A 206,081-nucleotide genomic window follows, 5' to 3' on the forward strand; every position below is an offset into this window, starting at 1 on the left:
TACAAATCCACTTTTGAGTTTAGTTCAATCTGTAGGGCAGCCACAGGGACCAGTTATTGCTTATTTTGCAATTAAAGATACAGCACAGGTTAATTCTTATCTAGCTATGCCACAGGTGAAATCCCAGCTTCCTTCAGATAAAAGATTTACAGAATTTGCCTGGGGAAAACCACCTAAAGATTCGGAAATTATAGAATTATATGCCCTTAAAGGGAATAGAAATGATGAACCTCAATTAAGCGGTGCAGTGGTTACCGATGCACAGCAAACATATGACCAGGTTGGTAGAGTTGCAGTGAGTATGCAGATGGATGGCCGTGGTGCCAAAATTTGGGAGGACATGACGGGTAAAGCATCATCTCAAGGCTCTCAAATCGCTATTGTTTTAGATAACATTGTGTATTCTGCTCCTGGTGTGTCCAGTGGTGCTATTTCAGGAGGTCGTAGTGAAATTACAGGACAGTTTACCATTGAAGAAGCTCAGGATTTAGCCAACGTCTTAAGAGCTGGTAAATTACCTGCCTCTGCTGATATTGTTCAAAGTGAAATCGTTGGTCCGTCTTTAGGTCAGGAAGCTATCGATAGTGGAATCTTATCTTTTGCTATTGCTTTGGTATTTGTTCTTATATACATGGTGTTTTATTACGGAAAAGCTGGATTATATGCAGACATTGCTCTTGCGGTTAACATCCTGTTCATTTTTGGTGTGCTTTCCGGTTTAGGAGCCGTATTGACACTGCCAGGTATTGCAGGTATTGTCTTAACCATAGGTATGTCTGTTGATGCCAACGTCCTTATCTTTGAGCGTATCCGCGAGGAGATAGCTAAAGGAAAAACACAGGCCGAAGCTATCAGTGACGGTTTTAGAAATGCATTGTCTTCCATTTTAGATGCCAACATTACAACAGCACTTACAGGTATTATCTTACTGACGTTTGGTACGGGCCCAATTAAAGGTTTTGCTACCACATTACTTATAGGTATTGTAACCTCATTATTTTGTGCTATTTTCTTAACCAGACTCTTTATTGCTGGAGGTGGTAAAAAAGGTAAATCACTTCCATTTTCTACAGGAATCACTAAAAATTGGTTTCAGAATATTGATTTAAATTTCCTTAAGAAAAGAAAAATAGCTTATATCATTTCAGCAGTCGCAATATTGATCAGTATTGGGTCTCTAGCTACCAAAGGTCTTAACCAAGGAGTTGATTTCGTTGGTGGTCGTAGCTACACGGTAAGATTTGATCAGGCTGTGAATCCTTCAGAAATACAGACCAAGTTAGTCGAAGATTTACAGAGTGTAGAAGCTAAAACTTATGGGGCTTCTAGTCAATTGAAGATAACAACTAATTATAAAATTGAAGAGGAAGGGACTACTGTTGATGATGAAATCCAGTCTATACTTTTTGATAATTTACAGGAGTATCTTCCTAACGGAATGGCCCTAGGTGAATTTAGAGTTGGAGATAGTAGCTCAGATAAGGAATTTGGGATTATGTCTGCTATTAAAGTAGGCCCAACCATTGCAGATGATATTAAAACCGCATCTTACTATGCCATTATTGGATCTCTTATTGTTGTGTTCCTCTATATCCTTTTAAGGTTTAGAAGATGGCAATTCTCGCTTGGTGCTATTGCTGCAGTTATTCATGATGTGGTTATTGTACTCGGATTATTTTCACTTCTTTACGGAGTATTACCATTCAGTTTAGAGATTGATCAGGCTTTTATTGCCGCTATTCTTACGGTGATTGGTTATTCGTTGAATGATACCGTGGTTGTATTTGACAGAATTAGAGAATTCTTTAATGATCATCCGTCTTGGAAAATGGATAAGTTGATTAATGTAGCGGTAAGTTCTACGATCAGTAGAACGATAAACACCTCTTTAACTACACTTGTGGTGTTGGTAGCGATTTTCATTTTTGGTGGAGATAGCATTAGAGGATTTATGTTTGCACTTATTATTGGTGTAGTAGTGGGTACATATTCATCTGTATTCATAGCAACTCCAGTGATGTTTGATTCAGTAAAAAAGAAAGGAATTGATTTTACTGAGCCAAAACCTCAAGACGAGGAGCAGCAAGGAAAGGTTAAGATCTAAACGATCGACCTCCAACAGAATAAAAAAACCCGTGAATATTTTCACGGGTTTTTTATGAATAAAACTTAGTGGTTACCAACGTATGATAGTACTGCCCCAGGTAAATCCACTACCAAACGCAGCCAAGACAACAAGATCTCCTTTTTTGATTTTACCTTTTTCCCAGGCTTCAGTTAAAGCTATAGGGATAGAGGCTGCGGTTGTATTTCCGTACTTTTGAATATTATTATAGACTTTATCGTCACTAAGTCCAAGTTTACTTTGAATAAACTGCGATATCCTCAAATTAGCCTGATGAGGAATAAACATATCAATATCTTCTTTCTTAAGTTGATTGTGTGCAAGGCCTTCATGGATCACCTCTGAAAATCTTACCACAGCATTTTTAAATACCAGCTGCCCGTTCATCTTAGGATAATAAGGAATATCCTCTTGTGGGTCTTCTGCAATGATTTCAGGTACCCATTTTTCAGTAGATGGACCTCTTAATGAAAGCTCATCAATATACTCTCCTTGAGAGTGAAGATGTGTGGAAAGAATACCAGAGGAATCATCATCACTTCTACTCAATACAGCTGCGCCGGCACCATCTCCAAATATAACCGAAACATGTCTTCCTCTGGTAGTCATGTCTAAGCCTCCGCTATGATTCTCACTACCAATCACTAAAACATTTTTGTACATCCCTGTCTTGATGTATTGGTCGGCTACTGATATACCATAGACAAAACCACTGCATTGATTTCTTACATCTAATGCAGGACAGGTTTTTATACCTAAGCCTTCTTGTATTTGCACACCACAGCCCGGGAAATAATAATCCGGACTTAAAGTGGCAAACACAATCAATTCAATATCATCCTTATTGATATTAGCCCTTTCTATAGCCTGTTTGGCTGCCTTTAGACCCATTATGGCAGTTGAGTTGCCGTCTCCTTTTTTGATGTGTCTCCTCTCCTGAATTCCAGTTCTTTCTTGGATCCATTCATCAGAGGTATCCATCATTTTACTTAAGTCATCATTAGTGACTACATTTTCTGGCACATATTTGCCTAAGCCTAATATTTTGGATTTGAACATATTTTATACATTTAGCAATGCAAGATACGTATAATTGAGTATTTCGTTAGATTAAGACAAAAAGAAAACGCTCTTTTACTATATTTCAAAGAGCGTTTCCCAACCAACCTAACCAATAATCTTAAATATCTTACAAGTATTTTTTGTAATCGTTAATGTCTACTTTGGCTTTCAAATCGTTTAATAAATTGTAAAGTCCAAAGAATGTTCTATTAATGTAAAGGAAATGCTTACTTCCTCGATTACCGTTCATTTTTCTTAATTCTTTATCGCTGCTATATTTCTCACTTAAACCAGAAACCTGATTCCAAAACTCTTCGTCACCAAAATCAAAGGTATCTTTATGAAATGGGCTGGTAAATAAACTCAGCATCTCATGAAATAAAGCAGAAAAATACTCAATTTCTTTTTCCGAATCGTCTGGTCGAATAATTTCTAACTCTTTTAATTTCTGTAGAAAAAAGTGAGGATTATTAATGTTTTTAGGCTCAGCTAATTCAAAGTAAGGTTTATAAAATTGATTTGGTATATTTTTAATGCAGCCAAAATCTATAGCAATCAAATTGTAATCCTCATCAATCAAAAAGTTACCAGGATGAGGATCAGCATGAACCTCTTTAAGTTTATGAAACTGAAACATGTAAAAGTTCCAAAGGGTTTGACCTATGGCATTTCCAACCTCTTCAGAAAAATCTTGTTTTACAAATTCACTTAAATGTTTTCCATCCATCCAGTCCATCGTTATGATTCTTTCACTCGAAAGATTTTCATAATACATTGGGAACTTTAGATTCGGGATATCAGAACAAGCTTCAGAAATTCGTTTGCTCTGCTCAACTTCCAAAATGTAATCGGTTTCTTCAATCAATTTATCTTCAATTTCTTTGAAGTATTTTTCGGAATCTTTTCCTTTTAAGTTAAACATTCTAGTCGCAATAGGTTTTACCATTGCTAAATCTGAGCTTATGCTATCGGCTACGCCCGGATATTGTATCTTGATCGCATATTTATTACCATCTTTTTCAGCTCTGTGAACCTGGCCAATACTTGCAGCATTGACGGACTCTGAGGTAAATGAATCAAAAATTTCCTCTGGATACTTGCCGTTGTACTTTTTGAACGTTTTTCTTACTAGCGGAGCAGACAAAGGAGGAACACTAAATTGAGCTAAACTAAATTTCTCTACGTAAGCATTGGGTAGTAAGCTTTTTTCCATAGAGAGCATTTGTGCAACCTTTAGCGCACTACCCTTTAAGTTTTTTAAGCCATCATAAATATCAGTAGCATTATCTTCATCTAGACTATCTCTTGTCAGTTCAGGATTGAATGCTTTTTTGGAGTAATATTTTAAATAATTAGCACCGATTTTAGTACCCGTACCAATCAATTTTGAAGTCCTACTAAATTTTCCAGTAGGTATTTTATCAATTGTCTTCATAGTCTATCGCATTGTTTCTTTGTAAAGGAATTTTCCAAAATCGAAAACTTTCTCAAGAGGAGTATTATCGAAGACATCGAATATGGTATTGACAGATTTTTCTATAGCGACGTCTGTCTTTTCAAAGTCTGCAGACCTGTCGTCTTTCCAGAATTTCAATAAAAACAAAAATTGAATCCAAGCCGCTTCAGAGTAAATACTCTCATTTCGTTTGAGAAAGCTGTAAGCTTTCTCGTCATTATCATCTTCAATTAAATCTTTAGCAAATGACTTGATGTTTCTTCGTAAACCCTTTAATTGTTTTAAATTTTTTAGCTGATCATCGTGCTCGTTGATCACATAAAGCACATAACTTCTATTGGCTGTTAAAATTTCAAAGAAAGTGTAAAAGAAAGTAAGCATTTTTTCTCTACTTCCATAATGTTCTACCTCTTCATTTTTGGTCATTAAGGTATGTGCATTTTCAAAAAAACTCTCCCAAATTTCTTCTCTAAGTGCTTCGAAACTTCCAAAGAACTTGTAAAAGTCTTTTTCTTCAAACTTATGATCTTTGGCAAATTTGTAAACTGACCTGGGCGTATGTTCATGCATTAAAACATGATCCATATAATAAGTGAAAATATCTATTTTGGAGATTTTCTTTTTAGATTTAGTCTGCGCAGCCATAATAATATATTTATATACAAATATAATTATTGTTTAACCTTGTAGCTTCAACTTTAAACGAAATCTTTTGTTAAATGTATAATGCTATGTCAGTTTGTCAGAAAACAAGGCTCGGTATCTCATTTGATATTCTAATGAAAATAAAAAATTAAATTATGGCTAAAGGCAATATCAATGTATCAGTTGAAAACATCTTTCCACTGATTAAAAAGTTTCTTTACAGCGATCATGAAATCTTCTTGAGAGAGCTTATATCTAATGCCACCGATGCAACCCTTAAGTTGAATCATTTAGTGAGAATTGGAGAGGCGAAAATAGATATAGGTCAACCTAAAATTGAGATTAAGGTCGACAAGGATAATCAAACTCTTCATATCATAGATGAAGGAGTTGGTATGACAAAAGAAGAGGTTGAAAAATACATCAATGAAGTAGCCTTTTCTGGAGCCGAAGAGTTTTTAGAAAAGTATAAAGATTCTGAAGCGAAAGACACAGGTATCATAGGTCATTTTGGGCTAGGTTTTTATTCTGCATTTATGGTAGCCAGTAAGGTGGAAATCAAGACAAAATCCTGGAAAGATGAACCTGCAGCCCATTGGACTTGTGAGGGTACAACTGAATTTTCTTTAGAGGAAGCAGATAAGACGGATAGAGGAACTGAGATCATCCTTCATATCAACGATGATGAAAAAGAATTTCTTGAAGATCACAGAATAAACGAATTGTTGGTTAAATACAATAAGTTTATGCCTGTTCCTATTAAGTTTGGTACGAAAGAAAAAGAACTTCCAAAGGCAGAAGATGCCAAAGAAGATGAAGAGCCAAAAAAGGTCACAGTAGACAACATCATCAACAATCCAGATCCTGCCTGGACTAAACAACCTACGGAGCTAGAAGAGTCAGACTATAACTCATTCTACAGAGAATTGTACCCAACTCAGTTTGAAGAGCCACTTTTCCACATTCACCTTAATGTAGATTATCCTTTTAACCTAACAGGAATTCTATATTTCCCAAAATTGACTAACGATTTATCCATTCAAAAGGATAAGATTCAATTGTACCAAAACCAGGTGTTTGTAACAGATAATGTAGAGGGAATAGTGCCTGAATTTTTAACGATGTTGAAAGGGGTAATTGATTCTCCTGATATTCCTCTTAATGTCTCCAGATCCTACCTTCAGGCTGATGGAGCAGTTAAAAAGATCTCAAGTTACATCACAAGAAAAGTAGCAGACAAGCTGAAGGCTCTTTTCAATGATAACAGAGAAGATTTTGAGAAAAAATGGAATGATATTAAAGTGGTGATAGAATACGGTATGCTATCCGAAGATAAATTCTTTGAAAAGGCTCAGAAATTTGCCTTGTATCCAACAACAGATAGTAAATTTTTCACTTTTGATGAGCTCAAAAATGATATCACTGATGTACAGACCGATAAAGATGGAAAGCTTATAGTATTATACGCCTCTAATAAAGATGAGCAACATAGTTATATCAAAAGAGCAGAAGCAAAAGGCTACAAAATATTGCTTTTAGATTCACCTATTGTGTCTCACTTAATTCAAAAACTGGAGCAAGAAAACGATCAGAAAGTTTCTTTCGTCAGAGTGGATAGTGACCATGTGGATAACTTGATCAAAAAAGAAACTGAACAGGTTTCCAAATTATCTGATGAAGAAAAAGAAACTGTCAAGGCTAGCTTCGAGACTGTTGTACCTAAAGAAAAATATACTGTCCAACTGGAAGCATTAGATTCTGATACAGCACCAGTTATGATTACTCAACCAGAATTCATGAGGAGAATGAAAGAGATGCAGCAGACCGGTGGTGGCGGTATGTTTGGCATGGGTAATATGCCGGAGATGTATAACTTAGTGGTGAACACCAATAACCCATTGATTTCTAAAATTTTGAAAGCAAAAGAGGAATCTAAGAAGGAAACCCTAATCAAACAAACTTTAGATTTAGCTCTGCTTTCTCAAAATCTTTTAAAAGGAGAGGAGTTGACCAATTTTGTGGAACGAAGCTTTAAAATGATAAAGTAAAGCCACTTACACATAATCCATAAAAACCACTCTTTAGGAGTGGTTTTTTCATTTAAGTTATGCTTCAAACTAATATAATTTACTGTTGCAAACTAGTATTAACCTAGTATCTTTGTCCAAAATAAAATTCGATGATCAATATTACCTTACCAGATGGAAGCGTAAAGCAATATGAAAAGGGTTCAACACCTATGGATGTTGCATTGAGCATTAGCTCCGGTTTAGCTAGAAATGTTATTTCAGCAAAGTTTAATGCGAGTGTTGTAGAAACCACAACGCCATTACATGAAGACGGTAATTTGGTTTTATTGACCTTTAATGATGACGAAGGAAAGCGAGCTTTTTGGCATTCAACAGCTCACGTTCTAGCTCAGGCAGTTCAAAAATTGTATCCACGAGTAAAGTTGACCATTGGACCTTCGATAGAGAACGGATTCTATTATGATTTGGATCTTAATGGTGAAGTTATTTCAGAACATGATTTCCCTAAAATTGAGGCTAAAATGTTGGAATTGGCGAGAGGCAAGCATGATTTTGAAATGCGTGAAGTTTCAAAAGCTGAAGCTTTAGAACATTATAAAACCGAAAGCAATCCTTACAAAGTTGAATTGATAGAGAATCTACAGGATGGAGACATCACATTCTGTGATCACGATGACTTTACAGATTTATGTCGTGGGGGGCATATTCCTAACACTGGTTTTATTAAAGCCGTTAAATTAATGAACATCGCTGGAGCCTATTGGAGAGGAGATGAGAATAATACACAACTCACCAGGATTTATGGAATATCATTTCCTAAGCAGAAAGAATTAAAAGAATATTTAGCACTACTCGAAGAAGCTAAAAAACGCGATCACAGAAAACTGGGAAAAGAACTCAAATTATTTACTTTCTCTCAGAAAGTTGGTCAGGGTCTTCCATTATGGTTGCCTAAAGGTGCTGCTTTAAGAGACCGCTTAGAGAATTTTCTAAAGCAAGCCCAAGAGAATGCTGGTTATGAACAGGTAATTTCTCCACATATCGGTCAAAAAGAATTGTATATGACCTCAGGTCATTTCCAAAAATACGGTGAAGACAGTTTCCAGCCTATCCAAACGCCTCAGGATGGAGAAGAATATCTGTTAAAACCTATGAACTGTCCTCATCACTGTGAGATTTTTAATTCACAGGCGTGGAGTTACAGAGATTTGCCACAACGTTATGCAGAGTTTGGAACGGTTTACCGATATGAACAAAGTGGAGAGTTACACGGGCTTACGCGAGTAAGAGGGTTTACACAGGATGATGCTCATATTTTCTGTACACCAGAGCAGTTGGATGAAGAATTTAAGAAAGTAATTGATTTGGTTCTTTATGTCTTTGGATCACTAGGTTTTGAAAACTTCACAGCACAGGTATCTCTAAGGGATCCCGATAATCCTGATAAATACATAGGATCTGATGATAACTGGAAAAAAGCAGAATCTGCCATTTTAAATGCTGCAGAAGAAAAAGGCTTAAATTATAAAGTAGAAACAGGAGAGGCTGCTTTTTATGGTCCTAAGTTAGATTTTATGGTAAAAGACGCTTTAGGCCGACAATGGCAGCTAGGAACTATTCAGGTAGATTATAACTTACCAGAGCGTTTTGAACTTCAGTACAAAGGGAGTGATAATGAGATGCACAGGCCAGTGATGATACATAGAGCGCCGTTTGGAAGTTTAGAGCGATTTATAGCTATTCTTTTGGAACATACTGGTGGAAATTTCCCGATGTGGTTGATGCCTGAACAAGCTACTATCCTATCAATCAGTGAGAAATATGAAAATTATTCCAAAAAAGTTTTAAAATCACTGAAAAATCACGAAATTCGCGCCACCTTTGATAATCGAGGTGAAACCATGGGTAAAAAAATCCGTGAAGCCGAGATGAACAAAGTTCCTTTCATGTTAATCGTTGGTGAAGCAGAAGTAGAAAATGGTACTGTTTCAGTGAGAAAACATGGAGGAGATGATTTAGGAGAAATGCCTATTGAGAGCTTTGCGAAATTAATAAATGCAGAGATAGATCAAGAAATTTATAAATTTGAAGTTTAATTTAAAAATTAGTAGCCATAGCAATACGTAGAAAAAAATCAAGACAAGCACCGAGGCAGATAAAAGAAAATCCTCATAAGATTAATGACAAAATTAGAGCTTCTAAAGTTCGTGTCGTTGGGGAGAATGTAAAAGTTGATATCTATTCACTCAAAGACGCTTTAGCCATTGCTGAAGAACAGGAACTTGATTTGGTAGAAATATCACCAAAAGCAGATCCTCCTGTTTGTAAAGTTATGGATTACAAGAAGTTCTTATACGAGCAAAAGAAGAGAGAGAAAGAACTTAAGAAAAAAACAACTCAAGTCGTTGTAAAAGAAATTCGTTTTGGTCCAAACACTGATAATCATGATTACGAATTCAAAAAGAAAAACGCTGAGAAATTTCTTAAAGATGGAGCGAAACTGAAAGCTTTTGTGTTTTTCAAAGGTCGTTCCATCGTCTTTAAAGATAAAGGTCAAATCTTGCTCTTAAGATTAGCACAAGATTTAGAAGATCTTGCTAAAGTAGAGCAGATGCCAAAATTGGAAGGTAAGCGTATGATCATGATGCTTTCTCCAATTTCCAAAAAATAATTGCGATAACCTAAATATAGATTCAAATGCCAAAGATGAAAACCAAATCGAGTGCTAAAAAGCGTTTTAAGCTTACCGGAACCGGTAAAATAAAACGTAAACATGCATTCAAAAGTCACATTTTGACCAAAAAATCAAAAAAGAGAAAATTGAAGTTAACTCACGACACTTTAGTTCATAAAGCAGACGAGCATAGCATCAAAACTCAATTACGCTTAAAATAAGCAAAAAGGTTAATTATTAATCCATGGAGTTAGGCTCATAAAATGTTACTAGTAACTGCCTACTACAAAAAACTTAAATTATGCCAAGATCAACAAATTCTGTCGCTTCCAGAGCAAGACGAAAAAAAATAATGAAGCAAGCTAAAGGATACTACGGACGTCGTAAAAATGTCTGGACAGTAGCCAAAAATGCAGTCGAAAAAGCAATGTTATATGCTTATAGAGACCGCAAAACCAAGAAAAGAAATTTCAGATCACTTTGGATCATTAGAATAAATGCTGCAGCGAGATTACACGGAATGTCTTATTCGCAATTCATGGGCAAAGTAAAAGCTCATAACATTGAATTAAATAGAAAAGTCTTAGCGGATTTAGCTATGAATAATCCAGAAGCTTTTAAAGCTGTAGTCGACCAAGTCAAATAAATTTTAATCATTATCGCAATTTAGAAGCGTCTATTTATTTAGGCGCTTTTTTTATTTTTAATCAGTCCAAAGATGTATTGTGTCGATTTTGCTGAGTTTTAACAGTATCACCTCTTTTTCTATATATCTTAGTTGAAGAAATTGATATTAATTTTAAAACTTAAATATTATGGCTATTAGATTTGCAAACAACTGCAGCAACTGTACAAACCTCGTTGAAAAAACATTTTGTAGTAAACATGAAGTTTTGGTATCTCAAAAATATACCTGCGACCAATTCAATATGAAGGCTGAATTAAAAAATGAAAGAAGCTGTTCTAATTGTAAAAAGCACGATACAGATTCATGTGCACACCCAAGTAAAGCTGCTCCAGGGATGCTATGTGCATCATGGGCTCCATCGGCATAATTAAAACTTATTATCTATCCTAAACCCTGAAAGTAATTTCAGGGTTTTTTATTTTCGCAATTTTCTATTAGATTGAGTTTTTATTCATGAAATGACTACTGCTGTAATTTATGAAAGATCAGTTACAAAGAGATTTAACTATTAAGCATATACCTTCAAAAATTGTGTGTTTAGTTCCCAGCCTTACAGAATTGCTGGTTGATTTGGGATTGGAAAACCAAATTATCGGTGTCACAAAATTTTGCGTACATCCAGAACATATTCGTAAAAGCACTTCGATCATCGGGGGGACCAAAACCGTCAAAGTAGATAAGGTTAAAACCTTAGAGCCTGATTTCATACTTGCCAACAAAGAAGAGAACGAGTTAGAACATATCGAGAGCCTTGCTCAGTCTTTTCCGGTCTATGTTAGCGACATTAAATCAATTGAAGATTTACTAAGTTTAATTCAGGATCTAGCTTCTATTTTCGAAATTAATGATCAAGCTGAAAAACTCATCAATAAGTTGAAGTCATCTTACGATAGCTTTACAATTGAAATGAGCAAAATGCCTAAGCTTAAGGTCGCTTATTTTATCTGGAGAGATCCATGGATGGTGGCTGGCTCTTCAACCTTCATCGATTATATGCTAAACCTCAATAATCTTGAAAATATATTTGGTTCATCATCAAGATATCCTGAAATAGAGCTAGACCAACTCAAGCATGTTGATTATGTATTTTTGTCTTCAGAGCCATTCCCATTTAAACAAAAGCATAAAGGAGAATTACCCTTAGATGCTTCTAAAATTCAAATCGTTGACGGAGAATACTTTAGCTGGTATGGTTCTAGAATGTTGAAAGCCATAGAATACTTTAGAACTTTGAGAGACAAACTATAAAATTTTAATAGGTTTTTTAAGTTTTCCCGGCAAAAAGGTATTAGTGTGTATATTTACAAAAAAAAGAAATTTGATTCATCACACCATATATCGACATAAAACTTCCACTCAGTGGGTAACGTTTGTCCATGGTGCTGGTGGAAGCTCCTCGATTTGGTTTAAACAATTACGGGCTTTTAAGTCACATTTCAATATTCTCCTTTTAGATTTAAGAGGGCATGGTAATTCTAATCCAAAGCTTCAAGATTCTTTGGATGAAAATTATACGTTTGATGCTATCACTGATGATATCATGGAAGTTTTAGACAGAAATGAGATCCAGAAATCTCATTTTGTGGGTATTTCGCTTGGTACTATTTTGATTAGAAACCTTGCAGAGAATTATCCAGACCGCGTATCCAGTATGATTATGGGTGGTGCTATCATGAAAATGAATGTTAGGTCTAGATTCTTGATGAACGTGGGGGTGATTTTTAAATCGGTAGTGCCTTACATGATTTTGTATAAACTTTTTGCTTTTATCATCATGCCAAGACGAAATCACAAAAAGTCCAGAAATCTTTTCGTTAACGAAGCCAAGAAGCTGTACCAAAAAGAATTTATTCGCTGGTTCAAACTCACTTCAGAAATAAACCCGCTTCTTAAATTCTTTAGACAAAAGTCAATTAGTATTCCTTCCTTTTATTTGATGGGGGAGCAAGACTATCTATTCTTACCGGCTGTCAAAAAAATAGCAGAAACACATCAGGAGGCCAGACTTTTTATCTTACAAAACTGTGGACACGTTGTTAATGTTGAACAGCCTAAAGTGTTTAACTCTCAAGTGATAGATTTTATTAAAAGCTTGGAACAGCAAAATACTTTTCAACTAAGTAAAGCTTAATCCTGAAGGGCAAAGACCTGCTTTAATAAGAGTGTACTTCTTTCGTTGATATTAGTCCTTATTTCAATTTCCTCTTGCTCTATCATTTTATAAACACCTTTTAGAGCCTGAGTAGTGACATAATCCGTTAAGTCTGGATTGACGTTTTGGGTAAAAGGCACTTGATTGTATTTTTCTATGAGGGTTTCCCAGATTTGATCTGCATCTGCTTTCTGGAAGTTATTCTTGATGATAGGCTCAAATTTAGTATACAATTCGATTTGTGTTTTTTCCCTAAGATAGGCAGTTGCCGCAGTGTTTTCTCCCAATAAGATAGCTTTCGAGTCTTCAAATGACATGTCTTGAATTGCAGATAAGAAAATAGGTGTTGCCTCTTCTACTGCTTCTTGAGCTGCAGTGTTAAGTGCCTTAATACCCTCATCTGCTAAATTGTTTAAACCAAGACTTCTGAGCGTACTTTCTATTTTGGATAATTCTTCTGGAAGACCAATTTTGACTAAGGGGTTACTGTAAAAACCGTTTTCTCTGGTCAGTTTAGAGACCTGCTTATCTACGCCTTTAGATAAAGCCTGCTGAAGTCCATCGGCAACTTGCTGTTCACTAAGGCTTCTAGAATTTGCAATATCCCTAGAGACTTGCTGAAGTTCTGCGCAGGAGAGTAACATTAAACCTAATATCAATATAAAAACTATTTTTTTCATGTATTGAAATAATAAGGCCCAAACTTAATCAATAAGATTGGGCCTAAAACCATTAAATAAAAGTCAATTATTTAATTATTTTCTTAACTATCTTTTGGCTTCCAGAAGTTATTTCTACCAAATAAGTCCCTCTACTATAACTACTGAAGTTAATTTTAGGGTTATTTTGAACCGGTTTTACTGATATTAATTGCTGACCTAAAAGATTGAATACTTTGATTTGATCTATGACTTGAGAAGATCTAATCTGTAAGTCATTCAATACCGGGTTCGGGAATACAGAAATTTCTAAATTATTGAAATTTGAAGTGGATAAAGTGCCTTGACTATATCTAAAATTATCAACATAATATCTATTGTTCACATCTATAGAGAAAAAGTTAATAGAACCCAAGGCAGTACCAGGATAATTAACGTTGTCTAACATATTAGCACCAGCAATATCCACAGAAAATGTCAAATTGTCTAAATCAACTTCCATAACAACTGGAAACCAAGATCCGGCAGGATAATCAACAAGTGTCCCCGTCTGATCATGTGTTATTGTTCCAGCAGAACCACCAGAAGCTGTAGCCCCCACAAAAAGTCAGCATTCCATTGTATACCGGCAATCTCACTTTCCTGAATATTCCAGTATCCTGTTTTCCCTATTGGTACATACATTTGCCAATCAATCGTCCAGGTGCCACCAGTTTCATCACCTAATAACATAATAATATCATCAAATGTATTATTGCCAGGCTGTTCTCTTATCACAACTGAATGCGGCATTGAAAATGCCTCCTGATCTGTCACTTGTCCATCAGTTACTCCGTTAGCCGGCCATTCCTCTATAAAATTAGATTGTGGGCTAACGTCACCAAGATTGAAACTATCAAAATCTATAGCGTATTGTGAGAAACCGCTAAATGAAATTAATAGCATTAATAAGTAAATATTTTTCATAGCTAAAGGTTTGTGGTTTAGTAAATATACTATTATTTATTAAATGATTGATAATTAGACGATTAAAAATAAAACTAATGCCCACGTTATTCTATACTTAATTTATGGGCTTTAAATTAGATATTTCGTAATTTCACGTTCCTAAATTTAGATATAATTCAAAATTATAATGGAGCAACAAAAACCATATACGCCTAAACACCAAATACGAATTGTAACTGCCGCTTCTTTGTTCGATGGACACGATGCTTCAATTAACGTGATGCGCCGCATTATTCAGTCTACAGGAGTGGAAGTCATTCATCTAGGTCATGATAGGAGTGTAGAAGAAGTGGTCAATACTGCTATTCAGGAAGATGTCAATGCCATAGCTATGACGTCTTATCAGGGTGGTCATAATGAGTATTTCAAATACATGTATGATTTGCTACAAGAGAAAGGTGCTGGTCATATAAAAATCTTCGGCGGCGGTGGCGGTGTCATTTTGACGGAAGAGATCGAAGAATTGATGGCCTATGGTATCACCAGAATTTATTCTCCAGATGATGGACGTGAAATGGGATTACAAGGTATGATTAATGATTTGGTGAAACAAGCTGACTTTGTTACTCCAGAATTGAAAGCGCCTCAAAAGACAAAAGAAAACTTAGATCATAAAGACGTCAATACCATTGCCAGGCTCATTTCTATTGCTGAAAATAGGCACGATGAATTTTTAGAAGTTTTTGAATCGATTCAGAAAAACAATAAGAATAAAGTTCCGGTATTAGGTATTACTGGAACGGGAGGATCTGGGAAGTCTTCATTGGTCGATGAACTGGTTCGTCGGTTTTTAGTCGATTTTGATGATAAACAGATAGGGATTATCTCAGTAGATCCGTCCAAAAGAAAAACAGGCGGAGCTTTGCTTGGAGATAGAATCCGCATGAATGCGATCAATTCACCAAGAGTTTATATGCGTTCGCTAGCAACACGGCAATCCAATTTGGCTTTGTCCAAGTATGTTCAGGAAGCTGTAGAGGTCTTAAAAGCTGCAAATTATGATCTTATTATACTTGAAACTTCTGGAATTGGGCAAAGTGATACTGAAATTTTGGATCACTCCGACGTTTCCTTATATGTCATGACTCCCGAATTTGGTGCAGCTACTCAGTTAGAAAAAATCGATATGCTTGATTTTGCTGACCTAGTGGCGATCAACAAATTTGATAAACGTGGAGCAAAAGATGCTTTAAGAGACGTGAAAAAGCAATACCAGCGCAACCATAACCTATGGGATGCCAAACCTGAAACCCTTCCGGTGTATGGAACAATTGCTTCTCAATTCAATGATCCAGGTATGAATATTCTTTATAAGAAAATCATGGATCAATTGTCGGAAAAAACATCGACAACTCTTAAAAGTGACTACCAGATCACCGATGAGATGTCTGAGAAAATCTTTGTGATTCCGCCGGCTAGAACACGTTACCTCTCCGAAATTTCAGAAAACAACCGATCTTATGATCAAAAGGCAAATTCTCAAGTAGAAGTAGCTCAGAAACTTTATGGCATTTATAAAACTCTGGAAAGTTCTACAAACGCTCAGCTTAAGCTTAATAAAAATGGCATTGATGAAGAGCATCTGAACGAAATAACAACTTCAGACAACGAAACTTTGGTTGGATTGCTTAAAAAAGAATTCGATCGCATCAAAATGGATTTTGATCCTTACAATTGGGAAAAAATCCTGGACTGGGAAAATGTAGTTCAAAAGTATACTGATGATGTCTATACATTTAAAGTAAGAGACAAGGAAATTAAAATTGACACCCACACCGAATCGCTATCTCATTCCAAAATTCCAAAGGTAGCTTTACCAAAATATAAAGCATGGGGGGATTTATTAAAGTGGTTACTGCAGGAAAATGTTCCTGGCGAATTTCCATATACAGCTGGTTTATATCCTTTCAAAAGAACAGGGGAGGATCCTACCAGAATGTTTGCCGGAGAAGGTGGTCCGGAACGGACCAATAGACGTTTCCATTATGTAAGTGCTGGCCTGCCAGCTAAGCGACTTTCTACAGCTTTCGATTCGGTCACGCTTTACGGTAATGATCCAGATCACAGACCTGATATTTATGGTAAAATTGGTAATGCCGGAGTCTCTATTTGCTGTTTAGACGATGCCAAAAAGCTGTATTCTGGATTCGATTTGGCCGACGCGATGACTTCTGTCAGTATGACGATTAACGGTCCGGCGCCTATGTTACTTGGCTTCTTTATGAATGCCGCTATCGATCAGCAATGTGAAAAGTACATTAAGGAAAATGGACTTGAAAAAGAAGTTGAGGCCAAAATCAAGAAGATTTATAAAGAAAATGGAAGTGAACGTCCAACTTACAGAGGTGACCTTCCTGAGGGTAACAACGGCCTTGGCTTGATGTTATTAGGGGTAACCGGAGATATGGTGCTACCTCAGGATGTTTATCAAAAAATTAAAATGGAGACCATTGCTGTAGTGAGAGGAACGGTTCAGGCAGATATTTTGAAAGAAGATCAGGCTCAAAATACCTGTATATTCTCCACAGAATTTGCCATCCGCTTAATGGGTGATGTTCAGGAATATTTTATCGAGAATAAAGTCAGAAACTTCTATTCAGTCTCAATTTCAGGATACCATATTGCAGAGGCAGGAGCCAACCCCATCACTCAGTTAGCTTTAACTTTATCTAACGGATTTACGTACGTTGAGTATTACTTGAGCAGAGGTATGGATATCAATAAATTTGGTCCTAATTTAAGCTTCTTTTTCTCTAACGGAATCGACCCAGAATATGCAGTTATTGGTCGAGTGGCTAGGCGTATCTGGTCTAAGGCGATGAAAGATAAGTACGGTGCCAATTCCAGAGCTCAAATGTTGAAATATCACATCCAGACTTCAGGAAGATCGCTTCATGCGCAGGAAATCGATTTTAATGATATCCGAACGACATTACAGGCACTTTACGCGATTTATGATAACTGTAATTCCTTACATACCAATGCTTATGACGAAGCTATTACCACCCCAACCGAAGAATCTGTTAGACGTGCTATGGCCATTCAACTTATTATTAATAAGGAATTAGGTCTGGCAAAAAACGAAAATCCAATTCAAGGTTCATTCATTATCGAAGAATTGACCGATCTTGTTGAAGAGGCTGTTTTAATGGAGTTCGACAGACTAACCGAGAGAGGAGGTGTTCTTGGAGCCATGGAAACCATGTATCAGAGAAGTAAAATCCAGGAAGAAAGTCTTCATTATGAAACTTTAAAACATACCGGAGAGTTTCCAATCATTGGTGTAAATACCTTCTTGAGTTCTAAAGGATCTCCTACGGTAAAACCAAGAGAAGTGATTCGTGCGACTGAAGAAGAAAAAGAATTTCAAATCAATACGCTTAAGAAATTACATAATGTGTATGAAAATACAGCAGATAAAAACTTAAAGCGTATTCAGGACGCTGCCATTAAGAATGAAAACATCTTCGAGGAATTGATGGAAGCGACAAAATATTGTTCTTTAGGACAAATCACAGAAGCCTTATTTGAAGTGGGTGGACAGTATAGAAGAAATATGTAAGTAGAGAGCCACATTTTCGATTTAATGCAAACGTGTTTAAATCAATTATCCCGATGTCTTGACAGAGATATCGGGATTTTTTATCATAATGGATTAATGTATTCGCATTTAATTTTAGCAGTAATGTATGTGAATCGCTTATCCTGAGAGCGATAGCGACTCAGGATTAATTATTAAGTGGGTTTTACTATTACTAGCAAAATTCAGATCTACAGCTTCGTTCTTGGAAGCGATATAAACCTGAAATGGGTTCTAAATGATAAAACAAAGCTCAACGCTAAACGCTGTAAAATTACTTATATCATCTATCAAATTAATTAATAAGCCATCGGTTTCAGGTATAGGTATTTAAGCTATCTTTATCAAGTTAAACCAATATTTAAAACCAAAAATGAAAACAATAAAGTTTATTCTGACAGGTGCATTTAGCATTTGTGTTTTACTCGCATCATGCACCCAACCTAAATCTGATGCTAATTCAGAAAAAAAAGAAGTTCAAAAAGATACGCTACAAGGTACAATAGAGGATGTATTAACTAAAGAAGAACAAGCAGCACTTACCCCAGATGAAGTTATACAATCTTTTAAGGAAGGTAACCAGCGTTTTATAAACAACGATCTTACCGCTAGAAATCATTCCGAGCAGGTGAGAAAGAGCACTTATGCTCAGTTTCCAAAAGCAATCGTGTTGTCTTGCGTAGATAGCAGAATTCCTGTAGAAGATGTATTAGATCGTGGTATCGGCGATATTTTTGTGGCCAGAGTAGCTGGTAATTTTATCAATGAAGACATTTTAGGAAGTATGGAATTTGCTTGTAAAGTCTCTGGTTCTAAATTGATAATGGTTTTAGGTCATGAGCATTGTGGAGCTATAAAGGCTGCCGTAGATGATGTAAAGCTTGGGAATATTACCCCAATGCTTACCAATATAAGACCTGTTGTGGAAGCTATTGACTATAAAGGAGATAGATCCTCAGGAAATGACGAATTTGTGCAGATGGCATGCGAACAAAACGTGATTGCTGCCATTAATGACATCCGTAAGGAAAGCCCTATACTAAATGTAATGGAAACTAATGGAGAGATCAAGATAATTGGAGGTGTTTACGACATGGATACAGGTAAAATTGAGTTCATGGATTAAGTGATGATTTATTTTAGATGTAGTTACAAATCCAGAGTCAGATCCCTTAATTTTGATAATAACCTTGAAAATGAATTGTTTAAAAAAAGCATGGAAACCACTGATAGTTTTCATGCTTTTCCTTTGTTTTTATCCTTCATACTCGCAAGCTGTGGATAGAACAGAAGGTTTATTCCAAAACACTTTGATAGATAAGGAGTATGAATACTTAGATGAAGAATTCAAGATTGAAATATCTGAAGAGGATTTTGATCGTATTAAAGTGAGCCACCTAGAAAATGGTGGAGAAACTAAAGATTATGTAGATTCACTTATTGTCATCTTAAATTATGAATTGAATCAGGAGTTCCTTGCCGTCAACAAAGCCCTTTTACAAATAACCTATTCCTGGGATCGTGTAGGTTATCACATTTGGAAATCTGCCGAAGAATCTAAGGATTTAGCAGCTCAAGCTGGTTTTTTTCACCCCTGGCGATTTCAGAAATACATAGAATCTGATCTTGAAGGTGATGTAAAGCACGACATTATAGAAGAGTTGAGATATGGTTTGGAACAAAAGTTAGATCTCTTTTTGAAAGATGCTAACAATGAAGAGTTAACTAAGTTAGGATTTCTACATAGCGAAAGAAGAGCGCAAAAACTGAAAGAAATGGGATTAGAACATCACCCTCCTTTACAGTTAAAAAATTAATGGAAGCTTTGAATCTTAGATTCGACTACCTATTTTCAAACTTAAGCATAAAGTATTAACTGCTTAATTCTAAATGACGTATATTTGCACGCAATTAAATCTAATTGCGATGACAAATTCAAAAGTCAAAGGGCTTGGTCTCACTTACGACGATGTTCTTTTAGTTCCAGCTTATTCAGATGTTCTTCCCAGAACAGTCAGCATTCAAAGCAAATTCACTAAAAATATAACACTTAATGTTCCTATTGTTTCTGCTGCCATGGATACGGTAACAGAATCTAGAATGGCCATTGCGATTGCTCAGGAAGGAGGTATAGGGGTTCTTCACAAAAATATGACTATCGAAGAGCAGGCCTTAAAAGTCCGACGAGTTAAGCGAGCAGAAAGCGGGATGATTATAGATCCTGTCACTCTGCCGATCACCGCTACAGTAAAGGATGCGAATGATAGCATGAGAGAGCACAGTATTGGAGGAATTCCTATTGTGGATGATGCTCATAAGCTGATAGGCATTGTGACTAATCGTGATTTAAGATTTGAATTGAAAAACGATCGTCCTATTAAAGAGGTGATGACTACTGAAAATTTGGTGACTGTTGGTGAAGGAACATCTCTTAAAGAAGCTGAAGTCGTGCTTCAGCGTCATAAAATTGAAAAGCTGCCAGTTGTTGACGATCATAATAAACTAGTAGGTTTAATTACGTTTAGAGATATTACAAAATTGACCCAAAAACCTTCAGCTAACAAGGACGAATATGGTCGTCTTAGAGTTGCTGCAGCTCTGGGTGTAACTCACGACATTGTAGATCGTGCTTCAGCTCTTGTGAATGCTGGTGTGGATGCCGTTGTCATCGATACCGCACACGGCCATACTAAAGGGGTGGTTGATGTTCTGAAACTCATAAAAAAAGAATTTCCGAAGCTTGATGTAGTGGTTGGAAATATCGCTACTGGAGAAGCTGCTAAATACCTGGTTGATGCTGGGGCAGATGCCGTAAAAGTAGGAGTAGGGCCTGGTTCTATTTGTACAACTAGAATTGTCGCTGGTGTTGGGTTTCCACAACTTTCTGCTGTCATGGAAGTAGCTGAAGCCATTAAAGGATCTGGCGTTCCTGTTATTGCAGATGGCGGAATTCGTTATACAGGTGATATTCCTAAAGCCATAGCTGGTGGAGCTGACTGTGTGATGTTAGGATCGCTGCTAGCGGGAACCAAAGAATCTCCAGGTGAAACTATTATCTACGAAGGCCGAAAATTTAAGTCTTATAGAGGAATGGGTTCCATTGAAGCCATGGATAAAGGATCTAAAGACAGATACTTCCAGGATGTGGAAGATGACATTAAAAAATTGGTTCCAGAAGGTATTGTTGGGCGGGTGCCTTATAAAGGCGAGCTCGTTGAAAGCATGGTGCAATTCATAGGCGGATTGAGAGCTGGAATGGGATATTGCGGTGCAAAAGATATAGAGGCTCTAAAAGATAGTGGTGAGTTTGTACAAATCACTGCTTCGGGAGTGATGGAGAGTCATCCACATAGTGTTTCTATTACTAAAGAAGCTCCAAATTATAGCCGATAAAACTGAATGAGATATCAAATTAAAAAAGCTCGAAAATCATTTTCGAGCTTTTTTAATTATGGGTGAATAATGTATTTTAATTTCCAGAATTTTCTTCAGGAACAACTTCAGAAGCTTCTTCCTTTACTTCAATACCAAGTTTGTCTAACACTTTTAAAGTAAGATCAAATTTTGGATCAATATAGATGATACTGTTATTCTCATCAAAAATTTGGGTAAAGCCTTCTTCCTTCACGATTTCTTCAATAGCCTTTCCAATTTTATTGTATAGTGGCCTCAGGTATTCTTCTTGCTGTATTTGAAGCATTTGTGATGAATTTTGTTGAAGCTTTTTCAAGTCTTCTTCAAGGTCTACTATTTCCCTTTGCTTGATTTTTTTCATCACATCATTCATACCTTCTTCCTCTTTCTCATTGTAGGCAGCCACAACTTCACGATAGTCTTCATACTTGACTTGTATAGTGCTATCTAATTTTGCACTATAGACTTTTAGCTTTTCTTCTACATCCTTTATCTCTGGCATTTGAGATAAAATGTATTCATTGTTGACCGTACCGACTTTCGTCTGTGAAAAAGATGTTATGCTTAAAGCAAACATAACCATGCAAATTACGTATTTCATTTTTTAAAAATTTTTTACAAATAAAGTCAATAATATTTATAAAACAAACCTACTTAGTTTGTTTTCACACTCTTACCTTCTTCTATAAATGCTTTGAAATCCTGCTGTACTAAAACTGACCTTTTTTTGAAGATATCTGGGAGTATAGTACTTACCAATTTCATAAACCCAGAAAACTTGAATTCACTGTAAGATGTCCACTTAGTTTCATTGCTTGTAAGGGCTTCAAAGTAATTTTTTTGAATGCTCTCCATGCCTTTGGAGCTATATTTTCCATGCCATTCTTCCGGCAATTTTTTCTTCAATATAGTCTCCGTCATTTTGATATTTTGACCTTCCATTCTGATGTATAACTTACGTTTGCTACCTACCTCACCGGCTTTTCCACTTACAACACGACTTCGTTTTAGGCCTCTTTGCCAATGAGGTAATAGATCCGAATTTTCAAATACCTCAATAATTTCCTGTCTAGGTTTTTGTATGATGATTTCTGTAGAATATTTCATACTACAAGTTTAGTTTTAAATTGATTAAAGCTGTTGGATTATGTGATATTTTAAAAAAACTTAAACATTGTCTGCATTGGCATTTTTGTTACTTTTGCCTTTAAATTTCAAAAAAAATGAAGCCACTTTTTAGTTTTTGTATTGTTTTCTTATGCTTCAACTTAATATCTCATGCACAAATTAAAAATGAAACTCTTTTTACTATTGATCACGAAGAGTTTAGCGTTGGAGAATTTTTGAATTCTTATCAGAAAAATGCCGATATAATCGAGTCGTCTTCAGAATCTATTGAGCAACATTTGGAGCGTTACATCAATTTCCAGTTGAAATTAAAATCAGCTTACGATCTACAATTGGATACTCTACAGAAATTCAAAAAAGAATTTCAGAGGTACTATAAGCAAATTGCAGATAGCTATATTTCCAATGGTGAAGTAACCGAAGCAATGGTGAAAGAGACCTATGACAGGACGAAAAAGGAAATAAGAGCAAGCCATATTTTATTAAATCTTCCTAAGCACGAAAAAGATACCGTTGAAACCTATCAAAAAGCCTTGATGATCAAAAAAAGGATAGATGAAGGAGAGCCGTTTGAGCGTTTGGCAATTCAATATTCCGAGGATCCTTCAGTCAAGAAAAATGCAGGGGATTTGAATTGGTTTAACACGTTTAAGATGGTTTATGAGTTCGAAAATGCTGCATACAATCTCGAAGTCGGTGAAGTATCAAACCCTGTTCGTTCAGATTTTGGCTATCATATTATTAAGAAAACAGGTGAAAGGCCTTCTAAGGGGCAATTGAAAACTGCGCATATAATGCTATTACCTGGCGATTCGCTACAGGATCCAGAATTAAGAATCCAAAAGATATATGCACGTTTACAAAGTGGAGAAGATTTTCATGAGTTAGCCAAACAATACAGTCAGGATCCCAACTCTGCTAGTAAAGGCGGTTATATATCAGCTTTTACTTTGGGAGGCTTAAATTCCAAAGAATATGAGAATCAGGCCTACGCATTGGAAAACCCTGGGGATTATACAGAGCCTTTCAAAACTAGGTTTGGATGGCATATTGTTAAACTAATTGAAATTATTCCATTACAGCCTTATGTAGAGGTTAAAGAAGACTATAAAAAAAGGCTCAAAAGCTCTTCAAGATCAAAAATATTAGTATCAAAAATTAGAGAAGATCTGGAACAGCTTTATACAGTGGATATTAATTCAGAAGCCAAGGCCTATTTTATAACCTTATTGGATGAAAGCTTTGATAAGGGGAAATGGAGGTATGAACCTCTTGAAGGGGATGCTTCTAAAACAATTATACAAGTTGAAGATTTAACCGTCGATGTGAAGACTTTTGGGGAGTATCTGGAGCGTCAGCAGCGTACGCTCTCTAAAATACCAGACCGTGATGTTGTCTTAGATAAGGCCATCGACGAACTTGTATACAAAAAACTTCTGGAATATCATAAAACTCAACTCCCCAAGATCGATCCAGACTTTGGAGATCGTATTATGGAGTATAAAAATGGTATTTTGATTTTCGATTATATGAATTCTCAGGTATGGCAGCCCGTTGCTGAAGATACCTTAGCTCAAAAAGAATATTACAAATCCAAAACCTCAAAATTTTTCAAACCTGCAGAAGTAAGAGGACAATTGTATACATCTCAAAGCAAAGCATCTCTAAAGGAATTAAGATCAAAACTTAAAGAAAAGAAAGTAAACGATACCACATCTGTAGCCTACGCTAAGGATATCATTATGGAGAATGTAAGTTTAGAAAAAGTGTCTTCAAAACTTCCAAAGCGTTTCAAAATGAAAGCGGGGGTGAGTAGAATTTATGAGCATCTCGGGCAATATTTATTAATGAATGTGGTTGAGGTAAAAGATTCCAGGCTTCTTGAATTTAAAGAGGTGAATGGAAGAATCATTAGCCTTCTTCAGGAAGAAAGAGAGGATCTATTAATTTCTAACCTGAGGTCAACATACGATGTTGAGGTGGAAAATGAAGTAGTCCAAAATTTAAAAGAGCAACTTGAAAAGTAAATATTTTTTATATACATCCATAGCACTGTGTCTATCGGCTTGCACCTTATTTTCAGAAAAGGATACAACCCCATTTGTTGCCAGAGTAAACAATCACTACCTTTCAACAGAAGAGCTTCAGGATCATATTTCTGAAGGGTTATCTGAGGAAGATAGCGCTTTGGCTGCTAAAGCCTATATCCAAAGTTGGGCAACCGATAAGCTCCTTTTAGACAGAGCAAGACTCAATCTACCAGTAGATCAACAAAATGACTTTCGGGATTTGTCTAGAAAGTACGAGGAGCAGTTATTTAAAAAAGCTTATAAAGACGCTTTGATTGAAAGGGAGTTAGTTAACACTGTAGATTCGGTGGATGTCAGTTCTTACTATGAAGAAAACAAATCAAATTTCAAATTGAATGAAGATTTAGTTCAATTAAGATATTTACAATTAGACAAAGAAATGAAGTCTCTACGAGACATAAAACGCCAATTCTTACGTTTTAATCCTGAAGATATGCTATCATTGCAAGAGAAATCTTTGGAATTCAAATCTTTATCTTTAAACGATTCTATTTGGGTGAGAACTTCTGATGTGGTTAAGGAATTCGAAGAAAGTAAAAACATCGAAGTCGAGAAATCTGAATTATTAAAGTCAGATCATTTCATTCAAATAGACAGCAAAGATGAGGTTTTTTATATCTTTATTGAATCGGTGTTAAGAAGAAATGATCAGGCACCATTGAGTTATGTGAGACCAACGATTGAGCAAATTTTAATCAATCGAAAGAAAATGAATATTTCAAAAAAAATAGAAAAAGAGATTACAAAAGATGCTACAAAAAATAATGAATTTGAAATTTACTAATATAATATCGTGTTTAGGACTGATGCTTATAAGTACTATGAGTGTGGCACAAGTTACGATAGATGAAAAAGACAATCTTTTAAAGGACTCAGACTTTAGCAAAGAAATCTTGGAAGCTACTAAAGTTACCAAGGACGGCCGAGTTAAAATTGACGGTGTGGCTGGTGTTGTAGGTGATTATCTGGTTTTAGAAAGTGATATTTCTAAAGCTTATCTCGATATGACCAATCAAGAAATTGGCGACATCTCTTATTGTGATGTTGCAGAAACCCTGATGGAGAATAAACTTTTTGCTCATCATGCCAAGCAAGATAGTTTGCCTTTTAACCCCGCTAGAGTGGAAAGTTTCACTGAACAGCAAATCGATCAGTTCGTAAGTCAGGTGGGGAGTATGGAACGCCTCCTTAGTTTCTACAAAATCGACACTGAGGATGAATTAAGAGAACAGCTTAATGAAATCAACACACAGCGAATGCTGGCCGAAGAAATGCAGGGGTCTATAGTGGATGGCGTAGAAATTACACCAGAGGAAACCAGAGATTTTTTTGAGGCGATTCCTGAAGATGAGATCCCATTGATCAGTGATGAAGTAGAACTCGCTCAAATCATAGTTAAACCAGAGGTTGGAGAAAAAGAACGTCAGGCTGTGATCGATAGACTTAACTCTTTTAGAGACGATGTTTTATCTGGAGGAAGTTTTGCCACCAAAGCCGTTCTTTATTCTGAAGATAGAGGGTCTCGAAGCCAGGGCGGGAAAATAACTCTCTCTAGAGATGATAATTTTGTGAAAGAATTTAAAGATGCCGCTTTCAGCTTGCAGGAGGGTGAAATTAGTAAGCCTTTTGAGACTGAATTTGGATGGCATATTTTAACTGTAGAAAAAATACGAGGTCAACAGGTCGATGTGAGACATATCTTGCTTTACCCTGAAATCAGTTCTGAGGCTGTTGAAAAAGCGAAAAAGGAAATCGAACTGGTGAGAGAAAAGATTATTAATGGAGAAGTAAGCTTTAGAGATGCAGCTAGAGAAGTGTCTGATGAAAAAGAGACCCGAGAAAGTGGAGGGCAGCTCATTAATAGTGCAACAGGAGACCGAAGATTTGAGTTAACTAAAGTAGATCCTACAATTTATGACCAAGTCTCTAATCTTAAAGAAAATGAGGTTTCTCCAGTGATTAAAGATTCTGAACCTAGAACTGCAAAAGTTTTTTTCAAGTTAATCACGGTTACTAAAAAAATACCTGAACACATAGCTGAATTCAGCGAGGATTATACGCGGATTAGAGAGCTAGCTTTGCAGCAAAAAAAATTGAAGGAGATTCAAGCCTGGAAAGAGTCTAAAGTAAAAGATACTTACATTAAAATCAACGGTGATTACAGGGCTTGTGGTTTTGCTAAATCTTGGATAAAACAATAGTATGTCGGACGTAACTGAATTGGATGAATTTGTAAAAAAATTCAATAACCTAAAATCTGAAGTTGCAAAAGTTATCGTTGGACAGGATAAGGTAATTGAAACTTTATTGCTTTCTGTCTTTTCCGGAGGCCATTCTCTTTTAGTAGGAGTACCTGGTTTGGCTAAAACCCTTATGGTAAACACAATCTCCAAAGCTTTAGGCTTAGACTTCAAACGTATTCAGTTTACACCAGACTTAATGCCAAGCGATATAATTGGTTCTGAAATACTTGATGAAAACCGAGTTTTCAAATTTCTTAAGGGTCCTGTATTTACAAACATCTTGCTGGCAGACGAAATCAATAGAACACCACCAAAAACTCAAGCGGCGCTTCTAGAAGCCATGCAGGAAAAAGCAGTAACCGTAGGTGGGAAAAACTACCTATTAGCTAGTCCTTATTTTGTGCTTGCCACTCAAAACCCAATTGAGCAGGAAGGAACCTATCCGCTACCTGAGGCACAGTTAGACCGATTCATGTTTGAGGTAAACCTCACCTATCCTTCGTTTCGGGAAGAAGTAGATGTGGTTAAAGCAACGACTCAAAACAAAGAGATTCAAATTGATGCTCTGTTTTCACCTGAGGAAATTATCAGTATTCAAAAGTTAATTAGAAAAATGCCAATAGCAGATAATGTTATCGAATACGCTGTTGGTCTGGTAGGTAAAACGAGACCAAATTCAGAAGAAAGTTCTGAATTTATTAATACTTATGTAGATTGGGGAGCAGGACCTAGAGCTTCTCAAAATTTGGTGTTGGCCGCCAAAACTTATGCTGCTTCCAGAGGAAAATACTCTCCAGATATTGAAGATATTCAAGCGGTAGCCATCGCAATATTAAGACACCGTGTAGTCAGAAACTATAAAGCAGAGGCTGAATCCATCTCTATTGAGGATATTATCAATAAATTGATTTAAATAATTAAAATTCAATCTAAATTGTGCTGAGCACTGCTCTTGAGGGCTTAAACTTGAGGTTCTTATTGTCAAATTATCAATTTTATTTTGATAATAATGTAAATCTGGCAATTATATATATTAAAAATCCATTAAGTCTAAAATATTGTCAGAATTTTCGCTTTAATCTTGCACATTTTCTAAACTCATTCAAAAGCTTTATTTTTGCAGCCTAAATAATTATATACTATGGCTTTTGATATTGATATGATAAAAAAAGTGTATAGCCAAATGTCAGAAAGGGTTGATCAGGCTCGTGAGACTGTTGGTAAACCACTTACACTTTCAGAAAAAATTCTTTATTCTCACCTATGGGAGAATAAACCCAACCAAAAATTTACTCGAGGTAAAGACTATGTTGACTTTGCTCCAGACCGTATTGCATGTCAGGATGCTACTGCTCAAATGGCCCTTTTGCAATTTATGCAAGCCGGTAAGGATAATGTAGCAGTTCCAACTACTGTACACTGCGATCACTTAATTCAGGCGAAGCAGGGAGCTGCAAAAGATCTTCAAAAAGCCAACGAGACCAGTAATGAAGTTTTTGACTTCTTAGAGTCTGTTTCCAGTAAATATGGTATTGGATTTTGGAAGCCAGGAGCTGGAATTATTCACCAAGTTGTTTTAGAAAACTACGCTTTTCCAGGCGGTATGATGATTGGAACCGATTCTCACACTGTAAATGCTGGAGGACTTGGTATGGTTGCAATTGGAGTAGGTGGTGCAGATGCCGTAGATGTTATGGCTGGAATGCCATGGGAGCTTAAATTCCCTAAATTGATAGGAGTTAAATTAACTGGTGCACCACAGGGGTGGACAGCTGCTAAAGATGTTATTTTGAAGGTGGCAGAAATCCTTACTGTTAAAGGTGGTACCGGATGTATAGTTGAATATTTCGGAGAGGGAGCCAAAAACTTATCTTGTACAGGTAAAGGAACCATTTGTAATATGGGAGCTGAGATAGGAGCTACGACATCTACTTTTGGATATGACGATTCTATGGAGCGTTTCCTAAGAGCAACAGACAGAAATGAAATTGCAGATGAGGCTAATAAAATAAGACAACACCTTACAGGAGATGATGAGGTTTATGCTAACCCTGAGCAGTATTTCGATCAGGTGATAGAAATTGATTTATCTACGTTAAGACCTCACCTTAATGGACCATTTACGCCAGACTTAGCCACTCCAGTTGGAGAGCTTGGAGAAAAAGCAAAAAAGAACGACTGGCCAATTAAAGTAGACTGGGGTCTGATTGGCTCATGTACCAACTCTTCTTACGAGGATCTTACCCGTGCAGCCTCGATTGCGAAACAGGCGGTTGATAAAAAATTAGTCCCAAAATCAGATTTTGGAATTAATCCCGGATCTGAGCAGATAAGATTTACAGCGGAACGTGATGGTTTGCTTAAGGTTTTTGAAGACCTTGGAGCAACAATCTTCACCAATGCCTGTGGACCGTGTATTGGCCAGTGGGACAGAAGTGATAGAAAAGGAGAAGAAAAGAACACGATTGTTCATTCCTTCAACAGAAACTTTTCTAAGCGTGCAGATGGAAACCCAAATACACATGCCTTTGTAGGGTCTCCAGAAATGGTAGCCGCTATTGCAATTTCTGGACGTTTGGATTTTGATCCTATGAATGATACATTGATAAATGAAGACGGAGAAGAAGTTAAGCTCGATGCTCCTCAAGGAATTGAGTTGCCAGAACTTGGTTTTGATGTAGAAGATAACGGGTATTTAGCTCCAAAAGAAGATGGAAGTAGCATCCATGTGAAAGTAGATCCAAATTCCAACCGAATTCAACTTTTAGAACCTTTTGATCCTTGGGATGGAGAAAATCTTACCGGAGCTAAACTATTGATTAAAGCTCACGGAAAATGTACAACAGACCACATTTCTATGGCAGGACCATGGTTAAAGTACAGAGGACACCTGGATAATATTTCTGATAACTGTTTAATTGGAGCAGTCAACGCATTTAATATGAAAACTAACTTTGTAAAAAGTCAGTTGGATGGGAAATACGATGCAGTTCCAAAAACACAACGTGCTTATAAGGCAGAGGGCATTCCTACAGTAGTTGTTGGTGATCATAACTATGGCGAAGGTTCCTCAAGAGAGCATGCGGCTATGGAGCCTAGACATCTAGGTGTAAGAGTTGTGTTAGTAAAGTCTTTCGCTAGAATTCACGAGACGAATTTGAAAAAGCAGGGAATGCTCGGAATTACATTTGATAATGAGAGCGATTATGATCTGATACAAGAAGATGATACATTCAACTTTATCGATCTTAAAGACTTTGCAGAAGATAAGCCATTAACGATTGAAATCGTTCATGCTGATGGTTCAAAAGATACCATTAAAGCAAATCATACTTACAATGAGACTCAAATTGGATGGTTTAAAGAAGGTTCTGCACTGAATATGATTAAGAAAAATAATAAAGCTTAATCTATAAAGCTTAACATTAATAATTTAGAAGCCATTCGTTTTAGCGAGTGGCTTCTTTTTATTGCAATTGATTGGTGATGTCTCAACAACAAAGTTTTTGGTCAAAGCACTGGAGTAATATTCTGTTTGTAAGTATACTTCTTCTCATTATTATTCCTCAAACTCGAAAGCCAATACAGATTATGCTGAATCGGGTTGTGGCTTTTAGCCCAACTGAAATCAAAGAAGATGAAAGGCAAGTGTTAAAAAATTACAACTGGGTCCTCAAAAATGATAATGGAGATAAAATCAATGTATCACAATCTGAGGGGAAAATAATGCTGGTGAACTATTGGGCTACCTGGTGTGCTCCTTGTATTGCAGAATTACCGGATCTTGAAAAATTATATGCTGATTACAAGAATGAGATCGATTTTTATTTTATCACTTCTGAAGACCCTAGTGTGGTAAGAGCATTTCTTAAAGATGAAAACAGTGCCATATCGCCGCATTATCTTATTTCTTCTCCCCCTGAAGCTTTGATGAGTAATAGTTTACCTACTACTTTTCTTATTGATGCTACAGGTGAAATTGTTATGAAAAAAACCAGAGCAGCTAACTGGAATAGTAAGACTGTAAGAACCACAATTGATAAATTAAAGTAAAGACCAATTGTTTCTGCGTTTCAACTTTCAAAATGATTTAACTTTGAATAAAAAAGATGAATAATAGCATACATCAATTCATGGCAACAGATATCAAGGGAGAAACTTTTGATTTTTCAAGCCTGGAAGGTAAAAAAGTAATGATTGTGAATACCGCTTCACAATGTGGGCTAACCCCTCAATACGAACAATTACAAGAACTTCACGAGACCTATAAAGATTCCGATTTCGCAATTATAGGTTTTCCAAGCAATGATTTTATGGGGCAGGAGCCAGGGAGTAACGAAGATATCTCTAGATTTTGTGTCAAAAACTATGGAGTAACTTTTAAAATGATGGGTAAAATCATCTTGAAAGGAGAAGACAAACACGATGTTTATCAGTTCTTGACCGATAAGTCATGGAATGAGAAGATGGATAGTCAGGTAGAGTGGAATTTTCAGAAATACCTGCTAAATGAATCAGGTGAACTCGAGAAAGTGATTTCTCCTCAAACCTCACCAATGGATCAGGAAATCATAGATTGGATAGAAAAATAAAAAGTTGGTGAGCTCTAAAAGGCCTCACCAACTCCTATATAAAATCCATTTTCATCTGGAGTGATCGCATAGTCAACGCGGAGATAGACGTCCTTTTGCTGGAACAATAAGAACCTAGCTCCAACTCCAGCTGCCCATTTGATGTCACTTACACTTAAGTCATTCCATTCTGAAAAAACATCACCCACACCGCCAAAAATAGTGGCTCCAATCCTATCGGAGAAGCCAAGTTTTAGAGGAAGTAATCTATATTCTGCCTGAAAGGCAATTTGATTTTCATCTCTAAATCGGCCTCTAAAATATCCTCTCATAATATTTTTTCCGCCCATTTGCGATAGCTGGTTGAACGGCACCTCACCGCCAAAATTAAATTCACCTAATAGTTGCATAGCGATAACATTTCGCTTATTAAGTGATTTAAAATAGCGCGTATCTGATATAATACTACTATATTCTACATCACTTTCCCAAAACGTATTGTAGTTCAAATAGGCGACTTCGCTAAAAAAGGCATTACGCTCATTTAGTACATTTCTTCTTTGATCAAAAACAAGTCCTGCGCCTATACCTAAGTTGGTTGTTCCTTCCGAACCGAAAGGAATATTAATATCAGCTTGTCGATTTTCATTATCTGGATCTTCAAAGGTGACGTTATTTAAGCTTACAAAATCTGTTTCAAGTCCCAGATAAAAATCTTTAGACAAGCGTCTAAGTACACGCTCTCGTATCCGAATTTGGGTAGCATCTACTAAAGCGATGTTATCTTCTGGCACATCATTCCCAATACCATAGTATTTAATCGGGAACTGTTCAAAATCTAAATCACCTAAGAAAAACCACTTATCCTGGTCTGAATATATAGCGTGGTCTATTCTTAGACCGAATTGAGATTTTAAGGTAAAAAACCCATATGCATTGATTTCACTTAAACGATTTGACGTGTCTTCATTGGCATAATAGACATAAAGCGGAGCAACACCAAATTCGACACCAGTTTCAGGGCGATAACCTACAATAGGATACATAAAAAACTGAGATTTTTCTTGTGAAACAGTGTCGTTCACAATTTTATTGACGTAATCTTTTAGAAATTTGAAGGTATCTTTGTTTGATTCTTCTTTCTCCTGAGCTAAAGAAGTAATGTTAATGCTTAAAAAGCAGATTAGAATAAAGCTGTTAATTTTTCTCATGTAAAAATATTAAAGGCCAAAACTAGTTGTTTATTATAACTTATCACCCTTTGAAGTAAACGGTTAACAGATTTAGGCTGTACTTTAATATTTTTTTTCGAAATCAGCCCGATTTTACATCCTCATTCTGATTTAAAGAAAGTTAAATAGGTAAAATCATAATCGTGCTTATCATCTTTTGGATGGTAAGTAGATTCTGCCAATTGCCATTTGGATTCATTGATTTCTGGGAAGAAAGTATCTGCTTCAAAAGATTCATGAACCCGAGTGAGTTCAATTTTATCGGCTATAGGCATAGCTTGTTTGTAAATTTCGCCACCTCCAATAATAAAAACTTCTTCCTGACCTTTACAGGCTTGTAAGGCTTCCTCAAGGTTATGAGTGACAACAACGCCGTCTTGGTGATAATCCTTTTGTCTGGTAATGACGATATGCTTTCTATGTGGAAGTAATTTGGGAAAAGACTCCAGAGTTTTTCTTCCCATGATGATATGATGATGAGAGGTGATTTTTTTGAACCGCTTAAAATCATCGGGAAGATGCCAAACCAAATCATTATCTCTTCCAAGAGCATTATTTTCTCCAGCCGCAGCAATCATTGTTATTTTCATGGCTTTTCCTCAGGTTTAGTTTGGTTTTCGATCTCTATTGGGTGCTTTTTATCTACTTTCTTTTGTAATTTTCTCAATCGCTCAAGTTGTTTTTCGACAAGCCTATTCATTTGTTTTTCTTCCCACTCTTTTCCCATTAATTTATTAACAACGAATACATTGATAGCATGTATAATTAAAAAGAAAAGCCAAATAAGAATGGCAGAAACAAACCAATCCATTCCCAGGGGTTTAAATTCGGATTGGTAGCCTAAAATTATATTGATAACAATAAAAATAACAGAACCGGCAAAGAAAAACACCACGTGGGTTGTTAGCCTTTTTTTCTGCTTTATCCGTTGATGAGCATTTTCATAAAGCGCTCTTATTTCGGGATCAATCTTCTTATTTGAATCCATATTAATTATATTAGAGCTTCAAATTTAATAATAGTTTTAGCTAATTTACTTATGAAGAGCATAAATAATGAGTTTCCTATCCTGTCCACCTACACTTATTTAAATACTCCATTTACAGGCATTCTTCCAAAGTCAGTATCCTCACAAATCTATCAGCTTGAAGAAGAGTTCAGGCTGAATGGGAGTGTTTTTACAGATAAGTACGAAAAAGGACTTATTGAAGACACCAGATTTTTAATATCAAAGATTTTCAATACCGAACTGGAAGCCGTTGGCATGCTCAATAACTTTTCAACAGGATTAAATTTAATTTTGAACGATCTACCTGAGGGGTCTAAAGTAGTACTATTAACTCAAGATTACCCTTCGGTGAATTTACCCGTCAAGTCGAGACCTTTTGAAGTTCATGAAGTCAACATTGATTTAAACCTCTACGAAAATTTAAATCAAACATTTTCAAAGGTGAATCCTGATTATTTTCTTTTTAGTCTCTCTCAATTTATCAGTGGTTTAAAACTAGATTTAGATGAACTAAAACGACTCAAAGAAGAATTTCCTAGCGTGAGTTTTATAGCAGATGCAACACAATTTTGTGGAACTGAAGCTTTCGACTTTAAAAATTCTCCATTTGATGTATTTGGAACCAGCGGTTATAAATGGATGAATGCAGGACTTGGAAATGCTTTTTTTCTATTCAAACGAGATTTTTTAGAGAAGCATCAGTTCAAAACTATAGGTAGTAATTCTTTAGATGAAAAACCAGATGGTACACTTCGACCAACAGGATTTCTAGAGCCCGGACATTTTGATATCATTGCCATTGCAAGATTAAAGTATGCCTTGGAATTTCACTATAACACTCTAGGTATTGATTTTGTTGAATCTAAAATTAAAGCTATTTCTCAGCTGGCAAAATCAAAATTCTTGAATTTAGGACTTCTAGACACTTCTGTGATAGATGAAGACTCTTCACAGAATATTTTTAGCCTAAGTGGAAATGAAAATGATGTAGAAAAGCTTAAAAATGAAGGAATTCTATGCGCCTATAGAGGTGGAAGAATTAGGGTTGGCTTTCAGTACTTTAATACTGAAAATGATTTGGATAGATTGCTTAAAGCTTTGTCAAAATAAAGTCAGTTCTAAATCTAAATTTTCTTTTTGATACTCACATTGCTTTGTTTCGCTAGCAAATTAATTTACTTATTAAGAGAACATTTCGCTTCATCCAGACAAGTTTTAGAGCTAGATGTCTGTTTTGGTTTTAAATCGATAAGAAAGGTTTTATGCCTGCGTTTCAACTAATAAAGCCTATCTGCTATGAGAATAAATTACAGAATTATATAATTAGGAGTCCCTAAACCTTGCTGAAGCTCAATTTTCAAATGGCTCCTCACTCAGCTTTTTTTAAAGGTGTAATTTTTATAGTAACCAGTCTCGCTTTCAAACCTTCTATCTATGCTTAGATTAGCTTCTTGAGCTAACCATTTTACGGTCTCATCATCATATTTTTGGGATATTTCAGTATGTATAGTTTCCCAAGCCTTGAATGAAATTGTGAGATTAAGATTTTTTATTTTGACTTCCTGATTAACTCTGCTAACCAGAAAACTTTTGGCAGTACCAGTTTCAGGATCATAAGTTTCCCAGTGAAAAAACGATTCTAAATCAAAATTACCTCCTAACTCTTTGTTGATACGTAGCAATAAATTTTTATTGAAAGCTTCTGTAATTCCTTTGGGATCATTGTAGGCATCAAGTACAATTTGTGGATGTTTTTTCTGGTCAAAACCCATAAAAAGTAAGTCATTAGCAGTCATATTATTTTGAATTTTTTTCAAGAATTCGATGGCATCATTATGCAATAGGTTGCCAATATTGGACCCCAAAACCAAAATAACTTTCTGCCTTTTATTGTAGCTTGATAATTGGCTTAACACATGAAAGTAGCTACCTTGTAGCAATTCAAATTTTACTTTCGGTAGTTCTTTTTCCAGGGAACTGCCAAGTTCATCCAATACATTTTGACTGATGTCGACAGGGAGATAGGTGAAATTGGCATTGATATTGGATAAATGATTGAGTAAAAGTTTAGTTTTCTTGCCATCTCCAGCCCCTAATTCAATTAGATCAAACCCCTCTTTGAGATCAAATTTTTCAGCAATTGAAGCAGACTGATATTTCAAAATATTATACTCACAATTGGTAAGGTAATATTCTGGCATTGCCATGATGTCTTGAAATAATTTATCTCCATTTTTATCGTATATAAATTTAGAAGAGAGATGCTTAGGGTAGGCTTGAAGTCCGTCGATTACATCCTTTTCAAAATCTGTATAGGTATTGGTTTTAGTTGTTGAATTCATATTTGATTTTCATTGTCTTGATTAGTTGGCAAGTCTTATTCCGCTTTGCTGCCATCTCATATCTGGGTGAAAAAAATTTCGATATGTTTTTCTGGTATGCTTGGCTGGGGTTAATGTAGAGCAGCCTCTAAGCACTTTTTGATTCACCATGAACTTTGCATTATATTCCCCTAATGCTCCAGCAGCTTTTTTATAATTTGGATAAGGAGTATAAGCACTTTCTGTCCATTCCCAGCGTTTTCCCCATTCAAATCTATCTTGAGCTATTTCCCACTCAAACTCTGTTGGAAGTCGTAAACCCTTCCATTGCGCGAAAGCAGAAGCTTCATAGTAAGAAATATGACTTAAAGGTAACTCTAAATCTAACTTTTGTAAGCCCGAGAGACTAAATTCTTTCCACTCTTCATTCATTTTATGCCAGTAAAGGGGCTTTGTGATTTGCTCACCTTGTATCCAATCCCAGGCCTCGGCATGCCATAATAAGGGATCTTTGTAGCCGTCATTCTCTATAAACTCTAAGTATTCACCATTTGTTATCAGCTGTTTACTAATTTTGAAATTCTGTAAAAATACCTGGTGTGCTTGAGTCTCATTATCATAGCAAAAAGCATTTCCTTGGTGACCAATTTCATAGATACCTTCATCAATTGAGATCCATCCTGAAGTGTCAGCTTCTTTTTTTTCATGTTTAAAATCTCCGTATGCTGGAAATAATGGATTGTGTCCAAAGCAATACTTGATATCCATCAACAGCAGTTCCTGATGCTGTTTTTCATGGTGAATTCCAATTTCCACAAGATTTAATACCTCATTTTGATCTGAATTTTTTTGTAGAAATTTTTCTAAAGCGGAGGTGACAAACGATCTATATTGGTAAACTTCATCAACTGTAGGTCGAGATAAATTTCCTCGATGAGTACGCATTAACCTATCTCCTTTCGTTTCGTAATAACTGTTGAACAGAAAAGGAAAATCTTTATGGTAAAGTTGATAATCAGGATCAAATTTTGTGAGAATGAAAACTTCAAAAAACCAAGTGGTGTGAGCTAAATGCCATTTCGTAGGCGATACAAATTCAACGGGCTGGATGACAAAGTCTTCGGTCTTTAAGGGCTCACAAAGTTTCTCTGTATAAGCTCTCGTTTCAATAAATTCTTCAATCATAATTTAGTAATTGTTTGAATTTACTAAAAAAAGAGACAGAAAGAAGGGCTCTGAATAAACAATTAACCTAAGTTTAAATCGCCACTTTTCCTTTGATATGTGGATGTGGATCGTAATTTTCAAGAGTAAAATCTTCAAATTTAAAATCAAAAATAGATTTAACGTTGGGATTTAGCTTCATCTGAGGTAGTGCTCTAGGAGTTCTTGAGAGTTGAAGCACCACTTGCTCAAAATGATTATTATAAATATGAGCATCCCCAAAGGTGTGTATGAAATCACCGAGTTTTAAATCGCAAACCTGGGCTACCATCATGGTGAAAAGCGCATAGGAAGCTATATTGAAAGGAACTCCTAAAAAAACATCAGCGCTTCTTTGATAAAGCTGGCAAGATAATTTTCCATCAGCAACATAGAATTGAAAAAAAGCATGACAGGGTGGGAGAGCTGCTTTTCCATTGGCAACATTGGTTTCAAATGATTCTGACGTGTCTGGTAGTACACTAGGGTTCCAGGCCGAAACCATCATTCTTCTGCTGTTCGGGTTGGTTTTTAATGTTTGAATCAATTCTTTTATTTGATCGATATCTTCAGAATTCCAATTTCTCCACTGATGACCATATACAGGTCCAAGATCTCCATCATCATTCGCCCATTCGTTCCAAATCTTCACTCCATTTTCCTGTAGAAATGAAATATTAGTTTCTCCTTTCAAAAACCAAAGCAATTCATAAATAATAGATTTGAGATGAAGTTTTTTGGTGGTTACCATGGGGAATCCTTCATTCAGGTCAAACCGCATCTGGTAACCAAACACACTTTTGGTTCCAGTACCTGTTCGATCTCCCTTTTGAACACCGTTATCTAAAATATGAGAAATTAAGTCATGATATTGTTTCATAATAAGCTGTGTTTGAAGCTTAAAAATAGAAATTAATTGGTAAAGTATTTTGAAGTTTAGGACATTTATCAAAATAATTTTGTCCTGAATCTTTTATAATTTATAACAGAAAACAGCTAGTACTAACCTATGATCATTCCAGCAATAGTTGCAGACATCAACGAAGCTAAAGTCCCACCAATAAGAGCTCTTATTCCAAATTCTGACAATGCTTTACGTTGCCCTGGGGCCAAAGAGCCAATACCTCCAATCTGAATACCAATAGATGCAAAATTTGCAAATCCACAGAGCATGTAGGTAGCCATGATGACAGATTTCTCATAATTAAGACTTAACACATTTGCCGTGTTTTTTAGCTCAGCAAGCTGTATGTAGCCCACAAATTCACTGGCAACTAATTTGATACCCAGGAGTTGCCCCATTAGCATGACATCTTCTTTAGCGACCCCAATTAACCACATTAAAGGAGCAAAGAGAGTCCCTAATATGGCCTCTAAAGAAAATTTCTCATATGGAGTGTTACTGGCCACCAGAGTATTCAGGTTAGTAAGTTCACCAATTTTTTCAAAACCGTAGTTTATGAATGCGATAAGGGCTACGAAGACCAGGAGCATTGCAGCCACATTTGCTGCTAGCTTGAGTCCCTCTGTGGTTCCATTGGCAATAGCATCAAGAATATTAGAGCCTATTTTTTCTGATGATACTTCTACATTGGTGTTGACTTTAGCCTGCTGTGGATATAATATTTTAGAAATGACGATAGCTCCAGGAGCAGCCATAACAGAAGCTGCTAGCAGGTGTTTCGCAAAGGCAAGCCTCATAACTGGATCATCGCCGCCCAAGAACCCGATATAGGCCGCAAGAACTCCCCCAGCTACCGTTGCCATTCCGCCAATCATAACTAAAAGAATTTCCGAACGGGTCATACGCTCCAGGTAAGCCTTGATCATCAAGGGAGCTTCTGTTTGTCCTAAAAAGATATTACCTGCAACACTTAGGCTTTCAGGCCCGGATATACCTAATAATTTAGAAAGTACCCAGGCTAGAGCGCTCACTACTTTCTGGATGATACCCAGATAAAATAAAATTGAGGTAAGTGCAGAAAAGAAGATGATTGTAGGTAAAATTTGAAAAACAAAAATATAACCGTAAGTACTGGTGTCCATCAAATCTCCTAATAGAAACTCACTACCAGCAGCTGTAAAATCTAAAATTTTGACAAAAATATTACCAACAAAATCAAATGCAGATTGTACAAAAGGAATTTTAAGGACTCCAATGGCAAGAATAAGCTGGGCTAATAATCCAAAACCTACCGTTTTCCAGTTGATGGCCTTTTTATTTTTACTTAATATATAGGCAATAAGCAATAAACTCAACATGCCCAATACGCCTCTCCAAAGACTCGTAAAACTAAAGCTTTGATTGGCGATCATTTCTTTAGGAGTAACCAGACTTTCTTCTGAAGCGACTTGTGTCGTTGATTGCTTTTTTAGCTGAATTTGAAACTGATCTGAACTTAATCTTATCAAAGAATCTGTTTCTGTAGCTATTTTAAATTGTATGATATCCAATGACCTTAGGTAGGGAAGGAGCTGTAAGCTGTCTTTTATCACTCTAAAGTCTCCCTGGTAAAGCAGGTCTTTATTAGCATGAGTTATACTAAATAGAGAATCACTAAAAGAAATTGTTTGCTGGTTTTCAAAATATAAGGTAGTGTCTTGATTTTCTTGTAATTCGATTTTCCAATCACCTTCCAGAGTCTGGGCAGTTAAAAACAGGGGGAGGCAAAATAATATGCCGAGAATGAAATGTCTCATGTGCTAGCTTCGTTTAGATATTTCATCACGAATTTTTGCCGCTCTTTCATAGTCTTCATCATTAACGGCTTTTTCTAGAAGTTCATTTAATTTTTTAGTTGACATTTGGCTAAATTCACTCTTAAAGGAAGATTTTTTTTCTGTTTGGTCAGGTTCCTCCGTATGCTGTAGGTTTTCCGAACTGTAGATATCAGCATCTTTATTTTTATCACTTAGGTATATTCCTGCCTTGTCCAGTATGTTTTTATAGGTGAAGATTGGAGCTTCAAATCGAAGAGCTAGCGCAATGGCATCACTTGTCCTGGCGTCTATGGTTTCTTCAACTCCGTCTCTATCGCAAACTAAACTGGAATAGAATATGCCATCTACCAACTTATGAATTATCACTTGTTTGATCACAATACCAAATCGATCTGAAAAGCTTTTAAACAAATCATGTGTGAGTGGCCTTGGTGGCTTAATTTCTTTTTCAAGTGCAATGGCAATAGATTGAGCTTCGAAAGCTCCTATGACGATAGGTAGTTGTCTGTCGCTATCCATATCACTCAATAAAAGTGCATAAGCACCGTTTTGGGTTTGACTGTAAGAAATTCCTTTTATGCTAAGTCTAGCTAAGCTCATACTTCATTTTATTGAAACCATTTGAGGCTTAATTTATCAAACTTTAACTTGCTTTTCGCCCAAAATTTAATTTAGAACTCAAACAATTATTTAATTAAAAAAGGCGGTCTAACTTTTAAGGACTTCTTAAAAATTAGACCGCCCTTTAAAGGGGCACAATTTATGAAAATTATGAGTTATTCGCCTTAAATTCCTTCAGTTTTTCAATCAATTGAGGAACCACTTCAAAGGCATCTCCTACAATCCCGTAATCAGCAGCTTTAAAGAAAGGTGCTTCAGGATCTGTATTGATTACTACTTTATTTTTGGATGCACTAATACCAGCAAGATGCTGTATAGCTCCAGATATTCCAATAGCGATATAAAGATTTGTCGCCACTGGCTTACCGGTTTGCCCTACGTGTTCACCATGAGATCTCCATCCCATGTCACTTACTGGTTTCGAGCATGCGGTTGCTGCACCGAGTACATCTGCAAGTTCTTCAATCATTCCCCAATTTTCTGGACCTTTCATACCACGACCAGCAGAAACAACAACTTCAGCATCGGCAATACTCACTTTATCTTTGTTTTTGTCAACAGACTCTACTATAATTCCAAAATTTTCATCATTCAATTCAGGAGAAAAATCTTCTTCAGAAAGTGATACTTCATTTTCTTTTAAGCCGTAAGCATTACTTGATAAACCTAAAAGCTTTACTTCAGTTGAGATAGAAGTCATATTAAAAGCTTTATTCGTAAAGGCTGTTCTTTCTACTGTAAATTCTCCATCTGTTTTCGGTAAAGCAACGACATTTGAAGCATAACCAGCATTTAAATTAACTGATAGTAATGGTGCTAAATATTTTGCATTTGCACTTTGACTTATAACAATCACTTTGGCATCTTCTTTTTTTGAAGCCTGAGTAATCACTTCTGCGTAGGCATCTGCATTAAATTTTGATAATTTATCATGAGATACTTTTAAAACTTTTTCTACTCCGTAAGTTTTAAGTTCATCTACGCTTTCTGCATTTACAGTAACTGCTGTTACGCTAGTCCCCATCAAATCTGCAATTCCTTTGGCATAAGAGGCAACTTCAAATGCAGCCTTCTTCAATTTGCCATTTTCTGATTCTGTATATACTAAAACTGACATAATATTATTTTTTAATGTTATATAGCTTTTGCTTCGTTATGAAGTAAATCTATCAATCTATCTAAATTCTCTGCATCTATCATAGTGACTTCACCCTTAGGATCTGGCTTTCTAAACATTTTAGCTTGAGTTTGTTTTTCACCGGAAACAGGTTCAACCACATTTAAGGGTTTTTTTCTAGCCATCATAATACCCCTCATGTTAGGGATTTTAAGATCGCTTTCCTCTACAAGTCCTTTTTGTCCACCAATAACTAAAGGCAAACTTGATTTTAGTGTTTCTTTACCACCATCAATTTCTCTAACAGCAGTTGCAGTATCACCTTCAACCTCTAGGCTTACGCAGGTGTTAATAAAATTAGCACCGATTAACTTAGCTAACATTCCTGGAACCATTCCACCATTATAATCTATAGACTCTCTCCCTGCAATGATTAAGTCGTAATTGCCTTCCTTGGCTACGTTAGCTAACTCTTTAGCAACTTGAAAACCATCTAATGGTTCAGCATCTACTCTATGTGCAGTATCTGCTCCAATTGCTAAAGCTTTCCTTATGGTAGGTTCTGTGTCCTTACCACCAACAGTGACAACATCTACTGTCGCGCCTTGTTTTTCTTTAAACCACATGGCACGAGTTAAACCAAACTCGTCGTTTGGATTGATAACAAACTGAACTCCATTAGTATCAAATTTTGTATCCTCTTCAACAAAATTGATCTTTGATGTCGTATCAGGAACGTGACTAATACAAACTAATATTTTCATGATTTCGAATTTTTTATCTTAGGTATACAAATATAGTAGTTTTAGCCAATAAATACTATGCATGCATAATAAAATTTTTATAAGATTCTTATAGTGTATAGAAATTTGAATTACTATTTTTGTGATTCTTTAAAAGTAAATTTAAATAGATGAGGACAATACAATTTAGAGAAGCTATTGTAGAAGCGATGAGCGAAGAGATGCGTGCTGATGAGACGATCTATCTCATGGGTGAAGAAGTTGCTGAATACAATGGCGCTTATAAGGCATCTAAAGGTATGCTGGATGAGTTTGGTGATAAAAGAGTCATTGACACCCCAATTTCGGAGCTTGGTTTTTCGGGGATAGGTATAGGTTCTGCCATGAATGGTAACCGTCCTATTATTGAGTTTATGACTTTCAACTTCTCATTAGTTGGTATTGATCAAATCATAAATAATGCTGCCAAGATGCGTCAAATGTCGGGTGGTCAATTTAATATTCCTATAGTTTTTAGAGGACCAACCGCTTCTGCTGGTCAATTGGGTGCTACCCATTCTCAGGCTTTCGAAAATTGGTTTGCCAATACGCCAGGTTTAAAGGTAGTGGTTCCTTCCAATCCTTATGACGCCAAAGGCTTGTTGAAATCTGCAATTCGAGATAATGACCCAGTGATTTTTATGGAAAGTGAGCAGATGTATGGAGATAAAGGAGAAGTTCCAGAAGAGGAATATACAATCCCTCTAGGAAAGGCAGATATCAAAAGAGAAGGTTCTGATGTTACTATCGTTTCTTTTGGTAAAATTATAAAAGAGGCTTACAAAGCTGCAGATGAACTGGAAAAGGATAATATCTCTTGTGAAATTATTGATATAAGAACGGTAAGACCACTAGATTATGAAGCTATTCTCAAGTCTGTAAAGAAAACCAATAGACTTGTTATTTTAGAAGAAGCATGGCCTTTTGGTAATGTAGCTACAGAAATAACTTATAAAGTTCAGAATGAAGCTTTTGATTACTTAGATGCACCTATCGTTAAGTTAAATACCGCAGATACACCTACTCCTTACTCTCCCGTTCTACTTGAAGAATGGTTGCCAAATAGCGAGGATGTCATCAAGGCTGTTAAAAAAGTTTTATATATTTAACACTCATCAAATTATAAATAAGCTTCATTTGCATAAAATTGCATTTGAAGCTTTTTTAGTTAATGAAATATTTCTTCCTACTCTTTTTTGTGTTTTCAGTTTTCGCTTCTTACAGTCAAACCAAGGTAAGTGGTTATGTAAAAGACTCTGACGGAAACCCTATTCCCTACGTCAACGTTTTTTTTTCAAACTCATCCGAAGGCACTATTTCTGATGAAAATGGAAAGTTTTATCTTCAGTCTGATTCTTCCTATTCAAGCCTTGAATTTACATTCATGGGATTTGAAAATTATAAGCTGAAACTAGACCAAAGATCCACTTATAACATTGAAATAGTTCTGCAGGAAAATTCATCAGAATTGAGTGAAGTCGTTGTCTATTCTGGTAAGACTTCCAAAAAGAATAATCCTGCAATAGATATCTTAAGAAAAATATGGGAAAATAAGCGTGAGAATGGGGTTAAAAAGTTTGACCACTATCAGTATGATAAATACGAGAAGCTTGAATTTGATCTTAATACGATTGATAGCTCATTGATTAATTCCAGAATTTTTAATGGAATGGAATTTATTTTTGATGATCTAGACACCAATGCTGTTACCGGAAAGACCTACCTCCCTGTGTTTCTTAATGAAGCAGCATCTAAAGTATATGGTAACAACTTAACCAACGATGAAAAGGAGGTACTTACTGGTAACAAAAGTTCTGGTTTTGATAATAATCAAAACCTTATCGCTTTTATCAAAGACCTTTATGCCGAATATAACATCTATGACAATTACCTGAAGTTCTTTAGTAAAAGTTTCGTGAGTCCATTATCTACCACAGGAATAGATAATTATAATTATGTTTTAACCGATAGCACTTTTATAGACGAAAAATGGTGTTACAATATTGTATTTTATCCAAGGCGGAAAGGGGAGCTAAACTTTAAAGGGGATTTTTGGGTGAACGATACTACCTGGGCCATTAAAAAAATCAACCTGGCTATGTCTAAGGGGGCAAACATCAACTGGGTAAAAGATGTTTATATAGAGCAGGAGTTTGATGTTCTCAATGATTCTGTGTTTTTAATTACAAAAGATCTGTTTATGACAGATTTTTCCATCAATAAAAAAGAAGAATCACGTGGTGTTTATGGTAAACGCACAACTCTTTATGATGATTATGTATTCGATCAGCCAAAAGGAAAAGCCTTCTATAATTATCAGCCAGAAACGTTCAATGAGGCAATTTATAATCGTGATGACGACTTTTGGACACAGAATAGGCAGGAAAATCTCAATAAGGACGAGAAGCAAGTTTACAAAATGCTGGATACGCTGCAAACCGTAGATGCTTTTAAAAGAATTTATAATGTTGGAACGATACTAGCAACCGGCTACTGGGAGCAGAACGGATGGGATTTTGGACCGGTGTTTTCGAGCTTTGGTTTCAATGAAGTAGAAGGTGTTAGATTAAGAGTAGGAGGGAGAACTTATTTCTCTCAGAACGATGACTGGAGACTTCAAGGATTTTTGGCTTATGGTTTTGGTGATGATAAATTTAAGTATGGATTATCTGGCAAATGGATGATAGACCCAAAAATGAGATTGATTATAGCAGGGGGAAATCGGAGAGATATCGAACAGCTAGGCGCAAGCCTTACCAATACCACAGATGTTTTAGGAAGGAATTTAGCGTCCTCCTCTGTACTTACCGTTGGGGCAAATACATCTCTAACTAACATTAATTTATCAAGCCTATCTTTGAGTTTCGAAGCTTTCAGAAACTTCAACCTTAGGTTTGAGGGTAACTTCAAAAGGCTAGAGTCTGCTTCAGATCAATTTAGTTTAGCTTATTTCACCAATCCAGAGCGAACAGAAACAAAGGCTGTGACCGAACAAGTGGAAGTGTCTTCAATTATTAGATATCGACCTGGACGTAAAACAACAGGTTATGGTGTGGAGCGAATTACAGTAAATGACGGGGACTTCCCGGAATTTCTTCTTAATTATACTAAAGGTCTGGGGAATATTACTACCTCAGATTTCGATTATGAAAAATTACAATTTTACTACAGACAGCCCATCCAAATAGGAGGTTTTGGAGAATTTACCTCGAGTATAGAATTAGGAAAAACCTTTGGCGCTGTCCCCTTGAGCCTCTTGGACATTGTTCCTGGAAACCAAACCTTGTTTTCTATACAAGGCTCTTTTCCACTTTTGGATTTTTATGATTTTGTAACTGATACATACGCCAGCGTGAATTTTGAACACAATTTTGACGGAAGGCTTTTTTCAAGAATTCCATGGCTAAGGGATCTCGACTTAAGAGAGATTGTTTCTGTAAGAGCAGTTTCTGGTAGTATTTCTGATGAAAATCAGTTGCTCAACGCCTCTACAACCAATCCTCTTTACCGTGCTCCAGATCAGGAACCTTACTGGTCTTACAGCTTCGGAGTGGATAATATCTTTCGAATTTTAAGAATTGACTTTCACTTTAGAGGAAATTATAACGATATTCCTGGCGCCAGAAGCTTCGGTATAACTGGAGGATTTGGCTTTAGTTTTTAAGGGTTAATAAAAAATTTCAATTTTGAATTAGGGTTGACTTGTTAAGTGTTGTTTTATAAGTGAACCATAAAACAAAACACTATGAAATTTTTAAAATCTATAGCAGTAATTTTAGCACTGACTTTAGTTTGGTCATGCTCTTCAGACGATTCAGATTCCAACCCAAGCTTAGCAGACTTGCCTAAATCTAATCTTGAAATTAAAGCAGTCGCTTCCGGAAGTGCCAACACCAGCAGCTCAGCAAAAGCTATTGCAGATGTTGAGGTATCTGAATTTTTGATTAATATCACCAATATTGAATTTGAATTTGCTGATGGCTTTGGAGTCCCAGGAAACTCTTCTGGAAATTCAGATGATGACGATAATTTAAATTTTGAAGACTTACCCGAAGAAATAGTTAGCTATTTAGAAGAAAATTATCCAAACGACCCATTTTGTAAAGGAGAACTTGAAGATGGTGACGACGATGATCCTTATGTTTATGAAATCGAACTTCAAAGTGGGACCGAAATTTACTTCAGAGAAGATTTTTCAGTTTATGCTACAGAAACCGATGACGACGGTTGTGACGATAACGGTAACGATAATAGCGATGATGATAGATACGATTCTGAAGATGAATTTGAACTTAGAGGACCATTTGAGCTTAATCTGAGCCAGGATGAAGTCACTGTTGTTGAGGTAGAAATTCCTGTTGGAGAATATGATGAAGTTGAATTTGAAATGGAAAGGAGTAATGATCCAACTAGCGAACTGTATCAGAAATCTATCTTAATGAGAGGTACAATTTCTGGAACAGCATTTGAATTTTTCCACACTTTGGAAGAAGATTTCGAAGTCGACTATGAAGACCAGGTCCAAAATCTTATCATTACAGAAGATAATAATAATTCGATTGTATTCGATTTCGATTTGGTTGCTGTTTTTAATCAGGTAGATCTTTCGGGAGCATCAGACGGTAACGGTAACGGAACGATTGAGATAAGTCCAGAAGATAATGATGGGAATAGACAATTGGCAAACCGTATTAAGAACGCTATTGAGCAGTATGTGGATCTCTTAGATGATTAATTAAAACTTACGTCTCAATTTCAAGACCCTTGCCAGATTATTTGGCAGGGTTTTTTTCTTTTTTTGAATTTGCATAATCCAGCTTAAACTTGGAGATACATGCTTAAGATTTTTATTTCATTTAAAACTGTCGTCTTGGGATTCATTTTCACCTGAAGCAATTAAGTTCACTTTTACCTAGCTTAAACCATTCATTTTATTAGCTATAAAATTACTGGATAGATTTATTCAGTAAAAATCAGTAGACAATATGTAAACTTAGACCAAGCAGATTCCTTTTTTATTATTTATCGTCGGCTAGTCTTGCCTCAATGGAAAGCTACTCGATATTGTAAATAATTAAAGACTTAATCGATTACAAAAGGCGAATTAATTTGCAAGAGAGGTATTGGTTTATAAGATTAGTGTGAGTCGATCTCTTTTCTCATTTTAGATTTTAGCTGACCTAGTATAATAAGAATAGCAATAATTGGTATGGTTCCTAAAAAAGGAGCTGTGGTATCTTTTCCAATGATGAATTTATACAATATAAGGCCAACTAAAATCAGCCAGGCCACCAGGACGGAATAGAAAATAGCATTAACGGTTTTCAATTTACCTTTAAGTTCAGCTTTTGAAGAGTCTTCCTTTTCCATAGGTAATAATTATAATTTTTCAAAGGTAAGCAGACTTCGGTCGATATCATTGTCTTCATCAAAAAGCACTATCGCATCTGGATTTCCAAAAGCACTTACAACCCAATCTTCATCCAGCTCATCCAGCTCATCATTGTCATCTTCAAAGTTTAGATCGAATATAAATTCACCATCGTCTATCTCTGCTTCCCAGGTTCCGGAAAAGCTCTCTCCAGAATTAATGTCTTCTATTGAAATGCTATTATTGGTATTGAATGTAAATCTATAGTCTTGGTAAGATGTAGTGAGGTCCTCATCATCTTCATCTATAAATGAGGTGATTTGAAATACTCCATCACTCACAAATGCGATAAAATCTTCTAACCTGGATTCAGTATTCAATAAGGAAGGATTAAAACAGCTTTGATCTAGATTTTCTATAGCTGAAATTAAATCTGTATTAGATAATAGAGAACTCTCAACTCCTTCAATTTCTATGGTGATAGGATAATTTAATTCATAAAAGCCACTGTTTACTTTAAGACTTTGAATGAGGTTATGTGATTGCGCTTTATTTTGCAATGTTCGATTATCGGTTAAGCTATTCTGGGCATCAAAAATCTTAGCATTAATAGGAAATTCAAATTCTAAGCAATTGATTTCAGAAGAACCCAATGTCGTGTTGATAACTGAGTTATATTCAGACTCACTCTCAACAATCAGTGTTTCATAATTAGAGAAAGATATTTCCGTGGGAAATGTAATGCTAAGTGTATAGGAGGTGGTTTGATTAGAAATTTCATCGATTAAAGTTTCATAGTCAGAGAAATCAGATATAATGAAATCAGATCCTGAATTCAGATTAACCTCAAAAGGGAACTCTAAGCTAATCGCATTAGACCCATCTACAAAATCATCAAAAGCAGTAGGGTTTTGTGTAAGCCTTAATAACAAATCACTTATCTCACTTTGAGAAGATATAGAGGTGAGTTCTTCTACCTGTTCAAAGCGCTCCTCGCTTTGGCATCCCCATAAAATCCATAGTGTTAAAATAAAGTAGAAGTGTTTCATCGTTTGTAAATTTATTAAATTCCTTTTTAAGATTAACAACTCAGTTGCGCTATACCCTATGTCAATGTTAGGGTAAATTCATTTTGAGTTGTTTTATTTGTGAAAACTAGCTTTAGGGCCTATGCAAAAAGAACTGTCTAAAGACGTTTGTGAAGAAAAACGATACGAGCATATTTTCAACACTTATTCTGAAGTAATAAATAATTATTTCTTCTATAAATTTGGTAATAAAGAAATGGCTAAGGAATCTGTGCAGGAGGCTTTTATAAAACTTTGGGAAAATTGTAAAAAGGTACCACCTTCAAAAGCTAAATCCTTTCTTTACACTGTTGCTAACAATTTATCTTTGAATAGATATAAGCATCAAAAAGTTGTTTTAAACTATGCCAATACTGTTCCTCAGCAAACTAAGGATGAACAAACTCCTCATTTTAAACTGGAAGAAGAAGAATTTAAAGTCAAATTAGAACAGGCGATACAGAAGCTTTCTGAAAAACAAAGAGTGGCGTTTTTGCTTCACCGGATCGATGATAAATCCTATAAAGAAATTGCTGAAATCCTAGACATAAGTGTAAAAGCTGTAGAAAAACGTATGCAGAAAGCTCTGGAAAGCTTAAGAGAACATATTGAAGCCTTTAATTAGGGTAAACCGTTTTTATGTTGTTTTAATTGTAGAAAGTAAGTCCTATGAAGAAAAAATACAAATTAGCAGATTGGCTTGATGATAAGATTGACTCTAAAGATTTACATGGAGAGAAAGGTTTAGAGACTCTAATGAAAATTAAGCATTATTCAGCACAACTTGAAAAGCCAGAATTTTCTAAAGCAGAAGTTTTTGAAGAGATAAAAAGTAATAGGCCAACAGTAAAGAAAATAAAATTTAACTGGTCAATTGCCGCCTCTATCTTTATAATACTAGGGGTTACCTCGTTAGCCTTTCTGTTTTCTGTAAAAGACTTTACTTCTCAACTCAACACTCAGGAAACTGTTCTGCTGCCAGACCAATCCAAAGTGATTCTTGCGGAAGACACAAGATTTCAATTCAATAATTGGTTTTGGAGTTTTGACAGGACTACTCAGCTTAGTGGTCAAGCCTATTTTGAAGTGAAAACAGGAGATACATTTATAGTAAAAACAGAGCTTGGTGAAGTAAAAGTGTTGGGAACTCGCTTCGATGTTTACTCCAGGGATTCCACATTTAAAGTGATTTGTTACGAGGGGTCTGTAAAAGTGAGTTTTAAAAACAGCAAGGAAGTATTGAAGAAAGGTCAGTTCGTCACTTTTCAAAATGGTAAAAAAATTGAACAAAGTAATGTTTATGAAGACCAACCCGAATGGGTGACCAAAACCAGCCAATTCAAAAATGTAAGCTTAGCTGAAGTAATTCAACAACTTGAAAAAGACTATCAAATTGAGGTGGATATTTCTCAAGTTTCTACGAATAAAAGTTTTACAGGAACACTGCCTACCGACAGTTTATCACTGGCTTTAGAGATACTGAGCGAAACTTATCAAATCGATTTTACAGTCATCAACGAAAATAGAATTATTTTTGTTAATGATGAACAAAGATAATTTTTGTTGTAAACCTATTTTTATAGCCTTACTGATTTTATTTGGCTATAGTCTTCAAGCTCAATCTGGAGAAAAGATTGAGCTTATTGAATTGTTGGATAGAATCGAAGAGGATCACACTGTCAACTTTAATTATTTAAGTGAAGACCTGGACAACCTCTATGTAGAACCTCCACCTGAAAGGAACTCTTTAGAACAATCCTTGGAGTTTATAAAACTGCAGTTTCCTCTGGAGTTTATTTTTGTGACAAATAAGAGTATATCTATCGCAATTGATTCTTCAAAAAAATGTATAAGCTTTATAGATGCTAATTCAGGTTCAAGCATTTCAAATGTTGTAGTTCAATTCAATTCCTCCAAAATTGCAAGTTCCAATGCCTTTGGAAAAGTTTTCTTAGAAAAATCGATAAGTCTAAACGATATTGTAGTAACACATCCCAATTACTTAAACAGGCAAGGAAGTATGGATAACTTAAATGATAATAATTGTATCTCAATTTATCTATACCCAGAGATAGAATTAGATGAAGTTATTATCAAAGAGTATTTGGCCAAAGGTATATCGTTAAACTTAGACAATAGCCTAAAGATAATTCCCCAAGAATTTGGTGTTTTACCAGGTCTTATCAATGCAGATGTTCTTCATAGTTTGCAATATGTTCCAGGAATTGTCAATACTGATGAAACCATTGCTCAAATTAATGTTAGAGGAGGGACACATGATCAAAACCTGGTTCTGTGGAATGGTTCAAGAATGTATCAAACCGGTCATTTTTTTGGAATGATTTCCGCGATCAATCCGCTCATGAATCATGAGATTAAAGTATTTAAGAACGGAAGTTCTGCTTTTTATAATGAGGGTGTTTCCTCAGTCATTGATATTTCATCGCGAGAACATTCTCAGGATTATAAGAGAACTCTACAGTTAGATTTTTTAAGTGCCAACGCAAGCGCTTTGTTAATGTTGAACAAAAAGTCCAACCTTCAGGTTGCGGCTAGAAAATCCTTAACAGAAGTCTGGGATTCCCCTACCTACGATGGATTTACAGATAAAGTATTTCAGAATACTGAGATTCAGGATTTGCTCCAGGGTGATGATAATAAAGTAACTACTGAGCAGGAACTTCAGTTTGTGGATGTTTCGCTTCAGTATGATTATGAATTTAAAGAAGGAGCTAAATTGAATCTGGATGTACTAGCTATTCAAAATAAACTTACCTTCGACGAGGTTTTGGAGACTACTTTAGAGCAAAAGCGTAATGATTTTGAGCAGAGTAGTTTTTTAGCCAATTTGAGTTTTGAAAAGGAGTGGAGCGAGAATCATACATCCTCAGTGGCTTTCAATGCTTCTATTTATGATCTTGAAGCCTTCAATCAATCTGTATTGAACGATCAAACCTTGCTTCAAAATAACGGAGTTGTTGATCTCAAACTCAGTTTAAAAGATACTTATATCCTTTCAGATCTCTTTACTCTTCGGATGGGATACCAGCTTAATGAAGTCGGAGTAAGAAATAATAGCATAGTCAATTCGCCTGAGGTGATTTTAAGAGACAAACAAGTACTGGTTACCCATTCTGGGATTGGAGAATTGGATTATACGTCTGGCAATAGAAAGTTAAAGACAAAACTGGGAATTCGCGGAAATTACTATGACGATTATGGAGATTTTCGACTAGAACCAAGGTTCAATTTAAGTTTTCAAGCCAACCGACATTGGCGATGGAATTTACTTGGTGAAATTAAAAACCAAAGCCTCACCCAAGTAATCGATCAGCAACAAGATTTTTTAGGAGTAGAGAAAAGGCGCTGGGTGCTTGCTAATGAGGATAGTTTCCCCATCCTTAATAACTTACAATTAGAAGCTGGCGTCAACTACACTAAAAACGCATGGATGCTTCAAGCTAATGTATATCATAAAACTGTAGAACGTATTTCATCAGGAAGTCAAGGGTTTCAAAATCAATTAGAGTTTCTACAAATCAATGGGGACTACGAAGTACTTGGGGCTGAGGTACTCATTCAGAAACGTATAAATGATTTTAATTTCTGGATTAACTTTTCGGTCATGGATAACGAGTACGATTTCAGAACTTTTGAACCTCAGCAATTCGCTAATAATTTCGAGATTACTCAAAGTTCAGCTTTTGGAGCAAGTTATACGTCAAATTCAGTTCAACTGTCTGTAGGAGGTCGCTACTTCGCTGGCAGGCCTATTACAGAAATTGATCTTGAAAGTCCGATATTGACTCCAAACACCAATCCAAGGATTAATTTTCTAAATCCGAACGAAGGAAATCTTGAAGATTACTTTCAGGTTAATTTCACGGCGAGTTATCAGTTTGATCTCAAACATTCTTTAGTAAAAACAGGCTTTAGTCTATTGAATGTATTTAATAGCAATAATATCACTCAACAATTCTATAGACTGGAGGATGTCAATACCCGTATTGAAAATGTAAGAGTCAGAAGTTTAGCATTAACTCCCAATGCATTTATTTCCATCCAGTTTTAAGTATTTACATTCCAACAAGGACCTGAAATAACAATTCATCCACTTTAAATTACAGCTGATCGGAAACATTATTTATGTTCTTATCCCTCGATTTACTTTTGGATAGAACTCAAAATATAAAACTCATGAACACGATTGTAAAATTAATGACCCTAACTTTGTTTTGTTTTATTCAAAGCCTTGTTGCTCAAGAAACTGGGGATTTAACTGTAAGATTTGAAAATGTAAAAGAAACTAAGGGAGAGCTATTTGTTGGTATTTATGAAAAAGATAATTTTCTTAGGCAACCCTCGATTGGAAAAACTGTGAAAGTAGACGGCAATGGATCAGAAATTACGTTTAAAGATATGGCGTATGGATCTTATGCGATCTCAGTTTTTCATGACCTTAATGGGAATCAACAAATGGATGTAAAATCTAACGGAATGCCACTTGAGCCCTGGGCAATGTCTGGAAACATGGACCCTGAACAATACCCAACCTGGGAAGGTGCTAAATTCGAACTTAACTCCGTAAAACAAGATCTGCTTCTCAAGTTTCAGTAAGAATAATAAAACTTGACCTAGGATTTGCCTATGGTCAGGTTTTTTATTTGATAATTTTTGAACTAGAAGCCAAAGTTTTTACTATTTTTGCCGTCCTTAAAATTTATTTAAAACAGTAGTTATGACATTTGATGTGTTGATTGAAATTCCGAGAGGAAGCAGAAATAAATACGAGTATGATTTTGATTTAAAGCAAATACGTTTCGATAGAATGTTACACACTTCTATGATGTATCCAGCGGACTATGGCTTTGTGCCAGAGACTTTAGCCCTGGATAACGATCCTATCGATGTCTTGGTGTTGTTCACGAATCCTGTTGTGCCAGGTTGTGTTGCAGAAGTAAGGCCTGTAGGCGTACTCAATATGTCAGATGAGAAAGGACCAGATGAGAAGATTATTTGTGTTCCTGTTGCGGATCCTATGGGAGATAACATTCAAAAGTTCTCAGATCTCAATCCACACACCATTAAAGAAATAGAACATTTCTTTAGAACTTATAAAGATTTAGAAGATAAAAAAGTAAGTATTGGCAACTGGGGTGATGAAAAAGAAGCCATTACCTTAGTTGAAAAAGCTGTAGCTCGCTACAAAGAAAGCGATACAGTAACACATAATTTTAGTCTGTAAGCTGGAGTTATTTTAATCAGTTATATATAAAACCACTTCTTTTTGAGGTGGTTTTTAGTATTTAAAAATCTTCATTAATAGAATTCAAATTCTTATTTTTGCTGAAATTCAAGAAAAGATATGTTTGATAGTTTAAGTGATAAGTTAGATAAGGCCTTTCATGTATTAAAAGGTCACGGACAGATTACAGAAGTTAATGTAGCAGAAACACTTAAAGAGGTGAGAAGAGCATTGGTGGATGCCGATGTCAATTTCAAAATTGCCAAGGAATTTACCAATTTGGTTAAAGAAAAAGCCTTAGGTCAAAACGTATTGAAGAGCTTGAAGCCTAATCAACTGATGGTCAAAATCGTTAAAGATGAATTAACGGATTTGATGGGGGGCGAAGCTGAGGGCGTCAATTTATCTGGTAATCCAAGCGTCATCTTGATGTCTGGATTACAGGGGTCTGGTAAGACGACCTTTTCGGGTAAATTGGCAAATTTTCTAAAAACTAAAAAAACCAAAAAGCCATTACTGGTAGCCTGTGATGTTTACCGTCCGGCCGCCATAGACCAGTTACATGTGGTTGGCGATCAGATCGGGGTAGAGGTATTCTCCAATAAAGAAGAAAAAAATCCTGTTGCCATTGCAGAAGCTGCTATTGCTCACGCCAAGCAAAATGGACATAATGTCGTTATTCTCGATACAGCTGGGCGACTTGCAGTAGATGAGGTCATGATGAATGAAATATCTGACATCTATAAGGCGATAAAACCACAAGAAACTTTGTTTGTGGTCGATGCCATGACGGGACAGGATGCAGTGAATACTGCTAAAGCGTTTAATGATGTTTTAGACTTTGATGGTGTTATTTTAACCAAGTTGGATGGTGATACACGAGGTGGTGCTGCCATATCCATTAAGTCTGTGGTAAATAAACCAATTAAATTTATTGGTACTGGCGAGAAAATGGATGCTATAGACGTGTTCTATCCTTCTAGAATGGCGGACCGTATCTTGGGCATGGGTGATGTAGTCTCTCTTGTGGAAAGAGCCCAAGAGCAGTATGATGAGGAGGAAGCCAGGAAAATTCAAAAGAAAATTGCCAAAGATAAGTTTGGTTTCGATGATTTCTTAAAGCAGATACAACAGGTCAAGAAAATGGGTAGCATGAAGGACCTTATGGGCATGATACCTGGCGCTGGTAAAATGATGAAAAACATGGATATAGACGATGATGCCTTTAAGCACATTGAAGCTATGATCCATTCCATGACACCTCAAGAAAGAGAGAACCCAACCAGCATCAACGCTAGTCGTAAGAAAAGAATAAGTAAGGGTTCAGGAACAAGTGTTCAGGAAGTGAATCAGTTATTGAAACAATTCTCTCAAATGAGCAAAATGATGAAAATGATGCAAGGTGGTGGTGGTAAGAAGATGATGCAAATGATGCAAAATCTCAAGTAATTTGAGACATTTTAATCTTCAGAAGGTTTTTCGGTCACTAACTCCTCTTCAGATTTCCAGTTTTCATAAGCTTCAAGATCGTGATTGATCATCTTTAGTATGAAACCAAAAACAGTAATGTCATCTAAATAGCCCAGAAAGGGAATAAAATCAGGGACCAGGTCTAGTGGGTTAATGATGTAAATTACTGCAAAAATCATTGCTGCAAGAGTTCTCCACGGTGTTTGGGGATAGTTTTTTTGCTTTACATCTTTCAAAAACTGAAACATGAGTATAACTTTTTCTTTATACTTTTTCCAGTCAGGATGGTTTAATTTGGCGAATAATTGATCTTTTTTATCAAATACAGTCTCAAAATCAGTTTCTGATACCGTTTCTATTCCTTCTTTGACAAAGCGTTTATCCACTTTTTTCTTTTTCTTCATTAACAATGCTTTCGTTTAATTTCTTCTCCGATTTTGACTCAAATTCACCGTATTCTTTCTTATAAATCATAACGATAAGTAAAAATAAGGATAATAGTAGAGGGCCAAAAATAAGACCGATAAAACCAAATAGAGGAACCCCAATAATAACCCCAATAAGAGTAATAAGCGGATGCTCGTTTGCCATTTTTTTAAGAACCAAAAGCCTCACGATATTGTCTGAGGATCCAACAACTAAAAGACCATAAAGTAGCACTCCGATAGCAGAGGCAGTATCGCCCTGATAATACATCAGCAAGGTAACTGGGATAAATCCAAGCGCTGTACCAATAAATGGAATCATAGATCCTATGGTTGTAATGACAAACCAAAACATAGCTTCGGGAACTCCAAATATCCAATACCCAATTAGAGAAATAATCCCTTGAAACAAAGCGACCAAGGGAATGCCTATGGCGTTTGCTTTCACTTTTTTGGCAGATTCTGAGGCGATAAGTTTAAGATTCTGAACACCTATGGGAATATAAGTCTCCATAGATAAGGTCAGCTTGTTTTGATTAAGTAGCATGTAGTATAAAAGAAAATACATGATACTTATGGCTACAAAAACTTCAAATGTGCCCCCTGCTAGTCCCTGTAAGTTGTTAGAGAGCCAATCGGTAACCGCAGAACTATCTATATTGTCTCCAATTTTGAAGCCAGTGAGTTGTTCGAGCTGGACAAATTGAGCTTTTGCTGCTTCAATGACCTTTTCAGAATTCTGTATAGCCTTACTTATTTTTGAGGAAAGCATGAGTATAATTCCTAAAACAGGTACTAAAATGAGAATAAATGAGCCTAACATCAGGATAGAAACACTCAAGGTATCATTCCAGCCGCGTTTAAGCATTTTTGTCATTAAACCTCTCAGAAGCACATAAAAGGTAATAGCACCAAGGATACCAGAGATATAGGGTAAAAGCTCTCTAAATATGAGTGAACCCAATGATAAAATAATCAAAAGGATAAACAGTTGCCTGACCAGTCTTGGGGATAACCTATCCATCTTATTTGGCAAAAATTTGATTCATATCTTTAAAGCTTTTAAATTCTAAGGCATTTCCACTAGGGTCTTTAAAAAACATAGTGGCCTGTTCTCCAGGTTTTCCCTCAAACCTAATGTAAGGTTCAATAACGAAATCAATTCCTTTTTCTTTTAATTGCTCCGCAAATTCATGAAAGACTTCCCACTCCAGGACTACTCCAAAATGAGGAACAGGAACATCATGACCATCAACTTTACTATGAGCATCGGGGTTAGGATTGTGTTTTTTATCCTCGTGTATCACAAATTGATGTCCGAAAAAATCGTAGTCGACCCAGTGAGAATCACTTCTTCCTTCTTTAAAATTTAGGGTGTTAGAATAAAAATTTCTTGCTTCAGACAAGTTTTGAACTGGAATCGCAAGATGAAATGGCATGAGTGTTGGCATAGGTAGTTCTTTAGTTTAATTCCTGTAGAGGTCTTTTACTTCTTCTTTGGTAAGGTGTCTATAGTTACCTTTCTCTACGTCTAAGATAATGTTTTTTATTCTAGTACGTTTCAATGTTCTCACTCTATAGTCTAGGGCTTCACACATTCTCCTAATCTGTCGATTGAGCCCTTGAGTAAGAATAATTTTAAAGCTTCTATCACCTAATTTTTCAACTTCACATTTCCTTGTGATGGTATCCAAAATTGGAACTCCATTCCTCATCTTTTCAATAAACTGTTCAGTGATTGGCTTATCTACTGTTACCAGATATTCTTTGTCATGGTAATGTCTAGCTCTTAAAATTTTATTTACGATTTCGCCATCATTGGTCATTAAAATCAGGCCTTCGCTCATTTTATCCAATCGTCCAACAGGGTAGATACGTGTGGGGTAATTAACCAGGTCTACAATGTTATTTTTTTCAACTTTAGCATTGGTGGTGCACACGACTCCTTTAGGTTTATGAACAGCAAGGTAAACATGTTCTTCAGTTTCAAACTCTATCAATTTCCCATCCACGTAAACCTTGTCTCCCGGATTAACCTTGGTCCCCATTGTAATCAGTTCACCATTAATGGTAATTCTGCCTTGTTCCATCAGCTTATCAGCTTCACGCCTGGAACAAAAACCAGCCTGACTTAAATATTTATTGATACGTATGGGTTCATCACTCATGTCTGTGCATTTAAAAATTCTATAATATCATTACGGATCTCACTTTTATTTAAAGAATGTCCAGCTCCTTCGGTTAATTTCAATGTAGAATTTTTTAAGTGTTTATGAATCGCTTTTGCTTCCTCTGCTGGGGCTATCTTATCGTATTGATCATGAACGATTAGAGCTTTATGTTGTATAGTTTTAGAAAATTCTGCAATTGAGAATTCATTAAAATTATAGCCAAATTTCTCTTTAAAGAACTCTTCAAGGGCATTCATAAATTTATCACTCAGTCTTAAAATTTGTTTGTAATCTTTCATGATACGGCTCATTTCTGAAGGAGCTCCCAGAAGGACTATTTTTTCTAAAAATGTGCTATGTTTTAGGTACTGGTTGTAAATCACCGTCATTGCCCCCACGCTATGCCCGACTAAAAAATCTGGACGGTATAATTTAAGAATACGGTCGAGGCATTTAGAATATAACGGTACATTTAAAAGCTGACCATCTGAGTAGCCATGAGCTGGTGCGTCAAAGGCAATAATATTGAAATCTTCTTTTTGTAAATCTTCAATAAGTTCTTTCCAGCGGAAAGAGTTACTATCCCAGCCATGAATTAAGACCACTGTTTTACCGTCTCCTTTCCAGTGGTAGGTTTGAATTTTTTTTGAATTGTGCTCTATTGAGGTAGTCTTCGCTTTATTTAAAAATGTTTCTTGTTCTGGTTTTACTTTTCCTTTTCTAGGGGAAGAAAACAGCCTGTAAGCTTTTCTGATGGCCTTCTCTGGTTGGATTAGAAAAATAGAGTTAAGTCTAAATCCAATTACTCGAGGGGCATACTTTTGTACAAGTTTTTTTGAGGCTTTTTTCATAGGTTAGTTGGGAGAATATGATTTATAAAAAGATTAATCTGGTAAGCTGTCAAATCTAAGCCAGAAGTACCTGATGGGAGCTTCATCGGGTATTTGATTGGCTTCAATTTTCACTTCAGAATCAAATCTTAGCTCGCTTGGTAAATGCTTTTTGTCGATAACCACGTAGGCGCCAATTTCATTTAAACTCAAAATGACACTGCTGATGCTATTTTGTATGTTATCAATTTTATAATTTTCATAAATCACTTTGAAATTACTATCAACACTTAATCCTTTCTTAGTTTGATATTTCGGATCCAGAATTTGAATTTCATCGATAGTAATCAGTGAGTCATTTTGATAGTTAGGTTCAATAAGTAAGGATAAATTTCCTTTTTTATCGTAGACTTCTATTTCAGTCAATTTTTCACGATTAGTGCTTGATTCCAAATTAGGGATGGAGTCTGAGTTCAAAATCGATTTCAATTCTTCTATTTCCGTGTTGGAGTTTAGAAGTCCTAATTGATTTTTTGCGATTAAAGTTTCCGAAACTGTATGACTACAACTTGAGCATACAGCAGCTATCAATAAACTGAAGAGGGACAAAATTCTCATTTATAATTTTTTTCAAAAATAATGAAAGTCATCAATTATGAGGACGAACATCCAACTTTATAAGTTTCACAATAGTTTTATTTCGACTATAGCTTTCAGTATCTTTGCAGCATGCAAAACGAAAACATAGAAAAACTTGTTCATAAAGGGGTTATGCTTCCCCTCATGGAAGAATTTTATACTATACAAGGAGAAGGCTATCATACAGGAACTGCCGCTTATTTTATAAGAATAGGAGGTTGTGACGTGGGGTGCCATTGGTGCGATGTGAAAGAAAGTTGGGACCCTGAGCGACACCCACCCACTCAGATAGGTTCTATTATAGAAAATGCCAAAAAATACAGCAACACCATAGTCATAACAGGAGGTGAACCTTTAACCTGGGATATGTCTTTACTTACCGAAGGCCTTAAGGCCAATGGCTTGCAAATTCATATTGAAACTTCTGGAGCTTATGATATGTCTGGGGTTTGGGATTGGATTTGCTTATCTCCAAAAAAGATAAAATTACCAAAACCGGAGATTTATCCTCGTGTAGATGAGCTCAAGGTAATTATATATAATAAACACGATTTTAGATTTGCAGAAGAGCAAGCAAAGCAGGTTAGTGAAGAATGTGAGCTCTTTCTTCAACCCGAATGGAGTGTGAGAGAAAAAATGACACCTCAAATTGTTGATTATGTCATGTCTAACCCAAAATGGCGTATTTCACTTCAGACGCATAAGTACTTAAATATTCCTTAAATAGCTAATTATAAAGTTAATAATTGTTAACTGTTAAGGTTTTTTTTGATTTGCGTCAACCATAATACCCTAACTTTCGTAACTAAATTAAACAACAAAAAATTAGTTATGAAAAAGATTAAAAATTTTATTTTACCATTATTCTTAGGCCTTTTTATAGTGGCCTGCGATAATGATGACAGTTTAAATCCTGTTACCGATCCTATTTTAGATAACATAAGATATGATCTTGGTGAGCTCAACGATTCAGGTGTGAGTGGAGATGCTGTTTTTAACGAACAAGAAGATGGTTCTATTCAACTTATTGTTGAGGTAGAAGGAACATCTCCTGGCAACATGCATCCAGCTCATATTCATATGAATGCTGCTTTTGAAACGGGACCTATAATTGTTTCACTAGAACCTGTAGATGGTGCTACCGGATTAAGTATCACAGAATTTACTAGTGATGTTGATGGAAATCCAATTAGTTTTGAAGATATAGAAGGACTTGATGCTTATATCAATGTACATTTGAATCCAAACGATGATACAGTTGTTGCACAAGGAAATATTGGTCAAAACGATTTTACGGGTGAAGAAAAAAGTTATGATTTAGGAGAAAGAGCTGTACCAGGTATTAGTGGTACTGTCCTTTTTAAAGAGAGAGCCAATGGATTTGCATTGGCTACAATTTCTTTGGAAGGAACACCAGATGATGGTTTGCACCCAGCACATATTCATATGAACACTGCAGCCCAGGGTGGAGATATTATCTTTTCTTTCAACCCTGTAAATGGTGCTACAGGTATCAGCAATACAGATACAAATGAAAGCGCAATGGAGGGTGAAAATGCATTTACTTTCGAAGAAATTCTAGGATTAGACGCATACGTGAATATACATTTAAGTGCCGAAGAACTAGAAACTATAGTTGCTCAAGGGGATATTGGTCAAAATGAATTAACTGGTGAGTCTAAAACTTACGAGCTAGGAGAGAAGGATGTAGAAGATATTAGTGGATCTATACTTTTCGAAGAACGTGCAAATGGTTTTGCATTGGCAACTATAAGCTTAGAAAATACGATTGAAGGCGAAGAGCATCCTGCTCACATTCATATGAATTCTGCTATTATTGGAGGTTCTATAATTTTCTCTTTCAATTCAGTTAATGGAACATCTGGGATAAGTACGACTGAAAGCGATGAAAGTGCTATGGAAGGGGAAAATGCTATATCTTATGCTGAAATTCTTGAAGCAGATGCTTACGTTAATGTACATTTAGGGCCTGGAGATGATTTAGCAACTATTGTAGCTCAAGGCGATATTGGATCAAATGAGCTGACAGGTGAGTCAATAACCTATACCCTAAATGAAGTTGATGTTATGGGCATAAATGGTGAAATCACTTTTGAAGAAAGAATTAATGGTTTTGCACTAGCAACTATTGATTTGGTAGGAACTCCAGCAGATGGAATGCATCCTGCTCATATTCATGCAGGTGAAATTGTAGATAACGGTCCAATTATTTTCTCTTTTAACCCTGTCGATGGTGCTACAGGAATGAGCATGTCTGATACGAGACAAGGTAACGGAGATGATGAAGATTCTTTTACCTACGCTGATATATTAGAAATTGCAGGTTATGTCAATGTTCATTTGAGTGCAACAGAATTAGAAACAATTGTTGCCCAAGGTGATATAGGTGCTAACCTAGAATAAGAATTCCACAGTAGAAATTTAAAAGCGGCCCTTGGGCCGCTTTTTTTATGGATTTAAAAACTGTCCTTCCCAGTTATTCACTTTGTCAAATCTAGCTCTAATATGGTTTGGTCTTTTAAGCTCTAAATATTCCATAGATTCTGGTACTAATTTGAGCAAACAAAAATGGTGCTCATCCTCTTTATACTCAACGTGGTCTGGATTGTCAATAGGGGTTCCGGGAGCTTGTTGTGTAATAAAATCCTTCTGTGATTTACCTTGTACACGGCTCCAGTAATTTTCAAAATCTTTCCCAGATCGAATGAGTTGCATCTTCCCTTCAATTTTAACCTGAAGTAACTTCTTATGATTATAAAACAGTAAGCTAGCATTTGGATTAGTTTCAAATTGATGAATTTTATCGCTACGCTCGTCTGTGTACATAATCAACTCAAATTGATCTGTAGAGTCTCTTAAAACCACTGTTCGCTGAACAGGTTTTTGATCCTCTATGCTTCCAAGGCTGGGATAGCGATAAGGATGCTTTTTCTTAAGGTATCCAAATTTGACTTCATTTTTTAAATCTTTAAAGATTTGATCTAGCATTTTTTATTTTAAAGTTAAAAAAAGAGCAGTTAAACAGAAGTCAGTTTTATCGCAAATTTATACTTTTGCCTATGCAAAAAAATGTCCTTATTCTCGATTTTGGATCACAGTATACTCAGCTTATTGCAAGACGAGTGCGTGAACTTAATATCTACTGTGAAATCCATCCTTTTAATAAAGTTCCTGAAGATCTTACAGGTTTTAAAGCGGTTATTTTATCTGGCAGTCCATACTCCTGTAGAAATCCTGAAGCTCCAGAACCAGACTTGACCAAAATTAAGGGTAAAATCCCTCTTTTAGGAGTTTGTTTTGGCGCTCAGTATATGGCGCACAACTTTGGAGGTGAAGTGGCCAGTTCCAATACCAGAGAATTTGGAAGGGCTAACTTGTCTATGATAAAAGATAAAGAGGCGCTTTTTGAAAATATTTTGGAACAATCACAGGTTTGGATGTCGCATAGTGATAGCATCAAAACAATTCCAGATAATTTCACCAGGATTGCAAGCACAGCAGATGTACTTAATGCTGCCTACAAGATCGAAGGGGAAGATACTTATGGTATTCAATTTCATCCCGAAGTCTATCATTCTACTGATGGTGCTCAATTGCTTGAAAATTTTTTAGTTAAAATCGCCAAGGTTCCACAAACTTGGACTCCTTCAGCTTTTGTAGATATGACGGTCTCAGAGTTAAAAAATAAAATAGGTTCAGACAGAGTCATTTTAGGCTTGAGTGGAGGAGTAGATTCTACGGTAGCAGCAACTTTACTTCATAAAGCCATCGGAAAAAACCTTTATTGTATTTTCGTCAATAATGGGCTATTGAGAAAAAATGAATTTGATTCGGTCCTTCATCAATATAAAGATATGGGGCTTAACGTGAAAGGAGTGGATGCTACAGATCGTTTCATGGATGCTCTAGAAGGAGTTTCAGACCCAGAAAAAAAACGTAAAATAATAGGCAATTCTTTTATTGAAGTATTTGATGATGAGTCTTCCTTGGTAGAAGATGCTACTTTTTTAGCGCAGGGGACGATTTACCCAGATGTGATAGAATCTATCTCAGTAAACGGTCCTTCGGCTACAATTAAATCCCACCATAATGTTGGAGGTCTTCCTGATTTCATGAAATTAAAAGTGGTCGAGCCACTTAGAATGTTGTTTAAAGATGAAGTGAGACGAGTAGGAGCAGAAATGGGTATTGATCCAAAGCTTTTAGGCAGACATCCATTTCCTGGTCCAGGACTTGCTATCAGAATTCTAGGGGATATAACCAGAGAAAAGGTTCGAATTTTACAGGAGGTAGATGCCATTTTTATCGATGGTCTTAGAGAATGGGAGCTATACGATAAAGTTTGGCAAGCTGGAGCTATGTTACTTCCAGTGGATTCTGTTGGAGTGATGGGCGATGAGCGGACTTATGAAAAAGTTGTAGCTTTAAGAGCTGTTGAGTCTACAGATGGAATGACTGCAGATTGGGTAGATTTGCCTTATAACTTTTTGCAAAAAGTGTCCAATCAAATAATAAATCGTGTAAAAGGCGTTAATAGAGTAGTGTACGACATAAGCTCTAAGCCACCAGCAACCATAGAATGGGAATAATGAAATACCTTTTAGTCAGTTTTTTCTTTTTAATTTCACTTGCAAGCCTCAAGGCTCAAGATCTTAAAACTTATGAAGTAGGACTCAACGAAACTTTAGAAGAAGTCGCTTCTACTCTAAAGCTTGACGTATTTACTCTGAGACAGCTGAATCCTCATTTGGACCAAACAAGCGATATTTCAAGGCAGTTACTTGTCGTTCCCCGGAATACTGATTTTAAGCTTAGTCCTAAAGTGAAACTCATCGCTTATGAAGTGAGCCCTAAGGAAACTTTATACAGTATTTCAAAATCTTACAACGTAAAAATTAAAGATCTTAAAACTTACAATCCTTTTCTTAAAGAAAGAGAATTGAATTTCAATGATATTCTTCGGATTCCAGCCTACGAGCTAAAAGATAAAGATCTTGATATTAACCAAAGTGTTAAGAATTCAGAGTTTAGCTCACTAAAACACTTAGTGCTTCCTAAAGAAACCAAGTATGGTATTTCGAAAAAATATGGGCTAACTGTAACTCAATTAGAGAAACTTAACCCAGGTATTGATGAAAAAGAGATACAGCCCGGACAATTTCTCAATATCAAAAGACCGGTTGAAGAGAACACAAATCAACCAAGATCCACTCAAAATTATTCTTTTATAAAAATTGATCAGACTAATTCAATCGAGTCTATTTCTGAAAGTTACGATGTAAGTGAAGAAGAGCTAAAAGAGGTGAATCCATCTTTAAGATTTGAAGGTTTTAGTGAGGGACTGATTCTAAAAATTCCTCAGTTTGAAAAAATTAAGACCTCAAGGTTTAGACCTTTTGATTTGCAAAACAACCTAAGGTATCTTGATACCAAGCGTATAGCTGTGATGCTGCCCTTAAATTTGGAAAGAACTGAAATTGACAGTATAAGCTCAAAATCTCTGGTAAAAAATAGCAACCTGCTAAGAATTTCCTTAGAATTTTATGAAGGCATACAAATGGCAATAGATTCAGCGAGAGTGAAAGGGATAGATGTAGATTTGGATGTTTACGATACTAGAAACGATCCTACATACGTAAATCAGCACTTAAATCAAGGTTTCAAAACATACGAAGCAATTGTGGGTCCGCTATTGGATCCAAGCTTAAAAATGGTAGCGGAATATTTAGAACAAGATAGCGTTCCGGTGATATCTCCTTTGGTCAATCCAGATTTTGAGTACGAAAATCTCTATAATACTTTGCCTAAAGATGAAGTAATGCAAGAAGTGCTTATCACATATTTGCAAAAATACCAACAAGATGAAAACCTTGTAATCCTTACTGACAGTCTTTCAACACCTGTTCAAAGAAAATATACCTATACTTTTCCAGACATTAAGATTGCAAATCAATCTAGCGAAGACTACTTGCAGAAGACCGACATAGAACCTCTGCTAGATAAGTCTAAAGTAAACTGGTTTGTCCTGGAAACCCAAAAATTAGGAATTACAGAGTTGACGATTTCTTATCTTAACTCTTTACAAAAGGACGGTTATGATATAAGACTTTTTTCTTCTAAGCGTAACGGATTCTATGAAGATGAGATATCTAATTTTTACTTAAGTGATCTTAATTTCACTTTTCCTTCCATTTCAAAAACTCAATTATTAGATGTTGATACCACTGTTAATGCCTACAAGAACAAACATGGTGTAGAGCCTAGCAGATATGTGATTAGAGGTTACGATGTCATGATGGATGTGATCCTCAGACTGGCTTATGCGGAAACCTTAAAGGCTTCAACAGAAATTGAGGGCTTTACAGAATATTTTGAAAATAAATTCAATTATGTTCAAAAGGAGTTTAGTAAAGGCTATGAAAATGATGCCATTTACCTTTTGGAGTATCTGGAAGATTTAAAAATAGAGGCTTTAGACCTCGCTGATTTTTTAGCTACAGATACCAAATAGGAGAACGAAGTAGGCTTTAAAGTTTACTCACGTTTATTTTAGCCTGCTCAAATTCAGAAATCAAATTTTCCATGATTTTATGGGCTGGCAATATATCCTGAATAAGTCCAGAAATCTGACCAATCTCCAATTCGCCCTCTTCCAGATCTCCTTCAAACATTCCTTTTTTAGCTCTGGCTCTGCCAAGTAGCTCTTGAAGTTCTTCTTTGCTGGGTGATGATTTATATAAGGTTTCAATATCCTGGTAAAACTTGTTTTTGAGCATTCTGACAGGAGCCAGCTCTTTGAGTGTAAGTTTTGTATCTCCTTCAACGGCCTTGACTACTTCATTTTTAAAGTTGATATGTGAAGAAGCTTCTTCACTTGCTACAAATCGAGTACCAATTTGAGCGGCATCTGCACCAAGCACCATGGCTGCTAATATACCAGCTCCGTTGCCGATACCTCCCGCTGCGATAAGCGGTATATCAAGCTCGGCTTTTACCATGGGAATGAGTGTGAATGTCGTGGTTTCTTCTCTACCATTATGACCTCCAGCCTCAAAGCCTTCAGCCACAACAGCATCTACACCAGCTTCCTGGGCCTTGAGAGCAAATTTCACACTACTCACCACGTGTACGACTTTAATTCCCTGAGATTTAAGATGAGCGGTCCAGGTTTTAGGATTTCCAGCAGAGGTGAACACAATAGGGACTTTTTCTTTGATGATGATTTCCATAATCTGCTCAAGATCTGGATAGAGCATCGGGACGTTTACCGCAAAAGGCTTATTTGTAGCCTGTTTACATTTTTGAATATGTTCCTGTAATATTTCAGGATACATAGAACCAGCGCCAATAATTCCTAAACCACCGCTATTACTTACTTCACTGGCTAATTTCCATCCACTAGCCCATATCATTCCCGCTTGAATAATTGGGTATTCTATGTCGAATAATTTTGTAATTCTATTTTGTGCCATATTTATTATTTATGCAATTACTCCTGAGCCCAGTAATTCATCGTCATGGTACCAAGCTACAAATTGACCCTCAGAAATCGCAGTTTGTTCATGTTCAAAAATAACGTACAGCTCTTCTTCCATTTGATATAACTTGGCATTTTCTAAGGGCTGTCGATAACGAATTCTGGCCTTCACATCCAGGGTTTCTCCAGAGCTCAGTTCCAGATCTTTTCTAATCCAATGCACTTCATCATTATTTACCCAAAGCCCTTTTTTATGTAGGCCTGGATGATTCTTACCTTGACCGGTATATAGAATATTATTTTCAACATCAGTATCTATCACAAACAAGGGTTCTTTGGTACCTCCTATAGCAAGTCCTTTTCTTTGTCCTTTAGTAAAAAAATGGGCTCCATCATGGTTTCCAAGTACTTTTCCATACTCAGGTTTCAATTCTAATTTTTTACTGTGATTTTTTAGTTGAGTCACGAGTTCTGAGCTTGATGTTTCTTCGCGCGCTTTAACGAAAACTTCATGAGAAGAATCAATTTCTATCACCTGTCCTTTTTTAGGCTGTAGTTTTTGTTGTAGGAAATCTGGTAATTTTACTTTCCCAATAAAACAAAGCCCTTGAGAGTCTTTTTTATCGGCTGTGATGAGGTCTTGTTCTTTGGCTATTTCTCTCACTTCAGATTTCTGCAGTTCTCCAACTGGAAAAAGCGTTTTTGCTAATTGTTGCTGAGAAACCTGACATAAAAAATAGGACTGGTCTTTATTTTTATCTTTTCCTGATAAAAGCCTGTATATGGTTTCGTCATTTTTTTCGAAACTATCTTTTCTGCAATAATGTCCGGTAGCTACAAAATCTGCTCCCAAAGATGTTGCAATATCCATGAATACGTCAAACTTTATCTCTCTGTTGCAGAGTACATCTGGATTAGGTGTTCTACCATTTTCATATTCAGCAAACATGTAGTCTACAATCCTCTCTTTATACTGCTGACTTAAATCCACGGTTTGAAAAGGAATGCCAAGTTTTTCAGCTACTAACATTGCATCATTACTATCTTCAAGCCAGGGGCATTCATCACTGATGGTGACCGAGTCATCGTGCCAGTTTTTCATAAACAAACCAATAACTTCATAGCCTTGCTCTTTACAGAGATAGGCAGCAACACTAGAATCTACACCCCCACTAAGTCCTACTACAACTCTTTTCATATTCTTATTGTCAAAATGCAAAATTACGAAAACTTAGATAGAGTTCCATTCGCATTTAACTTAGCTATGACCCTTTTAGTATTGTTTAATGATAATTAACTTTTATTAAACAAAAAGCGGTTTAATTCTCTTTACTTTTAAAAAAAAAGTTATGAGCATTAAAAATTTATTACCAAATTTTGTATTAACGTTATTTTTTATTGCAGGGATCAGTTCTTGCAGTGACGATGAATATGGGGCTGGTGAACCCATCAATGAAAGACCAACTACTTTAGAAATAATTGAAGAAAGCCCAGACCATACTATTCTGGAGCAATTATTAGTAGACACTGGATTGGATGTCGTATTAGCAGATGGGACTTACACGATTTTTGCACCCACAGATGCTGCATTTGGAAATATTGACACCTCGGGTCTAAGCCAGGAACAGTTGACTAATATTCTTTTAAATCATGTTTTAGAGGGTTCAGCAGAATCTTCAAATTTAGAGACCTCTTACCTTAAGTCTTTAGGAGTTGAAAATTTATCTGGAGATGAAAATAACTTGAGTCTCTTTATCAACGTTGGAGGAAACATAAGTATCAACGGTATTTCTACGGTTACAGGTCCAGATAACCTTGCGACCAATGGTGTGGTTCATGTTGTAGATGAAGTGATTATGATACCAGATGTTACGACATTTGCAACAGCAGATCCTGATTTTGAAACGCTTGAAGCTGCTTTAACAAGACAAGATCAGCCTGATTTTATTGGAACATTAAGTGCTTTTGAATCTCCCGCGCCATTTACGGTTTTTGCTCCAACAAATGAGGCGTTTTCAAATTTATTAGTTGAGCTAGGAGTCGATGATCTTGCTGATATTGATGGGGAAGTTTTAACTACCGCTTTATTTACACATATAATTTCAGAAAATAATTTTACCTCAACGAATTTACCTCAAGGTACTGTAGAAACCCTTGGTGCTAATTTTGAACTTGATGGAACAACGATTATTGATCAAAATGGAAGAGAAATCCAAATTGTGGTTACCGATGTGCAGGCTGGAAATGGTGTAATACATGTAGTGGATACCGTGATTTTACAGGATTTAAATTTAGATCCACCGCCATCAGCTAATACTGTATCTATGACAGTGGATAACGATGGAGCAGCGGCTTATTTTGTGAGTGAGATCAATGGAAATGAAAATGTTACTGAATTAAACACCAATAATAGCACTTGGACACTTACTATAGGAACTCGATATGTGTTGACCGTGACTGGAGCTAGTAACCATCCTTTTGAAATAAGAAATAGTTCTGGTGATCCACTTTTGAGCCAGGACGCTGATGGATCTTTTGAAGCTGATGCTGGTGTAGAATTTGTTTCGAATGGAACTCAATTTGAATTCACATTAACTTCCGATTTAGCTTCAGAAATAGATCGGTATTTCTGCACCATACACTCAGGTATGAATGGAGAGATTGTAGTCAATCAATAAATATTAGCGCTTCTAAACTAAAAAAGGAATCCAAATTGGATTCCTTTTTTTGATCTTAACGGTTAACGTTACTTGTTTTTGTCCTTATTTTGTTTTTGTTTTTGCTGTTCTTGAGCCTGTTCCATAATTTCTTGAAACTTTCTACCGAATTTCCCTTTCTTCTTTCTCGGTTTTTTCTTTTTCTCTTCAATTTTTGCTAGAATCTTCTTTTCATCGATGATCACATGCTTAATTACCAGCATAATTCCAATTGTAATTAAATTCGAAATAAAATAATACAAGGATAAACCACTGGCGTAGTTGTTGAAGAAGATTAGCATTACCAAAGGAGCGAAATACATAATGACTTTCATGTTGGGCATACCTGGTTGAGAACTTTGTTGCATATTTTGCCCAGCCGTCATTTGGGTATAAAAGAAGATAGCAACAGAAGCCAGGATAGGGAATAAACTCACGTGATTTCCATAAGCCCATGAGACTAAGGGAATGTAAGTATCCCATTCAAAAATAACGTCATAACTCGATAAGTCTTCTGCCCATAGAAATCCCTTTTGCCTCAAGTCGAATGCACTAGGGAAAAACTGAAATAGAGCGTAGAACACAGGGATCTGCAATAACGCAGGAATACAACCAGCCAATGGACTTACTCCCGTCTTGCTGTACAGCTTCATGGTTTCCTGCTGCTTTTTCATCGCATTATCCTTGTACTTTTCGTTGATCTCATTGATCTCCGGCCTTAAGACCTTCATTTTGGCTTGAGATAAGTAAGATTTATAGGTAATGGGAGAGAGGACGATTCTCACCACAATTGTCATAACTATAATAGCCAGCCCATAGCTTGGTAGAGAGCTGCTCAAAAACCCAAAAAATGGGATAAATACATATTTGTTAATCCACCCAAAGATTCCCCAGCCTAAGGGTACGATTTCATCTAGATTTCTTTCATAAGACCCAAGTAAGTCATACTCAGTTGGCCCATGATACCAATTCATACTTTCAGAAAATTCACCGTTTTTCAATTTTAGCGGGACTTCGGCAAGGAAGTTTTTGGTATATAGTGTATCTACCTCCTCATCTTGTACCAAATTGGTCGAGGTCATTTTACCTTTAGCAAAAGGAGTATCGGTGAGTAAAATTGAAGTGAAAAAATGCTGCTTAAAGGCAATCCATTCGATCAGTTTATCTTCCTCTACAGCTTCATCACCTTGACCCGTATAATCGTCTTTATCTCCTTCATACAAATAAACTATTTCAGTGTACCTGTTTTCATAAGAGATGCTTTTTGATTTTCTCATCGCCTTTACTTCCCAAGACAAACTAGCTTCATCTGAAGTGATTAGGTTACTTAGCCCTTGAGAACGAATTCCAAAATCAAGCATATAATCCCCTGGTTGTAAGGCATAGTAGAATTCAAGAAACTCGACATCAGATATTTTAGCTCTCATGGTAATGGTTTGCTCACCATTCTCACTAGATAGACTCGGTTTAAAGTAAAGATCTTTGGTGTTGTAAGTGCGACCATCATTAGCTTCAAATGAAATATTAAAGCTGGCATTCCCGTCTTTTATCAAATAAACAGGGTCGCCTTCATAAGTATCGTGTTGTTTTAGCTTAGCTTCTACAATTTGTCCTCCTTTATTGCTCAATGTCAATTCTAGGACTTCATTTTCAATTCTTGTTAAAACTTGATCTTCAGTATTTGTATTCAGTGCAGAATAAGCAAAAGCACCATACTCCCTTTTGGCCAGCTCATTCTGAACAGAGTTTTGAAGACTATCTGGAGTTGAGCTTTTTGCTACCTGACTCGAAGTTACAGGCGTATTTTCAACTTCAGGAGTTTTATCTGGAGTAGATTCTGCCTGTTCTTGTTTGTCTTCTTCTGGAGTGGTGTTCTCTGTAGGATTCATGTACATCATCCAGATGAGAATGAGAGCTACCAGGACAAAACCTATGATAGAGTTTTTATCAAACGCTTTTTTTTCTTCCATTTAAGATTTAATTCTGAAATTGATTTTACAAAATATCTGCAAAAATCAACATTTAATTTTATAAACTAAGTTTAAACTACAATTATTTAAAAAATTCCTTTTGTTTATCGGCCTTTACGAAAGGTTTTGGCAGCCTCAACAAAACTCAAAAATAAAGGGTGAGGAATCGCTACTGTACTTTTATATTCTGGGTGAAACTGCACGCCTACAAACCAGGGATGTCCTTCGAGTTCTACAGTTTCCACAAGGCCTGTCTTTGGATTCTTGCCGGAGCATCGTAAACCATTTGACTCCAGGTCTGAGATGAACTTATTATTAACTTCATAGCGATGGCGATGACGCTCAGAGATATGTGTAGATCCATAGATGTTTGCTAGTTTTGAGCCCTCTTCTAATTCACAATCCCAAGCTCCAAGACGCATCGTCCCTCCCATCTGCTTCAAATCTTTTTGATCCTTCATAAGCCCAATGACTGGATGCGGTGTTTTTGGATTCATTTCCTCTGAATTTGCTTCTGCTAGTTTTAGCACGTTGCGCGAAAACTCTATGATGGCCATTTGCAGGCCTAAACAGATGCCCAAAAAGGGAACCTTCTGGGTTCGTGCAAATTCAACTGCAGCAATTTTTCCTTCTATCCCACGCTCACCAAAACCTGGTGCCACTAGGATACCGTCAAGTTGTTTGAAGACTTCATCATTTTCTGGTTCTTCAGAATTGATCCATACCACCTTTACATTCACATCATTATAAGCCCCTGAATGAATGAAGGATTCTAAGATGGACTTGTAGGAGTCCTGTAAGTCTACATATTTTCCAACCAGGCCAATGGATACTTCTTGTGTAGCATTTTTTAATTTATTGACGAATGAATTCCATTTGTCAAGTTCAGGAACTATATCATCTTTTAAATTTAGTTTCTTTAAAGTAATGGTATCAAGTCCTTCTTCTGCCATCAACCCAGGGACCTCATAGATGGACTCGGCGTCAATAGACTGAATAACCGCCTCTTTTTTGACATTACAAAAGAGTGCTAATTTATTTCTGATGTCATCATTGATTTCATGCTCAGTCCTACATACCAATATTTCAGGAGATATTCCACTTTCCATCAATGTTTTTACACTGTGCTGTGTAGGTTTAGTTTTAAGTTCCTTGGCAGCAGAGAGGTAAGGGATCAAGGTTAGGTGAATAACGAGCGCGTTATGCTCTCCAAGCTCCCATTTTAGTTGTCGTACGGCTTCGATGTAAGGCAGGGACTCAATGTCGCCAACAGTACCTCCGATTTCAGTGATGACAATATCGTAAGTTCCTTCTTGCCCAAGCGTCTGGATTCGTTCTTTTATTTCATTGGTGATGTGAGGAATAACCTGAACAGTTTTTCCCAGAAAATCTCCACGTCGCTCCTTATCGATGACATTCTGATAAATTCTGCCTGTCGTGACATTATTGGCCTGAGAAGTGTTCACATTTAAAAAGCGTTCGTAATGTCCAAGGTCAAGATCGGTTTCAGCCCCATCTTCTGTGACGAAACATTCTCCATGTTCGTAGGGGTTTAGCGTACCAGGATCAATATTAATGTAGGGGTCAAGTTTTTGGATAGTTATTTTGTATCCTCTTGCTTGAAGAAGTTTTGCTAAAGATGCTGCGATTATTCCTTTCCCTAAAGACGAAGAAACACCGCCTGTTACAAAAATATACTTTGTATCGGCCATTTGTGTTATTGTTTTGTGTCTATACGGGATGCAAAAATATCATTTAATTTTTGCTTAAACAGAAAATTTTCTTGAAAATAAAATTAGCAAGTCCTTATTTTCCTCAGGATAGGTTCAAGACCATTTTCTTTCAATTCTAGAACTTCCTGCATTTGCCGACCCAACTTATTTTCTGGAAACCCTTTCCGTTTGTACCAAACCAAATAATACTCAGGTATGTCGGAGATAAAATAGCCCTTGTACTTACCAAAGGGCATCTTGGCAGAGGCGAGTTCCAAGAGTGCTTTTTTGTAGGATTCAGAATTCATATCAAGGTAGATGTGTGTGTAAGTATGTCTTTCCATTAAGTTGCTAAGAAACCTTTTTAAATTATTGTAGCCAAACTTTAAATTATTACTTTTGTGAACCAAATTTATATCATAAAACCTGATTATGAATCTACATGAATATCAAGGCAAACAAATATTAAGCAGTTTTGGAGTTGGTATCCAAAAAGGAATTTTAGCTCATACGCCCAAAGAGGCAGTTGAAGCAGCTAAAAAGCTCACAGAAGAAACTGGAACTGGATGGCACGTCATTAAGGCCCAAATTCATGCGGGTGGACGTGGCAAAGGCGGTGGTGTAAAACTCGCTAAAAACCTAAAGGAAGTCGAGCAACTCGCAGATGATATCTTAGGTATGCACTTAGTGACGCCTCAAACTAGCAAAGAAGGAAAGGAGGTGCATCAAATTTTGGTTACAGAAGATGTTTATTATCCTGGCGATAATGAACCTGAAGAATATTATATGTCTGTATTGCTCAACAGAGCAACAGGAAGAAACATGATCATGTACTCTCCAGAGGGTGGTGTAGACATCGAAAGTGTTGCAGAAAAAACACCAGAGCTAATCTTTACAGAAGAAATAGATCCTGCTACAGGAATTCTTCCATTCCAGGCTAGAAAAATTGCATTCAACCTTGGTCTTGAAGGCAAAGCTTTTAAAGAAATGACAAAATTTGTCACAGCTCTTTACAAAGCTTTTGAAGGATCGGATTCTTCATTATTTGAAATTAATCCAGTGCTTAAAACCAGTGATGACAAAATCATCGCGGTCGATTCTAAAGTTACTTTAGACGATTCTGCTTTATTTAGACACAAAGATTACCAGAGCATGCGTGACACGCGTGAGGAAGATCCTACAGAAGTAGAAGCCAGAGAAGCTGGATTGAGCTATGTGAATCTGGATGGAAACGTAGGTTGTATGGTCAATGGTGCCGGTCTTGCTATGGCAACGATGGATCTTATCAAATTTGCTGGCGGAGAACCTGCAAACTTCCTGGATGTTGGAGGAACAGCCGATGCTAAACGTGTAGAGCAAGCCTTTAAATTGATCTTGAAAGATGAAAAAGTTGAGGCGATTTTAATTAATATTTTTGGTGGAATTGTAAGATGCGACCGTGTGGCTAATGGAATTATTGAAGCTTACAAAAATATGGGAGATCAAATCAATGTCCCAATAATAGTAAGATTACAGGGTACTAATGCTGAAGAAGCAGTGAAGTTACTTGATGAGGCTGGAATTGATGTGAAAACCGCAGTTCAGTTTAAAGAAGCAGCTGATAAGGTTCAGGAAGTACTCGCTTAATTTTACAAGTCAATTTATACTAAAAACCCTCGATATTTCGAGGGTTTTTTAATTTATGAGAAAACAGCTTCCTTCTTATTATTTTTTTCTCTTATATAATTTCCTAAATAGTCTGCGTCCTTTTGAATGCCACCAAGCGTTGCTGAGGCTCGCGTGTGGAGCCATGGTAAACCTATAAAGTAAAGCCCATCAACATTACTAACCCCTCTATGGTGGACAGGGTAACCGGATTTGTCGAGTTCTAAACCTTCTATCCAATCAAATTTTGGGCGATATCCCGTAGCCCAAATAATGTTTTTAATATCCACTAGCTTTGCTTGTTCTGTCACGATTAATTTCTGTTTGGCATCTATGGTTTTTCCAACTGGAATGACGTTTTCCCTATTTAAAATTCCTTTCACATCTACGCCAATAACAGGCTGCTTGGCCTTGCTTATTTTTTTCCCCAACCAAGATTCTTTACTGAAACTCAGGTAGCCAGTCTTGGTAAACCACCACCATAAGGTTTTGCCGAGAAATTCCTGAGGGAGAGTTTTGACATCGGTATCTCCTGAAAAATAGACACCTCGATTGGTCTTAGAAATTTCATCTAATATTTGATATCCAGAATCTCCAGCACCCACCACCATGGCTTTGCCTTCTTGTAACTGCTCAGGATTTTTATAATAATCGCTATGGATTTGAACTATAGAGGAGTCAATTTTGGTATGAAAAGGTGGAGTATAAGGAATATGAAATGGCCCAGTGGCAATAATGACTTGCTCGGCTTCATAAAAACCTTCTTCGTGTTTTATTATGAAGTAATCAGTTTTATCTTGAATTTCAGTAACGAGCGTCTCGAATTGAATAGGAATGTTAAAGGCTTCGACATAGGACTTAAAATAATCAGCGACCTCGTATTTATTGGGGTAATGTCCTTTTGGCTTGGGAAAGTCCATCCCTTTTAAATTATTAAACTCTGAAGGCGTAAACAACTCTAAGGAGTCCCACCGCTTGAGCCAGGAAGCTCCAACTTCATTTTCCTTATCCAGGACTAAGTAATTTTTACCCAACTGCTCAAGCTCATAGGCCATCGACAATCCGGCTTGTGCAGCACCTATAATTATAAAATCGTACATCATTTAAAAACCTTTTACATAAGATAAGCTAAATGAGCTCCAATTGCAAATTTAGGTATTTAAAGATTGATTGAGCTTAAAGTACTGATTGTAAATGTAGAGTATAGTAAGTCCAAAACTTACGGCGACCACAATTAAAATAGTATTAATGATATTATCTGCACTAAAAGATAATTTGATAAGAATAGTAGAGATCACGAAACCCGAGTTACGAATCACACGACTAAATTCTTCAGTTTGTAGAAAGGAAAACAATAAAAGCAGAACATCAATTAAAATAAGCACAGTAAAGAAGTCATCAAAAAATATGGTATTAACCGTTTTGATCGAGGTCGATGAATAATCGGTACTACTGATGGTTGTATATAGCCAGTCACCGAATGAAAATAAGGCAAGAAGCGCAATAGTTGGAACAAGAATGGTTGCAAATGCATTTTTTACTTTAATGTGTGATTTTGTTTTATCTGTCAGTTTTTCTTTTTCAATTCTGTTTTTTGAATTCAGTCTATAAAATTGAAAGATTAAAAAGAACAAAGCCAAGGTAGCTACAATGTCTAAGGTGAATTGAATATCTCCTTCAATGGAAAACCAACTCGATGAGAATTCTAAGTTAGATAAGTCATAGAAAATCTTACGAATTAAGATCAAGGTGATGATCTCGTACTGTTTACCAATATAGATTGTAATGGATTTTGGTAAATAAAAAACGAGGAGATACACTTCGTAAATTAAAATAATTGAAAAAGGGGTGTAAATAGCAGAAATTGGACTGATGATCAAATTACCATCATAAGCTCCGAAGTCTAAAATGTCAAAATCAATTAAGCCGATTATAGCGAGATGTATACCAAAACAAACAATGGCAGCAATGACAATTATTTTCTCAAGCTTTTCTTTTAAGGTTTCAGATAAAACAAAACGGTTAAATTTCTTGAAACTACTTTTTAAGGTTGATTTTGACATGCCTAAATATAGTTAAAATGTTAATTCTAGATTTAACAACAAATGTTATTTAAGCATTAATGTCTTCCATAATCATTTTAGCGTGAATTCTTGAATTTTCAATAAACCATTTATGAGTTTCCATTCCACCACAAATCACCCCAGCAAGATAAATACCGTCTACATTGGTTTTCATGGTTTGTTGATTGTATTCTGGAATTGATAATTGATCTTCGCTGAGTTTAATACCAAGGCTTTCAAGAAACTCAAAATTCGGACGATAACCTGTGAGCGCTAACACAAAATCATTATCTAAAGATTGTATATTCCCTTCTTCGTCTTTAAATTTAATCTGATCTTTTTCAACTTCTGTTAACTCAGCATTGAAATAAGCTTTTATGCTTCCTTCTTTTATTCTGTTGATGATATCTGGTCTAACCCAATATTTAACGCGTTCGCCTATTTGTTCTCCTCTTACAATCATGGTTACATCGGCTCCCTTTCGATAGGTTTCCAAAGCTGCATCTACAGACGAATTGCTAGCACCTACTACCACGACTTTTTGGGTGGCATAGTAATGAGGGTCATCATAATAATGAGTTACCTTGTCCATCTCTTCGCCAGGAATATTCAGATAATTAGGAATATCATAAAATCCAGTAGCAATGACTATATTTTTGGTTTGATAGGTAGTTTTAGAGGAAACCACTTCAAAAAGTTTATCGTTTTTTTCTACCCGTTCTACTTTTTCAAATAAATTGATGTGAATTTGTTTCGACTCTACAATCCTTCTGTAGTATTCTAGAGCTTCCTGTTTGGTCGGTTTAGGATTATTGCTTACAAAAGGAATATCATCTAATTCCAGCTTTTCTGACGTTGAAAAGAACGTCATTTTGTTAGGGTAATTATATAAAGAGTTAACAAGAGCCCCCTTTTCTACAATGATGTAAGATAGATTTTTCTTCTTTGCCTCAAGCGCACATGCAATCCCTATAGGACCTCCTCCAACTATTAATACATCATAGATCATAATTACTTATTTATCATTTTTTTTAATTCGGTGATAGTTTGTTTAGGATTTTCAGCTTTAAAAACATAACTCCCAGCCACTAGAACATCAGCACCAATCTCTACAAGTTTCTCTGCATTCTTATCAGTAACTCCACCATCGATCTCAATTTTAGTGGTGGCATTTTCTTCTTCGATCATCCTTCTTAATTGCTTAACTTTCTCGAAAGTCCTTTCGATGAAATGCTGACCACCGAACCCTGGATTCACACTCATTAAACACACCATATCAATATCTTGGATACAATCTCTCAACAATTCTACATTAGTATGAGGATTCAAAGCAACTCCAGCCTGCATTTTGTGCTGTTTAATCGACTGCAAACTTCTGTGTAAATGATTGCAGGCTTCATAGTGCACTGTAAGCATGTTGGCGCCAAGGTCTGCAAAGTCTTTGATGTAACGGTCAGGATCAACGATCATAAGATGAACATCGATAAACTTCTTAGCATGCTTGGTAATCGCTTTTAAAACAGGCATTCCAAAAGAAATATTAGGTACGAAAACGCCATCCATGATGTCAATATGAAACCAGTCGGCGTCACTTTGATTGATGAGTTCGATGTCGCGTTGTAAATTTGCAAAGTCTGCAGCTAGCAAGGATGGAGCAATAAGTTTAGAGTTCATTAATTTTTTAATTTTTTACAAAAATAAAGCTTTAAGCCTTTAAAAAGCCTAATTATTTTTAAAAACGGCTAGTGTTTAAGACCGGTTTAACTCTATTTGTATCTTTATGTGGCAAGCTTTTTTTCATTATAGCAATCACTTCGTTGTGATATTTATAATCGCCTGGTTTTATAGTCCCAGGGATGTATGGAAGGCTTACCTGATTTTGCTGAGTACTATGCTAGTGGATGTCGATCATTTATGGGCTAGCCCAATTTTTGACCCCAATCGGTGTAGTGTAGGCTTTCATACTTTCCATTCTGAAATAGCGATAGTATTCTATATTTTGGGCATGTTCTTGATAAAACACAAGTGGATAAAGCTTGTATGTATTGGTCTTGTGTTTCATATGATTACCGATGGTATGGATTGTGTGTGGTCTTCTATTTGAAGTGCTGGCTTTATTTGGTATATTTCAGACTTATAATCACATATGAAAACAGGTCTATTTCTTTTAGTTCTGAATTTACTTACGTTAGCAAGTTTTGCCCAGTCTTCTAGCTTAAAGATGGTTAACCGTCAGCCTATGGAAGCCGATCATTTCTGGGGAGTAGATCCCTACGATCAATTTTATTTTTCTAAGAATAATGTCTTTTATAAAACTGAAAACGGAAAAAAATTTCAATTTCAGGACTTACAACTCGGGGCTCTGGAAAAGGTAGACCTTTTAAATCCTTTAAGGTTATTATTGTTCTATAAGGAAGCCAATACCATTGTACTTCTGGATAATCGTCTTAATGAAATAGATCGAGTCAATTTCAACTTTATAGCTGATGTGAAAACAGTCGATTTTGCGGGCATTTCTAAAGACAATTTACTTTGGATTTTTAATGCAGATTTGCAACAATTAGAGCTTTTTAATTATCAACTTTTAAGAACCAATAACTCATCTTTGCCATTCAGTAAAGAAATAATCAATTTTAAAAGCAATTATAATTTTGCATGGCTTCAACATGCTGATGGACTTTTAAAGTACAATATCAATGGCAGCCTGGTAGATACTATTCTCCTTGATAATATATTTTCTTTTACAGTTTTCAAAAATCAGATCATCATTCAAACTGATGATTATTTAGAGTTTTTTGAAGAATCAACCACTAAAACCATTCGATTTAAAAAACCTGAAATTAGCTTCGATCAATTTTATTTCAATGGTGAAAACCTCTATATTTACAGCGGTAAAGTACTTTATACCTACAAAATAAACACCGCAAATAACTGATTTTATGCACGTTGCAATCGCTGGAAACATCGGAGCTGGAAAAACTACGCTCACCAAATTAATAGCCAAACATTATAATTGGAAAGCAGAATATGAAGATGTGATCGAAAATCCTTTTCTAGAAGACTTTTACGAAGATATGAAGCGGTGGTCTTTCAACTTGCAGATTTATTTTTTGAACAGCAGATTTAGACAAATACTTCAGATTAGAGAAAGCAATCTTGATATTATCCAAGATAGAACAATATATGAAGACGCCTTTATTTTTGCTCCCAACCTGCATGCCATGGGCCTGATGTCTAATCGGGATTACGAAAACTATTCTTCTCTATTTAATTTAATGGAGTCCGTCACAGAATCTCCAGACTTGTTGATTTATCTCAGAAGTTCAGTTCCTAATCTTGTGAAGCAAATTCAAAAAAGAGGTAGGGAGTATGAAAACTCTATTTCTATCGACTACCTTAATAAACTCAACGAGCGTTATGAAGCCTGGATCGAAACTTACAACAAAGGGAAACTTCTCATAATAGATGTTGACGAGCTAGATTTTGTAGATCAACCGGAAGATCTTGGTTATATCCTTAATAAGATCGATGGAGAAATCAATGGATTGTTTTAAAATAGCCTCCTAGTTTTTCCTAATGAAGAGGACTTTTTTATATCGAACAAAGGAGTAATGTTTTTTAAATACGACTCACGACTCACGACTCACGACTCACGACTCACGCTCACTGCCATTATCAATAATCCTTTTTAGGTCGGGCTTAAAATAATCGGGTCCTTTCAACACTTTTCCATCTTCCCGGTAAATAGGTTTTCCGTTTTCACCTAACTTACTCATATTACTTCTGTGGATTTCATCGAAGACTTCCTCTATTTTATGTTGCATCCCATGAGAGATGATGGTCCCGCATAAAATATAAAGCATATCGCCAAGGGCATCTGCAACTTCGACCATATTTCCTTGTGTTGCTGCATCCAGATATTCTTCATTCTCTTCCCTCATTAACTTGTAGCGTAAGAGATTTTTTTCAAGGCTCAAGTCGGCGACTTGAGTTTCGGACACATCAAGTCCAAAAGCTTTATGAAATTTTTTTACTTGGTCTATGGGTTTTTTCATCGTTTTTAGAAGTATTTTTGCGTAAAATAAAACAAATATGTTTACCCAAGGTCGCATCGCATTCATCATTTTTTTTGTTGTCACCTTTGTCTCTATATTGATTTATTCTTATGTCAAGGATAAAGGCCTGCATAGTAAATATTATAAGGGGACTCTGTTTGTTCTTCTAGGTTTTTTTATTTTTATCATTTCACTGGTGTTTTTAAGATTTTACTGGAGAGACGAGTCTCTACTGAATCTCATCAAAAATATGATGGGTAATTCTTAATGTAAACCGATAATTTGCCTATTTTTATAGTTCAATTTTAGGCTTAGCTATATGGTTATTGCGAGGATATTCGCATTGTTATTTATGTTCATTAGTTTGGGTGCCTTTGCTCAAACCCAAAAAATAGATGAGCTATTTAGATACAGCAAGTTTAAAAAATTGGATACCTTGCTGTTTCAATCCAAAGCAAATCAGGGGCTTGACGTAAAGTTGGCGAAAGCCAAATACTTCAATAGTTTCAAGCGGCTAAAAGAGTCTTTTGCGCTTTTATTTGATATCGATACCACAGCGATGTCTACCAACCAGAAAGCACACTATCATGATAACCTAGCCTCTGCTTACCACCTCAATGGGAATTTTGATAGGGCTGCAGCACATTATATCACAGCTCAAAACTATTATAAAGACGCTGGAGATTTATTGAGTTATAATTCATTGAATATGGATTTATACTATATCATGTTCGATCCAGATGTGTATAATGGAAATAACAGCTACCTAAAAGCCTATCATGAATTAGCCCTGGAACTCAACGACCCTCTACAATTGGTAGATCTTGAGACAGAGTTGGCCTATGTCTGTAAGACCTGTACCGATACTACAGATCATTTTCTTAAGCACATCGATAAGGCTTATGATTACTTAAAACTAGACCCCTCTCCACAGGAACTTTCCAGCATACATTTTATCAAAGGGATGTATTATACCAACCAGAAATTTTTAAAAGATTCTGCGGAGTATTATTTCAAGAAGTCCTTGCAGATTGACGAAAGTCTTGGCTTAACGCACAAAGTAGCGATGGTGTATTTCTATATAGGAGATGTGAGCAGAATAGAGGGAAATTACTCAAAAGCCATCTACTGGACCAAGAAAGCAAATTCGTATCGAAATTTGAATTATGATTATGACTTAACCGCATTCATCAACGAAACCTTAGCAGAAGATTATAAGCAAATCAACCAGTTAGACTCTGCTTATTTTTACCTTAGTGAGTCGTTACGCTTTAGAGATAGCCTCAATTACCAAAAGCAAAATATAAACCTTACTAGATATGAAGCAGAAAAGAAAGAGCGAGAAAACCTAAGGCTGGAGCAAGAAAATAAACAAAATCAAACCTACATATTAGGCTCTCTAGGAGCCTTGGGCTTACTTATGATTTTATCGGTTTCGGTCTACATCAACTCCAAGCGCAAACGCCTTCTGATTGAAAAGGATAAGGCCTTGCAAATTAAAGGAATTGAAAATGAGCTTAAAAAGCAGCAGTTAAAAGCTTTGGATGCGCTTGTAATGGGACAAGAAAAGGAACGGATGCGCATCGCCAGTGATCTTCACGACAATATAGGTTCCAACTTTGTGGCGATGACTGCTTATTTTGAACAACTGAAAAAGGAATTGAAGTCTAAACCTGAATCATCTTCTATATTTAATAGAACTCAGCAACTTCTGGATGACACCTATCAGGATATTCGCTCAATCGCTCACTTGAAACATAGTGGACAAATGAAAGACAGGGATTTGATACCCGCTCTGGAAAAGCTAACTAAAAATGTAAGTTCCTTTAGTAAAATTGAAGTGGAGTTTAATTCTTTTATCGGACATGAACTGGAATTGAATGATCACCTTGAGCTTAATATTTTTAGAATAGTTCAGGAAGCGATGGCTAATATCGTTAAACATTCTAAGGCCAAAACAGCAAGTGTTTCTATAACGAATATTGAATCTTCTTTGAATATCATAATTGAAGATGATGGTAAAGGTTTTGATTTACAAAAGGTCAAAGCAAAAGGCAGCCTTGGCCTTGAAGGAATTCAACAACGGGTAGATCTTTTGAGGGGAGATTTTAAAATTGATACTAAAAAGGGAAGGGGAACGACATTAATTATTGATATACCATTATGATAAACGTAGCATTAGTTGACGATCACCAGGCTTTAATTGATGGGGTTAAGTTGAGACTCGAGGATGAGGATCAGATAAAACTTCAGTTTTATGCCAATGATGGCAAAGAATTTCTAAAGAAATTAAAAAAAACTAGTGTAGATGTAGCTGTAATCGATATCAAAATGCCAAAAATGGATGGGGTTTCTTTAACCCGGAAGATAAGGTCTGACTTCAAAGATGTTAAAATTATAGTACTGTCCATGTTTGATCAGATTGATGCGGTCAAAAAGATGATGAACGCAGAGGTAAACGGGTATATTTTAAAAACTTCACCTTTGGATGAATTGATAGGTGCCATTAAACAAGTGCATAACGGTAAAAATTATTTTGATGAACATTTGGAAGGTGTTTCAGAAGTACTCGGTGAGACATCAACTACTAAAAATGGCAAATTGTCTAAAACTGAGAAAGAAATTTTAGATCTTATAGCAGAAGGTAAAACTTCACAGGAAATAGCATCTTTAAGAGAGTCAGCTGTATCTACAGTAGATACCCATAGACGAAACATGTCGCATAAACTTGGTCTCTACGGTAAAGGAGAACTTCTCCGTTATGCGATGGATAAGAAATATAAATTTGAATAATTTTTTTAGATATGTCAATTGTACTAGTTAGCACTTCCAGAGATCCAAAGAAATGGTATAAAGCTCTTAAAGAAAAAAATGAAGATTTGGATATACAAATCTATCCAGATATTGAAAGGCCTGAGGATATTGAATTTGCTATTTCCTGGAAACACCCTGATGGACTCTATAAAAATTACCCAAACCTTGAAGTAGTTGCTTCTATGGGTGCCGGAGTTAATCATATCCTGAAAGACGAGGACCTGCCACCTAAGGTGAGGGTAACTAGAATCGTAGATGATCAATTAACCAAGGATATGAGTCAGTTTGTTCTCCTTCAATGTCTGGCGGTTTCTAGAAACCTGTTTACCCACCTCAAAGACCAGTCTTCAAAATCTTGGAGTCCTAGAGCTTACCAGACTCCACCAAAGACCAATATTGGAATTATGGGTTACGGTGTTTTAGGAAAAGAAGCGGGTAAAGTGTTGAAGGCTAATGGATTTAACGTTATAGGTTATGCAAATACTTCAAAAATTGTAGATGGTATTAAGGTATATGGGGCAGATCAGCAAGACGAGTTTTTAGATCAAACACAAATTTTAGTGTGCTTACTTCCTGTCACATCTTCGACTAAGGGTGTTTTGAATTTTGAGCTTTTTCAAAAATTAAAAGATGAGGCTTACTTGATCAATGTCGCCAGGGGAGAACACCTTCTGGAAGCTGATTTGATCAAAGCTATTGACACAGGTAAATTAAAAGGTGCAAGTCTTGATGTATTTCAGGAAGAACCTTTGCCAGAGTCTCATCCATTTTGGGAACACGAGAACATCCAAATCACGCCTCATGTAGCTAGTATGACAGACCCTGAATCTGTTGCTAATCAGCTGCTAGAAAATTACAGGCGAATGAAAAACGGGGAGGCCCTTTTGAATGTAGTAGATGTACAGAAGGGATATTAAATTAATTTTCTCATCACCACAAACCCAATATACACCGCATGTATTCCTATAACCAAGCTTCCTAAGGCGTATAATAGAAATTGGAAATACATGCCACTTTTCAGTAAGTTCAGGTTTTCAAGAGAAAATGCAGAAAATGTGGTAAATCCCCCGCAAAACCCGACTACAAGTAAAAGTTGTAGATTTTGGTTTGAGGTTTCAGATTTGAGCAACCAGCCCATTATAAATCCTATGACTAAGCTTCCTAAAATGTTGACGGTTAAAGTTCCAAAAAGATCTAGCTTAAGATTGAGTTGATGCTTAAACAATAGGGATACTCCATAGCGTAATACGCTTCCTATTCCTCCACCTAAAAAGACAAGTAATGCAGATTTCATCAGTTTTCGATCACGGGTATATAAAAATTAGTTACCCATTTTGAAGGATTAATGGTTTGACTTTCATCGACTTCAAATTCTAAAAAAGGCTTTAAAGCTGTATTGATTGTTAATTCCCTGTCTTCTAGTGTGGACTTGCTGATGGCTAAAAGTTCTTTAAGGTTGAGGTAGTCTCCGGTGAGTTGCGTTTTAAAATAGATGCTTTTTCGCACAGGTTTTGACAACACTTCAAAGCTGGCGGGGATTGCTACCTGACTTTCCATCCCAATGCCTGAGGAGAAAATGATACTCTCTGAATTTTCATAGAGGTTTTCAAAAAGGATGATCCTATCCTTAGATGCATTAAAATTTTGCTCGTTAATAAATTGCTCAATACTTTTAAATACAGGTTGAGATTTTTTCAGTATGTTTTTAAAGTTGAGCCTGGCTGCAGAAGTGGCGTGTAAAATATAAAAACCTCCAGTTTCTACTTTGCCAATGGGTGTGATATTATAAATGGCAATTTCCTTGATGATGGATTGCTCGAGCTTAGAAAGGCTTTTTGATAGGGCTTTTTTAAGTTGTTCGAGATGGGAAGTCCCTGTTAACACCAATTCAGTTTTTTGCCAGAAGCTAGCTTCAGATTCTATGCTGATCTCAATCCTAGAATTTGCATCTGTAGTTATGAATTTCCAAGTCATATCAAACTCCGAAGAACTCAACCAGGTTTTAAGTCTGAGGCGCTGTATTAAAGAATCTTCTGTTAAGCTTCTATTCTGAAAATTGATGGATTCAAACTTTTCGTTTTGCCAGGAAAGCGTTGTATTTTTTGGGCTTTCTACATTACTCAATCTCTGTTCTGAAATGGATTCCTGAGGAAAATCAAACCAAGTCTCATAAGTCGATAAATCTTGAACTTTAGAGCTAAAGAGTTTAGCATTTACAGGAGTTTCAAACGTAAAATTTTCTTGGTCAGGAATGCTTATGGTAGCAATATATAAGGAACCGACCACGAATATGAGAACCAGTAAAAAAAAGAGGTATTTAAAAAACTTCATCGACTATATATTATACTTACGAATATACTTAAAATTAAGACTCTATTAAGACTTTAGCGTCTTGCTGTAAGTTCAGCAATTTTAACAATCACCTCCGAAGCTTTGACCATGCTCTCCAGAGGAACATATTCATATTTCCCGTGGAAGTTGTGTCCCCCAGCAAAAATATTAGGGCAGGGTAAGCCTTTATAACTGAGTTGTGCTCCATCAGTTCCTCCTCTTATGGGTTTTAAAATGGGTTGTATGTTAAGCGATTTCATGGCTTCTTCAGCAATATCTACAATATGCTTTACAGGCTCTACCTTCTCTCGCATATTGTAGTATTGATCCTTAACTTCAATTTCGATATCGGCTTCTTCAATTTGATCATTCATTTTTGCAACAATATCTTTCATCAATTGTTTTCTAGCCTCAAATTTGTCTTTATCATGATCTCTAATGATATATTTTAATTCGGTAAGCTCAATGTCTCCAGAAATGGATGACAAATGAAAAAATCCTTCGTAACCTTCAGTCTTTTCTGGAACTTCATCTTTTGGTAATACATCAATAAATTTTTGAGCCATATATATGGAATTAACCATCTTATCTTTTGCATAACCAGGATGAACACTGGTGCCTTTAAATTTCAATACTGCAGAAGCCGCGTTAAAGTTTTCGTATTCCAGTTCTCCAATCTGGCTTCCATCCATGGTGTAAGCGTATTTGGCGCCAAATTTATCTACGTCAAAATGATGGGCTCCACGTCCAATTTCTTCATCCGGGGTGAACCCCACTCTTATCTCTCCGTGTTTTATTTCCGGGTGTTGAACCAAATACTCCATGGCCATGATAATTTCTGTTATACCGGCTTTATCATCGGCACTAAGCAGGGTAGTTCCATCAGTTGTGATTAAAGTCTGGCCTATATAATCTTTCATCTCTTTAAAATAGCTGGAAGAAAGCACAATATCTTTTTCTTTATTTAATAGGATATCACCGCCATCATAATCCTTGTGAATCTGTGGATTGATATGAGAAGCCTTAAAATCTGGAGACGTGTCAAAATGAGACACAAATCCGATAGTGTCTACCTCATGATCTACATTAGATGGTAAAGTAGCCATGATATAAGCTTTGTCATCTATCGTAACATCCTTTAGGCCAATTTGCTCCAATTCCTTCTTGAGAAGATTAGCAATTGTCCATTGCTTATCGGTGCTGGGGGTAGAGTCACTGTTGGGATCACTTTGAGAATCGATTTTTATATAAGTTGTAAAACGCTCTAAGAGCTTTTCAGAATTGATCATGTCTATGTAATTTGGATTCAAAAATATGAATTTGAAGCCATTAAACCTCTTAGAATCGGATTGTCTTAGTCAGATTTGCACTATTTTTGCACTTAAATTTTTATAGCGATGTACAAACAGATTTTAAGACCTCTTTTATTTCAATTTGATGCTGAAGCTGTACATCATTTTAGTTTTTCATCACTAAAGTTAATTCATAAACTTCCTGGAGTATCTTCCCTCTTGAAAAAAAAATTTGTTCTAGATGATCCTCGTTTGGAACGAGAAGTCTTTGGATTAAAATTTAAAAATCCTGTGGGCCTTGCCGCTGGATTTGATAAAAATGCTGAATTATTTCAAGAGCTCTCCAACCTAGGGTTTGGCTTTATTGAAATAGGTACGGTGACCCCAAAGCCCCAAGATGGAAATCCGAAAAAGCGTTTATTTAGGTTGAAGAAAGATTCCGCAATCATCAACCGGATGGGATTTAATAACCAAGGGGTGGATGAAGCCGTAAAGCGTCTTAGGAAGAATAAAGGGGTGCTGATTGGTGGGAATATCGGTAAAAACAAGATCACATCCAATGCAGAGGCCTTTAATGATTATGACTATAATTTTGAAGCCTTATTCGATTATGTCGATTACTTTGTAGTGAATGTAAGTTCTCCTAATACTCCCAATTTAAGAGCATTGCAGGACAAAGAACCATTAACCCAACTTTTGGATCATTTACAGTCTAAAAATCTTAAAAAGACAAAACCTAAGCCTATTCTCCTCAAGATAGCTCCAGATTTGACAGAATCTCAGTTACTGGATATCATTGAAATTGTCGGGGAGACCAAAATTGCTGGGGTCATTGCGACTAATACCACTATTTCCAGAGAGGGCCTCTTATCTAAAGCTAAGGATGAAGCCGGTGGTTTGAGCGGTAAACCGCTAACCAAAACCTCTACAGATGTCATTCGTTTTTTGTCTCAAAAGAGCAACAAAGCCTTTCCAATTATTGGTGTTGGAGGGATTATGACTGCTGAAGATGCTATCGAAAAACTTGAGGCTGGTGCGAGTTTAGTTCAGCTTTATACAGGTTTTGTTTACGAAGGTCCAGGCTTGGTTAAAGCCATTAACCAAGCTATTTTGGATAAGATGTCTTAATACCTATGACAGAACAATTGATATCGTTCATGATGGCCTCCGTACTGCTGACACTTTCACCTGGTCCAGACATTATTTATGTGCTCTCGCAAAGTCTTGTCGGTGGTTACAAAAGAGGTGTAGTTATTGCGATGGGACTGATTTCCGGCATCATTATTCATACCTCCTTAGTGGCTTTTGGTGTGTCCTTGGTTATCAAAAATTCACCCTCACTTTTCTGGGCTATCAAAATAGCTGGAGCCTTTTACCTGCTGTACCTGGCTTATGAAGTGTATCGCTCTCCAATCCAAAATTTTACCAAGAGTGAAACGGTAAACCAAAAAGTTTCGTTTTTTTCAGATTACAAAACAGGCTTTATCATGAATATTCTCAATCCAAAGGTGACGATATTCTTTTTGGCTTTTTTTCCCGGATTTTTATGGAATAGGGAAGAGGATCTGATGTTTCAATTTTATACTTTAGGCGGTTTGTTTATGCTGCAGGCTTTCTTGATTTTTTGTTTAGTGGCTCTACTCTCTGGTCAGCTTTCCAAACTTTTATTTTCTTCTTCTTCTTCACATTCTTTTTTGAAATGGTTTCAGATATTGACGTTTATTGGGATCGCTATTTTGATTTTACTTTAATTGAATCACTCTTTTGAAAATGCTTTAAAACTGTATATTTGGACTCATGAAATCAGTAAAGCTTATTGAGTGTCCAAGAGATGCTATGCAAGGCATTAAGCCATTTATTCCTACCGATGAAAAAGCAAGATATATCCAATCTCTTCTCGGGTGCGGTTTCGATACCATAGACTTCGGTAGTTTCGTTTCCCCTAAAGCAATTCCGCAAATGCAGGATACCGCTGAGGTTCTATCCATGCTCGACCTTTCTGAAACGCAGAGTAAGCTTTTAGCTATCGTAGCCAATAAACGAGGTGCAGAGGATGCTTCAAAATTTCCTGAAATCAATTACCTGGGTTATCCTTTTTCCATTTCTGAAAACTTTCAAATGCGGAATACCCATAAAACCATCGCAGAATCTGTTGAGGTGTTGAAGTCGATTCTTGAAATTGCTCACCGTTCCAATAAATCGGTGGTGGCTTATTTGTCTATGGGTTTTGGAAACCCTTACGGCGATCCCTGGAACACCGATATTGTGGGGGAGTGGACTGAAAAACTTTCTGCCCTTGGCGTTAAAATTCTTTCTCTTTCAGACACAGTAGGGACATCTAACCCTGAAGTGATAGAGGATTTGTTTTCAACCTTGATTCCAAAATATCCCAACATGGAGTTTGGAGCTCATTTGCACACTACGCCTGACGCCTGGTATGAAAAAGTTCATGCTGCTGTGCAGGCAGGTTGTCAACGATTTGATGGAGCTATACAGGGCTTTGGAGGATGTCCAATGGCTAAAGACGATCTTACGGGTAATATGCAGACCGAAAAGATGTTATCGTATTTCAATTCTAAGAATATAGATAACTCTATCAGGATGACCAGCTTTGAGTCTGCTTACAACAAGGCGTCAGATTTGTTTACGAAGTATCATTAGTTGTTAAACCCTTGTGTCTATCAATACCTTTAGGACTCTTTCAATAAACAATTTTTCATACTATTAGACCTCAAAGGTTTTTAAAACCTGTGAGGTTTAATAATCAGATTATTCACATGAATAAACTATTTATGGACTATCGCTGTTCAATTTAAATTCAATTTATCTCTTTAATCTGACGTCTATGTACTGTAAGCGAAGCGGTCTAATTTGGAATAACATTCTTTTTGGAAGATTCCTGTCTTTTTTACCTAATTTTGCAACGTGAAAACTACTAAAAAAGACATACGCGCACTTAGCAAAAAAGAATTGCAAGATTTTTTTGTCTCTCAGGGCGATAAATCGTTCCGGGGTTCTCAGGTTTACGACTGGTTATGGAATAAAGCCACCTATAATTTTGAGGACATGACCAACCTGTCTAAAGAAACCAGACAAATGTTGGTAGACAATTTTGTAATAAATAATGTGGAGGTGGATCAAATGCAGCGTAGTACGGACGGGACTATCAAAAACGCAGTCAAACTTCACGATGGGTTTACTGTAGAATCGGTTTTGATTCCCACAAAATCCAGAACAACCGCCTGTGTATCTTCTCAGGTAGGTTGTAGTTTAGACTGCCAATTCTGTGCAACAGCTAAATTGAAACGTCTTAGAAATTTAAATGCGGATGAAATATTTGATCAGGTAGTAGCCATAGATAAAGAAAGCAAGCTTTATAATGGCATTCCTTTATCTAACATCGTTTATATGGGTATGGGTGAGCCTTTAATGAATTATAACAACGTCCTCAAGTCTATTGAGAAGATTACTTCCCCTGAAGGCCTAGGCATGTCTCCAAAGCGAATCACCTTATCTACTTCTGGAGTGCCTAAGATGATCAAAAAACTAGCCGATGATCAGGTAAAATTTCACTTGGCGGTCTCCTTACACTCTGCCATAGATGAAGTTAGGACTCGAATAATGCCTTTCAATGAGAAGTTTCCATTAGCTGATCTAAAAGAAGCTTTGATTTATTGGTATGAGAAAACGGGAAAATCTGTCACTTACGAATACATTGTATGGAAAGGAATAAACGATAGAGAAGAAGATATTAGAGCCTTGATTAATTTTTGTAAGGCCATCCCCTGTAAAGTGAATATCATTGAATATAACCCTATCGATGATGGACAATTTCAACAAGGCGATGATGATGCGGTGGCTAAATATGTAAATGCTTTAGAAGCTAATCACATCACCGTGACGTTAAGACATTCCAGAGGTAAAGATATCGACGCCGCCTGCGGCCAACTGGCTAATAAGATTAAGGTATAAAAAAAGCTCCGATGAAAATCGGAGCTTTGAGATTGTAGCCATCATTTATTATTGCTTAACAAATTTAAAAGTTTTAACCTGGTTTCCAGATTCCACTTTTGCAATATAAAGTCCAGTTGATAATCTAGAGACATTCACTTGGGCTTCATTAGTGTCGAGTTTTTGATTTAAAACTTCCTGACCTAAGGAGTTAAATAAAGTTACTTTGTCTAGGTTAAAATCGGATTGAATAGATAATTGACCCGATTTGTAAAAGTGAGTAAGTGAATTTTCTTCAAAGCTACCAACGCTAAGAGTCTCACCATCAATGCTTACATTATCGAAAGCCCATCCCCAAGAAAAATCACCAGTCCATCGAAATCGAACTTGAGCATTTGCAACTCCAGCAAGCTCAGTAGTTAAATCATAAACTTCATTACCAAATGTAGATTCACCTTGGTCAGCACCTGTATAAGAATCTATTTGTACCCAAGAAGATCCATCAAAGGCTTCAATGAAACCAGTACCGCCAAAACCAGCAGTAAAAAAATGATCAAAACTTAAGGTTACGGAAGTAAAATCAGTAAGGTCTAAAACAGGAGACTCTAAAGCAGCATCCTCGACAATACCATTATCTCCATATGAATCACTGTCAAATAGAGCATAATTATCTAATATACCTGTTTCATCATAGTAAATGGTGTTGGGTGGTTGATACCCTACTGCTTCGCCACCAGATCCAAGAATCCAAACGTCTCCACCTCCCTGAATGTCATTATTAGTCCAATCTGATGGTAAATCTGTTGATCCCTCAAAATCTTCTTCAAAGAATGCTTGGCTATAACTTAATGAAACAATAAATAATGTAATTAAAAAAGTAATTTTTTTCATAGTGTTAAAATTTTAAGGTTAAGTTGTAAATGTATAAAATTTAATCCATTAATAAAATTATTAAGAATAAACTTTAGATATAATCATACGACTAAGAATATGTAAATATATTGCTTAACAATTTTTTTAATATGTTCTTATACTTATAAACTCTATCTTTGCTAGTCTTGAAAACCGTCTCACAAATAAAGGAACCCATCGCTCATGAAATGGAGCTTTTCGAAAAGAAATTCTCTCTTTTCATGTCCTCTCGTGTAGCACTACTCAACAAAATCACCCATTTTATCGTTAATAGGAAAGGCAAGCAGATGCGACCTATGTTTGTGTTTTTAGTCGCTAAGATGGTTTCCGAAGGAGAAGTCAATGATAGAACTTACCGAGGGGCTTCTGTTATAGAATTGATTCATACAGCTACCCTTGTTCACGATGATATCGTAGATGATAGTAATCAAAGGCGTGGTTTCTTTTCTATTAATGCCCTCTGGAAAAATAAGATTGCCGTTTTGGTCGGTGATTTTTTATTGTCTAAGGGCCTTTTGTTATCTATTGATAATGATGATTTTGATCTTTTGAAAATTATCTCTGTGGCGGTTAGGGAAATGAGTGAAGGGGAATTACTGCAGATCGAGAAAGCGCGGCGTCTGGACATTACTGAAGATATTTATTATGAAATCATTCGCCAAAAAACGGCGACGCTCATTGCCGCCTGTTGTAGTCTCGGCGCTGCGGCAGTTAAACCTAATTCTTCTCATGTTGAGTCTATGCGAAAATTTGGAGAGCTCATTGGAATGGCTTTTCAGATTAAAGATGACCTTTTCGATTATGGGGAACAGAAAATTGGTAAACCCACAGGTATCGATATCAAGGAACAAAAGATGACTTTACCTCTCATCTATGCCTTAAACCATGCCTCTAAAAAGGATAAAGACTGGATCATCAATTCTGTTAAAAACCATAATAAAGATAAAAAGCGAGTCAATGAAGTTATAGCTTTTGTAAAGTCTTCAGGGGGTTTATCGTATGCTCAGGAACAAATGAAAGTTTTTCAAAATGAAGCTTCTCAAATTCTTCAGCAATATCCGGAATCCAAATACAGAGATTCCCTTCAGTTGATGATTGACTACGTTATTGACCGAGAGAAATAATTTTGAAACTTGTCAATCTCACAGTACCTAAAACTTTGGCGACTGTGAGGTCTTAGCAATCTAATTTTTGAAACGAATGTGCTATTTTTGTTGATAGCTGTAATTTTATCTCAACTTTAAAACCAATTTTCATTGATTAGTAAATCTACCATCGATAAAGTGTTTGATATTTCCCGGGTTGAGGAGGTGATTGGTGATTATGTTCAGTTGAAAAAGTCAGGGAGTAATTTTAAAGGCTTAAGCCCCTTTACAGAAGAGCGAACGCCGAGTTTCATGGTGTCGCCCGTAAAGCAAATCTGGAAGGATTTCAGTTCTGGCAAGGGAGGAAATGTGGTGGCTTTCCTAATGGAGCACGAGCATTATACCTATCCAGAAGCGATTAAACACTTAGCCAAGCGCTATAATATTGAGATTGAAGAAACTGAGCAGTCTTCAGAAGAGAAAGAAAAGGCTAGCGAACGGGAAAGCATGCATCTGGTTAATGAATTTGCGAAGACCTTTTTCGTCAACCAGATGCTCAATACCGACGAAGGAAAGTCTGTAGGTTTGAGCTATTTTAAGAATCGCGGCTTTACTTCAGAAACGATTGAGAAATTCGACCTTGGTTACTCTCCAGACGAGTGGCAGGCTTTTACGGATCAGGCTTTAGAGAAAGCTTATAAACTTGAATTTTTAGAAAAAACCGGACTCACCATTGTTAAAGGGGAGAAGCGGTTCGACAGATTTAAAGGAAGAGTGATGTTTCCTATACATTCTATGTCTGGTCGTGTCCTGGGTTTCGGTGGACGGATATTATCCAATGATAAAAAACAGGCCAAATACTTAAATTCACCAGAGAGCGAAGTCTATCATAAAAGTAAAGTCGTATATGGCCTTTATCAGGCTAAAAAGGCCATCGCCAAAGCCGATAACTGCTATCTGGTAGAAGGCTATACCGATGTCATTCAGTTTAACCAAACCGGAATAGAAAATGTAGTCGCCTCTTCTGGAACTGCCTTAACACCAGAACAAATTAGACTGATAAGCAGGTTAACCAATAATATAACCGTGCTTTTTGATGGGGATGCGGCAGGATTAAGAGCCTCCATTCGAGGTATTGATCTCATTTTGGAACAAGGGATGAACGTGAAGGTATGTCTGTTTCCTGAAGGAGAAGATCCTGATAGCTTTGCGAAATCCAATTCTCTTGAAGATTTACAATCCTTTTTAGACACCAATGCTCAAGATTTTATCCGCTTTAAAGCCTCTCTTTTAGTTAAACAAGCCGACGAAGATCCTGTTCAAAAGGCTGAGGTGGTGAGAGACATCGTCCATTCTATTTCTAAGATACCAGATCAAATCACTCAGGAAATTTACATACAAACCTGTTCGAATTTATTGGATGTGTCGGAAGAGGTACTTTTTAGTACTCTGGCTCAAATGTTGGCTAAGGAGCGTAAGGATAGCGGTCGAGGCCTTAAGAAAAAATCACTGCAGCTAGTCAAGGATGAGCCAATAGAAGCGCCTGTTCAGAAAGTAGATCATCAGTATGTGTTAGAGCGAAGTATCATCCAGCTACTGTTGAGGTACGGGAGTGAGAAAGCTTATTTTATTGATATTGATTACGACTTTGAAGCGGATCAACCTATTGAGGTTAAACGTGAATATGTGGTTTTTGAAAAGATTTTCGTCGAACTGCAGGAAGATGAAATTGAATTTTCAAATTCCATTTTCAAAGCGCTTTTTGACCAAATAATTGAAGTATTTGTTAAGTCAGGTGAATTAAAAATTGATTCTTTTGTCAATCACCTAGAGCCTGAACTGGCACAAGAAGTTACCTCCATACTCATGGAAAATGAGAAGAATCAATTACACGATTGGAAACGTCAGGAAATTTTTGTGCTGGATAAGAGTGTTTTAGATCCCAGAGAAGTGATGGAAACTATACTCAATCTTAGGCGATATCTTATCAGAAAGAAAGTTCAAGAATTAAGTGAAGTCATCAAAGAACAAAAAGAAAATGTAGATATTGATCTTATGAGGGAGACCATGGAATACAATGGTCTGGAAGTTTTAATATCCAATAAATTAAACCGGGTGCTTTAGGATTTGAGTTCCTGCGGTATTTCGCAAACCGGTATGGGCTGCATTTTATGCTGATTTGAAGAATTCAATTTTTTATAAATCTCTAAAACCTTTTGCTGCCTGTCTGTAGTTTCAGAATCATCTCCGTCAAAAGTCATAGCCCATTCCAACTCATCATACGAAGCACCAAGCTGATCTTCGTCTGTTCTGCTATCACCAAATAAGCCATCTGTAGGCTCTGCCTCCTGTATTTCATCGATCACACAAAGTTCTTTACCCAAATCGAAAACTTCGCTTTTCATAAGATCTGCTATTGGACTCAAATCTACTCCACCATCACCATATTTAGTATAAAAACCAACACCAAAATCCTCTACTTTATTACCTGTCCCTGCTACGAGGTATTTGTGAATACCAGCAAAATAATAAAGTGTAGTCATCCGTAATCTTGCTCTTGAATTGGCGAGAGAAAAGTCTTGTAAATCCTTATCCTCAATTTCTGGTAAGCTAGACTTGAAGGTCTCAAAAGTGTTGGAAAGATCTACTTTTACAGATGATACATTGGCAAATCTACCTTCCAAATGCTCGATATGTTTTCTTGCCCTGGATACTTGGGATTTATCTTGATGTATAGGAAGTTCTACGCATAATGTAGGCTTACCAGTAGTTGCGCAAAGCGTAGAGGTGACTGCAGAATCAATGCCACCAGAAACACCAATAACAAATCCATTTTGTCCACTCTTTTTCAAGTAGTCTTTCATCCATTCTGTGATATAGTCTATGGTTTTCTCGGCCTGCATACGTCTATTTTTATGCTTTAATACTTACATTTGTATCAAAGATAACTAATAACTTTTGTTGCTAAACGGTATATCTTAAAATATGAGGTTTCCTTTAATTTTGTTAAGTCTTTCATTGCTTTTAAGTGCCTGTGGGAATGATTCAAGCCTAAATGCTGAAGCTGAAACCATTGATATTGAATTAAAGGTCAATAGATTCGATTTGGAATTTGCTGAAACACATCCCAAAAACTTTGAAAGTTTAAGGCGTGAATATCCAGAGCTTTTTTCTAATAATGTTCCAGATAGTCTATGGATAGCAAAAATGAAGAGTGATTTGCAACAGGAGATCAACACTGAAGTTCAACAGGAGTTTTTAGATTTTGGAGCTGAAAAAAGAAGGATTGAGCATCTGTTTCAATATATTAAATACTACTACCCAAACTATGAAATTCCAGAAGTGTTTACACTGGCAGAAGAGGTAAATTACAGACAAAAATTAATTTTAGGCCAGGACGCTTTATTGATATCTTTAGATAATTACCTGGGTAAAGACCACAAATTTTATAAAGGTCTACCGCAATATATCGCCTTTCAGCAGGATAAGAAATTCCTGATTTCTGATATTATTGAGGCCTTTGCCATGCAGAGAATCAATCCTAAACGATCCAGAACTTTTCTTTCTAATATGGTTTATTATGGGAAAATACTGTACCTCAAAGACCGTTTGATGCCATTTGAACCAGATACAGCAAAAATATACTATTCTAAAGAAGAGCTTTTATGGGCAGAAGAAAATGAACAGCAAATCTGGTCGTTCTTTGTAGAAAGGGATTTGATTTATTCAACTGATAATCGATTAGAGGATAGGTTTATAAATTTGGCACCCTACTCTAAATTTTATTTGGAACTAGATAATGAATCTGCTCCACGTATTGGCCAGTATATCGGCTGGCAAATTGTAAGAGCTTACATGAATAAATATCCTAAGACTAGCCTAAAGGAGCTGATAGATATGAAATCTGATCTTATTTTTACACAATCAAAATACAAGCCTTAATTATGCTAAAGAAAAAATCTAAAATTACAATCGACGTTGAGACCGATGAAAATAGAATTCCAGAAAAGTTAACCTGGTCGGCACAAGATGGCGGTATCAATGATGAAGAGGCTAAAGCAGCTTTTTTAAGTATTTGGGATCATAATGCACAGGAAACCTTAAGAATCGATTTATGGACCAAAGAAATGCCTGTAGACGAGATGAAGAAATTTTTTCATCAGATTTTTGTGGGGATGACCGACACTTTCCAAAGAGCGACGGATGATGAAAAAATGACCGAAACCATGAAGGATTTCTGCGATTATTTTGCCGAAAAGTTAGACATTAAAGATGCAAAAAAATAAGGCTCTTATTTTTGTGTATAATGCCAACAAAGGAGCTGGTAGCGGTTTAATGGGCAGTCTTCATAAAGCTATTAGTCCTAAAACCTATGAATGCAATCTTTGTCGTCTAACTCATGGAGTTTTTGCTGAAAAAAAGGCATGGAGAAACTTCCGAAAACGAAGTGAAGTTGAAATGATTTTTCTTCATAAAGAAGAGTATCAAGATAAATTCAAATCCAAGTTTGAGTCTTTGTACGATCTACCGGTTATTTTATACCAGGATAATTATGACTTGAGTGTCATGGTAAAAAAAGAAGAGCTCAATCAAATGGAGGAAGTGGAAACATTAATAGAAAAACTCGAAACAAGACTCTAGTTTTGTAGAGTTTCATTGATGTTTTGGATGTAATCCAATATCTCATCTCTGCCCGTTTTATTTACTGATGAGGTAATAAAATAAGGAGGAAGTTCTTCCCAGGTTTCCATCAACTTAAGTTTATAATTGGCAATGTTGTTTTCTAAAGCATGGGGCTTTAATTTATCTGCTTTGGTAAAAACAATAGAAAAAGGGATAGTGTTCATTCCCATCCATTGCAAAAACTCTAAATCGATAGGTTGAGGCTCGTGTCTACAATCTATAAGGACGAAGGTATTAACCAGTTGCTGGCGTTTTTCAAAATAAGCAGTAATGTATTTCTGAAATGTCTTTTTCTCTTTCTTACTCACTTTGGCGTAACCATAACCCGGTAAATCGACCAGGTGCCAATTTTCATTGATTAGGAAATGATTGATTAATCTTGTTTTACCAGGTTTACCGGAAACTTTTGCAAGATTTTTCCTGCCTGTCAACATATTGATTAAGGAAGACTTCCCCACATTACTTCTTCCGATGAATGCGTACTCTGGAAGTTGAGAATTAGGGCATTTAGTCACTTCAGAATTACTGACGACAAAGGTGGAAGTTTTAATTTTCATGAGCTTTAGCTTTAGAAATTTCTTTTCTGAAGCCAGGCAAACAAAATTGAATTAAATTCGTCTGAATGTTCCATCATTGCAGCATGACCACACTTATCAATCCAAAACAATTCGGAATCTGGCAGAAGTTTATCAAAATCTTTGGCGACATGTGGAGGCGTCACTTCGTCTTGTTTACCCCAAATGATGCAGGTGGGTGTATTCATGTCTGGTAGATCCTTAGCCATATTATGCCTAATGGCGCTTTTTGCAATTGATAAAGTCCTGATGAGTTTGCTTCTGTCATTCACTACACTGTAGACATCATCAATAATTTCCTGGGTAGCTATTTCGGGATCATAAAAGACATCTTGAGCTTTTTTCTTGATGTATTCATAGTCACCTCGCTTAGGATAACTTTCGCCCATAGCACTTTCGTAAAGGCCTGAGCTACCTGTAATGACCAGAGCCTTCACGATTTCCGGATATATTTTAGTGGTTAATAACCCCACGTGTCCCCCTAAGGAATTCCCTACCAAAATGACTTCGCCATAAGATTTGAAATCAATAAACTCTTTGATGTAAGAAGTCAAATTCTTGATATTCGTCTTCAGCAATGGCATGTCGTACAATGGTAATTCAGGGACAACAACCTTGTATCCTTTCTCTGGGAAATAATTCATCACCCCATCAAAATTACTCAATCCTCCCATCAGTCCATGTAAAATAACGATTGGAGTTCCTTCCCCTTTTTCAAAGTATTTAAACTTGCCTTCTTGCAGTATATGTTCTTCCATCAGGTTTTCAGATTTCAAAATCCAAATATAAAGATATTTGAATAAGAAAACCCTATACTTTATATGACTTGTAAGATCAATAGATAATGAAATGATACTAAGAGCTTTAAACCAAAAAAGAGATAAAAAAGTGATAGATGTGCTTTGGATTTTGGTTAAAATGAAGCTTTATATAGTTTATCCACAGTCAGTTGAAAATTCACCCATCCACGAAAGCCATTGTAAAACCTAAGCTGAACTAGTCTTAAAGCCTTCTAAATAAAAAAGTTATCCACAATGTGGTAGAAAGTGGTAAAATGTGGTAAAAAATTCAATATATTTGAAATTGAAACCAGACTACCCATGAATACTTTAATAGGGACATATGAATGCAAAGTTGATACAAAAGGTCGACTTATGCTACCCTCTGGTTTAAAAAAGCAGATGCTTTCGATTCTTGAAGAAGGGTTTGTCTTGAAACGTTCTGTCTTTCAGCCGTGTCTAGAATTATACCCGATGAGCCAGTGGAATGCCTTGATGGAAAAGATGAATGGGTTGAATCGGTTTAGCAAAAAGAACAATGACTTCATTAGAAAGTTTTCTGCTGGAGTTAAAATGATAGAAATAGATGGCAACGGTAGACTTTTAATTCCTAAGGATCTCATTGCATTTGCAGGAATTGAAAAAGAGTTGGTAGTTTCTTCTGCTATTAATATCGTTGAAATTTGGGATAAGGATAACTATGAATCTGTCATTAGTAATTCTGATGATTTTGCAGAATTGGCTGAAGACGTAATGGGTAATGATATAGATGAGTGAAGCTTACCACATACCAGTTTTGCTTAAAGAAAGCGTGGATGGCATGAACATTAAGCCAGATGGAGTTTATGTTGATGTGACCTTTGGAGGTGGTGGGCACTCTCGAGAAATACTTTCCCGATTGGGTGAGCATGGGCGTCTGCTGGCCTTTGATCAGGATTTAGATGCTGTAGAAAATTCTATTGATGATGAACGATTTACTCTCATCCAGGCTAATTTTCAGTTCATCAAGCGCTTCTTGAAGCTTGAAGGAGTAAAAGAAGTGGATGCCATTCTTGGAGATTTTGGTGTTTCTTCACATCAATTCGATGAAGGCGAAAGAGGCTTTTCTATTCGCTTTGATGCCGACCTGGATATGAGAATGGATCAAAATACGGGAATGAGTGCTTCAGAATTGGTTAATACCTATCCTGAAGAACAATTCGCTCAAATCCTATGGCAATATGGAGAGATTAAAATGTCCAGGAAGCTAGCTAAGGCTATTATTCAGGAAAGAGCTACAAATCCAATTCAGTCTACGTCTCAATTGAACGCTTTACTTACGCCTTTTTTTCCGCCAACAAAGGTGAATAAGTTTTTAGCACAGGTATATCAGGCGATCAGAATAGAAGTTAATCAGGAAATGGAAGTGCTTAAAGCGTTTTTACTTCAAACCCCTGAACTCATCAAGAAAGGAGGTAGGCTTAGCCTAATTTCTTATCATTCTCTGGAAGATAGGCTTGTGAAAAGATTCATTAGAGATGGAAAATTTTCGGGTGCCCCAGAAAAAGATTTTTATGGAAATATGCTTGTGCCTTTCAGAAAGGTGGGTAAACTGATGACACCGAGCTCTACTGAAATGAGACAAAATTCCAGATCTAGAAGTGCGAAATTAAGAATAGGCGAAAAATTATAAGATGGCGAACAATATAGCTAACATCTTGAAAGGTAGGTTTTTGGTGAACGATGGTGCGTTCACCAACTGGGCTTTTATCGTGTTTTGTGCTTTACTTGCCATTATCATGATTGCCAGTTCACATAGCGCCGAACGTAAAGTGTATAGGGTAGCTGAGCTTAACCAGGAATTGAGAGAGTTGAGAAGTGAGTTTGTCGACACTCGTAAAAACCTTATGCAACAAAAGATGGAGTCGAATGTAGCCAGAAAGATGAAGCAGCGATCTATAGGCCTTTCAGATAAGCCGCCTTATAAGATAATTGTAAAATCAAACTAAGATGACAACAGATAAAGGCATTTTAAGACGGTTTTATATAGTAGCAACACTGCTGGTGCTTGTGTTTTTGATCATGGGGTACAAGCTATTTGATATTCAAATCATAGAGGGGCAGAAGTACAAAGATTTAGCACAGCAGACGGTGTATAGGAATTTCAATATTGAGCCTAACCGGGGGAACCTTTACGATGCTAATATGAATCTTTTAGCAACTTCCGTTCCTAAGTATGATATACGTTTTGATGCCGTAACGGTTTCAGAAGCTAATTTTCAGAAATATGTCTCAGCTTTAGCTACTCAATTATCAACTAAACTTGGTAATTCCAAGACCTACTACTTAAGAAAACTAAAAAAAGCAAGAGAAGTAAAAAACCGATATGTACTGATAGCTAAGCAAGTGGATTATTCTGAATACGTTGCTATAAGAGAGTTTCCACTTTTCAACTTAGGACCTTATAAAGGTGGATTTATCGCAGAGCAATCTACTGTGAGAGAAAATCCTCTGGGAAAAATTGGTGAGCGTACTGTAGGTTTTGGAAACGTAGGCTTGGAAGGTGCTTTTGATGAGTATCTTAAGGGTAAACAGGGCAAGCGATTAAAGCAAAAAATAGCTAAAGGACAGTGGAAACCTATAAGTGATGTGAACGAAGTGGAGCCTGAGGATGGGTATGATGTGATATCAACAATTGATGTGAATATTCAGGATGTGGCTCATCATGCTTTGCTTGAGCAGCTTGAACATTTTGAAGCCGATCATGGAAGTGTTGTGGTGATGGAAACTAAGACAGGAGAAATCAAAGCGATATCTAACCTAGGCCGTATTAAAAATTCTAATAAATACTACGAAAAGTTAAATTATGCGGTTTATGAGCCTCACGAGCCGGGATCTACCTTCAAGCTTATGAGTATGGCAGCTGCTCTGGAAGATAAAGTCATCGATACCAGTTCGGTGTTCGATACTGAAAATGGGGTAGTGCAATTCTTTGATAGAAGGGTTTATGACTCCAAGCGCGGTGGTTATGGTAAAATATCGGCTGCTGAAGCCTTTGAAGTGTCTTCCAACACTGCATTTGCTAAAATGATTTATGAGAATTATAAAGAACAACCAGAGCGTTTTGTCAACAGGCTTTATAATATGGGTTTAAACGAGAAGCTTGGACTAAGAATAAAAGGAGAAGGAAAGCCTAAAATTCCTCATCCGGAAGATTCAAATTGGTATGGAACGACCCTGCCTTGGATGTCTTTTGGATATGGGGTGTCCCTAACCTCTTTACAAACCCTTACATTTTATAATGCTATTGCAAATGATGGTTTAAAGGTAAAACCAAGATTTATTAAAAAAGTCAGAGATAAGCATTCATTGATTGAGTCTTACGAAGAACCCATAGTAGAAGGTAGCATTTGCTCTAAGGAAACAGCGCATCAATTGAAGAGTATGTTGGAAGGTGTTGTAGAGAGAGGTACTGGAACAAATATTAAACATTCCAACTTTACAATGGCCGGAAAAACGGGAACCTGCCAGACTGAATATTGGATAGAATCTGGACGATACATCTCTTCTTTTGTGGGTTATTTTCCCGCAGATGAGCCTAAATACTCCTGTATTGTTGTGATTCATAAGCCTAATCCAAAAATTGGATATTACGGCAGCACTGTGGCAGCTCCAGTGTTTGCGAAAATTGCTCAAAAAATTTATATAGATACTCCTCTAAAAGATGAAATAAAATCAGAAGCAATACAACAAGATCTTGTACAACAATCGTACGAAAATTACTACGATGTTTCCAAAACCTATAAAACTGTAATGCCGGATTTAAGAGGTTATCCTGCTATGGATGCCGTTTCCATTCTAGAAAATTTAGGATTGAAAGTAAAATTAGTTGGTGATGGCAAAGTGGTTCAGCAATCCATCAAAAAAGGAACTAAAATATCAGAAAATCAAAGCGTTAATTTAATTTCAAGTTGAAAGTATTAAAAGACATATTATATAAAGCACCAATCGAGTCTGTAAAGGGATCTACTGATATTGATGTGCATAATGTAGCATTTGACAGCCGCGAGATCAAAGATAAAGACGTGTTTATCGCGATAAAGGGCGAAGCATCAGATGGTCATTTATTTATAGATGCTGCAATCTCAAAAGGCGCTAAAGCAATTATTTGTGAGGATCTTCCTTTGGAGTTTGCTCCGGAAATCACTTACGTTCAAGTTAAAGACACTCGTGAAGCCTTGGCAATCATCGCTTCAAATTATTATGAAAATCCGTCCTCTAATCTTAAGTTGATAGGGGTTACAGGAACTAATGGGAAAACTACTGTAACCTCTTTACTTTATCAGTTGTTCAAATCGCTTGGTTATAAGGTCGGTTTGATTTCCACCGTTGTTATAAAAGTGGATAATATAGATCATTCTACGAAGCTAACTACTCCAGACTCACTCACCATCAACTCTTACCTAAAACAGATGAATGAAGCAGGTGCAGAATATTGCTTTATGGAGGTAAGCTCACATGGTATAGCACAACACAGGACTCTAGGTCTTGATTTTGCAGCTGGTATATTCACAAATTTATCTCAAGATCATCTGGATTATCATAAGAGCTTTGCAGAGTATAGAGACGTTAAAAAACGCTTTTTCGACCAGCTTTCAAAAGATGCTTTCGCGATTACCAATGTAGACGATAAGAACGGTAATTATATGTTTCAGAATACGAGAGCTAAAACTTATGGATACGCAGTTAAAAATCTCACCGATTACAAAGTCAAAATACTTGAGAAAAGTTTCTCAGGGCTAAAACTGAACATCAATGGCAATGAGGTGTGGTCAAGGTTTATTGGCGATTTTAATGCTTATAATTTATTGGCGGTATATGCCACAGCAGATCTACTTGGGGTGAACGAACTCGAAAACTTACAGGGATTGAGTCAACTTAAGCCAGTAGATGGTAGGTATCAGCATCATATTTCCAATACTGGAATTCATGTGATAGTGGATTATGCCCATACCCCAGATGCACTACAAAATGTCCTTCAGACTACAAATGATATTAGAACACACAACGAAGAGCTTATTACAGTGGTAGGTTGTGGAGGCGATCGTGATAAGACTAAAAGGCCTCTAATGGGTAAGATAGCAGCCAACATGAGTTCTAAAGTTATACTTACCAGTGATAATCCTAGAACAGAAAATCCAGATGCAATCATTGCGGATATAGAGAAAGGTATAGAACCTCAGGATGCCTTCAAAGTATTATCAATTACGGATAGAAAACAAGCCATTAAGACTGCTTGTAATCTTGCTGATGCAGGTGATATTATAGTGATAGCAGGAAAAGGACATGAAACCTACCAGGAAGTGAATGGAAAGCGAACAGATTTTGACGACTTTAAAATTGTAAAAGAATCATTAGCTCAAGTAAATAAGTAAGATATGTTATACCACTTATTCGAATTTTTGGAAAACAATTACGATCTCCCTGGAGCTCGATTGTTTCAGTACATATCGTTTAGAGCTGCTTTTGCTATAATCTTATCCTTATTGGTTTCTACTATTTTTGGTAAACGCATTATTCTTTTTCTTCAAAGAAAGCAAATAGGTGAGAGTGTAAGGGAGCTAGGACTCGAAGGTCAAAAAGAAAAAGCAGGCACGCCTACCATGGGAGGTCTCATTATCATTTTTTCGACACTCATACCAGTTTTACTTCTTGCGGAGTTGAACAATATCTACATTATACTTTTAATAGTGACGACCATTTGGATGGGAGCGATTGGTTTTTTAGATGATTACATCAAAACATTTAAAAAGAATAAGGAAGGACTTAAGGGACGCTTTAAAGTAGTTGGGCAAATTGGTTTAGGAATATTTGTAGGGGCAGTTATGTACTTTCATCCAGATGTTACAGTGAGGTCTGAGAATGTGGTTACAACCACCAATAATAAACAGGTCATCACCGAAACCTCTCCAGAAGAAAAATCAACAACCACTACGATTCCTTTTTTCAAAAATAATGAACTAGACTATTCCAAAGCTATCTCGTGGATAGGAGAAGGTGCTGCATCTTATGCCTGGTTGATTTTTATCCCGATCGTGATTTTTATTGTTACAGCAGTATCCAATGGTGCTAATCTTACAGATGGAATAGATGGTCTAGCTGCCGGGAGCTCAGCCATCATCGTCCTTACTCTGGGTATTTTTGCCTGGGTGTCTGGTAATATCATTTTTTCAGACTATCTCAATGTCATGAATATTCCCAGAACTGGAGAAATGACAATTTTTATTACTGCTTTTGCGGGTTCCCTGGTTGGGTTTCTGTGGTACAATACCTATCCAGCTCAAATCTTCATGGGAGATACAGGAAGTTTAACCATAGGAGGTATTATTGCTGTTTTAGCTATTGCTACAAGAAAAGAACTACTCATTCCCATCTTATGCGGTATTTTCTTTATTGAAAATTTATCGGTGATTTTACAGGTGAGCTGGTTCAAATACACCAAAAAGAAAACAGGAACAGGGCGACGCATCTTCCTGATGTCCCCTTTACATCACCATTACCAAAAACTAGGTTTTCATGAATCTAAAATCGTCGTTAGATTTTGGATCATCGGTATTTTATTAGCTGTAATAACCATTGTAACCCTAAAGATTAGATAAATGAAAAAGCTAGTGGTTTTAGGAGGAGGTGAAAGTGGAGTTGGAGCCTCCATATTGGGTAAAGACCAAGGATTTGAGGTGTTTTTGTCTGATTTTTCTACGATAAAACCTAAGTTCAAATCCAAACTGAATTCAGAAGCAGTAGAGTTTGAAGAAGGAGGGCATACGATGTCTAGACTGGAAACTGCAGATCTCATCGTGAAGAGTCCTGGAATTTCTGATGACTTAAATGTGATTCAACACTTAAGGGAAAAGCATATAAATATCATCTCAGAGATTGAGTTTGCTTCCCGTTATACAGATGCCAATCTTGTAGCCATAACTGGTTCCAATGGAAAGACGACAGTCACCAACATGGTCTATCATATTTTGCACAATGCTGGATTATCGGTCTCTATGGCGGGTAATATCGGCTTTAGCTTTGCAGAGCAGGTGGCCAGAAAAAAAGTTCATAATTATGTGCTGGAGGTTAGTAGTTTTCAATTGGATGGAATTGAAAATTTTAAGCCTCATATAGCCATTTTAACCAGTATAACCCCAGATCATCTGGATAGATATCATCATAATTTTGAAGAATATATAGAGGCAAAATTCAATATCACCAAAAATCAAACTGAGGAGGATTATCTTATTTATAATAAAGATGATGATGTGATCTACACCTGGTTGGCTCATAATAAAACCAAAGCCACTTTGGTTCCCTTTACCATGGAAACCATTGCAGAGGACTTATCCGCCTTTATCCAGGATAATAAAATTAAAATCAATCTTAATCATAATTTATTTACTATGTCTGTAAAAGATTTAGCCGTTAAAGGCGACCACAATACAAGAAATGCAATGGCAGCATCTACTGCTGCTAGACTGCTTAAAATAAGAAAGCAAACCATTAGAGATAGTATGGAAAGCTTTCAGGGTGTAGAGCACCGCCTGGAGCAACTGGGTAAAGTCAAGAAGGTATCATTTATTAATGATTCCAAAGCTACTAACGTGAATGCCACCTTTTATGCTTTAGATAGTATGAACGCCCCAACGGTTTGGATTGTTGGAGGAGTAGATAAAGGAAATAAATATGAAGATCTACTAGCACTTGTTAACGAAAAGGTAAAGGCTATTGTTTGTTTAGGTATAGATAACAGCAATATCTACGATGCCTTTAGTAATTGCGTTGATACAATTATCGAAACTGCTAATATGAAAGACGCAGTAAGAACGGCTTACGAATTGACAGAAGATAACGATGCCGTCTTGTTATCTCCAGCTTGTGCGAGTTTTGATTTATTTGAAAACTATGAAGACAGAGGGAGACAATTTAAAAGTGAAGTACAAAGTCTAAGAAAATAATAAAATGTCTACAAACTCAGGACTTAAGGAATTTTTTAAAAGCATTAAAGGCGATAAGATGTTATGGTCTGTGGCTGCGCTTTTGGCAATCTTTTCTTTTATACCTGTGTATAGTGCCTCTAGCAACTTGGCCTATCTCAATGGAGCAAGCGGAAGCACATTTGCTTACTTGGTCAAGCATTTTATTCATTTGGTTTTGGGCTTCTCTATACTTTATGCTACACATAAAATTCCATATCGCTATTTTAGAGGTTTATCCATTATACTGCTGCCGGTTGTAATAGTTCTTTTAATTATCACCCTTCTACAGGGAACCACTATGCAGGGAGCCAATGCTAGCAGATGGATACAGGTGCCTATTGTTAACTTCTCATTTCAAACATCAACACTCGCGTCAGTGGTATTGTTAATCTATGTGGCCAGATATTTATCAAAAATTAAGGAGGCTTCTTACACTTTCAAAGATACAATAGTTCCGCTTTGGCTGCCGGTGTTTTTAGTTGTAGGCCTTATTCTTCCTGCTAACTTATCTACTGCGGCTATTATCTTTACAACCGTATTGATGCTGACTTTTATTGGTGGTTATACCTTTAAGTACACTGCTGCTGTGGTTGGAATAGGGATGCTAGGTTTGGTGCTTTTTGGTCTCTCAGCAAAAGCCTTCCCAGATTTATTTCCAAACCGGGTGGATACCTGGATCAGCCGAGTTGAAAGCTTTACGCAAGGAGAAGAAAGTAAAGAGCAATATCAGGTTGAAAAGGCAAAAATTGCGATTGCTACTGGAGGTATTACTGGAAATGGAATTGGAAAAAGTGTGCAAAGAAATTTCTTACCTCAATCCTCTTCAGACTTTATCTATGCCATTATTGTGGAAGAAATGGGAATGCTAGGTGGAATAGGTGTGATTTTAGCTTACTTATTTATGTTATATAGGATGGCCATTATTGTAACAAAATCTGAAACCACTTATGGTAGATTACTGGTGATTGCAGCTGGAATCCCAATTATTTTTCAGGCGTTTATCAATATAGCAGTAGCTGTAGAATTTTTCCCTGTGACAGGACAAACACTTCCCTTAGTTGGCAGTGGAGGAACCTCCATTTGGATGACATGTCTTGCGCTTGGAATCGTTATAAGTGTAAGTGCCAAAAATGAAATTAGAGAAAAAGCAGATGCCGAACAAAAGGCTAAAGAGGAAGACCTTGCAATTGAAAACCCTTTAGAAGTGTTAAGCGAGACGATATGAGCGGTAAACGATACATGATTTCAGGAGGAGGAACAGGTGGACATATCTATCCTGCAATTGCTATTGCTGAAGAATTACAAAGCAGACATCCAGATGCTAAGTTTTTATTTGTAGGTGCAAAAGATAAGATGGAGATGACTAAAGTACCAGAAGCAGGCTTTAAGATAGAGGGGCTCTGGATTTCTGGAATTCAAAGAAAATTGAGCCTTGCAAATCTGATGTTTCCTTTCAAGCTCATCAGTTCTATTCTTAAATCCAAACGTCTCCTCAAATCGTTTAAGCCAAATGTTGTTATCGGTACCGGAGGATTTGCAAGTGGGCCATTGCTTAAAGCAGCCTCCAGCTTGAATATTCCGACTTTAATACAGGAACAAAATGCTTACGCAGGCATTACCAATAAATGGTTAGCTAAAGAAGCCAATACTATTTGTGTTGCTTACGAAGGCATGGACAAGTTTTTTCCTAAGGATAAAATTGTTCTCACGGGTAACCCAATTCGTAAAGATCTACTTGAAGTCAGTAGCAAAAAGGAAGAAGCTATTAAGTATTTTGACCTAGATCACGAAAAAAAGACATTACTCATCATTGGAGGAAGTCTTGGTTCGCAACGCATCAATGAGTTGATAGTAGACCATATCAGTCTTTTTGAAGATGAAAACCTGCAGGTCTTATGGCAGTGCGGAAAATTATATTATGACAGGTACAAGCATTTGAGCACTGCCAACTTAAAGGTCCTAGAGTTCATATCTAAAATGGACCTGGCTTATGCAGCTTCAGATGTGATTATATCCAGAGCGGGTGCAGGAGCTGTAAGCGAATTGAGCTTAGTGGGTAAGCCAGTAATTTTTATTCCCTCACCCAATGTTGCCGAAGACCATCAGACCAAAAATGCAAAATCTCTAGAAGATAAGCAGGCTGCCATCATGCTTAAAGAATCAGATTTGGACAACAAGTTCGTGGCCACATTTAGAGGCCTGATTAGAGATACAGACTTACAAAAAGAATTATCTAAACATATAGTACAACTGGCCAAGCCTTTGGCGACCAAAAGTATAGTTGATGAAGTGGAACATATAGAAAGTCAATTGAAATGAAAGCACTAAATGCTTATACACATGTGGTTTTTATCGGTATTGGAGGTATCGGTATGAGTGCATTGGCGAGATACTTCAATCAAAAGGGACATAAGGTATTAGGATATGACAAAACTGAAACTGAACTCACTTCAGCGATGAAGAGTGAAGGTATAGCTGTGTATTATTCTCAAGAGGAATTAATCGATTTACTTAAAATCGACTTAGAACAGATTCTTGTCATTTACACTCCGGCCATATCAGATAAATCACTTTTACATCAATATTTTAAGAGTCATAATATCGAACTTTATAAACGTTCAGTGATATTGGGAGAAGTCACAAAATCCATGCCCACCCTGGCTGTTGCAGGAACCCATGGTAAGACCACTACCTCTGCCATATTGGCCCATATTTTAAAAGCAAGCGGAATCAAATTAACAGCATTTTGTGGCGGAGTATTGTCCAATTATAACACCAACTATATTGGTGATGGAGAAGAAGTTGTGGTTGTGGAAGCCGATGAGTTTGACAGGTCTTTTCTTCAGCTTCATCCTTCTGCTGCTGTCATAAACTCTATGGACGCCGATCATCTAGATATTTATGACACGCCAGAACAATTAACAGAGACGTTTAAAGCCTTTTCAAACCTGGTGCCTAATCATCACCTTTACATGAAATCAGGACTGAGTCTTATGGCTAAAACCATAGGAATCGAGGAGGATTCTGATATCTCAGTAAAAAACATCTTAGTTAAAAATGGAAGTTACCGTTTCGACATCAAGACAAAAATTACTGAGCTTAGTAATTTAGAATTCTCATTGCCGGGTCATCATAATTTACTTAATGCGGCCGCTGCTTTAGCCTTAGCCATAGATTTCAAACCTGAATTAACTAGCGCATTTGGATCAGCCCTTGCAAGTTTTAAAGGAGTGAAGAGACGTTTCAATTATATTCATAAGTCAGACCGATTAGTGGTCATAGATGATTACGCTCATCATCCTACAGAAATAGACGCAGTGCACCAGGCGATATTAGAAATGCATCCCAATAAAAAATCGGTTGTCATTTTTCAACCGCATCTTTTTACAAGAACCAGAGATTTCGCTGAAGGTTTTGCTCGAAGCCTGTCTAAGTTTGATGAAGTAAATCTATTAGATATTTATCCGGCAAGGGAAGAGCCTATTGAAGGAGTAACATCAGAATACCTGCTGAATTTAATCGACCACCCTGAAAAAGCTTTGATCAAAAAAAGAAATATACATGATAAGGTAACCAACGCGGAAGACAAAGTAATTGTTCTGCTAGGGGCCGGCGATATAGGAGTAGAAGCTACAAATCTTTTAAAGCATTGGCATGAAAATGTTTAATCTACATACACTTAGATTGATTCTGATCCTTGGAGTGCTGTTCTTTTTGGTAGGATTTGCAAATCATAGACGAAAGATGAAGCCTGTCCAGTCAGTCGAAGTTAAGCTGATGGATGCTTCAAAAATATTTATTACAGAATTTCAGGTAAAAGATCTTCTACAGGCTACCTTGAGTTCTCATGGAGATTCAATAGTCAATGAATCAAACCTTGCTCACTTTGAAAAAGTCTTAAACGCAAATGACATGGTGAAATCATCAGAAATTTTTTATTCATTGGATGGGATCTTATCTGCAGAAATTATACAACGTCAGCCTATCGCTAGGATAAAAGAAAATGGATTTTACTACTTAGACCAGGATGGGGAACCAATGCCTCTATCTTCAAACTACTCATCTAGAGTGCCTTTGGTTTCTGGAGTTAAGAAAAAAGACCTCAAAGAAGTTTATCCGCTTTTGATGAAAATTGAAGCCGATGATTTTTTAAAAAAACATATCATTGCAATCCGAAAAATTTCAGAGAAAAACTATGTTCTATCCGTAAGAGACAAAGACTATATGGTCAATTTTGGTCAAATTTCTTATCTTGAAAAAAAGTTGAATAACTATAAGGTTTTTTATAAAAAAGCAGCACAATATAAAAAACTAGATAATTATAAACGCATAGATTTGCAATTTGGTAATCAAGTAGTGTGCACAATAAAGTAATAATCTACAAAGATGGAAGAAGATAATATTGCAGTAGGCTTAGATATTGGAACAACAAAGATTGTTGCCATGATTGGTCGTAAAAACGAATACGGCAAGATGGAGATTCTTGGGATAGGAAGAACAAAAAGTCTTGGTGTTCATCGCGGGGTCGTCAATAATATTACCCAGACCATCCAATCCATTCAGCAAGCCATACAACAGGCTGAAGCTAATTCTGGCTTGGAGGTAAAAGGCGTAACTGTAGGGATTGCTGGCCAGCATATTAGAAGTCTTCAGCATAGCGATTACATAACAAGAGATGATGTAGAGGATGTCATAGAAGATCAGGATATCGATAATCTGTGCAATCAGGTACACAAGCTGGTGATGCTTCCTGGGGAAGAAATCATACATGTATTACCACAGGAATATAAAGTAGATGGTCAATCTGAAATTATGGAACCTAGAGGCATGTCTGGTGGGCGCTTAGAAGCCAATTTTCATGTGGTGGTCGGGCAAATATCGTCCATTCGAAACATTGGAAGATGCGTTAAGAACTCTGGTTTAGAGCTTAACGGAATGACTCTGGAGCCTTTGGCGTCAGCACATTCTGTCCTGAGTCAGGAAGAAAAAGAAGCCGGAGTTGCTTTAATTGATATAGGTGGCGGGACTACAGACCTGGCTATCTTTAAAGATGGTATCATTAGGCATACAGCAGTCATTCCACTTGGAGGAAATGCCATAACCGAAGATATTAAAGAAGGCTGTTCTATCATTGAAAAACAAGCCGAACTGCTTAAAGTAAAATTTGGATCGGCCTGGCCTGGAGAGAACAAAGAAAATGAAATCGTATCTATTCCTGGGTTAAGAGGACGGGATCCCAAGGAGATTTCCTTAAAGAACCTGTCTAAAGTCATTCACTATAGAGCTGTGGAGATCATCGATCAGGTATACCTTGAGATAAAAAATTACGGACACGAGGAACAAAAGAAAAAATTGATTGCGGGAATAGTGATTACTGGTGGAGGCGCCCAATTGAAACACTTAAAGCAGCTTGTTGAATACGTCACAGGTATGGACACCAGAATAGGCTATCCCAATGAATACCTTGCTGGAGAAACCGATAAGGAAATTGCAAGTCCACTTTATGCCACCGCTGTTGGCCTGGTGATGGATGGTTTGCAACGCAAAGCGTTGGATAGAGCCGAACAAAGAGAGCAGGAAGGGCAGACGATTTCAACAAAAACAGAGGAGGCGAGCGAATCAAATGCTTCACATGAGTCAGATAGTGAAAAAGAGCAAGAGCATCAAACCGACATACCAGAGCAACCCAATCAGCCAGCTCGGCCTAGCAGAAATGTAGTTGAGAAATGGTTTGATAAACTGAAAGATTTTTTAGATAACGCAGAGTAGAATACCAACCAAAAGAATTAATTATGAGCCAAGAATTCGAAAACATCTCATTCGATTTACCAAAAAACCAATCCAATGTCATTAAAGTGATTGGTGTAGGTGGTGGAGGGTCTAACGCTATCAATCACATGTTTAATCAAGGGATTAAGGGTGTAGATTTCGTCATTTGTAATACTGATGCCCAAGCCCTAGAGAATAGTTCTGTACCTACAAAAATCCAGCTGGGTGTTGACCTAACCGAGGGACTTGGGGCAGGCGCCAATCCAGATATTGGTAAGCAGGCGGCAGAAGAAAGCAGAGAGGATTTAAAAAGTTTATTGAGCACCAATACTAAAATGGTATTCATCACCGCTGGTATGGGTGGTGGTACGGGAACTGGTGCTGCGCCGGTTATCGCCAGACTTTCGAAAGAAATGGATATACTTACGGTTGGTATCGTTACCATTCCATTTCAATTTGAGGGTCGTACACGAAATGAACAAGCCCAGATTGGAGTAGAAGAACTCAGAAATAATGTGGATTCTCTTATCGTTATCAATAACAACAAGCTTCGTGAAGTATATGGCAATCTTGGTTTCAAATCTGGATTCTCCAAGGCTGATGAAGTCTTAGCAACCGCCTCTAGAGGTATTGCAGAAGTGATTACTCATCACTACACGCAAAATATTGACTTACGTGATGCTAAGACAGTGTTGAGTAATAGTGGTACTGCCATTATGGGATCGGCTACAGCGTCTGGAACCAACAGAGCTCAAATCGCCATAGAAAAAGCTTTAGATTCTCCTTTACTTAATGATAATAAGATTAAGGGTGCTCAAAATGTTTTGCTCCTTATAGTATCAGGGACCGACGAGATCACCTTAGATGAGATTGGAGAAATCAATGACCATATTCAGGCCGAAGCTGGAAATTCTGCCAACATTATAATGGGAGTTGGAGATGATGAAGGTTTGGAAGATTCAGTATCTGTTACTGTTATTGCTACAGGGTTCAACACAGAACAACAGGATGAAATCGTTAACACAGAAACGAAAAAGATTATTCATACCCTAGAAGATGATCAGCGTATAGAACAAAACCTATCAACAAGTCGGTATAATAAGAAATCAAATATTGATATTCCCACTTCGAGAAGGCCAGTGAAATCCAACGAAGATTCTAAAGTTGTTCATAAGCTTGATGAGGAAAGTGAAGCTGAATATGATGATAAAAATGTAAACGACTTGGATGTAGACTTTGAAATCGTTAATGCGCATCCAGAAGATTTTGAAATCATTGAAGACGAAAAAAAAGAGGAGGAATCTGCCACTGGAATGTTAAGCTTCGACTTTTCTGAAGAAGTAGAGTCGTCTAAAGAAGAAATAGACACTGAAGCGTCTTCTCCACACGATATTGAAGTCCATGAGCCTGAAGAAATTACTTCATCACCTACTCGGTCTAGTCCTGAAGTGAAGAAATACGATCTATCAGAATTCATGCACGATGAGGAAACTCAGCACTCTCAGGTTAAAAAATCAAAGACTCCAAAAGTGGAAGAAGAGCCTGAAGAAGTTCAGTTCCAAAAGAGGACTATTGAACCCGTTGAGACAAGTCGTGATGCTGATGAAGATATAGACCCTATGAATACGCCACTAGCTGAATTGGCTTCCAGAGCAGCAGAACGAAAAGCAAAGATGAAGCAGTTCAATTATAAATTCAGGAATTCTAATAACATTGATGAGATTGAAAGACAGCCTGCCTATAAAAGGGCAGGAATTGAGCTGAATCACGATCGCTCAGAAAACTCAAAGTCACTCTCCAGAACCAGTTTGGAAGGTGACAAAGACAACCTAAATTTTAGGTCTAATAATTCATTTCTTCACGATAACGTAGACTAATCGTAACGATTTTATAACATTAAAAAAGCCAGCAAATTCTGTTGGCTTTTTTTATGATTATAGTTTTATTAGCGTTTTTCAGAAGATTTTAGACTCCAAGCAAAATATGTGAAATAACACATTATTAACTTTTTTACCATTCTATTAACTATAAACAACTCTTTTTAGATAAAAATTAAGACGGATTTTAACTAAAGTCATTTAGTAAATTTTGAGGATTAAGATTTTTGACTCAATAAAATGTCATAATCAATTGATAGTCAGTAAGCTAACAAGTGTTAGTTTTGAAATTTATCTATTTAATAAACTTTAACTAAATCAGCTTCTTATTAAGTTCTTTATTCATTGGTTTGTTAACCTAATCTTACCATTTTTGGGATGGCTAATTCTAATAAACAAAAACATGAAATTAAAAGTGAATGGAATTTTAACGCTATTTTTAGCGTTAGTAGTGCAATTTTCTTTTGCACAAACCAAAACCGTTACAGGAACGGTTACAGATGGAGATGGATTACCTCTACCAGGGGTTAACATCTTAATTAAAGGTGAGAATTCTGGAACCCAGACTGATTTTGATGGTAATTTTGAAATACAGGCTGAGACCGGTCAAACTCTTGTGTTTAGATATGTTGGATTTAAAACTCAAGAAATTAAAGTTCAAAACCAACTTGATATTGATGTGAAAATGCAAATTGATTCAGCTCAACTAGACGAAGTTGTTGTTACAGGTTACTCTAACAGAAATCAATCTGTTTCAACATCAGCAACAGTTTCTGTCTCTGCTGCTGAAATTCAAGAGCTGGCCCCAACAACAAGTGTTGACAATTTGCTCCAGGGTAAAGCTGCTGGTGTACAGGTTACTTCTGCGAACGGACAGCCAGGTTCTGGTGCTTTCGTTAGAATTAGAGGTACAGGTTCTTTAACGGCTGGAGCTTCTTCTCCACTATACTTAGTTGATGGTGCTCCTATTCGAGAACAAGATTTAGCAAATATTCCGAATACTGACATTGAGAATATTACAATCCTTAAAGATGCGGCCACTACAGCAAGGTATGGATCTAGGGGTGCTAACGGTGTTGTTTTGATTACAACTAAGGGTGGTAATAGAAATAAAGGTGCGAAAATTACGATCAACTCAAGGCTAGGTTCAACGCAAAGAATAGAGCCAAACTTTGACTTGATGAATTCATCAGAAAAGCTACAGTTTGAATCCGAAATGTATGCTTTGGGTATTTTGAATGCTGGGAATTTGCCTGGTGTAACTACAGAGCCTGGGAGTCCTGAAAGACAGTTTTTTCTGGATAACGGTGTAAATGATTGGGAAGATTTAGGACTTAAAAATGGTATTCTTCAAAATAATTCTTTTTCTGTTTCTGGAGGATCTGAAAAACTAGACTATTACTTCTCTGTTGCACATGATAGAAATACTGGTATTATAGATCAGATAGATGGTTTTGAACGTATTAGTTCTAGGCTTAATTTGAATTTTGAAGCCAAAGAATGGTTAAATCTTGGTATTAATGTTGGTTATACAAGAACTTCAAGTGATGAGCCAAGAGACAGAAATAATGCGCAAAATCCATTTAGAGCTTTTATGGACTACAATCCATGGGAAAGTGAATTTGCTCTTGATGATTCTGGTAATCCTATCTTAGATGAAAATGGAAATCGAGTATATTCATCTTCTCAGACAACAGGTTTCAATATTCGTAGAGCTTTACTTACAGAACCCGAAGTAACCTTTACAAATACTTTGTTCTCTAGTTTTTCTGCTGATGTCAGACTTTCAGATCATTTCAATTATAATTTTAGAGTTGCTATCAATAGCTTGAATACTAGAAGGGAATCTTATTCTCAGCCTGGTGGTATGCTTCAAAGCCTTATCGGTAGTGCTGATTTTCCCGGTACTAAGACAGATGATGGTTCATATTTATTCGATATGACTGTAACAAATACGTTAAATTATAATTTGACTACGGGGAAAAATACTCTTAATGTTCTTGGATTATATGAATATAATATTAACGAACAAAGAGGGTACTCGGTCTCAAGTAGAGGTTTTCCTTCTCGTTTGTTAACAACTCAAATTAACGCAGCGGAAGTAACAGATGGTAATACAACCAGAAACGAGCTTGCCTTAGTTTCTTACGGTTTGTTTGCAGATTATGATTTTGATCAAAAATATTTATTATCAGCCTCTGGTAGGGTAGATGGATCATCAAATTTTGGGGCTGGAGAAGAGTATGGTTTTTTCTTTAGTGCTAGTGCAGGATGGAACATTGCAAAAGAAGATTTCTTTAATATAGAAACTGTAGACGATTTAAAAATAAGAGGTTCTTATGGTACGACAGGTAATAGAACTGGTATCACAAGATATGCTGCTCAAGGAACCGTTGAATTTGCCTCTTATCCAGGTGGTAGTGCTACTGTCCCTTCAAATATTGCAAATCCTTCTTTAAAATGGGAAACGTCTTACAATACCAATATTGGTGTTGAATTGAATATGTTTGATAGCAGATTGAGATTAGTAAGTGATTATTTTATCAGAGACACAGAAGATTTACTTTTCAATATTCCAAGAGCTGATGAATCTGGTATAGGTTCTGTTCAAGGTAACTTAGGTGAAATTAGAAACCAAGGTCTTGAATTATCTATTCAAGGTGATATCATTCGTAATCCTGATATGACCTGGACTGTTGGTGGTAATGCTTTATTCTTAGATACTGAAATTGTAGCTCTTCCAAATGGACAGGATGTAGCGCCTCCTAATGCATTCAATATCTTATTTAGAGAAGGTGCACAAATCAATGAACATTACCTCGTTAGATGGGTTGGTGTCGATCCAGCAACTGGTAGATCACAATACCTAGATGCTAACGATAACGTGGTTTTTGCTGATGCAATTACTGCTGATGGTGCAGAAGATGCTAGAAAATTACAAGGTAAATCTACAATTGCTGATATGGAAGGTGGTTTCTTCAGTAACTTTAGATACAAAAATATAAGTCTTAGAACAGACTTTGTTTATAAAGCTGGAAACTGGGTTAATAACTTCGTAAGGGCTAACTTAAATTCAGATGGACAACGTGTTGGGAACAATCAAGCGACAAGTGCTTTCAACTATTGGAAACAACCGGGAGATACTGGAGTACAACCTAGTCCATTATATAGACAAGATGACATTGATGTGAACTCTGATAGATTCCTAGAGAAAGCTGATTACATACGATTGAGAAATGTTACTTTATCTTATAATTTTTCTGAAAAACTTTTAGATAAAACACCTTTCACTTCGGCAAGAATTTATGCTCAAGGACAAAACTTATTGACGTTTACTGATTTTTACGGTGATCCTGAAGTAGGTTTGTCTTCCGGTGAAACAATTTCTTTTGCGAATTCTGTTGCACCAGGTGAGGCTACTTTATACAGCTACCCTAATTTGAAGTCATACCAAGTTGGTATTGAACTAAGTTTCTAAATATAAAAAGACACAATATGAAAAATAGAATTTTAAATTTTTTATTAATTCTTCTTACTGTTGGAGTATTCACTTCATGCGAGGATGAATTAGACCAAGTCCCTTTTGACGACTTTGGAACACAAAACGCATTCAGAACAGCACAAGATTTTGAGAATGGTATACGAGGGGTCTACACAGCACTTATAGACGCTGGTATGCTTGGATCATCTGACAATGGCTCTATATTAAGTGCTGCTGATGTGCTAGCAGATAATGTTACCTTAGCAACGCTGGGAGGTAGATTAACAAAGCGATATTTACATGAATACAATTATTCTGTTAATTTGACTATGGAAGTGAGTTATAATGATGCCTATAACATTATTTATAACGCAAATCAACTATTACAGTTTGCTGAAAATTTTGAAGGTGATAATAAAGCTAATATTGTTGCTGAAGCTAAAGCGCTTAGAGCTTATGCTCATTTTCACCTAGTGTCATATTGGGCGAAAATTCCTACTCAATCTTCTGACGCAAATTCTAGCCCAGGAATAGCTTATGTATTTGAAGCTAACCCAGATATTACACCAGAGAGAAATACAGTAGGTGAAGTATATGATTTTATCGTTCAAGACCTTACAGATGCTGTGAGTGGAATAAACACCTCTAACCCGATTGCAAGACTAGATAAAGAAGCAGTTAATCTTCTACTATCACGTGTATATCTATATATGGGTGAATGGCAAAATTCCATAAACGCTGCAAATCAAGTCACTACTCCTGTAGCTGAAAGAGAAGGATTTGTTGGCATTTGGGATGACTCTACAATTTCTGATAATGGACTTTTATTTAGCATTCCTAATAATGCACCTATACTAAATAACCAAATAGGTGTAACATGGAATCAAGGAACCAGGACTGCATTAATTGCTGAGTACGTTGCTTCCAAAGAACTTGTTGATCTTTATCAAGATGATGACATTAGGAAAGAAGCTTATATCTTCGACGGTATTACCAATGGAGGTGTTAATGTAAATGCTATACAAAAGCAATTCGGTAGACCCGGTCAAAATGATGGTGTTGTTGATTATAAAGTTTTTAGATCTGCTGAAGCATCTTTGAACAGAGCAGAAGCTCATTACAGACTTGATCAAGAATCTGAAGCTCTTACAGCTCTAAATGAGGTAAGAAGTAGAAGATATTTAAACCCACCTAATGGTGAATCTGGACAGGCATTGTTAGACGCAATTAAATTGGAAAGACGTTTAGAATTTGCCTTCGAATACCAAAGATTTCTAGATATCAAGCGCTATGGAGAATCTGTTGAAAGAGGTGGTTTTGGTGATGTTGCTGACGGTTCAGGAACTCCATCATTAATCCAAACTTTGCCAGCAGGTGATAATAGGTTTCAATTACCATTTTCTCAAACTACTTTAGATAACAATCCTAACATAGAACAGAACCCAGGTTATTAAACTTAAAATTATGAAGACAAACTCAATATTTTTACTATTATTATTATCATTTTTAACACTCACATCGTGTGAAGATTATGATGATTATAATGAAGACAGACCAACAGTAGTAGGCTTTGTTGGATCAGAGACATCAGACTCGTCTGATCCATCAAGTTTAGCCCCTGGAGAGTCAGCAGAAATAACTGCATTTTTATTCGCATCAGATTTATCAACTTCTCAGCGTAGTTTCGCAATAGAACTCGATTCTGCTGAAAATGAACTGACAGAAGACAATGTTAGTTTTGATACTCAAGTTGTATTTCCTGCCAATGAAAGAAACGCAGAGATAACAGTAACTATTACAAATAATTCATTAACAACTACTCCAGAATTATTGGTTTTGAAACTGGTAACTGATCCCTCTTATGTAGTTGGAGAAAGATTAAGAGTATCAGCTAGTTCAGCTGAATAATTATAAATTCCGCTAACTTATATAACCCGCCTTTCTTAAGGCGGGTTTTTTATTTTAATATTTTAACTAAAGTCCTTTTGTTAAAAGAATGTTATTAATTAATTTCCCTGCCTAAATCTTTTAGTTAATAACAAATGAATCACAATTACATTAAACATTGTGTCGTGATGTTACTCATACTTGTTAGTATGGTGTCTCAGGCACAAACAGAAGAACAAAAGCGAAGAATTACCTCGAGGTATAATACTTCCTTGCTCAATCAGCTTTCTAATCAATTTTCGAATGCTTCCATTGCTGAAAAAGAGAATCTTGAGGCTAAAGCCACTCGATTAAATCTAGAAATGGCCTTAACTCTTGAAAATGGAAGTTATGCTGAATTGCAGAGAATATTAGATGATGGTACCCCTATTTATTACCAAACCTACAATGTTGATGCGGCCCTATCTACAAGAACAAACCATTTAAACATTGGAGGATCCACTGGTTTTAATTTAGACGGTCAAGATATGACTGCTCACGTTTGGGATGGTGGACATGCTAGAGAGACTCACCAAGAATACCAAACCTCTGGTAGTAGTCGAGTGAGTATTATGGATACCGCGTCTGAAGGACTAGACCTCAATTTCCATGCTGGACACGTTACAGGAACCATTATGGCTTCAGGTGTTGTTCCTGACGCTAAAGGAATGGCTCCACAAGCGAGTGTAGAAGGATATAAGTGGAATAATGACCTAGGAGAAGCCACTTCAGCTGCCGCCAATGGCATGTTGATATCCAACCATTCTTACGGATTTAGATCTGATTTAGTTCCAGATTATTATTTTGGAGGTTATATAAATGATTCAGAAAATTGGGATAGACTTCATTTCAATGCTCCTTACTACTTAATGGTAGTAGCTGCTGGTAATGATGGAAATTCGAATTTTAACGGATCTCCATTAGATCCTAATAACCCTCAATTTGATAAGTTGACAGGTCATTCTACGGCAAAAAATAACTTGGTTGTCGCCAACGGAAGAGATGCTAATGTAGATGAAGATGGTAATCTAATCTCTGTTTTAATCAATTCTGGGAGTAGTCAAGGCCCTACAGATGACCTAAGAGTCAAGCCCGATATCACGGGTAATGGAACTGGAGTATATTCTACCTACGCTAATGGTGATGCATCCTATAATTCAATATCGGGTACGTCTATGGCTTCACCTAATGTGGCTGGAAGTGCGCTTCTATTACAACAACATTCCCAAAATTTATTTGGTGAATATATGTTATCTGCAACTTTAAAAGGCCTCATCTTACACACAGCTGATGATGCTGGTTTAGAAGGACCAGACAATGTTTATGGCTGGGGACTTATGAATGCTAAGCGAGCAGCTGAAACTATGGCTTCAAAAGATAATGGGTCTGTGATCAATGACCTCTCACTTTTTCCTGGTCAAACCTACACTTTAGAAGTAGAGAGTAATGATGTAGATGATTTATTGGCTTCTATATCTTGGACAGATCCGGCCGGTCAAGCCTCTACTGCTCTTAATTCGGATACGCCTCAGTTGGTTAATGATCTTGATATTGTAGTTGAGCAAGCAGGTTCTGAAAACTTACCGTGGAGATTAACTGGGGTTAACTCCAATGAAAAAGGAAATAACTCAAGAGATAATTTTGAACGTGTAGACATTCAAAATGCTTCGGGGAACTATACTATTCGTGTGACGCATAAAGGCGACTTGACAAATGACCAACAAAATTTTACGTTGATTGTCACAGGATTAAATTCAGAGCCAGTGGTTTGTGAGGCTACACCACCTACAGGTATTACTGTTGGAGGAGTCGATTTTGACTCGGCTTCTTTATATTGGGATAATTCCCCTGGTGGCGAATATGATTTTAGATATAGAGAAGAAGGAACTACAGAGTGGACATTGTCTTCTTTAGAATCAAATACCATCAATATAGAAGGTCTTACGGAATTAACGACCTATGAAGTTCAGGTAAGAACAAAATGTATAAGTGAAAATACAGTCTCAGATTATTCTGAGAGTTTATTATTTACGACCGAAGAATTTGTCTTATCCTATTGTAATTCTCAAGGAGAGACTACCGCAGATGAATTTATTGATCGCGTGAGGTTACACCAAATCGATAATGAATCGGGTGCAGGTCCTGGATACTCAGATTTTACATCTCTGTCTACAGACCTTGTAGTTGGTGAATCTTATACTATCACTGTTAATCCAGCATGGACAGGTACTGTTTATGCTGAAGGAATGTCGGTATGGATTGATTTCAACCTTAATGGTGATTTTACAGATGATGGAGAACAAATACTTGGCGTAAGCCCATCCACAGATGACGAAGTGTCTGCAACTTTTACTGTGCCCGCTGGTAGTGTAGAAGGTGAAGTTTTAAGAATGCGAGTGTCTATGAAATATGATGGAACACCTTCGTCCTGTGAAGCATTCACCTGGGGAGAGGTAGAAGACTACTCAGTAGTTTTACTTCCAGCTGGAAGTTGTAATTTATTAGCTCCTTCAGGGGAAGCAGAACAAGCCTTTTGCACAGTTCCACTGCTGGAAGATATCCAAACAGATGCTACGACTGTTGTATGGTATAACCAGGAAACTGGCGGAACACCTTTAGCAGCAGATTATAGCATCACAAATGGCGAAGTATTATATGCTGCCAAAGTCGAAGGTCAGTGTGAAAGTACAGATAGGTTAGGCATTACGCTTACCGTTGGTGATTTTGAAGGACCAACGCCAACAGTGCAGGGTCTAGAAGATGTGATTGCACAGTGTGAAGTGAATGAACTTGTAGCTCCTACAGCAGAAGATAACTGTGATGCTGGTGAGATTACTGGAACTACAACTGTAGAATTCCCAATACTTGAAACCACAGTTATTACATGGGAGTTTGAAGACAGTACAGGAAACGTAAGTACACAAACTCAAAATGTTGTTGTAGAAGATACAGAAAACCCTGTGATCTCTGCTACTGAAACTCTTGTTTTAGAACTTGATGATCAGGGTGTTGCATCTCTCAGTATAGAGGATGTTGATACCGGTTCTACTGATAATTGTGGTATAGATTCTCAAATGCTTAGTCAGATGCAGTTTAATTGTGAAGACCTTGAAAAGCAGGACGAGTTTACAAGCGTGATATATACAGTCACAGATACCAGCGGTAATGAATCTAATGTAACGATTCAGGTGACGATCACAGATCCAACTTCAGCTTGTACTCTAAGTTCTAGCGTATTCGATAATGCTGAGGTAACCATGTATCCTAATCCAGTAAGTGAAAATCTATTCTTGGAATTAGGAACCTCTCAAATTTCAGTAGATAAGGTGACGGTATATGATATTACAGGAAAACAATTAATGACTAAGTCTATGGAAGAAAATAGCACGTCAATTAATGTTTCAAATTTATCTTCAGGTCACTATTTCTTATTGATATCTTCTGGAAAAGATACCTTGACAAAAAGATTCGTAAAGGAGTAAACTTTAGTTGATAATTATTTTTAAACCCGCATTTTTTAATGCGGGTTTTTTTATGAGATCACAATGGCTTTTTCTTAGTCAGAGATAAAGTATTAGGAGTCTGCACACTTAGTATTCATAAAATTTATCTAAAATCAGAAGATTTCATTGAGCTGGAGTCTTTCAACTGACTTACAATTCTTACTTTTAATTAATCGTTAGGAGTGCCTTTATTGGCTGAGAACATATCCTAGAACCTGAACTGAGTCATAACAGCGTAGGAAAACGAAACAAAATTGAATAAAACTCAATCAACCGTTTCGTGTATCACATGAAACGGTTTTTTAATTTATAGTCAGTATGAAAGTATTAAAAGGAATTTATGCCATAACCGATGAAAAACTGACCCCGCCATCTACTGTTATTGCACAGGTTGAACAAGCACTAGATGCTGGTGCCAAAGTGATACAGCTTCGGGATAAATCCTCCACAGATGAGGAGCTTGAAGAGATAGCCAGAGCCTTGCAAAAGCTATGCGATAATAAACAGGCGACTTTCTTCATCAACGACCGGGTGCAGTTAGCCAAAAAAATACGCGCCGATGGAGTTCACGTTGGATTTACGGATCAGTCAGTAAAAGACACCCGAGCTGAAGTTGGAGATAAAATGCTTATTGGGGTGTCCTGTTACGGAGATCTGGACAGGGCAAAACAAGCTGTAAAAGATGGAGCAGATTATGTGGCTTTTGGAGCCTTTTTTCCCTCTAAAACCAAACCTAAAGCAGATGTCGTCGACCTTGAAGTGATATCCAGAGCAAAAGCAGAACTCGAGGTTCCTGTATGTGTCATCGGTGGTATTAATCGTAAGAATATTCATGAAGTCTCAAAACACAATCCAGACCTTTACGCCTTGGTCAGTGATATTTTTGAATCCGAAGACATTAAAGCAACAACATCAGAATTAAACAAACTCATCACAAAATCAAATTGATATGAAATTAGCTATCGAATGGTTTCTCAACCCAGATCATCTTCCAATTATCATCGCCAAGGAAAAGGGATTTTTAAAAGGACAGGGAATCAAAGATTTTGAACTCATCGTCCCTTCAGATCATTATGACGGCTTACAGGAACTTATCAGTGGCAACATTCAGTTAGCGACCAACGAACCGCTTCATCTGATTGAGCAATACCATCCTGAGTTTCTGTCTTTGGGAACTTACTTCGAAACCAAAGGTGGTGTCATCATGAAACGTAATTCATTTGAAGCTTTAAAGCGTGGAGAAAAAATTCAGGTAGCGACTCCAGTGTCCAACGAAAAAACCAACGGTATAGGCCTGGAAATCATAAAACGCTATGCTGCTAAGCAAGGCTATAGTCTAAACGATACACAGATAGAATTTGTGGCCAAAGACTTTTATCTCGTTAAACATATGAAAGAAGGAGCAGATGCAGGCTGGCTCTATTTCTATAATTTTGAGGGCGTAGAAGCAGAGCATGAGCATATGGACGTTATCCATATGGATGCCAATACTGCAGGGTTTGCTAACTTCTGTGCTTTAGACTTATTTACCTCTCAAAGCTATTATAACAATCATCCAGATAAAATCAATGCATTTGTTCAAGCCATTAAGCAAGGCATCGATTTTATTGAGAATCATTCGGAAGAAGCCTTTTCGATCTATTACGACTATACCAAAGAAGAAAAGTCGCCTCTTATGGACGAAATTTTAAAAGCCACATCAAAGTGTTTTTACAAAAACTTTGAATCCTCTGCAGAAAAAGAACTTCCAATCCTCAATTTTTTCAATGACATTGGTATAACCGACTTGAGTGAAAACGAATTCAGAAAAGCATTTTTACATTAAAAAATACATCTTATGTTAGAACAACATCTTTATAAACAAATCTCAAATTTAAAATCTGCAACACCTCTTGTTGAAGCAATTACCAATTATGTGACCATAAATGATAGTGCCAACATTTTACTTAGCATTGGCGCCTCACCGGCCATGTGTGAATCTGCAGACGAGGCCTATGACTTCACAAAGCTATCCAGTGCTGTGTATCTTAATATCGGTACGCTAACTAAGGAACAGGAACTGGCGATGCTTCAGGCTGTAAAAGCCGCAGATGAACTATCAATTCCTGTAGTTCTTGATCCTGTAGGATGTGCGGCTATTCCAAGGCGGATTGGATTTATCGATAAACTTAGATCCTTTGGTAAAATAGACGTCATTAAAGGAAATCTAGGCGAGATTAAGTCTCTGGCAGGGGTAGAAGCTAAAGTAAGGGGTGTTGATTCTATAGATGAAGGTGATGATGGAGTCGAAGTGTGTCAGCAATTAGCAAGAGAATGGAACTGTATTATTATCGCCACAGGAAAGCAGGATGTAGTCACTGATGGAACGACAACAGCCTTAATTCAAAACGGCAGTGAAATGCTCACTCGTATTACTGGAGCAGGATGTATGTTAGGCGCATTGACTTCTGGATTTTGCGGAGCGAATCCAAAAGAACTGATGGCTGCTTGTATTGCCAGTGTGTTAAGTATGGGTGTTGCTGGAGAGCTGGCCGCCAACATAGATCGGGGAACTATGCCAGGTAGTTTTAAAGTGTTTTTGATGGACGAGATCTACAGACTCACAGATGAAACTTTAAAAGAGAAAGCTAAAATTGAATTGGTTTAACGGTTTAAGACTATGACTAAAACTTGGTTTGACTCGGTAGTCAAAGATGTAGCTCCTATAATGAAGGAGATAAAAACTCACCCATTTATTACGGAATTGAGTGATGGAACTTTAGACCCTAAGAATTTTCACTTTTACATGCACCAGGATTCTTATTATTTATACAGCTATGGTAAGGTCCTGGCCTCTATTGCTACACGGTTAAAAGAGCCAGATTATTCTTTGAATTTCATGAGTTTTTCTACAGGTACTATTGAGGTGGAGAAGGCATTGCATAAAGATTTTATAGCAGATTTCCCAGATCTGGATCCTCCAGAAAAATCACCAACATGTGCTTTGTATACAGGCTTTCTTACCGAAGTTTTTGAATATGATTCCATTGAAGTTAGTTTGGCAGCGGTCCTCCCTTGCTTCTGGATCTACAAAGAAGTGGGCGATTATTTACTTAAAACCACGACAAGGTCAAATCATCCGTACCAAAAGTGGATAGATACTTATGGTGGAGAAGATTTTGCAACATCGGTAGAAAGAGCTATCGAAATCACCGAGGTTTATGCCCAAAATTCGACGGAAGAGATAAGAAAGCAGATGACCAAAGTCTTTTTAAAAACAGCCCAACTGGAGTGGATGTTCTGGGACAGCGCTTACCGTAGGGAACAATGGCCAATTTAATTTAAATATAAAACATCAGGTATGAAAACCTATCCTAAACTTTTAATTATTGCTGGCAGCGACTCTGGAGGAGGGGCAGGCATTCAGGCAGATATCAAGTCTGCGGGGGCCTGTGGAACTTATTCTTCAACAGTGATTACGGCCTTAACCGCTCAAAATACACTTGGAGTTAATGCCATAGAAGGCGTTTCTCCAGATATGATAGTGGAACAGTTAAAGGCCGTCTTAGAGGATATTGGTGCTGATGCTATCAAAATTGGAATGCTGCACTCCAAAGCAGTGATCGAAGTTATTGCAGAGCATTTAAAAGCCCACCAATGTTCTAATATTGTTCTCGATCCAGTGATGGTGGCCACTTCTGGAGATCGACTCCTACAGGAAGAGGCGATGCAAGCCCTCATGAATACTATGATTCCGCTAGCCGATGTTATCACTCCCAATGTGCCGGAAATGGAGTTGCTTTTAGGACAACCCCTTGCCCAGGAGTCCGATTTCACTGAATATGCCAGAGCTCTGGCCGATAAGTTTAAGGTATCAGTCTTGTTAAAAGCCGGACACCTCCAAGGTAAAACCTCTGTCGATATCTTATTCAATTATAAAACTCAGCAAATCACAGAACTCAGCTCTCCCAGAGTAGATACGTCAAACACCCACGGTACTGGTTGTAGCTTGTCTTCTGCCTTAGGAAGTTATTTAGCTCAGGGATTCAGTTTAGAAGAGGCTGCCAAAAAAGCCAAAGTCTTTATTTACGAAGCCCTAAAAGCTGGAAGTGACTATACACTAGGTAAAGGTTCTGGGCCCGTTCATCACTTTTATAAATCGGATGAGGTTCCTAAATAGGAGTTAATTATTTGGAGCTTTTCCCGCTATCCATTTCAAGCTAGCCTCGTCCAGTTGGCTTTGGTAAAAGTTTTAAAAGAGCTTCTTGACGTCGCTTTTTAAAACTTACCAAAGCACAACCGTTCTTCCTCCAGGCTTTCCATTGCTATCGGGGCTAGTCTGCTAGTTCACCAGTAAACCAGTTAACCGGTCCATCAGTCAATGTATACCGAATACACGAATAGTCGAATATACGAATTCTGAATACTAACTACCTGTTAACCAGTTCACCATCTATGTAAGCATTCACCCGTTCTTCCAGAATAGGCAAAGTAACCACTCCCTGCTCTAAAATGACTTCATGAAAAGCGCGGATATCAAAATTTTCTCCCAAGGCTTCCTCAGCTTTTGCTCGGAGTTCTCGGATTTTAATTTCTCCAATTTTATAAGATACTGCCTGTCCAGGCCAGGAGATGTAGCGGTCGACTTCAGTATTGATGTTATGCAAGGAGAGCGCCGTGTTTTTAACGAAATAGTCCACGGCCTGCTCCCTTGTCCAGCCCATAGCATGTATGCCGGTATCCACCACAAGTCGGCAGGCGCGCCACTGCTCGTAGGTCAATTTTCCAAAGCGTTCGTAGGGCGTGGTGTAAATGCCCATCTCTTCAGCCAAAAATTCCGAATAGAGTCCCCAACCTTCTCCGTAGGCAGAGAGGTACATGGATTTTCTGAATCTAGGGATACTATCGCCCATCTCAGCATTAAGCGCATTTTGAAGATGATGACCAGGGACAGCCTCATGAGCCGTTAAAGATGGCAAGACATAGAGCGGTCGGTTGGGTAAATTGTAAGTGTTGACCCAATAATAGCCTGGTTGCGTCTCATCAGAAGCACCGATGTAGCGTCCCGTGGTATATTTTGGAGCAATGGCATCCGGTACTTTAGCCACACCATAAGGTTTTCTGGGTAAAGTTTTAAAATAAGCTGGCAGTTTGGCGTCGATACGCTTGGCGATATCTCGGGCTTCTTTTAAAAGCTCTTCGCCAGAGGTCGCATAAAATTGGGGATCGGTTCTTAAAAAGGTGATAAACTCCTCCAGGTTACCCTCGTAATTCACTTCTTCGACAATAGCCTTCATCTCTGAATTAATTCGGCTCACTTCTTCAAGTCCAACCTCATGGATCTCCTTAGCAGATAAATCCAAAGTGGTGTAATAATTCAACCGATTCTGATAATACGCCATGCCCTGCGGACCTTCAGACACCCCAAGATTGGATTTCGTATTCGGTAAATATTCTTTCTCAAAAAAGCTTTTGATGCGTTTGAACTCAGGAATGACATTGTCATTAATAGCTGTTTTAGCAGCATTCAGAACCGAATCTTTTTGAGTTCGAGATAGAGTAGAAGGTAAGTTTTCAAAAGGTTCATAAAAGAAGCTTTCTTCAGGTCGATTCACGATTTGAGAATCGTAAGTGGAGGCGTAGCCTTCAAATATCACTTTGGGTTGAGTGATGCCCTCCTTCAAGCCTTTTCGAAGTAATTTGAAATGCTGATCAACATAGGCAGGGATGGCATTTAATTTATTGAGATAGGCTTTTACTTGAGCGTAAGTGTTGAGGTCTCTCACCTGGTAAGATAAACTCAAATGAAAACCAGAATCTGAAAGTAAAGGATTGAGATAAGCTTTAAACTCATACCGATCTACCATCTCCTGTAATTTGAATTTCAAAAGCTCTGAAGAAATGTATCGGGTTTCATCAAGTGCATCGGTATCAATTTTAGCTAAATCGGATAAAAGTTTCTGAGCAAACTCAGCTTCTTTTTTATAATAATTTTCGGTGTATAAACCTAAAGGATAAGCCTCTCTGTCGTAGCCTTTATGGTTGTGATATGTGGAAATGACACTATCCAGCTGCTGAGCCAGCACTGGCATACTCATCATCGCGGAGATAAAAATTGAAAAAAATACTTTCATGTAAATCGGAGTTTTGTAAATAAAATCAAATATACTCAGAATGATTCTTACACTTATAAAAAACTATTTTCTTAGCTTATTCATCTGGTAAATAAAGGTACCAATATAAAAGGCTGCTAAGACAAACCACAGATAGGCCAACCATGCGAACTGACCTTTATCTCCAATTTTATAAAGTCCCGCGACAAGCCAGATCAGACCAAAGACAAGATTGAGGTATATGTATACTTTGGCTTTGTTCACGGTTTTAAAACCAATTTTTCTGGAGGTAATCCCCAGTCTGCCATTAACGTGTTCAATGCTTTTAAAGACTCTTCATGAATAAGGTCTGGATTGATTTTAAGATCTCTTTTTCTTGATTTCAGAATATAGTTTCCTCCAATTCTTTTGATAGTATCAATCTCATCGATTTTAATTTTGTTTCTAAAGCTGTACATCTTGTTTTTATAAATCCAGCCATCTTTTATTATTAAATATTGGTGTTTATAATCGTAAGCAAACTGGACTAGATATATAAGACCAGGTAATAAGTATAAAAAACCCATCCAATTGTCGACTGAAGGGACAACTAGACAAATGATGGCAAGACTCATCCAAACCAAACCTAACGAGAGATGGATGTAGAAGCGCTTTCTTTTTAATTTTATTTTCATTTGCTTTAAAAAAGTTTCAAAATTCTACTATTTTAAGAATTAAAAAAATAGTCAATCGTTATAAATTATCATTTAGCTTTATAATTTGATTTATGAAACTTAAAACTGAATTTGATTTGTTTGTGAATTTAAAAAAATCAAAATATCCTTTAGGTAACTTCTTTTCTAAGATTTCTTTTTCTTCGAATTGAGTATTAGAAAACTCTTCAATAAAATTCTAGAAGTATTCTACACCTGCTATTGTTAAACTTGCAGCTCTATTTTTGGTGTAATTTATTCCATCTAAATAATTTATTGCAGTTAATAAATTGTCTTTTGAAAAATCATTTTTAAGAAGCCCTTTTATATCCTTTTCTAAGTTTCTAAAATATTTGTCTGTAGCTCCATTATTCTCAATATATAGTTTAAACAAAATTAAGTGTCTATAAAAATTGTTTACTTCTAAAATATCTAAGGCCTTTTTCATTTTAATCTAATTTGTTTGTAATTCATTAAACTCAATTAATTCATGCTCTGGAGAAGCCTTAAAAAACGGTTTAAAACTCTCAGTATGTGAAGAGCCAAATAAAATCAATACGCGATCCTCTTCTGAGGTGATTTCTGAAGTGATCCGATGTAAAATTCTCATATTTCGACTGGTTTGGCCTAAAGTTAAAACATCTGCAACTCTGGTAGAACCTTTACCGATGGTACCTGCAAACTCATTGTAATAGCCTCGGTTTTGATACTCATTTGAGTTGAGGTGTTTAAAGTAGTCTAAAAGTGTGGCTTCCAGCAAATAGTCATCATCAATTTCATACCATTCTAAGTATTTTTGACCAATTTCACTTTCACCAAAGTCAGCATTGAAATCCAGGCCTTCGGTCAGTTCTTCTATGTAGGCTTTGGTGTTTGGATTGTTGTAGAGGTCATGCATCATACTTTTTTCATCGACAGCATACAAGGTATCCAAATCGAATTTTGAAGCTAACCTAAAAGCGATCTGATCGATTTCATCTACACTAAGTTGATACTCGCCGGAGGTATAGGCATTGAAGTTATTCATCAAAGCGTTGTTGGCATTGAAGTCTTCCACAAATATTTTAGTAGGCTTAAATTTGGAAAGGTAATCTACCAGTTCAAGGATTTCTTGTTGTCGCTTTGGAGAAGAGATATCTATCCGTTTTTCAGGATCTGTTTTATAAAGATCCTGGTCGTAATAAGCAAAATGAAAAGTACCTACCAGTAAAACTTGAGGGCGTTTTTGACCACCGATAAGAATTTCATCGGGTGGAGTTTGGGCAAAGGTCAATTGAGTTAAAACTATTAAAAATAGTAGTAGCATTGACTTTGTCATAAAAGTGTAATTTAATTGTTTATTTGAAGATCTTTTAAAACTTAAGTTTTCCTAATTATTGCTTTTCATAGAAATACCCATTGAAAGTTGAAATCAGTTGCTGTTCCATAAATTCTGGATCTGTCGGTTCCTTTTCTTTATTCGTCAGCATTCTTCTATAAAAAGCAACTTCATTTCGTTCAGAATCAAAAATATAAGTATAAAGTGTCATATTTGACTTTACTGGGGTTGGTACGTACATGCCTAAAGTTAGAATTCCAACGCCTATACCTTTAGCCACCTGTCCGCCATAGTTTCCCTTCTTTCTGCCAAACCCAGTAGCTATGCTTGCCATAGCAAAACGCTGATTCCTGCTCTCCAAAATTGAATCTAAAACTGGGGGTAGCACTATGCCCTCTAAATTATTCTTTTCAAATATCATCTGGGTTAAATTGCCTAGTTCATTCTCAATTTGTGCTTTTAGAGTATCATTTTCTATCGAAATTTTATCATTCAAATTCAATTTGGAAGCCTTGGTCTCTAGAATAGAATCCAAGGTCTGTCTGGTGATGGTGGAAAGTGAATCACTCAGTTTTGGTCGATTACCCTTTTCTATAAGCTGGATATAAGCCAATGGTTCGAAGTAATCGAGTTGTCTAATTTCTGAGGATGGTACAGAAGAGGATAAAAATTTATTGGTGCCGCATGAGCAAAGTACTAAGGTTAGTCCAAAGATGTAAAGAAGTCTTGATTTCATAAGATTGATTTATAGATAAAAACCGTTTATAACTATTGCAAAGATGTTGCAGAATACAAAGTTAACTTTTCAATTCGATATCCAGTTGGCGTCCTTCTTCTGCCGCTTTCTTATCCATTTGGGTGCCTACGGCAATACCAATAGCCATACCAATGGGTAAACCGATGCCGAGAAAGCCCATATTGCCCAGGCTTAGTCCAAAGGCCACGCCCAGCGGAAGACCAAAGGTCGTCATGCCTAAGACCAACCAAAGGTTGCGGTAGTGGTTTTTGGTGACTAGCTTGAGCTCTTTTTCGATGAGTTTGAGGATGCGTGACTGACTTTTCTTAAGCTGGGAGCGTTGTGCTTTCTCAGTCCCGGCTTCTGTATTTACGCATTTCACCTCAGTATTGATAGAATTGATGACTTCTGGTGAAAGTTCTCGTGTTTGCAGTTCCTCAAGCAACTGTTGCATCTGATAGTAAGCGCGGCCTAATTTTGGCTGATCTTCGAGACCGGAGGGTGGGGTTAGTTGGTGGAGGGTCATGAGGTTGATTATTGAAGGACAGAAACTTTTTCTATGACTACTTAGTTTTAAGTATTGTATGCATCACTTTAGAGTCTTTTTTAATTTAAAAATATAAAATAAAGTCGATAATCGTGCCTACTAAGATTGTAAAAAAATAAAATGTTAGTATACCTAAAATGTAAGTTATTAGAGCTTTGAAATAATTTATTCTTTTTCGTTTATCAAAGAAGCGACCGATAGCCCAAGCGTAATAAGCCAATGTTATTGCTGTACCTAAATATGAAATTTCGAGTCCTGTAACTATCTCTAGTAAGGCAAATACCGAATAAACCAAAGTCCCCATACCTGTAACGTATAACAATAGTATAAGAATCTCAAAAAAATTGTAATTGTATTTTTTGAAAAAAAGTTTAATCCATGATACTATAAACACTGAGATAAAGATATTAGTAAAGCCATAATTCTGCTTCAGCCATCCTAAAATATTTATTAATACTGACGCTTCTAATCCTAATGAGTCTGTATAACCTTCACCAAAACCTTCAAGGAATCTATCATAGATGTTTTGTTTTACCAAAGTATAAAACAAAGAGCAAAATATGACAAAAGTAATGGGCTTTACCAGTCGTTTTCTATCATTTAGTATGAAGTTTTGGATGCACTGATCTGGTCTGAGTGCTAATTCTTTCATGGTGTAAAAGAACCCTTTTTCAAAGTTTAAAACACTCATAATTTCCGATACTATGTATCTTCCATTAATTCTTTTTAGAGTAGCCTGACTTTGACAGTTAGAGCAAAAATCATCTTTCATTTGCGCTGCACAATTTGGGCAATCATTAAGACTAAGATTAGTTTTCAATTAACTTGACATTAATGGATAGATAAAATACTTAAAAATGTAAAACAATACACCGCCAACGATAGCTCCAATTATAAAATTTCGTGCGGGATTTTTGGATTTTTCTTTTTTCATGTTAGTTAGATTTGACTTATAAGTTTGTTTAAAAACGGTTTAGATATGAAAAAGCATCTCCCGTGGAGGCATAGATTGTAGGTTTTGCTGACTTAATTTTTTATTTACAACCGTGCCGTTTATTGGCGATGAACCAATGTTGGGCATAGTTAGGTTTTTCTATCTATCCTAATAAAATTGTCATAACTTTTGCAGATATTATCTGCTAATTAGTTCAATCTTCAAATGCATCTACAGCTGCTTTTATCTATGCTGAAAATCATGTCTGTTATAGTGCAAAATAAGAAAGCAAACCGGCTCAGATTCATTTATCATTTAATCTAGCCAAATAGCTAAAACCGACTTATTTATGGTCTCTATTGAACAGGCTCCACTTGATACCCCGCTTTTCTTAGGAGATTGACTACCCCATTGGCTCCGGCTAAGTGTGCAGCTCCAAACGCGAAAAATGTAGGTTGCTCTTTGGCTTTTTCTTCAATAACAGAAATCCAGTTTTTATTGCGGTTGTCTAAAAAGTCTTCGGTGTATAAATTTATGTTAGACTCCTGTGAACTCATATAATTCATAAGCCCATCTAGGTCTTTAGCTTCATAGAACTCTATCATGTCGTTGAGGGACTGGCTGTTTTCTTCATCTGTCGCTTGGGCCATTTGCAGCAGATCTTCTACTTGGTCCTGGTAAGGTACCTTATCAATCATATTCAACTGGTCTTGTATGCTCTCTAAGCCGATAATTGATTTCTCTGCTGATTTTGCTTTTTCTAAAAAGTAAGTGTCATAGCCTTGAGGTGTTGCGCAACTTAGAAAGCTTGTCAACGCCATAGAACTCAGGAAAAATGGCTTGATGTTCTTCATCATCGAAAAGTTCATGCCTTGCACCTTACCGTCGAAAAAACATTCGAGTTTCTTTAGTTCTTCATCGCTTGTAAAGTCCGATAAACTTTTGCCTTCTTTCATGTACATGTTTTGCATCATGATGGTCATCATGTTGGGGTCGGCCATATTGATTTCTAAAGCTAATTGCTCTGTAGATTCGAAGGCCTCTTTAACGTCTTCCGATATATTAACCTCACAGGCGATGTGAATGGTCCCGTAGAGATAGGAGCTAGTCTTTAGGTTATTTCCGCTGACCTTCCACAGTAAAGCGTTTTCTATGGATTGAGCAGAGGATTGAGAACTTAATGAAGTACATAAAAGAAATAGAAATAGAAATTTTATTTTCATGAGAGTTTTAATTTTCATTAGATTGATTATTTTGGATGAATTGTTTAGTTTTTAAATTTATGATTTTTTTATTATGCTGCTTTAATTAATTCATTTTATTCTTTTCAATTTTTATTTAGCAATCTATGAATTTCTCCAATATCAAACTGGTCGTGTCCGATATGGACGGTACACTCTTGAATAGTCAGCACGAGGTGAGTGAGCGGTTTTTAAAGCAGTTCCAGCAGATGAAAGCCAAAGGGATTCATTTTGTGGCGGCTAGTGGTCGGCAATTCCAGAGCATCACTCATAAACTCTCCTCCATACAAGACGACATCAGTGTGATTGCAGAAAACGGAGCACTGATGCAACACAATGGGAATACTCAGGTGCTCTTAAAGCTTTCTCCCAGTGATGTCAACACTTGTATTTCGCTGCTAAGGCAAGTGAAAGGCTGTTATCCAGTTCTTTGCGGGAGAAAAGCGGCTTACATCGAGTCTAAAGACGATGCTTTTATTTCCGAGTTTCAGAATTATTACTCAGCGATTCAACAAGTCAGCGACCTCACTCAGGTGAAAGATGACGATTTCCTCAAAATAGCTGTGTTTCACTTTGAATCCACCGAAGACTTTGTGTATCCTCATCTGGACTCTATTCTGGAGCAGTTTCAGGTCATCGTCTCAGGGCAAAACTGGTTGGACATCTCCCATAAAGAGGCCAACAAAGTCTTTGCACTCAAGCATATCCAAACCGATTTGGGTGTCTCTCCAGAGGACACCATGGTCTTTGGTGATTATAACAATGATATCGAAATGCTGAAACTGGCTAAGTTCAGCTACGCCATGGCCAATGCGCATCCTCGGGTGAAGGCAACCGCCAAATACACGACCTCAAGCAACGATGCCTATGGGGTGGAGAACATTTTGGAACTATTGCTGTCGGGCAGGTAAAAGGAATCCACCCCTATAAATCCGTATGTTATTTCAGGACCATATCATCTCTGGAAAACTGCCTGAAACTGAAGTAACACATGGCAAAAGCCATCAGAGTTAATGACAATACAATAACGGCATATTGGCTGACTTGTATGCTGCCAGCAATGATCTCTTTGGTAGCCAGAGCGATGTTTAAAATTGGCACCCAAACCGTCTGCCAGTTCAATTCAACACTTGGCATCAAGGCTACCATCGCCGGGATGATCACTACAAAATTAAGCGGAGTCACTATACTTTGGGCTTCCTTGAAGCTTTTGGCACGTATCACGATGGCAGAGAGCAGACCTGCAAAGAAAATGCTTAACGGAAACAGCATCCCAAAGAGCATCACGATGAATTTTGTACTCAAAATATCGTTGATAGAGTCTAAAAAGTCGAGCGGGATATCGGGTAAAAATTTTAAACCGACCATCATCCCTAGAATCGTCATAAAAGCGGCAGAAAGGCCTACGATAGAAATGGTGATCATCTTACCCACCAGAATTTTAAAACGGGAGGCGGGGGAGGTCAATAGCGTTTCTATGGTTCCTCGTTCTTTTTCGCCGGTGATGAGGTCGATGGCCGGATACATGCAGCCTAAAAAGCAAAAGATGATAAAGATGTAAGGTAAAAATCCGCCCACGGTTTTGCCGATTTGTTCCTTTTGAGAAGCGATGTCTTGTTTAGAAATTACAATAGGGGTTAAGGCTTCAGCCGAAATGTTCAACTTTTGAATTCTATCGTCCAGAATTTGAGATTTCAAGAGACCTATTTTATCGGAAATTCTATTGTAAAGCAGAAGGTTAGTCGATTTATAATACAGATTGAGATTGGCAGAACCCATGCCGTCGATCTTAGACATAAAATCCGAATCAAATTCCAGGACCGCATCCAGCTCGTCGTTTTGGATATCAGTTTTTCCTGTCTCCAAATCAACATCCTCCAAAAGCATAAAACTATCCTCTTCGAATTCGCTGCGTATCGATTCTGGAGCATCGATGAAGGCAATTTTTAAGGCTTTCGTTTCTTCCTTATCCATCAGGATCTTTTGCAATTTGGTGACTCCAAAAAGCAATAAGGGAATGATCAACGCGGGAACAATGATAGCCGAAATCAGGGTGCGTTTGTCCCTTAGCGTATCGGTTAATTCTTTTTTGATGACTGTAAAGATAACGTTCATAGGAGATGGTATTAGGTTAGGCAGGAGTTTGAGCCTGATTGACGGTTTGGATAAAGGATTCTGTAAGGGAATTTCCAGAAGATAGTGTTCTGAAGTTTTCCATGCTGTCGTTATACAGCAATTCACCTTTATTGATGATGGCTAAATCATCACACAGCAAATCGACTTCACTCATGATGTGCGAGGAGAAAATAATGGTCTTGCCGTCGGCTTTACATTGTTTGATCAAGTCTATGATGCTGTTGGCCGTAATCACATCCAGGCCAGAGGTAGGTTCATCAAAAATAACCACGCTGGGATCATGAATCATAGTCCTGGCGATGGAAACCTTCTGCTTCATCCCTGTTGACAACTGACTGATGGGTTTCTTCTGAAAGTCATGAATATTCAATTGATCGAAGAGCATCTCTTTACGCTTTAAAAAGGTATTCTTGTCCATGCCGTGCAGATCGGCAAAGTACTTCACGATCTCCCCAGGATTAAGCCGGTCGTATAAATTGGTAGAGCCAGTAAGGAAACCAATCTTACGACGAACGGCTTGAGCCTGGTTTTCTACATTTAAGCCATCGACCAAAATTTGTCCTGACGAAGGCTTAAGAATAGTAGAAATCATCCGCAATAATGTGGTCTTTCCCGCCCCATTGGGTCCCAGGAGCGAAAATACCCGGCCTGGCTGACAGGTAAAACTAACGTCCTTCACCGCGTAGATGGAAGAGGCCTTAGTTTGCAGCTCCTTTTGTTTCTTTTTACTGAGTTTGTATTTCTTGGATACGTGTTGGATGTCGATCATGGATTGGATTTGGTTTTAATTCATAAGTAGCAGGCTTTTTGTCTAATTCAAGATTTGAGCCTTAATTCACTCACTATAGTTGATTAGTTGGTCTGTTTTAATGCTGATATGTTACAGTTTTATAAAAATTATTTGAAGGCTGATGTTAAGTTTAAATGTGTTGCATTTAAAACCCAGTAATAATGTGCCAGAAAAAAATCCGACATCAATTTCAGCAGATGTGAAAATGAAATTCAACAGGATTCATACTACACTGACAATGATTATAATGAGAGGTAAATTTTTTTTATCGGTTAGGTTAATAGCAACGGCTTTGATTTTGTCCGTATTCCGTTGAGTATTATGTATATTTTTATTAGCATATTATATTAGATTTCTGTTACATCTCCAGCATTCAATTTCATAACCATCACCAGCCAATGAAATATCTAACAATACATCAGCGTCACAATGACTACATGTCATCCAATTAGATTTAATCCATTCTTCAATTGGCACTTTACTGTTGATCATTCTATTGGCTCTAGCGTCTGAGATGAAATAAACCTGAGTAGGTTTCTTGGACTTCCCTCCTTTATCGTTTCCTACATTGTGGCAGAATCCTTTCTTTTCCCAACTCGCTACCTTTGGCCGTACAGAATTATTATGTGTTTTGTACACATTTGAAGCTAAATACGCTATAGTAAATAGTTCTTGGTCAATTTTTTTTATGTCTTTTAGAGCGTTTTCTCCGTAAAGCTCTTTGCAAATTTTTTCTGAATACTTTAAACTAGCTCGATCTAATGTTCTTTTATCAAGCTTGCTAACATTTGAATCGATCAAGGTCTGTTCAGCAATAATTTCGTCACAAAGCCGTATTACATTTCTTGGTGAATAACCACTCAATGTAATAATAATATCATCAACATCGGTGCTAAGATCAGCAGTAAAAAGTTGAGAAAATGTGGTTACCTTTCCATCTGAAAAAACAGATAGTCTTTTACTCAACATGGCTTTTAGAGCATTTCTAGACCATAATAAGTTATGCTGTGTAATTCTATCGGGTCTGCCTCCTTTCAGATAGAATGGGTATATTTTGTCCCATAGAAAGTATTTGAATGCATACCCATTTAATGAGTGTGTATCAAGGTCCCTTATTAATGGCTCAATTAATTTGTAAGAGGCAAGTTGGTCATTTCCAGTTTTTTCGGTTTCGTCAATCTTATCTAGCAGAATGTAAATTGCTTGAAAACCAAACTTTTTAGATAGTTCAAATAAAAGTTCTAGCTGATATTTATATGACTCATTTAATTTTTTTTCTTCCTGTTTTAAACTTGGCAAATCAATTTCTGGTAAATCATAGTTTTTGAGTAAAAAATTTACTAATGAGTCAAGAAATCCAATATTTTCGCTCCAAAAAGCTTTGATTTTTTGTGGTAACGATTTAAGACTTGACATAATTTCTTTTGCTTGTCCGCCACTTAAATCACCTAAATAATTATGTGCTAACATCGAGAGATTCTTTTTATCTTCCTTTGAAAGATTTTTAAGAGTATCTGGATACTCGGAAGTCCAAAAAATTAGACTTAAGAGTGTGTTTGTGATAATACTTTTCAAATGATAGGGCAGGGACACATCTTCTATTGTCTGAGTAGCTCCAAATTCAAATCGATCAATTGTGACTGACAGAATAGGCTTGTCTTTTGTCCACTCTTCGATCATTTTTCTTTGTGCTGTTTTACCGCTTCCTCTAGGAGCCATGACAACCGAAGATGATGGGCTCTTATAATCTCCTTGAATAGCCTCAAAGTAAGGTGGCGGTACAAAGTATTCCGTTATTAATTGTTCTTTATCTGCATCTGTATAAGCAAATGGATTCTCTTTAAAACCTAGATTGTTATATATGCTCATGAGAGACTAATATTATTCTTTATATCCTCACTCAAATTAAAAACCAGCAGTGTCAATACCAGAATAAAGATAGAATGTTAATGAAGGTCTAAACTACAGCAATTTTCCTTAAAATAACGCTCTCACGTATAAAAGTTATCAACGACTTATCCACATTTGGGGCTGAGGCTCACGAATACTAGCCTCATGGCATAGGTTTATTTTGAAATGTGCTCCTCAAAAAACTTTAACTCCCGGGGTTCTTTTTTAATGTGGTAGCCGATACATACCGCTAAACTTACAGAAGCTATAAACTCGCTGTCCTACCCTTAGAATTTATTCGATATGTTTTATAAATTCAGTAAAGGTCATGATTTGTGTTCGTTCCATTTTATCTAAAACAAGTAAATCATCATCTCCAGTAATTAAATAATCTGCTTTTGAGTCAACTAAAAGGTTGAGTAAAAAATTATCTTTAGGATCACGACAAAGTTTAATATCAGATTTTACTTATATCAACTCACCAAAATCGTCAAAATAATATAGAATTTTCTTGATGTCTTTTTTGGAAAAATATTTTTCAAATTTTGGTTGGTTGACAACATCTATAAATTCTGTTATCAATTCGTCTCAGAAAATTAAGATGATTTTCTTGCTCTTTACAAGTTGATCTATTTGAGTAAATTGTTTTGTTATCAAAAAGCTAATCTAAAGATTGGTATCCAGGATTACCTTCTTATTTTTCATGACGCAATTTTCTTATTTGCTCTACTTCATCGGTTATCTCATCAAGTGAGATTTCGTCATCAGAATTTGATTTTAATTTTTTGAGTAAAGATGAAAAGTCTGATTTAGTATTTTCTTTATTTATTTTAATTAAATTCAAGTCAGCTAAATCCTTCAAAAGCTTTTTCGCTTTTGGATTAAGTATATCAATTTGAATTGTTTCCATCACTAATATTTTTTCCTAAATTAAGAAATTTAATTGTACTAATTATTTTAATTATTTGGTGAAATAGTTTCATTTATTTCGAAATCAGCTGCTCAAAAAACCTTAAGTCCCGGAGTTCTTTTTTAATGTGGTAACCGATAAATACGGCTAAGCCCAAAAAAACCAAGCTGCCACTAATCAGAATATAGGTGTAAAATCCGCTGGAGAGGTTGGTCTTAAAGGCAGGCAACATTTGCCAGAATCCCCAAAAATAAAGCAGGTAGACCAGGGGCGTAAATCCAAAATGCACCCACTGCCGTTGTTTAAAATAGCTTCGGTGCTGTTGCAGAAAAGTCTGCTGGTCCTGGGTGGGGTCGATGTTCTTCAGGCTTTGGTTGTGGTAGACTTCCAGCCCCATCCGCAGCACTAAACTCAGCACCATTACCAGAATGCCCAATCCCGACCAGAGGTCGTTGTAAGCTTCGATGTAGATGTAGAAGCCGGCCAAAACCAGACAGGTGACTCCCAGGATAATCAAGGTGTAAAGTTGTTGGATTCTCATCTGCCTTAGGCTGGCTTTAGCTTTGGTGGCGACCTCTTCTGAAGAAAGAGGATGTTTTGCGGGAGCTTGCCCCTGCCAGGTCTGTTCTAGGTCTTGAAAGGTCATAAGGATACGCATTTTGATAGTTTGTCTTTAATTCGGTGAATTTTAACCCGGAGGTTATTTTCTGAAATACCCAGGATGCTGGCAATTTCAGGATAAGGTTCTTGCTCCAAGACCAGCAGAATGATGGACCGGTCTTTAGGATTCAGTTGTTCGATACAGGCATACATGGCTTGTAAGCGGGCATTGGTATGGCCTGGGGTGTTGTCCTCAGCCGCAACAAGGTGGTCCTGAAGCTCAAGCGTTTGTGGTGTCGACTTGTTTTTCCTTAAGGCGTTGAGGCAGGTATTCACGGCGATGCGGTAAATCCAGGTGCTCACCTGAGACTTACCTTCAAACTTATTCATGTGTTTCCATACTTTGATAAAAATCTCCTGGCAAACGTCATTAGCCTTATCCTGATCACCGCCAAAGTATCCCAAACACAAGCGCATTACCGCTGGTTGCTGAGCTTTGTAAATCGATTCAAAATCAGCCGACTTAGTCATTCAGCGCCAGATTAAGTTGGGTGTAAAACCACTCGGGTTGATCGTACATGATGTAATGGGCAGAGGTTGGTGCCATTTTTAAGTCATAATGTTTCAGCAACTGGTACTGGTCCTTATAGGTTTGTTTAGCTTGTGCTTCGCCATAACTTGTCACTCCCAAAATCAGCACCGGGCAATCAATCTGTTCGAGAAAGGTCGTGGCATTAAAGTTAAGATAATCTATATAACCATTGACATAGGTTTTACGATCGGTGTTGAGAATCCATTCCAGAATTTGAGGTCGTTTGTCTTCGTTAAAGGCCATCATATTTACCTGTTGAGTAGCCATAGTTTCGAAAGACGAGTCATCCATCTCCAGCATGGATTTTGAAAAAAGGTTGTCGTACTCAAATTCAGTCTGGTTTGGGAACATCAATTTGGCGGTGTACGGAAGCGCATCTACCAGAATGATCTCCTTGACCCGCTCTTTTAATTCTGCCGCCAGGTAAAGCGCAAGAGTACCGCCAAGACTATGGCCAACAAGCGTTACCTGCTTCAGATCCTTGGACTGGATGTAGTCTACCAGCGCCTGATTCACCCGAGGCAGCCAAGGGCTGTCTATAGGGGGCAAGCCATTAAAACCGGCATAATCGATAAGGTGAGTTTGATAAGTGCCGTCCAGATGATCCAGAGTTTCTGTCCAGACCTCAGACGAATTGGCGAAGCCTGGGAGAAACAAAATCGGTTCGCCTTCCCCGTTTTGCTGAACCTGTATGGCCTGCTGAGAAAAGCCTTTGAGTTGAACTAAAAAAAAGAATAGTACTGAAAATGTAGTCGAATGTGTCATGTCTATTAAGTTTAAGTTTCACCTTTTAGACACAACACTTTTGAATTATTACAGGTTGGAAGAAAATTTTTTAGACTCGCTGAAATATTGGGTTTTAGATAAGGTTTTCATGGAAAGGCTTTAAAAATAGAAAAATGACTTTCTCAAAACCCATAATATTGTCATTCTGAGCCTGCCTGAAAGCATCACGCAGGCAGGTTTATTTCAGAATCTTAAAGCAGCTGATAGCTAGTGTCTATCAAGACCTTGAAACAAGTTCAAGGTGATATTTACGAGGTGTAAGATGGATTTTTTGAGCTTGTAGTGACCAAAATGGATTCACTTCGTGCATCCCAAAGCGTTCAGCTTTGAAAATAAAAACACCCTATATAAAACCAAAAGCGAACTTGTAAGTGTTTTTTTGTTAAATCCACAATGTAGTTGTGAGTGATTGTGACCTTTCCTGTCGTCTGCCTCTGGCAGGTAGGCATGGCAAGATTCACTTCGTGCATCCCCCCAAGCGTTCCGCTTTGAAAATAAAAACACCTTATTTAAAATCTCAAGCGAGCTTGGTTTTTAAATAAGGTGTTTTTATTTATTCGTGACCGCGGCAGGATTCAAACCTGCAACCCTCAGAGCCGAAATCTGATGCGCTATTCAGTTGCGCCACGCGGCCTCAAATTTCCGTGAACACGGAAATCTATTATGCAAACTTACAACACTAATCGATTCTATGACAGCTTCTCTTTCACGATTTTAGAAATAGTTTTGCCATCAGCCTTTCCAGCTAAGCGTTGAGAGGCTAAGCCCATGACTTTACCCATATCCTTCATCGAACTAGCGCCAGTTTCTGCGATAATCGCTTCTACTTCTTTACCGATTTCCTCTTCACTTAACTGAGCCGGTAAAAACTGCTCAATGATTTTAGCTTCTTCCAGTTCAGCTTCAGCGAGGTCCTCTCTGTTCTGTTCTTTGTAGGTCTGAGCACTGTCTTTTCGTTGCTTCACAAGTTTCTGAACCAGCTTCAACTCTTCGGCTTCACTCATATCGTCTTTGTTGGCCGATGCTGTTTTTGCTTTTAAAATTTCACTTTTTATAGAGCGATAAGAAGCTAAAGCCACTGTGTCTTTTGCTTTCATTGCTTCTTTCATTTTTTGCATTACCTCTTGTTCAAGTGCCATGTTTATTTTTTAGGCTAAGATAAATAATATTACTTCAAAATCAATCCAAAGCCTTACTTTCAATGTAACCAAAGTTACTGCAGTAGCTTTATCTTCGATCTACCTTTGCCCCACAAATGATTCACTTTTCATGGAAATAATAGAACTCTTAGGATTTTTCGGAGCTTTAGTTATAGGTGTTGTTTTAGGTTTAATCGGTGGAGGGGGCTCTATACTCACCGTACCGGTTTTGGTCTACCTCTTGATGGAAGATCCCGTCACAGCAACAGCCTACTCTTTATTCGTCGTCGGTACAGCCAGTTTGGTGGGGGCAGTGCGTAACATGCAAAAAGGTCTGGTCGATATCAGAACAGCCATCGTGTTTGCTATCCCTGCGTTTATCGCCGTCTATGCCACCAGAAAGTATGCAGTTCCCGCTATTCCTGAGTCTATATTTACTTTAGGCGGTTTCGAAGTGACTAAAGATATCGGTATCATGTTGTTCTTCGCGCTCATTATGGTACTGGCGTCCTATTCCATGATTAAAAATAAAAAGAAGGATGTAGCCGAAAAAGAAGTGGAGGTGAAGTATAATTATCCGCTGATTATCATAGAAGGAGTAGTCGTTGGATTTCTTACCGGTATTGTAGGTGCTGGTGGTGGATTTCTGATTATTCCGGCCCTGGTACTTCTCGCTAAACTTCCTATGAAAAAAGCAGTAGCGACTTCGCTATTGATTATCGCTGTTAAATCCCTGATTGGTTTTCTGGGAGATGTGCAAAACATCGACATCGACTGGAGTTTCTTAGGTCTCTTCACCGGACTCTCCGTCGTGGGGATCTTTGTAGGCATCTGGCTGAATAAATTCATCGATGGCGCAAAATTGAAAAAAGGCTTTGGCTGGTTTGTCCTCCTCATGGGGATTTACATTGTCTATAAAGAATTTACTCAATAGCTTCTATCCTGAGGAGCTATTCCCGCTATCCATTGCAAGTCCGCTCCGCTCTGCTGTAAAAGCTAATCCACCAAAAGAGCTTCCCTTGGTCGCTTTATGGCCATTGCTTTTATATAGCAGAACCGTTTGCGGGCTTTCCATTTCTATCGGGGCTAGGGGTTTCCATTTAGTATTTTTTATTTCAAATTTTTTATTTCTTATTTTTCACTAATCACTAATCACTAATCACTAATCACTAATCACTAATCATTAATCACTAATCACTAATCACTAATCACTAATCACTAATCACTAATCACTAATCACTAATCACTAATCACTAATCATTAATCACTACCCACTACCTACTTTCTAGCAACAGTCAACTAATCATCAACCTATTTTTTTTAATATTCGCTATCAGGCGTAACTATTGTTACTTAAAAAACTATAGTTATAACTTATATTCGTACTGTAATTAGAAAGATAAAACTATGGAAGATTTAAAGAATCAAAACACATCAGAACAGCCTATACAAATGCCAAGAATTGGTGATCAGGCGCCAGATTTTGAAGCGGTGACAACACATGGAAAAATGAAAATGTCTGAATTTGCGCCAGATAAATGGACGGTCATGTTTTCTTACCCGGCAGATTTCACCCCCGTATGTACCACAGAAATGAGTGGATTTGCAGAACGTAAATCAGAATTTGAAGCCCTTAATACCGAATTGTTAGGATTGAGTATCGACTCGATTCATTCACACATCGGATGGGTAGACAGCGTTAAGCAAAACACAGGCGTCTATATGGATTTTCCTATCATCGCCGACATTGATATGAAAGTATCTAAGCTTTACGGAATGCTGCAACCTAATGAAAGTGAAACCGCAGCTGTAAGAGCCGTTTTCTTTATAGATCCAAGCAAAAAAATAAGACTGATCATGTATTACCCACTTAACGTTGGTAGAAATATGGATGAGATCTTAAGGTCATTAGAAGCGCTTCAATTTTCAGATGAAAATTCTGCAGCCTGCCCATTAGACTGGAAAAAAGGTGATAAAGGAATCGTTTCTCCTCCAAAGACTTTAAAAGACTATGAGGCTAGATTAGAGGATGATTATGTAGAGAAAACCACCTGGTACCTGGCTAAGAAACAATTTTAGTTGACATTTATTTTAGTTGATTTAAAAGCGGAGATTTCATCTCCGCTTTTTTTTGCTTCTTGTAACTTTGGTTACTGTTCCTTTATCATGCTGAAAGTAACTTGCAGTATCAAATACGATAGTGATGAAATGGATCCTAATAGCCTTCGTCTTGCTTTTAAGCCTGGCGTCCTGCAAGCAAAAAACCAAAAAACCTGAAGGCGATTATATCAAAATCAAGTCAGAGGATATCAACTCCGAAGACCTGGCAGTAAGAGGAAAAAAACTGATGGAAAACAAGTGTTACCTCTGTCATAGTCCTAGTGCAGAACAGGCCTCGATGATTGCTCCACCTATGGCAGCCATCAAGGCAAGGTATTCCAGGGATGCCCAAAATAAAGAAGAGTTTATCAAGCATATTTGGAATTTTGTAGAACGCCCAGCTCAAGAAAAAGTAAAGCTGAAAGGAGCGGTGAAGCGTTTTGGATTGATGCCTTATCAACCCTATCAACAGAAAGACATTGAGGCTATTGCTGCATTTATGTACGATTATGAGATTGCTCAACCTGAGTGGTTTGAAGCACATTGGCAGAAGCATCACGGGAAAAAATACAAACAAAAGGGTAAGTCCGTTAGTTCACTTCCAGCTGCTGAGCAGAGTTATGCTGATATCGGGATGTCTTATGCAAAATCCACCAAAGCGACTTTAGGTAAAAACCTAATGGGAGCGATACAAAAAGAAGGCGTCCTTCACGCGCTTTCCTTTTGTAATGTGCAGGCGATGCCACTCACAGATTCTATGGCCACTAAGCACAACGCGATCATAAAGCGAGTGTCTGATCAGAATAGAAATCCGAAAAATGAGGCAAATCCTGAAGAATTGAAATACATCTCAGTCTATAAAGAGGTTTTAAAAAATGGTGAAGAGCCAGAACCAATAGTAGTAGAGAAGGGTGAAAACGTCAATTTTTACTATCCAATAGTGACTAATAACATGTGTTTGAAATGCCACGGTTCTCCTGGACAGGACATTCATTCCAAAACCTTACAAAGGATTCAGAAACTCTATCCCAACGACAAGGCCATAGGTTATGATGTAAATGAAGTGAGAGGGATGTGGAGCATAACTTTTAATACCAATGAATAAATTAATCTTATCGTTTTCGGCCTTATTTTTAATAATAGGTTGTCAGCAGTCCGCTGAAGAACATAAAGAAAATAAACATAATTCCAAGCATTGGAGTTACGATGGAGAGACAGGGCCAGAGCATTGGGCCGAACTTGAAGGAGAGACTAATTGTAATGGAAACTTTCAGTCTCCTATCAACTTGGTAAATTTCAAAACTGCAGAAGACCTCGAGCCAGTGGACTTACATTATGCTGAAGAAACCCTGCTCCACGATGTAGTTAACAATGGACATTCGATTCAGTATGATTTTGAACACGGTGATTTTTTGATTCATAAGCAGGATACTTTTCACCTGAAACAGTTTCATTTTCATGAACCAGCAGAGCATCTTATCGAAGGGGTACGTTATCCTTTAGAGATTCACCTGGTTCATCAAAATTCGGATACCGAGTTTTTAGTTTTATCTGTCATGGTGAAAGAGGGCCAAAATAGCAAGCCTTTTGAGTTACTGGAAAGTTACCTTCCAATCCAAAAAGGGGAGACTAAACTGATTCAGGCACCCTTTGACATGTCTCAAAACCTACCCGACCAGAAAGGTTATTTTACCTATCAGGGTTCGCTGACTACACCCCCATGTTCTGAAGATGTGACCTGGATTGTCTTTAAAAAACCCATAGAGATCGCCCTTGAACAGGTAGAATTGCTAAGATATCTGATGCCTATCAATAATTACAGGGACGAACAGCCTCATCATGGAAGGGTCATCTATTCTACTTCGTTTTAATCTCTGAAGTATGAATATCAGTACCATAAAAAAACATTGAATATGAAACGACTAGGACTTATTGGAGGAACCTCCTACCATTCCACCTTGGAATACTATCGCGAAATCAATAAAAAAGTTGGTGATGAGATTGGCAGTTCACAGAATCCAGAATTGCTCTTATACAGTATCAACATAGAGGTGATGAGACGGCAGGATGAAGACGAAATCAATAAGACTTATTTAAAAGTAGCGAAAACCCTGGAGCAGGCTGGAGCAGAAGCGCTTATGATCTGCGCCAACACTCCTCATATGGCTGTAGAGTATGTGCAGCCTAAAATAGGAATTCCATTTCTTCATATCGCCGATGCTGTTGCTGCCGAAGCGAAGCTCCAGGGCCATCAAAGCTTACTTTTACTGGGAAATAAACCCACGATGACTAAAGCTTTTTTAAAGGACTACCTCGCAAAAACTCATCACCTTCAAATCAGTATCCCTGATGAAGAGAACATTAACCGGTCTCATTACTTTGTTTCCAAAGAATTGACGCAGGGACAGTTCACCAAAGAAGCTAAAGAATTTTACATCAAACTAATTTCAGCTCATGAGACTAAAGTAGATGCCGTGATTCTGGGATGCACAGAACTTCCGATTTTGCTTAAAAAAGAACAGGCTAAACTTCCTTTTTTAAAAACTACAGATTTACACATTCAGGCAGCAGTCGATTTTATATTATCTAAGTAATCTGTTTTATTTTTATAGATAATACATTAAACACTTCATAAACTTAAGAATATCACTTTATTAGGGTAACATTTGTTACATAATTAATAATGCATTTTGGTTATTTTTATGAAAATTTAGTTTTATGAAGTCAAAGTATTCAGTATTAATTATTGGAGGAGGTACGGCAGGAATTATGACGGCGGCACAACTCCTCAAAAAGGATTCCAGCCTTTCTATTGGAATTATTGATCCCGCAGACACACATTATTATCAGCCCGCATGGACCCTTGTTGGCGGAGGAACTTATAATTATGACGACACAGCTAAACCAATGAAGGATTTAATTCCTGAGGGCGCTGATTGGATTCAGGACTATGCAACTGGTTTTGATGCCGATAATAATATAGTGAAAACTCAAAATTCTGGTGAGATTGCTTACGATTATTTAGTGGTAGCTCCAGGCTTAGTGATGGATCTCACCTTGATCGATGGTTTAGAATCAGCTTTAGGTAAAGGTGTGGTGTGTAGTAATTATACCGATCCTAAACATACCTGGGAGGTGATTCAAAACTTTAAAGGAGGGAATGCGGTATTTACGCAACCTACAACGCCTATCAAATGTGGAGGTGCTCCTCAAAAAATAGCTTATCTTGCCGCCGATCATTTTAGAAAAAATAAAGTAAATGCCCGAGTGATTTTTGCGACGCCAGGTACCGTGTTGTTTGGTGTAAAAGAAATTCGTGAGACTTTACAGAAAGTAGTCGACCGATACGGCATGCACTTCAAACCATTTTATGCACCTATTAAGATAGATGCGGATAAAAAAATCATCACTTATAAATACGTTGGAGATGATGAAAACCAATGTGTGACCAACGAAAGTAAAGAAATTGGAGAGCGTATATCTGGAGAGGCACTTATTGATATGCCTTTTGATATGCTCCACCTGGCACCACCTCAAACCGCTCCAAAATTTATTAAAGAATCCAACCTGGTCAACCAAGATGGTTGGGTAGATGTTAATATCAATTCTCTACAACATAACACCTATCCCAATATTTTCGCTTTAGGCGATGTAGCGGCTTTACCAACGGCAAAAACAGGAGCAGCCATCAGAAAACAGGTGCCTGTTGTGGTTGAGAACTTAACGTTTATGATGAATAATAAACCTGCGTCCAACAAAGATTATAAAGGCTATTCCTCTTGTCCACTAGTGACTGGCTATGGTAAAATGGCCTTAGCAGAGTTTGACTATGAAGGAAACTTCACTCCAGACCCTAAACTAAAACAAATGCTGGTCTTTAATTCGGCTAAAGAACATTGGAGACTTTGGATGTTAAAAAAATACGGTTTACCTTATTTGTACTGGAACAAAATGATGAAAGGGGAAGCCGTGTAATTAGTGTTTAAATTCAAATTTAAAACAGAGTCTCAAAAGGATTCTGTTTTTTTTGGAGCTATTCCCGCTATCCTTTACAATCTGTCGTCGTCCTGCTGAGCAAGCTAAAGCTCCAAAAGAGCTTCTGTTGGTCGCTTTTTGGATCTAGCTCTAGCTACGTAGGTCTTCCTCCAGGATTTCCACTCCTATCGGGGCTATTTAACCGTGAATCAGTTCAGCAGTCCACTAGTCCGCCGATTTTTAAAATACAAGAATATTAAATATCGAATGATGAATACCGAATAACGATTAACGAATATCGATTACACGACTACACGACCACACGTATAAAAACGAATAAAGACGAAGTCATAACTCAACGGAGTAATAAATCCTACAACCTAATAACTAAATCCTGCCCATAATTTTATTTCAAATTTCAAATTTTTGATTTCCTATTTTTACTATCCACTCCTCACCAACCTCTTTACTTACGACTAAGGATTTCCATAAATTCAATAGCTATGGATGCTCCAATAAAAAAGTTTGAATTATCCCTATTATTTTCAGGTCCTAAAACAGCATCTTCACTATCTAGCCAGCGAGTCTCCAACCTGCAAGCCAGATTTGGTATAGGAGCGTAATCTATATTTGCAGAAAGTCCTGTTGTTTTAAACCCGCTAGGAGAAAACGTTGGTATAATCACTGCATTTTCATCCTGATAATATTCAACTCTTAAGGCCGTTTTCCATCTCTCGTTTATATGATATTGTCCTATCAAAGTGGGACAAAACCAAAAATCATAGCTTGAGCTACCCTTAGAAGTTTGCTGAGCACCTACATCAAAGCCAGCTAGAAATTGAAAGCGCTCTGAAACCCAAAATTGACCATAAAGGTTACTAAAATAACGCATACGTCGAGTTTCATCCGGATCATCTGTGCCTATAAACGTGCTCCAGTTTAAGCTCAATCGATCTGAAGCCTCATACAAGAGTTGGGTACCAAAAGAGGGCAGTGAATTTCCTTCTAGTCGTTGGATACGTTGCCATCCATTTACCATGAGTCCTGCGATTTCTAGCTTGTCATTGAGCTGGTAAGTCAATTTAGCCCCGGCCAAAAAATAAGGCGAGTTTTCTGCCGATAAGGAACGGGTGAGGGTGAAATTATCCAGAGAAATAGCACTCTCGAAGCCTAGATGAGACGGGAGTATTCCCACATCCAGCCATAAATTTTGATTAGCAGTTAATGCGATACCTACGTTGGCTTCAAAAATATTTTTTAAGACACCGGGTTCCTGCGCATAATTATCGTTGGCATAAGTCCCCGTCTGTAAAGCAAGATTAGCCCTGTATCTTGAATGGTCCAGACCTAACTTGATCAGACCTAAGTTTAAGTTGTATTCATTATGCCGATTGTGATTAAAAAAGAACGGCTGTCTGAGGTCACCTTCTGGTTCATTAAAATCATAAACATAAAAAAGATCGGCAAAGCCATAGATACTTAAAGAAGGACTTTCTTTCCAGGCTTCATCTACTTGTGCATTGACGTAGAAAGTCGCACATAAAACAAAACTAAGTGAACATAATAGATTTTTCATGATCCATGAAATTTGAGTTGAGGGTAAAGGTTGTTTTGAAACGCTAATGTAGAATAAAAAACTAGATGTAAAAGAGGTTAAGCGTTAGGGATAGATGTGGATAGCCCGTAAAAGCCAAAGCCCAGAAGTTCTTGGCAAAGCAGAGCGACCACAGAAGCTCCTTCTTTGCCTTAGAGACTCTTGGCTTTGGCTTGCGGACTAGTAACGGACATCCCGTATAAACGCCCAAATGGTTAAAACGCATACTTCACAAATACCGTAAAGTTTCGTCCTGGATCGGTTAAACGTTCCATGCCACTTAAGTTAGCATTTGCTTGATTTCTGAAAGCAAAGTTGAGGTGATCAAAATACTGCGTATCAAACGCATTAAGTACCGCTGCTCCAAGGTTAAGTCCCGGAATCAATTCATATCCCAGTCTAAAGTCAACTAATTCATAGCCTGGGGTCGCCTGGTTTTCGCCAAAGGACGTGGCTAATTCATCTTGCTGACTTACAAGTCGTAAATCGGTAGCTGCCCAAAATTTATTTTTGGTATAGCCTAAGCTGAATAAGGTTCGCAAAGGTGGGGTAAGGGGTAAAGACTCGCTCAAGTCCTCATTTCTGGCATAGACGTAGGCCGTCTCAGCATCAAATTGAAAATTCTTCAAGAAGCTTAAGCTTAAGTTAGCTTCAAAACCTGTTTTGTAGGCCTCCTCAAGATTTCTAAACACTTTGGGATTTTGTGGTTCTTGATTTGGCATAAACTTTCTGGTTTTGGTAGGATCGATGATGGCAACGATGTAATTTTCAAAATGAGAAAAATACACGGAAGCTCCCCAATCTAATCTATTGATGGCACCATCTAACACCTTCTTACCGGTATAAGCGACTTCAAATTGATTATTGACTTCGGCATCCAAGTTGGGATTACCAATGTATTCAAACGGGTCTTGACCTACCTGAAAATGATTGATAAAACGTTCAATCATGTTAGCTGAACGCACGCCACGGCCAACTGCAAATTCCAACTGATTATCAGCATCCAACAGTTTCTTAAGGGATACAGTGGCGCTCACATTATGCTCTGTCCTGTTTCCTAAACCAGGGTAGTAAGCTTGAAAATCTGATGCTGGATCTTGAATGTCAGAATTGACCAGGTCATAACGAATACCAGCGTTAAGTACAGTTGACGAACTGAGCCTATAGCGTGATTCCGCAAATAACCCGTAATCATTGATATAGGAATCCTGCCAGATTTTGTCTGTAAATTCCAGAGGCGGATTAAGGGGCATGCCCATCATATTCTGCTTGACCAGTCGATTTCTTTGTCCGTCTCTACTGATGAGCAGCGCATCTGTCCCTGTAAATAAGGTCCAGAATTCATCCAATTTCCATTCTAATTCGAATCGGCCTCCAGCGGTTGTGGCTTCCACAGGAGATTCTGCTTCTACGGTATTGAAATTACTTCTTCTGCGATTGCTCATCAGGTGATCCACGTAAGAATAATAGGCTTTGGCCTGAATTTTTTGCAGGGTCTTACCAGGTCTTTTTTTGTGATAATCTAAAGATAACATCGATGAATCATCAAAGTCTGAATCCATGGGTAAAGAGGCGTGCAGCACATCTCTGCCAAAGGATTGTCTCCAGTGTAATTGTAGGCGCTCCAAAGGGGTAAAATTATAACCCACAAGCAGACTGTAATCTATACTTCTGAAAGATGAAGGAATTTCTCTTCCAGCACCGTCTTCATAGTTACCAAAATCCCGATAGCCATACATGCCGACGACATCAAATTTTTCTTCTGCATACTGAAGTCTGGCCATACTAACCTGTGAATTCCCATTGCTTTCGAAACCAGTCGATGCACTACCTGACAAGCCATAGCTTCCTATTTCAGGTCGTTTGGACACCATGTTAATCAACCCACCAAAGGTGGCTCCGTATCGCATGGTGTAGGGTCCCCGTACCACTTCAATTTTTGAAATGTCTTCAGGAATCACGTGGGTCGTGATAGGATCCATCCGGTTGGGGCAGGCATGCATCACTTTGGTTCCTCCATCGTACTGAATGTTGAGTTGCTCATATTGAGCAGCACGAAAGGAGGGATCGATGGCGTAATTTCCTCGTTTTATGAGTCCAAAACCATTGATGTCTCTAAAGAGATCCGCTACATTTTTAGGTTGAGTCACGCGTTCGGTTAAGTCAGGGGTAGTCGTATTCATCACCGGGTCTTGAAAAATCCTACCCGTGACCAAAACTTCACCAAGTTCAGTTGGTATGGCTTTTAGTGCTATTGTTGCAGGAGTGGCTTCTTCTACCTTTAATAATATAGGAGTGTACCCTATATGATTGATGAGGTAGACTTCACCGATGTCTAACTTCAATACCTTATTTTCTGTAAGGCGATAGTCTTTTTTATTGTTTTGATTGATGGCGTAAACGCCTGTAAGAGTTTCTTGAGTTTGCGCGTCTTTAACTTCTATAGATTTTGTCTGCGCTAAAAGCGTCATAAAACTAAACGTATAGAATACTGCGCTTAAAATAAATTTCATCTTTAAGCAGTTCTAGTTTAACAAATGTGTTTTTAAAATGGGATGTTAAATTGAAAGGGCTGGAGGTTTGAAGTTGCTTTGTAGAAATTTGAATTTATACAGTGAAGTATGAAAATAAGGTGTAGTTTTTACATAAGGTATGGCAGCTATAATCAAATCGGATTCAAAATCGACCGTTGTGAAAATAAGTTCGCTTTCTAGAAAAACAGAAGCATTTTTTGGGGTTTCTGGTTCTTTTCTATCAAGGACATCACTCAAGTAGCATTTTCCATCACATTCAAGTTCAGGCTGGTCTTTATTTTCACAGTAATTTTCGATGAAGTTATCGGTGAAGGCTACGTAGTATGATAGCCAAAAACCAGACTTCATCGTAAAGAGAAGTACGATAAGGCATAGTGCAAATGTGATATGTGACTTGAATTTATTCACATCACAAAAATAACTTGTATATGTATTTTGGTTTGTGATTGAAATCACATAAGCCCTGCTTTAATCCAAAAACTGACAATAATCAGAAAAAAAAATGGCATATTTAAATTTGTAATGTATTGTTATGATTGAGACTAAATTTTTAGATGAATTTGATGCTGAACTTCTTGAAGTTGAGAAAGGAGAGGTAATTTTTGAATATGGCAGTAAAGCCCAATTTTACTTCCAAGTGAAGTCTGGAGAGGTTAAGATGAATAATTTTAATAGAGATGGGAAGGAGTTTATACAAGGCATTTTTTATTCTGGACAAAGTTTTGGAGAACCTCCTTTGTTTGCAGACGTAGCATATCCTGCTGCTGCAGAGGCCATAACCGATGCTGAAATTTATCGCCTCCCTAAAACCAACTTTTTTAAATTGCTTGAGCAATATCCAAAAGTTCACCTTAAAATATCAGAAGGATTGGCCTCCCGTCTTTACTATAAAGCTATTATGGCTTCGGAGATATCGTCTCAGGATCCAGAACATCGTATACTCAGATTATTGGATTATACCAAGAAACATATTCAAAATCTTGAAGCACACCAGATCTTAGAGGTGGATTTGACTAGACAACAAATAGCAGATCTTACAGGTTTGAGGGTAGAAACCGTGATAAGAGCTTGTAAAGCTTTGGAAAAAAAAGGGGAAATTAGGATTGTTAAACGCAAATTGCTAAGGTAACGTGATAAACCCTGTTGTCCTGATTCAGATCATAAATGCACTTCCTTGAGTCTTTTACTTTTGTAGCTAACATTTACAAAAAGAAAAGATGATGACAATTTTTGAACGCTTATCTAACGATTTTGAACGATTTTACATGGCCAATTCCATACTAGGTATCATAGTGTCTAGTTGCCTAGGTTCTATTGCTGCTATGATGATATTGATGCAGGGTAATTCCCTCATTTATATGTTGCATTTGGGATGGATTGTTGTGGTTTGTATGGCTTATAATGCCTCAGTTCTTGCTGGATTAAAACATAAAGCGGTATTTATACTTCAGATCATTAGTGTTTTGTCTAGTATAATTTCAATTTTATTTTATATAATTTTCTAATGAAAAGAGAAATAAAAACAAGAGATGATGTTTCTTTACTGGTGACCGAGTTTTATAAAAAGATTAGAGCCGATGAAGACATTGGCTTTTTTTTCAATAAATCGATTCAGGATTGGGACGAGCATCTTGAAAAACTAACTGATTTCTGGGAGACTAATTTATTGTTTAAGCGAAATTACAAAGGCAATCCAAAACAAGCACACTTAGAGGTAGATCATAATTTTAATCAGTCAATTGAGCAAAAACATTTTGGAGTCTGGCTAAACCTTTGGTTTGAAACTATTAATGAATATTTTGAAGGTGACTTAGCCAACCGCGCCAAAAACAATGCAAGGAATATGGCCTTTCACATTTTTATGACTATTTATAAATCTAGAGAAACGTATCTTTAATCTTAAACTGATTTTCAAAATTACTTAGCTATGCCTAATGAACCCTTAAAGCGCCACGAAGCCCTTAAAAACCTGAGTCGAGAGCATCACGATGGACTTATCTTTGCTTTGCGATTACAAAAGGGTGTTGCCAAAAGAGCAAGGCTTGAGGAGATGGAAAACTATGCTATCTGGTTTTGGAAACAACATCTATTACCACACTTCAAAATGGAAGAACTACAGCTTTTTCCAATGCTTAAAGAAGATTATGAACTAGTCAAAACAGCAAGACAACAACATAGAGATTTGGAATCGCTTTTTAATACACAACCTAAAACTTATAAAGATTTTAAAGCGATTTATGAGTTGCTTCAACTTCACATTAGGCTAGAAGAACGAGAGCTGTTCAATTGGATTCAGGAGGAATTAAATAGTGAAGAGCTAGCAAAATTTCAAGCTATACATGACTCTCAGAGCACTTGTGAGGTGTGGCCTCATCCGTTCTGGAAGTGATTATTTCAAACCCACTTTGTGTAATAAAACGTCGCAATAGAACTTTTAATGCATAAGGTGGGATAAGCTTTTATTGACGTAAATTTTTAAACTAGGAACGACCTTTTCCTCAAACCATGGATTTTTTTTCAGCCAAATATTGTTTCTTGGTGAAGGGTGAGGTAACACAAAAAATCTTGGTAAATAGGTTTTAAAATTTGCCACGCGTTGTGTCAGGTTTAACCGGGTATCTTCACTTTTCATATAATAGTTTTGGGCATATTGTCCTACTAAAATTATAAGCTTCAAATTTTTAAGTTCCTCAAATAATGGGGGATGCCACATGGGGGCACAAATTTTCTTTGGGGGTAAATCGCCAGACTTTCCTTTTCCAGGATAACAAAAACCCATGGGAATAAGGGCAAATTTTGAGGTATCGTAAAACGAAGTTTTATCCACGCCCATCCATTCTCTTAAGCGTTTACCACTGGCGTCATCCCAAGGAATTCCGGAAGCGTGAACTTTGGTTCCTGGTGCTTGCCCTATTACTGCGATTTTACTTAATAGATTTGCTTCCACAATAGGTCGTGGTCCTAAGGGTAATTCCTGCTCGCAGGCAGAGCAATCTCTTATGTCATTTAAAAGTGTTTCCATGATCTCTATTGCAAATAAACTTTAAATTTATACTTAAACAGTGCTTTAGCCTCAGAAAAAAACACTCAAGCTTTTATTTTTCCAAAGGATTGGAATACTTAGTTTTTGCTAAAAGTGATTCTACCAGAATCCAAAAAATACTTAGGACTAACAATAGGGAGTATGCTGCAATATGAATGTTTAGAGATGGCAGCATAGGGAAGTGAAACACCGCCATCCCAGCCCTATAAAATATTGAAATTTCAGTAAGTAGAAATCCCGATACAAAAAGCCCTAAGCTTATATTAGAAAGCTTGATCCATCTCAAATAAGACGCCATAAATAATAAAAATAGACTTATAAATCCAAGAAAAAACCAATGCAGGTAGCCAATAACCAAGTCTACATTAATTGCAGTAATTGTAACAAAATAAGGAATTCCACCAAGACTTTGCATAACGAACTTGAGCAAAAAAACACCAAGGAGAAAGATGAGTATAAATTTAGTTTGGCTAGATTGGTTCTTATAAAATGATTTTAAAGGATTTTTTACTGATGTCCAGAAGTAGAATAATCCCACCCATAAGCACAAGCTGCCCAGATTTGCAAGACCATAAATCGCCCAATGTGAAAACGCCCATAGCGCAGATAAAAAAGCGCTAAAAATTGTGCCTAAGTTAAATAGCACAAAGAATTTATTGAAGGCTTTCTTCTCGATCTGAAGGTTGACTTTTTCTAACAAAAAGAGCAATAATCCAATAGCTGCTAATATAAACCAGGCGTTGTATTGAAAGTGCAGATAAAAATAAATCGAAAGCTTGTACCAGACAGATTGATTCCCTAAAGTAACCATTATTCCTCCCAAAGCCCAGGGGCCTATAGAAGATAAGACCATATACAACAATGCCCATTTGATGATAAGGAATGACTTCTTTTGGCGTACGCGGGATTGAGTATGCTTCAATAGAAAACCGAAGAAGATATAGCTAAGGATTAAAAATAGTGTGGAAAATATTATAGAAAATAAGGCGTAACCTTGAATGGGAAAACAAATAAGCATTCCTAAAATACAGAATTGAGTAGCCCAAAATAGCTTAAGATAATGTTTGAGAGATTGTGATTTGTCGATAAAAAAATAAACCAGGAGACTACTTAAGCCCAAATATACCCAGCCAAGAAGTGCGATGTGAGAATGGGTATGAACCCAAAACCTGTACGCTGTAGGAAGATCGATACTAAAGGGGGTAGACTCTAGCCGAAGTAAAAAACCTAAAACAGCAGTTATAAGAAAGTAAATAAAACCACTTCTAAATTGCTGTTTTAGGATCATAAATAAACAAACTAACTATGAAAAAATAGCTTTCTCCATCGCCAAAGCTTTAGGGAAAAGTATATTATTTTCTAAATGAATATGCAAATGTAAATCATTTTGAAACTCTTCCAATTTATGGTACATGGCTTTATACGTGTTGCAAGCATTGGCAGGTAAGGTATAATCCTGAGTCAATCTGGCAATTTCTTTAAACAAATCTCCAGCTGCCTCATGTTCATCTTCCATCATTGCAATTGGACTTTCTACACTACCAAAAGGAGGACGACTTAGTTTCTGATTGTTCTTATAGGCACTTTCCATTTTTTCTATGAAGGGGAATAAAATAAGCTCTTCTTTCTTCAAGTGGGTGGTTAGCTCATTGGCTACTTTGCGAAATAGTTCTTTGATTTGAATTAACTCGGGATTGGTTTTTCCATGCACTTTTTCTACCTTATTGGTGTATTGGATGAGCAAAGGTATACTCTCCTCTACGTAGGTGTGGTGAATATTTTTGATGTGTTGAGCTAAAAAGCTTAAATCCCAGGTATTGTAATTATAACTTCTTCCGTTTTCTACCAGGTTTTGAAGGTCTAGAATAACTTCATCTATATTGGCATTGCGATCTTCACAAGCCTTGCTAAGACTCACACCACCGCCGCAACAAAAATCTATATCGTATTTTTTGAAAACGTGAGCGGTATTAATATTTTCACTAACCAACTCTGCTACTGTTTTGTTTTTTAATGCTGTCATGATACGTAGTTTTTAATAATTTAATATCAAAAGTAGAGTACAGGTTTTCAAAAGTTTATGACTTCAATCAAGTTAAAGAAATAATTAAAAATCTTTGCGTTGAGCAACCTTCAGCATTCGCCATGATGGGAGTAAAACCCAGGCTAAGAGTACTCCGAGAGAAACCAAACTTCCCGTAAGGGTGCCAAAGAAATCCTTAAAAATAGCTCCCGTATATCCTAATAAAGCCGAAATGTCTAATTTCAATAGAATGAGAATTCTAGATAAATCTATAGGATTGAATAAGGTTGCAAACAGAGTAAATTGATCCAAAGGATAATCTTGAAAGTACACCAGAGCTATTAAAAATGCACCATCATAAATAACGGCCATAAAAAGCCATAACAATATAGCATAACCAAATCCCTTAATTTTATTGGAATTGGACAGGGCGATATTAAAAGCTAGTCCACTAAAAATAAAACTTAAAACTATGGCGACGACAATCAAAATTAAGAAGTCGAATATCACGTTGGATTGAAACAAGCCGTACAGAGCGAATGGAATCCCCAAACCGAGAAGCACACTTAAAGATAAGGAAACGGCTACGCCAAGAAATTGTCCCATAAAGATAGATCTTCTGCGGATAGGCTGTGCCAAAAGAAGGGCTGTAAATTCTTGAGAGTTATAGTAATACATCACACCGAATATGGTACCAATAAGAGGAACCAAAACGATAACTACATTTAGAAGGGTGATGATGGCATTAGAAATATTATTATTTAAAAATAGCAATACTGAACTTAAAAGCAGATAGAACAAGAAGTAAACATAACTCCATCGGCTTCTTACCAAATCGAAAAAACTATATTTTAAAATTTTAAGCATGGTTATCTTTTAACAAATTAGCAATAGCATATTCAAAGTTAGGTTCTCCTGTAGTCGATTTCAGTTGGTCTATGCTTCCATCAAAATAGACTTTCCCATCTAAAATAAAACTGATATGGTCTGAAATCTCTTCTACAAAACTCATGATATGAGAAGTAATTAAAATTGTTTTTCCTTTAGATTGTTCTTTCTTCAAAAGCTCCTTAAGCTTAATCAAAGAAACGGGGTCCAGTCCAGAAGTAGGCTCATCAAGAATGATAAATGGACTATCGAACATCAAACTCAGAACCAGATTTACTTTCTGTTTAAACCCTCCCGATAAGTTGCTTAATTTAATATTGAGGTAAGGTGCTAAGCCAAAATAAGTAATCAATTCCTCATCTCGTGTCTTTTGGTTTCGCAAATCCTTAATCATACGAATGATTTCTTTCACTTTGATATTTTCTGGAAAATTGGCTATTTGAGGGAGGTAATCTATGTTTTTACGGTAAGTCCAGTTCTGTCTAATGCTGGATGCATTAGACAGGACGTCACCCTTATTGGGGTGGCTCATTCCCAGAAGGATTTTGATTAAAGTGGTTTTGCCAGAACCATTAGGCCCTAGTATGGCCGTAGTTTTTCCGTTTTGTATCGTGAGGTTGATCCCTTTTAACACCTCATTTTTATCGAACTTTTTATATATATCTTTAAATTCTACCATTCTACTTTACGCATTAAAGGCTGTTGATCTATTAGATTTTCTGGAGTGAATACTGGAGTTACTTTTTCTGAAAAATTGATGATATCAATAAATAAACTTCTTAACAAAATAATGCTTTCTGGAGTTTCATTTACAAGGTAACTAAAGAGTTTGACCGGCCGGTAGGGTACATCACCATACCCATCTCTGTCTAGGTCGTAGCCAGTATAATCACTCCAATAATTGTTATCGAAGCTGTTATCGTTTAGGCCACCAGAATAACTCAAGTCAAAATTGTTGTATAAGAAATTATTTTTGTGAAATTTATTACGATAACTTCCACCTACAAACTTTACGGCATATCCATTGTCTATAAAATCATTTTCGTAATACGTCATTCTGGTGGAGCCATCTGCAGTAATTCCTATCGTATTATTTCTAAATGTGTTATGTGTAATCTCACCGTCATTTATTTCTTTCAACAAAAGTCCGTAAGAAGCGGTTCCCCAATTTTTTTCGAAGATATTATTGTTCATAATGATGCGTTTCGAAAACATCACAGCAACACCCGCGCTATTGTTTGTAAATGTATTATGACTGTACCTGTTGTCATTAGAAAACATAAAATGTAAGCCATAACGCCTATTATCATAACTCCTATTGTTTTCGAATACATTGTTATTTCCAAATTCTATGTAGATTCCATCTCTCATCTTAAAAACTTGATTATTCTTCACTACCATATCTTTGGAATCCCATAGGTGTATGGCATTTCCAGAGTTGGCCTCTGTACTACCACTTCCTGAAATAGTATTGCCCTCTACAAGTCCATTTTTTGACTTTTCTATCAAAAATCCAAAAAATGCGTTTTTAAGGGTAATTTTTCTTAGCTTAAAGTCATAACATTTAAATAAATAAATAGCAGCATAATCTGTGGTATAACTCACTTTTGTGTTCACTACAGTCAAATTTTCCAAGCTGAAGTTTGTTGCTTCTATTTTAAAACCATAGCCTTTATTATCTGTATCTATAATTGTTCCTTCTTCGCCATAGAGATGAAGAGACTTTTTATCGATGAAGATATCGTGTTCTTTGTAAACTCCTTTTTTTATAAATATGGAATCTCCTGGTTGAGCGTGATTTACAGCTTCTTGTACAGACTTAAAATCACATGCGTTCTTGCAAACATCAATGATTTGATGCTGAGCAAATAGAAGGTTTGTATGAATAACTAAGAGAAAAAACACAAATGAATTATACATAGCTTATTTAGAATAAACGTCTTTTTTTATAGCTTCAGGAAGTTCTCCCCAATGATGAATAGAGCCTTCAAGTTGTTTTTTTGTTTTTAAAGCGTCTGCTTCATTTTTGAAAGCAGTAAGGTAAGCTCCCATTGGACTTGGTAAGTTTTTGCTAATTAAATAGCTAGCTTCTTTTGCAGGAATCATTTGTCCTGGTGCTGTGTAATTGGCCACCCATAAGTTTGCATCTTTTAAGCTTTGAGAGTCTTTTTCAATATAATTGACCATGCACTCAATGGCATCAAATTTACGCTGCTTTCCTTTAGAAGTGACCAACTGGGCTGAGTGCGTTTTCTGCACGATTCCCATGCTGCAATAATCACATTGGTCGCGACCATACTGTATAGGTTTTATAGAGGTATCGCAAGCCATAAAAACTAAAAGACTTGCAGTATAAAGGATTATCTTTTTCATTCTATTTTGCTTTTTTTAGACCTATAAAATAGGCTATAAAGGTTAGAAACATTCCTGTGCCCATCAATATGGCTCCCAACGCGGGGTAGGAGTGTGCTTTAAAATTTAAAATGTCTTTAGAACCAAAAAGGGGTGGCTTATAGCTTAATGGATTCCCGTCAGCATCGGTCATTTTCATAATAGCTTTCGGGTCTAAGTTGGTACCATAATCTGTCATCCAGGCATTAAAATCGAACATCCCTGCAACGCCCAATACGGTCATTAAAATCAACCAGCCCAAAAACCACTTGTAAGATACTTTTTTAAAAAATCCTAACAATCCAATAAGAATTCCTAAAATAGCCATACCACCTACAACAATAGGGAATACAGAAAACTCCCACATTTCATCTTGTTTAGGAAGCTTACGCATACCTATATAGTGATTGAGTCCATCAATATTTTGGATATCGTGTTTTTCGTGACCTTGGAGCCCATCTAAATGAATGTACATGCCGATACCACTTGGATATTGGGGAGCTTCTAAACTAATACTCCATAACGGGAAGATGAACAACCCCAGTAATAAAGCAGATCCTATTATCATTGATATACTTGCAGCTTTCATAGTTTTATGTTTTTGATGAAAAAAGGGTGAGCAGAGATTCCACTCACCCATGAGGAGTAATGATATAATCAAAAATCAATTATTACTCTTTCCATTCATCGTCTAGCGACCATCTTAATTTAGTAGAACTGTTCTTTCCAGAAACCCTTACATAACCTTGCATTTCTTGGTGGAGAGCAGAACAAAAGTCGGTGCAATAAAATGGCCACACGCCTTCTCGCTCTGGTTCCCAAGTGATGGTTTTGGTTTGTCCAGGCATAATCAATATTTCAGAGGTATTAGCCCCTATTACAGCAAATCCATGAGGAACGTCAAAGTCTTGTTCTAGGTTGGTGATATGGAAATACACTTTATCACCTACCTTTATTCCTTCAATATTATCAGGAGCAAAATGACTTCTAACAGTTGTTGCATAAACATGAACTTCATTACCATTTCGTTCTACTCGTGTAGCTGCTTCACTTTTTGCTGCATATTTGTGATTATTTTCCTCTAGGTCATAGTATTTTTTAGACTTAGATTTTATCAAGTCTGCAGGAATAGCTGCGGCATAATGTGGTTCGCCATGAGTAGGGAAATCCAATAGAAGATCCATCTTATCGCCACTAATATCATATAGCTGTGCAGAATGTTCTAGTTCTGGCCCTGTAGGTAAGTACCTGTCTTTTGTAATTTTGTTCATGCTAAACATGTACTTTCCAAATGGTTTTCTAGAGTTACCTCCAGGTATTGTAAGGTGCCCAACAGAATAGAACGAAGGTAATCTGTCTACGACTTCCCAAGTTCCAATTTTCCACTTCACCACTTCAGAAGAAATAAAGAAGGTGGTATAACCAAAACCTTTACCGTCAAACTCTGTGTGCAAAGGACCTAAACCTCCACTATCTACAACACCTTCCAAAACAGAATCGAATTTTAGAATAGGTATCCCATAGGCATCTCCATCGTAATCTTTATTTTCTATTGCCTTCATCATTTTATCAAAAGAATAGACACTCAATTGAGTAGATAATTTTCCATTCCCGATAATATACTGCCCCGATGGATCCACATCTAAACCGTGTGGAGATTTAGGAACAGGCATATAATATACCGCACCTTCAACATTTCTTGGATCTACAGAGATCACACCTTCTTTCATCTCGGTAGTTGCAGTCATCGTTGATTCGTCATAAACATTATGAGCATAAGTACCAGCTACTTTAGTGCCTCCACCATTTTTTACATATTCTGCAAGTTTCTTCCAGTTTACAGCTGCTATGAAATCCTTATCGTTCTGAGAGGCATTAACTTCTTGCATAGAGTGTGCTTCCTCTGTATTATAGGAGGTAAAGAAAAACCATCCGTGTGATTTATCCCGACCAGGATGAGCCAGATCATAATTAAAGCCAGGCATATTCAACTGGAAATCCAGGTTCATGTGGCCGTGTTCTTGATCTATGGAGATAAAGCTTAAAGGCCCTTTAAATTCCCCTTTCATCTCATCAATTGGCATATCCTTTTGAGGATTTGGAACTGCAAAACGGGTACCTGCAACGATGTATTCTGTATTTTCAGTTACAAAAGAAGAAGCATGGTTTCCTGCAGAATTTGGAATCTCAATAATCTCCTCCGTTTCGAAAGTGGTTAAACTGATTCTTGCAATACGAGGGGTATTGTTTTCATTGATAAAGATCCATCGTCCATCCAGAACACCATCAGTTTGGGAAATATCAGGATGGTGCGCATCTCCCCAAGGTATAAATCCAAAAGAGGTGTTAAGCATTGCCTTCGATTCTTCAGAATAACCATAACCATTGGTTGGAAATTGAGAAAAAACAGGAATTTCCTTAAGCATTCTTCCACTAGGCAAACCATAAACCGTTAGATTTCCAGAATATCCTCCAGACATGAAGGCATAAAACTCATCGTGTTCTCCAGGCGGAACGTAGACCTTTTCAGCATTAGAAGACGACATAGCGCCAGAATTAGAACTATCTTTTGATGTGTTACCACAGCCTACTAGCAGTAGTCCTGCACTTAAGCCTAGTAAAAATTTTTGTATTGTTTTCATGATATGTAAAATTTAAATAATTAATTTGGGAGTAAAACCTCTTCGATGATATGAACCCAGCCATTGCTCACATTTACCGACTTTATAATTTTTGTGCCTCCAATGTAGATATCATCACCCTGGGTGGTAACATCAAGGTATTGGCCGTCTGCCATGTAAAGCTTTCTGTTTTTTTCTACGTTTTTTTGAAGTGTTTTTAAGGGGTAGTTGCTTGGAGCCACATGATGAACAAGAATACCAGCTAGGGCAGACTTATGTTCTGGCTTTAGCAAATCTTCAAGTGTTGCTTTATCTATTTTATTAAACGCAGCATTGGTGGGAGCAAATACTGTGAGTGGTCCTACATTTACCAGAGCGTTTTCTACCTCTGCCTCCTGTACAGCCTTTACCAGAGTGGTATGGTCTGGAGAAGTAAGTGCCAGTTTGAGAGCATTCATTTCATTACCGTCATCTTCCATAAAGGCTTGACCTTGTTTGGAAGTGGAGACCTCGTTGAGGTATGCCTTAGAGGTTTTATCTTCTGTATCGGCTTTACCTTTGGTATTACAGGCAAGCAAACATGCCATTGATAAAACAATTGCTGAACAATTCAGCATTTTTTTGAGGTCCATGAGCTTAGTATTATTGGTTATCGATTTGTCTAAAATATTCCAAGATCGCTCTGGCATCTTCTTCAGAGACATTTTGGTTGGCCATCACAGCCATGTTATTTTCTACCAACAGACGCTTAGCAATAGGGTCTTTTTTAATCATTTCTTCAGGATTCAAAATCATGTTCATAATCCATTCTGGAGATCTTCTCTTGGTAACTCCAGATATTGCTGGTCCTACGAATTTTTTGTCCATTTTATGGCAGGCTGTACATAAGTTGTTAAAGACCTCTTTTCCTCTACCAGCCATGGCTTCATCAATACCATCGCCAACCTCTACAGATGTGATAGGTCCTATGCCAATATTAGCCATATCATCTTCTGTGGAAGTTTTTTGAGTTGCTTTTGGGGTAGTCTCCTTTTTCCCTGTATTAGATGTATTGCTTATTTTGATTTGGTCTTTGTCTTTTTTTTCTTCGTTTCCTCCACATGCCATTGCAAAGCCGAGTAGAATAATGGCACTGATTTTAATTATTGATTTCATGATGTTGATTTTGATTACTCCCACAAAACTAAAAATGAAGGAACCATATTTATTATGACCAGAATCATAAAGACTAGCTCTTTTTTAAAACTTAAAGGTGTAAACAGCTGGTAATAAGGCAGATTTGAACTGATTTTTTTTGATCCTCGATAAGGAACTTATTCGTATAAAACTGATAAATGTCAATTTTTGAATGAATACATATAATACTACAGTATCTGATTTTTTTATCGTTTCCATTATCGATTTATACCAATCTAAATCGAAATATGATTCAACTGAAGGAGGAGTATAACAGTAAGAACTAATATAAAGTGTAAAATCTTTGATCTATTTGGAAGGAAAGCGAATAAACATCCGTGATTTAATTCATAATAGAAGAATAATTAATCCAAATGTAAACCTCTTCAACAGTAGGGGGGTTACTTCTAATTTTCATAAATACTTCCTAATGTTATGTAAGTCGCATCAAATAAAGTTATATCAAATTGAAATTAAGCTTTTATGTAGGACTAATAAAGATCGAAATTATAATGAAGATTTAGTTAGATTTGTGTAATAAATCAATAAAGTAGTAATCAATTAAAAAAATCGAATTCATCATTATGAAGAAAACCTTAAGTATTTTAAGTCTGGGATTATTGTTGGTCGCTTGTGATGCCACCAAATCCAAAATAAATGATTTAGCAGTCAACACCCCTATTAAAACCTCTTTGGACCTGACAGCTGTCGATAACGATAGGGTACCGGTAAGTATTGATCCAGGTCGTTTTACAAAAGATACAGTTACCTACAGATTGCCTAGAGTTATACAAGGCACCTATTCTGTAAGTGATTTTGGAAAGTATGTCGATGATTTCACGGCAATGGATTATGAAGGGAATACTTTAACGGCCACTAAAGAAGGAAACAATACGTGGACCATTGTAGGTGCTAAAAATCTAGATAAGATCACCTATTACGTCAATGATACCTATGATATTGAAACCAGTGGAGGAATAGGCGGGGAACAGCCATTTTCGCCAGCAGGAACCAATATAGAGCTAGATAACTATGTTCTGAATTTACATGGCTTTATCGGTTACTTCGATGAATTAAAAAGCAATCAGTATACCTTGGATGTTACCGCTCCTGTTGATTTCGACCGGACTTCTGCTTTACAAAGTACCGGAGAAACCACTAGTGAAGACGGCAATAGCCTAACGACTACTTATTTTGCTCCAAGGTATTTCGACATTACCGACAATCCGATGATGTATGGAGATCTAGATGTTGAAGAATTTATGGTAGGCGATATCAAAATCGTTTTGAGTTTGTTTTCACCAAATAAAACGCATACTGCAGAAAGCTTAAAAGAAACCGTCTATGAGATGATGGAGGCGCAGAAAGCCTACTTAGGTGAAATCAATACGACCTCACGCTATGATATTTATGTCTACCTATCTGAAGGTAAAGAAGATTCTCCAAAGGGATTTGGAGCCTTAGAACACCAAACTTCTACGGTTGCGGTCTTTAGCGAAAGCATGCCATTAGAAAGCCTCAAAGGAACGATGATTGATGTGATTGCACACGAGTTCTTCCACATTGTTACTCCACTTTCAGTTCATTCTGAAGATGTGCATTACTTTGATTACAATGACCCGACATTCTCTAAACACTTATGGATGTATGAAGGGGTAACTGAGTATTTTGCTCAGCATTTTCAGGTGTACAAAGACCTGGTAGAACCTCAGGAATTTTATAACACTGTCAACAGTAAAATCATGACATCGAAAAATCTTGATGACAGCATGAGCTTTACAAAAATGAGTGAAAATGTATTGGAAGAACCTTACGCTTCAAACTATTACAACGTTTATATGAAAGGGGCATTAATTGGGATGTGTGTTGATATCTTGATGAGAAAGGAAAGCAATGGCGAGCGTAGCATGCTGTCTTTAATGAAAGAATTATCCAGCAAATATGGAGTGGACCAACCTTTTGAAGACGATCAATTGATTTCTGAAATCACTAAAATGACCTATCCAAGTGTTGGGGAGTTTTTGACGACTCATGTTGAAGGGGAAACTCCGATCAACTACGATGAATTTTTTCAAATGGTAGGCCTAACCAAAGCAGAAAAAGAAGTAGAAACCAACTTTATTTTTTCTGGTGGACAAAACATCATTTTTGGTGCTGATCAAGAAAAAGGAGCAATCATCTTTAAGGAGAATGCGCTAAACAATTCCTTTTGGAAATCTCAAAACATACAAGCTGGGGATGTGATTAAAAAAGTGAATGACTCAGAATTGACGATGGCCAATGCACAGCAAACTGTCGGAATGATGTATAGCTGGCAAGTCGGACAAGACATCACTATGGAACTAGAGCGCGATGGAGAAGTCATAGTTATCGAGACGACACTGACCAAGCCTGTAGCCGTTTCAGAATCTATTGTAGAAGATGAAAATGCTACTGAAGAGCAGATTGCAGTTCGTAAGGCCTGGTTAAATCAGTAATACTGAATTTTAATTAAATTTAAGAGTAAAACGAAACCCGCAGCATTTATGCTGCGGGTTTTTGTTTATAGCTGTTTATACTAAAACCATTGTGTTTATTTAGCTTTAGCATTAAATTACAAAAAGAAATTAAGTGGTCCGAAAGAGTTTAAAGTCTAAAGTCATATACTTAAAACTTAAACTGTAAGGTGGCATAAAAACTACGCGGTAAGGCAGGAATTATACCCGGCCCCGGATAACCTGTTGCACGTTGAGTAAAATAGGCATTGTCCAGCATATTATTGACGCCGGTTTCTAGGGTCCACTTTCGGTAACGATAGGAAAAGGACAAATCAAAAACTCCATAGGCTGGTATGCTACCAATAATACCACTTTGATTGTCATTGACATCCTGAGGCGCATTGGTGGCGTCTGTAAATTGCTTAGACAAATAAGAATACTGGAAATCCATCAGGAAATTCTTGTAGCCTGCTCGTATTCCGGTTCTTAGGTTAAAGTTAGGTACAAAAGGAAGTTCATTGCCTTCTACACCTGGCTCTTCAGAATCGGTGAATTCAGATTGTGTTACAGCCAGGTTCACGTAAGTGTTCAGTCTAAGTTCGTTTTGTTCCTCAAAAAATGTCTCTTTTATGTTCCAGTCAACTAAACTCTCCAAACCATAAATGAGAGCATTACCGATATTACCTCTAAACCTGACGACACGCCCCGCCTCAACTTCCTCTCCAAAAGCATTGATTCGGGTACCTACTTTTTGAACTTCAGAAATGATATCATTATACCAGAGCCCAAAGACATTGGCATCGTAGGAAAGGATGTTTTTATAGCGTCCTCTATACCCCAGATCTGCTGTAAACCCGTCTTCATCTTTAATGTTGGGATCTACCTGAAAGGAAGGGTTTACAATTCTAATATCGTTAAACGTTACCGAGCGGTAGTTTCTAGATATGTTACCGTAAACTTCAGCGTATTTTTTAGGCTTATAACTTACTCCAACACCACCTAAGACAATCATACGCTCTCGTTCGCGCTGATCGACAAAGGTAGAATCCTGTAAGGCATTTCCCGCCAGGTCTCTGTTCACAGAACGAAAGGTGCCTTCTGCTTCAGTTTTGATATACTCCAGTCGAAAGCCAGGCGTTACTGAGAGCTTATCGTTGAGGTAAAAAATATTTTCTCCAAATAGAGCAACATTCAGATTAGGGAAATCAAAGTCAGATTGTCTCAGCTCTGTTGGAAGTTCTGAAACGGGATAATCTATAAAATTAAAATTGGCGTCAGCCTCTCGAGTTCCAGGGCCTTGTCGTTGTCCGTTTTTAGATTGATAGTATTTACTTCCCAGAAGTAAAGTAGAGTTGAAGTCTTCTCCTAACTTATATTCGGTCAGGTATCGGAATTCTGCCCCCCAGTTCACAAACTCTCCGCGTTCTAGATCTCGAGGTTCGTCGAGATTATCAACTTGAGATACCCTATCGGTTCGAAAGCCTATAGCTTCTCTGGACGAATTCATGCCCCATCCAATCAAACTGATTTTAGTTTTTTCAGAGAGTTGGTGATTGAATTTGGCTGTCAACAAATTCCAGTTGACTTTGAACCAGTTTCTAGTTCGGTTGCTGAAGGTGGGATCTTCATAAAACTGCACATCAGTCAATCCTCCAGCTTGCTGAGCCAGATAGCTCATGTGAGTGTATTCAAGACCTATTTTCGTGTCCTCATTAAATTGATAATTCAGGCTGGTAAAGGCATTAAAAGCTTCAAGGCTCATATTATCTCTAGGGGCCTGGTCAAGGTTGTTTTTATAATTGATGTAGGTATAATGACTAAACTTACCGTTAGTCCCACTAAAGCTATTAAAGGTTGAGTAGCCGCAGTTGCTGTCGAAGGATTGTCGGGTGACTACTTCAAAAGGCTGTTTTGATGGCGATTTAAGTTTAAAATTGATTAAACCTCCAAATTGGGTACCGTATTGTAAAGAAGCAGCCCCTCTTACGATTTGAATTTCCTCGAGAGCTTCAGCAGGCGGGGTGTAATAGCTTTCGGGATAACCTAGTACATCCGCACTGATGTCATAGCCGTTCTGCCTGGTATTGAAATTGGAGGTTCTGTTGGGATCCAGTCCTCGACCACCAATAGACAGCTGCAGTCCGCAGTTGGTGCTTTGGTAAATATTGAGCCCTGCGACCTGAGCGTAAATTTGGCGGGCATTAGAAGTTGAGGTGTTACCCACCATTTGACCTACGAGAACAACTTCGGTTTTCTTTCCGGCATTGATTTGGAGCTCTTCCACATCGTTAAGTCGTCTCAATTCAAACAGTTCTCTCTTTTTGGCCTGGACGACGACTTCTGAAAGATTAATAGACTGCTTAAGCTTAAACATTAAATCTAAATCAGCCTGTAAGTCGACCACCTTTTCGTCGTACGAATAATTATCGATAAGAAACACAAAGGTGCGTTGTCCAGCTTCTAAATCCTCGAATTTGAAATTCCCTGCCTCATCGCTCATTGCAGTTTTCCCGGAGGCGGTATCCCATACCTGAACGTTTGACATCGGTTTGTTGTTCTCTTGACTCACCACTTTACCAGATAATTCATATTGAGCCTGAAGGCTTAATGACAGTAGACTTAGCAGTGAAATTAAAATTAGTTTAAAACCCATAAATCGTTTCGTCAAATGGTAAAATCCATTCTTTGTGTTGCCAGGTATCTTCAAACTCAGTCAGATCGATGTCTGGATTGATGTATCTTTTACTTAATCTTCCATTAAGGGCGATAAAGCTGTTGACATAAATTTCAGGATCGTCGATACCTTTTTGTTTATAATAATCTTCTAAATAGTGCGCAAATTCCAGGATAAAATCAGGCTGAATGCGCATTTGCTTTTGTTGATATTCAGTTAGGAATTCGTAATTCTCTACATAAAACCATTTTCCATTTTCGGGATTGACTACTTTAAATTGTACATAACCTCCTTTCTCCATTAGCATAACCCTCCAAGAAAAACGATAGCCCTCCTCGGTCCAGAACAACTCATCTGGATAAAGCAAATGTCTGAATGGAAAAATCAGTTGAAAACTAAAAAACAGGATAAAGAAGCCTGCGATTAATTTGTTTTTAAGGGTAGGGATCCAATTCAAAATGGATACTTCCTGTTGAGGTTTTATCCTGAAGATTTTTCGTAAGAAACGGATGATTTTTTCATGAAAAGAAGCATCAAAGAAAATAAGCGTTGAACAGATCATAACGTATGGAAAAATACCAATCGGAAATAAAACCCTGGTCATGATATGAAAAACGACGACCAGAATAAAAGCTAAGAGTCGGGTTCGCTTGTAAAACAGTAAAAAAGGAATCGACAGGTCGTAAAGCATTCCACTCCAGCTCATCACGTAATGCATCCATTCCATTTGAAACAGGTCTCCCAGCACCGGTAGGTCGTAACGGGAAGGCAGCCAGATTTTGAGAGGCATAGCTTCTAGTAACCATTCTGAATTAATCTTAGCCAGCCCCGCGTAGAAATAAACGATACTCAACATGAACTGAATAGCAAAAATGCTATATCGCGGTATCATCGAAAAAGCAATGCGCTTATTCTTCTTGGCATCTATTGAAAAATAGGAATTAGCCGGTAAAAAAATCAGCAGTAAGCTGATGATACTTACGAAGTAATAATGATTGAGGTAATACGTCTTGTCAATAAGCTCACAGTAGGTAAAGCTCAAAAAAAACAGAATGGCAGATAATCGGTATTTATAACCCAGAGTAATTCCTAGCGCTGCAATAAAGGAAACCACATAAAGCAAGTAAGTGTATTCGCCCAATGACTCTACAAATTCAAAGCCATAATACTTAAAATTGAACTGGGGTTGTACGTAATATTTATCCACCCAGCCCTGTAAGACAAACCTCAAGGTGGTATAAAGCATTAAGCTCCCAAACAAAACCCTAAAAACCGCAAGAGGTGCGGCTTTTACAGGGGTCTTTAAATATGTAAGGATACTATTTATCAATACAAAAGTTGAATTTTACAACATTGATTTTTCAGGTTGCAAAGATAACCTTATTCAAGGTTTAATCTCCGTCTCCACTATCAAATTCTAAAGCTATACTCAGTGCAGAAAACATATCAGATTTTAGATAAACTACATTATCTTGAAGACTCTCGAAAGCCTGAAGCATACTTGTATTATCGGTATTGATTTGTTCAAAGAAATTTGAATTCAAGGCACTGATAAAAGACTCAGAGACTTCATATTGCTCATTGATTAGGGTTGATAAGTTTTCACCTTCTTTCATCGTGTTTAAGAAATCAAGGTAATCGGCAAAGCTCTCAGCAGAGCTGTCTACGTTAGCAGCAGTGCCATTAAAAAAGTCTTGATGTGCTCTTAAAGCCTCTAAACTTAAACGACCAGATAGGTCTTTGTTGTACAGAGCTTCCACAAGTCTTGGTTGTGGATCGCCTCCAGAATAAACACCTGCTGGAAATCCGATTTTTCCATTTCTCAATCTTACTTCATAATATTCCATAAACACATTGGCCATACGATTAGTCGAGCTATTAGCAGATGAACCAGAATTTTCTACAAAAACATCTCTGTAACTCGTTTCCCAGGCTTGCAGTACGTCACTGGACAAGCTGTTAATTCTGTTCACAACATCTTCAAGGTACTGTCTTCTGTTATCAGCGTTTGGAGCAGTCGTGTAGAGCTCCAAGATTTGAGCGTCGTTTTCTGCAGCTCCAAAAAGCAAATAATCTAAGGCTGGAAAACCCTGCTCGTCATTTAGGTTGGGATCCAGAAGGTTATAATTTGAGTTCTCTATAAAACTCTCAATATTAGTTGTGTTAGTTGGATAAGTGTTTAGAAAACTTCTCATCACCACATCTTGTGCTGGACCTATATTGAAAATTGCAACATTTTGCCAAGAAATATAAGCCTCCTCCCATTCTTCTCTCAAGCTTGTCAGATTCTCCATGCTCGGATCGTCTACAAAAGCATCAGAAGCCTCTTTAAGAGTATTGGTTTCATTAGAGAAATTTTCATAAGATGGAATGATAATATTGTCTGCCCAGTTAACGAGCATTAAACTTCTATCGAAGTTATTGGCATTACCATTGTCATCACCGTTGGAGTCATCGTCTGAGCAGGCGATAAAGGTACTGGAAATGACCAGTATGATGAATGGTAAAATAAGCTTATTAATTTTCATAGCATTAAATTTAAAATTTCAGCACTTGAGGTTACACCCAAGCGCTGAAAGGAATATTTACGGGTTGTTATTTTCGTAAAAGCTTTCGACTTCTGCGTCGCTAAAGCCATAGATGTTTTGAATGTAATCGACAGTTTCATCTAGATTTTGACTTAGACTAGTATCATTTAAAAACTCATAGCTTTCAGGATTTTGACCTTCAACAGCTTTTAATTTCTCAAGAATAAAATCGATTTCCTCATCTGTGATCTGAGTATTAGCTAAACGCTTGAAACCATGAGCAAACGCAACACCTTCAGCATAAGCATGCATAGCATTTCCCAAAGCTATATCTTTCTGTTCACCATCGGCTAATTGGAAAGCAGCATTTAACTGATCTTTAGCAGCATTGCAATAAAAGATTACGGTTGCGAAGTTTGACTTTTCCCAGTTCAATAAAAAGGCATCTAAAGCTTCATCGCGTTCAACCACAAATTGATCTCCTGCTTCCATCGCTGCCTTTGCAGTGATGAGGTTGGATTTGATATCGAAAAAGAATCCAGTTTCAGCCGTTAAATCAGAACGTCTTCTAGAATATTTTGCTGCAGCAGTGACTTCATTCACGTCGAAGTTTGGTTCTGTACCGTGAATCTCCACTAATCTGTCGATTGCATCGCTAGTGGTGAACCCTTCTTCCTCCATTTTGATGTTATCTACCACAAATGAAGCGTGATTATAAAGAGCTGCACCAAATGAACCTTTTTCGATCATCTGTTCTAATTCAAGACCATACTCATCTAAAAGTCTGGTTCCTAATAGTCCGCCTTCATTGCTTTCATCTGGTGTGTTACCTAATCCTGGATTGTTAAATCCATCGTTAGAATTGGCAGCATTCACGAGTTCTGGTAACCAACCTTCGATTAATGATCTGTAGTTAGATTGAGTCACAGAGGAAAGAGTAGATGGATATTCTATTGTAGAAATTCCAGCATTTGGAGCTGCTGCTTCAGCATCATTTGCCGCTGAAGCTAAACTTCCTACTTCATCGATAACCTGACCTTCTGTTTCTACATTGACTTCATAATTTGAAGTTTCATAAGAAGTTGGAACATCTAAAGTCTGGATGTCGTCCCCATCATCATCAGAACAAGAAATCATTCCTAGAGCGAAAATACCGCTCAACATGGCTAATCTTACATGTTTTAAATTTGTCATTTTAGTTTGATTTGTGATTATTTCTGCAAATATATAGAATGAATCTAGATAACAAAGCTTATCTAGACTAAATATGAATAAAGTTTATTAAATTTTAAGTATTATTTATTGATGCTTTTATTGCCAATGAAACCTTAACAATTTTAGGTTTAAGAGACTCTTTTGATAATCAAATATTTATACATCAAAAGTCAGCCAAGGTGGCAAGAGCGAGGTAAATCCAAATTCATTTATAAGATTTATAATATTCACAAATTATAACTCGCTACTTTCAAAATTTGTCTCTTGTTAATTCAATACTGATGAGCGTTATACAAACTAATCAGAATTATCTAGTGAATAAAGCATTGATAAGTAACATAAGTAGCTAAATTATCTAAGGGCTAATATTTATTTTTGTAAAAAATTGTTGATTATGGATGTTGAGATTCTCTCCCGGATTCAGTTTGCCTTTACCGTAGCCTTTCACTATATCTATCCGCCATTAAGTATTGGATTAGGACTTATTATGGTCGTTTTTGAAAGCATGTATTTGCGCACAAAAAAGAAAGAATACGAGGTACTAGCTAAATTTTGGACCAAAATTTTTGCGATTACTTTTGGAATAGGTGTGGTGACCGGTATTGTGATGGAGTTTGAATTTGGAACCAATTGGGCGACATACTCGCGTTATGTTGGTGATATTTTTGGAAGCGCCCTCGCTGCCGAAGGTATTTTTGCCTTTGCGCTCGAAAGTAGTGCGTTGGGAGTTTTACTCTTCGGATGGAACCGTGTAAAGCCTTGGGTTCACCTTGTTGCCACCTGGGGAGTATTCCTGGGTTCTATGTTTTCAGCGGTATGGATTGTGGTGGCCAATTCCTGGCAGCAAACCCCAGCAGGTTATCATATCGTGGGCGAAGGTATGCAGGCCAGAGCTGAAATTGTCGATTTCTGGGCTATGGTTTTTAATCCCTCTTCAGTAGATCGACTTACTCACGTTTGGCTTGGAGCTTTCTTAGCCGGAACTTTTTTGATTTTAAGTGTTCATGCTTACTATATATTGAAAGGACGCTATGTGGTTCTTTCCAAAAAAGCTTTTAAAATCACCTTAGTTGTGGCGGCCATTTGTTCACTCGCTCAATTATTTACCGGACATAGTTCTGCAGAAGGGGTGTCTGAAAATCAACCGGCTAAGCTGGCTGCTATGGAGGGCCACTTTGAAGCAGAAGCACCAGCCGACTTATACTTACTTGGCTGGGTGGATAAAGAAAATAAAGAAACGACAGGGCTCAAAATTCCAGGGGGCTTATCTTTTATGTTAGATCAGGATTTTGAAACACCAGTCACCGGTCTTAACGCTTTTCCAGTTGAAGATCAGCCTTCTCAGGTGAATGCTGTGTTTCAATTGTATCACCTAATGGTAGCCATCGGAATGTTTCTCATCGCCCTGAGTTTATTCGCGCTTTGGCAATGGAAACGAGGTAAGCTGTTCGAAAAGAAATGGCTGATGTGGACCTTTGTCTTCACCGCTTTACTGCCGCAGTTGGCCAATCAGTTTGGTTGGTTTACGGCCGAACTCGGACGGCAGCCTTGGGTAGTATACGGGCTTTTAAGAACTTCAGACGCCCTGTCTAAAAGTGTACAGGCTAATCAGGTCTTGTTTTCTCTAATCCTGTTTTTCATCGTGTATTTTGTGTTGTTTTTGCTTTTCATATATCTGATGAACAAAAAAATACAAAGTGGTCCGTCGAGCGATATCGATTTTGATCAGGGTAGTTTAAATAAAGAAATTGCAGACGTAGTCTCAAAATAATAAAATTCGATTTATGGAAACGTTTTTAGGAATAGATTATCCCACCTGGTGGTTTTTAGTAGTAGGAGGACTCTTTTCTGGGTATGCTATTTTAGATGGCTTTGATTTTGGCGCTGGAGCCTGGCATATGTTTTTTAAACAAAATTCGAGTAGAGAAACGGCTTTAAAAGCCATTGACCCGACCTGGCATGGGAACGAAGTCTGGTTGGTGATAGGGGGAGGTACTTTATTCGCAGGTTTCCCTGTGTTTTACGGAACCCTGTTTTCTGCAATGTATACGCCCTTTATCTTATTTCTTCTCTTCATTATATTTCGAGGGATTTCTATCAAATTCAGAAATATGGAAGAGATGCTCTGGTGGAGGCGAATGTGGGATTGGGGATATTCCATCTCCAGCATCATGCTGGCTTTTTTATTGGGTGTAGTTCTTGGAAATATCCTTAATGGTATGCCACTGGATGAAAACTTTGAATATACAGGACGTGGATTCTTCGAGTTTCTTAATCCGTTTTCAATCTTGGTTGGCGTTACGAGTTTAGCCTTGTTTATGATGCACGGTGCCATTTATCTGCTGCTAAAAACTGAAGGGAAGTTGTACAACCGTATTCAGCAGTTTCTTAAAATAGGAATAGCTTTTTTTATCATTTCTTATGTGGTCACTACCAGTTACGGGTTCTTTAATCTAGAGCACCTTTTGGTGGTGTTTGAGAATAACCAAATTCTTTTTGTAGTTCCGTTTTTGGTCTTTCTGAGCATCGCTAACGTTCCCCGCCTGGCCAGTAAAAAGAAATATGGCTGGGCTTTTATTTTTACTAGTCTGACCATTGCATTATTACTGGTAATCGTTGCCTTTGAATTATATCCGCGTTTGCTTTTATCCAATGAGGTTGCAGATAATAGTATCACCATTTACAATGCAGCTGCTTCAACCAAAACCCTAAAAATTATGATGGGATTTGTGGCTGTGGGTGGCCCTTTGGTACTATTGTATAGCTATTTTGTCTATAGAACCTTTTGGGGTAAAGTAAAATCGGATACTGAGGGTTATTAGTCTTTCGAGCGTAACCCTTGTTACTGTGTAAATCTTCATTTTGAATCAATTTTGTACTGCAATTTTGATTTATGATGCGACGTTTATTCCCCATTCTTTTCATTGCTTTTATCGGTAGTCACTTCAGTTTTAGTCAGGAAGCTCAAAGTGAAAAATCGCTCTATAACGCTTTTGCTAAAGGCGAACTGCATGGAGAAGTACGTAACTTCTTTATGAATACCATCAATGAAGGTAAACTAAAGGACTATTATACCAATGCCACGGGAATAGCCTTTAACTACGAAACAAAACCTTTATATGGGTTTTTTGCAGGAGTTCACTTTAGATCGGTGTTTAAGACTTTTGGAGTTTCGTTATCCCAAGAGGATCCCCTAGTAGGAGCAGCAGCAAAGTGGGAGTATGAACTCTACGATCTTTTAGAAAAGGGAAACTATAAAGACCTCAATAAAGTGCAGGAACTGTATTTGAAATATCAATACAAGAACTCTTACTTTAGCATTGGCCGTATCGAAACAGAGTACACGCCACTGCTCAATAATAGTGATGGCAGAATGGGACCGTTCGCTCATCAAGGGGTCTGGTGGCATCACCGATGGAATGATAATTCTACTTTAGATTTTGGGTTCATCAACGCTATTTCTCCCAGATCCACCACAGATTGGTTTTCTTTAAACGAAGGTATTGGTCTTTTTTCTAATGGTTTTTTACCCAATGGTGAGATAGCAGATTATAGAAATTATACAAATTCTGAAGGTTTGGGTGTCATAAAATACCTGTACTCTAAGGCTAATTTGAACTTCATATTATATGATATCTTCGTCCACAACCTTTTAAATACTGTTTGGCTGGAAACCGATTATAGTCTCAATAACTGGCGTTTGGGTCTGCAGTATGCCCTGCAGCATGGGGCTGGGGCTCAGAAGGATTTACCGCTTCAAAATCAATATACCCGCGATGGGGAAAACGGGCAAGTCCTGAGTACTGAGTTGACCTGGTCAACCTATAACTGGACCTTTAGTTTTGCATACTCGCATCTCTTTGATACCGGTCGTTTTTTATTTCCTAAAGAGCTGGGCCGGGATCGGTTCTACACTTCTATTCCACGGTCCAGGATGGAAGGACTTGGCAACGCCAATGCTGCAGTTTTAAAAATCGGTAAGTCTTATCCACAATCTAATTTAGATGTGCTTTTCGAATTTCAAACCATACAAGGTTTAGAGCTTGAGGAGTTTACTTTTAATAAATACAACAAAGACGAAAGTTTTCAGGTTAATTCGATTATCAATTACAGTGCTGACCAATTTTTAAGAGGCTTAAGCTTCGAAGCCCTTTTGGTTTACAGGCGTAACCTTAACGACACCTCAAATCCCGTTATTTTCAACAGGAGTAATTTCCTTCAGCTCAACTTTATGACCTATTTTAGATTCTAGGAGCTATTCCCGCTTTCCATTACAAGTCCTTGCTGGTCTGCTGTAAAATTCAAATGTCAAAAGAGCTCTCTAAGGTCGCTTTTTTCCATTGTATTTTATTCAGCAGTCAACCTGCGTGCTTTCCATTGCAATCGGGGCTAAATAGTAAATACAGGTTTTTTTAGAATAGAGACAATATACATATAGACAAAATTTGAATCGACAATTATTTAGGATTCAATTATGGTAAGACATAACTCGAACAATAGTTAAAAGTTTTTTAGTAAGCCTCAAGCTGTTCAAATAATAAGTAGTTTAACCTAAAATTTTAAAACTATTTTTATGAATGTCGTTAAGCTCTCTGAGGTTAAATTATCCGACTTACAACGTGTCGGCGGAAAAAGTGCATCGCTAGGTGAGATGATTCAAAATATGAGTAAGCTTGGGGTCAACATCCCCGATGGATTTGCCATAACCGTAGACGCTTATTGGGCATTCATAAAACATAATCATCTTGAAGAACGAATTAAATCCAGTTTAGCTGGACTTCAACACGATGATCTTATCTCCCTCAATAAAACCGGTTTAGAGATTAGACAAATGATCCGTAATGGTAAGTGGCCGCTAGCTATTGAGGAAGAAATCAAAAGAGAATATTCACGTTTATCAGCAATCTATAAGCAAGAGTTTACCGATGTAGCTGTGCGTTCATCAGCTACTGCAGAAGATTTGCCAGACGCTTCTTTCGCCGGGCAACAGGAAACGTATTTAAATGTTCGCGGTCCAGAACAATTGTTGATTTCAGTACGGGATTGTTTTGCATCCTTATTCACCGATCGGGCAATTTCCTATCGCGATAATTTTGGATTCGATCATTTTAATATCGGGTTATCAGTTTGTGTCCAAAAAATGGTACGATCAGATTTAGCGTCCTCAGGGGTAGCCTTTTCGATCGACACGGAAAGCGGCTTTAAAGATGTGGTACTCATCAATGCTTCTTATGGCCTTGGAGAAAGTGTGGTACAAGGTAGCGTCTCACCAGACGAATGCCTCATTTTCAAACCCACTCTGGAGGAAGGTCACGAAGCAATCATAGAGAAAAAATTGGGTCGCAAACATTCAAAAATGATTTATTCGACCGAGCCCGGTAAGTTGGTTAAGACCGTTCAGGTAGGAAAGGAACAGCAAAATCAGTTTTGCATTAGTGATGAACAACTGCTTCAACTTGCCAAATGGGTTTGCATGATAGAAATCTATTACTCCAAACTGAAAGGTCATTGGTGCCCTGTCGATACCGAGTGGGCTTTGGATGGACTCACCGGTGAGTTGTTTGTCGTTCAAGCCAGACCAGAGACTATCCATTCCAGAGTTAAATCGGATACATTGGTAGAATATAAGATTGACAAAGCTGCCGAGCCAACAGTAAGACTTTCAGGTATCGCTGTAGGCGATAAAGTAGGGCAGGGGAAGATCCAAAAGATGTATTCCTTAGATGGTCGTGACGGAAGTTTCGACGGTTCTAAATTTAAAGAAGGAGATATTTTGGTCACAGAAATGACAGATCCAGACTGGGAACCGGTGATGAAAAAAGCTTCTGCGATTGTTACCAATAAAGGCGGTAGAACATGCCATGCGGCAATTGTTGCCCGGGAAATGGGTATTGCTGCAATCGTAGGTACAGAAAATGGAACTGAGCTTCTGAATAATGGTGAGGAAATGACGGTTTCCTGTGCAGAAGGCGATGTGGGGAAAATTTATGAAGGCTTGGTCTCTTTCAGGATAGAAGAAACGAATCTGGATCAATTGCCAGAAACCAAAACCCCTATAATGCTCAATGTAGCCTCACCCGACTTGGCTTTCAAGTTCAGTAGAATTCCTAATGCAGGAGTAGGCCTTGCAAGAGAAGAATTTATTATCAATAATTATATCAAAGCTCACCCTTTGGCCTTGCTCAACCATCGACAGCTTGATGATAATGAACTCACGGCGTCTATCCTGGATCTGACTCGAGGCTATGCCGATGAAGAAACCTTTTTCGTTAAGCGCCTGTCGTATGGCATCGCTAAAATAGCGTCAGCCTTTTATCCTAAGCAGGTTATCGTGCGTTTATCTGATTTTAAATCCAATGAGTATGCTAATTTGTTGGGTGGTAAATATTATGAGCCCGAAGAAGAAAATCCAATGATTGGCTGGAGAGGTGCCTCACGCTATTATTCCGAAGCCTATGAATATGCCTTTGGGATGGAATGTAAAGCCATCAAAAGAGTGAGAGAAAAAATGGGCCTAAAGAACGTCACGATTATGATTCCCTTTTGCAGAACAGTAGAAGAACTACAAAAGGTTTATAAAGTGATGAAGACTTATGGTCTGGAACGCGGAAAAGACGGTCTCACGGTGTTTTTAATGGCCGAACTACCCTCCAACATTTGGATGGCCGAAGAGTTTGCAGAACATATCGACGGTTTCTCTATAGGATCAAACGATCTTACGCAGCTCACTTTAGGTCTCGATCGCGACTCGTCTCTTGTTGCACATATTTACAACGAAAGAAATCCAGCTGTAAAGCGTTCTATCAACGCCTTAATAGTTGCGGCCAAAAAAACAGGAACTAAAGTGGGCATTTGTGGCCAGGGGCCATCCGATTACCCGGATTTCGCTCAATTTTTAGTTGAAGCCGGTATAGATACCATATCGGTCACTCCAGACTCCATGTTGAAAACCATTAAAGCCATTAGCAGTATAGAACATCAGCTCGAAGACAAAGCTAGCCTAAATATCAATTGAGGCGTTTGAAGGGACTCGATAGTTCACTATTTAGAGCTTAATGATTAATTGTTTTAAAAACCTGGTCGTTCCTATAGGGGGGTAAATCATTCAATGTTTTTGAAAAGGAAAGGATGATAGTTTTTTATTGGTAGTAAAATGATTTACTTTTATGTGGCATCATTATTGGTAATTTTCTAAAGCTAGCACATACACGAATTCGTTTTGAACCTTAAGTCTGCAAATTATCAATTGTAGGGCTAATGATTTACTACACCTTTAAAAAACGAATGATGATACCTAAAAAACATCCCACTAAAAATTTAAATCAAAAAAAGACACTATTCTTTCAAATTGGCCTCATTGCAACGCTAGTTTTTATTTTGATTCTGGTAGAATGGAAAACAGAAGCTTCAACAAATGTTGACCAGGATACCGTCTCTTATCTTATGCTGGAAGATGAAGAGATGCCCACCATCAAAATTCCAAAAGAGAAACCTGAACCTTTGCCAGAACCTAAGCCAATAATCGATGATTATATCATTGATGAGGAACCGCCAGAGACAGAGAAGAAAACAATCAAGACAGAAGAGCCCTCAAAAGGTGCAATTCCGTTAGATCTGGGCGAGATTGAGACCGTACCGGATGAACCTATCAAAGAAATTCCATTTGAACTGATTGAAGATGTCCCAATCTTTCCTGGTTGTGAACAGTATACAGATAACAAAGAGAGAAAAGCCTGTATGAGCGAACAACTCAAGGAATTTATCAACAAAAAATTTGATACAGGTTTGGCTTCAGATTTGGGCTTGAAAGGCATCCATAGAATTTATACCTCTTTTAAAATTAAAGCCAATGGTGAAGTAGAATTTATCAATGCCAGAGCTCCTCACCCCAAGCTTAAACAGGAAAGTCAGCGTGTGATTGAAAAGCTACCTAGCATGCAGCCTGGCAAGCAAAGGGGTAAGCCTGTAGATGTTATTTTCTCTTTACCTATCATGTTTAAGGTTTCTGATTAAAACCAAAAAAAACCTTGCACTGTTTTGTGCAAGGTTTCTTCAATTTGAAATGATAGGCTAATTCAATTTTTCATAAGTAAAGGCAGGATAACCCCTAATGCCATTTTCATTGGTTAGAGCTGTAAATTTTAATTTGTAGATATTCTCATCCCCATCTTTAAGCACAAAAAAGACCTCTTCTTTTAAGGTTGGAGAAGAATTTGGACCACCACCAACTCTCCAATTACTTCCTATACCGCGTTGATCTGAAGTGAAGTTAGTGTCTTCTACCTGCTCAAGATTAAATTCATCGTAAGTAGAGGTTTCTACCATATAAGCTTTTACTTCATTAAGACTATTATTTACAATAAAATCAGTAAACCCATAAGATCCAGCCCCAGGAATTTCATTGGTAAATACCGTAAAATTCAAGTCCCAGCGAATGTCACTATTCACTTGAACCACTTCATTAGAAGCTAAACTCACGTGGGTAAAAGAGCTTTGTGAGTTTTTATTAATGACGATTTCCTGAAAATCTGTGTCATCTAAATCAGCGTGCTGAAGAATATAATTCTCTCTATCTCTTAATATTCTTATTTTTTTCCATCCTCTTGCTTCTCCCGCTACAGCTACGCTTCCAGGTTGTGGAGCCTCTGTACCGATTTCATTTCCCAGATTAAGCAGGTAGACTTTATTTTCTGCATCTGTTGCTGAAATTTCAGAAATAGCAGTTCCTGAAAGATTTCCATTGGGTGCATCAATATATTCCATGTTGGTAGGGTTAAACGTACCTACCATAACCTGACCTTGTAGAGCTGTGACATCTTCTGCAGTAACATTCGTAATGTCTGTAACGTCTAATTCTGCTGCCGCCATAAATAGGGAGCCGTTCAGTTTTACTCTAAAATCCTCTCCGTTGTAAAATTTCAAATCCCAGGCGTCTCTTCTTGACGTTGCAGATGACTGGGAGCTCAAATCCACAAAGACCTGGTTGGGCTGATTAGGCCCGCCAACTTCAGGAGCAAAGTTGCCGCTGGAGGCGGCGGCTTCAGAAAAAGCAACTTCTAAATCTGTATTTCCTCCTGCAATGAAATTGGGTAAAGACGATGAAGAAATGCTGAAGTTGATGCTTTTGTTTTGCCCTTCAATGGGATTTTGAAGCTTTTGTAAATTGAAGGAAACCCCTTCAGCTCCATTTTCAAAGGTGAGTTCCAGAGTACCGGTTTCAGAGCTAGGTATGGTAATAAAATCCTCCTCATAATTGGAGCTACTAGAATTCCAGCCTATTTCAATACTTCCAGCTTGTTGCGCCGGATTAGAAAAAACCACATTGATGTTGCGTTCATCTACAGCTGTCGAAAAAACAAGCTCAGAATTCTCAAAAGCTACTATCGTTTCTGTTTGAACAGGGTTGTCATCATCGCTACAACTGAATAACAGAGCAATAATTAAAATTTGTAAGGTAAATGATAATTGTTTCATGGTGTTTAAAATTTGAATTGATATAAGAGTTTAATAAAATAAGAACGTCCGTAGGCTAGCAAAAGGCTGGAAGGAGGGCCCGAATGTGCTCCGCCTTCTACAGCAGTGGTGTTTACCCTATCCACATCGAGAAGGTTTCTTGCTCCAAGAGTGATGTCTAGCCGTTGATTAAAAACTTGTTTTCTTAAGCTGAAATCCATCAGGCCAAAGCCATCTTGTTTTCCTCGTTCCAGAATGGTTTCTCCAGCCTCGTTTTGTTGTTGAACAAATTGATACTGTGGGCCGTTATACTTAAAAAATAAAGAAGAGGTTATATTTAATTTTGGCACTGTATAGCTCAAACTTGAATTGGCTTGTAGTCCAAACAGAAAGTCATCATTGAAATTTTCTCTGCTATCTAGTATTTGAGAAACGCCTGTGAATGATAAACCTAGGTTTGCCTTAAAATTTTGATAATCTATAGCGGTTGTAAGGGAGGCACCAACAGTTTGAAATTCATCAATATTAACATATTGATAAGCAAGTGGACTCGGGTTCACAATGCTGAGTTGAATCCTATCTTCAACATTGAGGTACCAAAGGCTCAATTTTGGTTTCACTTTTAAAGTATAATCCCTATTCCAATAGGCTTTTTTGAAGTATAAAAAGGCCGAATAGCCTTGCTCAGGAATGAGATTTTCGTTTCCTCTTACATCGTGATTGATGTCCACAAAATAGGTGAACAACTCATCGTAACTTGGGGTTCTGGGAGAACTTCCAACGACGGCTCTCACTTGCAAACCGTTTTTAAAAATATATTTTGAGCTTAACGAGATAGCATAGAGTGGATCAAAATTATTGGTCATTAAGATTCTGGCCCCTGGACGAATGGAAAACCGTTCTGATAATTCAAGTCTTGAGGTTAAAAAGGTATCATAGGAATGCAGACTTCGACTTACAGCTTCAGATTGAAGAGGATTTGACATAGGAGAGGCAAAACCATCTATAAGATTGATTTCATAACCCGCTTGTAAGTCAAACTTATCGGTAGATAAGAAATTACTCAAATTACCTCTGGAAAAGAATACGCTTCTGGATTCAAATTCATTTTTACGAACGTTTTCTTTTCTTCCAGTAAAAAACCTGTAAGTGAATTGTTCTACATTTCGCGTTTGCTTCTGGAAAGATGCAGAAATATCCAACCTTGACTTTTCAAAAACTAGGGTATTTAAATTGAGATGATGTACTAGACGCTGTGTGTCGAAAATTTCATCATTTGCCGTTGGATTAGACGTTTGCGTAGAAGGATTAAAGTTTCTAAAGACACTTTCAGAATACCGACTTACCGTTTCATCAAATAATTCAAACTTATAAAATAAGTTTATATGGTTTTTACTGAACCTTAGAAGACCTTTATAATTTGTCTGTTGCTTTGGCAACCATTCATAACCCCGTAAGCCGTCGTTTTCAGAATAATTTTGACCTTGCTTTTCTCCAAATCTACCCTTGAAATCATTTCTGAACGCACTTGCTTGTACGTACCAGTTCTTGTTGATATTATGACTAACCCGTAAAGATTGGATGTGTCTGCCCTGGTCGCTAAGATTATACTCATCTCCTATACTTTCTTCCTGAATGAAAGGAGTGACTTCCCAGGTGTAGTCGGAATTTTTTCTAGTGATAATATTTATAATTCCTGATACAGCATTGGCGCCATATTGAACTCCCATAGCTCCTTCCACGATTTCAATTCGTTCAATATCGTCTAAGTTGATTTGTGTGAGATCGGCATTATTTCCTAGACCTTCATCACTTACAAGCGGAATATTATCGACCAATATTTTGAAATACTGAGCATCCAGTCCAAAAAGCTGAACCCCAGATTTACCAGTAGAGGCATTCGGTACAATATTAATATTGAGTTGCTGATTCAAGATATCAGCCAAATTATTTGCGGCCAGATTGTCAATAGTCTGCCTGTTGATGACTTTCACTTCAAAAACAGATTTGTCGACACTTTGCGGATTGATTTGGCCTGTGACGACGACTTCTTCTAAATCATTTATGCTATCTAGATAAGATTCAGATGTCTTTTTTGTTTGAGCAGTACTTGCATTCAACACCCCTATAAAAGCAACAATAATAAGTAGTTTCCTCATTATTTATATTAAGTCTTAATAAAAATACTTTGGCAAATATATTATTGTTTTTATTAAATCTAAATAAAAATACATATTTTTGCTTCCATGATTTAACCTAAAAACATAAAACAAATGAGAATCAAGAGTTTAGTACTTTCTGTTTTTTTATTAACAACATTTCTGAGTTTAGAAGCTCAGGAGTCAAAAAAAGTCCAGGATCAAAAAGCCATCAAAGACATGTGTGGTTGCTTTGAAGTAAGCTTTAAATACACCGAAACCTTTTCACCAGAAATCGATTACGAAAAGAAATTAGATTATACGGCTTACGCTTTAGAATGGGCTGAACTTGTTGAAGATAAAGAGGATGAGATTTCTATTCAACATTTATTAGTAATCAATGACACCATGGTCATAAAGCATTGGCGTCAAGATTGGTTGTTTGAGGATGACAGTAAATTTGTTTATGACACGGGGAACACCTGGAAATTCATCGATCAGGACAAAGATGAAGTCCAAGGAAAATGGACGCAAAAGGTTTATCAAGTCGATGATAGCCCAAGATATTCGGGAACTGCCACATGGGTTCATTATGACGACAAAACCTATTGGGAGAATGAAAGCAATTCGCCATTACCAAGACGAGAATATACCAAAAGGGATGATTATAATTTAATGAAAAGAGGCAACAGACAAGAAATCACAGATGAAGGCTGGGTACATGAGCAGGATAATAAAAAGATCGTAAAACAGGATGATAATAATGAGTCGCTTTTAGTGATGGAAAAAGGATACAATACTTATACTCGTGTAGAAGATGAGCAGTGTTTAGCAGCAAAAGAATGGTGGTCTGATAATCAAAAATACTGGTCTAAAGTGAGAAAAATTTGGGATGATATTTATACTTCTAATGAAGTTTTGGAATTAAGAAAGTCTGTAGATGGAAAGCCGCTTTACATGCACTTAACACCAGAAAAGGCTCCTTCTAAAAAGGCCATTAGGACAACTATTGAAAAATTCATCGTAAAAGCTTAAGCATGAAATGGATTTATTTTTTAGGCCTGACTTATTTTTTCTGCTTTTCATTTATAACCACTTCTTTTAATATTCCGAATATATTGCAGCAAAAACTTGAGAAAGCTATTTCATCAACTTTTGAGGATGAGAAGTTAACTATTTCTGAAGTGGATTTTAGTCAGTATGAAATTCAAAAAAAAGATGAGTTGCATATTTTCAGAATTTCAAAAAATGAAAATCTTATAGGTTACGCCTATCTATCTCAGGCCAATTCCAAACATGATGTTTATGATTTTGTGGTTTTGTACGATAAGGATTTAGAGATTAAGAAGTCTAAAATCTTAATCTACAGAGAAAATTATGGAAGACAAGTAGGCTCACAAAGATGGTTGAGGCAATTCATAGGAATGAAACCTGGAGAGACCTTTAAATATGGGGACGATATTTCAGCGGTTTCTGGTGCTACTATTACGGCAACATCTATGACTAAAGCAGTGCAAAAATCACTCGACGATATGAAGACTTTTAATCAATAAAGAGATCAATTATGATCATTAGTCAATCTTTAAAAGATCAATCTAAAGAAGTGAAACATCTTATTTCTGCGTTTCTGGTCGTACTGAACATCGGATACTTTACAGGAATTACTTTTGTGGATGACACTACAGATCAGTCTCCTGAAGGAATTGAGGAAAACTATTTGGGAAATGAGAGCGATGAAGCAGCGATGGAAATGAAGTTTAAAAAAAGTAAGCAAGAGATTTTAAATATAGTGCATACTCACATGCTGTCTATTTCTGTTATTTTTTTTCTTACAGGCATTTTGGTGTCAAAAACTTCAGTTAATTCTATACTCAGGAAGATTTTAATGATTGAACCATTTTTGTCTATACTCCTAACTTTTGGAGGTATTTATCTGCTGTGGTCTGGAATAATCTGGATGAAATACGTAGTAATGGTATCTGGAATAGCTATGACATTTGCATTTATTGGTGCCTTAATCGTCATTTTTAAGTCAATGTATTTTTCCAAATAAAAATAAACCCCTTTCAAATTTATTTGAAAGGGGTTTATTTATTTTATAAAAGTCCTAACTATATATCGTCGAAACTCACATTTGTAAATGCTGTAGCGCTAGTACTTTCTTCAGCAACTTCACTTTTAGTTTCGCTAGTTTCTGCTTCAGAAGGCTTCGTGAAATCCTTTTGATGGCGATCACTTATGACTTCTTCTCCTTTTTTGTCAATGATAAAATTCGTAGTTTCATCTAAAGCTTCTTTAAAATTTTCAAAATCTTCTTTATAAAGGTAGATTTTGTGCTTTCTGTAAAAGAAAGACCCATCGTCATTTGTGAATTTTTTACTTTCTGTAATCGTCAGGTAATAATCATCTGCTTTGGTAGATCTTACATCAAAAAAGTAAGTTCTTCTCCCTGCTCTAATGACTTTAGAGAAAATGTCTTCGTTCTTCATCGACCCTTGTTCACTCATAATGCTATTGTTAAATAAGATTAATATAACGTTTGTTCAAAAGTCTTAAAAAAAATCAAAAAAGCAAATAAAATCCTAACTTTCTTTTTCTGATAGTTGCTTATTGTAAAGATCTTTATAGTAGCCACCTTTCTCTAATAGTTCAGAATGGGTGCCTTCTTCAAGGATTCTTCCTTCTTCTAAAATAATAATATGATTGGCATTTTTTGCCGAGGAAGCACGATGGCTCACCACCACCGAAGTCTTATTGCTTGAAATTTTGTTGAGTTTGTTAAATATTTCTTCTTCTGTTTCTGTATCTACCGCAGAGAGACAGTCATCAAATAAAACAATTTGAGGGTCTTTAATGATAGCTCTGGCAATAGACACTCTTTGCTTTTGTCCGCCAGAAAGTGTTATTCCTCTTTCTCCTAAAACAGTGTCATACCCTTTATTAAATTCAATAATGTTATCGTGTACCGCAGCATTTTTGGCGGCATTGATGATGTCTTCCTCCGTGGCATCTGCTTTCCCGAATTTGATGTTGTCTCTTATGGAACTACTAAAAAGAAAGGCATCCTGAGGAACATAACCCAGTTGTTCTCTCAGGGCGTTGAGGTTGAGATTTTCTATGGGCTTACCGTCGATTAGGATTTCACCCTGATTAACGTCATAAAGTCGACCAATTAACTCTAAAATTGTAGATTTTCCTGAACCAGTCTTTCCCATAATCGCCAAAGTTTCTCCTTTATTGACTTTAAAGGAGACGTCTTTTAAAGCAACAATATTGGTATCTTCATAAGTGAAGCTTACATTCTTGAATTCAATTTCTCCTAAAATGGACTCTGAGGTATCTGGAGCATGATTTTTAATTCGAGGCTCTTCACTTAGAAATTCGTTGATGCGTTCCTGAGAGGCCTCCGCTCTTTGTATCATGGATGTGATCCAGCCTACCGAAGCTACCGGCCAGGTCAACATATTTACATAAAGTAAAAACTCAACGATAAGTCCTACGTTTTCAATCTTGCCTTCGATATACTGCATTCCTCCGAAATAAATCACGAACAAATTGCTAAAGCCAATCAGGAGGACCATTAATGGAAAAAAAATAGCTTCAACCTTTGCTAGGTTCACGTTTTTTTCTTTGCTTTCATTAGAAAGCTGTTCGAAATTTGTGTTAAATCGATTGAGAATACCGTATGATTTTATCACTGCGATGCCGCTAAAGCTTTCTTGAGTATAGGTATTTAGATGCGATAAAAACCGCTGAATTTCTGCACTTCTTTTGTTGATAGCAACACTCAATTTATAAATCGCAAAGGATAAAATGGGAAAGGGGATTAAGGTGTACAGTGTAAGCGTAGGCGCCGCCTTGACCATAAAATAAATGACTACTACAAATAGTGTAAGAGTTTGCACCCCATACATGAGAGCTGGGCCTACATACATTCTAACCTTGGAGACATCTTCAGAAATACGATTCATCAAATCTCCAGTTCGGTTTCTTTTGTAAAAATCTAGAGATAGGTTTTGGTATTGAGTATAAACTTCATTTTTGAGATCATATTCGATATACCTGGACACCACGATGAAGGTTTGTCTCATTAAGAAGGTGAAAATAGCTGACGCTAATGCTGCCCCTACAATAAGACCAATATTCATAAGTAACTTGTCTTTAACGATGTCTACACGGGCAATATCTCCATTAACGTAGTCTTCAATAGCATTGGTCGACTTTCTTATGAGTTGCGGAGTAAATACAGCAAACACCCGGGCGCCAATGGTAATGATAAGCCCAAGAAAAAGTCTTCCTCGATACTTGTATAAATACTTATTTAGACTTTGAAGAGCCTTCATTCAGTTGCTACTTTAGGCTTGCAAATGTAATCAAAAGAGTGAATCACCTTTTAATATAACAAAAGTTTAAACCTTAACTAAAGAATCTTTATCTAGCTGTTTTTCTTTTGTGTTTAAAAATTTTCAAATAGGGTCTCTTCTCACCTTTTAAATATTATTTTTGCGCTCTAAATTCTATTTTTTAAACATGTTGACAAGAAGACATATTCGTGCTAAAGTGATGCAGTCCCTATACGCCTTTCATCAAGGAAAAAAAGACTCCATGCAGACTGAAGAAAAATTCCTGAAAAAAAGTACAGAAGATATGTATAATCTCTTCTTACTCAATCTCGAACTTCTGGTAAGTATTAAAAAGCAAGCAGAAGAGTATTATAAAATTGTCAAAAAGAAATTTCTTGCCACGGAAGAAGAAAAAAACCCGAATAAGAAGTTTGTGAATAATCAACTGCTGAATAGAATTTCAGAAAGTAATGCTCTAAGTCAATTGATTGAGGACAAAAAACTGAAACATTGGTCCAGAGATGATGAATATCCAAAATTGATTTGGAATAAGATCCTGGAATCTGATTTATACGCTGACTATATTTTTACAGAAAATTCAAGTTTTAAAGAAGATAAGGACTTTATTATTGAGTTGTTTAAGACCATTATTGCTCCTAATGAAGACTTATATGACTATTATGAAGATCAAAACTTAACCTGGATCGACGACTTCCCAATCGTGAATACTACGCTACTAAAATTTTTACAAAAACAGAAAGAAGATGATGAGGTGATTACGATTCCAAGACTCTACAAGAACGTAGAAGATGAAAATTTTGCAAGAGAATTATTCACTAAAACGCTGCTTTCTGATGAAGAATTTTCTGAAATCACTAAAAATAAAACCCCAAACTGGGATCAGGATAGAATAGCTGAAATTGATAGTATTCTGATTAAAATGTCTCTTTGTGAGTTCATCAAATTCCCGTCCATACCCGTGAGAGTAACTATCAACGAATATTTAGAACTTGCTAAGGAATATAGTACACCTAAAAGTAGCACCTTTATCAATGGTGTTTTAGATACGGTTTCAAAAGAGTTTCAAAGTAATGGTAAAATTAATAAAGTCGGTAGAGGTTTAATGTAATTGCTTAAATTATATTATTTTTGAACCAAACTAAAATTAATTTCAAAATGAAAAAGTTATTGTTTGCCTTAGTTGCTTTAGCAACAATCTCGTTTACAGCTTGTAACAATCAAAAAGCTGCAGATAAAGTAGATGAGTCTAAAAAAGAAATAGCAGAGGAGCGCGATGCTGAGAAGCAATCTTTTCCTGTTATGGAATTTGAAGAAAAAGAGTATGATTTTGGTACAGTAGAAGAAGGTGAAATTGTTGAGCATACCTTTACGTTTACCAACACTGGTGATGCTCCACTTATCGTGTCCAATGCTACTGCAAGCTGTGGTTGTACAGTACCAACCTGGACTAAGGAAGCCATTGCTCCAGGAGAAAATGGTGAAATGGTAGTAAAATTCAATACCAGAGGTAAGCCAAACCAACAAATGAAAGCTGTAAGAATTACTGCTAATACTCAGTCTGGTAGAGAAACGATTAGAATCAAGGCTTTCGTCAACCCTAAAAATAGTAATGCTGGATCTCCAGTGAAATAAAATATATGGATCAAATAGGAAGTTTATTACCCTTAGTTTTAATTTTTGTAGTGCTTTATTTCTTTATGATTAGGCCTCAAATGAAGAAGCAAAAAAAAGAGAAAAATTTTATAGAGTCCATTAAGCGAGGAGATAAAGTTGTTACTAAAAGTGGCCTTCATGGAAAAGTTGCAGATATGAGTGAAAAACTCGATGCAGTAATCCTTGAAACCGGATCTGGTAAAATGACTTTTGATAAGTCTGCTTTATCTTATGAGTTATCACAAAAGGTAAATACTCCAGCTAAAGAGAAAGAATCTAAGCCTTCTAAAAAATAAATTTAGAAGTGTCATCTACCTTAAAAGCTACCGTTTTCGGTAGCTTTTTTTATTTAAATTTGATTATAAAATAAATCGATGTCATTAACACCATCTAATATGTTAGAACTTGGAACTAAAGCTCCAGGTTTTAAACTTTACGATACAGTATCCAGAGAAATCTATTCATTGCAGCAACTTAAAGGGGAGAAGGGTACCGTGATTATGTTTATATGTAATCACTGTCCATATGTCAAGCATGTAAATGATGAAATCGTAAGATTGGCTAACGATTACAGAGTTATAGGGTTTAGCTTTATAGCTATATCTAGTAATGACGTTAAAGCCTACCCTCAGGATAATCCTGATGAGATGTACAAAACAGCGAGGGAGCATAATTTTCCTTTTCCTTATCTCTACGATGAATCTCAGGATGTAGCCAAAGCCTATAAGGCAGCTTGTACTCCAGATTTTTATGTTTTTGACGATACGTTAAAGTTGGTTTATAGAGGCCAATTGGATGATTCAAGGCCAAAAAACGGTATTCCTACATCAGGACGTAGTATTAGAGAAACACTTGATGCGATTTTAAATAACAGGGCCGTAACAGGGACTCAAAAGCCAAGTATGGGCTGTAATATAAAATGGAGGACGTATTAACATAAATAACTTAAATTCCCAAATAAGATTAATTAATATACTATTAGGTTTTATATTTCAATACAAAACTTAATTTTGTACAAAACAATTAATATTATGGCATTAGAAATAACAGATAAAGATTTTCAAGAAAAAGTATTAGATAGTGATAAGCCTGTTTTAGTTGACTTTTGGGCTGCTTGGTGTGGTCCATGTAGAATGGTGGGCCCTATCATCGATGAATTAAGCACAGAGTATGAAGGCAAAGCTGTAGTTGCTAAGATGGATGTGGATCAAAATCAAGAATTTGCAGCAAAATATGGCGTAAGAAACATACCAACGGTGCTATTATTTAAGGACGGTGAACTTGTTAATCGTCAGGTAGGAGTTGCGCAAAAAGAAACTTATGCAGAAGCTATTGATAACGCTTTGTAATTAAATACAGAGATACTTATATTTAAAGGCTTGATTTTATATCAGGCCTTTTTTTTAGCACTATGGATATTAAATCTGAACTAAAAGATACTGGTTTTACCAACTTACCACTGCTTGCCTCTCAGGTGGTAGAAGGTTTCATATCGGGGATACACAAAAGTCCGTTTCACGGCTATTCTGCAGAGTTTGCTGAGCATAAACTTTATAATTCTGGGGAAAGTACACGACATATAGATTGGAAGCTCTTTGCAAGAACAGATAAACTTTACACCAAAAAATTTGAAGAAGAAACCAATTTGCGTTGCCATTTTGTTCTAGATCGATCTTCATCTATGTATTATCCACCTATAAAATCTACCTCAATAGATGATTTAAATAAAGTCAGTTTTTCAGCTTTATCTATAGCTTCAATCATGCAATTACTTAATAAACAAAGGGATGCAGTAGGATTAACAATTTACGACGAAATGCTTAAATTTCAAATCCCGGAAAAGGGAAGTAGCGCTCACTTTAATATGATTTATAGCCAGTTGGAAGATTGTATTCGTGATCCCCAGGAAAATTCAAGAACCAATACCTATCAGTTTTTACATGAAATAGCAGAAAAACTCAAAAGACGGTCCTTAGTATTTCTTTTCACAGACTTATTACAGCCAGATTTGCCTAGAGCCGACTTATTTGAAGCTTTAAGGCATTTAAAATACAATAAACATCAAGTAGTTCTTTTTCATACTCTCGATTTCAAAACAGAGGTTAAGTTTGAATTTGATGATGCTCCCAAACGTTTTTATGATCTCGAAACAGGAGCCAAAATTGATCTTCATACTCATCAAATTCAAAAACAATACACAGAGAAGATGTCTGAATTCATTCAAGAACTGAAGTTGACCTGTGCTAAATATAAGATTAGATACGTTGAAGCCGATATTAGAGGCGATTTCAAAAAAATATTAATGACTTACTTAGTTGAAAAACAGAAGCTAAAGTCTTAAGCCAGATTTTTGTTGAATTATTTTCTTCAAACTAGTTTGTGTAATTAAAAATTGGGTTTATATTTGCACTCGCAATTAAGCAACGGTCTGGTAGTTCAGTTGGTTAGAATACCTGCCTGTCACGCAGGGGGTCGCGAGTTCGAGTCTCGTCCAGACCGCTTTTTTTTAAGATGTTGTGTTGTGAAAGTGTAACCGCTTTCCTAGGTTTAGAAACTAAACCATCAGAAGTCTTTCCAAACAGGAAGGGCTTTTTTATTTTACAAAGTTTAGAACCTGCTAATTAGATAAGGGATGAGGCATCAGGAACAATTGTTGTGTTTAGCCAAAAATTCGAGTCAATCTATACAAGAAGAACTCTACATTTTTCACACCTCTAAACTGAGTTCTAAAGGCATTGATTTTAGCGTTTAAGGATTCCGCTGATGCGTTTGCGCTTCTATTTATAAAGTAGTTCAATATCGATTTATAATTAAGATGTATCGTGTTTGCCATTGAATTGAACGCTCTGAGACCCTTTTTTCAAAATCATTGTACCAACGGGGCTGATTTGGTGTTTGCTACTTCCATTGATTTTGCTGAGTTGAATATGTTCCTAAGGCCTGATCTAAATCGAATTCAATTTTGAAATCTGGGTATTGAGCAAATAAGACGACATTCAATTTTATGTTGTCAAAGGCACGCCCCCTTAACTTTGAAAACAATTTAGAGTAAGCCATGAGGGAAACTGCTGGCTAGGGAGGGGTATTTACCATAGCCACCTCTGGTATACATTCGGTTGCGCCTCAGTAGTTATCTTGAGTGTATTGGTGGAGTCATTCTCCGGCAAATAAAGAATTTAAGATCAAGCTTCATCAATTAATTATGGGCCTACATCAAAAGGTCATGGGTGTTCATCAATTGAGACATTTAAAACTACAGGGAAAGTTTTAATATTACGCCAATTAATATTAAGATCTTAGATGAATTTAAAAATCCAATTATTCAGGTTGTTTATGTCTCTGGTTGTCTTGTCCAGCTGTAGTAATGACGATGACAATGCGGTTGAACCCCCGCTATCTATTTTTTCTGTTGATAAAACTATCGTTAAACCCGGAGATGAATTGGTCATTACCGGTCAAAGCCTGGCCGATCCAGTGGTTTCATTTGGTATTGACATAGAAGATTTGGCTCCCGGTGTTGATCTTGATCCGAGAGCGGAAATCATTTCATTTACCGATCATCAACTAATTGTTAGGGTACCAGAGAATGCTGTTTCCGGACCCATCTATATTTATTCGGAAAACCAAAAGGCTAAGTCCGTTATTGTAAGAGTGCAATATCCCTTTTTGACCGGTTTATTAAATATAGGAGAAGCTGAACCGACACCTGGAGCAGTATTAAATCGGGATTTTGGTTATGAATTTAGAAGTGCTGTTAACGGTAAGATTACCGAAATTGGATTATTTGTGCAGTTTCCGGAAACATATCAGGTTTCTTTGTGGGATGTGGATAACAGACTCGAATTAGTTAGTTTTTCTATTTCATCAACTGTTACAGGAAATGAACATTTGAACTATGTAGCCATTGAGCCTTATTCCATTGTAGCAAATAAATCTTACAGAATAACTCTGTCAAGACCTGTATCCACCAACTTTTTATTTAGTTATAATGAACCCGCAGCTTATCGTGACTTGAATTATCTAGGGGCATATGTCAAAGATGCTTTTTTTCCAGAAACCAAAGCTGATCGGTTTACTGGTATAGATTTTGTCTTTTTGCCAGACCTTTAGCGAATATTAATTAACGTGCCCTTATAACCTTTGGCGGCAGTAACTTTTAGGTGTAAACAGAATTTGTTAGCAATAATTAAATACTAGCATTATGAAAAAATCAATTTTAGTTTTAGCTATGATTATTCCGTTCGCGTTTATGGGTTGTAGTTCTGATGATGACAATAATAATGAGGAAATGACAAATCCAACATTGAATGTTGGAGATATAATTATCTCTGAAATAATGAATAACCCCTTAGCTGTACCAGACTCTGTTGGAGAGTGATTTGAAATCTATAATACTTCAGATGATAATTCATATAATTTGGAGAATGTAGTTTTTTCAGATGGAACCAATGAGTTCATCGTTAATAATCCTTTAAACATAGAACCCAATTCTTATTTAGTTTTTTCAAACAATAACGACGTAAGTACTAATGGAAGCATAAATGTGGATTTTGAATATGATGGTTTTTTTTCTTTACCGAATTCTGGAGGACAAATTTCAATAACGAGTAATACTATAATTATAGATTTTGTCAATTATGATAGCTTTAATATAGAATCCGGAAAGAGTCTAAACTTAAATCCAAATAATTTAGACGCTGTTGACAATGATAATTCTAATAGTTGGTGTATTTCTGCATATGGATTACCATCTGGCGATTTCGGTACGCCTAAACTGGCAAACACAGACTGCAATTAAATAACTATTGCTAATGATGGGTATAAAAAAACATTGTGCGCACAGTGCTTTCCAGAAGATTTCGGTTCTTAGTCAGTTCGGTTTCGGCATGACAGTTAAGTACTTAAAAATGCCCAACGTTTCATAACCGAGACGATATAGTTGATTATAATGCGTTAGTTCTCACAGTGTGAGATTAAATAGGGTGTGAAGCTGAACTTTTGGTGAGCGGAGAAATTATCAAATCTTTATGGATGAATGTGACGAGCAGAGAAATATAGCGTTTAAGTCAGACCCAAATCTTTTTTTAGGTATCTTGAAGAGGTAATCTTTCTTTATGAAGGTACTAACCGTTTTATTCTGTTTGGCTCATTTTCTCACAGAGCCGATCTATGCCCAGGAAAATCAGCCCCAGTCACTGGAAGTCTACTATCTACCTGACTCATTTATGGTTGATGAAGCTCACTTAATCCAGAACTATATTCATTCAGATGCATCCGTATCGTTCAGATCGGGTGATGCCTTTTATTTTGTTGTTCCAATCGATAGTAGTTTAGCATCATCGAAGGAGCTGTATTTTCAAATTCCTAATCTCGGTAATCTACGGCAAATTTGGATCAGTGGAAATAAAATAATGGAGAGAACCTATAATGTCAATCAAGGAGGCAGAAATCATGACTTGAAAATTAATCCTGAACAAATTGTCTATGGCAATTACCTCATTTTTCAATATACGGTTTTAATGGGTTCCGGTGAGGTTGATGCGCTTACCTGTCTTATTTCTACAACTCCTATTGAAAAAAACTGGTCCATCGAAAAAATAGTCTTTGAGTTACCCCTGCTTTTTTATGTAGGACTCACCCTCGCACTGATCATTTTTTCCTTCACCATTTATAACTCCTCATCGAGGCAAGATTTTTTGTGGTATGGGTTATATCTCATTTTTTTAACCCTATATCTCAGTCATAAAAGTGATGTAATTATCACGCTGTTTTTAACCTGGGGGCGTTACAATCAGTATGTACTTCACGAAGTATCTCAAATATTGATCAATATTTGCTATCTCTTTTTTGTAAAAACCTTTTTAGATACCAAGACCAATTATGTACTGCTCAATAAGCTTATTGATTGGATAACGGCAGCGCTGATTCTTTTTCTATTATTTGATCTTTTTAACCTAGTGTCGGGCTATTTCATAGATATCCAGTCCGTCTTAATGAATGTTCATCGCGGTTTGATGACGCTTTTCGCCCTTATCGGAATAACCTATTTGATATTCGGGGCTAGAGATAAGTTGGCTTATTTTATAATTGTTGGTTCGGCCTGGTTTGTAGGAGGCGCTGTTACCACCTGGATCAGCGGTGCTATACATTATATGGTGTATGGGGCTGCTGCTGAAAATTTAGTATTTGCGTTGGGGCTCGGATATAAAATTAAAAAACTGGAGACAAGCAAGAGAGAAGCAGAAAAACGAGTCATTGAAGCGAGAATGACTGCTTTGCGTACCCAGATGAACCCCCACTTCATTTTCAACTCATTAAGTGCAATAAAAAATTTGATTCTTCAAAAGAAGAATAAGCTCTCGCTGAAGTATTTGGACAAATTTTCCCATTTACTGCGACAGATTCTAGAGGCTTCTGCTAATCAACGTACTACATTAGCAGAAGAGATTAATCTTCTTAAACTATACTTAGATATAGAAAAGCTACGTTTTGAAAATGACTTTGAATATACGATAAACGTGGACGGATCCATTGAAGCTCAAGATTTGGAAGTCCCCTTGCTTATGATCCAGCCATTTGTAGAAAATGCATTGGTACATGGCCTTTTGCCTAAAAGTAAAGGAGTAAGACGTCTAGAGGTGGTTATAGAAAACGGGGATGAAAATTATATCCATTGTATAGTTGAGGACAATGGAGTGGGAAGAAACTCCGCAGCCAATAAAAAAAGAAAGAAACTGCCTCATCAACAATCAAGAGGAGTGGCTACTGTCCAACAACGCCTTCAGCTATTGAATTTAATTCATGGAAAAGAAAGTAAAATTGAAATTTATGATTTAGTTGGTGATAAAGGTCGGGCCAAGGGAACAAGAGTGGTAGTTAAAATAGCAAAATTAAGTAATTGACATATGCGAACAATAATCATAGAAGATGAAAAAAACTGTTTATCTCTACTTCAAACGCTCATAGAAGAGTATTGTGAACAATTGGAGGTTATAGGTACCGCAAGGGATGTAAACCAGGCGGTAGAACTGGTTAATGGTAAAGATCCAGAACTTGTATTTTTAGACGTGGAACTTATAACTGGTACTGGTTTTGATGTGTTGGAGAGACTAAATAAAATCGATTTTGACATTATATTCACTACAGCTTACGCACACTATGCAATAGAGGCAATTAAATGTAGTGCCCTAGATTACTTATTAAAGCCAATCAACGGAGAAGAGCTTCAAAAAGCAGTGGCGAGAGCCCGTGACAAACACAAAAAAGAGGCCTATCACAAAAAGATAGAAACCTTATCGGTTAGCTTAAGTGAAGCTCACCTTCAAAAAATATGCCTCTCAAGTTTAGATGAAACACTGTTTATCGACCTATCAGACATACTTTATTGCAAAGCCGAAGGTTCTTATACCAACTTTTTTTTGAAGGGTGGTCAACAAATAATGGTAAGCAAGCACTTGAAGGAATATCAGGCGATGCTACCTGATCATGAATTTATGCGTGTGCATAAAAGTTATATAGTAAATCTGAGAGAGGTTTTAAAACTCTTAAGATCTGATGGTGGTCTCTTGGAAATGAAGAACGGAGATGTAATTATGTTTTCAAATCATAATAAAAGTTTGTTAATGGAAAAAATGAAATCATTGCACTCTAGATAAATACAATAAAAGCGATTCTTTTAAATAGGTATATAATGACTCTTCAATAGCCTACAAGCAACTAAAAGATTAAACGATATTAGTATTAAATAGAAAAATAAAAATGCATTCTATTGAACAAGATTCAAATAGAATCGCTATTTTGGTTTAAGACGGAGTTAAAAAGAGCCGTTTTTGGATAAAAAAATCGTCAACATAAGAAAAGATATTCGGCTTAAGAGACGTGGCGACTGGGATTGTAGGACAATGTTTAAGTCTCGTCCAGACCGCTTTTTTTTAAGATGTTGTGTTGTGAAAGTTTAATAACTTTCCTAGGTTTAGAAACTAAACCATTAGAAGTCTTTCCAAATAGGAAGGGCTTTTTTATTTTACGACATTTTTAGACTTTCAATAATCAGCTTTACAGTCAAAAAAGCTTGTCATTAATTTAAATCTTTCTCTTCAACGATTTACATATATTTACACTTCTAATTTTATTGTTAATTAAATTGATACACCATACTACCAGAAGGGGCATTACTCTCAGAACATTATTTTATACTGGATCTTTATTGCTTATTATCCAAAGTTGTACAACAAATTCTGAAGATGAAAAAGCAAGTTCAGAATCAGAAGATAAAAACAATTATAGCTTAAGAGAGACTCAGGTTCAACCGGAAGACTATGATTATTCAAATCAAAAGACATTTAAAGTCTTGTCCTGGAATGTTGAGCATTTTGTAGATCAATATAACGATCCATATATAAACGCAAGCCGAGAAGATGAACCAGAACTGAATCTTCGGGATAAACTTTCATATCTAGTTGAAGGACTGAGAAACGAAAATGCTGATATAGTTGTGCTTCAGGAATTTGAAAGTGCTAAATACCTCAGACAAATCGCTAAGAATAGTTTAAGTGATTTGGGATATAATTTCTTTGCCAATGCAACCAGTGATAACTGGTATATGAATGTGGTGGTGATGAGTAAATTTCCGTTGGGAGTTTTATATTCTTACGGTGCTGTAAATACGCCTGCACTAAACTATGTTGATGAAGATGGTAACAGAGAAACACAAAATAAATTAAATAACAGAATGTGGTCCTTGGAGGTGTTTCCTTCAGAAGATTATAATTTTATTTTAACTGGTCTTCACTTGAAGGCGGGCCGTGGAGAACGAAATGAAGCTTTACGCCTTGGTCAGATCAAGTTCTTGAAACATCAATTCAAAAAGTTTCTAAGATTGGATTCTGATCAAAACCTTCTTATTGCAGGAGATTTAAATAGCACGTTAGAAAGTAAAGAAATTGAGACTTTAAAAGCTGGCCAAAAAAGTGAAGAAACTTTTATAGATGCATTACCAGCAAATGTAATGACACATTCTGCAGAAGATCCTGTAAGACGATTGGATTACGTCCTTTTTAATGGTAATATGGAAGCGGAATATGTCAAGAATTCAGCTAAAGTCCCTGACCTTCTCACCGAAGAGCAATTAAAAGCCGTCAGCGATCATTTACCATTGGTTATCTCTTTCAAAACTTCAGATCAATAAGATTATGAGTTAGGCTCCAGAAAACTCACTTATCTATCCTACAATATTATCTGCAGCATAAGCAGCAGGTAGTAAATCAGGTTTAATACGAGCTTTAAATCCAAGAGATTCTACGTATCCAACTGCTGCGGTAACCACTTTATTAGATTTATGTTTTGGATCTATATTATAATCTAGATCGATTGTATCAATTTCAATACCGTGTTCTCGTAAATAAAGTGCCGTCTCCACAGAGCGCTCAGCTTCACCCCAGAGTCTGGTCCACATGTCTGAAATCAAAGGAACCACTTCTTTGCGATAGATCACATGACAACCCGTTGCAGCAACATTAAAGACCAGAGTCGTGGCATAAGTCGTATTTAACTTATTTTGACTATCACAACCCAAATAAAGACGAAGCTCTTGATTTTTGTAGAGTTTACAATACTTCTTGACGTATAAAGCGACATCAAAACCGTCACTACTGGTTAATTTTTTAAATTCCATTTATAAGAGTGTTAGTTTATTTGCAAGTTGAATATCAGTTAGTTCAGATCAAAACTTATCAAAATGTAAAGCTTTTAATCTAACTTTATGAAGGTGTGAATCTCTTAATTTTCAGAATCAATTTACTTGAATCTCCAATTGGACAGAAATTCTCAAATCGAATCGTTTCAGAGATGCATATTCAATCGTTTACCAATTTTATTCATTTACCTTATAATGTTATAAAAAAGATTAACCTAAAATTTAATGTCAGGCATAAAATCTATTCATAAATTCACAATCTTAATAAATACGTATAATTATGTCTAATGAATCAAAATGCCCATTTATGGGTGGGAAAAATGCAATAGAAAGTGAGCGTGTTGGTGGAGCCATAGGAACGCCTCCTATGAACTCTGATTGGTGGCCTGATCGCCTGCCAATCGAACTATTACATGCTCCTTCAGCAAAAGCTAATCCTTATGGACTAGATTTTGACTACCCTAAAGAATTTGCAAGCTTAAACTTAAAGGAAGTAAAAAAGGACATTTTTGAGATGCTCACGACTTCTAAAGATTTCTGGCCAGCAGACTATGGTAATTATGGACCGCAGATGGTTAGGATGGCATGGCATGCCGCTGGAACCTACAGAGTAGCTGATGGTAGAGGAGGAACCGGAGAAGGACTTATCCGTTTTGCGCCACTTAACTCTTGGGAGGATAATGGTAATATCGATAAGTCGATAAGGCTACTGCAGCCTATAAAAATGAAATATGGTCATAAAATCTCATGGGCAGATTTGATTGTTCTTACAGGAAATTGCGCATTAGAACAAATGGGATTTAAAACCTTTGGCTTTGGAGGGGGTCGCCTAGACGCCTGGGAGGCAGATGATGCCACTTACTGGGGGCCAGAGACCGAAATGGTTACTCAGGATAAACGATGGAAAGGAGAACCTGGCCGTAACGATTATGATCTTGAAAATCCTTTAGCAGCCTCTCGTCAATCCTTGATTTATGTGCATCCCGAAGGTCCATTTGGTAATATGGATCCTATTTCTGCAGCACAGGAAATTAGAATTACATTTTCTAGAATGGCTATGAATGACGAAGAAACTGTGGCTTTAATTGCTGGTGGACACGCCTTTGGTAAGAGTCATGGAGGCTCTCCAAAATCTCACTTAGGTCCAGAGCCTAATGCAGCACCCATAGAAAATCAGGGATTAGGTTGGATGAACAGCAATGGTACAGGTAATGCAGAATATACTACCACTAATGGTATAGAAGGGGCCTGGACCTCCAATCCTATACGTTGGGACAACGAGTATCTAGAAAATTTGTTTAAATATGATTGGGAACAATCTGTTAGTCCAGCTGGAGGAAGGTCCTGGAAGCCTGTCAATGGAGAAGCTTCAGATTTAGTGCCAGATGCACACCTCGAGGGGGTCAAACATCCTCCTATGATGATGACAACAGATATTGCCCTTATCAAAGATCCAGAATATCGAAAGATATGTGAAAAATTTGTAGAAGATAGAAGCTTATTGGATGAAGCTTTTGCTAAAGCCTGGTATAAGTTGACTCACAGGGATATGGGCCCTAAAAATAGATTAATAGGGGAAGAAGTGCCTAAAGAAGAATTGATTTGGCAGGATCCAATCCCAGCTTTAGATCATGAACTCATCGACGAAGAGGATATTGCTAACCTTAAAAAAGCAATACTAGAAAGTAATTTATCAACCTCTTCATTAATCAGTGCTGCCTGGGCATCGGCATCGACTTACAGGAAAACAGACTACAGAGGCGGAGCTAATGGAGGTCACATTAGATTAGAGCCCATGAGAAGCTGGGAAGTTAATAATCCTGCTCAATTAAAAAGTGTCATCGAAACTTTAGAGCATATTCTAAATGAATTTAATTCTAATCAAAAAGATAATAAAAAGGTTTCTTTTGCCGACATGATTGTACTTGGAGGCTGCGCAGGTATTGAAGAAGCAGCTAGAAAAGCTGGGTTATCCGTAGATGTTCCTTTTACCCCTGGTAGAATGGATGCTTTGGAAAGTCAGACCGACGAAGGTAATTTCAATGTGTTAGAACCGTTTGCAGATGGGTTTAGAAATTATCGAAAAGGAAACTATGCGGTAGAAACGGAACGTATGCTGATTGATAGAGCACATTTATTAGATTTATCTGCTCCAGAATTGACTGCGTTGGTTGGAGGAATGAGAGTCTTAGATATTAATTATGATGGCTCCTCTTATGGGGTGTTTACTAAAAATCCTGGTCAGTTATCCAATGATTTTTTTGTAAACCTTATCGATTTTGATACCAAGTGGAGTCCTATGGATGAGGACAAAGAGTTTTTTGAAGGCAAAGACAGACACACCGGCGAAACTAAGTGGAAAGCAACTCGAAGTGATTTAGTTTTTGGTTCAAATCCTGAACTTCGTGCGATTGCTACTGCTTATGGCTCAAATCATGGTGAATCTTTCTTTATCGAAAATTTCATTAAAGCTTGGGATAAAGTCATGATGTTGGATCGTTTTGAGTTGAAAAATGAGCTCTATAAATCATAAACTTTAGTACAATTGGATATAATAAAGCCCCAATTCTCGATAAAAAGAGAACTGTGGGCTTTTTTATAGCTAAAATTAAAATCAAAAACCCACAACTTTCGTTGCAGGTTTTCTTTTTGCGGAGAAAGAGGGATTAACAAGGTTGATCCCAAAATAAGCTATCCTGGCCAAGCATAGAAAACCCAACCAAGCTGTCGCTTGCTTTTCTTTATTACTGTCCATCCATTAACAAAAGC

The 206,081-nt window shown here is 37.0% G+C and carries 193 protein-coding genes, 2 tRNA genes and 1 riboswitch (1 of these 196 running past the window's edge); of the genes, 107 read left to right on the forward strand and 88 right to left on the reverse strand.

The genetic code is table 11. From position 1 onward, the window contains the following. Window positions 1-2,104, forward strand: partial view of a protein translocase subunit SecDF gene (secDF, locus tag F598_RS0110200; RefSeq protein WP_019038949.1) — the 3' portion only. The gene continues 944 nt to the left of window position 1, outside the view; only the last 2,104 of its 3,048 coding nucleotides appear in the window; its start codon lies beyond the left edge, outside the window; it ends in the stop codon at window positions 2,102-2,104. Window positions 2,105-2,176: 72 nt separating this feature from the next. Here the strand turns inward: secDF and F598_RS0110205 are convergent, their stop codons facing one another. The 3 genes from F598_RS0110205 to F598_RS0110215 form a co-directional block, all read right to left on the reverse strand. Next, on the reverse strand, window positions 2,177-3,184 hold the full coding sequence (locus F598_RS0110205) for a 3-oxoacyl-ACP synthase III family protein (RefSeq protein WP_019038950.1): 1,008 nt from the start codon (window positions 3,182-3,184) through the stop codon (window positions 2,177-2,179). A gap of 130 nt (window positions 3,185-3,314) precedes the next feature. Then, a complete protein-coding gene (locus F598_RS0110210) occupies window positions 3,315-4,622 on the reverse strand; it encodes an ABC1 kinase family protein (protein ID WP_019038951.1) in 1,308 nt (435 codons plus the stop codon). Window positions 4,623-4,625: 3 nt separating this feature from the next. After that, window positions 4,626-5,288 (reverse strand): TetR family transcriptional regulator C-terminal domain-containing protein, encoded by a 663-nt coding sequence (locus tag F598_RS0110215; protein WP_019038952.1) that lies wholly within the window; start codon window positions 5,286-5,288, stop codon window positions 4,626-4,628. A 155-nt stretch (window positions 5,289-5,443) separates the two neighbouring features. Here F598_RS0110215 and htpG point away from each other — a divergent pair, with 155 nt between their 5' ends. The 7 genes from htpG (at window position 5,444) to F598_RS0110250 (ending at window position 12,811) form a co-directional block, all read left to right on the forward strand. Further along, entirely contained in the window at window positions 5,444-7,336 is a 1,893-nt protein-coding gene (gene htpG / locus F598_RS0110220) for a molecular chaperone HtpG (protein ID WP_019038953.1), read from the forward strand. A gap of 131 nt (window positions 7,337-7,467) precedes the next feature. Further along, a complete protein-coding gene (gene thrS / locus F598_RS0110225) occupies window positions 7,468-9,414 on the forward strand; it encodes a threonine--tRNA ligase (RefSeq protein ID WP_019038954.1) in 1,947 nt (648 codons plus the stop codon). A gap of 59 nt (window positions 9,415-9,473) precedes the next feature. Next, window positions 9,474-9,989: a translation initiation factor IF-3 gene (gene infC, locus F598_RS0110230; RefSeq protein WP_281163571.1), complete on the forward strand. Its 516-nt coding sequence runs from the start codon at window positions 9,474-9,476 to the stop codon at window positions 9,987-9,989. A 26-nt stretch (window positions 9,990-10,015) separates the two neighbouring features. Further along, window positions 10,016-10,213: a 50S ribosomal protein L35 gene (gene rpmI, locus F598_RS0110235; protein ID WP_026302647.1), complete on the forward strand. Its 198-nt coding sequence runs from the start codon at window positions 10,016-10,018 to the stop codon at window positions 10,211-10,213. A gap of 80 nt (window positions 10,214-10,293) precedes the next feature. Then, window positions 10,294-10,638 (forward strand): 50S ribosomal protein L20, encoded by a 345-nt coding sequence (rplT, locus tag F598_RS0110240; RefSeq protein ID WP_019038957.1) that lies wholly within the window; start codon window positions 10,294-10,296, stop codon window positions 10,636-10,638. Between the two features lie 519 nt (window positions 10,639-11,157). Beyond that, on the forward strand, window positions 11,158-11,928 hold the full coding sequence (locus tag F598_RS0110245; protein ID WP_019038958.1) for a helical backbone metal receptor: 771 nt from the start codon (window positions 11,158-11,160) through the stop codon (window positions 11,926-11,928). 70 nt (window positions 11,929-11,998) lie between these two features. Beyond that, complete coding sequence (locus F598_RS0110250; protein WP_033408607.1) at window positions 11,999-12,811, forward strand: alpha/beta fold hydrolase; 813 nt, start codon at window positions 11,999-12,001, stop codon at window positions 12,809-12,811. Here F598_RS0110250 and F598_RS0110255 read toward each other — a convergent pair. The 3 genes from F598_RS0110255 to F598_RS0110265 all read right to left on the reverse strand — a co-directional run bounded on the left by F598_RS0110255 (window position 12,808) and on the right by F598_RS0110265 (window position 14,436). Continuing rightward, complete coding sequence (locus F598_RS0110255; RefSeq protein WP_026302648.1) at window positions 12,808-13,512, reverse strand: DUF4197 domain-containing protein; 705 nt, start codon at window positions 13,510-13,512, stop codon at window positions 12,808-12,810. The genes F598_RS0110250 and F598_RS0110255 overlap by 4 nt on opposite strands. Before the next feature lie 67 nt (window positions 13,513-13,579). Beyond that, complete coding sequence (locus F598_RS0110260; RefSeq protein WP_157595000.1) at window positions 13,580-14,092, reverse strand: T9SS type A sorting domain-containing protein; 513 nt, start codon at window positions 14,090-14,092, stop codon at window positions 13,580-13,582. Next, window positions 14,053-14,436 (reverse strand): hypothetical protein, encoded by a 384-nt coding sequence (locus F598_RS0110265; RefSeq protein ID WP_157595001.1) that lies wholly within the window; start codon window positions 14,434-14,436, stop codon window positions 14,053-14,055. Before F598_RS0110265 ends, F598_RS0110260 begins: the two co-directional genes overlap by 40 nt. A 190-nt stretch (window positions 14,437-14,626) precedes the next feature. Here F598_RS0110265 and F598_RS0110270 point away from each other — a divergent pair, with 190 nt between their 5' ends. The 4 genes from F598_RS0110270 to guaB all read left to right on the forward strand — a co-directional run bounded on the left by F598_RS0110270 (window position 14,627) and on the right by guaB (window position 21,472). Next, complete coding sequence (locus F598_RS0110270) at window positions 14,627-18,061, forward strand: methylmalonyl-CoA mutase family protein (protein ID WP_019038963.1); 3,435 nt, start codon at window positions 14,627-14,629, stop codon at window positions 18,059-18,061. 391 nt (window positions 18,062-18,452) lie between these two features. Then, window positions 18,453-19,205, forward strand: coding sequence for a carbonic anhydrase family protein (locus F598_RS0110275; RefSeq protein ID WP_019038964.1), 753 nt, complete (start codon window positions 18,453-18,455; stop codon window positions 19,203-19,205). A 151-nt stretch (window positions 19,206-19,356) separates the two neighbouring features. Further along, window positions 19,357-19,896, forward strand: a complete 540-nt coding sequence (locus F598_RS0110280) for a hypothetical protein (protein WP_157595002.1) — start codon at window positions 19,357-19,359, stop codon at window positions 19,894-19,896. Between the two features lie 109 nt (window positions 19,897-20,005). Continuing rightward, window positions 20,006-21,472, forward strand: coding sequence for an IMP dehydrogenase (guaB, locus tag F598_RS0110285; protein ID WP_019038966.1), 1,467 nt, complete (start codon window positions 20,006-20,008; stop codon window positions 21,470-21,472). Between the two features lie 76 nt (window positions 21,473-21,548). Here the strand turns inward: guaB and F598_RS0110290 are convergent, their stop codons facing one another. Beyond that, window positions 21,549-22,094 carry an OmpH/Skp family outer membrane protein gene (locus F598_RS0110290; protein WP_026302649.1) on the reverse strand — a complete coding sequence of 182 codons (546 nt, stop codon included), beginning with the start codon at window positions 22,092-22,094 and terminating at the stop codon, window positions 21,549-21,551. A 53-nt stretch (window positions 22,095-22,147) separates the two neighbouring features. Continuing rightward, window positions 22,148-22,600, reverse strand: a complete 453-nt coding sequence (locus F598_RS0110295) for an SRPBCC family protein (protein WP_019038968.1) — start codon at window positions 22,598-22,600, stop codon at window positions 22,148-22,150. Window positions 22,601-22,716: 116 nt separating this feature from the next. On the opposite strand from F598_RS0110295, the gene F598_RS0110300 reads away from it, so the two are divergent. The 7 genes from F598_RS0110300 to F598_RS0110330 all read left to right on the forward strand — a co-directional run bounded on the left by F598_RS0110300 (window position 22,717) and on the right by F598_RS0110330 (window position 31,546). Next, window positions 22,717-24,648 carry a peptidylprolyl isomerase gene (locus tag F598_RS0110300; protein WP_019038969.1) on the forward strand — a complete coding sequence of 644 codons (1,932 nt, stop codon included), beginning with the start codon at window positions 22,717-22,719 and terminating at the stop codon, window positions 24,646-24,648. Further along, window positions 24,638-25,495, forward strand: a complete 858-nt coding sequence (locus tag F598_RS0110305; protein ID WP_019038970.1) for a hypothetical protein — start codon at window positions 24,638-24,640, stop codon at window positions 25,493-25,495. Before F598_RS0110300 ends, F598_RS0110305 begins: the two co-directional genes overlap by 11 nt. Before the next feature lie 37 nt (window positions 25,496-25,532). Next, window positions 25,533-26,912, forward strand: coding sequence for a peptidylprolyl isomerase (locus F598_RS0110310; protein WP_245539786.1), 1,380 nt, complete (start codon window positions 25,533-25,535; stop codon window positions 26,910-26,912). A gap of 1 nt (window position 26,913) precedes the next feature. Further along, window positions 26,914-27,867 (forward strand): AAA family ATPase, encoded by a 954-nt coding sequence (locus F598_RS0110315; protein ID WP_019038972.1) that lies wholly within the window; start codon window positions 26,914-26,916, stop codon window positions 27,865-27,867. 228 nt (window positions 27,868-28,095) lie between these two features. Further along, window positions 28,096-30,363 carry an aconitate hydratase gene (locus tag F598_RS0110320; RefSeq protein ID WP_019038973.1) on the forward strand — a complete coding sequence of 756 codons (2,268 nt, stop codon included), beginning with the start codon at window positions 28,096-28,098 and terminating at the stop codon, window positions 30,361-30,363. A gap of 77 nt (window positions 30,364-30,440) precedes the next feature. Then, window positions 30,441-31,007, forward strand: a complete 567-nt coding sequence (locus F598_RS0110325; protein ID WP_019038974.1) for a TlpA family protein disulfide reductase — start codon at window positions 30,441-30,443, stop codon at window positions 31,005-31,007. 56 nt (window positions 31,008-31,063) lie between these two features. Further along, complete coding sequence (locus F598_RS0110330; protein ID WP_026302651.1) at window positions 31,064-31,546, forward strand: glutathione peroxidase; 483 nt, start codon at window positions 31,064-31,066, stop codon at window positions 31,544-31,546. A gap of 14 nt (window positions 31,547-31,560) precedes the next feature. Here F598_RS0110330 and F598_RS0110335 read toward each other — a convergent pair whose 3' ends face one another. The 3 genes from F598_RS0110335 to F598_RS0110345 form a co-directional block, all read right to left on the reverse strand. After that, window positions 31,561-32,736 (reverse strand): BamA/TamA family outer membrane protein, encoded by a 1,176-nt coding sequence (locus F598_RS0110335; RefSeq protein ID WP_019038976.1) that lies wholly within the window; start codon window positions 32,734-32,736, stop codon window positions 31,561-31,563. A 122-nt stretch (window positions 32,737-32,858) separates the two neighbouring features. Beyond that, window positions 32,859-33,347 (reverse strand): dihydrofolate reductase, encoded by a 489-nt coding sequence (locus F598_RS0110340; RefSeq protein WP_019038977.1) that lies wholly within the window; start codon window positions 33,345-33,347, stop codon window positions 32,859-32,861. Further along, window positions 33,344-33,745 (reverse strand): 2TM domain-containing protein, encoded by a 402-nt coding sequence (locus tag F598_RS0110345; protein WP_019038978.1) that lies wholly within the window; start codon window positions 33,743-33,745, stop codon window positions 33,344-33,346. Before F598_RS0110345 ends, F598_RS0110340 begins: the two co-directional genes overlap by 4 nt. A gap of 51 nt (window positions 33,746-33,796) precedes the next feature. Between F598_RS0110345 and F598_RS0110350 the strand changes: the two genes are divergently transcribed. After that, window positions 33,797-34,876, forward strand: coding sequence for an aminotransferase class V-fold PLP-dependent enzyme (locus F598_RS0110350; RefSeq protein ID WP_019038979.1), 1,080 nt, complete (start codon window positions 33,797-33,799; stop codon window positions 34,874-34,876). A 263-nt stretch (window positions 34,877-35,139) separates the two neighbouring features. Here the strand turns inward: F598_RS0110350 and F598_RS0110355 are convergent, their stop codons facing one another. From F598_RS0110355 to F598_RS0110385, 7 genes are all read right to left on the reverse strand, one after another. Further along, window positions 35,140-36,108 carry an L-histidine N(alpha)-methyltransferase gene (locus tag F598_RS0110355; protein ID WP_019038980.1) on the reverse strand — a complete coding sequence of 323 codons (969 nt, stop codon included), beginning with the start codon at window positions 36,106-36,108 and terminating at the stop codon, window positions 35,140-35,142. Between the two features lie 21 nt (window positions 36,109-36,129). Then, window positions 36,130-37,272 (reverse strand): ergothioneine biosynthesis protein EgtB, encoded by a 1,143-nt coding sequence (gene egtB, locus F598_RS0110360; RefSeq protein ID WP_019038981.1) that lies wholly within the window; start codon window positions 37,270-37,272, stop codon window positions 36,130-36,132. A gap of 73 nt (window positions 37,273-37,345) precedes the next feature. After that, window positions 37,346-38,170, reverse strand: a complete 825-nt coding sequence (locus tag F598_RS0110365; protein ID WP_019038982.1) for a thymidylate synthase — start codon at window positions 38,168-38,170, stop codon at window positions 37,346-37,348. A 122-nt stretch (window positions 38,171-38,292) separates the two neighbouring features. Next, window positions 38,293-39,990: a NupC/NupG family nucleoside CNT transporter gene (locus tag F598_RS0110370; RefSeq protein ID WP_019038983.1), complete on the reverse strand. Its 1,698-nt coding sequence runs from the start codon at window positions 39,988-39,990 to the stop codon at window positions 38,293-38,295. A gap of 3 nt (window positions 39,991-39,993) precedes the next feature. Next, window positions 39,994-40,611, reverse strand: coding sequence for a bifunctional nuclease family protein (locus F598_RS0110375; RefSeq protein WP_019038984.1), 618 nt, complete (start codon window positions 40,609-40,611; stop codon window positions 39,994-39,996). Window positions 40,612-40,780: 169 nt separating this feature from the next. Beyond that, window positions 40,781-41,749: an electron transfer flavoprotein subunit alpha/FixB family protein gene (locus F598_RS0110380; protein WP_019038985.1), complete on the reverse strand. Its 969-nt coding sequence runs from the start codon at window positions 41,747-41,749 to the stop codon at window positions 40,781-40,783. A 17-nt stretch (window positions 41,750-41,766) separates the two neighbouring features. Further along, entirely contained in the window at window positions 41,767-42,513 is a 747-nt protein-coding gene (locus F598_RS0110385; RefSeq protein ID WP_019038986.1) for an electron transfer flavoprotein subunit beta/FixA family protein, read from the reverse strand. Between the two features lie 149 nt (window positions 42,514-42,662). Between F598_RS0110385 and F598_RS0110390 the strand changes: the two genes are divergently transcribed. From F598_RS0110390 to F598_RS0110400, 3 genes are all read left to right on the forward strand, one after another. Beyond that, entirely contained in the window at window positions 42,663-43,640 is a 978-nt protein-coding gene (locus tag F598_RS0110390) for a pyruvate dehydrogenase complex E1 component subunit beta (RefSeq protein WP_019038987.1), read from the forward strand. A 62-nt stretch (window positions 43,641-43,702) separates the two neighbouring features. Next, window positions 43,703-46,195 (forward strand): DUF5686 and carboxypeptidase-like regulatory domain-containing protein, encoded by a 2,493-nt coding sequence (locus F598_RS0110395; RefSeq protein ID WP_019038988.1) that lies wholly within the window; start codon window positions 43,703-43,705, stop codon window positions 46,193-46,195. A gap of 81 nt (window positions 46,196-46,276) precedes the next feature. Further along, a complete protein-coding gene (locus F598_RS0110400) occupies window positions 46,277-47,266 on the forward strand; it encodes a hypothetical protein (protein WP_019038989.1) in 990 nt (329 codons plus the stop codon). A 401-nt stretch (window positions 47,267-47,667) separates the two neighbouring features. Here the strand turns inward: F598_RS0110400 and F598_RS0110405 are convergent, their stop codons facing one another. Together F598_RS0110405 and F598_RS0110410 are read right to left on the reverse strand one after the other, a co-directional pair. After that, a complete protein-coding gene (locus tag F598_RS0110405; protein WP_019038990.1) occupies window positions 47,668-47,901 on the reverse strand; it encodes a hypothetical protein in 234 nt (77 codons plus the stop codon). 9 nt (window positions 47,902-47,910) lie between these two features. Then, window positions 47,911-48,951: a hypothetical protein gene (locus F598_RS0110410; protein ID WP_019038991.1), complete on the reverse strand. Its 1,041-nt coding sequence runs from the start codon at window positions 48,949-48,951 to the stop codon at window positions 47,911-47,913. Window positions 48,952-49,072: 121 nt separating this feature from the next. Here F598_RS0110410 and F598_RS0110415 point away from each other — a divergent pair, with 121 nt between their 5' ends. The 6 genes from F598_RS0110415 to ffh all read left to right on the forward strand — a co-directional run bounded on the left by F598_RS0110415 (window position 49,073) and on the right by ffh (window position 55,663). Next, a complete protein-coding gene (locus F598_RS0110415; protein ID WP_019038992.1) occupies window positions 49,073-49,594 on the forward strand; it encodes an RNA polymerase sigma factor in 522 nt (173 codons plus the stop codon). 44 nt (window positions 49,595-49,638) lie between these two features. Then, complete coding sequence (locus F598_RS0110420) at window positions 49,639-50,526, forward strand: FecR family protein (RefSeq protein WP_019038993.1); 888 nt, start codon at window positions 49,639-49,641, stop codon at window positions 50,524-50,526. After that, the gene (locus F598_RS0110425) at window positions 50,510-53,041 is read left to right on the forward strand and encodes a TonB-dependent receptor plug domain-containing protein (protein WP_019038994.1); all 2,532 of its coding nucleotides are present in this window, start codon (window positions 50,510-50,512) and stop codon (window positions 53,039-53,041) included. The genes F598_RS0110420 and F598_RS0110425 overlap by 17 nt, the downstream gene beginning before the upstream one ends. A gap of 125 nt (window positions 53,042-53,166) precedes the next feature. Next, a complete protein-coding gene (locus F598_RS0110430; RefSeq protein ID WP_033408630.1) occupies window positions 53,167-53,586 on the forward strand; it encodes a DUF2141 domain-containing protein in 420 nt (139 codons plus the stop codon). A gap of 121 nt (window positions 53,587-53,707) precedes the next feature. Further along, a complete protein-coding gene (locus F598_RS0110435) occupies window positions 53,708-54,214 on the forward strand; it encodes an inorganic diphosphatase (RefSeq protein WP_019038996.1) in 507 nt (168 codons plus the stop codon). 120 nt (window positions 54,215-54,334) lie between these two features. Further along, window positions 54,335-55,663: a signal recognition particle protein gene (gene ffh / locus F598_RS0110440; RefSeq protein WP_019038997.1), complete on the forward strand. Its 1,329-nt coding sequence runs from the start codon at window positions 54,335-54,337 to the stop codon at window positions 55,661-55,663. Between the two features lie 11 nt (window positions 55,664-55,674). On the opposite strand, the gene F598_RS0110445 is transcribed toward ffh, so the two are convergent. Genes F598_RS0110445 through F598_RS0110470 form a run of 6 tightly spaced genes read right to left on the reverse strand, consistent with a single transcriptional unit; the run spans window position 55,675 to window position 59,728 of the window. After that, on the reverse strand, window positions 55,675-56,088 hold the full coding sequence (locus tag F598_RS0110445) for a YkvA family protein (RefSeq protein ID WP_033408633.1): 414 nt from the start codon (window positions 56,086-56,088) through the stop codon (window positions 55,675-55,677). After that, window positions 56,063-57,133, reverse strand: a complete 1,071-nt coding sequence (locus F598_RS0110450; protein WP_019038999.1) for an AI-2E family transporter — start codon at window positions 57,131-57,133, stop codon at window positions 56,063-56,065. Before F598_RS0110450 ends, F598_RS0110445 begins: the two co-directional genes overlap by 26 nt. Before the next feature lies 1 nt (window position 57,134). Further along, a complete protein-coding gene (locus tag F598_RS0110455) occupies window positions 57,135-57,560 on the reverse strand; it encodes a VOC family protein (protein ID WP_019039000.1) in 426 nt (141 codons plus the stop codon). Window positions 57,561-57,575: 15 nt separating this feature from the next. Then, window positions 57,576-58,277: a pseudouridine synthase gene (locus F598_RS0110460; RefSeq protein WP_019039001.1), complete on the reverse strand. Its 702-nt coding sequence runs from the start codon at window positions 58,275-58,277 to the stop codon at window positions 57,576-57,578. Beyond that, on the reverse strand, window positions 58,274-59,131 hold the full coding sequence (locus tag F598_RS0110465) for an alpha/beta fold hydrolase (protein WP_019039002.1): 858 nt from the start codon (window positions 59,129-59,131) through the stop codon (window positions 58,274-58,276). Before F598_RS0110465 ends, F598_RS0110460 begins: the two co-directional genes overlap by 4 nt. A gap of 33 nt (window positions 59,132-59,164) precedes the next feature. Further along, window positions 59,165-59,728 (reverse strand): hypothetical protein, encoded by a 564-nt coding sequence (locus tag F598_RS0110470; protein ID WP_019039003.1) that lies wholly within the window; start codon window positions 59,726-59,728, stop codon window positions 59,165-59,167. 111 nt (window positions 59,729-59,839) lie between these two features. Between F598_RS0110470 and F598_RS0110475 the strand changes: the two genes are divergently transcribed. After that, a complete protein-coding gene (locus tag F598_RS0110475; protein WP_019039004.1) occupies window positions 59,840-60,472 on the forward strand; it encodes a 7-carboxy-7-deazaguanine synthase QueE in 633 nt (210 codons plus the stop codon). Window positions 60,473-60,580: 108 nt separating this feature from the next. Next, on the forward strand, window positions 60,581-62,173 hold the full coding sequence (locus F598_RS0110480; protein ID WP_019039005.1) for a CHRD domain-containing protein: 1,593 nt from the start codon (window positions 60,581-60,583) through the stop codon (window positions 62,171-62,173). A 45-nt stretch (window positions 62,174-62,218) separates the two neighbouring features. On the opposite strand, the gene F598_RS0110485 is transcribed toward F598_RS0110480, so the two are convergent. Continuing rightward, window positions 62,219-62,758 carry a pyridoxamine 5'-phosphate oxidase family protein gene (locus tag F598_RS0110485; RefSeq protein WP_019039006.1) on the reverse strand — a complete coding sequence of 180 codons (540 nt, stop codon included), beginning with the start codon at window positions 62,756-62,758 and terminating at the stop codon, window positions 62,219-62,221. Window positions 62,759-62,829: 71 nt separating this feature from the next. On the opposite strand from F598_RS0110485, the gene guaA reads away from it, so the two are divergent. Both guaA and F598_RS0110495 read left to right on the forward strand, forming a co-directional pair. Then, window positions 62,830-64,359 carry a glutamine-hydrolyzing GMP synthase gene (gene guaA / locus F598_RS0110490; protein WP_019039007.1) on the forward strand — a complete coding sequence of 510 codons (1,530 nt, stop codon included), beginning with the start codon at window positions 62,830-62,832 and terminating at the stop codon, window positions 64,357-64,359. Beyond that, window positions 64,359-66,281 carry an amino acid ABC transporter substrate-binding protein gene (locus F598_RS0110495; RefSeq protein ID WP_245539776.1) on the forward strand — a complete coding sequence of 641 codons (1,923 nt, stop codon included), beginning with the start codon at window positions 64,359-64,361 and terminating at the stop codon, window positions 66,279-66,281. Before guaA ends, F598_RS0110495 begins: the two co-directional genes overlap by 1 nt. Before the next feature lie 16 nt (window positions 66,282-66,297). Here F598_RS0110495 and F598_RS0110500 read toward each other — a convergent pair whose 3' ends face one another. Together F598_RS0110500 and mnmA are read right to left on the reverse strand one after the other, a co-directional pair. Next, entirely contained in the window at window positions 66,298-67,242 is a 945-nt protein-coding gene (locus F598_RS0110500; protein ID WP_019039009.1) for an NAD(P)H-dependent flavin oxidoreductase, read from the reverse strand. 9 nt (window positions 67,243-67,251) lie between these two features. After that, window positions 67,252-68,445, reverse strand: a complete 1,194-nt coding sequence (gene mnmA / locus F598_RS0110505; protein ID WP_019039010.1) for a tRNA 2-thiouridine(34) synthase MnmA — start codon at window positions 68,443-68,445, stop codon at window positions 67,252-67,254. 151 nt (window positions 68,446-68,596) lie between these two features. Here mnmA and F598_RS0110510 point away from each other — a divergent pair, with 151 nt between their 5' ends. Next, window positions 68,597-69,925: a fasciclin domain-containing protein gene (locus F598_RS0110510; RefSeq protein WP_019039011.1), complete on the forward strand. Its 1,329-nt coding sequence runs from the start codon at window positions 68,597-68,599 to the stop codon at window positions 69,923-69,925. A 68-nt stretch (window positions 69,926-69,993) separates the two neighbouring features. Here F598_RS0110510 and yidC read toward each other — a convergent pair whose 3' ends face one another. The 3 genes from yidC to F598_RS0110525 form a co-directional block, all read right to left on the reverse strand. Next, entirely contained in the window at window positions 69,994-71,913 is a 1,920-nt protein-coding gene (gene yidC / locus F598_RS0110515; RefSeq protein ID WP_019039012.1) for a membrane protein insertase YidC, read from the reverse strand. Window positions 71,914-72,017: 104 nt separating this feature from the next. Further along, on the reverse strand, window positions 72,018-73,625 hold the full coding sequence (locus F598_RS0110520; RefSeq protein WP_019039013.1) for a CTP synthase: 1,608 nt from the start codon (window positions 73,623-73,625) through the stop codon (window positions 72,018-72,020). 83 nt (window positions 73,626-73,708) lie between these two features. Continuing rightward, entirely contained in the window at window positions 73,709-73,969 is a 261-nt protein-coding gene (locus F598_RS0110525; RefSeq protein ID WP_019039014.1) for a DUF3820 family protein, read from the reverse strand. An 88-nt stretch (window positions 73,970-74,057) separates the two neighbouring features. Between F598_RS0110525 and sucC the strand changes: the two genes are divergently transcribed. Then, window positions 74,058-75,251 (forward strand): ADP-forming succinate--CoA ligase subunit beta, encoded by a 1,194-nt coding sequence (sucC, locus tag F598_RS0110530; RefSeq protein WP_019039015.1) that lies wholly within the window; start codon window positions 74,058-74,060, stop codon window positions 75,249-75,251. Between the two features lie 53 nt (window positions 75,252-75,304). Here the strand turns inward: sucC and F598_RS0110535 are convergent, their stop codons facing one another. From F598_RS0110535 to rpe, 4 genes are read right to left on the reverse strand one after another with little or no spacing between them, the layout of a single operon-like run. Beyond that, the gene (locus F598_RS0110535) at window positions 75,305-76,369 is read right to left on the reverse strand and encodes a flavin-containing monooxygenase (RefSeq protein ID WP_019039016.1); all 1,065 of its coding nucleotides are present in this window, start codon (window positions 76,367-76,369) and stop codon (window positions 75,305-75,307) included. 51 nt (window positions 76,370-76,420) lie between these two features. After that, complete coding sequence (locus tag F598_RS0110540) at window positions 76,421-77,332, reverse strand: hypothetical protein (protein ID WP_019039017.1); 912 nt, start codon at window positions 77,330-77,332, stop codon at window positions 76,421-76,423. Window positions 77,333-77,381: 49 nt separating this feature from the next. Then, window positions 77,382-78,341, reverse strand: coding sequence for a YpdA family putative bacillithiol disulfide reductase (locus tag F598_RS0110545; RefSeq protein WP_019039018.1), 960 nt, complete (start codon window positions 78,339-78,341; stop codon window positions 77,382-77,384). 2 nt (window positions 78,342-78,343) lie between these two features. Continuing rightward, window positions 78,344-79,006, reverse strand: a complete 663-nt coding sequence (gene rpe, locus F598_RS0110550) for a ribulose-phosphate 3-epimerase (RefSeq protein WP_019039019.1) — start codon at window positions 79,004-79,006, stop codon at window positions 78,344-78,346. A gap of 106 nt (window positions 79,007-79,112) precedes the next feature. On the opposite strand from rpe, the gene F598_RS15650 reads away from it, so the two are divergent. From F598_RS15650 to F598_RS0110565, 3 genes are read left to right on the forward strand one after another with little or no spacing between them, the layout of a single operon-like run. Beyond that, window positions 79,113-79,436: a DUF6122 family protein gene (locus F598_RS15650; protein WP_019039020.1), complete on the forward strand. Its 324-nt coding sequence runs from the start codon at window positions 79,113-79,115 to the stop codon at window positions 79,434-79,436. A 42-nt stretch (window positions 79,437-79,478) separates the two neighbouring features. Next, entirely contained in the window at window positions 79,479-80,267 is a 789-nt protein-coding gene (locus F598_RS0110560; protein WP_019039021.1) for a hypothetical protein, read from the forward strand. Window positions 80,268-80,271: 4 nt separating this feature from the next. Further along, window positions 80,272-80,886, forward strand: coding sequence for a deoxynucleoside kinase (locus F598_RS0110565; protein ID WP_019039022.1), 615 nt, complete (start codon window positions 80,272-80,274; stop codon window positions 80,884-80,886). A gap of 96 nt (window positions 80,887-80,982) precedes the next feature. On the opposite strand, the gene F598_RS0110570 is transcribed toward F598_RS0110565, so the two are convergent. After that, a complete protein-coding gene (locus tag F598_RS0110570) occupies window positions 80,983-81,387 on the reverse strand; it encodes a pyrophosphohydrolase domain-containing protein (protein WP_019039023.1) in 405 nt (134 codons plus the stop codon). A gap of 37 nt (window positions 81,388-81,424) precedes the next feature. Between F598_RS0110570 and F598_RS0110575 the strand changes: the two genes are divergently transcribed. From F598_RS0110575 to F598_RS0110590, 4 genes are all read left to right on the forward strand, one after another. Next, a complete protein-coding gene (locus F598_RS0110575; protein WP_019039024.1) occupies window positions 81,425-81,655 on the forward strand; it encodes a hypothetical protein in 231 nt (76 codons plus the stop codon). Between the two features lie 84 nt (window positions 81,656-81,739). After that, complete coding sequence (locus tag F598_RS0110580) at window positions 81,740-83,554, forward strand: sensor histidine kinase (RefSeq protein ID WP_019039025.1); 1,815 nt, start codon at window positions 81,740-81,742, stop codon at window positions 83,552-83,554. Next, window positions 83,551-84,180 (forward strand): response regulator, encoded by a 630-nt coding sequence (locus F598_RS0110585; protein WP_019039026.1) that lies wholly within the window; start codon window positions 83,551-83,553, stop codon window positions 84,178-84,180. Before F598_RS0110580 ends, F598_RS0110585 begins: the two co-directional genes overlap by 4 nt. Before the next feature lie 11 nt (window positions 84,181-84,191). Next, a complete protein-coding gene (locus tag F598_RS0110590) occupies window positions 84,192-85,118 on the forward strand; it encodes a 2-hydroxyacid dehydrogenase (protein WP_019039027.1) in 927 nt (308 codons plus the stop codon). Here F598_RS0110590 and crcB read toward each other — a convergent pair. From crcB to pepT, 3 genes are read right to left on the reverse strand one after another with little or no spacing between them, the layout of a single operon-like run. Continuing rightward, entirely contained in the window at window positions 85,115-85,495 is a 381-nt protein-coding gene (gene crcB, locus F598_RS0110595) for a fluoride efflux transporter CrcB (RefSeq protein ID WP_019039028.1), read from the reverse strand. The two genes, F598_RS0110590 and crcB, sit on opposite strands and share 4 nt — an antisense overlap. After that, window positions 85,495-86,532 carry a hypothetical protein gene (locus F598_RS0110600; protein WP_019039029.1) on the reverse strand — a complete coding sequence of 346 codons (1,038 nt, stop codon included), beginning with the start codon at window positions 86,530-86,532 and terminating at the stop codon, window positions 85,495-85,497. Before F598_RS0110600 ends, crcB begins: the two co-directional genes overlap by 1 nt. 53 nt (window positions 86,533-86,585) lie before the next feature. Then, a complete protein-coding gene (pepT, locus tag F598_RS0110605) occupies window positions 86,586-87,821 on the reverse strand; it encodes a peptidase T (RefSeq protein WP_019039030.1) in 1,236 nt (411 codons plus the stop codon). Window positions 87,822-87,929: 108 nt separating this feature from the next. Between pepT and F598_RS0110610 the strand changes: the two genes are divergently transcribed. The 4 genes from F598_RS0110610 to rlmN all read left to right on the forward strand — a co-directional run bounded on the left by F598_RS0110610 (window position 87,930) and on the right by rlmN (window position 91,796). Next, complete coding sequence (locus F598_RS0110610) at window positions 87,930-88,952, forward strand: quinone-dependent dihydroorotate dehydrogenase (protein WP_019039031.1); 1,023 nt, start codon at window positions 87,930-87,932, stop codon at window positions 88,950-88,952. A 5-nt stretch (window positions 88,953-88,957) separates the two neighbouring features. Next, on the forward strand, window positions 88,958-89,575 hold the full coding sequence (locus F598_RS0110615) for a LysE family translocator (RefSeq protein ID WP_019039032.1): 618 nt from the start codon (window positions 88,958-88,960) through the stop codon (window positions 89,573-89,575). A gap of 46 nt (window positions 89,576-89,621) precedes the next feature. Next, window positions 89,622-90,485 carry a hydroxymethylglutaryl-CoA lyase gene (locus F598_RS0110620; protein ID WP_019039033.1) on the forward strand — a complete coding sequence of 288 codons (864 nt, stop codon included), beginning with the start codon at window positions 89,622-89,624 and terminating at the stop codon, window positions 90,483-90,485. Between the two features lie 264 nt (window positions 90,486-90,749). Next, window positions 90,750-91,796: a dual-specificity RNA methyltransferase RlmN gene (rlmN, locus tag F598_RS0110625; RefSeq protein WP_019039034.1), complete on the forward strand. Its 1,047-nt coding sequence runs from the start codon at window positions 90,750-90,752 to the stop codon at window positions 91,794-91,796. Between the two features lie 48 nt (window positions 91,797-91,844). On the opposite strand, the gene F598_RS0110630 is transcribed toward rlmN, so the two are convergent. Further along, window positions 91,845-92,666, reverse strand: a complete 822-nt coding sequence (locus F598_RS0110630; protein WP_019039035.1) for a T9SS type A sorting domain-containing protein — start codon at window positions 92,664-92,666, stop codon at window positions 91,845-91,847. Window positions 92,667-92,833: 167 nt separating this feature from the next. Between F598_RS0110630 and F598_RS0110635 the strand changes: the two genes are divergently transcribed. Continuing rightward, entirely contained in the window at window positions 92,834-93,811 is a 978-nt protein-coding gene (locus F598_RS0110635) for a polyprenyl synthetase family protein (RefSeq protein ID WP_026302656.1), read from the forward strand. A gap of 132 nt (window positions 93,812-93,943) precedes the next feature. After that, window positions 93,944-95,896: a DNA primase gene (dnaG, locus tag F598_RS0110640; protein WP_019039037.1), complete on the forward strand. Its 1,953-nt coding sequence runs from the start codon at window positions 93,944-93,946 to the stop codon at window positions 95,894-95,896. Here the strand turns inward: dnaG and nadE are convergent. Then, complete coding sequence (gene nadE, locus F598_RS0110645) at window positions 95,893-96,675, reverse strand: NAD(+) synthase (protein ID WP_019039038.1); 783 nt, start codon at window positions 96,673-96,675, stop codon at window positions 95,893-95,895. The genes dnaG and nadE overlap by 4 nt on opposite strands. 82 nt (window positions 96,676-96,757) lie before the next feature. On the opposite strand from nadE, the gene gldB reads away from it, so the two are divergent. From gldB to F598_RS0110660, 3 genes are read left to right on the forward strand one after another with little or no spacing between them, the layout of a single operon-like run. Further along, window positions 96,758-97,714 (forward strand): gliding motility lipoprotein GldB, encoded by a 957-nt coding sequence (gene gldB / locus F598_RS0110650; RefSeq protein ID WP_019039039.1) that lies wholly within the window; start codon window positions 96,758-96,760, stop codon window positions 97,712-97,714. A gap of 2 nt (window positions 97,715-97,716) precedes the next feature. Then, the gene (gene gldC / locus F598_RS0110655; protein WP_019039040.1) at window positions 97,717-98,058 is read left to right on the forward strand and encodes a gliding motility protein GldC; all 342 of its coding nucleotides are present in this window, start codon (window positions 97,717-97,719) and stop codon (window positions 98,056-98,058) included. Next, the gene (locus F598_RS0110660) at window positions 98,045-98,413 is read left to right on the forward strand and encodes a hypothetical protein (RefSeq protein ID WP_019039041.1); all 369 of its coding nucleotides are present in this window, start codon (window positions 98,045-98,047) and stop codon (window positions 98,411-98,413) included. The genes gldC and F598_RS0110660 overlap by 14 nt, the downstream gene beginning before the upstream one ends. Here F598_RS0110660 and yihA read toward each other — a convergent pair. After that, complete coding sequence (gene yihA, locus F598_RS0110665) at window positions 98,410-99,012, reverse strand: ribosome biogenesis GTP-binding protein YihA/YsxC (protein WP_019039042.1); 603 nt, start codon at window positions 99,010-99,012, stop codon at window positions 98,410-98,412. The genes F598_RS0110660 and yihA overlap by 4 nt on opposite strands. Window positions 99,013-99,023: 11 nt before the next feature. Then, window positions 99,024-99,788 carry an alpha/beta fold hydrolase gene (locus F598_RS0110670; protein WP_019039043.1) on the reverse strand — a complete coding sequence of 255 codons (765 nt, stop codon included), beginning with the start codon at window positions 99,786-99,788 and terminating at the stop codon, window positions 99,024-99,026. 342 nt (window positions 99,789-100,130) lie between these two features. On the opposite strand from F598_RS0110670, the gene mraZ reads away from it, so the two are divergent. The 22 genes from mraZ (at window position 100,131) to thiD (ending at window position 128,527) form a co-directional block, all read left to right on the forward strand. Next, window positions 100,131-100,586, forward strand: a complete 456-nt coding sequence (mraZ, locus tag F598_RS0110680) for a division/cell wall cluster transcriptional repressor MraZ (protein WP_019039045.1) — start codon at window positions 100,131-100,133, stop codon at window positions 100,584-100,586. Next, window positions 100,579-101,481, forward strand: coding sequence for a 16S rRNA (cytosine(1402)-N(4))-methyltransferase RsmH (gene rsmH, locus F598_RS0110685; RefSeq protein ID WP_019039046.1), 903 nt, complete (start codon window positions 100,579-100,581; stop codon window positions 101,479-101,481). Before mraZ ends, rsmH begins: the two co-directional genes overlap by 8 nt. 1 nt (window position 101,482) lies before the next feature. Continuing rightward, window positions 101,483-101,797, forward strand: coding sequence for an FtsL-like putative cell division protein (locus F598_RS0110690; protein WP_026302657.1), 315 nt, complete (start codon window positions 101,483-101,485; stop codon window positions 101,795-101,797). A gap of 1 nt (window position 101,798) precedes the next feature. Further along, on the forward strand, window positions 101,799-103,763 hold the full coding sequence (locus F598_RS0110695) for a penicillin-binding protein (RefSeq protein ID WP_019039049.1): 1,965 nt from the start codon (window positions 101,799-101,801) through the stop codon (window positions 103,761-103,763). After that, window positions 103,760-105,223, forward strand: coding sequence for a UDP-N-acetylmuramoyl-L-alanyl-D-glutamate--2,6-diaminopimelate ligase (locus F598_RS0110700; protein ID WP_019039050.1), 1,464 nt, complete (start codon window positions 103,760-103,762; stop codon window positions 105,221-105,223). The genes F598_RS0110695 and F598_RS0110700 overlap by 4 nt, the downstream gene beginning before the upstream one ends. Before the next feature lie 3 nt (window positions 105,224-105,226). Continuing rightward, window positions 105,227-106,447: a phospho-N-acetylmuramoyl-pentapeptide-transferase gene (mraY, locus tag F598_RS0110705; protein ID WP_019039051.1), complete on the forward strand. Its 1,221-nt coding sequence runs from the start codon at window positions 105,227-105,229 to the stop codon at window positions 106,445-106,447. Beyond that, entirely contained in the window at window positions 106,448-107,791 is a 1,344-nt protein-coding gene (murD, locus tag F598_RS0110710) for a UDP-N-acetylmuramoyl-L-alanine--D-glutamate ligase (RefSeq protein ID WP_019039052.1), read from the forward strand. 4 nt (window positions 107,792-107,795) lie between these two features. After that, window positions 107,796-109,037 (forward strand): FtsW/RodA/SpoVE family cell cycle protein, encoded by a 1,242-nt coding sequence (locus F598_RS0110715; RefSeq protein WP_019039053.1) that lies wholly within the window; start codon window positions 107,796-107,798, stop codon window positions 109,035-109,037. After that, window positions 109,034-110,131, forward strand: a complete 1,098-nt coding sequence (murG, locus tag F598_RS0110720) for an undecaprenyldiphospho-muramoylpentapeptide beta-N-acetylglucosaminyltransferase (protein ID WP_019039054.1) — start codon at window positions 109,034-109,036, stop codon at window positions 110,129-110,131. Before F598_RS0110715 ends, murG begins: the two co-directional genes overlap by 4 nt. Further along, window positions 110,128-111,480 carry a UDP-N-acetylmuramate--L-alanine ligase gene (murC, locus tag F598_RS0110725; RefSeq protein ID WP_019039055.1) on the forward strand — a complete coding sequence of 451 codons (1,353 nt, stop codon included), beginning with the start codon at window positions 110,128-110,130 and terminating at the stop codon, window positions 111,478-111,480. The genes murG and murC overlap by 4 nt, the downstream gene beginning before the upstream one ends. Next, on the forward strand, window positions 111,473-112,186 hold the full coding sequence (locus F598_RS0110730) for a cell division protein FtsQ/DivIB (protein ID WP_245539777.1): 714 nt from the start codon (window positions 111,473-111,475) through the stop codon (window positions 112,184-112,186). The genes murC and F598_RS0110730 overlap by 8 nt, the downstream gene beginning before the upstream one ends. A gap of 12 nt (window positions 112,187-112,198) precedes the next feature. Continuing rightward, window positions 112,199-113,581 (forward strand): cell division protein FtsA, encoded by a 1,383-nt coding sequence (gene ftsA, locus F598_RS0110735; RefSeq protein ID WP_019039057.1) that lies wholly within the window; start codon window positions 112,199-112,201, stop codon window positions 113,579-113,581. A gap of 23 nt (window positions 113,582-113,604) precedes the next feature. Beyond that, complete coding sequence (gene ftsZ, locus F598_RS0110740) at window positions 113,605-115,458, forward strand: cell division protein FtsZ (RefSeq protein WP_019039058.1); 1,854 nt, start codon at window positions 113,605-113,607, stop codon at window positions 115,456-115,458. A 403-nt stretch (window positions 115,459-115,861) separates the two neighbouring features. Continuing rightward, the gene (locus F598_RS0110745) at window positions 115,862-118,936 is read left to right on the forward strand and encodes a SusC/RagA family TonB-linked outer membrane protein (protein WP_019039059.1); all 3,075 of its coding nucleotides are present in this window, start codon (window positions 115,862-115,864) and stop codon (window positions 118,934-118,936) included. 17 nt (window positions 118,937-118,953) lie between these two features. Further along, a complete protein-coding gene (locus tag F598_RS0110750) occupies window positions 118,954-120,393 on the forward strand; it encodes a RagB/SusD family nutrient uptake outer membrane protein (RefSeq protein ID WP_019039060.1) in 1,440 nt (479 codons plus the stop codon). Between the two features lie 10 nt (window positions 120,394-120,403). Next, window positions 120,404-120,847, forward strand: a complete 444-nt coding sequence (locus tag F598_RS0110755; RefSeq protein WP_019039061.1) for a hypothetical protein — start codon at window positions 120,404-120,406, stop codon at window positions 120,845-120,847. Between the two features lie 167 nt (window positions 120,848-121,014). After that, window positions 121,015-124,347 (forward strand): S8 family serine peptidase, encoded by a 3,333-nt coding sequence (locus F598_RS14965; RefSeq protein ID WP_245539778.1) that lies wholly within the window; start codon window positions 121,015-121,017, stop codon window positions 124,345-124,347. Window positions 124,348-124,536: 189 nt separating this feature from the next. Beyond that, a riboswitch (TPP riboswitch) is annotated at window positions 124,537-124,627 on the forward strand. A gap of 59 nt (window positions 124,628-124,686) precedes the next feature. Next, the gene (gene thiE, locus F598_RS0110765) at window positions 124,687-125,316 is read left to right on the forward strand and encodes a thiamine phosphate synthase (RefSeq protein WP_019039063.1); all 630 of its coding nucleotides are present in this window, start codon (window positions 124,687-124,689) and stop codon (window positions 125,314-125,316) included. A 1-nt stretch (window position 125,317) separates the two neighbouring features. Continuing rightward, window positions 125,318-126,193, forward strand: a complete 876-nt coding sequence (locus tag F598_RS0110770; RefSeq protein WP_019039064.1) for an ABC transporter substrate-binding protein — start codon at window positions 125,318-125,320, stop codon at window positions 126,191-126,193. Window positions 126,194-126,205: 12 nt separating this feature from the next. Next, window positions 126,206-127,015: a hydroxyethylthiazole kinase gene (gene thiM, locus F598_RS0110775; protein ID WP_019039065.1), complete on the forward strand. Its 810-nt coding sequence runs from the start codon at window positions 126,206-126,208 to the stop codon at window positions 127,013-127,015. 12 nt (window positions 127,016-127,027) lie between these two features. Further along, the gene (gene tenA, locus F598_RS0110780) at window positions 127,028-127,687 is read left to right on the forward strand and encodes a thiaminase II (protein WP_019039066.1); all 660 of its coding nucleotides are present in this window, start codon (window positions 127,028-127,030) and stop codon (window positions 127,685-127,687) included. A 21-nt stretch (window positions 127,688-127,708) separates the two neighbouring features. After that, window positions 127,709-128,527: a bifunctional hydroxymethylpyrimidine kinase/phosphomethylpyrimidine kinase gene (thiD, locus tag F598_RS0110785; RefSeq protein ID WP_019039067.1), complete on the forward strand. Its 819-nt coding sequence runs from the start codon at window positions 127,709-127,711 to the stop codon at window positions 128,525-128,527. A 250-nt stretch (window positions 128,528-128,777) separates the two neighbouring features. Here thiD and F598_RS0110790 read toward each other — a convergent pair whose 3' ends face one another. From F598_RS0110790 to F598_RS0110840, 8 genes are all read right to left on the reverse strand, one after another. Next, window positions 128,778-130,481 (reverse strand): DUF885 domain-containing protein, encoded by a 1,704-nt coding sequence (locus F598_RS0110790; RefSeq protein WP_019039068.1) that lies wholly within the window; start codon window positions 130,479-130,481, stop codon window positions 128,778-128,780. A gap of 239 nt (window positions 130,482-130,720) precedes the next feature. Then, complete coding sequence (locus F598_RS0110800; protein WP_019039070.1) at window positions 130,721-131,134, reverse strand: hypothetical protein; 414 nt, start codon at window positions 131,132-131,134, stop codon at window positions 130,721-130,723. Window positions 131,135-131,351: 217 nt separating this feature from the next. Next, a complete protein-coding gene (locus tag F598_RS0110810; protein WP_019039072.1) occupies window positions 131,352-131,600 on the reverse strand; it encodes a hypothetical protein in 249 nt (82 codons plus the stop codon). 6 nt (window positions 131,601-131,606) lie between these two features. Further along, window positions 131,607-132,470 carry a DUF5694 domain-containing protein gene (locus F598_RS0110815; RefSeq protein WP_157595003.1) on the reverse strand — a complete coding sequence of 288 codons (864 nt, stop codon included), beginning with the start codon at window positions 132,468-132,470 and terminating at the stop codon, window positions 131,607-131,609. Window positions 132,471-132,525: 55 nt separating this feature from the next. Then, window positions 132,526-133,206, reverse strand: coding sequence for a hypothetical protein (locus F598_RS0110820; protein WP_019039074.1), 681 nt, complete (start codon window positions 133,204-133,206; stop codon window positions 132,526-132,528). A 61-nt stretch (window positions 133,207-133,267) separates the two neighbouring features. After that, window positions 133,268-133,732 carry a hypothetical protein gene (locus tag F598_RS0110825; RefSeq protein WP_019039075.1) on the reverse strand — a complete coding sequence of 155 codons (465 nt, stop codon included), beginning with the start codon at window positions 133,730-133,732 and terminating at the stop codon, window positions 133,268-133,270. An 85-nt stretch (window positions 133,733-133,817) separates the two neighbouring features. Then, on the reverse strand, window positions 133,818-134,525 hold the full coding sequence (locus F598_RS0110830; RefSeq protein ID WP_026302660.1) for a DUF3667 domain-containing protein: 708 nt from the start codon (window positions 134,523-134,525) through the stop codon (window positions 133,818-133,820). A gap of 518 nt (window positions 134,526-135,043) precedes the next feature. After that, window positions 135,044-135,910: a TraB/GumN family protein gene (locus F598_RS0110840; protein WP_026302661.1), complete on the reverse strand. Its 867-nt coding sequence runs from the start codon at window positions 135,908-135,910 to the stop codon at window positions 135,044-135,046. Window positions 135,911-136,035: 125 nt separating this feature from the next. On the opposite strand from F598_RS0110840, the gene F598_RS0110845 reads away from it, so the two are divergent. Continuing rightward, window positions 136,036-136,839, forward strand: a complete 804-nt coding sequence (locus F598_RS0110845) for an HAD family hydrolase (RefSeq protein ID WP_019039079.1) — start codon at window positions 136,036-136,038, stop codon at window positions 136,837-136,839. A gap of 28 nt (window positions 136,840-136,867) precedes the next feature. Here the strand turns inward: F598_RS0110845 and F598_RS0110850 are convergent, their stop codons facing one another. From F598_RS0110850 to F598_RS0110890, 10 genes are all read right to left on the reverse strand, one after another. Further along, window positions 136,868-138,043 carry an ABC transporter permease gene (locus F598_RS0110850; RefSeq protein WP_019039080.1) on the reverse strand — a complete coding sequence of 392 codons (1,176 nt, stop codon included), beginning with the start codon at window positions 138,041-138,043 and terminating at the stop codon, window positions 136,868-136,870. Window positions 138,044-138,059: 16 nt separating this feature from the next. Next, window positions 138,060-138,833: an ABC transporter ATP-binding protein gene (locus tag F598_RS0110855; RefSeq protein ID WP_019039081.1), complete on the reverse strand. Its 774-nt coding sequence runs from the start codon at window positions 138,831-138,833 to the stop codon at window positions 138,060-138,062. A 363-nt stretch (window positions 138,834-139,196) separates the two neighbouring features. Beyond that, on the reverse strand, window positions 139,197-140,723 hold the full coding sequence (locus F598_RS0110860) for an anti-phage protein (protein WP_019039082.1): 1,527 nt from the start codon (window positions 140,721-140,723) through the stop codon (window positions 139,197-139,199). Between the two features lie 315 nt (window positions 140,724-141,038). Beyond that, window positions 141,039-141,200 carry a putative toxin-antitoxin system toxin component, PIN family gene (locus F598_RS15730; protein ID WP_281163572.1) on the reverse strand — a complete coding sequence of 54 codons (162 nt, stop codon included), beginning with the start codon at window positions 141,198-141,200 and terminating at the stop codon, window positions 141,039-141,041. 238 nt (window positions 141,201-141,438) lie between these two features. Then, the gene (locus F598_RS0110865) at window positions 141,439-141,654 is read right to left on the reverse strand and encodes a hypothetical protein (protein ID WP_019039083.1); all 216 of its coding nucleotides are present in this window, start codon (window positions 141,652-141,654) and stop codon (window positions 141,439-141,441) included. Window positions 141,655-141,727: 73 nt separating this feature from the next. Continuing rightward, window positions 141,728-142,300, reverse strand: coding sequence for a hypothetical protein (locus F598_RS0110870; protein ID WP_019039085.1), 573 nt, complete (start codon window positions 142,298-142,300; stop codon window positions 141,728-141,730). Further along, window positions 142,297-142,785 (reverse strand): RNA polymerase sigma factor, encoded by a 489-nt coding sequence (locus F598_RS0110875; RefSeq protein ID WP_019039086.1) that lies wholly within the window; start codon window positions 142,783-142,785, stop codon window positions 142,297-142,299. The genes F598_RS0110870 and F598_RS0110875 overlap by 4 nt, the downstream gene beginning before the upstream one ends. Further along, window positions 142,778-143,611 carry an alpha/beta fold hydrolase gene (locus F598_RS14605; protein WP_019039087.1) on the reverse strand — a complete coding sequence of 278 codons (834 nt, stop codon included), beginning with the start codon at window positions 143,609-143,611 and terminating at the stop codon, window positions 142,778-142,780. The genes F598_RS0110875 and F598_RS14605 overlap by 8 nt, the downstream gene beginning before the upstream one ends. 581 nt (window positions 143,612-144,192) lie before the next feature. Then, a tRNA-Arg gene (locus F598_RS0110885) sits at window positions 144,193-144,266 on the reverse strand. A 55-nt stretch (window positions 144,267-144,321) separates the two neighbouring features. Then, a complete protein-coding gene (locus F598_RS0110890) occupies window positions 144,322-144,771 on the reverse strand; it encodes a GatB/YqeY domain-containing protein (protein ID WP_019039088.1) in 450 nt (149 codons plus the stop codon). Between the two features lie 130 nt (window positions 144,772-144,901). Between F598_RS0110890 and F598_RS0110895 the strand changes: the two genes are divergently transcribed. Then, window positions 144,902-145,705, forward strand: a complete 804-nt coding sequence (locus F598_RS0110895; protein ID WP_019039089.1) for a sulfite exporter TauE/SafE family protein — start codon at window positions 144,902-144,904, stop codon at window positions 145,703-145,705. A gap of 3 nt (window positions 145,706-145,708) precedes the next feature. On the opposite strand, the gene F598_RS15345 is transcribed toward F598_RS0110895, so the two are convergent. Continuing rightward, on the reverse strand, window positions 145,709-145,846 hold the full coding sequence (locus F598_RS15345) for a hypothetical protein (protein ID WP_157595004.1): 138 nt from the start codon (window positions 145,844-145,846) through the stop codon (window positions 145,709-145,711). 332 nt (window positions 145,847-146,178) lie between these two features. On the opposite strand from F598_RS15345, the gene F598_RS0110900 reads away from it, so the two are divergent. From F598_RS0110900 to F598_RS0110920, 5 genes are all read left to right on the forward strand, one after another. Beyond that, window positions 146,179-146,850: a peroxiredoxin gene (locus F598_RS0110900; protein WP_019039090.1), complete on the forward strand. Its 672-nt coding sequence runs from the start codon at window positions 146,179-146,181 to the stop codon at window positions 146,848-146,850. Window positions 146,851-146,974: 124 nt separating this feature from the next. Beyond that, complete coding sequence (locus F598_RS0110905) at window positions 146,975-147,976, forward strand: c-type heme family protein (protein WP_019039091.1); 1,002 nt, start codon at window positions 146,975-146,977, stop codon at window positions 147,974-147,976. Continuing rightward, window positions 147,969-148,742 (forward strand): carbonic anhydrase, encoded by a 774-nt coding sequence (locus tag F598_RS0110910; RefSeq protein WP_019039092.1) that lies wholly within the window; start codon window positions 147,969-147,971, stop codon window positions 148,740-148,742. Before F598_RS0110905 ends, F598_RS0110910 begins: the two co-directional genes overlap by 8 nt. A 42-nt stretch (window positions 148,743-148,784) precedes the next feature. Beyond that, window positions 148,785-149,465, forward strand: coding sequence for an aspartate/glutamate racemase family protein (locus F598_RS0110915; protein ID WP_019039093.1), 681 nt, complete (start codon window positions 148,785-148,787; stop codon window positions 149,463-149,465). A gap of 124 nt (window positions 149,466-149,589) precedes the next feature. Further along, window positions 149,590-150,846 carry an NAD(P)/FAD-dependent oxidoreductase gene (locus F598_RS0110920; protein ID WP_019039094.1) on the forward strand — a complete coding sequence of 419 codons (1,257 nt, stop codon included), beginning with the start codon at window positions 149,590-149,592 and terminating at the stop codon, window positions 150,844-150,846. A 466-nt stretch (window positions 150,847-151,312) separates the two neighbouring features. On the opposite strand, the gene F598_RS0110925 is transcribed toward F598_RS0110920, so the two are convergent. The 3 genes from F598_RS0110925 to F598_RS0110935 form a co-directional block, all read right to left on the reverse strand. Further along, window positions 151,313-152,422 (reverse strand): porin, encoded by a 1,110-nt coding sequence (locus F598_RS0110925; protein WP_019039095.1) that lies wholly within the window; start codon window positions 152,420-152,422, stop codon window positions 151,313-151,315. A 233-nt stretch (window positions 152,423-152,655) separates the two neighbouring features. Continuing rightward, on the reverse strand, window positions 152,656-154,953 hold the full coding sequence (locus F598_RS0110930; protein WP_026302662.1) for a TonB-dependent receptor domain-containing protein: 2,298 nt from the start codon (window positions 154,951-154,953) through the stop codon (window positions 152,656-152,658). A 45-nt stretch (window positions 154,954-154,998) separates the two neighbouring features. Beyond that, window positions 154,999-155,382: a hypothetical protein gene (locus F598_RS0110935; RefSeq protein WP_245539779.1), complete on the reverse strand. Its 384-nt coding sequence runs from the start codon at window positions 155,380-155,382 to the stop codon at window positions 154,999-155,001. 124 nt (window positions 155,383-155,506) lie between these two features. Between F598_RS0110935 and F598_RS0110940 the strand changes: the two genes are divergently transcribed. The 4 genes from F598_RS0110940 to F598_RS0110955 all read left to right on the forward strand — a co-directional run bounded on the left by F598_RS0110940 (window position 155,507) and on the right by F598_RS0110955 (window position 157,363). After that, window positions 155,507-156,103, forward strand: coding sequence for a Crp/Fnr family transcriptional regulator (locus F598_RS0110940; protein WP_019039098.1), 597 nt, complete (start codon window positions 155,507-155,509; stop codon window positions 156,101-156,103). 88 nt (window positions 156,104-156,191) lie between these two features. Continuing rightward, window positions 156,192-156,479 (forward strand): hypothetical protein, encoded by a 288-nt coding sequence (locus F598_RS0110945; RefSeq protein ID WP_245539780.1) that lies wholly within the window; start codon window positions 156,192-156,194, stop codon window positions 156,477-156,479. Further along, window positions 156,479-156,871: a group III truncated hemoglobin gene (locus tag F598_RS0110950; RefSeq protein WP_019039100.1), complete on the forward strand. Its 393-nt coding sequence runs from the start codon at window positions 156,479-156,481 to the stop codon at window positions 156,869-156,871. Before F598_RS0110945 ends, F598_RS0110950 begins: the two co-directional genes overlap by 1 nt. Window positions 156,872-156,901: 30 nt before the next feature. Continuing rightward, the gene (locus F598_RS0110955; protein WP_019039101.1) at window positions 156,902-157,363 is read left to right on the forward strand and encodes a hemerythrin domain-containing protein; all 462 of its coding nucleotides are present in this window, start codon (window positions 156,902-156,904) and stop codon (window positions 157,361-157,363) included. A gap of 45 nt (window positions 157,364-157,408) precedes the next feature. On the opposite strand, the gene F598_RS0110960 is transcribed toward F598_RS0110955, so the two are convergent. From F598_RS0110960 to F598_RS0111010, 11 genes are all read right to left on the reverse strand, one after another. Beyond that, window positions 157,409-157,996, reverse strand: coding sequence for a uracil-DNA glycosylase family protein (locus F598_RS0110960; protein WP_019039102.1), 588 nt, complete (start codon window positions 157,994-157,996; stop codon window positions 157,409-157,411). Between the two features lie 73 nt (window positions 157,997-158,069). Next, entirely contained in the window at window positions 158,070-159,305 is a 1,236-nt protein-coding gene (locus F598_RS0110965) for a hypothetical protein (protein WP_019039103.1), read from the reverse strand. 15 nt (window positions 159,306-159,320) lie between these two features. Then, window positions 159,321-160,040 carry an iron-sulfur cluster repair di-iron protein gene (ric, locus tag F598_RS0110970; protein ID WP_019039104.1) on the reverse strand — a complete coding sequence of 240 codons (720 nt, stop codon included), beginning with the start codon at window positions 160,038-160,040 and terminating at the stop codon, window positions 159,321-159,323. 84 nt (window positions 160,041-160,124) lie between these two features. Next, window positions 160,125-160,907: a hypothetical protein gene (locus F598_RS0110975; RefSeq protein WP_019039105.1), complete on the reverse strand. Its 783-nt coding sequence runs from the start codon at window positions 160,905-160,907 to the stop codon at window positions 160,125-160,127. Continuing rightward, window positions 160,900-161,607, reverse strand: coding sequence for an ABC transporter ATP-binding protein (locus tag F598_RS0110980; RefSeq protein WP_019039106.1), 708 nt, complete (start codon window positions 161,605-161,607; stop codon window positions 160,900-160,902). The genes F598_RS0110975 and F598_RS0110980 overlap by 8 nt, the downstream gene beginning before the upstream one ends. Next, entirely contained in the window at window positions 161,601-162,848 is a 1,248-nt protein-coding gene (locus F598_RS0110985; RefSeq protein WP_019039107.1) for a nitrous oxide reductase family maturation protein NosD, read from the reverse strand. Before F598_RS0110985 ends, F598_RS0110980 begins: the two co-directional genes overlap by 7 nt. Before the next feature lie 3 nt (window positions 162,849-162,851). Then, complete coding sequence (locus F598_RS0110990; protein ID WP_026302663.1) at window positions 162,852-163,301, reverse strand: nitrous oxide reductase accessory protein NosL; 450 nt, start codon at window positions 163,299-163,301, stop codon at window positions 162,852-162,854. Window position 163,302: 1 nt separating this feature from the next. Continuing rightward, on the reverse strand, window positions 163,303-163,908 hold the full coding sequence (locus tag F598_RS0110995; RefSeq protein ID WP_026302664.1) for a hypothetical protein: 606 nt from the start codon (window positions 163,906-163,908) through the stop codon (window positions 163,303-163,305). A gap of 82 nt (window positions 163,909-163,990) precedes the next feature. Next, the gene (nosZ, locus tag F598_RS0111000; RefSeq protein ID WP_019039110.1) at window positions 163,991-165,961 is read right to left on the reverse strand and encodes a Sec-dependent nitrous-oxide reductase; all 1,971 of its coding nucleotides are present in this window, start codon (window positions 165,959-165,961) and stop codon (window positions 163,991-163,993) included. Between the two features lie 20 nt (window positions 165,962-165,981). Continuing rightward, window positions 165,982-166,572, reverse strand: a complete 591-nt coding sequence (locus F598_RS0111005) for a fasciclin domain-containing protein (protein ID WP_019039111.1) — start codon at window positions 166,570-166,572, stop codon at window positions 165,982-165,984. Between the two features lie 10 nt (window positions 166,573-166,582). Further along, window positions 166,583-167,095: a c-type cytochrome gene (locus F598_RS0111010; protein ID WP_019039112.1), complete on the reverse strand. Its 513-nt coding sequence runs from the start codon at window positions 167,093-167,095 to the stop codon at window positions 166,583-166,585. A 605-nt stretch (window positions 167,096-167,700) separates the two neighbouring features. Here F598_RS0111010 and F598_RS0111015 point away from each other — a divergent pair. Continuing rightward, entirely contained in the window at window positions 167,701-169,593 is a 1,893-nt protein-coding gene (locus tag F598_RS0111015; protein WP_019039113.1) for a M61 family metallopeptidase, read from the forward strand. A 169-nt stretch (window positions 169,594-169,762) separates the two neighbouring features. On the opposite strand, the gene F598_RS0111020 is transcribed toward F598_RS0111015, so the two are convergent. The 4 genes from F598_RS0111020 to F598_RS0111035 form a co-directional block, all read right to left on the reverse strand. Further along, complete coding sequence (locus tag F598_RS0111020) at window positions 169,763-172,246, reverse strand: TonB-dependent receptor domain-containing protein (protein WP_019039114.1); 2,484 nt, start codon at window positions 172,244-172,246, stop codon at window positions 169,763-169,765. Beyond that, window positions 172,236-173,597 (reverse strand): HTTM domain-containing protein, encoded by a 1,362-nt coding sequence (locus tag F598_RS0111025; protein ID WP_026302665.1) that lies wholly within the window; start codon window positions 173,595-173,597, stop codon window positions 172,236-172,238. The genes F598_RS0111020 and F598_RS0111025 overlap by 11 nt, the downstream gene beginning before the upstream one ends. A gap of 61 nt (window positions 173,598-173,658) precedes the next feature. Next, the gene (locus F598_RS0111030; protein ID WP_019039116.1) at window positions 173,659-174,795 is read right to left on the reverse strand and encodes an imelysin family protein; all 1,137 of its coding nucleotides are present in this window, start codon (window positions 174,793-174,795) and stop codon (window positions 173,659-173,661) included. 57 nt (window positions 174,796-174,852) lie between these two features. After that, window positions 174,853-175,989: a hypothetical protein gene (locus tag F598_RS0111035; protein WP_019039117.1), complete on the reverse strand. Its 1,137-nt coding sequence runs from the start codon at window positions 175,987-175,989 to the stop codon at window positions 174,853-174,855. Window positions 175,990-176,404: 415 nt separating this feature from the next. Between F598_RS0111035 and F598_RS0111040 the strand changes: the two genes are divergently transcribed. The 5 genes from F598_RS0111040 to F598_RS0111060 all read left to right on the forward strand — a co-directional run bounded on the left by F598_RS0111040 (window position 176,405) and on the right by F598_RS0111060 (window position 184,023). Continuing rightward, window positions 176,405-177,781 (forward strand): cytochrome ubiquinol oxidase subunit I, encoded by a 1,377-nt coding sequence (locus F598_RS0111040; RefSeq protein ID WP_019039118.1) that lies wholly within the window; start codon window positions 176,405-176,407, stop codon window positions 177,779-177,781. Between the two features lie 13 nt (window positions 177,782-177,794). After that, complete coding sequence (gene cydB / locus F598_RS0111045) at window positions 177,795-178,832, forward strand: cytochrome d ubiquinol oxidase subunit II (RefSeq protein ID WP_019039119.1); 1,038 nt, start codon at window positions 177,795-177,797, stop codon at window positions 178,830-178,832. Window positions 178,833-178,903: 71 nt separating this feature from the next. Further along, on the forward strand, window positions 178,904-180,262 hold the full coding sequence (locus F598_RS0111050) for a hypothetical protein (RefSeq protein ID WP_019039120.1): 1,359 nt from the start codon (window positions 178,904-178,906) through the stop codon (window positions 180,260-180,262). A 321-nt stretch (window positions 180,263-180,583) separates the two neighbouring features. Then, window positions 180,584-183,025, forward strand: a complete 2,442-nt coding sequence (gene ppsA, locus F598_RS0111055) for a phosphoenolpyruvate synthase (RefSeq protein WP_019039121.1) — start codon at window positions 180,584-180,586, stop codon at window positions 183,023-183,025. A gap of 269 nt (window positions 183,026-183,294) precedes the next feature. After that, window positions 183,295-184,023: an energy transducer TonB gene (locus tag F598_RS0111060; RefSeq protein WP_245539781.1), complete on the forward strand. Its 729-nt coding sequence runs from the start codon at window positions 183,295-183,297 to the stop codon at window positions 184,021-184,023. Window positions 184,024-184,080: 57 nt separating this feature from the next. On the opposite strand, the gene F598_RS0111065 is transcribed toward F598_RS0111060, so the two are convergent. Together F598_RS0111065 and F598_RS0111070 are read right to left on the reverse strand one after the other, a co-directional pair. After that, window positions 184,081-185,484, reverse strand: coding sequence for an HmuY family protein (locus F598_RS0111065; RefSeq protein WP_019039123.1), 1,404 nt, complete (start codon window positions 185,482-185,484; stop codon window positions 184,081-184,083). 5 nt (window positions 185,485-185,489) lie between these two features. Next, complete coding sequence (locus tag F598_RS0111070; protein WP_019039124.1) at window positions 185,490-187,622, reverse strand: TonB-dependent receptor plug domain-containing protein; 2,133 nt, start codon at window positions 187,620-187,622, stop codon at window positions 185,490-185,492. A 114-nt stretch (window positions 187,623-187,736) separates the two neighbouring features. Between F598_RS0111070 and F598_RS0111075 the strand changes: the two genes are divergently transcribed. From F598_RS0111075 to F598_RS0111085, 3 genes are read left to right on the forward strand one after another with little or no spacing between them, the layout of a single operon-like run. Beyond that, complete coding sequence (locus tag F598_RS0111075) at window positions 187,737-188,636, forward strand: DUF6607 family protein (protein WP_019039125.1); 900 nt, start codon at window positions 187,737-187,739, stop codon at window positions 188,634-188,636. Window positions 188,637-188,638: 2 nt separating this feature from the next. Then, a complete protein-coding gene (locus F598_RS0111080; protein WP_019039126.1) occupies window positions 188,639-189,154 on the forward strand; it encodes an FMN-binding protein in 516 nt (171 codons plus the stop codon). Between the two features lie 11 nt (window positions 189,155-189,165). Continuing rightward, window positions 189,166-189,654 (forward strand): hypothetical protein, encoded by a 489-nt coding sequence (locus F598_RS0111085; RefSeq protein WP_019039127.1) that lies wholly within the window; start codon window positions 189,166-189,168, stop codon window positions 189,652-189,654. 58 nt (window positions 189,655-189,712) lie between these two features. On the opposite strand, the gene F598_RS0111090 is transcribed toward F598_RS0111085, so the two are convergent. Next, a complete protein-coding gene (locus F598_RS0111090) occupies window positions 189,713-190,108 on the reverse strand; it encodes a PUR family DNA/RNA-binding protein (RefSeq protein WP_026302669.1) in 396 nt (131 codons plus the stop codon). Window positions 190,109-190,183: 75 nt separating this feature from the next. Continuing rightward, window positions 190,184-191,944, reverse strand: coding sequence for an ABC transporter ATP-binding protein (locus tag F598_RS0111095; RefSeq protein WP_019039129.1), 1,761 nt, complete (start codon window positions 191,942-191,944; stop codon window positions 190,184-190,186). Window positions 191,945-192,131: 187 nt separating this feature from the next. On the opposite strand from F598_RS0111095, the gene nusB reads away from it, so the two are divergent. The 7 genes from nusB (at window position 192,132) to F598_RS0111130 (ending at window position 196,117) form a co-directional block, all read left to right on the forward strand. Next, window positions 192,132-193,073, forward strand: a complete 942-nt coding sequence (nusB, locus tag F598_RS0111100; protein ID WP_019039130.1) for a transcription antitermination factor NusB — start codon at window positions 192,132-192,134, stop codon at window positions 193,071-193,073. 47 nt (window positions 193,074-193,120) lie between these two features. Continuing rightward, window positions 193,121-193,597 (forward strand): DUF1573 domain-containing protein, encoded by a 477-nt coding sequence (locus tag F598_RS0111105; RefSeq protein ID WP_019039131.1) that lies wholly within the window; start codon window positions 193,121-193,123, stop codon window positions 193,595-193,597. A 5-nt stretch (window positions 193,598-193,602) separates the two neighbouring features. After that, window positions 193,603-193,914 carry a preprotein translocase subunit YajC gene (gene yajC / locus F598_RS0111110; RefSeq protein ID WP_026302670.1) on the forward strand — a complete coding sequence of 104 codons (312 nt, stop codon included), beginning with the start codon at window positions 193,603-193,605 and terminating at the stop codon, window positions 193,912-193,914. A 78-nt stretch (window positions 193,915-193,992) separates the two neighbouring features. After that, entirely contained in the window at window positions 193,993-194,553 is a 561-nt protein-coding gene (locus F598_RS0111115) for a thioredoxin family protein (RefSeq protein WP_019039133.1), read from the forward strand. A 96-nt stretch (window positions 194,554-194,649) separates the two neighbouring features. Next, window positions 194,650-194,967 carry a thioredoxin gene (gene trxA, locus F598_RS0111120; protein WP_019039134.1) on the forward strand — a complete coding sequence of 106 codons (318 nt, stop codon included), beginning with the start codon at window positions 194,650-194,652 and terminating at the stop codon, window positions 194,965-194,967. Between the two features lie 62 nt (window positions 194,968-195,029). Beyond that, entirely contained in the window at window positions 195,030-195,959 is a 930-nt protein-coding gene (locus F598_RS0111125; protein ID WP_019039135.1) for a DUF58 domain-containing protein, read from the forward strand. Between the two features lie 84 nt (window positions 195,960-196,043). Further along, window positions 196,044-196,117, forward strand: a tRNA-Asp gene (locus tag F598_RS0111130). Window positions 196,118-196,277: 160 nt separating this feature from the next. On the opposite strand, the gene F598_RS15135 is transcribed toward F598_RS0111130, so the two are convergent. Together F598_RS15135 and F598_RS15460 are read right to left on the reverse strand one after the other, a co-directional pair. After that, on the reverse strand, window positions 196,278-196,451 hold the full coding sequence (locus tag F598_RS15135; protein ID WP_083925456.1) for a transposase: 174 nt from the start codon (window positions 196,449-196,451) through the stop codon (window positions 196,278-196,280). A 65-nt stretch (window positions 196,452-196,516) separates the two neighbouring features. Beyond that, entirely contained in the window at window positions 196,517-196,675 is a 159-nt protein-coding gene (locus F598_RS15460; RefSeq protein ID WP_019039136.1) for a hypothetical protein, read from the reverse strand. Between the two features lie 243 nt (window positions 196,676-196,918). Here F598_RS15460 and F598_RS0111140 point away from each other — a divergent pair, with 243 nt between their 5' ends. The 6 genes from F598_RS0111140 to F598_RS0111165 all read left to right on the forward strand — a co-directional run bounded on the left by F598_RS0111140 (window position 196,919) and on the right by F598_RS0111165 (window position 202,805). After that, window positions 196,919-197,728, forward strand: a complete 810-nt coding sequence (locus tag F598_RS0111140) for a hypothetical protein (protein ID WP_019039137.1) — start codon at window positions 196,919-196,921, stop codon at window positions 197,726-197,728. Between the two features lie 91 nt (window positions 197,729-197,819). Next, the gene (locus tag F598_RS15350) at window positions 197,820-197,996 is read left to right on the forward strand and encodes a hypothetical protein (RefSeq protein WP_019039138.1); all 177 of its coding nucleotides are present in this window, start codon (window positions 197,820-197,822) and stop codon (window positions 197,994-197,996) included. Window positions 197,997-198,035: 39 nt separating this feature from the next. Further along, window positions 198,036-198,416 (forward strand): hypothetical protein, encoded by a 381-nt coding sequence (locus F598_RS0111150; protein ID WP_019039139.1) that lies wholly within the window; start codon window positions 198,036-198,038, stop codon window positions 198,414-198,416. Window positions 198,417-198,732: 316 nt separating this feature from the next. Continuing rightward, complete coding sequence (locus F598_RS14970; RefSeq protein ID WP_019039140.1) at window positions 198,733-200,520, forward strand: sensor histidine kinase; 1,788 nt, start codon at window positions 198,733-198,735, stop codon at window positions 200,518-200,520. A gap of 3 nt (window positions 200,521-200,523) precedes the next feature. Further along, entirely contained in the window at window positions 200,524-201,273 is a 750-nt protein-coding gene (locus F598_RS0111160) for a LytR/AlgR family response regulator transcription factor (RefSeq protein ID WP_019039141.1), read from the forward strand. Window positions 201,274-201,761: 488 nt separating this feature from the next. Beyond that, window positions 201,762-202,805 carry an endonuclease/exonuclease/phosphatase family protein gene (locus tag F598_RS0111165; protein WP_169334104.1) on the forward strand — a complete coding sequence of 348 codons (1,044 nt, stop codon included), beginning with the start codon at window positions 201,762-201,764 and terminating at the stop codon, window positions 202,803-202,805. A 33-nt stretch (window positions 202,806-202,838) separates the two neighbouring features. On the opposite strand, the gene F598_RS0111170 is transcribed toward F598_RS0111165, so the two are convergent. Beyond that, window positions 202,839-203,291 (reverse strand): ribonuclease H-like YkuK family protein, encoded by a 453-nt coding sequence (locus tag F598_RS0111170; protein ID WP_019039143.1) that lies wholly within the window; start codon window positions 203,289-203,291, stop codon window positions 202,839-202,841. A gap of 301 nt (window positions 203,292-203,592) precedes the next feature. Between F598_RS0111170 and katG the strand changes: the two genes are divergently transcribed. Further along, a complete protein-coding gene (katG, locus tag F598_RS0111175) occupies window positions 203,593-205,845 on the forward strand; it encodes a catalase/peroxidase HPI (protein WP_026302672.1) in 2,253 nt (750 codons plus the stop codon). Window positions 205,846-206,081 lie beyond the last annotated feature (236 nt).

It is taken from the genome of Psychroflexus tropicus DSM 15496, assembly GCF_000378765.1.
Taxonomy (GTDB): Bacteria; Bacteroidota; Bacteroidia; order Flavobacteriales; family Flavobacteriaceae; genus Psychroflexus; species Psychroflexus tropicus.

What these genes read in the sequence shown, in the direction of transcription:
- F598_RS0110205 (WP_019038950.1), bottom strand. Translation starts at nt 3,184, where the DNA reads ATGTTCAAATCCAAAATATTAGGCTTAGGCAAATATGTGCCAGAAAAT.
- F598_RS0110210 (WP_019038951.1), bottom strand. Translation starts at nt 4,622, where the DNA reads ATGAAGACAATTGATAAAATACCTACTGGAAAATTTAGTAGGACTTCA.
- F598_RS0110215 (WP_019038952.1), bottom strand. Translation starts at nt 5,288, where the DNA reads ATGGCTGCGCAGACTAAATCTAAAAAGAAAATCTCCAAAATAGATATT.
- htpG (WP_019038953.1), top strand. Translation starts at nt 5,444, where the DNA reads ATGGCTAAAGGCAATATCAATGTATCAGTTGAAAACATCTTTCCACTG.
- thrS (WP_019038954.1), top strand. Translation starts at nt 7,468, where the DNA reads ATGATCAATATTACCTTACCAGATGGAAGCGTAAAGCAATATGAAAAG.
- rpmI (WP_026302647.1), top strand. Translation starts at nt 10,016, where the DNA reads ATGCCAAAGATGAAAACCAAATCGAGTGCTAAAAAGCGTTTTAAGCTT.
- rplT (WP_019038957.1), top strand. Translation starts at nt 10,294, where the DNA reads ATGCCAAGATCAACAAATTCTGTCGCTTCCAGAGCAAGACGAAAAAAA.
- F598_RS0110245 (WP_019038958.1), top strand. Translation starts at nt 11,158, where the DNA reads ATGAAAGATCAGTTACAAAGAGATTTAACTATTAAGCATATACCTTCA.
- F598_RS0110255 (WP_026302648.1), bottom strand. Translation starts at nt 13,512, where the DNA reads ATGAAAAAAATAGTTTTTATATTGATATTAGGTTTAATGTTACTCTCC.
- F598_RS0110265 (WP_157595001.1), bottom strand. Translation starts at nt 14,436, where the DNA reads ATGCTATTAATTTCATTTAGCGGTTTCTCACAATACGCTATAGATTTT.
- F598_RS0110270 (WP_019038963.1), top strand. Translation starts at nt 14,627, where the DNA reads ATGGAGCAACAAAAACCATATACGCCTAAACACCAAATACGAATTGTA.
- F598_RS0110275 (WP_019038964.1), top strand. Translation starts at nt 18,453, where the DNA reads ATGAAAACAATAAAGTTTATTCTGACAGGTGCATTTAGCATTTGTGTT.
- guaB (WP_019038966.1), top strand. Translation starts at nt 20,006, where the DNA reads ATGACAAATTCAAAAGTCAAAGGGCTTGGTCTCACTTACGACGATGTT.
- F598_RS0110290 (WP_026302649.1), bottom strand. Translation starts at nt 22,094, where the DNA reads ATGAAATACGTAATTTGCATGGTTATGTTTGCTTTAAGCATAACATCT.
- F598_RS0110295 (WP_019038968.1), bottom strand. Translation starts at nt 22,600, where the DNA reads ATGAAATATTCTACAGAAATCATCATACAAAAACCTAGACAGGAAATT.
- F598_RS0110300 (WP_019038969.1), top strand. Translation starts at nt 22,717, where the DNA reads ATGAAGCCACTTTTTAGTTTTTGTATTGTTTTCTTATGCTTCAACTTA.
- F598_RS0110310 (WP_245539786.1), top strand. Translation starts at nt 25,533, where the DNA reads ATGAGTGTGGCACAAGTTACGATAGATGAAAAAGACAATCTTTTAAAG.
- F598_RS0110315 (WP_019038972.1), top strand. Translation starts at nt 26,914, where the DNA reads ATGTCGGACGTAACTGAATTGGATGAATTTGTAAAAAAATTCAATAAC.
- F598_RS0110320 (WP_019038973.1), top strand. Translation starts at nt 28,096, where the DNA reads ATGGCTTTTGATATTGATATGATAAAAAAAGTGTATAGCCAAATGTCA.
- F598_RS0110325 (WP_019038974.1), top strand. Translation starts at nt 30,441, where the DNA reads ATGTCTCAACAACAAAGTTTTTGGTCAAAGCACTGGAGTAATATTCTG.
- F598_RS0110330 (WP_026302651.1), top strand. Translation starts at nt 31,064, where the DNA reads ATGAATAATAGCATACATCAATTCATGGCAACAGATATCAAGGGAGAA.
- F598_RS0110335 (WP_019038976.1), bottom strand. Translation starts at nt 32,736, where the DNA reads ATGAGAAAAATTAACAGCTTTATTCTAATCTGCTTTTTAAGCATTAAC.
- F598_RS0110340 (WP_019038977.1), bottom strand. Translation starts at nt 33,347, where the DNA reads ATGAAAATAACAATGATTGCTGCGGCTGGAGAAAATAATGCTCTTGGA.
- F598_RS0110345 (WP_019038978.1), bottom strand. Translation starts at nt 33,745, where the DNA reads ATGGATTCAAATAAGAAGATTGATCCCGAAATAAGAGCGCTTTATGAA.
- F598_RS0110350 (WP_019038979.1), top strand. Translation starts at nt 33,797, where the DNA reads ATGAAGAGCATAAATAATGAGTTTCCTATCCTGTCCACCTACACTTAT.
- F598_RS0110355 (WP_019038980.1), bottom strand. Translation starts at nt 36,108, where the DNA reads ATGAATTCAACAACTAAAACCAATACCTATACAGATTTTGAAAAGGAT.
- egtB (WP_019038981.1), bottom strand. Translation starts at nt 37,272, where the DNA reads ATGATTGAAGAATTTATTGAAACGAGAGCTTATACAGAGAAACTTTGT.
- F598_RS0110365 (WP_019038982.1), bottom strand. Translation starts at nt 38,170, where the DNA reads ATGAAACAATATCATGACTTAATTTCTCATATTTTAGATAACGGTGTT.
- F598_RS0110370 (WP_019038983.1), bottom strand. Translation starts at nt 39,990, where the DNA reads ATGAGACATTTCATTCTCGGCATATTATTTTGCCTCCCCCTGTTTTTA.
- F598_RS0110375 (WP_019038984.1), bottom strand. Translation starts at nt 40,611, where the DNA reads ATGAGCTTAGCTAGACTTAGCATAAAAGGAATTTCTTACAGTCAAACC.
- F598_RS0110380 (WP_019038985.1), bottom strand. Translation starts at nt 41,749, where the DNA reads ATGTCAGTTTTAGTATATACAGAATCAGAAAATGGCAAATTGAAGAAG.
- F598_RS0110385 (WP_019038986.1), bottom strand. Translation starts at nt 42,513, where the DNA reads ATGAAAATATTAGTTTGTATTAGTCACGTTCCTGATACGACATCAAAG.
- F598_RS0110390 (WP_019038987.1), top strand. Translation starts at nt 42,663, where the DNA reads ATGAGGACAATACAATTTAGAGAAGCTATTGTAGAAGCGATGAGCGAA.
- F598_RS0110395 (WP_019038988.1), top strand. Translation starts at nt 43,703, where the DNA reads ATGAAATATTTCTTCCTACTCTTTTTTGTGTTTTCAGTTTTCGCTTCT.
- F598_RS0110400 (WP_019038989.1), top strand. Translation starts at nt 46,277, where the DNA reads ATGAAATTTTTAAAATCTATAGCAGTAATTTTAGCACTGACTTTAGTT.
- F598_RS0110405 (WP_019038990.1), bottom strand. Translation starts at nt 47,901, where the DNA reads ATGGAAAAGGAAGACTCTTCAAAAGCTGAACTTAAAGGTAAATTGAAA.
- F598_RS0110410 (WP_019038991.1), bottom strand. Translation starts at nt 48,951, where the DNA reads ATGAAACACTTCTACTTTATTTTAACACTATGGATTTTATGGGGATGC.
- F598_RS0110415 (WP_019038992.1), top strand. Translation starts at nt 49,073, where the DNA reads ATGCAAAAAGAACTGTCTAAAGACGTTTGTGAAGAAAAACGATACGAG.
- F598_RS0110420 (WP_019038993.1), top strand. Translation starts at nt 49,639, where the DNA reads ATGAAGAAAAAATACAAATTAGCAGATTGGCTTGATGATAAGATTGAC.
- F598_RS0110425 (WP_019038994.1), top strand. Translation starts at nt 50,510, where the DNA reads ATGATGAACAAAGATAATTTTTGTTGTAAACCTATTTTTATAGCCTTA.
- F598_RS0110430 (WP_033408630.1), top strand. Translation starts at nt 53,167, where the DNA reads ATGAACACGATTGTAAAATTAATGACCCTAACTTTGTTTTGTTTTATT.
- F598_RS0110435 (WP_019038996.1), top strand. Translation starts at nt 53,708, where the DNA reads ATGACATTTGATGTGTTGATTGAAATTCCGAGAGGAAGCAGAAATAAA.
- ffh (WP_019038997.1), top strand. Translation starts at nt 54,335, where the DNA reads ATGTTTGATAGTTTAAGTGATAAGTTAGATAAGGCCTTTCATGTATTA.
- F598_RS0110445 (WP_033408633.1), bottom strand. Translation starts at nt 56,088, where the DNA reads ATGAAGAAAAAGAAAAAAGTGGATAAACGCTTTGTCAAAGAAGGAATA.
- F598_RS0110450 (WP_019038999.1), bottom strand. Translation starts at nt 57,133, where the DNA reads ATGGATAGGTTATCCCCAAGACTGGTCAGGCAACTGTTTATCCTTTTG.
- F598_RS0110455 (WP_019039000.1), bottom strand. Translation starts at nt 57,560, where the DNA reads ATGCCAACACTCATGCCATTTCATCTTGCGATTCCAGTTCAAAACTTG.
- F598_RS0110460 (WP_019039001.1), bottom strand. Translation starts at nt 58,277, where the DNA reads ATGAGTGATGAACCCATACGTATCAATAAATATTTAAGTCAGGCTGGT.
- F598_RS0110465 (WP_019039002.1), bottom strand. Translation starts at nt 59,131, where the DNA reads ATGAAAAAAGCCTCAAAAAAACTTGTACAAAAGTATGCCCCTCGAGTA.
- F598_RS0110470 (WP_019039003.1), bottom strand. Translation starts at nt 59,728, where the DNA reads ATGAGAATTTTGTCCCTCTTCAGTTTATTGATAGCTGCTGTATGCTCA.
- F598_RS0110475 (WP_019039004.1), top strand. Translation starts at nt 59,840, where the DNA reads ATGCAAAACGAAAACATAGAAAAACTTGTTCATAAAGGGGTTATGCTT.
- F598_RS0110480 (WP_019039005.1), top strand. Translation starts at nt 60,581, where the DNA reads ATGAAAAAGATTAAAAATTTTATTTTACCATTATTCTTAGGCCTTTTT.
- F598_RS0110485 (WP_019039006.1), bottom strand. Translation starts at nt 62,758, where the DNA reads ATGCTAGATCAAATCTTTAAAGATTTAAAAAATGAAGTCAAATTTGGA.
- guaA (WP_019039007.1), top strand. Translation starts at nt 62,830, where the DNA reads ATGCAAAAAAATGTCCTTATTCTCGATTTTGGATCACAGTATACTCAG.
- F598_RS0110495 (WP_245539776.1), top strand. Translation starts at nt 64,359, where the DNA reads ATGAAATACCTTTTAGTCAGTTTTTTCTTTTTAATTTCACTTGCAAGC.
- F598_RS0110500 (WP_019039009.1), bottom strand. Translation starts at nt 67,242, where the DNA reads ATGGCACAAAATAGAATTACAAAATTATTCGACATAGAATACCCAATT.
- mnmA (WP_019039010.1), bottom strand. Translation starts at nt 68,445, where the DNA reads ATGAAAAGAGTTGTAGTAGGACTTAGTGGGGGTGTAGATTCTAGTGTT.
- F598_RS0110510 (WP_019039011.1), top strand. Translation starts at nt 68,597, where the DNA reads ATGAGCATTAAAAATTTATTACCAAATTTTGTATTAACGTTATTTTTT.
- yidC (WP_019039012.1), bottom strand. Translation starts at nt 71,913, where the DNA reads ATGGAAGAAAAAAAAGCGTTTGATAAAAACTCTATCATAGGTTTTGTC.
- F598_RS0110520 (WP_019039013.1), bottom strand. Translation starts at nt 73,625, where the DNA reads ATGGCCGATACAAAGTATATTTTTGTAACAGGCGGTGTTTCTTCGTCT.
- F598_RS0110525 (WP_019039014.1), bottom strand. Translation starts at nt 73,969, where the DNA reads ATGGAAAGACATACTTACACACACATCTACCTTGATATGAATTCTGAA.
- sucC (WP_019039015.1), top strand. Translation starts at nt 74,058, where the DNA reads ATGAATCTACATGAATATCAAGGCAAACAAATATTAAGCAGTTTTGGA.
- F598_RS0110535 (WP_019039016.1), bottom strand. Translation starts at nt 76,369, where the DNA reads ATGTACGATTTTATAATTATAGGTGCTGCACAAGCCGGATTGTCGATG.
- F598_RS0110540 (WP_019039017.1), bottom strand. Translation starts at nt 77,332, where the DNA reads ATGTCAAAATCAACCTTAAAAAGTAGTTTCAAGAAATTTAACCGTTTT.
- F598_RS0110545 (WP_019039018.1), bottom strand. Translation starts at nt 78,341, where the DNA reads ATGATCTATGATGTATTAATAGTTGGAGGAGGTCCTATAGGGATTGCA.
- rpe (WP_019039019.1), bottom strand. Translation starts at nt 79,006, where the DNA reads ATGAACTCTAAACTTATTGCTCCATCCTTGCTAGCTGCAGACTTTGCA.
- F598_RS15650 (WP_019039020.1), top strand. Translation starts at nt 79,113, where the DNA reads ATGTGGCAAGCTTTTTTTCATTATAGCAATCACTTCGTTGTGATATTT.
- F598_RS0110560 (WP_019039021.1), top strand. Translation starts at nt 79,479, where the DNA reads ATGAAAACAGGTCTATTTCTTTTAGTTCTGAATTTACTTACGTTAGCA.
- F598_RS0110565 (WP_019039022.1), top strand. Translation starts at nt 80,272, where the DNA reads ATGCACGTTGCAATCGCTGGAAACATCGGAGCTGGAAAAACTACGCTC.
- F598_RS0110570 (WP_019039023.1), bottom strand. Translation starts at nt 81,387, where the DNA reads ATGAAAAAACCCATAGACCAAGTAAAAAAATTTCATAAAGCTTTTGGA.
- F598_RS0110575 (WP_019039024.1), top strand. Translation starts at nt 81,425, where the DNA reads ATGTTTACCCAAGGTCGCATCGCATTCATCATTTTTTTTGTTGTCACC.
- F598_RS0110580 (WP_019039025.1), top strand. Translation starts at nt 81,740, where the DNA reads ATGTTCATTAGTTTGGGTGCCTTTGCTCAAACCCAAAAAATAGATGAG.
- F598_RS0110585 (WP_019039026.1), top strand. Translation starts at nt 83,551, where the DNA reads ATGATAAACGTAGCATTAGTTGACGATCACCAGGCTTTAATTGATGGG.
- F598_RS0110590 (WP_019039027.1), top strand. Translation starts at nt 84,192, where the DNA reads ATGTCAATTGTACTAGTTAGCACTTCCAGAGATCCAAAGAAATGGTAT.
- crcB (WP_019039028.1), bottom strand. Translation starts at nt 85,495, where the DNA reads ATGAAATCTGCATTACTTGTCTTTTTAGGTGGAGGAATAGGAAGCGTA.
- F598_RS0110600 (WP_019039029.1), bottom strand. Translation starts at nt 86,532, where the DNA reads ATGAAGTTTTTTAAATACCTCTTTTTTTTACTGGTTCTCATATTCGTG.
- pepT (WP_019039030.1), bottom strand. Translation starts at nt 87,821, where the DNA reads ATGATCAATTCTGAAAAGCTCTTAGAGCGTTTTACAACTTATATAAAA.
- F598_RS0110610 (WP_019039031.1), top strand. Translation starts at nt 87,930, where the DNA reads ATGTACAAACAGATTTTAAGACCTCTTTTATTTCAATTTGATGCTGAA.
- F598_RS0110615 (WP_019039032.1), top strand. Translation starts at nt 88,958, where the DNA reads ATGACAGAACAATTGATATCGTTCATGATGGCCTCCGTACTGCTGACA.
- F598_RS0110620 (WP_019039033.1), top strand. Translation starts at nt 89,622, where the DNA reads ATGAAATCAGTAAAGCTTATTGAGTGTCCAAGAGATGCTATGCAAGGC.
- F598_RS0110630 (WP_019039035.1), bottom strand. Translation starts at nt 92,666, where the DNA reads ATGAAAAAAATTACTTTTTTAATTACATTATTTATTGTTTCATTAAGT.
- nadE (WP_019039038.1), bottom strand. Translation starts at nt 96,675, where the DNA reads ATGCAGGCCGAGAAAACCATAGACTATATCACAGAATGGATGAAAGAC.
- gldB (WP_019039039.1), top strand. Translation starts at nt 96,758, where the DNA reads ATGAGGTTTCCTTTAATTTTGTTAAGTCTTTCATTGCTTTTAAGTGCC.
- gldC (WP_019039040.1), top strand. Translation starts at nt 97,717, where the DNA reads ATGCTAAAGAAAAAATCTAAAATTACAATCGACGTTGAGACCGATGAA.
- F598_RS0110660 (WP_019039041.1), top strand. Translation starts at nt 98,045, where the DNA reads ATGCAAAAAAATAAGGCTCTTATTTTTGTGTATAATGCCAACAAAGGA.
- yihA (WP_019039042.1), bottom strand. Translation starts at nt 99,012, where the DNA reads ATGAAAATTAAAACTTCCACCTTTGTCGTCAGTAATTCTGAAGTGACT.
- F598_RS0110670 (WP_019039043.1), bottom strand. Translation starts at nt 99,788, where the DNA reads ATGGAAGAACATATACTGCAAGAAGGCAAGTTTAAATACTTTGAAAAA.
- mraZ (WP_019039045.1), top strand. Translation starts at nt 100,131, where the DNA reads ATGAATACTTTAATAGGGACATATGAATGCAAAGTTGATACAAAAGGT.
- rsmH (WP_019039046.1), top strand. Translation starts at nt 100,579, where the DNA reads ATGAGTGAAGCTTACCACATACCAGTTTTGCTTAAAGAAAGCGTGGAT.
- F598_RS0110690 (WP_026302657.1), top strand. Translation starts at nt 101,483, where the DNA reads ATGGCGAACAATATAGCTAACATCTTGAAAGGTAGGTTTTTGGTGAAC.
- F598_RS0110695 (WP_019039049.1), top strand. Translation starts at nt 101,799, where the DNA reads ATGACAACAGATAAAGGCATTTTAAGACGGTTTTATATAGTAGCAACA.
- mraY (WP_019039051.1), top strand. Translation starts at nt 105,227, where the DNA reads ATGTTATACCACTTATTCGAATTTTTGGAAAACAATTACGATCTCCCT.
- murD (WP_019039052.1), top strand. Translation starts at nt 106,448, where the DNA reads ATGAAAAAGCTAGTGGTTTTAGGAGGAGGTGAAAGTGGAGTTGGAGCC.
- F598_RS0110715 (WP_019039053.1), top strand. Translation starts at nt 107,796, where the DNA reads ATGTCTACAAACTCAGGACTTAAGGAATTTTTTAAAAGCATTAAAGGC.
- murG (WP_019039054.1), top strand. Translation starts at nt 109,034, where the DNA reads ATGAGCGGTAAACGATACATGATTTCAGGAGGAGGAACAGGTGGACAT.
- murC (WP_019039055.1), top strand. Translation starts at nt 110,128, where the DNA reads ATGAAAGCACTAAATGCTTATACACATGTGGTTTTTATCGGTATTGGA.
- F598_RS0110730 (WP_245539777.1), top strand. Translation starts at nt 111,473, where the DNA reads ATGTTTAATCTACATACACTTAGATTGATTCTGATCCTTGGAGTGCTG.
- ftsA (WP_019039057.1), top strand. Translation starts at nt 112,199, where the DNA reads ATGGAAGAAGATAATATTGCAGTAGGCTTAGATATTGGAACAACAAAG.
- ftsZ (WP_019039058.1), top strand. Translation starts at nt 113,605, where the DNA reads ATGAGCCAAGAATTCGAAAACATCTCATTCGATTTACCAAAAAACCAA.
- F598_RS0110745 (WP_019039059.1), top strand. Translation starts at nt 115,862, where the DNA reads ATGAAATTAAAAGTGAATGGAATTTTAACGCTATTTTTAGCGTTAGTA.
- F598_RS0110750 (WP_019039060.1), top strand. Translation starts at nt 118,954, where the DNA reads ATGAAAAATAGAATTTTAAATTTTTTATTAATTCTTCTTACTGTTGGA.
- F598_RS0110755 (WP_019039061.1), top strand. Translation starts at nt 120,404, where the DNA reads ATGAAGACAAACTCAATATTTTTACTATTATTATTATCATTTTTAACA.
- F598_RS14965 (WP_245539778.1), top strand. Translation starts at nt 121,015, where the DNA reads ATGTTACTCATACTTGTTAGTATGGTGTCTCAGGCACAAACAGAAGAA.
- thiE (WP_019039063.1), top strand. Translation starts at nt 124,687, where the DNA reads ATGAAAGTATTAAAAGGAATTTATGCCATAACCGATGAAAAACTGACC.
- F598_RS0110770 (WP_019039064.1), top strand. Translation starts at nt 125,318, where the DNA reads ATGAAATTAGCTATCGAATGGTTTCTCAACCCAGATCATCTTCCAATT.
- thiM (WP_019039065.1), top strand. Translation starts at nt 126,206, where the DNA reads ATGTTAGAACAACATCTTTATAAACAAATCTCAAATTTAAAATCTGCA.
- tenA (WP_019039066.1), top strand. Translation starts at nt 127,028, where the DNA reads ATGACTAAAACTTGGTTTGACTCGGTAGTCAAAGATGTAGCTCCTATA.
- thiD (WP_019039067.1), top strand. Translation starts at nt 127,709, where the DNA reads ATGAAAACCTATCCTAAACTTTTAATTATTGCTGGCAGCGACTCTGGA.
- F598_RS0110790 (WP_019039068.1), bottom strand. Translation starts at nt 130,481, where the DNA reads ATGAAAGTATTTTTTTCAATTTTTATCTCCGCGATGATGAGTATGCCA.
- F598_RS0110800 (WP_019039070.1), bottom strand. Translation starts at nt 131,134, where the DNA reads ATGAAAATAAAATTAAAAAGAAAGCGCTTCTACATCCATCTCTCGTTA.
- F598_RS0110810 (WP_019039072.1), bottom strand. Translation starts at nt 131,600, where the DNA reads ATGAAAAAGGCCTTAGATATTTTAGAAGTAAACAATTTTTATAGACAC.
- F598_RS0110815 (WP_157595003.1), bottom strand. Translation starts at nt 132,470, where the DNA reads ATGACAAAGTCAATGCTACTACTATTTTTAATAGTTTTAACTCAATTG.
- F598_RS0110820 (WP_019039074.1), bottom strand. Translation starts at nt 133,206, where the DNA reads ATGAAATCAAGACTTCTTTACATCTTTGGACTAACCTTAGTACTTTGC.
- F598_RS0110825 (WP_019039075.1), bottom strand. Translation starts at nt 133,732, where the DNA reads ATGACCCTCCACCAACTAACCCCACCCTCCGGTCTCGAAGATCAGCCA.
- F598_RS0110830 (WP_026302660.1), bottom strand. Translation starts at nt 134,525, where the DNA reads ATGAAAGATGATTTTTGCTCTAACTGTCAAAGTCAGGCTACTCTAAAA.
- F598_RS0110840 (WP_026302661.1), bottom strand. Translation starts at nt 135,910, where the DNA reads ATGAAAATAAAATTTCTATTTCTATTTCTTTTATGTACTTCATTAAGT.
- F598_RS0110845 (WP_019039079.1), top strand. Translation starts at nt 136,036, where the DNA reads ATGAATTTCTCCAATATCAAACTGGTCGTGTCCGATATGGACGGTACA.
- F598_RS0110850 (WP_019039080.1), bottom strand. Translation starts at nt 138,043, where the DNA reads ATGAACGTTATCTTTACAGTCATCAAAAAAGAATTAACCGATACGCTA.
- F598_RS0110855 (WP_019039081.1), bottom strand. Translation starts at nt 138,833, where the DNA reads ATGATCGACATCCAACACGTATCCAAGAAATACAAACTCAGTAAAAAG.
- F598_RS0110860 (WP_019039082.1), bottom strand. Translation starts at nt 140,723, where the DNA reads ATGAGCATATATAACAATCTAGGTTTTAAAGAGAATCCATTTGCTTAT.
- F598_RS0110865 (WP_019039083.1), bottom strand. Translation starts at nt 141,654, where the DNA reads ATGGAAACAATTCAAATTGATATACTTAATCCAAAAGCGAAAAAGCTT.
- F598_RS0110870 (WP_019039085.1), bottom strand. Translation starts at nt 142,300, where the DNA reads ATGACCTTTCAAGACCTAGAACAGACCTGGCAGGGGCAAGCTCCCGCA.
- F598_RS0110875 (WP_019039086.1), bottom strand. Translation starts at nt 142,785, where the DNA reads ATGACTAAGTCGGCTGATTTTGAATCGATTTACAAAGCTCAGCAACCA.
- F598_RS14605 (WP_019039087.1), bottom strand. Translation starts at nt 143,611, where the DNA reads ATGACACATTCGACTACATTTTCAGTACTATTCTTTTTTTTAGTTCAA.
- F598_RS0110890 (WP_019039088.1), bottom strand. Translation starts at nt 144,771, where the DNA reads ATGGCACTTGAACAAGAGGTAATGCAAAAAATGAAAGAAGCAATGAAA.
- F598_RS0110895 (WP_019039089.1), top strand. Translation starts at nt 144,902, where the DNA reads ATGGAAATAATAGAACTCTTAGGATTTTTCGGAGCTTTAGTTATAGGT.
- F598_RS15345 (WP_157595004.1), bottom strand. Translation starts at nt 145,846, where the DNA reads ATGGAAAGCCCGCAAACGGTTCTGCTATATAAAAGCAATGGCCATAAA.
- F598_RS0110900 (WP_019039090.1), top strand. Translation starts at nt 146,179, where the DNA reads ATGGAAGATTTAAAGAATCAAAACACATCAGAACAGCCTATACAAATG.
- F598_RS0110905 (WP_019039091.1), top strand. Translation starts at nt 146,975, where the DNA reads ATGAAATGGATCCTAATAGCCTTCGTCTTGCTTTTAAGCCTGGCGTCC.
- F598_RS0110910 (WP_019039092.1), top strand. Translation starts at nt 147,969, where the DNA reads ATGAATAAATTAATCTTATCGTTTTCGGCCTTATTTTTAATAATAGGT.
- F598_RS0110915 (WP_019039093.1), top strand. Translation starts at nt 148,785, where the DNA reads ATGAAACGACTAGGACTTATTGGAGGAACCTCCTACCATTCCACCTTG.
- F598_RS0110920 (WP_019039094.1), top strand. Translation starts at nt 149,590, where the DNA reads ATGAAGTCAAAGTATTCAGTATTAATTATTGGAGGAGGTACGGCAGGA.
- F598_RS0110925 (WP_019039095.1), bottom strand. Translation starts at nt 152,422, where the DNA reads ATGAAAAATCTATTATGTTCACTTAGTTTTGTTTTATGTGCGACTTTC.
- F598_RS0110930 (WP_026302662.1), bottom strand. Translation starts at nt 154,953, where the DNA reads ATGAAATTTATTTTAAGCGCAGTATTCTATACGTTTAGTTTTATGACG.
- F598_RS0110940 (WP_019039098.1), top strand. Translation starts at nt 155,507, where the DNA reads ATGATTGAGACTAAATTTTTAGATGAATTTGATGCTGAACTTCTTGAA.
- F598_RS0110945 (WP_245539780.1), top strand. Translation starts at nt 156,192, where the DNA reads ATGATGACAATTTTTGAACGCTTATCTAACGATTTTGAACGATTTTAC.
- F598_RS0110950 (WP_019039100.1), top strand. Translation starts at nt 156,479, where the DNA reads ATGAAAAGAGAAATAAAAACAAGAGATGATGTTTCTTTACTGGTGACC.
- F598_RS0110955 (WP_019039101.1), top strand. Translation starts at nt 156,902, where the DNA reads ATGCCTAATGAACCCTTAAAGCGCCACGAAGCCCTTAAAAACCTGAGT.
- F598_RS0110960 (WP_019039102.1), bottom strand. Translation starts at nt 157,996, where the DNA reads ATGGAAACACTTTTAAATGACATAAGAGATTGCTCTGCCTGCGAGCAG.
- F598_RS0110965 (WP_019039103.1), bottom strand. Translation starts at nt 159,305, where the DNA reads ATGATCCTAAAACAGCAATTTAGAAGTGGTTTTATTTACTTTCTTATA.
- ric (WP_019039104.1), bottom strand. Translation starts at nt 160,040, where the DNA reads ATGACAGCATTAAAAAACAAAACAGTAGCAGAGTTGGTTAGTGAAAAT.
- F598_RS0110975 (WP_019039105.1), bottom strand. Translation starts at nt 160,907, where the DNA reads ATGCTTAAAATTTTAAAATATAGTTTTTTCGATTTGGTAAGAAGCCGA.
- F598_RS0110980 (WP_019039106.1), bottom strand. Translation starts at nt 161,607, where the DNA reads ATGGTAGAATTTAAAGATATATATAAAAAGTTCGATAAAAATGAGGTG.
- F598_RS0110985 (WP_019039107.1), bottom strand. Translation starts at nt 162,848, where the DNA reads ATGTATAATTCATTTGTGTTTTTTCTCTTAGTTATTCATACAAACCTT.
- F598_RS0110990 (WP_026302663.1), bottom strand. Translation starts at nt 163,301, where the DNA reads ATGAAAAAGATAATCCTTTATACTGCAAGTCTTTTAGTTTTTATGGCT.
- F598_RS0110995 (WP_026302664.1), bottom strand. Translation starts at nt 163,908, where the DNA reads ATGAAAGCTGCAAGTATATCAATGATAATAGGATCTGCTTTATTACTG.
- nosZ (WP_019039110.1), bottom strand. Translation starts at nt 165,961, where the DNA reads ATGAAAACAATACAAAAATTTTTACTAGGCTTAAGTGCAGGACTACTG.
- F598_RS0111005 (WP_019039111.1), bottom strand. Translation starts at nt 166,572, where the DNA reads ATGGACCTCAAAAAAATGCTGAATTGTTCAGCAATTGTTTTATCAATG.
- F598_RS0111010 (WP_019039112.1), bottom strand. Translation starts at nt 167,095, where the DNA reads ATGAAATCAATAATTAAAATCAGTGCCATTATTCTACTCGGCTTTGCA.
- F598_RS0111015 (WP_019039113.1), top strand. Translation starts at nt 167,701, where the DNA reads ATGAAGAAAACCTTAAGTATTTTAAGTCTGGGATTATTGTTGGTCGCT.
- F598_RS0111020 (WP_019039114.1), bottom strand. Translation starts at nt 172,246, where the DNA reads ATGGGTTTTAAACTAATTTTAATTTCACTGCTAAGTCTACTGTCATTA.
- F598_RS0111030 (WP_019039116.1), bottom strand. Translation starts at nt 174,795, where the DNA reads ATGAAAATTAATAAGCTTATTTTACCATTCATCATACTGGTCATTTCC.
- F598_RS0111035 (WP_019039117.1), bottom strand. Translation starts at nt 175,989, where the DNA reads ATGACAAATTTAAAACATGTAAGATTAGCCATGTTGAGCGGTATTTTC.
- F598_RS0111040 (WP_019039118.1), top strand. Translation starts at nt 176,405, where the DNA reads ATGGATGTTGAGATTCTCTCCCGGATTCAGTTTGCCTTTACCGTAGCC.
- cydB (WP_019039119.1), top strand. Translation starts at nt 177,795, where the DNA reads ATGGAAACGTTTTTAGGAATAGATTATCCCACCTGGTGGTTTTTAGTA.
- F598_RS0111050 (WP_019039120.1), top strand. Translation starts at nt 178,904, where the DNA reads ATGATGCGACGTTTATTCCCCATTCTTTTCATTGCTTTTATCGGTAGT.
- ppsA (WP_019039121.1), top strand. Translation starts at nt 180,584, where the DNA reads ATGAATGTCGTTAAGCTCTCTGAGGTTAAATTATCCGACTTACAACGT.
- F598_RS0111060 (WP_245539781.1), top strand. Translation starts at nt 183,295, where the DNA reads ATGATGATACCTAAAAAACATCCCACTAAAAATTTAAATCAAAAAAAG.
- F598_RS0111065 (WP_019039123.1), bottom strand. Translation starts at nt 185,484, where the DNA reads ATGAAACAATTATCATTTACCTTACAAATTTTAATTATTGCTCTGTTA.
- F598_RS0111070 (WP_019039124.1), bottom strand. Translation starts at nt 187,622, where the DNA reads ATGAGGAAACTACTTATTATTGTTGCTTTTATAGGGGTGTTGAATGCA.
- F598_RS0111075 (WP_019039125.1), top strand. Translation starts at nt 187,737, where the DNA reads ATGAGAATCAAGAGTTTAGTACTTTCTGTTTTTTTATTAACAACATTT.
- F598_RS0111080 (WP_019039126.1), top strand. Translation starts at nt 188,639, where the DNA reads ATGAAATGGATTTATTTTTTAGGCCTGACTTATTTTTTCTGCTTTTCA.
- F598_RS0111085 (WP_019039127.1), top strand. Translation starts at nt 189,166, where the DNA reads ATGATCATTAGTCAATCTTTAAAAGATCAATCTAAAGAAGTGAAACAT.
- F598_RS0111090 (WP_026302669.1), bottom strand. Translation starts at nt 190,108, where the DNA reads ATGAGTGAACAAGGGTCGATGAAGAACGAAGACATTTTCTCTAAAGTC.
- F598_RS0111095 (WP_019039129.1), bottom strand. Translation starts at nt 191,944, where the DNA reads ATGAAGGCTCTTCAAAGTCTAAATAAGTATTTATACAAGTATCGAGGA.
- nusB (WP_019039130.1), top strand. Translation starts at nt 192,132, where the DNA reads ATGTTGACAAGAAGACATATTCGTGCTAAAGTGATGCAGTCCCTATAC.
- F598_RS0111105 (WP_019039131.1), top strand. Translation starts at nt 193,121, where the DNA reads ATGAAAAAGTTATTGTTTGCCTTAGTTGCTTTAGCAACAATCTCGTTT.
- yajC (WP_026302670.1), top strand. Translation starts at nt 193,603, where the DNA reads ATGGATCAAATAGGAAGTTTATTACCCTTAGTTTTAATTTTTGTAGTG.
- F598_RS0111115 (WP_019039133.1), top strand. Translation starts at nt 193,993, where the DNA reads ATGTCATTAACACCATCTAATATGTTAGAACTTGGAACTAAAGCTCCA.
- trxA (WP_019039134.1), top strand. Translation starts at nt 194,650, where the DNA reads ATGGCATTAGAAATAACAGATAAAGATTTTCAAGAAAAAGTATTAGAT.
- F598_RS0111125 (WP_019039135.1), top strand. Translation starts at nt 195,030, where the DNA reads ATGGATATTAAATCTGAACTAAAAGATACTGGTTTTACCAACTTACCA.
- F598_RS15135 (WP_083925456.1), bottom strand. Translation starts at nt 196,451, where the DNA reads ATGGCAAACACGATACATCTTAATTATAAATCGATATTGAACTACTTT.
- F598_RS15460 (WP_019039136.1), bottom strand. Translation starts at nt 196,675, where the DNA reads ATGGCTTACTCTAAATTGTTTTCAAAGTTAAGGGGGCGTGCCTTTGAC.
- F598_RS0111140 (WP_019039137.1), top strand. Translation starts at nt 196,919, where the DNA reads ATGAATTTAAAAATCCAATTATTCAGGTTGTTTATGTCTCTGGTTGTC.
- F598_RS15350 (WP_019039138.1), top strand. Translation starts at nt 197,820, where the DNA reads ATGAAAAAATCAATTTTAGTTTTAGCTATGATTATTCCGTTCGCGTTT.
- F598_RS14970 (WP_019039140.1), top strand. Translation starts at nt 198,733, where the DNA reads ATGAAGGTACTAACCGTTTTATTCTGTTTGGCTCATTTTCTCACAGAG.
- F598_RS0111160 (WP_019039141.1), top strand. Translation starts at nt 200,524, where the DNA reads ATGCGAACAATAATCATAGAAGATGAAAAAAACTGTTTATCTCTACTT.
- F598_RS0111170 (WP_019039143.1), bottom strand. Translation starts at nt 203,291, where the DNA reads ATGGAATTTAAAAAATTAACCAGTAGTGACGGTTTTGATGTCGCTTTA.
- katG (WP_026302672.1), top strand. Translation starts at nt 203,593, where the DNA reads ATGTCTAATGAATCAAAATGCCCATTTATGGGTGGGAAAAATGCAATA.